This window comes from Pseudarthrobacter sp. IC2-21 (assembly GCF_034048115.1).
Taxonomy (GTDB): Bacteria; Actinomycetota; Actinomycetes; order Actinomycetales; family Micrococcaceae; genus Arthrobacter; species Arthrobacter naphthalenicus.
This window is the reverse complement of record NZ_CP139145.1, coordinates 906,558-1,137,243: the sequence shown is the minus strand read 5'-3', so window position 1 is coordinate 1,137,243 and position 230,686 is coordinate 906,558. Positions and strand designations below refer to the sequence as shown.

At 65.5% G+C, this 230,686-nt stretch carries 200 protein-coding genes and 1 pseudogene (2 of these 201 only partly in view); 85 read left to right on the top strand and 116 right to left on the bottom strand.

What is annotated here, in order from left to right; genetic code table 11:
* From SBP01_RS05245 to SBP01_RS05235, 3 genes are all read right to left on the bottom strand, one after another.
* On the bottom strand, positions 1-183 hold the 5' portion of the coding sequence (locus SBP01_RS05245) for a cupin domain-containing protein (protein WP_275212794.1). It extends 180 nt beyond the left edge of the window; only the first 183 of its 363 coding nucleotides appear in the window; its start codon is at positions 181-183; its stop codon lies beyond the left edge, outside the window.
* A gap of 203 nt (positions 184-386) precedes the next feature.
* Entirely contained in the window at positions 387-677 is a 291-nt protein-coding gene (locus SBP01_RS05240; protein WP_320537751.1) for a hypothetical protein, read from the bottom strand.
* An 88-nt stretch (positions 678-765) separates the two neighbouring features.
* On the bottom strand, positions 766-1,821 hold the full coding sequence (locus SBP01_RS05235) for a 2,3-butanediol dehydrogenase (RefSeq protein ID WP_320537750.1): 1,056 nt from the start codon (positions 1,819-1,821) through the stop codon (positions 766-768).
* A gap of 253 nt (positions 1,822-2,074) precedes the next feature.
* Here SBP01_RS05235 and SBP01_RS05230 point away from each other — a divergent pair, with 253 nt between their 5' ends.
* Positions 2,075-2,488, top strand: a complete 414-nt coding sequence (locus SBP01_RS05230; RefSeq protein ID WP_320537749.1) for a cupin domain-containing protein — start codon at positions 2,075-2,077, stop codon at positions 2,486-2,488.
* Between the two features lie 51 nt (positions 2,489-2,539).
* Here the strand turns inward: SBP01_RS05230 and SBP01_RS05225 are convergent, their stop codons facing one another.
* From SBP01_RS05225 to SBP01_RS05215, 3 genes are all read right to left on the bottom strand, one after another.
* On the bottom strand, positions 2,540-3,124 hold the full coding sequence (locus SBP01_RS05225) for a TetR/AcrR family transcriptional regulator (RefSeq protein WP_320537748.1): 585 nt from the start codon (positions 3,122-3,124) through the stop codon (positions 2,540-2,542).
* A 95-nt stretch (positions 3,125-3,219) separates the two neighbouring features.
* On the bottom strand, positions 3,220-4,620 hold the full coding sequence (locus tag SBP01_RS05220) for an NAD(P)/FAD-dependent oxidoreductase (protein WP_320537747.1): 1,401 nt from the start codon (positions 4,618-4,620) through the stop codon (positions 3,220-3,222).
* Positions 4,621-4,746: 126 nt separating this feature from the next.
* Positions 4,747-5,127, bottom strand: coding sequence for a cupin domain-containing protein (locus SBP01_RS05215; protein ID WP_320537746.1), 381 nt, complete (start codon positions 5,125-5,127; stop codon positions 4,747-4,749).
* 480 nt (positions 5,128-5,607) lie between these two features.
* On the opposite strand from SBP01_RS05215, the gene SBP01_RS05210 reads away from it, so the two are divergent.
* The 3 genes from SBP01_RS05210 to SBP01_RS05200 all read left to right on the top strand — a co-directional run bounded on the left by SBP01_RS05210 (position 5,608) and on the right by SBP01_RS05200 (position 9,449).
* Entirely contained in the window at positions 5,608-6,018 is a 411-nt protein-coding gene (locus tag SBP01_RS05210; protein ID WP_320537745.1) for a cupin domain-containing protein, read from the top strand.
* 488 nt (positions 6,019-6,506) lie between these two features.
* Entirely contained in the window at positions 6,507-8,003 is a 1,497-nt protein-coding gene (locus SBP01_RS05205; RefSeq protein WP_320537744.1) for an APC family permease, read from the top strand.
* A gap of 135 nt (positions 8,004-8,138) precedes the next feature.
* The gene (locus tag SBP01_RS05200) at positions 8,139-9,449 is read left to right on the top strand and encodes a diguanylate cyclase domain-containing protein (RefSeq protein WP_320537743.1); all 1,311 of its coding nucleotides are present in this window, start codon (positions 8,139-8,141) and stop codon (positions 9,447-9,449) included.
* Positions 9,450-9,501: 52 nt separating this feature from the next.
* Here the strand turns inward: SBP01_RS05200 and SBP01_RS05195 are convergent, their stop codons facing one another.
* The gene (locus SBP01_RS05195; RefSeq protein WP_320537742.1) at positions 9,502-10,239 is read right to left on the bottom strand and encodes a hypothetical protein; all 738 of its coding nucleotides are present in this window, start codon (positions 10,237-10,239) and stop codon (positions 9,502-9,504) included.
* Between the two features lie 266 nt (positions 10,240-10,505).
* Here SBP01_RS05195 and SBP01_RS05190 point away from each other — a divergent pair, with 266 nt between their 5' ends.
* Entirely contained in the window at positions 10,506-12,092 is a 1,587-nt protein-coding gene (locus tag SBP01_RS05190) for an alkaline phosphatase D family protein (protein WP_320537741.1), read from the top strand.
* A 29-nt stretch (positions 12,093-12,121) separates the two neighbouring features.
* On the opposite strand, the gene SBP01_RS05185 is transcribed toward SBP01_RS05190, so the two are convergent.
* Genes SBP01_RS05185 through SBP01_RS05170 form a run of 4 tightly spaced genes read right to left on the bottom strand, consistent with a single transcriptional unit; the run spans position 12,122 to position 17,106 of the window.
* On the bottom strand, positions 12,122-13,351 hold the full coding sequence (locus SBP01_RS05185) for a fumarylacetoacetate hydrolase family protein (protein ID WP_320537740.1): 1,230 nt from the start codon (positions 13,349-13,351) through the stop codon (positions 12,122-12,124).
* Positions 13,348-14,814, bottom strand: coding sequence for an aldehyde dehydrogenase (NADP(+)) (locus SBP01_RS05180; RefSeq protein ID WP_320537739.1), 1,467 nt, complete (start codon positions 14,812-14,814; stop codon positions 13,348-13,350). The genes SBP01_RS05185 and SBP01_RS05180 overlap by 4 nt, the downstream gene beginning before the upstream one ends.
* Positions 14,804-15,883: a 2-hydroxyacid dehydrogenase gene (locus tag SBP01_RS05175; RefSeq protein ID WP_320537738.1), complete on the bottom strand. Its 1,080-nt coding sequence runs from the start codon at positions 15,881-15,883 to the stop codon at positions 14,804-14,806. Before SBP01_RS05175 ends, SBP01_RS05180 begins: the two co-directional genes overlap by 11 nt.
* Complete coding sequence (locus SBP01_RS05170) at positions 15,880-17,106, bottom strand: MFS transporter (RefSeq protein WP_320537737.1); 1,227 nt, start codon at positions 17,104-17,106, stop codon at positions 15,880-15,882. The genes SBP01_RS05175 and SBP01_RS05170 overlap by 4 nt, the downstream gene beginning before the upstream one ends.
* A gap of 626 nt (positions 17,107-17,732) precedes the next feature.
* Here SBP01_RS05170 and SBP01_RS05165 point away from each other — a divergent pair.
* From SBP01_RS05165 to SBP01_RS05150, 4 genes are all read left to right on the top strand, one after another.
* Positions 17,733-18,467, top strand: a complete 735-nt coding sequence (locus tag SBP01_RS05165; protein WP_275212800.1) for a DUF5058 family protein — start codon at positions 17,733-17,735, stop codon at positions 18,465-18,467.
* A gap of 14 nt (positions 18,468-18,481) precedes the next feature.
* Positions 18,482-19,213 carry a hypothetical protein gene (locus tag SBP01_RS05160; RefSeq protein ID WP_320537736.1) on the top strand — a complete coding sequence of 244 codons (732 nt, stop codon included), beginning with the start codon at positions 18,482-18,484 and terminating at the stop codon, positions 19,211-19,213.
* Positions 19,214-19,275: 62 nt separating this feature from the next.
* The gene (locus SBP01_RS05155) at positions 19,276-20,523 is read left to right on the top strand and encodes an amidohydrolase (RefSeq protein WP_414004263.1); all 1,248 of its coding nucleotides are present in this window, start codon (positions 19,276-19,278) and stop codon (positions 20,521-20,523) included.
* A gap of 97 nt (positions 20,524-20,620) precedes the next feature.
* On the top strand, positions 20,621-21,655 hold the full coding sequence (locus SBP01_RS05150; protein ID WP_320537735.1) for an Lrp/AsnC family transcriptional regulator: 1,035 nt from the start codon (positions 20,621-20,623) through the stop codon (positions 21,653-21,655).
* Between the two features lie 50 nt (positions 21,656-21,705).
* Here SBP01_RS05150 and SBP01_RS05145 read toward each other — a convergent pair whose 3' ends face one another.
* The 3 genes from SBP01_RS05145 to SBP01_RS05135 all read right to left on the bottom strand — a co-directional run bounded on the left by SBP01_RS05145 (position 21,706) and on the right by SBP01_RS05135 (position 25,200).
* Entirely contained in the window at positions 21,706-22,332 is a 627-nt protein-coding gene (locus SBP01_RS05145; protein ID WP_320537734.1) for a DUF2231 domain-containing protein, read from the bottom strand.
* Between the two features lie 99 nt (positions 22,333-22,431).
* A complete protein-coding gene (locus SBP01_RS05140) occupies positions 22,432-23,457 on the bottom strand; it encodes a DUF808 domain-containing protein (protein ID WP_320537733.1) in 1,026 nt (341 codons plus the stop codon).
* Between the two features lie 246 nt (positions 23,458-23,703).
* Positions 23,704-25,200 carry a helix-turn-helix domain-containing protein gene (locus SBP01_RS05135; RefSeq protein WP_320537731.1) on the bottom strand — a complete coding sequence of 499 codons (1,497 nt, stop codon included), beginning with the start codon at positions 25,198-25,200 and terminating at the stop codon, positions 23,704-23,706.
* Positions 25,201-25,386: 186 nt separating this feature from the next.
* Here SBP01_RS05135 and SBP01_RS05130 point away from each other — a divergent pair, with 186 nt between their 5' ends.
* The 3 genes from SBP01_RS05130 to SBP01_RS05120 are packed head-to-tail and all read left to right on the top strand — an operon-like array spanning position 25,387 to position 28,306.
* Positions 25,387-26,433, top strand: a complete 1,047-nt coding sequence (locus SBP01_RS05130; RefSeq protein WP_320537729.1) for an amidohydrolase family protein — start codon at positions 25,387-25,389, stop codon at positions 26,431-26,433.
* Entirely contained in the window at positions 26,430-27,275 is an 846-nt protein-coding gene (locus SBP01_RS05125) for an iron-sulfur cluster assembly protein (RefSeq protein WP_320537728.1), read from the top strand. Before SBP01_RS05130 ends, SBP01_RS05125 begins: the two co-directional genes overlap by 4 nt.
* Positions 27,272-28,306 carry an NAD(P)-dependent alcohol dehydrogenase gene (locus SBP01_RS05120; RefSeq protein WP_320537727.1) on the top strand — a complete coding sequence of 345 codons (1,035 nt, stop codon included), beginning with the start codon at positions 27,272-27,274 and terminating at the stop codon, positions 28,304-28,306. Before SBP01_RS05125 ends, SBP01_RS05120 begins: the two co-directional genes overlap by 4 nt.
* A gap of 51 nt (positions 28,307-28,357) precedes the next feature.
* Here the strand turns inward: SBP01_RS05120 and SBP01_RS05115 are convergent, their stop codons facing one another.
* The 8 genes from SBP01_RS05115 to SBP01_RS05080 all read right to left on the bottom strand — a co-directional run bounded on the left by SBP01_RS05115 (position 28,358) and on the right by SBP01_RS05080 (position 35,630).
* Positions 28,358-30,232 (bottom strand): GAF domain-containing protein, encoded by a 1,875-nt coding sequence (locus SBP01_RS05115; protein WP_320537726.1) that lies wholly within the window; start codon positions 30,230-30,232, stop codon positions 28,358-28,360.
* A 216-nt stretch (positions 30,233-30,448) separates the two neighbouring features.
* Positions 30,449-31,444, bottom strand: coding sequence for a dihydroxyacetone kinase subunit DhaK (gene dhaK / locus SBP01_RS05110; protein ID WP_275216188.1), 996 nt, complete (start codon positions 31,442-31,444; stop codon positions 30,449-30,451).
* A 50-nt stretch (positions 31,445-31,494) separates the two neighbouring features.
* The gene (gene dhaL, locus SBP01_RS05105; RefSeq protein WP_275216189.1) at positions 31,495-32,133 is read right to left on the bottom strand and encodes a dihydroxyacetone kinase subunit DhaL; all 639 of its coding nucleotides are present in this window, start codon (positions 32,131-32,133) and stop codon (positions 31,495-31,497) included.
* Positions 32,130-32,966: an HAD-IA family hydrolase gene (locus tag SBP01_RS05100; RefSeq protein ID WP_320537724.1), complete on the bottom strand. Its 837-nt coding sequence runs from the start codon at positions 32,964-32,966 to the stop codon at positions 32,130-32,132. Before SBP01_RS05100 ends, dhaL begins: the two co-directional genes overlap by 4 nt.
* A complete protein-coding gene (locus SBP01_RS05095; RefSeq protein WP_275216192.1) occupies positions 32,966-33,829 on the bottom strand; it encodes a class II fructose-bisphosphate aldolase in 864 nt (287 codons plus the stop codon). The genes SBP01_RS05100 and SBP01_RS05095 overlap by 1 nt, the downstream gene beginning before the upstream one ends.
* Before the next feature lie 86 nt (positions 33,830-33,915).
* Entirely contained in the window at positions 33,916-34,125 is a 210-nt protein-coding gene (locus SBP01_RS05090; protein ID WP_320537721.1) for an alpha/beta fold hydrolase, read from the bottom strand.
* Between the two features lie 365 nt (positions 34,126-34,490).
* Positions 34,491-35,033 carry a hypothetical protein gene (locus tag SBP01_RS05085; protein ID WP_320537720.1) on the bottom strand — a complete coding sequence of 181 codons (543 nt, stop codon included), beginning with the start codon at positions 35,031-35,033 and terminating at the stop codon, positions 34,491-34,493.
* A 117-nt stretch (positions 35,034-35,150) separates the two neighbouring features.
* Complete coding sequence (locus SBP01_RS05080) at positions 35,151-35,630, bottom strand: alpha/beta hydrolase (protein ID WP_320537719.1); 480 nt, start codon at positions 35,628-35,630, stop codon at positions 35,151-35,153.
* Between the two features lie 547 nt (positions 35,631-36,177).
* Here SBP01_RS05080 and SBP01_RS05075 point away from each other — a divergent pair.
* On the top strand, positions 36,178-36,645 hold the full coding sequence (locus SBP01_RS05075) for a hypothetical protein (RefSeq protein ID WP_320537718.1): 468 nt from the start codon (positions 36,178-36,180) through the stop codon (positions 36,643-36,645).
* Positions 36,642-37,247 carry an HNH endonuclease signature motif containing protein gene (locus SBP01_RS05070; RefSeq protein WP_320537716.1) on the top strand — a complete coding sequence of 202 codons (606 nt, stop codon included), beginning with the start codon at positions 36,642-36,644 and terminating at the stop codon, positions 37,245-37,247. Before SBP01_RS05075 ends, SBP01_RS05070 begins: the two co-directional genes overlap by 4 nt.
* 12 nt (positions 37,248-37,259) lie before the next feature.
* Here SBP01_RS05070 and SBP01_RS05065 read toward each other — a convergent pair whose 3' ends face one another.
* Both SBP01_RS05065 and SBP01_RS05060 read right to left on the bottom strand, forming a co-directional pair.
* On the bottom strand, positions 37,260-37,769 hold the full coding sequence (locus SBP01_RS05065) for a DUF2087 domain-containing protein (RefSeq protein WP_320537715.1): 510 nt from the start codon (positions 37,767-37,769) through the stop codon (positions 37,260-37,262).
* 36 nt (positions 37,770-37,805) lie between these two features.
* Positions 37,806-38,357 (bottom strand): aspartate/glutamate racemase family protein, encoded by a 552-nt coding sequence (locus SBP01_RS05060; RefSeq protein WP_320537714.1) that lies wholly within the window; start codon positions 38,355-38,357, stop codon positions 37,806-37,808.
* Between the two features lie 274 nt (positions 38,358-38,631).
* Between SBP01_RS05060 and SBP01_RS05055 the strand changes: the two genes are divergently transcribed.
* Genes SBP01_RS05055 through SBP01_RS05030 form a run of 6 tightly spaced genes read left to right on the top strand, consistent with a single transcriptional unit; the run spans position 38,632 to position 46,037 of the window.
* On the top strand, positions 38,632-40,071 hold the full coding sequence (locus SBP01_RS05055) for a DUF3375 domain-containing protein (RefSeq protein ID WP_320537712.1): 1,440 nt from the start codon (positions 38,632-38,634) through the stop codon (positions 40,069-40,071).
* Positions 40,068-40,712 carry a DUF4194 domain-containing protein gene (locus SBP01_RS05050; protein ID WP_320537711.1) on the top strand — a complete coding sequence of 215 codons (645 nt, stop codon included), beginning with the start codon at positions 40,068-40,070 and terminating at the stop codon, positions 40,710-40,712. Before SBP01_RS05055 ends, SBP01_RS05050 begins: the two co-directional genes overlap by 4 nt.
* Positions 40,709-44,116 carry an ATP-binding protein gene (locus SBP01_RS05045; RefSeq protein WP_320537709.1) on the top strand — a complete coding sequence of 1,136 codons (3,408 nt, stop codon included), beginning with the start codon at positions 40,709-40,711 and terminating at the stop codon, positions 44,114-44,116. Before SBP01_RS05050 ends, SBP01_RS05045 begins: the two co-directional genes overlap by 4 nt.
* Complete coding sequence (locus SBP01_RS05040) at positions 44,106-45,347, top strand: Wadjet anti-phage system protein JetD domain-containing protein (protein ID WP_320537708.1); 1,242 nt, start codon at positions 44,106-44,108, stop codon at positions 45,345-45,347. The genes SBP01_RS05045 and SBP01_RS05040 overlap by 11 nt, the downstream gene beginning before the upstream one ends.
* 34 nt (positions 45,348-45,381) lie before the next feature.
* Positions 45,382-45,648, top strand: a complete 267-nt coding sequence (locus SBP01_RS05035) for a type II toxin-antitoxin system prevent-host-death family antitoxin (protein WP_320537707.1) — start codon at positions 45,382-45,384, stop codon at positions 45,646-45,648.
* Positions 45,645-46,037, top strand: coding sequence for a type II toxin-antitoxin system VapC family toxin (locus SBP01_RS05030; protein WP_320537706.1), 393 nt, complete (start codon positions 45,645-45,647; stop codon positions 46,035-46,037). Before SBP01_RS05035 ends, SBP01_RS05030 begins: the two co-directional genes overlap by 4 nt.
* Before the next feature lie 11 nt (positions 46,038-46,048).
* Here the strand turns inward: SBP01_RS05030 and SBP01_RS05025 are convergent, their stop codons facing one another.
* The 3 genes from SBP01_RS05025 to SBP01_RS05015 form a co-directional block, all read right to left on the bottom strand.
* Positions 46,049-46,528 carry a nucleoside deaminase gene (locus tag SBP01_RS05025; RefSeq protein WP_320537705.1) on the bottom strand — a complete coding sequence of 160 codons (480 nt, stop codon included), beginning with the start codon at positions 46,526-46,528 and terminating at the stop codon, positions 46,049-46,051.
* 70 nt (positions 46,529-46,598) lie between these two features.
* The gene (locus tag SBP01_RS05020; RefSeq protein WP_320537704.1) at positions 46,599-47,231 is read right to left on the bottom strand and encodes a hypothetical protein; all 633 of its coding nucleotides are present in this window, start codon (positions 47,229-47,231) and stop codon (positions 46,599-46,601) included.
* A gap of 107 nt (positions 47,232-47,338) precedes the next feature.
* Complete coding sequence (locus SBP01_RS05015; RefSeq protein WP_320537702.1) at positions 47,339-49,129, bottom strand: NAD(P)-binding domain-containing protein; 1,791 nt, start codon at positions 49,127-49,129, stop codon at positions 47,339-47,341.
* An 89-nt stretch (positions 49,130-49,218) separates the two neighbouring features.
* Between SBP01_RS05015 and SBP01_RS05010 the strand changes: the two genes are divergently transcribed.
* Positions 49,219-50,613, top strand: coding sequence for a GAF domain-containing protein (locus tag SBP01_RS05010; protein ID WP_320537701.1), 1,395 nt, complete (start codon positions 49,219-49,221; stop codon positions 50,611-50,613).
* A gap of 13 nt (positions 50,614-50,626) precedes the next feature.
* Here the strand turns inward: SBP01_RS05010 and SBP01_RS05005 are convergent, their stop codons facing one another.
* Complete coding sequence (locus SBP01_RS05005; RefSeq protein WP_320537700.1) at positions 50,627-51,004, bottom strand: VOC family protein; 378 nt, start codon at positions 51,002-51,004, stop codon at positions 50,627-50,629.
* A 22-nt stretch (positions 51,005-51,026) separates the two neighbouring features.
* A complete protein-coding gene (locus tag SBP01_RS05000) occupies positions 51,027-51,509 on the bottom strand; it encodes a nucleoside deaminase (RefSeq protein WP_320537699.1) in 483 nt (160 codons plus the stop codon).
* Positions 51,510-51,793: 284 nt separating this feature from the next.
* Between SBP01_RS05000 and SBP01_RS04995 the strand changes: the two genes are divergently transcribed.
* Positions 51,794-52,864, top strand: a complete 1,071-nt coding sequence (locus SBP01_RS04995; RefSeq protein WP_320537698.1) for an HNH endonuclease — start codon at positions 51,794-51,796, stop codon at positions 52,862-52,864.
* Positions 52,865-53,055: 191 nt separating this feature from the next.
* Here the strand turns inward: SBP01_RS04995 and SBP01_RS04990 are convergent, their stop codons facing one another.
* The 4 genes from SBP01_RS04990 to SBP01_RS04975 are packed head-to-tail and all read right to left on the bottom strand — an operon-like array spanning position 53,056 to position 69,152.
* Complete coding sequence (locus tag SBP01_RS04990) at positions 53,056-55,269, bottom strand: 3'-5' exonuclease (protein WP_320537696.1); 2,214 nt, start codon at positions 55,267-55,269, stop codon at positions 53,056-53,058.
* The gene (locus SBP01_RS04985; protein WP_320537694.1) at positions 55,269-61,631 is read right to left on the bottom strand and encodes a DEAD/DEAH box helicase; all 6,363 of its coding nucleotides are present in this window, start codon (positions 61,629-61,631) and stop codon (positions 55,269-55,271) included. The genes SBP01_RS04990 and SBP01_RS04985 overlap by 1 nt, the downstream gene beginning before the upstream one ends.
* The gene (locus tag SBP01_RS04980; RefSeq protein WP_320537693.1) at positions 61,631-66,229 is read right to left on the bottom strand and encodes a DNA methyltransferase; all 4,599 of its coding nucleotides are present in this window, start codon (positions 66,227-66,229) and stop codon (positions 61,631-61,633) included. Before SBP01_RS04980 ends, SBP01_RS04985 begins: the two co-directional genes overlap by 1 nt.
* Before the next feature lies 1 nt (position 66,230).
* Positions 66,231-69,152 (bottom strand): helicase-related protein, encoded by a 2,922-nt coding sequence (locus SBP01_RS04975; protein ID WP_320537692.1) that lies wholly within the window; start codon positions 69,150-69,152, stop codon positions 66,231-66,233.
* Between the two features lie 472 nt (positions 69,153-69,624).
* On the opposite strand from SBP01_RS04975, the gene SBP01_RS04970 reads away from it, so the two are divergent.
* Positions 69,625-70,905 carry a hypothetical protein gene (locus tag SBP01_RS04970; protein ID WP_320537691.1) on the top strand — a complete coding sequence of 427 codons (1,281 nt, stop codon included), beginning with the start codon at positions 69,625-69,627 and terminating at the stop codon, positions 70,903-70,905.
* Between the two features lie 77 nt (positions 70,906-70,982).
* Here the strand turns inward: SBP01_RS04970 and SBP01_RS04965 are convergent, their stop codons facing one another.
* Complete coding sequence (locus SBP01_RS04965) at positions 70,983-74,099, bottom strand: DUF3427 domain-containing protein (protein ID WP_320538286.1); 3,117 nt, start codon at positions 74,097-74,099, stop codon at positions 70,983-70,985.
* A 1,428-nt stretch (positions 74,100-75,527) separates the two neighbouring features.
* Between SBP01_RS04965 and SBP01_RS04960 the strand changes: the two genes are divergently transcribed.
* Positions 75,528-75,950 carry a hypothetical protein gene (locus SBP01_RS04960; RefSeq protein ID WP_320537689.1) on the top strand — a complete coding sequence of 141 codons (423 nt, stop codon included), beginning with the start codon at positions 75,528-75,530 and terminating at the stop codon, positions 75,948-75,950.
* An 830-nt stretch (positions 75,951-76,780) separates the two neighbouring features.
* On the top strand, positions 76,781-78,064 hold the full coding sequence (locus tag SBP01_RS04955) for an ISL3 family transposase (protein WP_320537688.1): 1,284 nt from the start codon (positions 76,781-76,783) through the stop codon (positions 78,062-78,064).
* A gap of 88 nt (positions 78,065-78,152) precedes the next feature.
* On the opposite strand, the gene SBP01_RS04950 is transcribed toward SBP01_RS04955, so the two are convergent.
* The 3 genes from SBP01_RS04950 to hisC form a co-directional block, all read right to left on the bottom strand.
* Entirely contained in the window at positions 78,153-81,890 is a 3,738-nt protein-coding gene (locus tag SBP01_RS04950) for a hypothetical protein (RefSeq protein WP_320537687.1), read from the bottom strand.
* Positions 81,891-82,741: 851 nt separating this feature from the next.
* Positions 82,742-84,154: an amino acid permease gene (locus tag SBP01_RS04945; RefSeq protein ID WP_320537686.1), complete on the bottom strand. Its 1,413-nt coding sequence runs from the start codon at positions 84,152-84,154 to the stop codon at positions 82,742-82,744.
* 43 nt (positions 84,155-84,197) lie between these two features.
* Positions 84,198-85,307: a histidinol-phosphate transaminase gene (gene hisC / locus SBP01_RS04940; RefSeq protein ID WP_320537684.1), complete on the bottom strand. Its 1,110-nt coding sequence runs from the start codon at positions 85,305-85,307 to the stop codon at positions 84,198-84,200.
* Between the two features lie 93 nt (positions 85,308-85,400).
* On the opposite strand from hisC, the gene SBP01_RS04935 reads away from it, so the two are divergent.
* Positions 85,401-85,904, top strand: coding sequence for an Lrp/AsnC family transcriptional regulator (locus tag SBP01_RS04935; protein ID WP_320537683.1), 504 nt, complete (start codon positions 85,401-85,403; stop codon positions 85,902-85,904).
* A 120-nt stretch (positions 85,905-86,024) separates the two neighbouring features.
* Positions 86,025-87,683: a thiamine pyrophosphate-binding protein gene (locus SBP01_RS04930; RefSeq protein ID WP_320537681.1), complete on the top strand. Its 1,659-nt coding sequence runs from the start codon at positions 86,025-86,027 to the stop codon at positions 87,681-87,683.
* A gap of 12 nt (positions 87,684-87,695) precedes the next feature.
* Here the strand turns inward: SBP01_RS04930 and SBP01_RS04925 are convergent, their stop codons facing one another.
* The 3 genes from SBP01_RS04925 to SBP01_RS04915 all read right to left on the bottom strand — a co-directional run bounded on the left by SBP01_RS04925 (position 87,696) and on the right by SBP01_RS04915 (position 90,853).
* Positions 87,696-88,970: a UPF0158 family protein gene (locus SBP01_RS04925; protein ID WP_320537679.1), complete on the bottom strand. Its 1,275-nt coding sequence runs from the start codon at positions 88,968-88,970 to the stop codon at positions 87,696-87,698.
* A gap of 154 nt (positions 88,971-89,124) precedes the next feature.
* On the bottom strand, positions 89,125-90,360 hold the full coding sequence (locus SBP01_RS04920) for an endonuclease/exonuclease/phosphatase family protein (protein WP_320537677.1): 1,236 nt from the start codon (positions 90,358-90,360) through the stop codon (positions 89,125-89,127).
* 226 nt (positions 90,361-90,586) lie between these two features.
* Entirely contained in the window at positions 90,587-90,853 is a 267-nt protein-coding gene (locus SBP01_RS04915; RefSeq protein ID WP_275215230.1) for a hypothetical protein, read from the bottom strand.
* A gap of 367 nt (positions 90,854-91,220) precedes the next feature.
* Between SBP01_RS04915 and SBP01_RS04910 the strand changes: the two genes are divergently transcribed.
* From SBP01_RS04910 to SBP01_RS04900, 3 genes are all read left to right on the top strand, one after another.
* On the top strand, positions 91,221-92,903 hold the full coding sequence (locus SBP01_RS04910) for an HNH endonuclease signature motif containing protein (RefSeq protein ID WP_320537676.1): 1,683 nt from the start codon (positions 91,221-91,223) through the stop codon (positions 92,901-92,903).
* A 200-nt stretch (positions 92,904-93,103) separates the two neighbouring features.
* Entirely contained in the window at positions 93,104-94,060 is a 957-nt protein-coding gene (locus SBP01_RS04905) for a lipid kinase (protein ID WP_320537674.1), read from the top strand.
* Positions 94,057-95,694 (top strand): alpha-amylase family glycosyl hydrolase, encoded by a 1,638-nt coding sequence (locus SBP01_RS04900; protein ID WP_320537673.1) that lies wholly within the window; start codon positions 94,057-94,059, stop codon positions 95,692-95,694. Before SBP01_RS04905 ends, SBP01_RS04900 begins: the two co-directional genes overlap by 4 nt.
* Here SBP01_RS04900 and SBP01_RS04895 read toward each other — a convergent pair.
* Both SBP01_RS04895 and SBP01_RS04890 read right to left on the bottom strand, forming a co-directional pair.
* Complete coding sequence (locus SBP01_RS04895; RefSeq protein WP_320537671.1) at positions 95,691-96,830, bottom strand: hypothetical protein; 1,140 nt, start codon at positions 96,828-96,830, stop codon at positions 95,691-95,693. The two genes, SBP01_RS04900 and SBP01_RS04895, sit on opposite strands and share 4 nt — an antisense overlap.
* Positions 96,831-96,930: 100 nt before the next feature.
* Positions 96,931-97,350, bottom strand: a complete 420-nt coding sequence (locus tag SBP01_RS04890; RefSeq protein WP_320537669.1) for a hypothetical protein — start codon at positions 97,348-97,350, stop codon at positions 96,931-96,933.
* 675 nt (positions 97,351-98,025) lie between these two features.
* On the opposite strand from SBP01_RS04890, the gene SBP01_RS04885 reads away from it, so the two are divergent.
* Entirely contained in the window at positions 98,026-98,343 is a 318-nt protein-coding gene (locus SBP01_RS04885; RefSeq protein ID WP_320537668.1) for a hypothetical protein, read from the top strand.
* Between the two features lie 44 nt (positions 98,344-98,387).
* Here the strand turns inward: SBP01_RS04885 and SBP01_RS04880 are convergent, their stop codons facing one another.
* A complete protein-coding gene (locus SBP01_RS04880) occupies positions 98,388-98,840 on the bottom strand; it encodes an OsmC family protein (RefSeq protein WP_320537667.1) in 453 nt (150 codons plus the stop codon).
* Positions 98,841-98,915: 75 nt separating this feature from the next.
* On the opposite strand from SBP01_RS04880, the gene SBP01_RS04875 reads away from it, so the two are divergent.
* Positions 98,916-100,274 carry an APC family permease gene (locus SBP01_RS04875; protein ID WP_320537665.1) on the top strand — a complete coding sequence of 453 codons (1,359 nt, stop codon included), beginning with the start codon at positions 98,916-98,918 and terminating at the stop codon, positions 100,272-100,274.
* Between the two features lie 81 nt (positions 100,275-100,355).
* Here the strand turns inward: SBP01_RS04875 and SBP01_RS04870 are convergent, their stop codons facing one another.
* Entirely contained in the window at positions 100,356-101,228 is an 873-nt protein-coding gene (locus SBP01_RS04870; RefSeq protein ID WP_320537663.1) for a DUF1295 domain-containing protein, read from the bottom strand.
* A gap of 117 nt (positions 101,229-101,345) precedes the next feature.
* Here SBP01_RS04870 and SBP01_RS04865 point away from each other — a divergent pair, with 117 nt between their 5' ends.
* Genes SBP01_RS04865 through SBP01_RS04855 form a run of 3 tightly spaced genes read left to right on the top strand, consistent with a single transcriptional unit; the run spans position 101,346 to position 104,148 of the window.
* Positions 101,346-101,831, top strand: a complete 486-nt coding sequence (locus SBP01_RS04865; protein WP_320537662.1) for a MarR family winged helix-turn-helix transcriptional regulator — start codon at positions 101,346-101,348, stop codon at positions 101,829-101,831.
* Entirely contained in the window at positions 101,828-103,705 is a 1,878-nt protein-coding gene (locus SBP01_RS04860; RefSeq protein WP_320537661.1) for an AMP-dependent synthetase/ligase, read from the top strand. Before SBP01_RS04865 ends, SBP01_RS04860 begins: the two co-directional genes overlap by 4 nt.
* The gene (locus SBP01_RS04855) at positions 103,702-104,148 is read left to right on the top strand and encodes a DUF2177 family protein (protein WP_320537660.1); all 447 of its coding nucleotides are present in this window, start codon (positions 103,702-103,704) and stop codon (positions 104,146-104,148) included. Before SBP01_RS04860 ends, SBP01_RS04855 begins: the two co-directional genes overlap by 4 nt.
* 23 nt (positions 104,149-104,171) lie before the next feature.
* Here SBP01_RS04855 and SBP01_RS04850 read toward each other — a convergent pair whose 3' ends face one another.
* Positions 104,172-105,272 carry a class I SAM-dependent methyltransferase gene (locus SBP01_RS04850; RefSeq protein WP_320537659.1) on the bottom strand — a complete coding sequence of 367 codons (1,101 nt, stop codon included), beginning with the start codon at positions 105,270-105,272 and terminating at the stop codon, positions 104,172-104,174.
* A gap of 176 nt (positions 105,273-105,448) precedes the next feature.
* A complete protein-coding gene (locus SBP01_RS04845; protein ID WP_320537658.1) occupies positions 105,449-106,963 on the bottom strand; it encodes an MFS transporter in 1,515 nt (504 codons plus the stop codon).
* Positions 106,964-107,500: 537 nt separating this feature from the next.
* Between SBP01_RS04845 and SBP01_RS04840 the strand changes: the two are divergent.
* Positions 107,501-107,761 (top strand): annotated as a pseudogene (locus SBP01_RS04840) (glycerophosphodiester phosphodiesterase family protein); the annotation flags it as partial.
* Here the strand turns inward: SBP01_RS04840 and SBP01_RS04835 are convergent.
* Positions 107,678-107,926 carry a hypothetical protein gene (locus SBP01_RS04835; RefSeq protein WP_320537657.1) on the bottom strand — a complete coding sequence of 83 codons (249 nt, stop codon included), beginning with the start codon at positions 107,924-107,926 and terminating at the stop codon, positions 107,678-107,680. The pseudogene SBP01_RS04840 and the gene SBP01_RS04835 sit on opposite strands and share 84 nt — an antisense overlap.
* Here SBP01_RS04835 and SBP01_RS04830 point away from each other — a divergent pair.
* The 4 genes from SBP01_RS04830 to SBP01_RS04815 all read left to right on the top strand — a co-directional run bounded on the left by SBP01_RS04830 (position 107,910) and on the right by SBP01_RS04815 (position 111,634).
* Positions 107,910-108,227, top strand: a complete 318-nt coding sequence (locus SBP01_RS04830) for a glycerophosphodiester phosphodiesterase (RefSeq protein ID WP_320537656.1) — start codon at positions 107,910-107,912, stop codon at positions 108,225-108,227. The genes SBP01_RS04835 and SBP01_RS04830 overlap by 17 nt on opposite strands.
* A gap of 37 nt (positions 108,228-108,264) precedes the next feature.
* Positions 108,265-109,158 carry a potassium channel family protein gene (locus SBP01_RS04825; protein WP_320537654.1) on the top strand — a complete coding sequence of 298 codons (894 nt, stop codon included), beginning with the start codon at positions 108,265-108,267 and terminating at the stop codon, positions 109,156-109,158.
* Between the two features lie 102 nt (positions 109,159-109,260).
* Complete coding sequence (locus SBP01_RS04820; RefSeq protein ID WP_320537653.1) at positions 109,261-110,016, top strand: hypothetical protein; 756 nt, start codon at positions 109,261-109,263, stop codon at positions 110,014-110,016.
* Between the two features lie 58 nt (positions 110,017-110,074).
* Positions 110,075-111,634 carry an HD domain-containing phosphohydrolase gene (locus SBP01_RS04815; RefSeq protein ID WP_320538285.1) on the top strand — a complete coding sequence of 520 codons (1,560 nt, stop codon included), beginning with the start codon at positions 110,075-110,077 and terminating at the stop codon, positions 111,632-111,634.
* A 6-nt stretch (positions 111,635-111,640) separates the two neighbouring features.
* Here SBP01_RS04815 and SBP01_RS04810 read toward each other — a convergent pair whose 3' ends face one another.
* Genes SBP01_RS04810 through SBP01_RS04795 form a run of 4 tightly spaced genes read right to left on the bottom strand, consistent with a single transcriptional unit; the run spans position 111,641 to position 115,662 of the window.
* Positions 111,641-112,408, bottom strand: a complete 768-nt coding sequence (locus SBP01_RS04810; RefSeq protein WP_275215250.1) for an amino acid ABC transporter ATP-binding protein — start codon at positions 112,406-112,408, stop codon at positions 111,641-111,643.
* A complete protein-coding gene (locus SBP01_RS04805; protein ID WP_320537652.1) occupies positions 112,405-113,451 on the bottom strand; it encodes an amino acid ABC transporter permease in 1,047 nt (348 codons plus the stop codon). Before SBP01_RS04805 ends, SBP01_RS04810 begins: the two co-directional genes overlap by 4 nt.
* Before the next feature lie 6 nt (positions 113,452-113,457).
* Entirely contained in the window at positions 113,458-114,366 is a 909-nt protein-coding gene (locus tag SBP01_RS04800) for an ABC transporter substrate-binding protein (RefSeq protein WP_320537651.1), read from the bottom strand.
* 27 nt (positions 114,367-114,393) lie between these two features.
* Complete coding sequence (locus SBP01_RS04795) at positions 114,394-115,662, bottom strand: alpha-hydroxy acid oxidase (RefSeq protein WP_320537650.1); 1,269 nt, start codon at positions 115,660-115,662, stop codon at positions 114,394-114,396.
* 224 nt (positions 115,663-115,886) lie between these two features.
* Here SBP01_RS04795 and SBP01_RS04790 point away from each other — a divergent pair, with 224 nt between their 5' ends.
* On the top strand, positions 115,887-117,425 hold the full coding sequence (locus tag SBP01_RS04790) for a helix-turn-helix domain-containing protein (RefSeq protein WP_320537649.1): 1,539 nt from the start codon (positions 115,887-115,889) through the stop codon (positions 117,423-117,425).
* 113 nt (positions 117,426-117,538) lie between these two features.
* On the opposite strand, the gene SBP01_RS04785 is transcribed toward SBP01_RS04790, so the two are convergent.
* Together SBP01_RS04785 and SBP01_RS04780 are read right to left on the bottom strand one after the other, a co-directional pair.
* Complete coding sequence (locus SBP01_RS04785) at positions 117,539-117,682, bottom strand: MFS transporter small subunit (RefSeq protein WP_275215255.1); 144 nt, start codon at positions 117,680-117,682, stop codon at positions 117,539-117,541.
* A gap of 1 nt (position 117,683) precedes the next feature.
* The gene (locus SBP01_RS04780) at positions 117,684-119,075 is read right to left on the bottom strand and encodes an OFA family MFS transporter (protein WP_275215256.1); all 1,392 of its coding nucleotides are present in this window, start codon (positions 119,073-119,075) and stop codon (positions 117,684-117,686) included.
* A 206-nt stretch (positions 119,076-119,281) separates the two neighbouring features.
* Here SBP01_RS04780 and SBP01_RS04775 point away from each other — a divergent pair, with 206 nt between their 5' ends.
* The 3 genes from SBP01_RS04775 to SBP01_RS04765 are packed head-to-tail and all read left to right on the top strand — an operon-like array spanning position 119,282 to position 121,607.
* The gene (locus SBP01_RS04775) at positions 119,282-120,040 is read left to right on the top strand and encodes an NAD(P)H-dependent oxidoreductase (RefSeq protein ID WP_320537648.1); all 759 of its coding nucleotides are present in this window, start codon (positions 119,282-119,284) and stop codon (positions 120,038-120,040) included.
* 44 nt (positions 120,041-120,084) lie between these two features.
* Entirely contained in the window at positions 120,085-120,552 is a 468-nt protein-coding gene (locus SBP01_RS04770; RefSeq protein WP_275215257.1) for a MarR family winged helix-turn-helix transcriptional regulator, read from the top strand.
* Positions 120,553-120,584: 32 nt separating this feature from the next.
* Positions 120,585-121,607, top strand: a complete 1,023-nt coding sequence (locus SBP01_RS04765; protein WP_320537647.1) for an LLM class flavin-dependent oxidoreductase — start codon at positions 120,585-120,587, stop codon at positions 121,605-121,607.
* A 66-nt stretch (positions 121,608-121,673) separates the two neighbouring features.
* On the opposite strand, the gene SBP01_RS04760 is transcribed toward SBP01_RS04765, so the two are convergent.
* Both SBP01_RS04760 and SBP01_RS04755 read right to left on the bottom strand, forming a co-directional pair.
* A complete protein-coding gene (locus SBP01_RS04760) occupies positions 121,674-122,174 on the bottom strand; it encodes a GNAT family N-acetyltransferase (RefSeq protein ID WP_275215259.1) in 501 nt (166 codons plus the stop codon).
* 9 nt (positions 122,175-122,183) lie between these two features.
* On the bottom strand, positions 122,184-122,771 hold the full coding sequence (locus tag SBP01_RS04755; protein ID WP_320537646.1) for a heme-binding protein: 588 nt from the start codon (positions 122,769-122,771) through the stop codon (positions 122,184-122,186).
* 105 nt (positions 122,772-122,876) lie between these two features.
* On the opposite strand from SBP01_RS04755, the gene SBP01_RS04750 reads away from it, so the two are divergent.
* Positions 122,877-123,629, top strand: a complete 753-nt coding sequence (locus SBP01_RS04750) for an ArsR/SmtB family transcription factor (RefSeq protein ID WP_275215261.1) — start codon at positions 122,877-122,879, stop codon at positions 123,627-123,629.
* A gap of 59 nt (positions 123,630-123,688) precedes the next feature.
* On the opposite strand, the gene SBP01_RS04745 is transcribed toward SBP01_RS04750, so the two are convergent.
* The 3 genes from SBP01_RS04745 to SBP01_RS04735 form a co-directional block, all read right to left on the bottom strand.
* Complete coding sequence (locus SBP01_RS04745) at positions 123,689-124,360, bottom strand: hypothetical protein (protein WP_320537645.1); 672 nt, start codon at positions 124,358-124,360, stop codon at positions 123,689-123,691.
* Positions 124,361-124,459: 99 nt separating this feature from the next.
* Positions 124,460-125,713 carry an RNA polymerase sigma factor gene (locus SBP01_RS04740; protein WP_320537644.1) on the bottom strand — a complete coding sequence of 418 codons (1,254 nt, stop codon included), beginning with the start codon at positions 125,711-125,713 and terminating at the stop codon, positions 124,460-124,462.
* Positions 125,713-126,045: a YciI family protein gene (locus SBP01_RS04735; RefSeq protein ID WP_320537643.1), complete on the bottom strand. Its 333-nt coding sequence runs from the start codon at positions 126,043-126,045 to the stop codon at positions 125,713-125,715. The genes SBP01_RS04740 and SBP01_RS04735 overlap by 1 nt, the downstream gene beginning before the upstream one ends.
* 250 nt (positions 126,046-126,295) lie before the next feature.
* Between SBP01_RS04735 and SBP01_RS04730 the strand changes: the two genes are divergently transcribed.
* The gene (locus tag SBP01_RS04730) at positions 126,296-126,751 is read left to right on the top strand and encodes an SRPBCC domain-containing protein (RefSeq protein ID WP_320537642.1); all 456 of its coding nucleotides are present in this window, start codon (positions 126,296-126,298) and stop codon (positions 126,749-126,751) included.
* Here the strand turns inward: SBP01_RS04730 and SBP01_RS04725 are convergent.
* Together SBP01_RS04725 and SBP01_RS04720 are read right to left on the bottom strand one after the other, a co-directional pair.
* Entirely contained in the window at positions 126,745-128,718 is a 1,974-nt protein-coding gene (locus SBP01_RS04725; protein ID WP_320537640.1) for a serine hydrolase domain-containing protein, read from the bottom strand. The two genes, SBP01_RS04730 and SBP01_RS04725, sit on opposite strands and share 7 nt — an antisense overlap.
* Before the next feature lie 90 nt (positions 128,719-128,808).
* The gene (locus tag SBP01_RS04720; RefSeq protein ID WP_320537639.1) at positions 128,809-129,693 is read right to left on the bottom strand and encodes a pentapeptide repeat-containing protein; all 885 of its coding nucleotides are present in this window, start codon (positions 129,691-129,693) and stop codon (positions 128,809-128,811) included.
* A gap of 179 nt (positions 129,694-129,872) precedes the next feature.
* On the opposite strand from SBP01_RS04720, the gene SBP01_RS04715 reads away from it, so the two are divergent.
* Together SBP01_RS04715 and SBP01_RS04710 are read left to right on the top strand one after the other, a co-directional pair.
* The gene (locus tag SBP01_RS04715) at positions 129,873-130,502 is read left to right on the top strand and encodes a DUF998 domain-containing protein (protein ID WP_320537638.1); all 630 of its coding nucleotides are present in this window, start codon (positions 129,873-129,875) and stop codon (positions 130,500-130,502) included.
* Positions 130,503-130,623: 121 nt separating this feature from the next.
* The gene (locus tag SBP01_RS04710) at positions 130,624-131,322 is read left to right on the top strand and encodes a DUF6308 family protein (RefSeq protein WP_275215270.1); all 699 of its coding nucleotides are present in this window, start codon (positions 130,624-130,626) and stop codon (positions 131,320-131,322) included.
* A 23-nt stretch (positions 131,323-131,345) separates the two neighbouring features.
* Here the strand turns inward: SBP01_RS04710 and SBP01_RS04705 are convergent, their stop codons facing one another.
* Genes SBP01_RS04705 through SBP01_RS04685 form a run of 5 tightly spaced genes read right to left on the bottom strand, consistent with a single transcriptional unit; the run spans position 131,346 to position 135,159 of the window.
* Positions 131,346-131,747 carry a cupin domain-containing protein gene (locus SBP01_RS04705; protein WP_320537637.1) on the bottom strand — a complete coding sequence of 134 codons (402 nt, stop codon included), beginning with the start codon at positions 131,745-131,747 and terminating at the stop codon, positions 131,346-131,348.
* An 8-nt stretch (positions 131,748-131,755) separates the two neighbouring features.
* Entirely contained in the window at positions 131,756-132,088 is a 333-nt protein-coding gene (locus tag SBP01_RS04700; protein ID WP_320537636.1) for a carboxymuconolactone decarboxylase family protein, read from the bottom strand.
* 46 nt (positions 132,089-132,134) lie between these two features.
* Complete coding sequence (locus SBP01_RS04695) at positions 132,135-133,160, bottom strand: aldo/keto reductase (RefSeq protein WP_320537635.1); 1,026 nt, start codon at positions 133,158-133,160, stop codon at positions 132,135-132,137.
* 41 nt (positions 133,161-133,201) lie between these two features.
* Positions 133,202-134,083 (bottom strand): aldo/keto reductase, encoded by an 882-nt coding sequence (locus SBP01_RS04690; protein WP_320537634.1) that lies wholly within the window; start codon positions 134,081-134,083, stop codon positions 133,202-133,204.
* A 44-nt stretch (positions 134,084-134,127) separates the two neighbouring features.
* A complete protein-coding gene (locus SBP01_RS04685; RefSeq protein ID WP_320537633.1) occupies positions 134,128-135,159 on the bottom strand; it encodes a zinc-dependent alcohol dehydrogenase family protein in 1,032 nt (343 codons plus the stop codon).
* A gap of 228 nt (positions 135,160-135,387) precedes the next feature.
* Here SBP01_RS04685 and SBP01_RS04680 point away from each other — a divergent pair, with 228 nt between their 5' ends.
* Entirely contained in the window at positions 135,388-136,281 is an 894-nt protein-coding gene (locus SBP01_RS04680) for a helix-turn-helix transcriptional regulator (RefSeq protein WP_320537632.1), read from the top strand.
* 57 nt (positions 136,282-136,338) lie between these two features.
* Here SBP01_RS04680 and SBP01_RS04675 read toward each other — a convergent pair whose 3' ends face one another.
* Complete coding sequence (locus SBP01_RS04675; RefSeq protein WP_275215277.1) at positions 136,339-136,659, bottom strand: GYD domain-containing protein; 321 nt, start codon at positions 136,657-136,659, stop codon at positions 136,339-136,341.
* Positions 136,660-137,039: 380 nt separating this feature from the next.
* On the opposite strand from SBP01_RS04675, the gene SBP01_RS04670 reads away from it, so the two are divergent.
* Together SBP01_RS04670 and SBP01_RS04665 are read left to right on the top strand one after the other, a co-directional pair.
* A complete protein-coding gene (locus SBP01_RS04670) occupies positions 137,040-138,275 on the top strand; it encodes an MFS transporter (protein WP_320537631.1) in 1,236 nt (411 codons plus the stop codon).
* Positions 138,276-138,317: 42 nt separating this feature from the next.
* Positions 138,318-139,211 carry an SAM-dependent methyltransferase gene (locus tag SBP01_RS04665; protein WP_320537630.1) on the top strand — a complete coding sequence of 298 codons (894 nt, stop codon included), beginning with the start codon at positions 138,318-138,320 and terminating at the stop codon, positions 139,209-139,211.
* Between the two features lie 61 nt (positions 139,212-139,272).
* Here the strand turns inward: SBP01_RS04665 and SBP01_RS04660 are convergent, their stop codons facing one another.
* On the bottom strand, positions 139,273-139,416 hold the full coding sequence (locus SBP01_RS04660; protein WP_275215280.1) for a hypothetical protein: 144 nt from the start codon (positions 139,414-139,416) through the stop codon (positions 139,273-139,275).
* A 178-nt stretch (positions 139,417-139,594) separates the two neighbouring features.
* On the opposite strand from SBP01_RS04660, the gene SBP01_RS04655 reads away from it, so the two are divergent.
* From SBP01_RS04655 to SBP01_RS04640, 4 genes are all read left to right on the top strand, one after another.
* Positions 139,595-140,191, top strand: coding sequence for a dihydrofolate reductase family protein (locus SBP01_RS04655; RefSeq protein WP_320537629.1), 597 nt, complete (start codon positions 139,595-139,597; stop codon positions 140,189-140,191).
* Positions 140,192-140,276: 85 nt separating this feature from the next.
* Positions 140,277-140,840: a GNAT family N-acetyltransferase gene (locus SBP01_RS04650; RefSeq protein WP_320537628.1), complete on the top strand. Its 564-nt coding sequence runs from the start codon at positions 140,277-140,279 to the stop codon at positions 140,838-140,840.
* Complete coding sequence (locus SBP01_RS04645) at positions 140,840-141,625, top strand: SDR family NAD(P)-dependent oxidoreductase (protein ID WP_320538284.1); 786 nt, start codon at positions 140,840-140,842, stop codon at positions 141,623-141,625. Before SBP01_RS04650 ends, SBP01_RS04645 begins: the two co-directional genes overlap by 1 nt.
* Positions 141,622-142,065, top strand: a complete 444-nt coding sequence (locus SBP01_RS04640) for a YkvA family protein (RefSeq protein ID WP_320537627.1) — start codon at positions 141,622-141,624, stop codon at positions 142,063-142,065. The genes SBP01_RS04645 and SBP01_RS04640 overlap by 4 nt, the downstream gene beginning before the upstream one ends.
* 59 nt (positions 142,066-142,124) lie before the next feature.
* On the opposite strand, the gene SBP01_RS04635 is transcribed toward SBP01_RS04640, so the two are convergent.
* The 6 genes from SBP01_RS04635 to SBP01_RS04610 form a co-directional block, all read right to left on the bottom strand.
* The gene (locus SBP01_RS04635; protein WP_320537626.1) at positions 142,125-142,883 is read right to left on the bottom strand and encodes an SGNH/GDSL hydrolase family protein; all 759 of its coding nucleotides are present in this window, start codon (positions 142,881-142,883) and stop codon (positions 142,125-142,127) included.
* 100 nt (positions 142,884-142,983) lie between these two features.
* Positions 142,984-143,655 (bottom strand): DUF1345 domain-containing protein, encoded by a 672-nt coding sequence (locus SBP01_RS04630; protein WP_320537625.1) that lies wholly within the window; start codon positions 143,653-143,655, stop codon positions 142,984-142,986.
* Positions 143,656-143,715: 60 nt separating this feature from the next.
* Positions 143,716-144,798, bottom strand: coding sequence for a DUF1648 domain-containing protein (locus SBP01_RS04625; protein WP_320537624.1), 1,083 nt, complete (start codon positions 144,796-144,798; stop codon positions 143,716-143,718).
* Positions 144,795-145,187 carry a GntR family transcriptional regulator gene (locus SBP01_RS04620; RefSeq protein ID WP_275215287.1) on the bottom strand — a complete coding sequence of 131 codons (393 nt, stop codon included), beginning with the start codon at positions 145,185-145,187 and terminating at the stop codon, positions 144,795-144,797. The genes SBP01_RS04625 and SBP01_RS04620 overlap by 4 nt, the downstream gene beginning before the upstream one ends.
* A gap of 300 nt (positions 145,188-145,487) precedes the next feature.
* Positions 145,488-145,826, bottom strand: a complete 339-nt coding sequence (locus SBP01_RS04615) for a cupin domain-containing protein (RefSeq protein ID WP_275215288.1) — start codon at positions 145,824-145,826, stop codon at positions 145,488-145,490.
* 114 nt (positions 145,827-145,940) lie between these two features.
* Complete coding sequence (locus SBP01_RS04610; protein ID WP_320537623.1) at positions 145,941-146,978, bottom strand: helix-turn-helix transcriptional regulator; 1,038 nt, start codon at positions 146,976-146,978, stop codon at positions 145,941-145,943.
* A 120-nt stretch (positions 146,979-147,098) separates the two neighbouring features.
* Here SBP01_RS04610 and SBP01_RS04605 point away from each other — a divergent pair, with 120 nt between their 5' ends.
* A complete protein-coding gene (locus SBP01_RS04605) occupies positions 147,099-147,497 on the top strand; it encodes a DUF1304 family protein (protein WP_275215290.1) in 399 nt (132 codons plus the stop codon).
* Between the two features lie 108 nt (positions 147,498-147,605).
* Here the strand turns inward: SBP01_RS04605 and fdhA are convergent, their stop codons facing one another.
* Entirely contained in the window at positions 147,606-148,817 is a 1,212-nt protein-coding gene (gene fdhA, locus SBP01_RS04600; protein ID WP_275215291.1) for a formaldehyde dehydrogenase, glutathione-independent, read from the bottom strand.
* A gap of 277 nt (positions 148,818-149,094) precedes the next feature.
* Between fdhA and SBP01_RS04595 the strand changes: the two genes are divergently transcribed.
* Positions 149,095-149,793, top strand: coding sequence for a M15 family metallopeptidase (locus SBP01_RS04595; protein WP_320537622.1), 699 nt, complete (start codon positions 149,095-149,097; stop codon positions 149,791-149,793).
* Here SBP01_RS04595 and SBP01_RS04590 read toward each other — a convergent pair.
* Entirely contained in the window at positions 149,790-150,737 is a 948-nt protein-coding gene (locus SBP01_RS04590; RefSeq protein ID WP_320537621.1) for a 2-hydroxyacid dehydrogenase, read from the bottom strand. The two genes, SBP01_RS04595 and SBP01_RS04590, sit on opposite strands and share 4 nt — an antisense overlap.
* Positions 150,738-150,905: 168 nt before the next feature.
* Here SBP01_RS04590 and SBP01_RS04585 point away from each other — a divergent pair, with 168 nt between their 5' ends.
* Both SBP01_RS04585 and SBP01_RS04580 read left to right on the top strand, forming a co-directional pair.
* Positions 150,906-152,333 (top strand): alkaline phosphatase PhoX, encoded by a 1,428-nt coding sequence (locus SBP01_RS04585; protein ID WP_320537620.1) that lies wholly within the window; start codon positions 150,906-150,908, stop codon positions 152,331-152,333.
* A 62-nt stretch (positions 152,334-152,395) separates the two neighbouring features.
* Positions 152,396-154,072: an FAD-binding dehydrogenase gene (locus tag SBP01_RS04580; RefSeq protein WP_320537619.1), complete on the top strand. Its 1,677-nt coding sequence runs from the start codon at positions 152,396-152,398 to the stop codon at positions 154,070-154,072.
* On the opposite strand, the gene SBP01_RS04575 is transcribed toward SBP01_RS04580, so the two are convergent.
* Together SBP01_RS04575 and SBP01_RS04570 are read right to left on the bottom strand one after the other, a co-directional pair.
* Positions 154,069-154,581 (bottom strand): mycothiol transferase, encoded by a 513-nt coding sequence (locus SBP01_RS04575; RefSeq protein WP_275215296.1) that lies wholly within the window; start codon positions 154,579-154,581, stop codon positions 154,069-154,071. The two genes, SBP01_RS04580 and SBP01_RS04575, sit on opposite strands and share 4 nt — an antisense overlap.
* Positions 154,582-154,692: 111 nt before the next feature.
* Positions 154,693-155,073, bottom strand: coding sequence for a VOC family protein (locus tag SBP01_RS04570; protein ID WP_275215297.1), 381 nt, complete (start codon positions 155,071-155,073; stop codon positions 154,693-154,695).
* On the opposite strand from SBP01_RS04570, the gene SBP01_RS04565 reads away from it, so the two are divergent.
* Both SBP01_RS04565 and SBP01_RS04560 read left to right on the top strand, forming a co-directional pair.
* Complete coding sequence (locus SBP01_RS04565) at positions 155,051-155,203, top strand: hypothetical protein (protein WP_275215322.1); 153 nt, start codon at positions 155,051-155,053, stop codon at positions 155,201-155,203. The two genes, SBP01_RS04570 and SBP01_RS04565, sit on opposite strands and share 23 nt — an antisense overlap.
* Before the next feature lie 152 nt (positions 155,204-155,355).
* Positions 155,356-155,667 carry a hypothetical protein gene (locus SBP01_RS04560; protein WP_275215298.1) on the top strand — a complete coding sequence of 104 codons (312 nt, stop codon included), beginning with the start codon at positions 155,356-155,358 and terminating at the stop codon, positions 155,665-155,667.
* A gap of 19 nt (positions 155,668-155,686) precedes the next feature.
* On the opposite strand, the gene SBP01_RS04555 is transcribed toward SBP01_RS04560, so the two are convergent.
* Positions 155,687-156,010 (bottom strand): hypothetical protein, encoded by a 324-nt coding sequence (locus SBP01_RS04555; protein WP_320537618.1) that lies wholly within the window; start codon positions 156,008-156,010, stop codon positions 155,687-155,689.
* 95 nt (positions 156,011-156,105) lie between these two features.
* Here SBP01_RS04555 and SBP01_RS04550 point away from each other — a divergent pair, with 95 nt between their 5' ends.
* Positions 156,106-156,603, top strand: coding sequence for a DinB family protein (locus tag SBP01_RS04550; protein ID WP_320537617.1), 498 nt, complete (start codon positions 156,106-156,108; stop codon positions 156,601-156,603).
* A 52-nt stretch (positions 156,604-156,655) separates the two neighbouring features.
* Here SBP01_RS04550 and SBP01_RS04545 read toward each other — a convergent pair whose 3' ends face one another.
* The 3 genes from SBP01_RS04545 to SBP01_RS04535 all read right to left on the bottom strand — a co-directional run bounded on the left by SBP01_RS04545 (position 156,656) and on the right by SBP01_RS04535 (position 158,972).
* Complete coding sequence (locus SBP01_RS04545) at positions 156,656-157,123, bottom strand: SRPBCC family protein (RefSeq protein WP_320537616.1); 468 nt, start codon at positions 157,121-157,123, stop codon at positions 156,656-156,658.
* A 42-nt stretch (positions 157,124-157,165) separates the two neighbouring features.
* Complete coding sequence (locus SBP01_RS04540; RefSeq protein ID WP_275215302.1) at positions 157,166-158,545, bottom strand: MFS transporter; 1,380 nt, start codon at positions 158,543-158,545, stop codon at positions 157,166-157,168.
* Between the two features lie 79 nt (positions 158,546-158,624).
* Positions 158,625-158,972, bottom strand: a complete 348-nt coding sequence (locus SBP01_RS04535) for a GNAT family N-acetyltransferase (protein ID WP_320537615.1) — start codon at positions 158,970-158,972, stop codon at positions 158,625-158,627.
* A gap of 157 nt (positions 158,973-159,129) precedes the next feature.
* Here SBP01_RS04535 and SBP01_RS04530 point away from each other — a divergent pair, with 157 nt between their 5' ends.
* Both SBP01_RS04530 and SBP01_RS04525 read left to right on the top strand, forming a co-directional pair.
* Positions 159,130-160,104: an aldo/keto reductase gene (locus SBP01_RS04530; RefSeq protein ID WP_320537614.1), complete on the top strand. Its 975-nt coding sequence runs from the start codon at positions 159,130-159,132 to the stop codon at positions 160,102-160,104.
* A gap of 54 nt (positions 160,105-160,158) precedes the next feature.
* Complete coding sequence (locus SBP01_RS04525) at positions 160,159-160,506, top strand: DUF6457 domain-containing protein (RefSeq protein WP_275215305.1); 348 nt, start codon at positions 160,159-160,161, stop codon at positions 160,504-160,506.
* 126 nt (positions 160,507-160,632) lie between these two features.
* On the opposite strand, the gene SBP01_RS04520 is transcribed toward SBP01_RS04525, so the two are convergent.
* Positions 160,633-162,960 (bottom strand): FdhF/YdeP family oxidoreductase, encoded by a 2,328-nt coding sequence (locus SBP01_RS04520; RefSeq protein ID WP_320537612.1) that lies wholly within the window; start codon positions 162,958-162,960, stop codon positions 160,633-160,635.
* Positions 162,961-163,180: 220 nt separating this feature from the next.
* Between SBP01_RS04520 and SBP01_RS04515 the strand changes: the two genes are divergently transcribed.
* From SBP01_RS04515 to SBP01_RS04505, 3 genes are all read left to right on the top strand, one after another.
* A complete protein-coding gene (locus SBP01_RS04515) occupies positions 163,181-164,881 on the top strand; it encodes a RecQ family ATP-dependent DNA helicase (RefSeq protein ID WP_320537611.1) in 1,701 nt (566 codons plus the stop codon).
* 105 nt (positions 164,882-164,986) lie between these two features.
* Positions 164,987-165,838 (top strand): fumarylacetoacetate hydrolase family protein, encoded by an 852-nt coding sequence (locus SBP01_RS04510; RefSeq protein ID WP_275215308.1) that lies wholly within the window; start codon positions 164,987-164,989, stop codon positions 165,836-165,838.
* 13 nt (positions 165,839-165,851) lie between these two features.
* On the top strand, positions 165,852-167,423 hold the full coding sequence (locus SBP01_RS04505; RefSeq protein WP_275215309.1) for an FAD-dependent monooxygenase: 1,572 nt from the start codon (positions 165,852-165,854) through the stop codon (positions 167,421-167,423).
* 177 nt (positions 167,424-167,600) lie between these two features.
* Here SBP01_RS04505 and SBP01_RS04500 read toward each other — a convergent pair whose 3' ends face one another.
* The 4 genes from SBP01_RS04500 to SBP01_RS04485 form a co-directional block, all read right to left on the bottom strand.
* The gene (locus tag SBP01_RS04500) at positions 167,601-168,752 is read right to left on the bottom strand and encodes a flavin reductase (protein ID WP_275215310.1); all 1,152 of its coding nucleotides are present in this window, start codon (positions 168,750-168,752) and stop codon (positions 167,601-167,603) included.
* A gap of 16 nt (positions 168,753-168,768) precedes the next feature.
* Positions 168,769-170,202 carry an MmgE/PrpD family protein gene (locus SBP01_RS04495; protein WP_275215311.1) on the bottom strand — a complete coding sequence of 478 codons (1,434 nt, stop codon included), beginning with the start codon at positions 170,200-170,202 and terminating at the stop codon, positions 168,769-168,771.
* A gap of 7 nt (positions 170,203-170,209) precedes the next feature.
* Positions 170,210-171,751 carry a 4-hydroxyphenylacetate 3-hydroxylase N-terminal domain-containing protein gene (locus SBP01_RS04490; protein ID WP_275215312.1) on the bottom strand — a complete coding sequence of 514 codons (1,542 nt, stop codon included), beginning with the start codon at positions 171,749-171,751 and terminating at the stop codon, positions 170,210-170,212.
* A 146-nt stretch (positions 171,752-171,897) separates the two neighbouring features.
* Positions 171,898-172,983, bottom strand: a complete 1,086-nt coding sequence (locus SBP01_RS04485; protein ID WP_320537610.1) for a Zn-dependent alcohol dehydrogenase — start codon at positions 172,981-172,983, stop codon at positions 171,898-171,900.
* A 160-nt stretch (positions 172,984-173,143) separates the two neighbouring features.
* Between SBP01_RS04485 and SBP01_RS04480 the strand changes: the two genes are divergently transcribed.
* Entirely contained in the window at positions 173,144-174,235 is a 1,092-nt protein-coding gene (locus SBP01_RS04480) for a Zn-dependent alcohol dehydrogenase (RefSeq protein WP_320537609.1), read from the top strand.
* 95 nt (positions 174,236-174,330) lie between these two features.
* Here the strand turns inward: SBP01_RS04480 and SBP01_RS04475 are convergent, their stop codons facing one another.
* Both SBP01_RS04475 and SBP01_RS04470 read right to left on the bottom strand, forming a co-directional pair.
* Positions 174,331-175,815: a carboxylesterase family protein gene (locus SBP01_RS04475; protein ID WP_320537608.1), complete on the bottom strand. Its 1,485-nt coding sequence runs from the start codon at positions 175,813-175,815 to the stop codon at positions 174,331-174,333.
* Positions 175,812-177,803 carry an NAD(P)/FAD-dependent oxidoreductase gene (locus SBP01_RS04470; RefSeq protein WP_320537607.1) on the bottom strand — a complete coding sequence of 664 codons (1,992 nt, stop codon included), beginning with the start codon at positions 177,801-177,803 and terminating at the stop codon, positions 175,812-175,814. Before SBP01_RS04470 ends, SBP01_RS04475 begins: the two co-directional genes overlap by 4 nt.
* Positions 177,804-177,933: 130 nt before the next feature.
* Here SBP01_RS04470 and SBP01_RS04465 point away from each other — a divergent pair, with 130 nt between their 5' ends.
* A complete protein-coding gene (locus SBP01_RS04465; RefSeq protein ID WP_320537606.1) occupies positions 177,934-178,647 on the top strand; it encodes a GntR family transcriptional regulator in 714 nt (237 codons plus the stop codon).
* 105 nt (positions 178,648-178,752) lie between these two features.
* On the opposite strand, the gene SBP01_RS04460 is transcribed toward SBP01_RS04465, so the two are convergent.
* From SBP01_RS04460 to SBP01_RS04445, 4 genes are read right to left on the bottom strand one after another with little or no spacing between them, the layout of a single operon-like run.
* Positions 178,753-179,559: an ABC transporter ATP-binding protein gene (locus tag SBP01_RS04460; RefSeq protein WP_320537605.1), complete on the bottom strand. Its 807-nt coding sequence runs from the start codon at positions 179,557-179,559 to the stop codon at positions 178,753-178,755.
* 35 nt (positions 179,560-179,594) lie between these two features.
* Positions 179,595-180,446 carry an ABC transporter permease gene (locus SBP01_RS04455; protein WP_275214473.1) on the bottom strand — a complete coding sequence of 284 codons (852 nt, stop codon included), beginning with the start codon at positions 180,444-180,446 and terminating at the stop codon, positions 179,595-179,597.
* Positions 180,439-181,218 (bottom strand): ABC transporter permease, encoded by a 780-nt coding sequence (locus SBP01_RS04450; protein ID WP_275214474.1) that lies wholly within the window; start codon positions 181,216-181,218, stop codon positions 180,439-180,441. The genes SBP01_RS04455 and SBP01_RS04450 overlap by 8 nt, the downstream gene beginning before the upstream one ends.
* A 37-nt stretch (positions 181,219-181,255) precedes the next feature.
* Positions 181,256-182,278, bottom strand: a complete 1,023-nt coding sequence (locus SBP01_RS04445) for an ABC transporter substrate-binding protein (protein WP_275214475.1) — start codon at positions 182,276-182,278, stop codon at positions 181,256-181,258.
* 139 nt (positions 182,279-182,417) lie between these two features.
* On the opposite strand from SBP01_RS04445, the gene SBP01_RS04440 reads away from it, so the two are divergent.
* A complete protein-coding gene (locus tag SBP01_RS04440; RefSeq protein WP_275214476.1) occupies positions 182,418-183,932 on the top strand; it encodes an aldehyde dehydrogenase family protein in 1,515 nt (504 codons plus the stop codon).
* 89 nt (positions 183,933-184,021) lie between these two features.
* Here the strand turns inward: SBP01_RS04440 and SBP01_RS04435 are convergent, their stop codons facing one another.
* Positions 184,022-185,611, bottom strand: coding sequence for an FAD-binding protein (locus SBP01_RS04435; RefSeq protein WP_275214477.1), 1,590 nt, complete (start codon positions 185,609-185,611; stop codon positions 184,022-184,024).
* Between the two features lie 145 nt (positions 185,612-185,756).
* Here SBP01_RS04435 and SBP01_RS04430 point away from each other — a divergent pair, with 145 nt between their 5' ends.
* The gene (locus SBP01_RS04430) at positions 185,757-186,704 is read left to right on the top strand and encodes a LysR family transcriptional regulator (RefSeq protein ID WP_275214478.1); all 948 of its coding nucleotides are present in this window, start codon (positions 185,757-185,759) and stop codon (positions 186,702-186,704) included.
* Positions 186,705-186,716: 12 nt separating this feature from the next.
* Here SBP01_RS04430 and SBP01_RS04425 read toward each other — a convergent pair whose 3' ends face one another.
* The 3 genes from SBP01_RS04425 to SBP01_RS04415 form a co-directional block, all read right to left on the bottom strand.
* The gene (locus tag SBP01_RS04425; RefSeq protein WP_320537604.1) at positions 186,717-188,024 is read right to left on the bottom strand and encodes an LLM class flavin-dependent oxidoreductase; all 1,308 of its coding nucleotides are present in this window, start codon (positions 188,022-188,024) and stop codon (positions 186,717-186,719) included.
* Positions 188,025-188,215: 191 nt separating this feature from the next.
* A complete protein-coding gene (locus SBP01_RS04420) occupies positions 188,216-189,580 on the bottom strand; it encodes an MFS transporter (RefSeq protein ID WP_275214480.1) in 1,365 nt (454 codons plus the stop codon).
* Positions 189,581-189,730: 150 nt separating this feature from the next.
* Entirely contained in the window at positions 189,731-190,624 is an 894-nt protein-coding gene (locus SBP01_RS04415; RefSeq protein ID WP_275214481.1) for a VOC family protein, read from the bottom strand.
* A gap of 217 nt (positions 190,625-190,841) precedes the next feature.
* On the opposite strand from SBP01_RS04415, the gene SBP01_RS04410 reads away from it, so the two are divergent.
* From SBP01_RS04410 to SBP01_RS04400, 3 genes are all read left to right on the top strand, one after another.
* Complete coding sequence (locus SBP01_RS04410; protein ID WP_320537603.1) at positions 190,842-192,038, top strand: TerC family protein; 1,197 nt, start codon at positions 190,842-190,844, stop codon at positions 192,036-192,038.
* A gap of 89 nt (positions 192,039-192,127) precedes the next feature.
* The gene (locus SBP01_RS04405) at positions 192,128-195,892 is read left to right on the top strand and encodes a TM0106 family RecB-like putative nuclease (RefSeq protein WP_320537602.1); all 3,765 of its coding nucleotides are present in this window, start codon (positions 192,128-192,130) and stop codon (positions 195,890-195,892) included.
* Between the two features lie 45 nt (positions 195,893-195,937).
* Positions 195,938-197,152 (top strand): MFS transporter, encoded by a 1,215-nt coding sequence (locus SBP01_RS04400; RefSeq protein ID WP_275214616.1) that lies wholly within the window; start codon positions 195,938-195,940, stop codon positions 197,150-197,152.
* Here SBP01_RS04400 and SBP01_RS04395 read toward each other — a convergent pair.
* The 4 genes from SBP01_RS04395 to SBP01_RS04380 form a co-directional block, all read right to left on the bottom strand.
* A complete protein-coding gene (locus SBP01_RS04395) occupies positions 197,139-197,435 on the bottom strand; it encodes an acylphosphatase (protein ID WP_275214483.1) in 297 nt (98 codons plus the stop codon). The two genes, SBP01_RS04400 and SBP01_RS04395, sit on opposite strands and share 14 nt — an antisense overlap.
* 5 nt (positions 197,436-197,440) lie before the next feature.
* Entirely contained in the window at positions 197,441-197,986 is a 546-nt protein-coding gene (locus SBP01_RS04390; protein ID WP_275214484.1) for a YceI family protein, read from the bottom strand.
* A 129-nt stretch (positions 197,987-198,115) separates the two neighbouring features.
* Positions 198,116-199,060, bottom strand: coding sequence for a glycosidase (locus SBP01_RS04385; protein ID WP_320537601.1), 945 nt, complete (start codon positions 199,058-199,060; stop codon positions 198,116-198,118).
* Positions 199,061-199,298: 238 nt separating this feature from the next.
* On the bottom strand, positions 199,299-200,348 hold the full coding sequence (locus SBP01_RS04380) for an adenosine deaminase (protein WP_275214486.1): 1,050 nt from the start codon (positions 200,346-200,348) through the stop codon (positions 199,299-199,301).
* A 48-nt stretch (positions 200,349-200,396) separates the two neighbouring features.
* On the opposite strand from SBP01_RS04380, the gene SBP01_RS04375 reads away from it, so the two are divergent.
* Complete coding sequence (locus tag SBP01_RS04375; protein WP_320537600.1) at positions 200,397-202,985, top strand: excinuclease ABC subunit UvrA; 2,589 nt, start codon at positions 200,397-200,399, stop codon at positions 202,983-202,985.
* 211 nt (positions 202,986-203,196) lie between these two features.
* Positions 203,197-203,838 (top strand): transglycosylase family protein, encoded by a 642-nt coding sequence (locus tag SBP01_RS04370; protein WP_320537599.1) that lies wholly within the window; start codon positions 203,197-203,199, stop codon positions 203,836-203,838.
* 146 nt (positions 203,839-203,984) lie between these two features.
* Here SBP01_RS04370 and SBP01_RS04365 read toward each other — a convergent pair whose 3' ends face one another.
* A complete protein-coding gene (locus SBP01_RS04365) occupies positions 203,985-204,572 on the bottom strand; it encodes a hypothetical protein (protein WP_320537598.1) in 588 nt (195 codons plus the stop codon).
* 166 nt (positions 204,573-204,738) lie between these two features.
* On the opposite strand from SBP01_RS04365, the gene SBP01_RS04360 reads away from it, so the two are divergent.
* From SBP01_RS04360 to SBP01_RS04345, 4 genes are read left to right on the top strand one after another with little or no spacing between them, the layout of a single operon-like run.
* Entirely contained in the window at positions 204,739-205,662 is a 924-nt protein-coding gene (locus tag SBP01_RS04360; protein WP_320537597.1) for an MSMEG_6728 family protein, read from the top strand.
* Positions 205,663-205,666: 4 nt separating this feature from the next.
* A complete protein-coding gene (locus SBP01_RS04355) occupies positions 205,667-206,527 on the top strand; it encodes an NAD-dependent epimerase/dehydratase family protein (protein WP_320537596.1) in 861 nt (286 codons plus the stop codon).
* Positions 206,528-206,585: 58 nt separating this feature from the next.
* Positions 206,586-206,969 (top strand): DUF1622 domain-containing protein, encoded by a 384-nt coding sequence (locus tag SBP01_RS04350; protein ID WP_320537595.1) that lies wholly within the window; start codon positions 206,586-206,588, stop codon positions 206,967-206,969.
* A 39-nt stretch (positions 206,970-207,008) separates the two neighbouring features.
* The gene (locus tag SBP01_RS04345) at positions 207,009-207,749 is read left to right on the top strand and encodes a YqjF family protein (protein ID WP_275214617.1); all 741 of its coding nucleotides are present in this window, start codon (positions 207,009-207,011) and stop codon (positions 207,747-207,749) included.
* Positions 207,750-207,784: 35 nt separating this feature from the next.
* On the opposite strand, the gene SBP01_RS04340 is transcribed toward SBP01_RS04345, so the two are convergent.
* Entirely contained in the window at positions 207,785-210,157 is a 2,373-nt protein-coding gene (locus SBP01_RS04340; protein WP_320537594.1) for a Tex family protein, read from the bottom strand.
* Between the two features lie 138 nt (positions 210,158-210,295).
* Between SBP01_RS04340 and SBP01_RS04335 the strand changes: the two genes are divergently transcribed.
* Positions 210,296-210,592 (top strand): hypothetical protein, encoded by a 297-nt coding sequence (locus SBP01_RS04335; RefSeq protein WP_275214618.1) that lies wholly within the window; start codon positions 210,296-210,298, stop codon positions 210,590-210,592.
* 216 nt (positions 210,593-210,808) lie between these two features.
* Here the strand turns inward: SBP01_RS04335 and SBP01_RS04330 are convergent, their stop codons facing one another.
* The 3 genes from SBP01_RS04330 to SBP01_RS04320 all read right to left on the bottom strand — a co-directional run bounded on the left by SBP01_RS04330 (position 210,809) and on the right by SBP01_RS04320 (position 213,572).
* On the bottom strand, positions 210,809-211,879 hold the full coding sequence (locus tag SBP01_RS04330) for an alkene reductase (protein ID WP_275214494.1): 1,071 nt from the start codon (positions 211,877-211,879) through the stop codon (positions 210,809-210,811).
* 101 nt (positions 211,880-211,980) lie between these two features.
* Positions 211,981-212,766 (bottom strand): PKD domain-containing protein, encoded by a 786-nt coding sequence (locus SBP01_RS04325; RefSeq protein ID WP_320537593.1) that lies wholly within the window; start codon positions 212,764-212,766, stop codon positions 211,981-211,983.
* Positions 212,767-212,915: 149 nt separating this feature from the next.
* Positions 212,916-213,572 (bottom strand): DUF6318 family protein, encoded by a 657-nt coding sequence (locus SBP01_RS04320; protein ID WP_320537592.1) that lies wholly within the window; start codon positions 213,570-213,572, stop codon positions 212,916-212,918.
* A gap of 245 nt (positions 213,573-213,817) precedes the next feature.
* On the opposite strand from SBP01_RS04320, the gene SBP01_RS04315 reads away from it, so the two are divergent.
* The 3 genes from SBP01_RS04315 to SBP01_RS04305 all read left to right on the top strand — a co-directional run bounded on the left by SBP01_RS04315 (position 213,818) and on the right by SBP01_RS04305 (position 215,336).
* The gene (locus SBP01_RS04315) at positions 213,818-214,252 is read left to right on the top strand and encodes a pyridoxamine 5'-phosphate oxidase family protein (RefSeq protein ID WP_320537591.1); all 435 of its coding nucleotides are present in this window, start codon (positions 213,818-213,820) and stop codon (positions 214,250-214,252) included.
* Positions 214,253-214,271: 19 nt separating this feature from the next.
* A complete protein-coding gene (locus SBP01_RS04310; RefSeq protein WP_320537590.1) occupies positions 214,272-214,715 on the top strand; it encodes a very short patch repair endonuclease in 444 nt (147 codons plus the stop codon).
* A gap of 210 nt (positions 214,716-214,925) precedes the next feature.
* A complete protein-coding gene (locus tag SBP01_RS04305; RefSeq protein WP_275214499.1) occupies positions 214,926-215,336 on the top strand; it encodes an Hpt domain-containing protein in 411 nt (136 codons plus the stop codon).
* Here the strand turns inward: SBP01_RS04305 and SBP01_RS04300 are convergent.
* Complete coding sequence (locus tag SBP01_RS04300) at positions 215,309-216,067, bottom strand: response regulator transcription factor (protein ID WP_275214500.1); 759 nt, start codon at positions 216,065-216,067, stop codon at positions 215,309-215,311. The two genes, SBP01_RS04305 and SBP01_RS04300, sit on opposite strands and share 28 nt — an antisense overlap.
* A 100-nt stretch (positions 216,068-216,167) precedes the next feature.
* On the opposite strand from SBP01_RS04300, the gene SBP01_RS04295 reads away from it, so the two are divergent.
* Complete coding sequence (locus tag SBP01_RS04295; RefSeq protein ID WP_320537589.1) at positions 216,168-217,823, top strand: sensor histidine kinase; 1,656 nt, start codon at positions 216,168-216,170, stop codon at positions 217,821-217,823.
* 26 nt (positions 217,824-217,849) lie between these two features.
* Here the strand turns inward: SBP01_RS04295 and SBP01_RS04290 are convergent, their stop codons facing one another.
* The 10 genes from SBP01_RS04290 to speB form a co-directional block, all read right to left on the bottom strand.
* On the bottom strand, positions 217,850-219,043 hold the full coding sequence (locus SBP01_RS04290; RefSeq protein ID WP_320537588.1) for a 5-methylcytosine restriction system specificity protein McrC: 1,194 nt from the start codon (positions 219,041-219,043) through the stop codon (positions 217,850-217,852).
* A gap of 160 nt (positions 219,044-219,203) precedes the next feature.
* The gene (locus tag SBP01_RS04285; protein ID WP_320537587.1) at positions 219,204-221,438 is read right to left on the bottom strand and encodes an McrB family protein; all 2,235 of its coding nucleotides are present in this window, start codon (positions 221,436-221,438) and stop codon (positions 219,204-219,206) included.
* A 73-nt stretch (positions 221,439-221,511) separates the two neighbouring features.
* Positions 221,512-221,751 (bottom strand): PLDc N-terminal domain-containing protein, encoded by a 240-nt coding sequence (locus tag SBP01_RS04280; RefSeq protein ID WP_275214503.1) that lies wholly within the window; start codon positions 221,749-221,751, stop codon positions 221,512-221,514.
* 92 nt (positions 221,752-221,843) lie between these two features.
* Positions 221,844-222,260: an acyl-CoA thioesterase gene (locus SBP01_RS04275; RefSeq protein ID WP_275214504.1), complete on the bottom strand. Its 417-nt coding sequence runs from the start codon at positions 222,258-222,260 to the stop codon at positions 221,844-221,846.
* A 50-nt stretch (positions 222,261-222,310) separates the two neighbouring features.
* Positions 222,311-224,374, bottom strand: a complete 2,064-nt coding sequence (locus SBP01_RS04270; protein WP_414004262.1) for an ABC transporter ATP-binding protein — start codon at positions 224,372-224,374, stop codon at positions 222,311-222,313.
* The gene (locus SBP01_RS04265) at positions 224,371-226,104 is read right to left on the bottom strand and encodes an ABC transporter ATP-binding protein (protein ID WP_275214505.1); all 1,734 of its coding nucleotides are present in this window, start codon (positions 226,102-226,104) and stop codon (positions 224,371-224,373) included. The genes SBP01_RS04270 and SBP01_RS04265 overlap by 4 nt, the downstream gene beginning before the upstream one ends.
* Before the next feature lie 222 nt (positions 226,105-226,326).
* The gene (locus SBP01_RS04260) at positions 226,327-227,961 is read right to left on the bottom strand and encodes an MFS transporter (RefSeq protein WP_320537586.1); all 1,635 of its coding nucleotides are present in this window, start codon (positions 227,959-227,961) and stop codon (positions 226,327-226,329) included.
* Between the two features lie 10 nt (positions 227,962-227,971).
* Positions 227,972-228,448: a MarR family winged helix-turn-helix transcriptional regulator gene (locus SBP01_RS04255; RefSeq protein ID WP_275214506.1), complete on the bottom strand. Its 477-nt coding sequence runs from the start codon at positions 228,446-228,448 to the stop codon at positions 227,972-227,974.
* 83 nt (positions 228,449-228,531) lie between these two features.
* Positions 228,532-230,268 (bottom strand): thiamine pyrophosphate-binding protein, encoded by a 1,737-nt coding sequence (locus SBP01_RS04250; protein WP_320537585.1) that lies wholly within the window; start codon positions 230,266-230,268, stop codon positions 228,532-228,534.
* Positions 230,269-230,686, bottom strand: partial view of an agmatinase gene (gene speB, locus SBP01_RS04245; RefSeq protein WP_320537584.1) — the 3' end only. 650 nt of this gene lie beyond the right edge of the window; only the last 418 of its 1,068 coding nucleotides appear in the window; the start codon falls outside the window, past its right edge; the stop codon is at positions 230,269-230,271.

The window sequence follows — 230,686 nt, the reverse complement described above, 5'->3', positions numbered from 1 at the left end:
TGCCTGGCAGCTCTCTGTTTTGGCGATCGGCTTGACGTGTTCGGACCAGCGCCAGCCGGGCAGGAACGTGGCGCGCCCAACGGCGCCCTTGTCGACGTTGACGAGTTGAAGCTGGCCGGTGTCACCTTCGAAGGGTCGGGTCTCCTCGGGCGAGTCCAGGCTCATGCGAACTAGATTTGGCATTTCATCTCCTATGGACGGTGATGCTCTTGAGCTGATTGGACGCCGGCGGGGCCTCGATGCCCACGGCGGGGAAGGAGATGAAACCCCGCCAGTGAGGCAATTCTCCGCCTGCGCCCGGACCCCCGCAAGAACTTTCTGGAACGGCCGCTGCAGTCGCGCAAGGCCCGGTCAGCAGCGAGCCGCCGAGCTTTTCTGCGGGACGGTCACGTGTTGAGGCTGTTGGCGGTCACTGCGAATTCCTCTACCGAGACGATGTGCGTCTTGTCCGCCTCGCTGGTCTCCTCGCGGATCCTGGTGGCGTCCTGCCGGGTGGCAACCATCGATTCCTCGGTGTCCCACAGGGTAATGGAGAGTGCCTTGTCGGATTCCTTGCTGTTCAGGTAGTAGATTCCCTTGCACCCCGGAAGCTGGAGCACCCTGGTGATGATTTCCTCCGTCGGTGCGTTCCTGAGCGTGTTGGGGCTGGTCTGGTACGTGCTGATTCTGGCGAACATCGAACTTTTCTCCGTTCTCGCTGGATGTATATCGGGGCACTACTTATGGCTGGGCAGCCTCGTCGACGGGTCGGTTGGACCGAAGTCCCTACGGATGCACCAGCACCTTCACCGCGGTGTCCTTGTGGTTGATGAGGGTGTCGAAACCCTGCTCCACCAGGTCATCCAGCGCGATCCTGCCGGTGATGAACGGCTTGAGGTCCACTTTGCCTTCCTGCACCATCTTGATCACGGCCGGGTGGTCGCGGACGTAGGCGATGGTGCCGCGGAGATCGATCTCCTTCAGCACCAGCTTCTGCATGTCCACCGTGGCCGGAGCACCCCAGATGGACACGTTGACCACCACGGCACCCGGCCGGACGGCGTCGAGCATGGTGTCCAGCACGGCGTTCACGCCGGCGCACTCAAACGCGACGTCGGCACCGGTTCCGCCGGTGAGCTCGCGAACCCGCGCGGGGACGTCCTCCTGGCTGGGATCCAGGACGTGGTCCGCCACCCCGCTGGAGACAGCCTTCTCCTTCCGCGCCGCGGTGAGCTCGCTGATGATGGTGGTCACGCCCATGCCCTTCAGGACCGCGGCAGTGAGCAGCCCGATCGGCCCGGACCCACCCACCAGGGCGACATCGCCGGCCTTCGCGCCGCTGCGGGCCACCGCGTGGTGCGCCACGGACAGCGGTTCAATGAGGGCCGCCTCGTCCAGCGGAATGTCCCCGATCGGGTGCACCCACCGCTTGTCCACCACAATCTTTTCGCTCAGGCCGCCACCGCCGCCGGAAAGCCCGATGAAGCCCATCTGCCGGCAGAGGTGGTAGCTGCCCGCCTGGCACATGTCGCAGTCGCCGTCCACGAAATAGGGTTCGACGACGACGTTGTCGCCCACCGCGAGCCCCTCCACCCCGTCGCCGACCTCGGTGACAGTCCCTGAGAACTCGTGCCCCAGGGTCACCGGTGACTCCTCGCCGGAGAGGGGGTGCGGATGCCCCGGCGCCGGGCAGAAGATGGGCCCTTCCAGGTACTCGTGCAGGTCAGTTCCGCAGATACCGCACCACGCGACGTCGATCTTCACTGCCCCGGCCCGGAGTTCCGGTTCCGGAATGTCCTCGATGCGGATGTCCTTGCGGGCATGGAAACGTGCTGCCTTCATGATGAGCCTTTCGGTGGTATGGATATTCCTGCCCGCGCCCTGGCCTCAGGGGCGGCCCGGCCACGTCCGAACATCCTTGCATCAGGGCGGGAGGTCCGGTAGGGACTTTTGGCATGCACATGAACAGTTGACTGGAACAGATGTTCATGTAATGTTGATCACAGCAGGGTGATCCACCTCACTTTTGACCGGGGGTAACTGAATTTCACCATGCACGTATGGGTAATTTCCGACTCTTGAAACGGTTGAAGCCATGAACGATGCAGCCACCATTCAGTCCCCCACAATGACGGCGGGCCATCCAATTGAGTTCTGGGCAGCGAAGCCGCTGGAGGCCCTCGGCGGCGAGTATGGGCGCCTGCGCTGTCGGTTTATCAACTCCCACCCGGTGGGCAGCTGGGATGACTTTATCCTTTCGGAATGGACGCTTAATTCCTGCGCCTGGGAAGATTTTCACCCACACAGTGAGACCGCTTTTGTACTGGAGGGCGAACTCCACATTGAGAGCCGGGGCAAAACGGTCATCCTGCGGCCTGGTGATTCAGCACGCGTCAATCCCGGCGGTGTGGGCAGGTACTGGGCGCCGGTCTATGCGCGGATGATCACCATTTACGGCCCCAACCCCGATGGCCTCGAATCGCACTCCTTCCGGTATTCCGAAGTATGAAACGCCGCTAACGGCGCGGCTGCGAGGCACGCTGCGCCATTCCCCGGAGCCCTAAACGCCGGCCTTAATCAGGAGAGCGTCAATCATCATGAAGAAATGGGCACTGTGATCGGCACCCTTCGGATCGGTCATGTACTGGATCGCTGCGCCGTCGTAGATCATCAGGAACAGCCGCACCAGCGCCGGGAAGCCGATACGGCACCCCTCCCCGCTGTTTTGGGCAGCCACAGAGAAGATGTTTCCCAGTTCCACCACATAAGCGGGATAAATCTTTCCAGCCAGCGGGCTGGCGGCATTGCGCGTCGCCCACATGATGAGTTCGATTTCCGCGAGTATGCTCGAGGGCTCTTCCTCCAGTGCGCGCCAATAACCTTCCGCCACCTGCTCCACGGCCTTTCGAAGGCCGAGATAATCCGGCACGTCGCTGGAGAACCGGCTCAGATTCTTCAGCCACGCCTCGGCCGCCCTGTCCATGAGTTCGTCTTTATCGCTGAAGCAATAATGTGCCGCGGCCAGGGGGGCATTCGCCTCCTTGGCAATCGCCCGCATGGTTACCGACTGAACGCCCTCACGGCGCATGATTTCAATCGTGGCCGCAATCAGTTGTTCTTTTCGTTCCGAAGCTGATACCCGCATAGATCATTCTCCCCTCGCCACGGTCACCGCCGAAGACCGTATCCCGGCTGCCAAGAAACAGCCGGGATACGGTCCCGATCGCCAAAATCCCTGAGCTACGTCGTGGCCAGGATCTCGTCCACCGCCGCAGGCGAGCCGGTGTCCACATCCTGTGATGGACCGTTCAGGTACCGGTTCATGGAGTCATCCATGGCGTTGAGCCAGCGGGTGTGGTGCTTGGTGGCCATGGTGCCCGTGACCACGGAACGGTGGAGCATGTCGCGGTAGCCCAGGATGTCAGTTTCCTTGTGGTGCATCCAGTCCTTGAACAGCTGGCAGACGGCGTCCAGGTCGAAGGGCGGGTAGTCCGTGGCGTCGATGAGCTCCCGCAGGTAGTCGGTCTGGAAGTCCGCCTCGGCATCGTGATCGGACAGCGCGGCCTGGCGTTCAAGCCAGGACTGGATGTCCGCCTCACGCTCGGCCAAGGGCGGCAGTTCAATCACGCCGGTCATCACGTCGCGGGCAAACCAGGCCTGAGCGTCAAACATGTTGAAGGTGTAGTACTGGTCCTGTGCACCCAGGTAGAAGAGGTTGGTGTTCTGCTGCCACACCACTCCCTTGTAGAGGTTGCCCGGGTAAAGGACGTTCGGCGATTTCAGGGACAACTCGCTGGGCAGGTACGGATACTTGTGCTGGTAGCCAGTGCAAAGTACGACGGCGTCAAAGTCGTCCTGGGTGCCATCGCTGAAGTGTGCGGTGGGGCCGGTGAAATGGGTCACGAGCGGGCGCTCCACCGTGTTCTCCGGCCACTCATAGGCCATCGGGGTGGTGCGGTAGCTGAGCGTGATGGAGGCCGCCCCCATCTTGTGGGACTGCATGCCAATATCTTCTGCGGAGTAGCTGCTGCCGATCATCAGCAGATTCTTGCCATAGAAGCGCTCGGCCCCGCGGAAATCGTGGGCGTGCAGAACTTCACCGGGAAACGATTTGATGCCTTTGAACTCCGGGACTGACGGGACGGAGAAGTGTCCGGTGGCAATAACCAGCTTGTCGAACACGTAGGTTTCCGTGATGTTGGTTTTGAGGTCCTCCACTGTCAGGGTGAATTCCTGCGTGCCCTCGTTGTAGCTGGTGTGCCGGGCCACGCTGTTGAAGCGGACGTACTTGCGGACATCGGACTTCTCCACGCGGCCCTTGATGTAGTCGAAGAGGACTTCTCGAGGCGGGAAGGAGGAGATCGGCCGGCCGAAGTGCTCGTCAAACGAGTAGTCCGAGAACTCCAGGCATTCCTTGGGGCCGTTGGACCAAAGATGGCGGTACATGCTGGAGTGAACCGGTTCGCCATGGGCATCCAGCCCAATTCGCCAGCTGTTGTTCCACTGGCCGCCCCATTCGTCCTGCTTTTCAAAGCAGATGATTTCAGGTATTTCCGCCCCTTTTTGGCGTGCTGATTCGAAGGCCCGCAGTTGTGCCATGCCGCTGGGGCCAGCACCGATGATTCCAACTCGAAGTGCCATGTTTGCTTCCTCTTCTGATAGTCATTGGGCCGCTGCTGTGCGGCATTGGGAGCTTTACTGCCTGTCCATAACGCTCTTCGCTTGTCGCGGGCGGCAACTGCCGTCCCGCGACCGCGCCGGAGGATCTTAGGGCTCGAAAGTGCGGTCCCCTACGAAGAACCCGAGGGCGTATTCGGGGGTCTCAAACTTCACGGTGGTGCCCTTGGGGAAGAACAGCACGTCGCGTTCTTTCGCGTGCGTGACTTCGCCGGTGCTCTGGTCCGTGAGGATGAATTCGCCCTTGATGACAACCTTCATCTCGTCATAGGTGTACGTGTACACCAGGGGCTCGGACGCCTTCAGTTCGAAGAAGCCGGCGCACATGACGGATCCTTCGGGGTTGTGCAGGGAGTCGCCGATCGCGGCGTCCGTTCCCGGCTCATTCATCGAGGGAAGTCCGGTGAAGCCGTTTTCAACCTTGTGGATGGATCCGGCCTTGCTCAGGGTTCCTACGAGAGTGGTTTCCATGGTGTCTCCTGTGAAGTGGGTGAAGAGTTCCTCAGAACTCTTTTTGGGGGGCGTAAATGGCCATAGAGGATTGCGCTTTTGGCGCATAAGGGGGCTGCGTTGAAGGTCACCTCTGAAACCGGGATATGGCTCCGGGAGGAAAGGCTGCAAATCCGACATTTTCGATTCTCAACGGACCGGCCTGGCTCCTCTTTGAGCCGAACCAGTGTGAAGTGAATCACTTATGATCGTTTACCGACTTTCACATGAACACTCGTACAAGTCAATCGTTCAGGAGAAGATTTGCGGGATTATTTTTTTGAGAACTAACACTCAGATCAGAGACTTGGCAACGTCAATATTCTTCTCATGGACCCTTGACTGGGACGCTTGTCAATGTCAAAGTATTCAAATCCGTGACTCACATCACGTTGATTCACCAGCTTTTGGATTCACCGAAGTTCCCTCAGCAGGCTTCCCTTTGAAGAACGGTGAAAGATTATGGCCACAGCCACCACCCAGCTCCCGTCAGTGACGACGGGCGAACAGATCGACTTCTGGTCAATGCAGTCCATGACGGTCATGAAGGACGAATGGCCGCGACTGCGCTGCAGATTCATCAACGCTAATCCCGACGGACCATGGGATGACTTCCGGCTCTCGGAATGGGAACTGGAAGCCTGCGGATGGGAGGACTTTCACCCGCACTCCGAGACAAATTTCGTTGTGGAAGGCGAACTTTTCATCGAAAGTGAAGGCAAAACTGTCGTCCTTAAACCCGGGGATTCAGCTCGCGTCAACCCCGGACAGCTGGGCCGCTACTGGGCACCTGTCTATGCACGCATGGTGACGATTTACGGCCCCAACCCGGAGGGTGCAGTGTCGCACTCATTCCGGTACTACGAACTCTAGGCTTCAGTTTCCTCCGCGGTCGCTCCAGGCCAGGCAACGGCTTCTCCCTGACGGGCGCCGGCCCTCATGCCCTCGGTTGGTCCGCTGCACTTGTTTGCCCACTAAGCATTCCTACATTTTCGCGGATCGCCCGCGCTTTGCGGCCAAAGCACCAGCCTTTATGTACCACCTTCAAACTTTTACCGGCCGTAGGACCTGATACTGCAGACCGCAGCCGCAGGGCCTTGTCGAGCGGATAACAGCTAACAGATATATCAATCTTTGGCGTGCCTCCGTACTCTCAAGATGCCGTATGGTGCCTCCCTCTAAATGGCGGAGAGCTGCCATTGATTGGCGTCCGTCTTGAATAATCCTGACTAATCATGTCTTGCCCTTTTGAGCTGTCATATTGCGCCCTATCCAGCACTATTGGCACGGGCACCGCAATATTCAAGACCTCTTAATTCATCCTCACAGATCAGGCGACTTTGTCGTCTAAGGAGACTGTTATGAGTAAAAACATTTCGGATGGCATTGGCCACCTGGAAAGGTCCATCAACTGGAAACAGGGGTTGGCCATTGCGCTGGGTGTGCCGTTGTTGATTCTGCCGTCTCTCGGCTATCTGCCCATGTACATGGCTGCCGCCGCCATCCTCGTATGGGGGCTGTCGGTCATCCAGGGGTTTATCCAGAACGCCGCCTATGCGGAACTGGCCACCACCTTTCCCAAGGCCTCCGGCCTGCCCGGTTTCGCCCAGCATGTGTTTCGCACCGAGAACTACAAAGGCAAGTACGACAAGGGCAAGCTGATCGGCGGCTTCTCCGCGTGGAGCTACTGGTTTGCCTGGAATCCGGTCCTGGCCATCTTTTCCATCCTGGTGGGCGGCTACCTTCACGGACTGTTTCCGGTGTTGGCAGAAACCTTCACCGAATATCAGCTCTCCTTGATGTCAGGTCTGGTGATCTTCAGCGGACTCTTCATCGTGAACTGGTTCGGACTGAAGGACGGCGCCATCCTGGGGTACATCCTGGCGGCGGTCTCGCTGATTCCGCTGGTAATCCTGACCGCGGCGCCTTTCGCTACCGGGCACGTTGACATGGCCAACATCACGGGCAACTGGTGGCCGGCTGACTGGGCCTGGGACATGCACCACGTTCTGATCCTCTTTGGCATCTTCGCGATTGCCCAGTGGAGTGCCTGTGGCTGGGAAACCGCAGCAATTTACGCGCCCGAATACAAAAACCCGTCCAAGGACGTCCCGAAGGCGCTGTTTGCCTGCGGCGCCATCTGTTTCCTTTCTTATGTACTTGTTCAAACTGCCGTGATCGGCGTGCTGGGTGTTGACGGTGTGATGGCCGAGCCTCTCTCACCCCTGATTCCGGTGGCACAGGCCGTGTTCGGTGAAGCCGGCTCAGTCATTACGATCATCATGCTGATCGCCGCCATGATCCTGATCATCCAGACCGCTTACCTTGGTTCGTCCCGTGCCCTGCACTCGATGACGACGGAAGGCAACCTGCCCCGGGTGTTCGGCAAGACGAACCGGCACGGAACTCCATTCGTTGCCTTGCTTGTGACGGCCGCCTTCAATATGGTCCTGATTTCCATGGGTTCCCTCGCCGCGATCCTGGCGGCCGCCGCAATCGGCTACACCTGTGCCAACGGCATCAGCCTGTTCGCCTATGTCAGGGCCAAGAAGCACCCGGCTTTCGCCACTCTTGAAAGGCCGTTCAAGGCCCCCAAGGGCTGGAAGAACGTCGCGCTGATCTTCGGGTTGTTCAATCTGCCGCTGTGCCTGGTGGGTGTGGTCTACCTGAACAGCCAGGAAATCGGTTGGGCCTCCACCTGGCTCGGATTCCTCGTCCTGTCCCTCTACATCCCCATCTGGCTCTATTCCCAGCGCGAATCTGGCGGCGCGAAGGATGAAGCAGGCATCGTCGATGTTTCGGACAACGGCTCTGACAACGACGTCGAAGACCTGGAAACTGTCCCGTCTTCCAGGTGAATGACGGCTGCGGGGTGGTCGGCTGTTCTGCTGGCCACCCCGCAGCCGTGTGGCGCAGATGCCAAAGAAACAAACCCCTGTGCCTGGTGTGCGCCGTGTAACTTGGTCATTACCTTCCCCGGCCTGAGGACGCCCATGAATAACGCCCCCACCACGCGCTCGTACAGCCTGCAGCGCGAATGGTCCCGGGCGTTCACGTACATGCTGGTGGCCTTGCTGATCGGCGCCGTGGTCACCATTGCCGGTGTCCGGCTGGTGGTCAACGAGATGCAGGGTGCCGCCGGGCGCCTGAAGGCGGAGTACGGCAGCGTCGACCAACTGACAGCCGCCCTTGAAGTTCACGAGCAACTGGGACACTGTCTGATCGAGGCAAAGCCCGTGGACGGAACCGCCTTCGCCGGTGCGCAGGAAGACGTAGAGGCGCTGTTCAAAGCAGCCGCCGCCGTCGGCGTCGGGAACACAAGCCGGACCGCCGCGCTGGAGAAGGCACACCAGGACTGGCAAGCAAGCCTCGAGCAAAGCGGTCTCCGGGGCGCGCAGGCACCGGGGCTGACGGGAAACCACGTGGCCGATGCGACCGCCCTGATGGAAGCGAGTACGAACGTTCGCCGGCAGCTGGCCGCCATCCAGGCGTCGTCGGTGGACGGACTGGACCGGGGGCTGGTGGACACGAGCTTCTTCGAGGACCTGCTGTTCGTGGCCAGGTGGGTGCTCCTGTTGGTGGCGGTGGGCGGCACACTCTACCTCCGCCGTCGGATGGTCAAGGACCTCATCCGTCCGCTCAACAGCCTGCACCGCGGGGTCCGGAACCTGGAGGCGGGAGACTACAGCCACCGCCTGTCCGTGGCCCGCCGGGACGAGCTCGGCGAAGTGGCGGTGGCGTTCAACGGGATGGCCGCCGCGCTCCAGGACAGCCACGAAATACTGACCTACCGTGCCACGCACGATGACCTCACCGGGCTCGCCAACCGGGCGGCCCTCACCGAGCGGCTGGCGGCGTCATTCAGCCAGGACAAGCAGGCCCGGACGCGGAATGAGGGCCTGCTTTTCATCGACATCGATGACTTCAAAGACGTCAACGATTCGCTGGGCCACGAGGGCGGCGATGCGCTGCTGGTCCAGCTGGCCGAGCGGATCCGTTCCAGCGTCCGCAGCGGGGACCTGGTGGCCCGGCTGGGAGGTGACGAGTTCGCCGTCGTCGTGATGGATAACGACGACGGCACTCCCACAACGGGGCCCGTCGCCGAACGCATCTACGAGGCACTGAGCGAGCCGTTTGTGATCGGCGGCCGGCCGCTGCGCGTCTCGCTGAGCATCGGTGCCGCACAGCGGACACCGGAGACCGCGGACGTCAGGGAACTGCTGCGGCAGGCGGATTCGGCGATGTACCGCGCGAAGCATGGCGGCAAGGCCAGGTACGAGGCCTTCGATACCCTGGGCGGGTAAGCCGGCCGGGGCCCGGTGTCCGGTTCTTTCACCCTGCGGGCACACGCCACTTCTACGGAACGCCGGCTGCCCGTTCCGCCTCAGCCAGGGTCTGCGAAAACCTGTCCACAGCCAGCCTGTAAGCGGCCCCATTGCCTATGGCCCTCTCGTAATCGGCATTGTGCATGGCCCGGATCATGGCCGCGGTGGCCGGCAAGGAGACATCGGACATGGCGGGAAAATCGAACTGCAACTGCGGGTCCACCTCATAGGTGAGCCACCGCCGCTTCAGCAGATCGTGGCGGTCGGCGGTCCGCCCGTATTCGTGGACATCGGCGAGGGACAAGTGCGCCAACATCCCGGCGTCCGTGCCTGCGGCCCGGGACACTGCCCGGGCTCCCTCAGACTGCCGGCCAAGGGCCTCTTCGGTCCCCAACTCCAAGGGGGTGACGCCCTTCTGGATGAACTGGACGTTGTACTGGTAAGCCCGGATCTCCTCCGGCGTCATGTAGTCCAGTTCGCCGGGACTTTTCCGGGCCACCGGCCTGAAGCCGTAGCGGCTCGCCACGCTGCTGCGAGGGACCGGGAAGAGGTACTTGCCGCCGAAATACCCGATGGCGATGGCAATCCAGAACGTCCAGGTTGGAAAGTCCAGCCATGACGCCACAACAGCTGCACCCACGGTGCAGGCGGCATGGCCACGCGAAAAGAGCACCTTTGTCTTGCCGAGCCGGTACACACGGCGGGGACGGTCCAGCTGCTTCTCGTGGAATGCCTTGAGCGTGGCAGTCCATTCACCGGCGTTGCTCACCAGTCACTCTCCTCAGTCATGATGACGGCGACATTACCGTCGGGCTCTGACATCGGTGGCGTGCTGCTCGGCCTGGCCGCGGACAAACCCGGACACCGGTGTAGGACTTGACCGGCACGGCCCCCCTTCGCCAAAGATACCCTTTCCGCGGAGGACGTACCGGGGGTCCACTGCTTCGAACGGAATCGACAGCTCTTGTCACGCAGTTAACCGCACATTCACGTCATTCTTGGAACCTGTCCAACCGGCCTCCCTACGGTCGAACCATGGACAACATTTCACGCAGATCCCTGCTCACCGCCGGCCTCGGGGCCGGTCTCGTCGCCGCGTGGCCGAGTGCCGCCGTCGCCGTTTCAACCGCGGACGACGCCGGTCTCCGCACCGATCCTTTTATGCTGGGCATCGCCTCCGGCGAGCCGTGGCCGGACGGCTTTGTGATCTGGACGCGCCTCGCGATTGACCCGGTGGCCGGGGACGGCCTGGGCGGCATGCCCGCACGCAACGTCGCCGTCGCCTGGGAAGTGGCTGAAGACGCAAGCATGCGCACGGTAGTAGCCCGCGGCGTCGAGCAGGCCCGGATCGAAACCGCGCACTCGGTGCACGTGGAGCTGAAGGGACTCCGCCCGGGCCGCGAGTACTTCTACCGGTTCCGCACCGGCAAGCACGTCAGCCCGGTGGGCCGCACCCTCACCAGCCCGGCGCTGCACGAGACGCCGGCCGCGCTGGCCATGGCGTTCGCCAGCTGCGCGCAGTACGAGCACGGCTACTTCACTGCCTATTCGCGGCTGGCGCAGGACCACCCGGACCTGGTGCTGCACCTGGGCGACTACCTGTACGAGTACAAAAAGGACAGCTATGTGATCGGCGGCGGGAACCCGCGGGACCACGAAGGCCCGGAGACCGTCAGCCTCGCGGGCTACCGGCAGCGGCACGCGCAGTACAAGGCCGACGCCGATCTGCAGGCCGCGCACGCCGTCGCGCCGTGGCTGGTGGTGTGGGACGACCACGAAGTGGACAACAACTGGGCGGACGAGGTCCCGGAAAACGCGGACGCCGGGCAGCTGAACGACACCGCCGAACACTTCCGGCAGCGCCGCGCCGCCGCGTTCCAGGCGTACTACGAGAACATGCCCCTGCGCGCGTCATCGGTCCCGGCGGGTGCCGACATGAAGATTTACCGGACTTTGCAGTGGGGCCAGCTGGCCAACTTCCACATGATGGACACCCGGCAGTACCGCGACGACCAGCTCGCCGGTGACGGCTGGAAGAAGAACGTGGCCGGGCGTCTGGCCGAGGACCGCACCATCACCGGCGCCGAGCAGGAAAAGTGGCTGCTGGACGGCTTCAGGAACTCCACCCAGCGGTGGGACATCCTGGGCCAGCAGGTCTTCTTCACCGAGCGCGACCGGAACGCCGCACCGGAGATCGACGACGTCTCCATGGACGGCTGGGACGGTTACGCCGCCTCGCGCCGCCGCATCACCCAGGGCTGGGTGGACGCGAAGGTGCGCAACGCCGTCGTCCTCACCGGCGATGTGCACCGCAACTGGGCCAACGACGTCAAGGTGGACTACAAGGACCCTGCCTCCCCCGTGGCGGGTTCCGAGCTGGTCTGCACCTCCATCACCTCCACCGGCAACGGGTCAGGTTCAACCACCGACCCCGTCATGGCCTGGAACCCGCACCTGAAGTTCTACAACGACAACCGCGGGTACGTGAACACGCGCATCACCAGGGACGCGATGACCGCGGACTTCCGGACCCTGGACCACGTCACGACGCCGGGCGCTCCCGTTTCGACGAAGGCTTCGTTTGAGATCCGGGACGGGGTGCCGGGGCTGGTGGCAAGGTAGCCGAAGAACCCCGACGCTTCCAGCCCGCCTCACCCCTTGGCCGGAGCTGGGGCCACAGGATTCAGATGCACGGTTCCTGCCCTCGCCTCCAGCCCTGAAAGGTATGCGAACAGGGCACTGATCCCGAAGGTCCACGGCTCCATGTCCTCGGTCTTCCGGGTCCGGTTGACGAGCACTCCAAGCTGCGGGCTGCTGATGGTGACCACGTCGCCGGGCTTGTGCGTAAAGCCGAGCCCGGCGGCATCCCGGTCCTGCGTGGGCGCGAAGAGTGTTCCAGTAAAGAGGGCGAAGCCGTCCGGGTACTGGTGGTGGCGGCCCCAGGCAGCGTTAATGAGCTCCTCGAACGGACGGCTGATCCGGGCCAGGCTGTTGCGGCCCTCCAGCCGGTATCCGTCGGTTCCTTCTACCGTGAGGCTGATTTCCTCCGCCCGGAGGGACTCCAGGGTGAAGTCGTTATGGAAGAGCCGGATCAGCGGGCCGATGGCGCAGGATGCATTGTTGTCTTTGGCCATGCCCAGGAGGAGGGCACTGCGCCCTTCCACGTCACGGAGGTTGACGTCATTCCCCAGGGTGGCGCCCCTGGCCTGTCCGGATGAGTCAACAACAAGTACCAGTTCCGGTTCGGGGTTGTTCCACGACGAAAACCCGGGAACGCCCACCCCGGCGCCGAAGCCCACGGAGGACAGGACGGGAGCTTTGGTGAACACCTCCGGGTCCGGGCCAAGGCCCACCTCAAGGTACTGCGACCACAACCCCCGGGCTGACAACACCTTCTTGACTTCCCGCGCCTGTTCCGAGCCGGGGCGCAGCGTGTCCAGAGTTCCCCCGAGCGCCTCGCCCACCGTCCTGCGGGCCTCGGCCGCACGGGTGGAATCGCCACCGCAGCGCTCTTCGATGACCCGTTCCACCATGCTCTCCACGAACGTCACTCCGCATGCCTTGACCACCTGCAGGTCAATCGGGGACAGCAGATGGGGCCGCTCCCGGTCCCCCGCCAGCGAGGCATCGATCAGATCGGAAAGGTTCCAGCTGGTAGCACCATGGGAGCGCAGCACGTAGCCCGCCGGGTCTTCCAGTTCGAGGAGCCCGGCCACGGTGCGGACCATCGGGGTGAGGTCGAATACCTCGTCGCCCCGGACGGCCACCACCCTCGGCCCCCTCGAGGCGGGGTCCCACACGCGGCCCACCAGCACTGCGGCTGCCCCCTCTGTGGGAAGAACCTGCCCGGGGAGAATCTGACGGGGATCGGTTGCTGTCACTTGCTGTCCTCTCGTTGCACGGCCGGTTCTTTCCAGACCCCATCCACCCGCCGCCGGATGCGCCAGGCATTGGGGTCGCGCAACGGAACGGGCAATTGCGACGCCGGGAAGCTGTCGTAGGCCACGGGGCGCATAAAGCGGCCGATGGAAGCGGTCCCCACGGACGTGGTGGCCGCGGTGGTGGCGGGGTACGGCCCGCCATGGTGCTGGGCGTAGGTCACGGTGACGCCCGTCGGCCAGGCGTTCCAGAGAAGGCGGCCGGCCCGCTCCCGCAACTCGGTCAGCAATGCGGACACATCTTCCTCAGGCTCGGCCTGGACGGTGGCTGTCAACTGCCCCTCCAGCAGCCGGGCCAGGTCCGCCAAGTCCTCGCCCGGGTTGTAACCGACCACCAGTGTTGCCGGACCAAACATCTCCTGCTCGAGGACTTCCGGCTGTTCACGCACCTTCTGGGCAGCGATAAACAGCACCGTTGGCCTGGGCGCCTCCGCCTCATCCCCGGCCACCAGGACTTCAACGCCGGACGCCGACTGGACCGAGTTCAGCGCCTTGCCGAAGCCTTCCCGCAAGGCGGGGCTCAGGAGCAGGCTCGGTTGTTTCGAAGCCAACTCCCGGTGCAGCAGGTCGCTGACCTCTCCGGGATCCTGCACCGGAGCGAAGAGCAGCCCCGGCTTGGTGCAGAACTGACCCATACCCATCGTGAAGGACGCGGCGTAACCGGTGAGGATCTCCTCACGCCTGGTGTCCCAGGCCTTTTGGGTGACGAAAACAGGATTGATGCTGCCCAGCTCGCCGTAGAACGGGATGGGCACCCGCCGCTTGGAAGCACGGTCGAAGAGTGCCCGGCCGCCGGCTGTTGAGCCGGTGAAGCCGATCGCCCTGACCAGGGGATGGTCCACGAGACGTTCGGCTGCTTCCCTGCCAACAACCGTGCAGAAGAGGCCCTGTGGAGCGCCGGCCTTTGCCAGGGCCGCCGAGACCATATCAGCTGTGCGGATGCCCAGTCGGAGGTGCCCGCCGTGGATTTTGTGCACCACTGCGCAACCCGCGGCGAGGGCAGACGCGCTGTCTCCGCCCATCACGCTGAAGGCGAAAGGAAAGTTGGAGGCGCCAAAGACACCCACCACACCCAACGGCACGTTAACGCGCCGGATGTCCGGCCTTGGGCCCATCCCCCAGGCCGGATCCGCGTGGTCGATGGTCGCATCCAGGTGTTCCCCCCGGACGATTTCCGCGATGAACAACCGAAGCTGGAAAACGGACCTTCGCAGCTCAAAACGAAGACGGGCCTCATCCAGGTGTGTCTCCTCATGCCCCAGTGACACCAGCTCGTCGGCATGGGATTCCAGGGCCGCGGCGACCTCCTCCAGCCACCGGGCCCTGACACGCGGCTCAACATCCCGGGCATCCTCGTAGGCCTGGTGGGCTGCGACTATACGGCTGTCGGCTTGATCAGCTGTCATGGTTCCTCCCCTGTTTGGCGGCGAAGGCGGCCGAGTCAAATACCTCGGGGTTGAGGACATTCAGCGGCCGCTTCCCCGCTGCCGTGGCAAGGATCGAGCCGAGAGCAGCCGCGGAAACGTCCCGGGTAAAGTCCTTGGTCCAGCACAGTGAGTGCGGCGAGAGCACCACGTTGTCCAGGGTCAGCAGCGCGTCGTCGGGAAGCAGCGGCTCCGGTTCGAAGACGTCCAGCCCGGCACCGGCGATGAGTCCCGTTTGCAGGGCGCGGCGCAGGGCGTCGGTATCCACCAGTTTTCCCCGGCCGATATTGATGAGGTGGGCGCTGGGCTTCATCCGGGCCAGGGCGTCGGCACCGATGAGGTTTTCCGTCTCCGGGGTCAGTGCCGCACACAGCACCACGTAGTCGGAACGCTCAAGCAGCTCGTCCAGTCCAAGCAGTTCCACGCCCAGGCCGGCGGCCTCCGGATGGCGGCCACTGCGGTTGTTGCCCACCACCTTCATGCCCAACGGAGCCAGGAGCCTGGCAAGCTCCGCGCCGACGCTGCCGAAGCCCACAATGCCCACCGTCTGGCCGACGATCGGAGCCCCGCGGTAGCGTTCGCGGGCAGCCCAGTCCGAGGTCCGGGTGAGGCGGTCTTTGGCCAGCAGCTTGTGCGCGAGCGCCAACAAGAGCGTGAGGCCGGCTACCGCAAGCGGCCGCCGGATGGCGTCCGGCGTGTTGGTGACCACCACGCCGGCCCGGGTGCAGGATTCGAGATCGATCGTTTCGAACCCGGCACCGAACCGCGCAATCAGCCGAAGGTCCGGCGCGTGGTCCAGTGTTCTGGCGTCGAACGCGATGTGGCCCAGCGACAGCACGGCGTGGACGCCGGTGAGATCGGCCGGCGGAATCGGGTCCGTGTAGCTGGGCAGGACGTGCCACTGAACGCCCTGCTCGGTGAGCCGCCGGAGGCCGAGGTCTCCGTGGATGGAACTGCCATCAGGTTTTGCGGCGTCTGCCGTGACCGCTACGGTGAACGGAGCACGCACGGAGGTTCCCGGCGTCGTCAATTCATTCGTTGCGGTGCTCATGCGTTGACTCCGTTCCCATCGGAGGGTATTGCGGTCTTTTCCCTAATGGGTTCCCGCACCAAGAACGTGTACGCCACGGCGGCCATTGCCGCGATAACGCCGCCGATCACGAACGACGGCGCGTAGGAGCCGGTTGCGTCGGCGATGATACCGGTCAGGAGTGGTGCGAAGGCGCCGCCGAAGTAGCCGCCGAAGTTCTGGATGGCACCCACGGATGCCACCTGGGAGTTGTCCACGATGTCTCCAGGCATGGCCCACGCGGCTGCCTGCATGGTGGCAACGAAGCCCAGCGCCAGGGTCATCACGGCGATGGCGAGCGGGAGCGAATCAACGAACGGAATGAGGCAGATCAGGATACCGGCGACGACCGCCGCAATGGACATCACGTGGCGCTTGGCCTGCAGCGGATCACGGCCGGATTTCTTCGAGTAGCGGGTCATCACCCAGCCGCCGGTGATGCCCAGGATGGCCGCGCCCAGGTAAGGGACAGCCGCGAGCCAGCCGGAGTTTGCGATGCTGGCGCCGCGCTCTTCCTGCAGGTAGAGCGGGAGGAAGACAATGAAGATGTTCCAGATCCAAATGACGCAGAAGAATCCGGCCATCATGCCCCAGATCTGCCGGTGCTTGAACAGCCCGAGCCAGGAAACCTTCTTGGCAGACAGCTGCTGTGTGCTGCGCTGGCTTTCGATGTACTCCAGTTCCTCGGCGCTGACGCGCTTGTGCTCTTCCGGGGCGCGGTAGTAGATGAAGAAGGCAAGAGCCAGGACCAGGCCGGCGACACCGAGGAAGAGGAAGATGGCCTGCCAGCCGAAGGCCAGCATGATGGCGGTCAGGATGGGCGGCGCGATGGCCGGGCCCCACTTGGAACCGCTGTCCCAGATCGCGGTTGCCTGTCCGCGCTCCGAGCGGGGGAACCAGTCAGCGGTGAGTTTGGCGGATGCCGGGCCGTTGGGGGCCTCCGCAACGCCGAGAAGGAAGCGGAACGTGATGAACTGCCACATCCGGCTGCCCATGGCCATCAGGGCCGTTGCGATGCTCCAGCCGGCAATGGCCAGAAAATACATCCGGCGGGCACCAAGCTTGTCCACGAGCCAGCCGGCCGGCAGCTGTGCAAAGGCGTAGGTCCACGAGAAGATGGTGCCAAGCAATCCGATGTCCGTCCGGCTGAGGCCGAACTCCTTGATCAGTTCCGGCGCCGCAATCGAAATGGCGCTTCGGTCCATGTAATTGATGATCCCTGCGGCCAGTGCCCATCCAAGGATCCACCACCGCAAATTCTTGATCGTACGCCTGGTGGCCGACTCTTTGGGCTTAGTAATAACAGGCTCAGTCTGCACTGCTCACTCCCTCGTGATTTATACGGCAACCCCCCGGCTGCACAATCCAGAATCCTATAGGATCTTTGATTGATTGTGAAGCCGCTCACAAAAGGGGTTGGGCTGGCCGGCGGCGCAATGCGGGCCAGGGCCGGTAACGCGGCGCGCGGCGCGCCGACCTGGGCCAAGTCCCCCGCGGACCTAAGGGCGCCCAGTCGGCAGTCAGTGAGCGAGCGTCCGCGGAAAACCCACAGTATGTGAGCGAGCGTCCGCGGAAAACCCACATTAAGTGAGAGAGCGTCGGTGGGGGTGGGTGGGAGGGGTGGGTGGAAGGGGTGGCGGCCGGGAGTCGCCCTGGGCGCCGGGTGAGCGAACCGAGTGCATACTCGTCGATATCGACACAACTGCGGCCAAACCCTTGACTTATGGACATCATGTGGCGTTCCATAGAAGAAATCAGCAATGATGTGGGTCACAGAGGTAATAGATCGACATCACACCTGAGCCAATCCTGAAACCCCCTAGGAGTGCGGATGCACCGCTTCGCCGTCGACCCGGGTTCGACTGACATCAGCCCCGTGTCTTTCCACCCTGTTCTCTGGATCTGCGCCGCCGCCGTGTTCGCGGTCATCGTGCTCCAGTCCGTGATTTACCTGCGGGCCATCCGCAAGGCCGCCGGCTCGGTCAACCTGACGGACGAGCAGGTCATCGGCTCGGTCCGCCGCGGCGGCATCGCCGCGATCGGCCCGTCGCTCGCCGTCGCCCTCGTGGCCGTCTCGCTCCTGCCGCTCTTCAGCACCCCGGCCGTCCTGACCCGGATCGGCCTGGTGGGCTCCGCGGCGTTCGACGTCGCCGCGGCCGGTCTGGCGGCCCAGTCCCAGGGCGCCCAGCTCGGCGGCCCCACCTACACCCAGAAGGTCTTCGCCATCGGCTTCGCGGCCATGACCCTCGGCGGCCTGGTGTGGATGCTCACCGCGCTCATCCTCACCCCCATCCTGGCCAAGGGCGACAAGACGCTGCGCAAGGTCAACCCCGCCGTCATGACCGTGGTCCCCACGGCAGCGATCCTCGCCGCGTTCTTCACCCTCGCGTTCGCCGAGACCACCAAGTCCGGGGTCCATATCCTCACGCTGCTAGTCTCGGCCGTGGTCATGGGCCTGTGCATCGCCGCCGCGAAATTCTTCGACAAGCCCTGGCTGCGCGAGTGGGGCCTGGGCATCGCCATCTTCGTGGCCCTCGCCGCCGCCTTCATTGTCACCGCCAAGTAGCCCAGGAGAACCTCATGTCCTCTAAGACCGCATCCCTCGACGGGCTCGCCCAGTTCGAGCGCACCACCTCCATCTGGGGCCCCATCACCCTGGGGCTCGGCTTCCTCGTCTCCCTCGCCGCCGCGCTCTTCGCCGCGTTCGGCACCGGCCTCGGCATCACCGGCCAGGAGGTGTGGACCGCGTTCGGCATCGTCTTCGCAACGTTCGGCATCATCGCCGTCGTGGAGCCGATCTCCTACTACCCCATCCTCGGCCGCTCCGCCATGTACCAGGCGTTCATGATCGGCAACATCGCCAACAAGCTGCTCCCGTCCGCGATCATCGCCCAGACCGACCTCGGCGAAAAGCCGGGCACGCGCCGGGCCGAGCTCATCGCCGGCGCCGCGATCATCGGCGCGGCAGCCGTCCACATCCTCTCGCTCATCGTCTTCGTGGGCTTCCTCGGCACCTGGCTCCTGGGTATCCTGCCGCCGGGGCTCATCGCCGTGGCCCGCCTCTACATCCTCGCCGCCGTCTTCGGCGCCGTGACGGTCCAGGCCGTGGTGGCCATGAAGAACCCCCGGACCACCATCATCGCCGCCGTGGTCTCGGCCATCGTGGTCTTCGGCGTGATCCGGATCGCGCCGGCGCTGACCAACTATGCAACCGCGGTTTCCGTGGTCGCCGTGATCCTCGTGGCCTGGTTCGCACGGAACCGCAGCGTGGAGCCCGCATCATCCGAGGCGCCGTCCTCCATCGGACACTAAGCCCGGAGGCAGAACCGCAGCCCGCAGAGCAGCACCGAACCTGACTGACCCGAAAGGCCACCATGACTGACACCGCCACCACCGCCACCCTTGCCAAGGGCATTGAGGTCCCCGCGGGCTTCGTCGCCGAGCACGTCGCTATGTACAAGGAGTACCACCGGGCACCCGAGCTGTCCTCGGAGGAACACCGGACCGCTGAGGCGATCGAGGCCCGGCTGACCGAGCTGGGAGTTGAGCATTTCCGCTCCGGCGGGACCGGCGTCGTCGGCCTCCTGACCAACGGCGAGGGGCCCGTGGTCGGCTTCCGCGCGGACACGGACGGCCTGCCCATCGAGGAGGCCACCGGTCTGGACTACGCGAGTACCGCCACGGGCACCCTGCCCGACGGCAAGGAAGCGCCCGCCATGCACGGCTGCGGGCATGACACCCACATCACCGCAGCCCTCGCGGCCGCCGCGTACCTCACCGCCAACCGCGAGAAGTGGCACGGCACCGTGGTGTTCCTCTTCCAGCCCGGCGAGGAGACCGCGTGGGGTGCCAAGGCAATGGTCGACGACGGCCTCTGGGACCGCGCGCCGCGCCCCGAGGTGGTCCTCGCCCAGCATGTGATGCCCGTGGAGGCGGGAAAGTTCTGGCTGCGTGCCGGGAACATGGCCAGCCTCGCCGATTCGTGGCGGATCACCGTCCGCGGCCGCCAGGCCCACGGGTCCCAGCCGGAGAAGTCCCTCGACCCGATCGTCGCCGCGGCCTCGATGGTCCTGCGCCTGCAGACCATCGTCTCCCGCGAGCTCGCCCCCATCACGCCGGCCGTCGTGACCGTGGGGACGTTCCACGCTGGCCTGAAGGAAAACATCATCCCGGAGACCGCCGAATTCTCCGTCAATGTGCGCACCCCCGACGAGGACGTCCGTGCCCACGTACTGGGCTCCATCCGCCGCATTGTCGCCGCCGAGGCCGCCGCCTCCGGCATTGGTGAGCCGGCGATCGTGGAGATCAACCGTTTCCCGCGCCTCTTCAACGACGCCGAGCACACCGCGCGGGCCGCGGCGGCGCTGACGGCCGGGTTCGGGCCGGACGCCGTGGTCGAGTCGCCGCTGGGCATGGGCTCGGAGGACGCCGGCTGGCTGGGCGACGCGATCGGCGTTCCCGTCGTGTTCTGGGCCTTCGGCGCGTTCCCGGCCGCGGCGTTCGCGGACGGCCAGGCCCCGGCCGGCAACCACTCCCCCCAGTTCGCGCCCAACGCCGAGCTCGCCGTGGTCAACGGCACCGGAGCGGCGCTGGCGGTGCTGCTGGAGTACCTGGGCAACTAGCCAAGCGCACGACGGCGGGTTCCCACCCGCCGTCGTGCGTTCGCCTTTAAACGGTGCCTGCCAGGAGCGATGGCCCGGGCATGGAAGGATGAAGCGCATGCTCGATGACCTCGACCGCCAGATTGTGGCAGCCCTTGTACGCAACGGCCGCGCGCCCTGGCGGCTCATCGCCGAGGTGCTGGGGCAGCAGGAGCGGACGGTGGCGCGCCGGGGCAACAGGCTACTCGCGTCCGGGGCGGTGCGCGTTCAGTCGTTCCCAAGCCCCGGGGCGCTGGCGCCGGTGGACCTTTACATGCTGCGCGTCGACGCCGCTCCGTCCGCCGTCGCAGCGGCGGGGACGTGGCTCGCCGAGCGGCCGGACACGCACTGGATCAGCTCGCTGGCCGGGGCGAGCGGATGCATGGTTGAGCTTTTCCTGGCCCGGGACGCAGTGGACGGGTTCCTGTACCGTGAGCTGGCCGCGCTTGAGGGCGTGCGGGACTTCTCGCTCGAGCCGATCGTCGAGTATTACCGCACCGTTTCGGGCTGGCGGCCGGACGTCCTTACCGTGGAGCAGTATGAGGCGCTCAGCCCGTCCGAACACCCGCAGTTCGCCACCGGGTATGAGGAACTCGGGATGCCGCCGCTGGACGAGCCGAACCGCGCCCTCGCCGAGCTGCTGCGTGCCAACGGCCGGATCACCATCGAGGAGCTGGCCGCCGGTTTGGGCGTGTCCAAGGCGACCGCCAGCCGGCGGCTGGAAACCCTGATCGAGGACGGCGCCGTGTTCGTGCGCGCGGTCCTCGACCCGGCGTCGATCGGATATCCAGTCGAAAGCCTCCTGACCGTCCGGGCCGAGGCGTCCGCACTGGACCCCGCCGGACGGTACATTGCTGACCTGCCGGCGACGCGCTGGGCCGCCAACGTTTCGGGCCGCATCCTGGTCCAGACCGCGACCCGGAGCCTCGCCGAGCTGCACGCGGTGACGAAGGGAATCGCTGCGCATCCCGGCGTGACCGGTGTGGACCTCTCGCTGTTCACCGGGATCTTCAAGCGCAGCACGGTTGCCTACCTGAACGGGAAGCTGCCGCAGGTTGGGGTCGCGGCCGCGGCCGGGGCCGGGGCCGCGGCCGGGGCCGGGGCCGGGAAATAGGGTGCTTGCGCCGGGTTTCCCGCTGCGCTTCGAGGGTGTGGCCTTCGGAACTAGGTGTCACTCCGGGGCCGCTTGACCACACGGCGCGGCTCTCCGCTGCGCAGGTGGCCGCCCAGGAAGCCGCTGACCAGCAGCAACAGGGCTCCCGCCCGTGCCAGGCCGACCCCCAGCTCGTGGCGGCCGCTTTCACGGGCCGCCCAGGAGGCAGCGTAGACAAGAACGGCCGCGCCATTGGCGGCGGCGTGGACAAGGCCGACGCGCTTGGTGCCCTGGTCCTTCATGCTCCACTGGGCCCAGCCGGCGACGGCAGTGGGAACTGCTGTGATGACGCCCGCAGCCACCAGCCGCTTTGCCGCGAGCCGCGAGCTGTCGTCGTTGTAGAAATCGAGGAATATGGCCGACCACCAGGTGCCAAAGGGTGCATCGGTCAGGATGCTGTGCACAGGGGTGCCGGTGGCGTCGCCCCGGAAGAAGCTACGCATTCCGGGCCGTGCTGTCAGGCGTCCCGCAACAGGCTCGATTGTTTTGACGAGGCCGCCCAGGGGCAGCTCTTCGATCCGGCCAAGGAGCCGGGCGTAACGTCCGCCGCTGCCGTCGTTGGCAGCTACGGACAGGCCGGACGGATTCGGGAGCTTCTCCGTCGTGAGAGCGTCGGGTTCGTTGGGTGAGGCGTGCATGCAGCCCAAAATACTCCCGGCACACGGTAATTGCACCGCCTAATTTCTTTGGAAATCCGCAGGCGCCGGTCCACCCCGGCCGTCGGCCGGAAGGAATGCCTAGCGGCCCGAATCCTCGTTGTGTTTCGCCGGCCGGTACCCTGCGAGTTCCGCGCGGACGTCGCCTTCTTCGTGCTCGTGACCGCCCTTCTTGCCGAAGGGAAGCACTTTGAGCAGCGGGACCACGATGGCCATGACTGCGAGGCCCCAGATGATGCCCAGGACCGCGGAGCACAGGGTGTTCACGAGCCAGCCCAGGAAGCTGCCGGCCACCGGGACCGCGGCGGCCGGTGCCTCGAGGACATGGACCAGGTCGTAGGGTGCGTGCCAGCCGAGGTCGTACGCCCCCTGCAGCATGATGTGGCCGCCCACCCAGAGCATGGCGACCGTCCCGATCAGGGTGATGGCGGTCAGCACGGCGGGCATCCCCTTGACCAGGAGCTCGCCGAACCGCTGCGTGCGCGCGGAATCCTTGGTGGTCAGGTGCAGGCCGACGTCGTCCATCTTGACGATGAGCGCGACGGCGCCATACACGAGCACGGTGATTGCCACAGCCACGATGACCAGGATGAACGCCCGGACCCAGATGGACTCGGTGGCCACCTCGTTCATGGAGATGACCATGATCTCGCAGGACAGGATGAAGTCGGTGGTGATGGCGCCCTTGACCACCTTGGCTTCGGCGTCCGGGCCCCGCTGGACCGCGGGCGCCTTTTCGTCCGAATGGTCTCCCCGGAGTTTGTGCCAGACCTTCTCCGCGCCCTCGTAGCAAAGGTAGGTGCCGCCGGCCATGAGGATGAACGGGATGGCCCACGGGAGGAAGGCGCTGACCAGCAGCAGCGCCGGCAGGATGAACAACAGCTTGTTCCGGAGCGAGCCCCAGAAGATCCGTTTGATCATCGGCAGTTCCCGGGACGGGTCCGCGCCTGACACATACTGCGGGGTGACGGCGGCGTCGTCGATCACCACGCCGGCCGCCTTGGCCCCGGCCTTCGCGGCTCCGGCGGCGACGTCGTCAACCGAGGCGGCCGCGATGCGGGCCAGGGCTGCGATGTCGTCCAGCAGTGCGACCAGACCGCCGCTCACTGATCGATCCCGCGCTGGTTAAGGATGGGCTGCTGGGCATGGAGGCCTCGGTGGAGGCGCGTGATCGGCATGCTCAGATTATACGGTGGGCCCCAAGCAGCGGTGGGCCCCGATGGGCGGTGGGGCCACAGCCGTCAGGTGAGAGAGCGTCCGGGAAAATGCGCATTAACTGAGAGAGCGTCCGAGGAAAACGCGCATTAACTGAGAGAGCGTTTGAAGGGGGCGGCGGTTGGGCAGCGCGCAGGGCTACTTTGGTGCGGTGATTCCCAGCCGGGCCATGCGCCGATAGATCGTGGCCCGGCTGATCCCCAGTTCCGCGGCGGCGGCGGCAACGGTTGTGCCCGGCCGGGACAGGCACCTGGCAATCTCGTCCCGCTCAACGGCCTCGATCCGCGTCAGCCTGGGACCTGAGCGTCCAAGCAGTGCGGCCGGCAGGTGCCGCACATCGATGGTTTCCGTGCGCAGGGCCGCGTCCTGGACCATGCTGAAAAGTTCATCCACATTGCCGGGCCAGCCGTACGTGGTGAGCGCCTGTTCTGCGGCAGGAGTGAAATCCACCTCCCGCAGCCGGGCCTGGCGGGCGGCGTACCGGGCAAGGGGCATCACGTCGGCGTTCCGGTCGCGCAGCGCGGGCACCGGCACCACGGTTTCCACCAGCGCAGCCAGTTGTGCCGGGATGGCGGTGAGGTCCTCCGCCGTGACGGCCCAGGTGACGGCGGCGGGATGGCCCCCGACTCCCGGGTCACGCGAACTGACTGCCCGGGCACTGAGCTCCTGCGCGGCCCAGGCTGGCAGGAAGTCGGTGTTTTCCACGATCACCGCGGTGTGGGGCTTGGACAGCTCCGGCGTCCACAGCGACAGCCAGGCTTCAACGTCCTGGGGTGCCGGAACCGCAGCGCAGAGGATGCGGCTGCCGGGGTGCGCCTGGCGGATGGCCTGCCCCAGCAGGGTGGCCCGTCCGGTCCCGGGTTCCCCGACGGCGGCCACTACTTTGCCGGAAACCAGCGCCGCCGCCGCGGCGTCCAGGGCTTCGGTCCAGGGCCGGGACATGCCGCGCAGTGTGCCGGAACCGGGCTCCAGCCGGCCCCGCTGCACCCGGAACACCCCGCCCCTCGGCCCTGGTTTCGGCTGCCGGCCCCCGGACTTGGCCAGCATCAAAGCGGACATGGTGCTCGCGGCGGACTGGGCCAGGGCCAGCAGCAGTTCCGGGGAGGACCTGGACCAGGTGGTGATGTTGACGCTGCCCTCCAGCCGTCCGGTGAGGGGATCGAGCACGGGGACTGCGGCACAGGTGTAGGTGCGCAGGCTTGCGCTGTAGTGTTCCTCGGCGCGGACCAGGCTTGGCGTGCGGTCGGCCAGGGCCAGGCCCAGGCCGGTGGTTCCGGCTTCCCGCTCGGAGAATGCGAAACCCGGCGCCAGGTGCACCTTGTCCAGCGCCCGCAGCAAGGTGGTGTCGCCGCTGAACCGGTTGAGCACCAGTCCGTCGGCGTCCGTGAGCATCAGGCTCAGCGGCTCGTTGGCCAGGGTCTGGTACAGGCCGGTCAGCACCTCCTGCCCGCACTGGTAGAACAGCGAGTCGGAAGCGACAGTCCCGGCCCAGACGGGGTCCACTTCCTCCGCTGATACGCCGTATTCCTCGCTCCGCTGCCACGACGCGAGAAGGCGCCGGGAGGCAACCGCCAGTTCACGGTCCTGCCCGCCACGGTCCGGCCCTGGACCAGGCACGCGCTGATTCGGCACCATTGCCGGCCTCCTTGTGCTGGTTATTCGAGACTACGTCGCTATGACCGGCACGGCGAGCCCCGAGTGTCTCAAAATGAGACACCGGTCGCAGGTTTAGGCCTGCTGAACCGCCCTACCCTGTTGGTGTGGCGACTATGGCAGTCGCCTTGATCTGGCGACTACGGCAGTCGCCGGGAGGAGACGGACATGTACAGCAAAGACGGCGAGAACTACTTCATCGTCGACGCCCACATCGCCTTGTGGGACGCGCGGCCGGAGAACCAGCGCAACATTCACGGCAAGCAGTTCATCGATTGCTTCTATGACTACCACCGCAATCTCTCCCCCGCGGAGGAGCTGTGGACCTACGAGGAATACCTGTACCAGGGCGGTGAGCGCCTGATGAAGGATCTCTTCGAGGACGGTTACGTGGACCACGCGGTGTTCCAGCCCGCGTACCTCGGCGATTTCTACAAGAACGGCTTCGGGCAGACGAAGGAAGCCTACGAGCTGGCCGCCGGGCACCCGGACAAGCTCACCTACAACCACTGCTTTGACCCGCGCAACGGCGAGCGCGGCCTGGACCAGCTCCGCGCCGACCACGAGAAGATGAAGTTCAAGGGGGTCAAGCTCTACACCGCCGAATGGCACGGGGAGTCCCGCGGCTACAAGCTCTCCGATCCGTGGGCCTACCGCTACTTCGAGGAGTGCCGCACGCTCGGCATCAAGAACATCCACGTCCACAAGGGCCCCACCATCCGCCCGCTGGACCGGGATGCGTTCGACGTGGCCGACGTCGACAACGCCGCCTCGGACTTCACCGACCTGAACTTCGTGGTCGAACACGTGGGGCTCCCCCGGCTGGAGGACTTCTGCTGGATCGCGACCCAGGAACCCAACGTCCACGGCGGCCTGGCCGTCGCCATGCCCTTCATCCACACCCGGCCGCGGTACTTCGCGCAGATCATCGGCGAACTCATCTACTGGATCGGGGAAGACCGGATCCAGTTCTCCAGCGACTACGCCCTGTGGACGCCCCGCTGGCTCATTGAGCGCTTTGTGGACTTCCAGATCCCGGAGGACATGAACGAGTACGCTCCGCTGACCACCGACCAGAAGAAGAAGATCCTCGGGCTGAACGCCGCGAAGATGTACGACATCCCCGTGCCGGCTGAGCTGCAGCTGCCGGGCGCGGGCGAACCGGCCACCGGCCCGCGGCAGCCCGAGCGGGCGGACCTGGCCGGCACGCCATGACGCTGACGCAGCATGATGCCGCCGCGTTCGACGTGTACCCCACGGCGTCAACGGAAGCGGTCACGGCAACGGTGACGGAGGCGGACGTGCGCCGCGCCCTGGATGCGGTCCTGGACCCCGAGCTCGACGAGCCGATCACCGGCCTCGGCTTCGTCCGGTCCATCGACGTCACAGCCGCGGCGGACGGCACGCTGGTGACCGTGCACCTGCGGCTGCCCACCTCGTTCTGCTCCCCGAACTTCGCCTACCTCATGGCCTCCGATAGCAAGGACGCCATTTCAGCGCTGGGGGTTGGAAAGGTGGTGGTGGAGCTCGATGACCACCACGACTCCGCCCTGATCAACGCCGGGCTTGCCGCGGACGCCGGGTACAAGGGCACCTTCGGGAACGAGGCCGAGGACAGCCTGGACGAACTGCGGCTGACGTTCCGGCGGAAGGCGCACACCGCGGCCATGGAACGCTGCCTCACCGAACTGCTGCGGGCCGATCCCGCGCTGACCGAAGCGAACGTGGGGACGGTGCGGCTCGGTGACCTGCCCGCGGGCCGGACCAAGGACGCATTAGTACGACGGCGGGTGGCCCTTGGGCTGCCGACGGAACCTGCCGCCGTCGTACTTGTTGACCAGGACGGCCGCCCCTATCCCGCGGAGCACGTGCCGATGGCGCTGCGGCGGGCGCGGTCCACGCGCATTTCCATCGACGGCAACGCCCATTTCTGCCGCGGCCTGCTCCGCACCCGGTACGCGGGATCGGGCGCCGACCAGGCGGACCGGCCCGAAGGGGCTGAGCCGGCCGACCATCACCATCTGCTCCCGTTCACAGTCAAGGAGGAACACCCATGAACACCATGCGCGCCGTCCAGGTGGTCGGCTACCACCAAGGCCTGAAAATGACCGAGGCGCCTGTCCCGGACGCCGCCGGCCCCTGGGACGTCGTGGTCAAAATCGGCGGGGCTGGCGTGTGCCGCACCGACCTGCACATCCTGGAGGGCCAGTGGGCGGAGAAGTCCCAGGTGCAGCTGCCGTACACGATCGGCCATGAGAACGCCGGCTGGGTGCATGCGGTGGGCAGCGCCGTCACCAACGTCAAGGAGGGCGACAAGGTCATCCTGCACCCGCTGATCACGTGCGGGCTGTGCCGGGCATGCCGGTCCGGTGATGACGTGCACTGCGAAAACAGCAAGTTCCCGGGGATCGATACGAACGGCGGCTACGCCGAGTACCTGCTCACCTCCGCCCGGTCGGTGGTGAAGATCGATGATGCGCTGGAGCCCGCGGACGTGGCGGCTCTTGCCGACGCCGGCCTGACCGCCTACCACGCCGCCGCGAAGGCGGCGAAGAGGCTGACGCCGCGGGACACCTGCGTGGTGATCGGCGCCGGCGGCCTGGGGCACATCGGCATCCAGGTGCTGAAGGCCCTCACGCCGAGCCGGATCATCGTGGTGGACCGCAACCCCGCCGCACTGGACCTGGCCAAGTCCATCGGTGCCGACGAAGGCGTGGTGGCGGACGGCAGCCAGGTGGAGCAGGTGCTGGCCCTGACCGGCGGCCACGGCGCGGAGGTGCTGATCGACTTTGTGGGCGAGGGCGGGGCCACCGCCGAAGGCATCGCGATGCTGCGCCGCGCCGGTGACTACTTTGTGGTGGGCTATGGCGAGAACATCGATGTCCCGACCATCGACATCATCTCCGCCGAAATCAACATCATCGGCAACCTGGTGGGGTCCTACAACGACCTGCAGGACCTGATGGCGCTGGCCGCACGGGGCGCGGTGACGCTTCACACCCAGAAGTACAAGCTGGACGACTTCCAGCAGGCCATCAGCGACCTCGATGCCGGCAAGGTCCGCGGCCGCGCCATCCTCATCCCCTGACCCGGCGTACCAGGCCCGACGGCGGACGCCGGGCCTGGCCCGGACGGCGGGTTATTGCCAGGGCTGCGGCGGAAGTGCCTCCTGGGCGTTGATGCTCACCAGCATGGTCCGGTTTCGCGCCCCGGTCTTGCGGAGGATGGAGCCCACGTGCTTTTCCACCGTCTTGACCGATATCTGCAGCTCGCGGGCAACCTGTTTGTCCGCCATGCCGCGGATGACCATGTGGTGGACTTCGCGTTCACGCGCCGTGAACTGGGCGGACCCCGCGTCGGCAGCGGAGCCGCTGATGAGGTGGTCGAAGATTTCGCCCTCCATGGAGGCTTCGCCCTGACCGGCGGCCACGATAATGCGGGCAATGGTTTCCCCGTTCGCGCGCCGGTTGATGAAGCCGCGCACCCCGGCCTGCCGGGCGGCGCGGACCTGCTCCACGGTGGGGTTGTCCGTGAGCACCACGATCGCGACGCCGGGGTCCAGCTCGCGGATGCGGGCAAGAAGCCCGGTGGTGTTCTGGTGGACCATGTCCAGGTCCATCAGAATCACATCGGGGCGCAGCAGTTCGTAGGCGTCGCACAGCTGCTCGGTGGAGGTCACCTCGGCGCTGACCTGGATGGCGGGCTCGGCGATCCCCAGCAGCCGGACCAGGCCGGCGCTGACGATCGGATGGTCGTTGGCGATCAGGACCTTCCACTGCGGCTGTCCTGACGCCTCCGGCGCTCGGGCACGGTCCGGGAGGGTGGCCCGCACCTTCGTCCCCCATCCAGGGGTGGACTCTATATGCAGGTCGCCGCCGAGCTGCACGGCGCGGGAGGTCATGCCGTGCAACCCCAGGCAGCCGGAGGGAAGCGTGGCGTGGTCTCCATGCGCTGCGGCGAGGTCGAAGCCCTGGCCGTTGTCCTCCACGAGGACGGCGAGCGCGCCGCGCCCGTAGATCAGTCCGGCCCGCACCGTCGAGGCACGCGCGTGGACCACCACGTTGTTCAGCGCCTCCTGGACGATTTTGAAGGCCTGGTGCGCGATCTCGGGTGCCAGCGGGCGGGATTCGCCGATCACGGTCAGCTGGGTGCCGGCGCCGGTCATCGATTCCACCCACGCCAGTTCCGCGGCGAAGGCCTCGTCAAGGGTCCGGCCCGCGAGCGCGGCCGGCCCCATGCCCAGGGCCGTGCGGCGGGTCTCGGCGAGGGCATCGTGGGCAATGGTCCGGGCTTTGCCAAGGTGCGGGGTGACGGCATGTTCCGCCCCGTCGAGCCGGCTGGCTCTCTCGGCCTCGTCCAGGCTGAGCAGCAGGGTGGCAAGGGCCCGGCCCACGGTCTCGTGCACGTCGCGGACCGCCCGTTCGCGTTCGGCGGCGACGGCGGCCTCGAGTTCCCGGGCTGAGGCTTTGGCGTGCAGGTCGGAGTTGGCCAGGGCAATTGCGGCGTGGCTGGCCAGGAGTTCGGCCAGCCGGGCTTCCCCGGGTGTGAACACCCGGCCCCGCTCCGGGCTGAAGACAATGAAGGCGCCGACGATCTGCTCTCCCCATTGGATGGGGACGCCGATCACGGCACAGTCCCATCGCGGATCCGTCGGTGGAATATGCCCGCGTTCAATGCTGCTGTAGGCGTCGAGGATGACGGTGGACCGGCTGCGGACTATCTGGCCGGTGAATCCCTCCTGCAGGGAAAAGGTCTGGCCTTCCTGGCATCCGACGCCGATGTCAACCTTTTTGGTGTAGGTGCCGCCGGCCTCGTTGACCAGGGCGATCGATCCCGATTCGCACCCCAGCAGGGAGGTGGCGTGGCCCAGGATCCGGGCCAGCAGCGGCTGCAGCTCGAACCGGCCCGCGAGGTCCCGGGCCAGGGCGACGACGGTGTCCAGGTTGTCCTGCGTGTCTTCGGCGTGGCGCAGGCTGCTTACCGCGGTGGCAGATCGCGTCCCGGTGTCGGTCATTTCTCGTCCTCCTTGACGAACCGCGCGCCGCAGGCCACGCGGCAGTGCACTGCTGATCTGTCCCACCATAATGGCACCTCGCACGCCGATGTGGGGGTGGAATATCCCGCCTGACCAGCGGCGACTGCCAGCACCAGCGGAGCCGGCCACCTGAAAAGGTGACCGGCTCCGCCGTCGTACTTCACTGGCTGGGTACCCCCATGACGGGGAGGGCCCTCAGAACACCCGGATGGGAATCTCCGCGGGGTCCCTGAGCAGCGACTCGATCTCGTCGTCGAGCTTGACCAGGGTGATGGACGCTCCGGCCATGTCAAGGGACGTGCAGTACTCGCCGACGTAGCTGCGGCCGACGCTGATGCCTTGCCCGGCGAGGCGTTTGTGGGCCAGGCCGTAGAGCAGGTACAGCTCGCTGATGGGGGTTCCGCCCAGGCCGTTGATCATGAGGGCCACCCGGTCGCCGTCGCCGAACGGCAGGTCCCGGACGATCGGGGTGAGCATCTCCTCGACGATCTCGTCCGCACTCATCATGGCCCCGCGCCGCCGTCCCGGCTCACCGTGGATGCCGACGCCGATCTCGATCTCGTCCTCACCGAGTTCGAACAGCGGGCTGCCCTTGGCCGGCGGGGTGCAGGCGGTCAGCGCGACGCCCATGCTGCGGGTGACGGAGTTGACCTTCTCCCCGATCCGGATCACCTCGTCCAGGTCCGCGCCGCGCTCGGCGGCGGCTCCGACGGCCTTGATGACGAAGAAGTTCCCGGCCACGCCGCGGCGGCCGATGGTGTAGGTGGAGTCCTCCACGGAGACGTCGTCGTTGATGAACAGGGTCCGGACGTTGATGCCCTCGGCGGAGGACATTTCCTGGGCCATGTCGAAGACCATCTTGTCGCCGGTGTAGTTGTTCACCAGCAGCAGCACGCCTTTGGGCGACGCCATCATCTTGGTGGTCTCGTAGACGTAGTCGAACGGCGGTGCCGCGAACACGTCGCCGGGGCAGGCAGCGTCCAGCATGCCCTTGCCCACGATCATGACGTGCGCCGGTTCGTGGCCGGAGCCGGAGCCCTGCACGATCGAGACCTTGTTCTGGTCCGGGGCGTCGGCGCGCATGATCAGGTTGTATTCGGGAACGTACTTGAGGGTCTCGGGGTTGGCCAGCGCCAGGCCTTCGAGCATGTCGGGGACGAACTGCTTGGGGTCGTTCAGGAACTTTTTCATGTGATCTCCACGTCGTTGTGCTGGTCAGGTTGATGAAGGACAAACAGGGCTCAGCGCTGGTCCCAGCCCTCGGTGATGCGTTCGATGATGACGGCGAGCGCTGTGGCACCGGCGTCCGGGGAGCCGATGCTGCGCGCACCGCTGTAGCTGGCCCGGCCCCGCTTGGCCTCGAGCTTGCTGGTGGCGTCCGCGCATTCCCGGACGGTCTTGGCGAACGCGGCCCGGCATTCGGCGGCTCCGGCACCGGCGGCAAGCTGGCGTTCCAGCTCGTCGGTGGCCGGGACCAGGGCGTCCAGCAGGGTCTTGTCCCCCAGGCTCGCGCCGCCGCGGGTCATGATCCCCTCGGCGGCGGCGCGCAGCATGGCGACGGCGGCGGCCCCGTCGATCCTGTCCACGGTCTTCGCCGCGGCGGAGGCGCGCAGGAACGCGGTCCCCCACAGCGGTCCGGACGTGCCGCCGATCCGGCTCGCGATCGCCAGGGCGATCTGCTGCAGGAACGTGGGAACGTCGTCGCGCTTGAGGCTGTCCCAGTCCTGCAGGACTTTCTCGAAGCCGCGGGCCAGGGAGTAGCCCAGGTCGCCGTCGCCCACCACGGCGTCCAGGTCGCCGAACTCCTTTTCCTTGTCGACGGCGGTCTGCGCGAGGGTGCGGACGACGTATTCGACGTCGGCGAGGTCGGTGGCGGTCATGGGGTCTCCGTCGGGGTCGAAGGGGCGGTGGGGGTTCCGGCGCCGTTGCCGGGCGGCCGGGGCCGGGGCCGGGACAGGATGGCCTGCAGCGTCGCGAGGGTCACGACGCCGGGAATGTCGACGCCGGCCTCGTTGGCGAGGACTTCGGGTGCCTCCCCGGCGGGGTCGCCCAGCGAGCTGACCACGAGGGAGGCGCCGGTGAAGTCCTCCTCACGGGTGTAGCCGCTGACCGTGACCAGGGTGCGCAGCCCCGCGGCCAGGGCGGCGCGCAGGCCGTTGGCGCTGTCCTCGACCACGATCGCGTCGTCCGGGTCCAGGTTCAGCTCGCGGAGCGCGAGCAGGTAGATGTCCGGGGCGGGCTTCTTCGCGGGGACGATATCGCCGGCGAACACCGCGAAATGCTTCGCGAGGTCCTCGCCGACGGCGTGCGTGAGGACCGCGCGGACGGCCGGTTCCGCGGAGGTGGAGGCCACCGCGAGGGTCCATCCGGCGTCGTGGGCTTCCTGGACGATCCGGGCGATCCCGGGCCGGGCGGGCATGACCCCGGACGCCACCATGTCCTTGTAGACGGCGGTCTTGCGCTGGTGCCAGGCCAGGATGGCCTGGTCCACGGCGGCGTCATCCTTCAGGCCCAGGCTGCGGGCGAGCTCCGGGGTGACGATGCTGCGCATCCGTTCCTTGCCGCCGCCGATCTTGACCTTCTCGCCGTATTCCTCGACGCTCCACTGGACGGGGACGTTGAACTCGGCGAAGGTCCGGTTGAAGGCGGGCAGGTGGCCGTGCTGTTCGGTGTCGGCCAGGACGCCGTCGCAGTCGAAGATCAGGGCCGGCATCAGCGGCCGCCCTTGCCGGCGCTGCCGAACTGTTCGGTCAGCTCCTTGACCATGGCCATGACCTCCGCGCGGGTGTGCCGGAACAGCGACGGCGGGTCCCACTTGTTGTTCTGCTCGGCCTGTTTCAGGAAGGCAAGGGAGGACTGCATGAACGTTTCCTTCAAGGCGGTGGAGATGTTGACCTTCGCGCAGCCCCGGGCAATCAGGTCCGCGAACTGCTCCGGGCTCAGGCCGGACCCGCCGTGCAGGGCGATGGGGATGTGCCGGGCCTCCACGATCTCGGTAACGCGGCCGACGTCGAGCACGGGGGCGGCCTTGTAGGAGCCGTGCGCGTTGCCGATCGAGGGGGCGAAGACGTCGATCCCGGTGGCGTCGATGAAGTTCAGCGCCGTCTCCAGGCTCTGCTGGAGGGCCACGTTGTCCGAGCCGTGGTCATCCTCGACGCCGGTGATCGCCTCGATCTCGCCCTCCACCTGGGCGCCGTATTGCCGGGCCTCGGCAACCACTTCGATGGTCTGGCGCTGGTTTTCCTCCACGGGCAGGTTAGAGGCGTCAAACAGGACGGAGTTCCAGCCGGCCTTGAGGCATTCGGTGACCACGTCCCGGTCCGGGCAGTGGTCCAGGTGCAGGGTCACGGGGACCTGGATGCCGAGGGTCAGGGACTTCCACATATCGAACAGCTGGCGTGAGCCGATGCTGCGGACCGTCTTGACGGAGGTCTGGAGGATGACCGGGGAGTTTGCTTCCTCGGCGGCGGCGAGGACCGCCTCGATGGTCAGGTCGTTGAAAATGTTGATGGCCGGGACGCCGTAGCGGGCGTGAAAGGCGGGCTCGACGATGTCCTTCAGGGGCACAACACCCATGGCAAACCTCCTTGTTTGGCTGCCTTCCACGCTAGGCGGGCTTTCCCTTCCTGGGTACGGGGGGAAACCCGCATACGGGTTGGGGGTCATCCCCACCTGTTGTGGGCGCTGGCCCGGCCGAGCCAGTCGTTGAGCAACGCGGCGAGCAGTTCGGGCCGCTCGTGCATGAGCGCATGGCCGGCGTCCTCAAGGACGGCCAGGGTGGCGTGCGGGTAGCGGTCGAGCAGTGCGGCCGTGTCCGCGTACCCGGCGACCGCATCGCGTCGGCCCGCCACCAGCAAGGTGGGCGCAGGCAACCCGGAGAGTCGCCTACCGATGAGACCCCCAACTGTTCCTTCAAGACGGCGACACCATCACCGTGATCGTTGAGGGGCGCTTTTTCTGTTTTTGCTGCTGTCCTTATGTTTGCAGGTGGTTTTCCGTGGTCGTTGCAGGGTCGTGGCTACCCAAGGGAGGCGAATGGCCCTATTGTGCCGCGGAGATGGTTTCGTGGAGTACGCGTCCTGGGCACTCCTTGGACGGGAACTCAACCTTGGTTTTCAGTACAGGGCTTAAGCGCCAGCATTTATTGCAGCTGGGACCCAGCATTCGTCCACCGGATGCTGAACCCGGCGAGCCGCTTCCGTCACCGAGGAGTAGAAGTCTGCCTGGGATGGAGCTGCTACGAAAGAGCTTTGCAGACGTCGATGACTTGGCCCGGACCATTGGGGTTGAACCCTCGCACCTCAGCGCTTTCTGGGGCTGGCGTTAGGGCAAAATCGAAGTTGCCTACCACAAGGAATATTCCAGGTGTCTCGGTTCCCGGCCCATTGACCAAGATGTTACGTCCCGTCACTTTCACCTCGACGGCTGGTGCGCCATTAATCGTCACGTCACGTTCGAAGCGTGTACCGGTAATGACATAACTGACCGCTTTGCCGTTGGCGGACAGAGTGATGCGTTGGCCGGGAGAAGTGATAATTCGTTGCCCATCGGGCTTTGTGATCGTCTTGGTTTTCCCGGTCACGGTAGCGGTGACGGAGGCATCGAAGGTGCAAACTTTGCCCAGTGAAATTGGACCAAATCCGGCATCGGTTGGTGGTGCTGCGTTGGCGGCGGTTACGGAACTGGCGGCCGCAACAAGTCCGGCCACGATAACTGCGGGAATCAGCCTGCGATTCATTCTGAGCTCCTTGTAGTTGATCTTGCTTAACAGAAGTTTCATGACGCAAATTCGGGCAACGGTACGCGTGATGACCTTTCTGCTTTCTCGGATGAGGGACCTAATAACTACCCTGCGCTGCATGGGTAAGGGAATAGGAGCGCGGGGAATTAGGGGTACCTAATAGGGTTCCACCTTCGAACAAACAACCGCCATGCAGATGACCTCTGACAGTGTGGGCGCAGGGAACGCGGTCAGCCCGACCTTCACCGTCCATCCTGCTAGGATTCGGCCCAGCGCAACCTCGTCGGCCATTGCCGTGCCCGGCGCAATACTGTCCCGGTATCTGCGGGCCGTGGCGCCCGTGCGCCAGACGAAGTACTCGCCGACCCCCGCCCGCTGTGCGGGTCCGAGTTCGTCGTAAGCGTCGGCGTCCTGACGGAGCACCCCATGGTCAGGCACGCTGCCCGCCCGCTCGGCGACGGGGCACGCCAACGCCAGCCCTAGCACGCTGTCCGGCCGTTGGGCGGTCACACCGCGGGTCAGATAGGCGCCGTAGAAGTGTCCGAGCAGCATCACCGGTCCCGTGCCCAGGTGATCAAGGAAATCGCCGAGCAGCGCCACCACATCGTCGGTGCAGGTCAGGCCCAGGGGTCCCACGCGGGAATTTTGAACTGGACGATGGTTCCGGCGTGACTCCAGAACGGATTCCGTGGCGGGTGTTCTTGAGCCAAAGCTGGGGAGAACTTTCGGAAGCCTTGATGCAGCGCGGTGAGAATTGCCCCATCACACGCCTTCCAGCCTCAGGGCAGAAGGCTACGCGCGGCGCAAATCCGCATCAAATGAATACTTGATTTATTGGGGGCAACAAATGAATACACTCTTTCGTCGCAATGAAGCGCGAAAGCAGGTCAACAAAGAGGTTGGCCATATGGTCGGAATTTCGCCACGTTCACGGGTATCTCGACGCCATGTGTCCGGTGGAGCTGTTGCGGTCGCCCTAGTTATTTCAGCGACGGCCTGCGGTGGTCAATCGGCGGCATCCTTAGGCGCCTCTCCTGCCAGCGAATCCGCCTCCCCAAAGGCAACACCGACGGCCACTCCGAACGCGCCGGCGTCATCCGCGTGCATCTCCGAGAATGCGACGGAAAAGTACGCACCCAAAGTCTTCGTCTGCACCAAGACTGACGCCGGAAAACTGATGTGGATGGAGCAGGCGGAATCAAAGCGGATAACGGACGCGAGAGCTGCAGCGGCCGCGAAAGCCGCCGCTGAGCAGGCCGCGGCACAGAAAGCCGCGGCAGAGAAGGCAGCAGCCGACAACGCAGCACTGGAAGCGGCCGCGAAAGCCGCAGCAGATCAGGCCGCGGCGGACGCGGCCCGTCAGGAAGCTGCTGCCGCAGAAGCCGCCCGCCAGCAACAAGCCGCGGCAGCCGCTGCGGCCGCCCAGGCCCAGGCCCAAGCCCAAGCTCAGGTTCCCGTGCGGCCAGCCGCCCCCGCAGCTCCGTCCGGATGCGACCCGAACTACTCAGGTGCGTGCGTGCCCATTGCCTCTGACGTCGATTGCGCCGGCGGGAGCGGCAACGGTCCTGCCTATGTGAGGGGACCTGTCAGAGTCGTCGGATCTGACATCTATGGCCTCGACCGAGATGGGGACGGCCTGGGGTGCGAGTGATAACCACCGAGGCGGCGGACCACTCGATGGTGGAACTGAAACGCATCTACTGGACACGTCATGGTCTGCGTCTGGCCTATGCGGCTGTGATGATGTGGCTGGGAATCTCGGTCTTCCTGGCCCTGATGCCGAAAGCGAACGTCGTTGCCGGGAGCGGTATCTCGGCCGTGACCGAAGTCGCGCGCGGAATGTTGGACCGCGTTCTGGCTGCGGCTGTCATGCCCGGCCTGTTTCTGGTGGTCCTGGCCATTGTTGCCGCCACCATTCACCGCCGGGACGTCCGACGCCGGGACCCGGTGAGGCGTTTCACCCGCCAGCAGCGCCGCGACGGCATGGCCCGGGCTGCCGGTCTGTGTGAGATGGAGGCCGGGTTCCGGGGCCGTTGTTCAAGACCCGCTGAACACGGCGACCACTTCTACCCCTGGTCCAAGGGCGGATCCACCAGCCTGAGGAACTTCGTCGCCGCCTGCGCCAGGTGCAACCGGGCCAAGGGCGCCCGGATTCCTTCGCCGGGCCAACAGGAACGGATAGAACGACGACGGCGGGAGAACGTTGCGCCGGACGGTTTAGTGAGCGTCGGGGAACGGCAGCCGCTGCCGTAGGCAAACCCGGTTTCAGGCCGGCCGTGAATACGAGGAACCCGACGCGGTCCGCTCCAACAGCCCGAAGTCGACAAGGTAGCGGCGCAGCAGCACCACGTCGTCGGTGTAGCTCAGCAGCCGCTCATTGACCTGCCGTTCGGTCAAGGCCTCCCCCGGCTGGATCGCTTCGCCCACGATCCAGGTCAGGAGTTCGCGCCGGTCGGCCGCGTTGGCAGGGTACCTGTCGATCCGGCCCAAGCGGAGGAAACGGTCCACCCCGGTCTTCGGCTGGCGTCTTGGCTGCTGGGAGAGGAGTTCGCGGAAGACCGTCTCGGCGGCCTGATAAGCGTTGCTTCCCGTCCGCTCCACCAGCCCGGCCTCCAGCAGGATGGCGACGGCCCGGTTGCGGCGCTGCTCCTTCGCGGCGGCAAGGATTTCCTCACCGAGCACGATCTGCGCGTAGGCGGTTCGCGCGTCAGGGTTGGCGAGCGCCGCCATCACCCGGCGCCAGTGCGGCCCGCTGTGAGCAGCCGGTCCGTTCATTGCCTCCACCTCCAACTGCTATTCGGAGCCGCCCTGTCAGCGGGACGGGATGGCCGCGGCGACCGCTTCGACGGCGGAGCGGGGGCTCGTCAGGACAGAGATACCGAGCCCGGCCAACTGGGCGGCGGCAGGTTCCATGCTCGCCTGGGCGAGGACGACGACGTCGCAACGGACTGAGAGTGCGAGCGCCGCGTGTGCAACAAGGGAGCGGTAGCCCTCAGCATCTCCGCTGAGGAAGGCATCCCATGCCCCTGCCACGACGCTGACCTCAACGGAAATATCAGCTCGCGCGTCCGCAGCCTCCTCGGCAAGGACGCGTGTGGTCGGCTCGACGGTGCTTGCGAGCGCCGCGATAACACCGATCCGGGGGCCGAGCGTCACAGCCCGGCGAAGCATAGGCCGGTCGATGCGGATCACTTGGAGGCCGTCTCCTGACAGTCCTTCCGCGACCTCACCGAGCGTTGAGCACGTGCAGAGGATCACCTCGCATCCTGCCTCCCGGAGTTCCGAAAGGTAGCCGGCTACAACCGCGCGCACGCGCTCCCTTGGTCCGTCCTGTCCGGCAAGCTCCAGAGCTTCGGGATCCACGCGGTGGATCGTGCGTGCGGAGGGGAGGAGCTCCCGGGCCAGGGACTCGAAAGTACTTAAGTGGACCTGTGCCGTGTGGAGGAAGCCGACTGTGGCTGGACCGTCGGGGCGGAGTTCGGTCATGGAGCCTGAGACTAACAGAGCCTGAGAGAGCGTTCATCGAAACCTGCGTTAAATGAGAGAGCGTTCGAAGGGAACCCGCACTAAGTGATAGAGCGTCCGAGGAGGACGGCTAGAGTGAAACCCGACGTGACGCACCAAACACGGGACCCCAATGGACTACTACGCCATCAATTCCCTGCGGGAGAACCATGCAGGCTGGTCGCTGCTCCGTGCCCAGAACGCACCCCTGGCCCTGGCCTTCTTCATGGCCGCGTTCACGGTACCCAACCAGCGCAACCTGCGCCGGCAGGAGCTGATCGACGTCCTCGATGACGTGCTGTTCGGCCTCCGGGACAGCGAAGGCGAGGACCGGTTCCCTCGCCCCGCCGGTGAATACCTGGATGACTGGGCCGCCGATGAGCGCCAGTGGTTGAGGAAGTACTACGTCCCCGGCGAGGACGAACCCCACTACGACCTCACAGCCGCCGCCGAGGATGTGGTCCGCTGGGTGGAGAACCTGCGCGGGCGTGACTTCGTGGCCACGCAGTCACGCCTCACCAGCATCTTTGCGGTGCTGAAGCAGCTGGTGCAGCAGTCCGAGACGGACCCGGAGGTGCGGCTCGCGGAACTGCAGCAGCAGCGGGACGGGATCGACGCCGAGATGCAGCGGATCCGCGACGGCAACATCCGCGTCATGACCGGCCCGGAAGCGCTGGACCACCTCCAGCAGCTCACCGCCCTGGCCAAGGACCTGCTGTCCGATTTCCGGGAGGTGGAGCAGAACTTCCGCAAGCTGGACCGGCAAGTCCGCGAGCAGATCGCCACCTGGGACGGCACGCAGGGGGAACTGTTGGAATCGATTTTCGACAACCAGCAGGACATCAGCAGCTCCCTCCAGGGCCGCACGTTCCAAGGTTTCTGGGACTACCTGATGTCGCCCCAGCTCCGACATGAGCTGCAGGACCTCCTGCACAGGGCAACCCACATCGAAGCCCTGGCCAAAACCGACATGCAGGCGGTGGCCAACCTCCACCAGGACTGGCTGCCCGCCGTCGAACAGACCCAGGCAACGGTCCGCCAGCTGTCCCAGCAGATGCGCCGGCTCCTGGACGACAAGGTGTTCCTGGAGAACAAGCGCATCATGCAGCTGATCCGCAGCATCGAATCCGGTGCGCTGGGCACCCGGGAGGCGCCGCCGTCGGGCGCTTTCATGGAGGTTGACGCGCCCTCCGTGGACGTGGTGCTGCCCTTCGAACGGCCCCTCTATGAGCCCAGCCGCAAGGTGCTGGTGGACGATGCCGTGGAAACAGCCGACGACGCCGACGTGGACGCATCGGCCCTGTTCGGCCAGTTCTTTGTAGACAAGGAACGCCTGCGGGCCAACATTGATGCCATCCTGGCCGAGGCGGAGCAAACCACCCTCGCCGAAATCACCGCAGCGTACCCTCTTTCCCAGGGCCTGGCGGAGGTGGTGGCGTACTACCAGCTGGCCACCGAATCGGACTGGGCCACCATCAACCCTGAGCAGTCCCAGCGCCTGTCCTGGCAGCTGCCGGACGGCTCCATCCGCGAAGCCACCATCGAACAGATCATCTTCGGAAGGCCGGCATGAACACCCCAGCCACAGCTGAAACCCGCACGCCCGAGGAGCTTCCCGCCGTCGTCACCCGGCTGTTCAAGGGCGTGCTGTACGCGGAAAACGATGAGAAGCTGTGGCAGTCCCTGCTCGGGCTGACCTCACACGTGCGGGACTACGTGTCGGTGCTGGGCCTGGACCTCGTCCTGGACGAATCCGAGGGCTACGCGTTCCTGCGGTCCAAGGATGATCCGGACGGCACGCTCCCCCGGCTCATCGCCCGCCGCACCCTGACCTTCAACGTCAGCCTGCTGCTGGCCCTGCTCCGCCGCCGCATGATGGAGTTCGACATCAACAGCAGCGAGGTCCGGCTCATCATGACCGAACAGGAGATCGCGGACATGGTCTCGGTGTTCCTGCCCGAATCCAGCAACGAGGCCCGCGTCCTGGACCGGCTGGGCACGGACATTAAGAAGGTGGTGGAGCTGGGTTTCCTGCGGAAGCTCAAGGGGCAGGCGGACACGTACGAGGTGGCACGGATCCTGAAGGCGTACGTGGACGCCCAGTGGCTGGAAGAGTTCGACGCGCGGCTTGCTGACTACCGTGCCACGCTCGCCGGTGAGCCGCCCGCGGCAGCGGCGGCCGGCGGAGCACCCGGGAAAGGGGAGGACCAGTGACCGCGGACTTGGGCACGGACCTGCAGGAGAGCCTGTTCAGCCTGGATGAAACAGCGGCCGACGGCGGCACTCCCCCGGGCTTCCGGCTGCACCGCCTGGAGCTGCTCAACTGGGGCACGTTCCACCAGGGAGTGCGCACCTTCCGGCTGGACGGGGCGAACAGCCTGCTCACCGGCGACATCGGCTCGGGGAAGTCCACGGTGGTGGATGCGATCACCACGCTGCTGTTTCCGGCGCACAAAATCGAGTACAACAAGGCTGCGGGGGCGCAGAAGAAAGAACGCTCCCTGATGTCCTACGTGCGGGGCTTCCACAAGAGCGCGCGCAGCGCCGGCGGGGAGTACTCCAAGCCGGTGGCGCTGCGCGGTTCAGGCCAGCTGACCGTGGTACTGGGCGTCTTCCACAACGCCGTGCTGGGCAAGTGGGTGACGCTGGGCATCACGCTGTGGGCCACGCAGGAGGCGGGGCAGCCCAGCCGCTTCTACTCGCTGGCGGAAGCGGACCAGACCATTGCTGCGGACTTCAGCAACTTCGGCCAGGACCCGCTGAAACTGAAAAAGAAGCTCCGCGCCGCCGGGGCGTCCGTCCATGATTCGTTCGAGCCGTACTCGGCCGCGTTCAAGCGCCAGTTCGGGATCAGCGGCAACCAGGCCATGGAGCTGTTCCACCGCACCGTGTCCATGAAGCAGGTGGAGAACATCACCTCGTTCGTCCGCAGCAACATGCTGGAGGAGGACGACGTCGCCACCCGGATCACCAACCTGATCCACCACTTCGACGACCTGAAAAAAGCCCACGACGCCGTCCTCCGGGCCAAAGACCAGATCGCCCTGCTGACACCCATCAAAGAGGGTGCCGCCCTGCATGCCGGGCTGACCGCCGACGACGAGCTGGCCCGCAGGCAACGCGACCAGCTGCACCCCTGGTTCACGGACCGGAAACTGCAGCTGAGCCTGGAGCACCAGGCCGAGCTGGAGCAGACGGGCGTGCGGCTGCAGGAGGACTCGGTGCGGCTGAACGGCGAGGTCAAGCAACTGCGCCGGGATCTCGCCGGGGTGGAGGAAGACATCCGCACCAACGGCGGCGGGCGGCTCACGGCGATCGACGCCGAGCTTGCCGCCCTGGCCGCCAAGTCCGCCGAGCAAAAACAGCGGTTCGAAGCCTACTCGGCCGCCGCAGCGGACCTTGGCCTGCAGGCCCCCGAAGACCGCGTCCTCTTCGATGCGAACCGGGCGGGGCTCGCCGGGGTGGAACAGGACCTGGCCGTCCAATCCGAGGCGCTGCACGAAGAGCGCACCGCGCTGTCCATGCAGCAGGCAGGGCTCAACACCAGGTCCGGGGAGATCAAAGCCGAGCTCACCAGCCTGCAGGCCCGGCGCAACCTGATCCCGCTCCCCCAGCTCGATATCCGCCGCCGGCTCTGCGAAGGCACCGGGATCCCGGACAGCGACCTGCCCTACGTGGGTGAGCTGCTCAAGGTCCGTGACGGCGAGACCGCGTGGGAGGGCGCTGCCGAGCGGACCCTTCGCGGGTTCGCCCTCTCGCTCCTGGTCCCGGCGGAGCACTATGCGGCGGTCAGCAGCTGGGTGGACACGAACAACCTGCGTGGCCGGCTGGTGTATTTGAGGATCGGCGAGTCCCCTGCGCCCAGGGCCGCCGAGCCGGGGACGCTCGCGGCGAAGATCGCCATCAAGCAGGGCACCCCGTTCCGGGACTTCCTGCAGGAGGAGCTCAGCAGCCGGTTTGACTACTTCTGCTGCGAGAACCTGGCCGATTTCCGCCGCTACCCCAAGGCGCTGACGGCCAACGGCCAGCTTAAAGGCGGCCGGGGCCGGCACGAGAAGGATGACCGCAAGGACCTGGCGGACCGGCGCAACTACGTCCTGGGCTGGGACAACCACGACAAGATCGCCGGGTTCCGCGCCGATCTTGACGAGGTGCAGGGCACACTGAAGGTCGTGGCCGGGCAGCTGGACCGGGTCAACACCAGGCTGGGGGCGCTGGGCCGGCAGAACCGGCAGCTCGGTGTCGTCGGCTCCGTCACGGAATTCGGCGAGATCAGCTGGCAGGCCACGGCCCGCAGCATCGAAGACCTGAAGGCCGAAAAGCAGGCACTGGAGACCACCAGCGACGTCCTGCAGCAGCTCATGGGCAAGCAGGAGCAGATCATCGACGGGCTGGAGCGGCTGGAGGAGAAGGCAGGCAAGCTGCGGGAGCGCATGGGCGCCAACACGAAGGACGCGCGGGACATTGCCGAGGCAATCGAGGAATGCCGCGGCACCCTCGCCGAATCCCCGGTGACGGACGACGCCGGGGTGCTGGCCGCCGTCGAACGCCTCACCGCTGCAGCGCTCGGGGACAAACCGCTCACCTATAAGAACACCGTCACGGTGGAGAGCGCCGTGCGGAACGGACTGACGGACACCATCGACGCGCTGTCCAAGCGGATCGCCCGGGCAGCGGAGAGCACGGTCCGGCAGATGGCCGATTTCCGCAACAAGTACCCGAATGAAACCACCGACGTCGACGCCTCTTTGGAGGCCGCAGCGGACTACAACCGGCTGCTCGAGCAGTTGGTGGGCAACGACCTTCCCCGGTTCGAGAACCAGTTCAAGGATCTGCTGAACCAGAACACCATCCGCGAGGTGGTGGCATTCAACGCTTTCCTGGACAGCCGGCGGCAGAACATCATGGACCGGATCGGCGAGATCAACCAGTCCCTGGCCGGCATTCCCTACAACACGGGCCGGCATATCCAGCTGGAGCACCAGGCCGCCTCGGACCAGGACGTGCGCGAGTTCGGCAGCGACCTGCGGGCGTGCTCGGAGGGGACCATCGGACAGACGGATCAGTACTCGGAGCAGAAGTACCTGCAGGTGGAGCGGCTGATCGACCGGTTCCGCGGCCGGGAAGGGCTGACGGACCTGGACCGGAAGTGGACCGCGAAGGTGACCGATGTGCGGAACTGGTTCACGTTCTCGGCGTCGGAGAAGTGGACGGAGACCGGCGAGGAATACGAGCACTTCACGGATTCGGGCGGCAAATCCGGCGGGCAGAAGGAGAAGCTGGCGTACACCATCCTCGCGGCGGCGCTGGCGTTCCAGTTCGGGCTGGGCTCCGGCAAAGGGGCGGGCAGGAATGCCGGCAGCGGCAGGAGTTTCCGGTTCGTGGTGATTGACGAGGCGTTCGGCCGCGGCTCGGACGAGTCCGCCAGGTACGGGCTGGAGCTGTTCCAGCGGATGAAGCTGCAGCTGCTGATCGTCACTCCCCTGCAGAAGATCCACGTGATCGAGCCGTTCGTCTCGCACGTGGGGTTCGTGGCGAACACCAATGGCGACGATTCGCAGCTGCGCAACATGACCATCCAGGAGTACCGCGCCGAGAAAGAGCAATATGTCCGCTGACTCCTGGACCACGCTGGCGGACCTGAAGGCCCTGTCGCTGAAGGCGTGGAACAGCGGTTCGCTCCTCCGGGAGCTGCTGGAACCCACCGGACTGTACCCCCGGCGTCGTGCGTTGAAGCGTCCGACGGCGGCTGCCCTCCTCCGGGATTACGCCGCGGCCGGTGCGTGGGCGGGCGAGCTGTTTGCCGCCGCCGGTCCGTTCAGCCTGGAGACGGTGGAGGTGGGCCGGAGCACAATCGGTTCCAACCGGCTGCCCGCCGCTGCGGTGTTTGCGGCGGCTGGGGATGAGGTTGGGTTTGCCGGGAAGGCTCGGGAGGCTGCCCGGTTTATGGAGCTTGCCGGGGGCATGGCTGCCCTGGATCCATCTTTTCGGCAGTGGGTGTTGCGGCGGCCGCTCAGGTTGCTGGAACTCGGGGCCGATGCGCTGACAGCCGGGCGGGTGGCGCTGTGGCTGCGGGATAATCCTGATCCGGGGGTCTACGTCCGCCAGCTCAGCCTGCCCGGCGTGCACACCAAGTTCATCGAGAACCACCGGAGGGTAATCGATGAACTGGCGGAGGTCCTGGGTCCGGCGGCGCTCCCGGAGACGCCCGTTGGCGGGGACTTGCCGGACGTCCCGGCGGAACCGGATGCCCTGCTGGGGCAGTCAGCAGCGCGGACGCCCGCCGCCCGCTTCGCTGCCCGGCACGGATTCGTGCATCCGCCCGAACTGGTCAGGTTCCGGATGCTGGACCCTGCTGTTCCCCTGCTCGGCGGTGCTCGGGACATCACCGTCACGGCGGCGGCGTTCGGCTCGCTGCGGCTGCCCGTGGCATCGGTGATCGTCACAGAGAACCTGGTGAACTTCCTGGCCCTGCCGGAGCGTCCGGGCTCGCTGGCGATCTACGGCGGGGGCTACGGATTCTCGTCCCTGCGCGACGCCGCCTGGCTGCGTGAGTGCGAGGTCCTGTACTGGGGTGACCTGGATACCCACGGCTTCCGGATCCTGGATGAGCTCAGGGCAGTGCACCCGCACGTGGTGAGCGTCCTGATGGATGAGGCCACGCTGCTGGAGCACCGGGACGTGTGGGGCAGCGAGCCGCAGCCATCCACCGCTGAACTGACGCGGCTGACCGAAGAGGAACTGGCGTTGTACACGGCGTTGGGGGACGACACTTTTGGCCCGGCTGTCCGGCTGGAGCAGGAGCTGATCCGGTGGGAGTGGGCGCTCGAAGGTATCCTTTTGCGTTGAAGTGCAGAATGCTACGATTGCTACGGAGGTGCGCATGACCATAATTCCCCACCGTGAATTACGAAACCAGAGCAGCAAGATTCTGGAGCGGGTCAAGAACGGCGAGACCATCGATGTCACGAATAACGGTGAAATTGCAGCCACCCTGATTCCGCCAGCAGCCTCACCCTTCGAACGCCTGCTCAAGTCCGGCGGCGTTCGCCAGGCAGCGCAGAGCCCTGTCGACTTCCGGTTGCTGCAGCGTGTGGCTTCTGACGCCGGCACTGCAGAGATGATCGCTGACCTACGCGGCAACCGATGATCGTCTACGTCGACACGTCGGCGGCCTTGAAGCTGGTGGTCGAGGAACCGGAATCCGGTCCCACCGCCGATTTCCTTTCAGAAGCCGGGCAGCGGGGTGATCCGCTTGTAGCCTCGATGCTCCTCCACACGGAACTGCACTGTGCCGCCAACCGCCGCGGCCTGCCGCCGGAGCTGGTCAACGCAGTCCTGGACGCATTGAACCTGGTGGACCTGACGCGCTCGGACCTCTTGTATGCGGCTGCTCTCCCGGGAAGATTGCGCAGCGCCGACGCGATCCACCTTGCCGCGGCGATCAGGCTTGAAACGCAGGCCCTGGTCGCGTTCGACAAGGAGCTTGTGAGCGCAGCAACTCAAGCCGGACTCCATACGGTCTCGCCCGGCGGCTGACAGGGTTTCCGCTACTCGGCGATGTCCTCGGCCCAAAGCTCCGGGTTGCCGGCCTGGAAGGTGCGCATCATGTCGACGGACCGCTGATCATCCAGGACCACCACCTCCACCCCGCGGGTCCGCAGGAGCTCCAGCTCGCCGTCGAAGGTGCGTGCTTCACCCACCACCACGCGGGGAATTTTGAACTGGACGATGGTTCCGGCGCACATGGCACACGGCGCGAGGGTGGTGTAGAGCGTGGTGTCCCGGTAACTCTTCTGCCGGCCGGCGGCGCGGAGCGCGGACATTTCTCCGTGGGCAATCGGATCGGCGTTCTGGACCCGTTCGTTGTGCCCGCTGGCAATGACCACGCCGTCCCGGGCGAGCGCCGCTCCGATGGGAATGCCGCCCTCAGCCAGGCTCTTCCGGGCGGCCTGATAGGCGGCTTCGAATGCCGGGTGGGCGGTGCGGTCCAGTTCCGGCGCGGCGGATGCGTGCAGCTCGTGGGTCATGGCGTCATTGTCGCACGGGAGTGGTTGGCCTCCCAGAACTACGTCGAGGACTCGTTCGGCAGGAGCAGAGCTAGGTTGTCCACCAAGGGGAGTCGTCCTCCCGCCTTTGGTCCGCAGCGGCGGCTGTGACCCGTGGCCCAAGTTCGGCCCATGGTGTTGGGCCTCCGGAGAGCAGACGGACTTTGGCGATTCCTAGGCTTCTTTGTCCGATGGCGACTAAAACACTGCGGGGCACGACGTGAAACTCCCATTGGGAAACGTTCAACTGGTCATACTTGGCGTGATCGGTCTCGGTGTGTGCGCAAAAAACGTAGACCATTGCATTGAAGCGTCTCCCTGCAGGATCCATACCATCCCCGGGTGCGCGGGGGTGGTAGCGCGTTCCCTGCAAACCGGAAAACGACAGTGCGCTGATCTTCTTCTGCTCCCAAGACTGCAGATAGGCCGATGACTTGATTTCGATAGTTATGTCGCCGAAGAGTAGATCGTAGGAGTCCCACTCGATCCGCTTCAGATCTTCGATTCCGAGTGCCTTTCCGACAAGGAACTCGGCAAGATATCCGCGTGCGTTGTTCATCCGTAGATCACCGAGGGCGAACTGCCAGAAGTCCCGGACAGTTGTCCCTGGCATTCCGGTGAACGTCTCATCACCGGAAAGCTGGTTAGACGCGGGCGGGACCAGCCACTGAATCTCGTCTGTCATAAACGGAGCATACATTTTGAACCTTCACCACGGGAGAAGTCGTCTGTTTATGGATCCGGTGGTCACGGGCCTGTCGAAACTGCAGAGGTTTCGACAGGCCCAATCACTCACCGCGTGTGATGCGTGGGCTGGAGTTCGTAGACCGGCGTTTCCAGGCCTTCCATCCGGGCCTTGAGCTGCAGGGCCAGGTACGACGAGTAGTGCCGGCTTTGGTGCAGGTTGCCGCCGTGGATCCAGAGCTGGGGCACGTTGGTGGGCTTCCACATGTTGCGCAGCTCCCCTTCCCACGGGCCCGGGTCCTTCGGGGTGTCCGAGCCGTAGCCCCAGCACTTCCCTACCCGGTCGGCCACCTCGGGCGAGACCAGGTCCGCTAGCCAGCCGTTCATGGAGCCGTAGCCGGTGGCGTAGACGATCAGGTCGGCCTCCAGCTCGGTGCCATCACCAAGGACCACGGCGTTCCCGGTGATCTTGGCAACCTCGCCAGACCGCAGGTTCACCCGGCCGTCGATGATCAGCTGGGACGCGCCGACGTCGATGTAGTAGCCGGAGCCGCGCCGCAGGTACTTCACGAACAAACCTGAACCATCCACGCCGAAGTCCAGGTCAAACCCGGCGGCCTCCAGCTGGGAGTAGAACTCGGCATCACGCTCAGCCATCGCCTGATACACCGGCACCTGCGCCTCGGGCAGGATCCGCATGGGCAGCGAGGCGAACAGCAGGTCGGCCTTCTCGGTGGTCACCCCGGCAGCCAAAGCCCTCTCCGAGTACAGGTCCCCCAGCGCCAGGTCCATCAAAGACTCGCTCCGGGCGATGTGGGTGGAGGACCGCTGCACCATGGTGACATCGGCGCCGTGCTCCCACAGGTCCGCGCAGATATCGTGCGCGGAGTTGTTGGAGCCGATCACCACGGCCTTCTTCCCGCTCCAGTCTCCGCCGCCCGGGTGCTGCGAGGAATGGCGCTGCTCCCCCAGGAAGGACCCCGCGCCGTCGAACGCGGGAATGTTCGGGTACCCGGAGACGCCGAGGGCGAACACGAGCTGCTTGGGCCGCAGGGTCACAGGCGACCCATCGCGGACGACGTTGACCACCCATTCCTGGGTGTCGTCGTCGAACTCGGCGCCCACGCACTCGGTGCCGCCCCAGTAGTTCAGCTCCATGATCCGGGTGTAGTGCTCCAGCCAGTCGCCGATCTTGTCCTTAGCGGCGAAGACGGGCCAGTCGTCGGGGAACTTCAGGTAGGGCATGTGGTCGTACCAGACGGGGTCGTGCAGGTGCAGGGACTTGTAGCGGTTCCGCCAGGAGTCGCCCGGCTTCTGGTTCTTCTCGATGACGAGGGTGGGGACGCCCAGGCGCCGCAGCCGGGCCGCCAGGCCGATGCCGCCCTGCCCGCCGCCGATGATCACCGTGTAAGGCTGCTCCTCGTAGCCGAGGCGCGCCTCGCGCTCCTCCTTCTGTTCCAGCCAGGAGCGCCGGCCCTTGATGATCTCGTGCGCCACGCTCTTCTCGCGGCGGGTCCCCTTCTTCTCCTCGAAGCCCTTCAGCTCCTGCATGGTGGTGAGCAGCGTCCAGCATTTGCCGTTCCGCAGCCGGAGGTGGCCGTAGCCGCGGGCAGCGGCGGTTTCGAAGGTGATCCAGGCTTCCGCGGTGGCGGCGTCGCCGGTGGCGTCCTCGGAGAGCGCCCAATCAGAAGGCTGCACGTGGTCCAGCGTGGCCTCGAGCATCTGCCTGATGTCCGCCTTGCCTTCCAGCGTCTTGAGGTTCCAAGTGAACGCCACGAAGTCGCGCCAGTAGCTGTCATCTTCGAAAAGCTCGACGGCGGCGTCCACGTCGCGCCGCTGCAGGGCGGTGTCAAGTTCCGTCAGCCAGGCCTGCGCGGCTGCGGTGGGTGTTTCGGTCATGTCCACTCCTTTGTGTCGTATGGTCCGTGTGTCTGTTGGTCCCGGCGGCCCCGTCCCGCCGGTATCCCCTGCGCTATGCTGGATCGGGCGTGAGCTGCATCACCATTGCAACGCAGTGGGGGTTTCAACCGCGTTACACAGGCACTGCCGGCAAGGACGCCGCCGGTGAGGAGGACACTGTTTTGGACTACGGCCTGAGGTTTTCGGACCCGGCGAAGTACTCGCGGGCCCTGCGCCGCGCCCACGAACTGGTCATCTCCGGTGTCCCCCGCCCGGAGATCCCAACTAACTTGGCGGATTCGTGGCGCCGCTCCATGGCCCTGGGCATCAGCCCGGACCAGCACAGCCCCCGGCACCTGCACGACGTGTCCGACGTCCTGGAGCTGCGGCGGGAGCACCGGCTTCAGCAGGTCATGCCCGCGCTGCACGACCTCCTGGCCGACGACTCCAGTTCCGGCCGGCACCTGCTGGTGCTTACCGACGCCGCCGGGGAGATCCTGTGGCGGGTGGGCAGCACGGACGTGCTGCGGCGCGCGGACCGGCTGGAGTTCTCCGAAGGGGCCGACTGGTCCGAGGCCGGCATCGGCACCAACGCCATCAGCGAGGCGCTGCTCACCGGCCGGCCCGTGCAGCTGTTCTCCGCCGAGCACCTGGTCCGCACCCACCACGAATGGGCCTGCACCGCGGCGCCCATCACGGACCCCGTGACTGGTGAGTTGCTGGGTGTGCTCGACGTCTCGGGACCGCTCGACACCCTCAGCGCGGACACTCTGCGGATGGTGCGGTGCGCGGTCCGGGTTGCGGAGTCACTGTTGGGAACGTCCGACGGCGGGACGTCCTTGGGTGCGTTGCCTTCTGTTCGCGCCTCGCGAGCGTCTGTTCGACGGCCTTCCGTTGGTGTGGAGTCGCTGGAGCTCCTTGGGGACAAACCTGCCGCGCTGTTTGCTGATGGGAGCCGGGTGCCGCTGACGCTGCGGCGGGCGGAAATCCTGGCCCTGCTGGATTCACGTTCCCAAGGCTGGTCGGCCGAGGAGCTTGCCTATGAGCTGTACGGCGATGCTGGCACGCCGCAGGCCATCCGCACCGAGATGTTCCGGGTGCGGTCCATGCTGGGCGATGCGGTGGAGTCGAACCCGTATCGGCTTGCGGCCGGACGGGCGGGCTGCTCGGATTCGGGGCGCGTAATGGGGCTGCTTCATGACGGGCAAGTGGCCAAGGCACTGGAGGCCTACCGGGCTCCCCTGCTCAGCCGCTCAGGTGCGTTGGCGGTGCAACTGCTCCGGGACCAGCTTGATCTGGCCGTCGGTTCGGCAGTGTGTGCCAGCGGTAACGCCGAAATGCTCATCCGCTGGCTGTCCACGGACATGGGCCGCGCTGATTTTGAGGCCGTCGAGGCCCTGGGACGGCTGGTGGGACGTGCGGACGCGCGGTATCTGTCGTTCCGGGCCGGCACGAGCGACACGGGGAGAAACTTGTTGGGTTAGCCCCCGGGGCCGGTCAGGGGTCAAGCCGCCTGCGCAGGAGGCAGAACTCGTTGCCTTCAGGGTCAGCCAGGACGTGCCACTGCTCGCTGCCTGTCTGCCCGACGTCGGCCGGGCGGGCCCCGAGGGCAAGCAGGCGTTCCAGCTCCGCGTCCTGGTCCCGGTCCACCGGGTTGACGTCGATGTGCAGCGGGAGGCGACCGGTGTGCGGGTTGCTGCTCGGGCTCAAGATGATGGTCGGCTGCAGGCCGCCGAACCCGGCGTCCGGCGGCCCGATCTCGATGGCACCGTCTTCCCGGCCCAGCTCGACGTATCCGAGGACCCCGCTCCAGAACCCTGCGAGGAGTTCCGGATCGGAGCAGTTGAGGACCAGTTCGCTGATGCGGGAGACCATGAACGCCAGTGTACTGCGGGGCCTACTCGGCGATGTCCTCTGCCCAGAGGTCAGGGTTGTCGGACTGGAATGTCCGCATCATGTCGACCGAACGCTGATCATCCAGGACCACCACCACCTCAACCCCGCGTGTCCGCAGGAGCTCCAGCTCGCCGTCGAAGGCGCGTGCTTCACCCACCACCACGCGGGGAATTTTGAACTGCACGATGGTTCCGGCGCACATGGCACACGGGGCGAGGGTGGTGTAGAGCGTGGTGTCCCGGTAGCTCTTCTGCCGGCCGGCGGCGCGGAGCGCCGACATTTCTCCGTGGGCGATCGGATCGGCGTTCTGGACCCGTTCGTTGTGCCCGCTGGCAATGACCACGCCGTCCCGGGCGAGCGCCGCTCCGATGGGGATGCCGCCCTCAGCCAGACTCTTCCGGGCGGCCTGATAGGCGGCCTCGAATCCCGGGTGGGCAGTGCGGTACAGTTCCGGCGCGGCGGATGCGTGCTGCTCGTGGGTCATGGCGTCATTGTCCCCCGGACTGCTTCCAGGACTTTGTGGATCCGAACCACCCCAAGCATGGAAAGACGATGGCGGCACTTGCCTCCCGCCGCTGCCTTCCGCCGTGCCGGGGAAGGGACGCCGCTCCTTTCGGAACGGTCTTCGTCGCCCCACCCCCGTTACTACCCCGGCGCCGAGGACTTCCTCCGCGCCGCCGAACTGACTCTGGTAACGGGCGACGTCGCGGGCAGGGATGTCACAGGCCGCTGCGATGATGAATCATGCGAACTCGGTGAGGAGTCAAAGTGGGCATCGGCACAAGACAGGCTACAAAGACTGTCGAAGAACGCTTCTGGGAGAAAACCCGGCGCGAGCCGGGCGGTTGTTTGACATGGACGGCGTACAGGACAGCAGACGGTTACGGGCAGTTCAGCTTCAATGGAAGGCGTATTGGAGCTCACCGTGCCGCTTGGATGATCTTCACCGGCGAGGAGCTCACAAGTCACCAGTGCATCCTGCATAACTGCGATAATCCACCTTGCGTTGAGATCACCCATCTGCGAGTCGGAACCAGTGCTGAGAATACAGCGGAGAAGATTGCCAGGGGTCGTAGCTTCTACATAGGCGGCGAACGACATGGTGCGGCAAGAATCCCCGAGGAGACCATCGTTCGGATTCGGTTAATGCTCGCCGAGGGAATGACCCATGAACGTATCGCAGCAGAGGTGGGATGCTCAAGGACGCATATAACAAATATAAAGAATGGAAAGACCCGGCGGGAACCCTCACCTGAACCCACAAAATTGATGATCTCGCGAGCGCTGCAGAGGGCTAAAACCCAAAGCTTTCGCGATAGACAGCTCATAATTGCTAAGTCCATCGTGCACCCCGCCGATGCCATTCCCGGAGAGGAGTGGCGTCCCACTCGTTTTCCCGGGTACTGGGTCAGCTCGCTGGCGCGTGTTCGGGGACCTCGAGGCACAATTCTCAAGCAAACGCGCGGCGGCGGGGAAACGCGCTCCTATTACTTCGTTCAATGCGGCGCAAGGAACACCAGGCAGGTCCACTGGCTAGTGTGTGAAGCGTTCCACGGCCCACGGCCCGACGGGATGCTGGCCGCGCATAACGACGGCAACTCCTTCAACAACCTGCCGGAAAACCTCCGTTGGGCCACCCCGACGGAGAATCAAGCCGATCGAAGGATGCATGGACGCTTGAAATCTGGGTCTGATCACCCACAGTCCAAACTTACCGAAATGCAGGTCGGCGAAATTCGCGGACAAGTGCCAGGGCCCTATGGCACACTCGAGCGTCTGGCAAGGGAGTTCGGCGTTAGCCCCACGACTATCGCACGCATTCGCGATGGGAAGCGTTAAAGGAACATAAGCCGGACAACGCGTAACTCCTATTGGTCAGGAGGCTCTGTCGTGCGGCATATCTTGCGAAGCAGCAGAGAAAAACGTCTGCCCTATACCTCCAACAAAAGCTGACGGCCCAGTCGGCAGTGGCATCCGGTCCGAGAAAATGCCGACTCCGCCGTTCGAAGACCGTCCGGCAGAGCCTCTGGTCACACCCCCAACAGCTCCGATGGTTTCCCACTCCACGAAACCACCAGTTCGTCCCGTGCCCGCGTCGCGGCTACATACAACAGTGACCGCTCCTGCAGCAGGGCATCAGATTTCTCGGCGTCGCCGAGGTCCTTGAGCGCCCATTGCAGGGGCATATTCGCCTCCCCTACGCCGAAGAGGATGATTTTGGAAAACTCCATGCCCTTTGCCCGGTGCATTGTCATGACCACCGGCTCGCCAGGGTGGGCTTCTTTGTCCCCGGAGACTTTCTGGGCAGAGACTCCACGCTCAAGCAGTCCGCTGACGACGAAGTCCACCTGTTTGCCTGAGCGCACCAGTACGCCGATGGTTTCCGGCGCGAAGTCCGGATCGGTGGTCCATGCCTTGATCCAGTCGGCGGCGTTATCGAGCTCCTTCGAGAGCGATTCCTTGCCTTCGAGCTGGGGGCGCGGTCCGCTTCTGGCGGACCGGTAGTTTGCGGATTCCTCCGCAGTGTCCTCAATGTCAGTGAACGGTATCCCTGAGAGGAGCCCGACGGCGAAAGCGAGGTTCTGCGCTGTCGTCCGGTAGTTGAGCGTCAGACGCCGCGAGCGCCCCACAATCTGGATGCCGAACCGGCTGAGGGGCACCTTCTGCCCATAGATCCGCTGGTGGGAGTCCTCAGCAATGAACAGGTCGTTGACGCCCGGCGCCACCAGTGCGCGGAGCAGGAGCCAGTGGCCAGCGTGAAAGTCCTGGGCTTCGTCAACGATGACGTGGTCGAAGGGGCGGTCCCCTCCGCCGGCGGCCCGATGCTGAAGGACGGCAGCGGCCAGCGCCGCGAGTTCAGGGTAGCTCACGGCTCCCTTGCTCCGGCAGATACGCCGATATGCCTCCATGACTTTCCAGACCTCGACGCGCTTAGTTCGGCTCAAGGGCGTGCCGCGACCAGATCTCGGAACGGTCAGGTACCCGTCCCTGTCGGTCACAGAATTGGCAAGGACGATGGACAGGTACTCCTGGCTAAGGAATGTCGGGTTCGCGAGCGCGGGCTCGAGCTTGTGCTCCACTTGGTCAAGGGCCTCACCCCATTCCTTGTCGTTGGACCTGCTCGTCGCCGCCGCATCGGGAGTCCCGAGCACCGTACTAAAGGCCGCGGCCTGTTCCTCAGGCGTGGCCTTTGACCAGACCTGGGCGGCGATGGAGTCGATGCCGGCAACAGTCACCGGAGCTTCGCCAAACTTGTCGCTCTGCTTCAGCCCCGGATCCAGACGCCCCACGTTTTGCGCAAGGCTATCGGCCAGCGTCTTCGTAAAGGTGGTCAGAAGGATGCGCGATTCCGGGCGCTCTTCCGCCAGGTGCTTGGCGCGGTGGATCGCCACCACCGTTTTACCCGTGCCCGCCCCGCCGGACAGTCGGAAGGCTCCGTTGCGGTCCTTCACGGCATACTGCTGTTGGGCCGGGTGCAGGAAAACCAGCCAGTCCTGGAAGCTTTCGTTGTTAATGACGTACTCGAGGTCTTCGGACCCCTTGGCGTAGGTGAACTCGAGCTTTGAGGCAGGGTGCTTAAGCGCCTCGGCAAGCTTTTCATCCTCGGACTTCGTGGGGTCATCGACATAGTCGCCAATCCCCAGGCCTTCTTTGACGTCCGGGAGGGACTTTCCAGCCTCCAGGTCAATGAGGGCAAGCCCCTGCCATTCTGGGACTGATTCGTCAGTGACCACCTGTTCGAACGCCTCCACAGAAGCCGCACCGATCGCAGCTGCGCCGGTACGTTCGGGAATGCCCAGCTCCTCGAAGAGGTACGACGGCGTGTAGCCAGCTTTTTGGAGGCCGTTCTCATAGGCGGGACCTGTCGCTGCCGGGGGAACAACAGCGGCCGGTGGCGGGGTCGCTGATCCTTCTGCCGGTGCGCTGATGAGTTCAGCAATACCGCTGACCGGGTTGACGGTCAGGATGCTTGTCTGCGCCTTCTTGATTGCCTCGTCGTGGTTGAAGGTGCCCGCATAGACGTAATGCGGTTCTGTCCCGGCGTTGAGCTTGAACAACACGGCTCGGAACTGTTGGTCAACGCGGCCTGTGCGCGCCCGGGAGTCCTTGTAGGTTTTCATCGGTTCGATGTGGAGGCCGGGGGCAGTGTCGTCTTCCTGAAGCTTATAGAGGAAGTCCAGGACCTTGCCCTTGAGCGATCCGTCGACCTTGTTGGCCCCCTTCATCAGGGTTACCGATGCCATCAGTCGTTCTCCTTCAATTTCAGTGCTTCCACAATTTGTTCCGCATCGCCCGGCACCAACGTCCAGCCGTCATACTCGCCCGCTCCATGGAGAACGACAGCAAGTTTGTGCTCCGGCCAGGCGATGTCCAGAGGCGTCCCGTCCTGGAGCTCGTACCCGAGTTCGGGCAGGGGGAACCCCTCAATTTCTGCCAGCACTGCCAACAGTTCACGCTCGGCGTGTGTGGCGATGTCCAGAAGATCCTGCCACTCGGGCCGGAGGTGCGTACCCAAGGCTCCCGGTTCCACAAGGACCGGAACCGAGGGCATCGCGAGACTGACCGCGCCGATGGCCGGGGCTGTCCGCCTGAATCCGAGCAGGTTGCTCAGACGCAGCCACTCGCGCCATTGAGTCTTATACCCGGGTTGCGCCACTGCATCGTCCCGTCCATCAAGGACGAGCACGACGTCGGCGCTCAGCATAAGCGGCGACGTCAGGTTTGCGGCACACCGGAGAGGGCCGTCCGCGTACATCCACGCGCGCCCCACTCCCAGCTCGGGCGCCGCAAGGGGATCATCCAGGGTAGCCTGCACGAAGTCCGGAAGCCCCACAACGGAACCCTTGAACGGGGTGCACTTGCCCAGCATGAGCATGGGGATGGCATCCGACAGGTCCGCCCATGCGTCCCTGTTTGGCTCCCGGATCCACTGCCACAGCTGGCTCATAGCGTCGGACTTGACGGCGGCAAGCAGAGCGGGCTGGAGCGGCGTCGTCCCGTTCTGCACGATGCTCGCCGCTTTGTCCGTGAACCACGGTGGCATCGACAATCCGTCGCCGGAGAAGGCATCGATGTCCTCCCACGTAATGGCCCACGGAACCACACCAACGGCCCGTAGAGCCTCCCGTTTGGCCGCATCGTCCGCCACGCGGTTGTGTTCAGGGGACGCGTGAAAAATGTAGCCGTCGGTGTAGATCGCGATCTTCGGGATGTTCGGATCTGCCGTTGAGAGGACAAAGTCAGGCCGAGTGCCGTGAATGTCCACTTGTGGTTCCAGCCACCAGATGTGTTTGGCGCCCGGAAGGCGGAACTCCACCTTGTCTGCGCGAAGCCCGGGGGTGACCTTGACGTTGGCGCCGACGGCGGCAAGCCTGTCCACGAGTGCCTTGCGGAACTTGACCTCGAGGTGTGATTCCAGGGCTGGCGCCGGTGGAGGAACCTTGGTCACGGTCCAGCCGTCGAAGGCGGGATCGCCGTCGTCCGGAACGCCGTCGTGCCCGGCCAGGATGCTGCGCAGGAGACGCTCCGCAGTCACGCGGGCCACCTTGTCGACGTGCCAAGGGGACGCGAAAGGAAGGAGACAGCGATGGCAGGCGAGGCGCTCCTCGTCGCGGCATTCGCAGTTCCGCACCACGTCCCATGCCGCCCGCAGCAGGTTCCATACCTTCTCCGGTTCGGCGAACTCGGCGAGGTAGCCAGTGCCGCCGGGGACTTTGTCGTGCAGGAGCAAGGAGACGGCGGTGCCGCCGTCGGCAGGTTCGTTGATCGGCACGGCGGCGATGTGGTCGGGGGATCCGCCAATCACTTCGCGGAGCCCAAGGAGTAACGCCGCGGTCAGGCTGGGGAGGGCGAAATCATCGCCCATAACGCGGCCGGCCGGGAGGCGGAGAGCAACCCCCTGGGTCGCGAGGACACGTGCGAGGGCCACCTCCGCCACGTGTTCGTCACTGGACTTGCGGTATTTGCACCAGAAGCGGTGTTCATCGGGGTTGTTCGCACGCCCGGCGGAGTCGAGCTTGCCGCAGTAGGAACAGACCCGGAAGAGCGGCGCCTTGGACTCGTTGCCGGCGATAATCCGCGGCGCGGCGTTGGCAGAGGAACGTCCCAGGTTGAGCCACCGTAGCTGTACCCGGTTCGCGTACTTGGCGCCGAATTCGAAGTCCTCGAGGAACCATTCCTGGGTGACATGCTCGGGATCGATGTCGGCGGCAAGCATCGTGTTGAAGCGTTCTTTGACGCGCTGGTCGCTGCGGTCGCCGATGGCCACCTCGTCGCGGCGCACCTCCGCTGAGACGTTCTTCATGACCACAACATCGAATTGCTGGCTGACATCGGCGATTCCGCTGAGGTGGCACCGCCCGCATGCCTTGACGGGACCTGCAGTGTCCAGGTCCGTGTGCATCCACCCGCACTCCGGGCACGCCTGCCAGCGCTGGATGTGGCTCTGCTGCGGGCCGAGGTCCACGGCGTCGATCTTCACCTCGAGTCCACGGGAGTAGAACGTCGCCCCGGGGGCAAGCTCGTTGATCGCGATGGCCGCCCCGCGCTGGAGCGAGATGGTTTCGGTGACGTAGTCCTGGGTTTCGACTTCCTGCCAGGTCACGCCAATGTCGAGGTTCACCGAGTCGTCGAGGAGCGTGTAGTTCGGCAGCAGGCCGTACTTCTCGAGTACGGAGATCCAGTACTCGTCGCGCAGGGCGAAGAGCTGCCTCCGCAGCATGCGCTGCGTGGCCTCGGCGGATTTGGGTGCACGTTTGTCCTCGTCCGTGGCGGCGTTGGACTCAGCCATGACCAAGAGCTCAGGCATTGCCTTCTCGATGTCGTCGATGCGGGCCTTCAGCTCGTCGCAGTCGTCGGCCCACAGCCTGGCTGCCCGGATGACATGCTCGGCAAGCTCGCTCGACCCGTCAGCACAGGGGGCAGCCCATTCCCGGAGCCTCACGGCGCTGGCGGGAGCGAGAAGATCCCCGAACTGCCCGAGGAACTCATCGATATATTCGCCCGCGTTGGAGTGAGCTGTCTCGATGAGGTCGCCCAGGAAGGTTCCCGGTCCGTCCCCGGCGAGTGCGCCGGCGGCCTTGCGCGGATGGGGACGGCCGGCGTCGCGCGCGAACCTGTCCACTAGGTGGGCGAGGTACTGCCTTTGCAGGATCTCCTCGGCGTCGAGAAACGTGGCAGGCGGGCGGACTTGCCCGTTGATCACAGACAAGGGGTCATGGAGCTTGGGCAGGTGCTCTCCACGGCCACGCGCGTAGGCGAGGACGAGTGAGTTCCCTGTGAGACGCCCGGCACGTCCCACCCGCTGCAGGTAGGAAGAGACGGAGGTGGGGAGGGAGGCGAGCATAACGCAGGAAAGGTCACCGATGTCGATGCCCATCTCCAGCGTGGGCGTCGCGACCAGGACATTGGGCGCCTGGGGCGTTTGTACCGAGGCTTTGAACTCGTTCTCAACCCGCACCCGGTCCTCGTCGGGCAGCAGGGAGGTGTGCTCCTTGGCCACCACTCGCTTGGGCTCACGTGCTCCGTACAGCTTGAGGTAGAAGTTCTCCTCCTCCGGCTGCCGGGCCAGCCGCCCGGGGCACCGGACATACAGACAGTGGGCACCGTCGAGCTGCTCGATTACTGTTGCTGAACCTGGTGTGACCGCACGGCACACGGAGCATGCGAGGAAGTGGCGGCCGGTCCCGAGGTCCTCGCCTGTGGGTGCCTGCAGGAGGATCCGGTCGGTGGGAAGCGCAAAGATCGTGGCGCCGTCCTTGGCCTGCACGGTCTCGAGCACGCACTGGCCGGCAAGCTGCCCGAAGAGAGCCTTGGCCACGAAGGTGGCGTCTGCTTTGGGGATGTTCAGGCACAACGCGGTCCAGCGTGTGTACCAGCTCTGGGCCTGGGCTATCGGGTCCATGTAGCCGGAGTCGCCGCCACCGAGCCGCGGGAAGGCGGGTTTGGACCGGCCGGCAGGGAAGGCGGGCATCCCCTCGCTGCGGCGCCGGCCGCCCCACACCTTCCAGCGCTGGGCCTTCTCCCCCGCCTCGACCATGTAGTCGTTCAGCCACTGGTGCCGGATGCCGCCCTGGGTGCGGACGCGTTCGACGACGCCGCGCACCCAGGCGAGCAGCGCGCCGTCATCGGTGAGCTGGTCCTCGAGGCCGAGGGTGCCAGACATCGCCTCGAGCGCGGCGCGGGCGGCCGCGAGCATGGCGTGGGGCGACCCGGCGTCGGTCTCCGCGACAATGCTGCCGGTGAGCTCGAGGGTGCGGCCGAGGCGGGACTGGAGGCCGAATTCGAGTGAGGCGTCGAAAAGGATGCGCTTCTCCGCGTTGCGTGTCGCGTCGCGCTTCTCCTTGGCGCTGGACTCGGGGTCCCAGAAGGCGCGGAACTGCGGCCGGTCGGCATAGTCGGGGGCGATGAGCTGGTACTTGCGGACAGGCGTGGCGGCGTCCGCGATCGCCATGTCGACCAGCTGCTTGAGGGTGGCGACTCCCCCATCCGCTGCAGCGACCTCGAGCGCGCGGCGGAACGCGGAACGCAGGGTGAGGATGTGCGAACGGGCCTGAACGAAACCGGCGCGGTGGGCCGCGTCCTGGACACTGTCAGTGAAGACGAGGGCCTTCTTCTCGCCCGAGTCGAGGCCGTCGGCGCCGAAGAGGTTGGAGATGCTCACGGAGAGCATAGTCGCGATGGCGCTGCCGAGGAAGCGGATGCCGTCCCCGGTCTGGCAGGCGGGACAGACCTCGCGCTTGGAGTCGTCGTCGGCGTCCTGACCGCGAAGCATGAGGACGGGGACGATGCGGCCCTCGTGCGCCTCGGCGGTGTCATCGGCGGGGGGCTCGTGCAGGATGGCGCGATTGAAGGTGTCGAGCCAGACAAGGCTGTCTGCGATCTCGCCTTTTTCGGCTCGGAGGGCGTCCTCGTTAGGGGCGTGGATTAGCGCACGGAAACGGGGGTTACCTGTTGCCTGCTCGCGGCGGATCTTCGAGTCGTCGTTCTCGAGGTCCGTTCCGGTGGGGCCGAGGACTGCGCCCCACCCTGAGCGGCCGCAATGCCGACAGTAGACCGCCGGGAGGTAGAGGGTCCTGTCGGTGTGGGGGCCGTCATCCCCCCAGCGGTAGTGGTGCTCACCGTCCACGGACTTGTCGAGGCGGGAGAGCTCACGGACCCAGAGGTGTGTCTCCACGGAGATGGCGTCGCGGTTGGGGACGGGGACCGCGCGGACGTGGCTGAGGAGGGCCAGGAAGTGGGCCATGAACTCGGTGTGGCGCGCTGCGAGCGTCGCGCGCCGGCGGGGCCCGCCTGAGGTGTTGAACCCGCCGAGGACGCGCTCGGCCAGAACGGTGAGGACGACGGCGTCGCTCGCCTCTTTGAGTACTGCACGGGTAAACGGATGCCGGCGGATGGCGTCGAGGAGATCCGCTGGCTGTCCGCCGAAGAGGAGTTGGGAGACGTGTTCAACGATGACGGCGTTGGGGTCGTCGGCTCCCACGCCGAGAACCGCCTCGATGGCCTTGCCAGCGTCCTCGATGCCCTCCGCGACGCGGGCGATCTCAGCAGCAGGATCCCCTTCCCACGCCTCACACCAAGCATCAATACTGAGGCGGGATTCGGTGACGACCGCGTCGTCGGCGAAAGTCTCGCCGAAGACGGTTTTGGAGAAGCGGAGCATGGGCTCGGTCTCACCCTTTGCGCCCAGCGTCGCCGACGTGGCGACCGGCGTGATGCGACCGAGCGGGCGAGCCCGATCCTCCTCGCTGGGTCCGTGCGGGATGGCGCTGAGGTCCTCCGGCCAGTGGCTCTTCAGGGCGAGGCCGAGGCGGCGCAGCAGCATGGCAACGTCGGTCCCCTGAGCCCCGTCGTAGGTGTGGAACTCATCGAGGACCACGTACTGCAGGGAGGTGGCGGACTGCTCCCAGATTGATGCGTCCTCGCTGCGGAGCAGGAGCATGTCCAGCATTTTGTAGTTGGTCAGGAGGATGTCGGGTGCTTCGCTGCGGAAGATCTCACGGGTGTTGATGAGCCCGGCCGCTGAAACCTTGGTGTGCTTTTGGCCGTCCTTCTGTCCCGTGTAGATGCCTGCCGTGATGCCGCTCAGTTCAGGGTCTTCAGCGAGCAGGGTAGCGAGACGCTGTGCCTGGTCGTTGGCGAGGGCGTTCATCGGGTAAAGGATGAGCGCCTTCATTCCGGTGATGCCAGCGGCCTTGGCCCGGAGCACGTGGTCGATTATCGGGTAGAGAAAGGACTCGGTCTTGCCGGACCCCGTGCCGGTGGTGACCAGGGTCGGTTCCGGTCGCCGGAAGACGCTGTCTACCGTGGTTGAGCCTGCCGAAACTTCTGGCTTTGACGTCAGTCTCTGAAAGGCCAGCGCCTGATGGCCGTACGGGGCGAATCCCTCGTACCAGTTGAGGCTATCCCGCCACCCGTCGGCAGCAGGTTCGAACGGCAGCCTGAGCCGCACGAACGGCCCTTTGAATATCCCGTCCTGCGGATCCTCGAGGAATCCCTGCAGGCCGTTGCGCGCATCCCGGTCGGTCAGGGCGAACGTTGTGGACAGGTAGTCGATCAGCCCAGCCTGGAGGTCCTCGACCTGATGTGTGGGCAGGAGGACTGCCATCAGCTCTTCTCCGCCATGAGCTTTTCGAAGTGGGAGTAGGCCTTGCGCATATCCTCTTCACGGTCGCACGAGACGAACGGGAACTCGAAGACATACTCCACGCCACTCTGCGGATGCGTCCAGGTTCGTTCGTCGAGCGTCAGGTCCTCACCGCGCTGTCGGTACAGCTTGTTCATGTCGCCGGGGACCTTTCGGCCGTTTAGATCGTACAAGGCCGATCGCTCGTATCCCGCAAGCACGGGGAACTGAGTGCGGTAAATGATCTCAAGCTCGTCACTATCCATCCCGACGGCGAGAGCAGTCAGAGCATCGATATCCACGAGGCACTGCCTTCTGTCGAGATCTTTTCGCGCTGGCCAAGCGGCCACCCAATCAATTCCCAAAACCGAACGAACCAGATCAGCATAGGAGGCCGTCAGAGCAACGAGACGCAGCGTCCTGTCAAGAATCTCTCGACGGATTATTCCTGCCTTGATGGACGGAAGGTTTTCGATGTTCTCGTAGTTGATCTTGGACGCGCCACCGACCTTGATCAGGTAATCCGCAACGACGGACGACATCACGCCAACAAGAACAACGAGCTTCTCCGCGCAATCGCCATCGGCGTTGTCGTTGATGATGGCGGCTTGGTACACGTTGTCGATGCCCGCTGTCCCCGGCGGCACAATACTCGAGTGCAGGGTCCTGGATCCGGTTGTCGCTGCCATGCGACGCCAAACCGCACGGTATAGAGAACGTTGCGGAACCTGGCCGTCCCGCCCCACCCATGACCCGTAGTCCGAGTTGTAGCGAGTCCGATCGCCGTCGGGCTGGTAGCTCGTGCGGGGGATGAAGTCTTCCGGGAGGGCTTCGAGATCGATTTCAGTCCAGTCGAGGTTGTTCTTCATCGTCGGGTTGGGCTGCTTCGCAAACGGGTTGGCCACAGTGAAGTGAGGGCCCTGCAAGATCACGTCGTTCCAAGACTCGGGTACGGCAGATCCGACCTCGAAGTAGCCCTTCTTGCGGTCGGCCGTCTCGTGCCAGCCACTCGAATAATGGAGGCCCAGCTCGCGAACCCGCGGGGCCTTGCTCAGCTTTTCGAGAACCCGGGAGCTGGCTCGGTTCACGGGGTAGACCATACGGGCTTGAAGGGGTGGCGTCCCGGGCTCGTCGAGGATGTCCGCCCACACCGTGAGGACCGATTCGTCGACATCGATGATCCGTTCTGGATGGGGCCGGAGGTCCCAATTTCCCTCGTCGTCCTTCAGCCCAGGCACTGGTCCTTCGCCACTGTGGGCGAGCGATCGCATAACAGTGTCCGGATGGTACAGGGAGGCGGCCATCTTGAACCGTGGGCTATCTCGACGGGGACCGTAGACATGAACCCCATACGAGACCAGATGGTGGATCTCGAACAGAGACAGCTCGTTAATGAACTGCCAGTGGCGCCGCAGCCGCCGATACGTCTCCGCCCGGAGCATAGCCGCCTTCTTCTCCGTGAAATGCGACTCGGGGTGGAGCAGCGCCGCTGCTCCGCGGCGTGAAGCTGACTTCCACACACGTTCCATGAAGACACGATAAAGATCAGGCTGAAGTCCCGCCAAAAGCGGATACACGGTCGAATCACCGACGAACCCAGCCACCTGAGGGGTGACAACCGCCGTATCGACGAAGTACTCGCGCATTCCATCGAGGGCCAGCGTTGCCTCGCGCTTCGAACGAATCTGAGACTGCGTGGGCTTCTCGACGAGCTGCCACCATGGATCACCTTCTGCAAGGAGCGCGGCCTCATCAGAACGCGGCCTGACCCACGGTGGGTTTCCCACCTGCATGTCAAATCCTCCGCGCCCGAAAACGGAGGCGTAGTCCAGCTCCCAGTGGAAGAAGCCTTGGTCCCGAGCCACGCGACCGCATACAGACAACCAGGGATGCTCCGCGAGCAGACTCTTTACGTCACCCGCCAGTGCGAGCTGGAGGTCGGCGTGTTCGGCGTCGTTCAGCTCATCCCAGTTTGCGCCCGTGCTCAAGGCCCGCTGGCCCGTCATGCGGGACTCCTTGCCGGTCCTTCCAAGGAGTGCTTCCAGCACCTCGAGCCACTGGTCAACACTAGGCGGGACGGCTCCCTTCGTGGCTTTCTCGGTCAGCGGCCAGAACCATAACGCGTTCCAGGCATCCATCACGCGACGGAGTCGCTGGTAGGCGCCGTTTGGGTCGTTGAGTGCCGCTTCGATTTCGCCTCGGGTCACCGCTCGCGTGTTTTCGCCAGGCTGAGGCACCGGCGGTTTGCCGAAGTAGGCGATCTCCCGGAGGGCCTCCTGGTCTGCGATCTCAAAGCGGCGCAGCGTGAGCTTCCACAGGGACTCGACCCGTCGCGACAGGTTGAGCAGGCGGTCGACCTGCTGCTTCGTTGGTTTCACGCGCAGGGACTTGCGCCACGCGCCGAGGGCTTTTTGCGCGTCGCCGGCGAGGTCCTTGACCTCTTTGGCGTCCGAAGCTGCGCCCCACCCTTGGGCCGGGAGGAGGAAGTGGTGGACCCGCCCGACCACGGCGGGATCGTCGTCGTCCGTTTTCAGTCCGGCGGCCAGCCCGCTGAGGGGGGCGTCCTGCGGCGTCGAGGTGAGCCAGGATTTGTCTCTTACCTGCGCCGCAGAGTATGTCGCGCGGCGGGCCCCAATGAGCGAGTTGCCGCGGCGGAGCCGGAGGCCGAACCAAGGCGCCTGCAGGCCCGCCACCATGGTGTCCAGCCACAGGGACACCTCGGCGAGCTCCACCGCCGTCGCGTTGAGGTCCACGCCGTGCACCTGGTGCAGGGCGATCTGCGCCTTCACCTTCTGCAGCTCGATGGGGTACTCGTCGGCGGGGATGCGGACGTCGAGCTCTTTCTGCTTCCGTTCGAGGTACTCTGCAGCGAGCTGGCGCACAGCTTCGATGGCGAACGCGCCCGACCCGAGGGCGGGCTCGCAGACGGTGAGCGTGAGGATGTCGTCCGCGGGCGTCGTCGTGCCGTCCTGGTCGAGCAGTTCTTCGAGCGCTTGGGAGACGACAAACTTGGTCAGCACCTCGGGCGTGTAGTACGAGGCCGACTGCTGGCGTTCGCGGCCGGCAAGCCGGAAGACGAAGGTGCCTTTCTGGTGCAGGACGGGCTTGGGCTGTCCCGTAATCTCGTCCTGCGTCATGACGAAATGCTTGGCATCGATCTCCGCGGAGCGAGTAACCGGAACAACCCACGACCCTTTGGACGAGTCGCCGTCCTTGGCGACCTCGTGGAGGTCCTCCTGCGCGATGAAGCCCGTGTAGGACATGAGGCCTTCATACACCGCGCCAAGTTGGTTGACGCCGAGTTCGGCATAGGAGATGAAGCCGCGGTCCTTGCCGCGAGCCTCCTTACTCAGCAGGAGGTGCTCGAGGACCTTCTGGAGCGGTGTGTTGCCGAGCTTGACCCCGTCGATGTCCGCCGTGCGGGACGGCGAAAAGAGGTCAGCTTCGAGGTTTTCGAAGGTGAGCGCGTCGTCCGCTTCCTTGGGCCGGTGGCCCGTGTTCACCAGGGTGAAGAGAAGGTTGAGGGAGTCGTACAGATGGGTGCCACGCTTGGCCTTTTCCGAGGTGATCGGGTTAAGGACGAGCTCGCGGATGCGGTCCAGGCCGTAGCCCTGGTCGTACTGCTCGTCGCCGACCGGGATGACTCCCATCTCCGGCGAGGCCTCGGCGTAGAGGAGGAACAGGATCCGGTAGAGGAAGCGCAGCGACTGGCGCGCGAGCGACTGGCCGTCGACGTCGTCGTTCGGCATCCCGGCTGCGGTGCGGCGGGTGAGGACGTCGTTGGCAATGATCTCGATGGAGAGCCGGATGCCCTCGCGGAGGTCCTTCGAGACGCCCACCGTGTGCTTGACGGAGGACTCGATGACGCCGTTCCACCAGATCTGCTCGCTCGCGTCCGGGTGGAGTGAGTCGCGCCCAAAGACGGCGAGGAAGCGGTCCAGCTCGCCTCCGCGCTTAGTGTCATTGCGTTCGACGGCGAGCAACGCATCTGCGGCGAGGTACCGGCCCTCGGGCCACCGCTCGCGCTCGGTCAGGATGAGCCAGCGGCCGGCCATTAGGACGATGAACTGCGGGGCCTCGTCGGTCTGGTAGAGCTCGGAGATGAGCTTGCTGGCCGAGTAGTTCGCTTCCTTGTCGTCCACAAGAGGCTTCTGGATGAGGTCGCCGCGGTCCTTGGCGAGGGCGTCCTCCAGGGAGTCGGCAGGCTGGGCTTCAACGAAGAGGACGTCGTTGTTGGGGGTGGACCAGACGTTGTGGGCCAGGAGCTCGGCACCGCTGCGCTCGGCCTTGAAGATGGTGCTTGGGCCGTGGAAACCGAGCGACTGGCGAAGGTCCCGGTAGATGCGTGCGGCGTTGTCAGGATCCTCGGCGAGGGTCCCGAGGTCTATCTGCAGATGGCCGCGTGCCTTCCGGAAGCGGTCGAGCGGAGACTCGTATCCCTCTTTGGACGTATCGTCCCATTGCTTGCGGAGCTTGAGGACCTCGGACTGGAAGGACTCGCCTGCTTTGGTGGTGTCCGTGGTGAAGAAGTGCTCGCTGACGAAGTCCTCGCCGACGACAAACGAATCGAACGAGGGCATCTCAGTGCTCTCCTTCCGCAGGGGTGTTGAGGGGCACGACGACAAGCAGCGGCCGCACCAGACGGCGGTCCGGGGCAAGGGAGGAGACGATCTCCTGTTCCTGCTCAACGCGTGCTTTGTTTTCCTTGAGGCGCCGCGTACTCATGCCGGGGAGCTGTGCCTGTCCGTGGATTTCGCTCCACGCGTCCGCTCGGTCGTGCCATTCATCGAGCCGATAGTCGGCTGCCTGGGCGGCGGCCTCGAACGTGATATCGAGCGAGCCGGTGGTGTTTTGAACGGCACGGGAGATGTACGGACGGTACGACGCGGCGTCAGCGACGGGCCCTGTGTTGATCGACTTGTCGGTGAGGCCGATCTCCCGGAGGTACTCGGCGAGGCTTCCGATCTGCTCGGGGATGCACAGCTCGCCGCCCTGAGTCGCGAAGAACGCCTGGGAGATGACTTGTCCGCGGCGGTTCATCAGTGTGCCCATGAGGAGGACGCTCGGTTCCTCGACGTCGGCGCGGACCACGGGAACCTCGTTGCCGGCCATCGACGCGAGGGCGCGGTCGCTGGCCCATTCGAGGACGGGGTGTAGCGGGCCGAGGAAGTGGGCCTCGGGCCACGTCGTGGCCTTCTCTCCCTTCGCGGGGATGGCCTTCTTGGCGGCGTCGAGCTCGTTCTGGCCCTTGTCCAGGGTTGTGGCCAGCTTGAGCTTTTCGGTGATCTTGCGGTCGTTGAGATAGCCCTGGGGCAGGTGCGCGAGCCGCTGCTGGAGGTCGCGGGGCGGTTCGAGTTCTGCGATCTGGTGTTGGGCATGGACCTTCCAGTTCACCCCGCCCCCGGCGCCGTTGGCAGGCGGCTCCTCGGGATTGCCGAATGCTTCGTGGAGGGCGTCGTCGAGGTAGTCCAGCTCGCTCGAATAGAGCCCCACGCCGGCGTCCGTCGGCACCCGAGGCGTGCCGCCGCCGTCGTCCGCGGTGAGCTGCTCGAAGAAGCTGTCGAAATCGCCGAAGGCGCCATCGTCAGTGTGGGCCGGGTCGAGGACGTCCTCGACGCTGCGCACCACCTCGTCCACGGATTTCCTGCCGGCGAGCACTTCCAGAATCGCTTCCTGCTCAGCCTTCACACTGTGCTGGCCCATGAGGGATCCGACGTCGTTCAGGGCGCCGTGTGCTTCGTGCTCACGCTCCATGAGGCGGGTGATGACCTTGAGATCTCCGGCGAACTTCTCGTGGTCCGGGTGCAGGAGGAGCGTGGTGATCTGGGGGTTCTTCTTCTGGCCGTACCGGTCGATACGGCCGTTCCGCTGTTCGATGCGGATAAGTGACCACGGGATGTCGAAGTGAATGAGGTGATGGCACTGGCTGTGAAGGTTCACGCCTTCGGAAGCGACATCGCCTGTGACCAGCACACGGATGGGTGAGGACTCCTGCTTAAAGCTTTCGACGATCTCCTGCTGATCGACGTCGCTGAGGCCGCCGTGCAGGATGCGGATATTCTCCGGTTTGAGGCCGAGGTCCTTTGGCAGGTGACGCTCGAGCCACATGAGAGTGGGGACCCGCTCAGCAAAAACGACAGCGCGCATGCCCGACTTGGGACCGACGCCGATTCCCTTCAGGTACTGGGCGAGCTCCTGGTACTTGGCGGAAGGCTTCTTGAGCGACTCCTCGGTGAGGGCCCTGAGGTGTTCAAGGGCTTCATGCTCCCGGTGCTCCGCTGGCAGCTTCGGGTCCCCGACCTTGCGGAGGCGCTCCTTGACTGTTTCGTGAAGCGCCGCAGGGCTTGAGAGGAAGGCTTTGGCGAGGGTCCACGGAAAGAGGGAGCTGTTCGCACCGGAGTAGGGGCTGGAACCGACTTGGGGGTAGAGCCAGCTATCTGCGATTTCCTGGGCGACGGCGTTCTCGGCAGGACTTGCCGCGATCAGACGATTGTCCGGTTCGAGACGTTCCATCCAGTTGGCGCCCACCTCGGCGGCCACCTCGGGACTGTGACGGTGACGCCGGATGATCAGGCGCTGGATGTCGTTTCCGTCGAATGTTCCGTCCGGGCGGATGGCGGTGGGGTCGAGGAGACGGATCAGCTCGGCAAACGATTCCTGTTTGCCGTTGTGAGGGGTTGCCGACGCCAGGATGAGGGCCTCGGTATTGGGGGCGAGGATCCTCGCGAGCTCGTTGTTAAGGGTTCCAGCGTTGGTGAGGTTATGGGATTCGTCGATGACGACGGCGTCCCAGCGGATCTTCTGCAGGTGCGCTTTGTAGCGTGAGGACTTCAGAGTGTCTATCGAGATGATGGCGCGCTTGAAGTAGGTGAAGGGGTTTCGCGTAGCCGGGAGGGTCTGGCGGACCTTCTGGATGCCTGCCGAGTCCAGGCGGACGAACGGGAGGGCGAAGCGGCACCAGAGCTCGTGCTGCATCTGCTCGAGGACATGCCGGGGCGTGACCACCAAGACGCGTTCCGCCCGTCCGCGCCGGGCGAGCTCACTCAGGATCATGCCGATTTCAAGTGTCTTGCCGAGCCCGACCGCGTCCGCGATGAGGATTCTTGGGCGGACGTTCTGCGGGTCCAGGGCACGGGCGACGGCGATGCGCTGGTATTCGAGTTTGTCCGCGAGCATGCGGGTGGAGACGGTGAGCCCCTCGTGGTCCTGCGGGATGGGCGTCTTGCGTAGTGTGGACTCGAGCCACAGGCGGGCGCGGCGGTAGTTGGGGCTGGCGTCAGCCACCGGGATGGCTTGGGCGGGGTCGACCACTTCGATGTCGTCGATGCTCTGGTAGAAAGCGGCGGTGGTGTCCCGCACCAGCTCGCTGAGTCCGCGGACCCTGATGAGGAGGCCGTCGCCGGTTTCCTCAGCTCCAGTAACCAGCCATTCTTCGTCTCGAACGTGAACAACTGAACCGGGCGCGACGTTGAGCTCGATCTTCTCTGTAACTGGAGCTGACACTGTTCCTTGCTTTCTTCTGTCCCCAAAGCTGCCGGATAGCGCATAGGCAGCAGCGACCCGAGGGTCAAGAGACATCTAATCATCTACAAGTGCAAAGCGAGCAATACTGGCCTATGAGAAGCACACTTGTTGTTTGTCGGGCGCAGATAAATGCGTCCAACGCCTAGCCATCAAGATCTCGCCCATGCTCTAGAGACCCAAACCGACGGAGGAGCTTAACTTTGGCGCTCCGGTGACTGTCTGGCCGCCGTCGCCGAGTCAGTCGTTGTATGAGCGGGCAGACCTGGACGCCGCTCGCCCATAGCGATGGATCTCCTCAGGATTGGCGCTGCTTCTGGCAGTCGCAAAGTGTAGGGCCGCGAGGAGACCGGCTGTCAGGGGCACAGAGGATTTCGAGTCTCACGGCTAATCTAATGAACGGACCTGGAGTGCTGTCTCTGTTGCAGGCCACTGAAACAGAAATGAGGGGACCGTGGCAACATTCTTCGAACGATACTCGGAGTCGGAACTCCGAACGGCTAAGTCGAGAGCCATCGATGAGGCGGTCAGCCTGGGTCGGAGCGGGCTGCGGCGAAAGTACGGCTTCGGCTCCGCGAAGAAGTTCGTCGCAGTCACTGCGGGGCACCATTTCGACAGCAAGGCCTTGTCGGCTGCCGTAGCAGCGCATCTGACACCGCCGCTGGCCCTTACGTCGGATAGTTCATCAGGCGGGGTGGCCACGACCCGGATCCTCGATGGTTGTGACATACCTTGGATCGATACCGACCGTCTGAAAAACGGGGACAGAAGTGGCCAAGACACCCCTGACGCTGCGGGCGCGGACTCTTCGGCTCACGTCACCCGGAACTATTGGTGGGCCAGCCAGGGAGAAAACTACTCGACCGTCATTCAACAGGGCTCGCTTTGGGCTCCACACTTCCGCGTCGACGGGCGGCCCGGACACGATGACTGGCAGGCGTTGCACCGCATGATGCCTGGTGACGTGGTCTTTCATTACGCCGCTCAGCAGTTCAAGGCGATTTCCTTGGTCGTAGCAGCGGGAGTGGAATCGGATCGTCCGCCAGGGTACGACGGATATCCTCATGGCACGCTGGTACTTGTTCAGCCCTGCGTCGTCGATATGGAAGTGCGTCTGGACGTCCTCAAGACGGTCTTTCCGCCGGGTGTTGGCCCCATGAACCGGACTGGGAATCCTGGCAGGGTCTACGTAGCCGCGATCCCGCCTGAGGTAGGCGAGCCCCTGACGAACTATCTCAGTGCCGGATCTCTAGGGATGCAGTCCCTCGCACAAACTCGATTAATGGGTGAGTCAGACACCGGCCAGCAGCTTGACATTGAGACCACTGACATCGCTGGGGCGATGTTCCGACGCGCGGAACAGCGCTACCTTAGGGAAGCCCTGCTGGCCCGCTATGGCAATCAATGCGCTATTTGCGGGCGGTTTCTTCCCAAGAACCTGCTGATCGCAGCGCACATCAAGCTTCGTTCGCAATCGAGCCACCGAGATCGTCTCGATTTTGCAGCGGCGGCCATGCTCGCCTGTTCCCTGGGGTGTGATGCACTGTTCGAACGCGGGTATCTCACTGTCGACGACGGCGGCCTGGTGCGGACTACTCCTTGGGATGACCCCGAGTTGCTGAGCGTGCTGGACAAGCTTGGGGGTTCCCGCTGTCTGGCATTTTCAGAGGCAACCAAGGAAAATTTCGAGTTTCATCGTCAAAGCCATAACAACGGGACCAGAGCGCGACGGTAATCGGTCTCCGTCGCGCGCGGGCGTGCACGACGGAGACTGATACCAACTTTCCGGACCGGTCTACGGGGCCGCATCGACTACTGCGCCACGGCAGCAGCTGTCGCGTAGACGTCCGCTGGCATCGGCCGGTGCAGCTTCCACGTGATGGCGACCGGCTTCTCACCCGCATGCTGCACGTAGTCCACCTGCCCAAGGCAGGTGTAAGGGACGGTCAGCCCGGTCTCGTCCTCCGCCGTGTCCCTGGTGAACATCAGAACCTTGGAGCCGTGCGATGCCCGGTCCAGGTACCGCTTACCCGTCGTGCTGCCGGGCGAAGTGGCGTTCTGTGATTCCCAGTGGAACAGCTCCGGGCTGATGGCGTAGTCCTTGTACATCGTGGTTGCTGAATGCTTCTTGTCATCCTTGTTGAGCGTGACAAAGAAGGCGTCGGTAGACGTAGCTGAACACCAGGCCACACCCTCCCTGTGCTGCACATTTTTGCCGAGCTCCAGGGACCCGTACTGCAGCGCCGCCAGGACCTCTTCGCGCCGGTAGGTCGCATGCGAGAGAAGCGGCACGTGCTGCAGCCCCGCTCCGAGGCCTTTCGCAGCGTGCTTGGAAGCGGCCACCCCAAGCTTCACGATCTGGCGGATCTCACTGCACACAAACTGGTAGCCGCGCAGGTAGTCCAGTCCGTCGTCGTACGTCTGGAAACCACCACCGTCATCCCACAGCGTGTAGAACAACATCCGGGCGAAAGTCTGCTCACGCATTCCCAGCTCCGCATAGCGGGGCGCATCGGGGCCGACCAGCATCGAGTACGCCTCGGCGCGTTCCGGGTCATCCACGTGGATCAGCGCAGCCATCCGGCCCAGTAACTTCTTCTCCTCGGCATCCGTCAGGTCCCCGATTTTCCCGCGAAGCACCGTCTCCAAGGGAGATAACCCTTCAATGAGCCCAGCTTGCCGAAGATACCCAGTCCACGAATCCCTCGTCGACCGGTAGATCAACTTCACATCGTTCCCGGACTGATCGAGGTAGGCCTCCAGCTCGGTCTCCGCATACGAAGCGATGTCCCGGACCAACTGCGCCCGGTTGAACCGCAGTTGGGCCTTAATGTTGTCAAGAACCACCTGCTGCGCCACACGGTCAAGCACAATCTGGGAGCCCGACGGCAGGTAGGGGAATTCGTCCTCGACGGCTTTCTCCAACTCCTTGCGCCCGTACCCGGTCAGCGCCCGGTAGCGCAGATCAAAGCGGAACTCCCGCCGTTGCTGGCCGATGAAGTCCATGACTGTCAGCACTGCCTTGCCCTCGGCACGGCGCAGCCCCCGTCCCAACTGTTGGAGGAAAATCGTGGCACTCTGTGTGGGCCGCAGCAGCAAGATGGTGTCCACCTGCGGCAGGTCCAGCCCTTCATTGAAGAGGTCGACGGCGAAGATACAGTTGATTTCCCTTCGTCGGAGGCGTTCCAGCGCGGCTGCCCTGTCTGCGTCGTTGGTGCTGCCGTCTACGGCAACGGACGCTATGCCGGCGCGGTTGAACACCTCGGCCATGTAGTGGGCGTGCTGGACCGACACGCAGAAGCCGATGGCCCGCATCTGTTCCGTGCTGGTGACCTTGTCACGGAGTTCGCGGATCACCTTGGCGGCGCGGGCATCGTTGCCGGTGTACAGATTGCTGAGCTGCGCGGCATCGTAATTGCCGCGCTTCCACTCCAACTGGCTCAAGTCAACGTCGTCAGACACACCAAAGTAGTGGAACGGCACCAGAAGGTCAGCATCCAGCGCGTCCCAGAGCCGCAGTTCGCTGGCGGTGCGGCCATCGAAGAACTGCTTCGCGACGTCGACGCCGTCACCACGTTCCGGCGTCGCCGTCAGTCCGAGAAGCTGCTGCGGCTGCAGGTGATCCAGGAGACGCCGGTACGTGGGCGCCATGGCGTGGTGGAATTCATCGATAACGACGACGTCGAAAAAGTCCGGCTCCAGCTGTTCGATGCCGAGCGATGACAACGACTGGACGGAAGCGAAGATATGCTTCCACTCTTTCGGCTTGTGGTCCCCCACGTAAAGTTCGCCGAAGGCTCCGTCCTGCATGACATCCCGGTAGGTGCGCATGGCTTGCTTCAGGATTTCCTGCCGATGGGCGACGAAAAGCATCTTCAGATCGCGGCCAGCCGCTTCGCAGAGTCGCTTATAGTCCAGGGCGGCGATGACTGTCTTGCCGGTGCCCGTGGCGGCGACCAGGAGGTTTTTGTTGAAGCCTTTGAGCCGCTCGGCCTCCAGCTCCTCCAGCATCTCCTCCTGGTGGAGGTACGGCTGGACTTCGAGCCCGGTGGCTGCGTCCGGCGCTGCGGTGCGCCGGCCGCCGTTGCGTTCCAGAGCAGCATCGAGCTTCTCGCCGTCACGTTCCGGATCGTAGCTTTGGAAGGCGCGCTGCTCCCAGTAGCTATCGAACGTGACCTCGAACTTCTGCAGCAGTGTTGGTGTGCCGACCGAGCTGAGCCGGACGTTCCATTCAAGGCCATCCAGGAGGGCTGCCTGGCTGAGGTTGGAGCTGCCGACATAGGCGGTGTCGAAGCCGGAATTCCGGCGGAAGAGCCAGGCTTTGGCGTGCAGCCGGGTGGCTTGGGTTTCGTAGTTGATCTTCACTTCTGCGCCGTACCGGGTGACGAGCTCGTCGATGGCGCGGCGTTCCGTGGCGCCCATGTACGTAGTGGTGAGGACTCTCAGCCGGGCTCCCCGCTCCTTGAGCTGCTCGAGTGCTGGCTCGAGCAGGCGAAGGCCCGTCCAGCGAACGAAGGCGCAGAGCAGGTCGACGGTGTCGGCGGACTCGATCTCGGCCCGGAGCTCCGCGGCGAGATTGGGCTCGTCCTTGCTGTTGGTCAGCAGCGCTGAGTCACTGAGCCTGGTGGTGGGTCGGCGGAGTCGTCGGCGCTTAAGTGCGTCGGGGTGGTGGAGGGAAAGGAGTTGCATGGGACCTTCAGTCAGCATGTCAACAGCATTCAACTCCCGAAGAAGTCGATTTGCCAGCGCTACCCTCTCCGCTGGTTTGGCTGCAATTAGGGCCCGGCGGACAGCCTCGGCGACGTGACGGGAAAGGATGTCCGGAGCATCCTTGTCTTCAATATTGGCGAAGATGGGTTGTGATTTCGACTGCGTGAGGCGGTGGCCGAGTGCATCTGTGCTTAAAAGTTCGTACAATCCCTCAGGCAGATTGTTGATGGCCTCGTCCCAAAAGAAATTATCCACTGCGCCAGGGTATTGGGTTTCGCGGCATACAACGGGGAATGACGCGACGCAGCCGCTTCTTTGTCACCCACACGGAGACTCAGTCCAGGGCAGAGCTAGGGTTGAGTACGCCGGTCGCCGAGCGCCAACAATAGCGCGGAACATTCGGCGGTTGTGTCATTTCCACAAGTTGAGGCGAGAACTCGACCACCATCGGCCCATTCGGTTGCCGCTATAGCGAAGCCTTACGGGCCCTTGACCTGACCGTAGGCGCCAAACTCGACCTCGGTTGTCCTCATATTGCAAAATGACCGGCCTGGCGTCATTGTCGAGATCTGCCCAAACGATACTAAACAAATACTCTTCTTCGCCCGCCAGATGAGCGTGCTTTAGGTTCGTAGACGTTCGTGCACGAGTAATCAACGCCAGGTCCGAGATTGCGGTCTTGCCTTGATTTCGAACGATTAGCCCTTCCTGACACAATTCCGTTTTGACTGATTTTCTGGCCTCCGTTGCAGCGACGCGCTGGTCAGCAATGCGATTGAATATCAGCCAACCGGTGTTGAAGACAGAGATCCCAAGTCCCAGCCACGCCACGAGTGGTCCCAGATTATTCGGGTCGGTCACCTGGGTCGCCCAAAAATCATCTCAGGAGACCTGTGGATAGAGCGACGGACCAACGAAAGATTTTATCCGGGGCGGAAGCGCTCGAGGCGAGAATAAGATGTGCGTCAATGACACGAGCGGCACATCGCAGGTATTTCTTCCGGGCCCTTCGCCTCTTAATGCCAAAGGAGACCTCAATATCGTGCCGAACCAAGTCCAACTGATTCTCGGCTGCTCGGACGGTGGGCAGGGGATCCGTTGCGTGGCCTGGTCTCTTTGCACGCCTGTGCGCTCGCTGCGAGCGACTGTACAACCTGGGCAGTTGATTCTTTCTAAATGGAGGACAAAGAGTCGAGGCTTCCTCGCTCCAAGCCGAGTTCAGTGCCCCCTCTCGCGCCAGAATAAAATGGCAGGTATGGGCATCGATGCCGGCAGGAAAGATCATTTCTCTTCGCGCGTGTATGAACGGAAAAACTGACCCTAGGTCTGCCCTGAGCCGTACCAACTCCTCGTCCGCGTCCCCTTTTCCGCTCCAGCCACCAGCAGCAAAGGGCTTCCTTGCCCCCGCGTGGTTGCAGAGTTTAACCCGTACGTCCTCGAGAGACCGTCTCGTCACCTGCATCCTGTCGTTAGCAGCAGCGTTGTGACCGGTCGACACAGTAGTGCTCAATGGTCCTCCCCGGGACGGTGTTGTACTATCGTGTGCATTGTACAGCCCGCTTGATCGCACAAACTACATGCACGTAAGTCAACCCCAGTTCTCCCAACTGCGTCTAGACTTAATAGCACTCGCGAGCAGGAGACGCCATGCATATTGCGCCTACAAAAAATGGACGCTCCATCACATTTGATAGCGTCCGCGAATTGGACGTGGCACGAACCGCCGCGAACATCTATGCGAACTATCACACGAATGTGTTATTAAAATGGCGAAGGAACAGCAAGTCGCCTTATTTTAGATTGGCTTTCATTATTGATGATGCCGCCCGGGTTATCGGACCGGATGCTCCTTTAGTAAAAGTTCAGCTGAGCCCATCAAACAGCGAACTGTGTATTCGTGCCCTGAAGTGGAGTGCGTCCCGCGAGGAGTCATTTCCCGACGGTGCAGTTCGAGGCTATGGAGAACTCCTGTCAGAGATCATGGTCTCCACGACGCAGACCAACGCACAGTCCTTGACGCCCCCATCCGCGCAAAAGGGGACCGAGCTACAGCATCGAGCTCGCAAATAGCTATGAGGACCTGACCCTATATGGCCGCGCATTGGGCCAGCTCCGGGAACCGTAGACTGTAGCACATCATCAGGCCGAACCGCCCTGCCCCGTACTCGAACACCACCGGGGCGGTGGACGGGCCTGGATTGAAGAACGCCGGCTCCCCAACGCTTGCGCGTCGAATAGGTGGATCTTTCGGTAGTAAGTCGGTCGACCTCCATCGGGCCTGAACGCCACCAACGTGTTATGCGCCTGGAAACTGCGCCCTTCTTCGTTGTCGGGTGCGCAACTCGGCGGGCGCCAGTCAGTTCACTATCGGGGACTCGCCAGACTCCTATCAGGACATGACGGCCTGCCGGGCTGCACTTCGAAAATGAGTCAGGTCGGCCGACAGGTCACGGGAAGGACAATCACCAGGGAGTGATGTCAGAAGAGCCGAGAGTCAGACCCGCCTCACCAGATCATCCTGCATCCAGCAAGCCGAGGCCGCCACGTCCATCAAGTCGCCAGACCAACCGGTTCACAACTCCATAGTGAAGAGCCCCTAACCAATCCCCGTGCATAGAGGTACAAATGAGCGAACAAAGAAGAAATCGGGCAAAAAAGCAACTCGCCCTCCGCGATATCTGGACCGTGATCTGCGAAATTAGACCGTAAAAGGGGCCTTCGCAGATAAGCATGGATGCGCAGTCTGAGGATGGCGCCATCGCGTAGGTATTCTGCGGTGCGGCGTGGTGCGGCAGGAAAGAGGTCAGGGCCTCTTTGAATTGGTAGCGACCAAGCAACCAAAACCAAAAAGAGACCCTGACATGAATAACTCTATGTCTTGTTCTGCTGGCCGCTGGTGTATGCGCGCGGATGCGCTGCTCGGTGTCGCGGGCGTCCACGTCAGCTCCGTCACGGCAACCAGGACTGGCCTCGTACTGGGCGTCGAAACCGGTGTGGACCTCGCCGGTTGCCCGGACTGCGGCGTCGTTGCGGTCGGCCACGGACGCCGCCAGGTCCGGCTCCATGACATTCCCTGTTTCGGCCAGCCGGTGCGGCTGCTGTGGGCCAAACGTGTTTGGCGCTGCCCGGACCCGGACTGCCCAAAAACAACATTCAGTGAAGAACACCCGCTGGCCGGGCCGCGGGCGAAACTCACCGCCCGAGCCGCCCACTCGGCGACCGACGCGCTGCAGCGGTTCGATACCTCGGTCTCGGCCCTGGCCCACCAGCTCGGGGTCTCCTGGCACACCGTCTGGGACGCCATCAGAGCAGAAGCCACCCGCCGCATCAGGAACTCCGATCGGCTCGCCGGCGTTGACGCGCTCGGGGTGGATGAGCACGTCTGGTCACACACCGGCCCGCCGGGATCCGGCATGGTCACCGGAATCGTGGACCACACCCGCGACGAGAACGGCGTGGTGCACGCACGGCTACTTGACTTGGTTCCAGGCCGGTCCGGGAAGGCCTACGCGGACTGGCTCAAAGACGGTGGCCCCGGGTTCACCGCCGGGATCAAGACCGCCGCGCTGGATCCGTTCCGCGGCTACGCCAACGCGATCCGCGACGAACTGCCCGAAGCCATCACGGTCCTGGACGCCTTCCACGTCGTGAAACTCGGATCGGCCATGGTCGACGAAGTCCGCCGCCGGGTCCAGCAGAACACTCTCGGCCACCGCGGACGCAAGGGTGACCCGCTCTACGGTATCCGCCGGACCCTGCAGATCGGCGCCGAACATCTGACCGACAAGCAGTCCGCCCGGCTCGATGCGAAACTCAATGTCGGAGACCCCGACGACGAAGTCACCCTCGCATGGCAGTGCTATCAGAAGCTCCGCAACATCTATCACGCCCGGCCGGAGCGGGGCAGGGAACTCGTGAATGAAGTTATTGGGTCCTTCCCGTCCTGCCCAATCCCGGAAGTCGCCCGCCTCGGCCGGACACTCAAACAATGGAAGACCGCGATCCTGGCCTACTTCGAAACGAACGGCGCCTCCAACGGGCCTACCGAAGCAATCAACGGCGTCATCGAAACCACCCGCAGAATAGCCCGAGGCTTCCGCAACTTCACCAACTACCGGCTCAGATGCCTACTCGCCGCCGGCGGCCACCGGCACTACCGGATCAAACAAACCAACCATGCGTAAATGCGAAGGGCCCGTAAAAGAGACTGGAATTGCGAAGGCTGACTGCGGCCGAAGTACCCTCCATCCGGCCGCAGTCGCACAAATCAGATCACGAAACGAACGTTCCTAAAAGCCGGCCAGTCTGGAAAGGGAAATCGATTCGACCGACCTCATAGAAGCGCTGCACCAGGTCCATTGCGTTTGAACCCGTCAGATACCGCTTGAGGTCATCAATGACATCGCCCCCGTTTTTGTCATCCCGCAAAGCACCGCAGATAATGTCATCGACAAAACCACTCTGAAGTTCATCACTGCTCGCCTTCAACATTCTCAGACGGGTACGGAAAAGATTGGAAAGATTTGACTCATCACCTTCTTCAACAAATACAACCTCATCCTCGCGCAATCTATTCACGATGGTCGGGTCCAAGAGAATAGCCAACCTATATCGCTTCCATCCGCCCTCCATCCAGATGGCACCCTCCTTTATCCATGAAGCATCACCAGAACCAAGAGACAATTGAGCATCTTCTAAGCGCAAGCCTCCCAGGGCCCGGAGCACCTCGGGAAAACTCTGCTCTCGGCGACGCCTAACGGATACAGACAGAATCCACCGCGCCCACACGGGACTTTCAGCCGGAAGCTCTTGGACAACCCTCTCGAGGTAGGTGAATATTCTTACCCAACGATCGTCGCCTTCGTCTATAATGTCCTTCTCGCGACCCGAAATGCCGCGGCTATATAGCGTCAACATGAAACTGATATCATGAATAAGGTGAGCCTTATGCATTACAGAAACCATTTTCTCGGCAATTTGGCTCAGATCCACAAGGTGATCAACTAACGAATCGCTGCCGTCATGCATGTATCCCGTGGTGAAACCAAAGAAAGTGATACCAGAAGTTCGTAAACTCGGCCAAATTGGCAAGTTACTTCGACTAGCATTCGCTTCAGGGCCTATGTGAGTTATCGCATTTCGGTCAACAGATCGCCAGCGAGATTCCGCTGCTCGCCAATCGTCTATTTCTCCCAGCTCGCCCTCATCCGCTGCCTGAGCTAAGAGCCTAAATGCGTCTTCGGCAGTGGAGACGCCGAGCGTAGGGTAGTACTGCACTGCCGCCTCGAAGCACGCTCTTACAACCCAACTTGCACTCTCGCAGAACGCACGATCAGCTGGAATGGCCTCAGCAGCACTGCGCAATAGGGCGGACAGGCTACGCGAGCTTGGTTCCGACGCGAATGATCCGAGGTTTCTCAATAGGGACCAGCCGCTATGGTCTGTCTCAATTTCTGAGAAGTACTCCCAAATTTCCTTCGACTCGTCTACGGGAGTGAAGCCTACCTTCATGGTTTTGTCGTCGCCGTCGCCATAGCGGATAGTTGCTATAACGCTTGGAGGATCGAGCAAACCATGAAGCCTCTGCTGCCACGCGGGCACAGTCTCGAGGTTCTGCTTGACCTCTCTGATACGGCTCCTACTCATCTCACCGACTAACGCACTCGGGCAGAACTTGAAAACTTGATCGCCGAGGATGGTGACCAAGTCCTCGTTGCCTTCTTCTCCGATGAGACTCACGAGCACTTCCAGTGTCGGCTCATCGACCTTTTCTAGGATGGCAGCAAGGTGTGCTTGGCGCACTTTAAGGTCCGGCTCCATAAGCGCCAGGGCTCTGATCTTGTTCACCCAGGTCGCAGGGGAACCCCAAGCCGTATCGAAGACAGCCCGATTGAGAATGGGGCCTGCTACATCGTCATTGATCCTGTGAAATTCGCGTACTTCGTCTTGCACTGGCCCCTCAAGCAGTTCCGCTGCCGTTCTGGCAAGAGGAGCCGCATAGCGAGGCTGGGAAAAGGCTGAACCATCTAATAGGATTTCAAGCGCGAGCAATGAACCCAATTTTGTGATTCGCTCCATCGACCCCTTGTCGTTCAGTTCCGCACAGAGCAACGGAATGTCAGCCCGCAAGTGTTCGCGATCCGAAAATATGTGACCTACAATGAAGAGAAATACATTTCTCCAGTATGGATTCGGGGCAATTTCGGTCAGGGAAGGCACAATCTCAGATTCAGGTTGACTAGCTCGATAGGCGCCAGCCATAAACTCCTGCAGACTTCGAATCTCAAAACCGATCTTGTCCGCCTGCAACACTGCCAGAAAAACAAGGCGATCGGTAACCAGACGCATGAATTCAACGAGGAGAAGGTCTACTTTCTCCCGCGCGTGACCGACAAATTCAAGACGCTCTCGTATGATTTGTTCAAACTCGTGGCGATCAATCGTCGCCGACGTCTCCCCAGCCTCAGCCCCCCGACGCTGAAGGACATCCCCTATGAAGCGGTGCAGATAGTCCACGTCACCCTGAAAATCACGCAAGAGTAGGGAAAGTTCACTGTTCTTTTCAAGTTCGCGCTGCGTGATCACATAGTAGTATTGCGAAAACAGACGCCAACGGTCCCGCGGAACTTGACCGCTTGTCTCTACGAGCACAGTCAAGATAGTAACTTGAAGCGGTGAAGTGAATAGTTTCTTGGTACTTTCTTCCGAGCTAGCCTTTTCGAGCCGCGCATATATGGCGCCGGTCTGGGCCGCGTCTCCGCCCGTGCGAACAGTAATAAACCCTCTAGCGTAATCGAGAGCTGCAGTGAGCGAAAGACTACTAAGAGTTAGATGGGAGTAGATGTGCGGGTTGAACTCCTCGCCATAGCCCTGCGGACGAGTAGTAGCGACGATTGTTACGTCTCCATCAACGGCCTTAACCTCGAACTGAAAGTTCTGAATGCACTCGAGAACTTGGGCTCTATTGCTGCTATTAGGGACTTCGTCGAGACCGTCGAGAATTAATACCCATGGATACTCCTCCAGCCAACGCCTCATTCGTACCATTGAAACTGACACCGATGCCTTTTCAGTCATCTGTTTGGCCATGTAATCAAGAAGGCTTGTGACGGTGTTATTTGATAAAGAATCGGCAAGGTCGGTCAATATGATTCGAAAAGGCCAACGCCTTGCTTTGGGGCCTTGTAGTCCTATGCTTAGGGCTCGTTCTTGCACTGCTCGAAGACCGGGTGCTATTTCAGGATCATTCTCTAGTTGTGAGCCTTCAAGAAACTTTGCCCTGTAGATTTGCGCCAGAAATTGCGTTACTGTACTTTTACCCTGGCCCGGACCGCCGATAAGCACGGACTTGCGGTACTTTTCGGTTTCCATCGAAGAAGCTCCAGAACTCGTATCGAATCTGGTTATCAGTTCATCAACCACATTTCGCTGAATTCTTGGTCCCCGGCCTTTTACGCCTTCTCCAGCAGCGGTAACCGGTACATAGGAAGGGGATCCAACGAGTGGCAGGTCGACGAATGTATCTCCGATGGTTATCTGCTGATCGCGTACTGTGCCGGTTTGTGAAAGCTTCAAATACGTATCGTCACGAAAGCTGCGGGCCGCATGCGTGGCAAGGGCGTGGGCGAAGTCCTTCTCCTCATCATTAATTCGGTCAATCAACTTGGAAATTATGTCACCAGTAGTCAATAGGGCAGCGTACGCAGCGCGTATCGAACTAGCATCATTAAGGAGAGCTCGGATATCGTCGTAATCCCATACGCGAAAATCGCGTATGGGTAAACCATGCCTTTGAATTTCTCCTTGTATAAAGGTCTTAATTGAGTCTTTCCCCCCATTGGGGGCCGGAGACAGACGTACATTAGTCGTGAAAAGGATATAGTCGGGCTTACGAACGCGCTTTGTTTTCGGTTTAGACCAATCTGCCAACTCCTTCTTCAACTCGCGCTTCAGCCAGGTCAAATTTTGAGCAACCCCTGTAGGGTGAAGATGCATCTTCGACTGCAGCACCCCGTAGCCGTCCCATGACGAGAGGCGCCCTAAGCCCGCCGTTTGGCCGTCCCACGTAGCTTCACGACCCCCATCAGGCCCGTCCCCAAACGCGGCAACAGTCCCTCCTAGAGATTTCACAGCTAGTGACTGTGAGAGATGTTCGAACTGACGAGTGCTTAGTGCGTTCAAGTTGTAGTCCACTGACGTAGCATGCCAGGAACTCTGCTCCACAGAAGGACAAAACGCTGACCGGCACACGTATATTGGACATTGCACGGTTCTTGAATTTCTAGCGAGGCGTCCGGCCAGAGGCTTTCTACCTTCTGATCCCCCTAACCTCTTGTTCTCTAAGACTCGTATCCGCCTGCAGCGCCGCGACTCCTGCTCCTCCGCCGCGCCAGACCAAGAGACAACCTGCAGTTAGTGGCGCTGCTGGTCTTCGCCGGGTACTTTCAGCAGCTTTTCCCTCCACGTCTTCCCTGCGGCCGTCACTACACGGGACAACCTCTAGGAGCCCGGATTCCGCCTGTCCCCGGCAACTGGTCCGTGCAGTGGACCACGAGAGCGCGCGCCTCAGCGGCCGCCATGGATGCCGCATGTCCCCGCCGCGGTTCCTCCGAATCTTAGGCTTCCCACTAGCTGCAGGGCCAGTATATTGAGAACTAGGTTCAGCACTCCTAGGCGTGATCGACGAAACCGAACACTATCTGAATAGCTAACTGAAACTCGCTGGTCGGGAATGCCGTCCGACCCCCGAGCATGCGGCACCTCTATCGTCCGGCACCTCAAAATGCCAAGGGCGCGCCCGGCTAAGCCGAACGCGCCCTCCGCGAGCACCTGAACCCACCACATGGGTCAATGCACGCGATTCAGTCGATTAGGACCGGGGCCTTAGCCCTGTCCGAAGCCTCCACAACCGGCCAGACCTTGCGGTTCCGGTGGTGGAGCCAGTTCGCCACGGCCAGAAGCGCCACGAGCGCGAAAGTGCTCAGCAGCTGCGGACGGGAGTCCTCGCCGATGAAGCCCACCGTGAAGATCGCCGCCAGGATGACCAGACCAACCACCGTGAGCCACGGGAAGCCGGGCATCCGCAGGGGAAGTCCCGTTCCCTCGCGGTCGGCTCGGAGGCGCAGCGCGAGCTGGGCCAGGAGCGCGGACGTCCACACCAGCAGGCAGGTCGAGCCGACGATGTTGAGCAGGACAGGAAGGACCATCTCGGGGAAAGCCAGCTCCAGCACAACCGTGACAACGCCGAAGGCGACGCTGGCCAGGACTGCCACAACAGGGACCCGGGCCTTGGACACAGAAGCGAGCAGGCGTGGCGCTTCGCCCCGCTCCGCGAGGGAGTACGCCATCCGTGAGGCACCGTAGAGGTTAGCGTTGAGGGCGGAGAGCAGAGCTGCGACGGCCACCAGGGTGATGGCGGTGGCCGCGCCGGGCATGCCGGCGGCGTCCAGTACGGCGGCGAACGGGCTCTTCAGCCCCGCCGAACCCACGGGAACCACTGCGGCGATGATGAAGATCGCACCGATGTAGAACACCAGGATGCGCCAGAGCACGGTCCGGACGGCTTTCTTCACGCTGCGGGCCGGCTCTGCGGTTTCAGCAGCCGCAACCGAGACGATTTCGGTGCCACCGAACGCGAACGCCACCACGAAGAGCGCCGTGGCAATACCGGCGAAACCGCTGGGCGCGAAGCCGGCACCGGTGAAGTTGGACAGGCCCGGCGACTGCACGCCCGGCAGCCAGCCGAACAGCAGGGCAGCGCCCACCAGGAGGAACCCGACGATGGCCGCCACCTTGAGCAGCGCGAACCAGAACTCGAACTCGCCGAAGTTCTTCACGCTGGTGAGGTTCACTGCGGTGAGCACCACGATGAACACGAAGGCCATCAGCCACACCGGCAGGGCCGGGAAGATGGTAGCCAGCAGGCCAGCCGCGCCAAGTGCCTCGGCCGCGATGACCACCACCAGCTGCAGCCACCAGAGCCAGCCCACCGTGGCCCCGGCCACCGGCCCGTAGGCCTTGGCGGTATAGACGGAGAAGGCACCGCTGTCCGGATTGGCTGCGGCCATCTCGCCGAGGGCCCACATCACCAGGATGATGAGCGTGCCGGCCACGAGGTAGGAGATCAGCACGGCCGGGCCGGCGGCCTGGATGCCGGCTCCGGAGCCGATGAAGAGGCCCGCGCCGATGGCGCTTCCGAGCCCCATCATGGTGAGCTGGCGGGGTTTGAGTGCCGCGCCCAGTGCGCGGCCAGACGTCTTTGTCTGTTGTTCCATGGGAAGTCCTCTGGTTGTGGGTGGAACGGATGGGGGTTTCAGGTCAGTCGATTGTCGAGGCTGCGTGGGCTTCCAACACCCGGAGCACGCGGTTGTTGGCGGCGGGCCCGGCAACGGTGATCCGCACGCCGTCCCCCTTGTAGGCCCGGACCATGATGCCCGCGCCGTCAAACGCGTCCACCAGCCTCGCCTGGAGGCTCTCATCGGCGCGGATCCACAGGAAGTTGCCCTGGCTCGGCTGCAGCTTCCAGCCCTGGGCTTCCAGCTCGGCAGCCATCCGGGCGCGCTCCCGCTTTACGTCGGCCACCCGCGCTTCCATCTCCTCCCCCGCGTCCAGGGACGCGATGGCGGCCTTCTGCGCCAGCGCGCTCACGGCAAAGGGCAGTGCGGTGCGGCGCAAGCCTTCGGCGATTGCCGCCGTCGTAATTGCGTATCCCACGCGGAGGCCGGCGAGCCCGTAGGCCTTCGAGAAGGTGCGCAGGATGCAGACGTTCGGGTACTGGCGGTAGAGCGCTAGGGAGTCGGGGCCGCTGCCCGCTTCTGCGTATTCCACGTAGGCCTCGTCGATCACCACGAGGATGTCGGAGCGGACGGACTGCAGGAAGGCCTCGATGCGGTCGTGGCTGATCGGCACGCCGGTGGGGTTGTTGGGGGTGCAGAGCAGGATGACCTTCGTGCGGTCAGTGACGGCCGCGGCCATGGCCTCAAGGTCGTGGCCCTCGGCGCTGTCCAGCGGAACGCGGACCGGCCGGGCGCCGGCCAGTTCCACCAGGATGGGGTAGGCCTCGAAGGAGCGCCACGCGAAGATCACGTCATCCCCGGCGTCGCAGAGTCCGGTGATGATCTGCTGGAGGACGCCGACGCTGCCGGGTCCCACCGCCACCTCTTCGGCGGTGACGCCGAGGTGGAGGGCAAGCCGTTCACGGAGTTCGACGGCGGCACTGTCCGGGTAGCGGTTCATGGTGCCGGCTGCCGCGGCCACCGCAGCCGCGGCAGCGGGCAGCGGTTCGTAATGGCTTTCGTTGCTGGCAAGGGCGGCAATGTCCATGCCGGCGCTGCGTCGGCCCGGGACGTAGGCCGGGAGTCCGGCCACGGCGCCACGAAGGGCGGGAAGGACGGTGTCCGGTGCGATGAGGAGCTGATCACTGGTCATGAGGAACGATCATGATTGTGATCCGCCCCACAATGCAAGATACCCTCAAGCCATTGGGACTTTTGCTCAACTTCTACTAACTGTGGTGAAAATATGACCATCCCGAATCCCCGCACCCTGGATTCGCTCGACGGCAGGATCATCCTGGCCCTCGACAAGGATCCCGAAGCCAGCGCCCTGGCACTCTCCCGGACACTCGGCGTCGCACGCAACACGGTGCACGCCCGGCTGGCACGGCTCGAGCGCAGCGGCGCGCTCCGCTCCTTCAGCAGGAGGCTGGATCCCGCCGCGCTGGGCTATGACCTGATGGCCTTCCTCTCCCTGTCCATCAGCCAGACGCGGACAGGTGCGGTGGAGGACGGACTTGCCGCCATCCCGGAGGTCATCGAGGTGCACGCCACCACCGGGGACGCGGACCTCATGGCCAAGGTGGTGGCACGCAGTACGGCCGATCTCTACCGCATCACCAACGAGATCCTGGAAATCGAGGGGATCCAGCGGACCAGCACGGCCATCTCCGTGCTGGAACTCATGCCGCCCCGCTACGACGGCCTTCTGAGCCGGCTGTCGGAGCAGGAATCCCGCCCTTCGTCCTAGAGGCGGGTGATGCAGGCCACAAGTGGGCAGATTTTCACTCGTAACCGCACTCCCCTGCCAAATATCCCAATCAGAACTAACTCTCTTGCCTATCTGCGGGCCAGCCCACAAGATTCCTGCATGACTACTCTTACCGTCTCCGGCCGCGTGGCGCAGGTTCTTAGCAGCTATGTCAGCGATGTCTTCGGTGTCATGGGCAATGGAAACGTCTACTTCCTGGACGCCGCGGAACAGCTGGGCCTCCACTTCTCCGCCGTCCGCCATGAAGGCGCCGCCATCGCCGCGGCCGACGCCTACTACCGGACGTCGGGACGGCTCGCTGCGGGCACCACCACATACGGCCCCGGCTACACCAACGCGATCACCGCCCTTGCCGAGGCGGTCCAGGCGCAGATCCCCGTGGTGCTGGTCACCGGGGACGCACCGAGCAGCGGCGCCCGGCCCCAGGACGTGGACCAGGCGGCAATCGCCGCGGGCCTCGGCGCGGCCACCTTCACCATCACCCGCGACGCCGCGGGCTCCATCACCCGGCAGGCGGTGGAGTACGCACTCACCAAGCGCACCGCCGTCGTGATTGCCATCCCCTACGACCTCGCGGCACTCGAGGCGGAAGATGAAGAGCTTCCGGCGCCGCTGGCACCAACGGTGAGTGACGACGTCGACGGCGGCCTTGGGCAGGTAGCGCGCCTGCTTGCGGGGGCGAAGCGGCCGCTGATCCTCGCCGGCCGCGGTGCGCACCTCGCCGGAGCCGGCCCGGAGCTCCGCGAGCTCGCCGACCGCCTCGGCGCACTGACCGCCGGAACCGCCCTGGCGCTCAACCTCCTCAATGGCGAGGGGTACTTGGGCGTTGCCGGCGGTTTCGGCACCGACACCGCGGCCGGGCTCATGGGCGAGGCCGACGTGGTCCTCGTGGCCGGGGCAAGCCTGAGCCCCTTCACCCTGCGGTTCGGGCACCTGCTCGGCCCGGACAGCACCGTCATCCAGATCGACACCGCCCTGCAGCCGACGCACCCCCGGGTGGATACGTTCGTCAGCGCGGACGTGAAGTCTGCTGCTACGCGCCTTCTGGGGATGCTGGACGGCGGACCTTCGGGCGACGCGTGGCGCGCGGAAGCCCGGAAGCGCGTGGCCGAGGGACCGGGCCACGCGGCAGGGTCCTCGGAGACGCCGGATGGCCGGCTGGACCCGCGCGCCCTGGCCTCAGCCCTGGACGCCGTGCTGCCGGAGCGGCGCACGGTGGTCCAGGACGGCGGGCACTTCCTCGGCTGGGCACCCATGTACTGGAATATCCCGCGTCCCCAGGACCTGGTGATGGTGGGGACCGCCTTCCAGAGCATCGGGCTGGGCCTTGCCAGCGCCGTCGGGGCAGCCCGCGCGGTGGAGGACGGCCGCACCCTGGTGCTGGCCTCCGGCGACGGCGGTTTCCTGATGGGCCTGTCCGACCTCGAATCGCTGATTGGTGCCGCTCGCAGTGCGATTGTGGTCATCTACAACGACGCCGCCTACGGCGCCGAAATCCACCAGTACGCTTCCAAGGGCCTGACCGACAAGCCCATGCTGATCCCCGAGGTGGACTTCAGCGGCGTCGCCCGCGCTCTGGGTGCCGAGTCCGCGATCATCCGCTCGCTTTCCGACTTGTCCGCGCTCCAGGACTGGATCGACGCGGGCGCGACGGGAACCTTCGTGGCCGACTGCCGGATCACGTCCAGCGTCCGGGCGCCGTGGATGAGCGAGTGGATGGAAGCCAAGCAGGGGGCGAAGGCAGCGGTGGCGGGGTAGCCGCGCACCTAATCAGGGTTGCCCGCTTTCATTATCTTCACCACGCGTGCCCACGCGGATGCCATTATCGGCGAGAAACTCGCGGGCTCGGCCCGTCTGACGGTCGGCGGAGAAGGCGTACCACTGGTCACTGAGGTTTTCGCCGTCGACCACATCGCGGAACCGGGAGAAGGCACCTTTGCCTTCGATGGCCCGCTCCAGCCGCTCCCGGATGGCCTCGTCATGCTGCCGCTCGGCGAATGCCGCCATGTCCTGCCAGGCTTGCCGCGAACCTGCGAGGCTGACTCGCAGCCAACGGTCCGGCTCCTCCTCCACATCGATGGCGGCATCCTCCCCGACCATCATCGGGTCAGTGGAGATGCCGTCGTACACCTCACCGGTACGCAAGTCGATGTAGCCGCCCAGCGACAGGTCCACTGCTCCCTCCAGCACGGTGCTAAGCATGTCAAGATCAACCGGCAGCACACGGTCCGGCAGCGGCTCGCGCCGTAGGCCAGCCAGCAGGTCCTCGGCCAGCACCTGGTCACCGGCGCCGCCGCGCCAAGTCAGCCGGTTGATGACCGACAGTGCTACCGGCTCAGCTTCCTGACGTCTATGCTCCAGCACCATCGGGATGCCCGCCCCGACCTGTTGCAGAGCGTCATCGATGTTGTGCCCTGTCACCGCCGCAAGGAAGCGCTGCGCGTCTCCTGCGCCGATAGCCGTGCGCAGTTCGGACACGTCAACATCCGGTGTTTGCGCGTGTGCGGGCCACGCGTGCAGCAGCATGGGGTGCGGCCGGGTCGGTTTCCCTGGCACCCTGCTCTCGCCGTCGTCGGTTGCCCAGCGGCGTCCATACTGGTCGGGGATGCTGCCCCAACCCCAGTACGGAAGGGGAACGCCAGGACGGATGCCCAATACCTCCAGCGGGTCGACCTTCGCCTCCCCAACGACACAGCGGTGGGTCCAGCCGTCACCGAGGTCAAACGTGAACTGAAACTCGGAGCCCGGCTCCACCGTCCGCACGACCTTGGCTACATCGATGTCAATCGGTGCGATGATCGGGCCCCGGACCGATGCGGCCATCTCGGCTCCTGTTTCTTCATCCGCGATGACCCGGCCGTCGGCGAGGGTGAACACCGATAGGTGCGAACGATCCCACCGGGCGAAGGCATCGTTGATGGCGTTGGCGAGATCCATAAAAGTGTGCGACGGTCCGACCGCGAAGATACGCCCTGGCCACGGCCACAACTCCTCACCACGTCCGCCGAGCAGTTCCACCGTCACCGATAACCAGGTTCGTGCCATATTTCAAGGATGGCACGGGTCGAAGCTGCTCCCGAACGGGCAGGGCAACTGCTTTGTCGGTCCTGACGGGTAGCTTAGGCCGTGACTCTCGAGCACCCGCCCGTGATCCACCATGCCGAAACAGCCTCACGGAACCCGGGTTACGCCAGGCTTGTCAGCCGCGCACCTGCATATCCACCCACACCAGGCGGTGGTCGCTGCTCGGGAACGGATAGACGCCGGTCAGCCGCGAGAGCGGATCAGCCTGGGTCGGCCAGAACACGCCGGAGCCGAGCACCGTGGCCTTGCGTGAGGGCAGCACGTAGTCAGCCCGCAGGTTCCCGGGCGCGGTGTCGCCGAAGTCTGCGGTGTCGTTGCGCGGGTCGCCTTGATGGGCGGCGTTGGCTCCGCCCTGCAGGGCCGCCGCCTCCACGGCACCGGCGGAGGCCGGCAGCGGGTCCACCACCTGCTTGGAATCCAGGAGCTGGTTGACCGCGGCCGCCACGGAGTCGCCGTCGAACGGGTCCGCGTTCTGGTCCCCGACAATGACGAACGGTTCACTCGGCAGGAGCCCGCGCTTCTTGCCCTGATCGTCCACGATGTACTGCGACTTGCCCGGGGTGATGTAGTCGGCCCAGAACCGGATTTCGTCGTGGTTGCGGCGGCCGTTGCGGTCCTCGGGGCCGTCGAAAGTCGGCGGCGTGGGGTGCGAGGCAAGCACGTGCACCGTTTCGCGGCCCACCTTTACCGGCACGTCCCAGTGCGACTTGCTGGACACGCGAACGACGTCGAGCTCCTCCGGGGAGAACCAGTCGGCCGGTTCAGGCGTGGCCGGGTTATCCGGCAGCAGCGCCCCAGGCATGTCCTTCCACAGGAAGTTTTGGAACGTCCGCACGTTCTCCGTGTCGATGGGGTACTTCGACAGGATGGCCATGCCGTACTGGCCCTCGAAGGCGCCGAACCCGAACGCGTCGTCGCCACCACCCACCTTGCCGTCGTTATTGAGGTCGAACCCGCTGGGGATCCCGGTGTTCGACGGCGCCACATAGGCGTGGGGGTAGTCCACCGGGTCAGCCCCGCCCTGACCGACCGCCAGGTAGTTCTCGCGGAACAGGTTGGCGGCGCGCATCCCGGGCACGTAGTCGAACTCGTTCAGCAGAATGACGTCCGGGTTCGCACGCTGGATGACCTCGGCCAGCGTGCGCGCCTGATGGTTGTCCGGAGTGCTCAGATCCTTCTCAAGTTCGCCGGCGCTGGCCCGGTTGAGCGACAGGTTGTAGGTGGCCACACGAAGGTCCAGCGTGTGGTCCTTCTTGGGCTCGGCGGTGGCCGGAGCTGCGCCGAAACCAACGGCGAGGCTGCCGAGAACAGCGGCGGTGGCGGCAGCGGTGAGTGTGCGTCTCGTGGACATGGGACTCCTTGACAGGGAAAGGCGGCGGTACGGACGAAGTTGCCTTCAACGTATGCCTCCCAGATGGCCGCAAGGCGTACTCCAGGCGAACGGAGATGAGCCCATCGCAGCACCCTGCCGGGCCCTCTCCCCATGGCACAAAAAGGAGGCCGACGGCGACACCCAGTGTCCGCCGTCGGCCTCCCTTAGTGCCCTCGCGGCGCTGTCCCCGCAGCGCGCTTGGAACCTAGGCCGCCGTTGGAAGCGTTACGTAGCTGCCCTCGATGACGCGTGCGGCAACAACGGGAGTGCCGTCTGCTGTGACATAGCTGCCACGCGTGGTGGGGTGCAGGCTTCGGGTGCCGGCAACGGCGACATAGCTGCCCTCGCCGCCGGCGGGACCAGCCACGTAGCTGCCGCCGCGCACTGCGGCGTCAGCCACGGAGGTAGCGGCAGCAGTCTTGACGGTGGTTTCGGTTGAGGATGCTGCGGGGCGTTCGGTCAACAAAGTCATGGTTTCTCCTTAGGTTTTGCAGTATGAGGGCCATACAGGTTCTTGTGCCGCTCAAGCAGGAGGGCGGTGGCGCGTTGTCGCTTGCCCTGCTGGCCCGGGCATGTTCACCGGTGCGGCACTCAAGGGCTTCGATGGCCTGCATCCAACCCTAGGGCTTATCGTGAGCTACTCAAAATAAGGTGCCCTTCGACACCTTCACGCGTCGCGGGACACCGGCCACAACGACGACGACGGCGAGTAGCGCCGACGCGGGGCCGCCAAGAACGGCGACGGCGGAACTTTTTTGAAAGTACGACGGCGGTGCGCACCTTGAGAGCGCGCCTTGGCTGCCGGCCAAATTGTCGTACCCCCGTTAGAGGATGTTGGTATGGGAACCAGCGCGGGGACGGGGACAGGTCTGGAGGCTATTTATGCCACCGTTGCTGCTCTCGCCGCGCTCGATGCCGAGGACGCTGCCCTCGCCTCCACCGGTGCTTCGGCTGTGGCCGGGGACGGTGTGGATGTGCTGGCGCGTGCGTACGAAATTCGGTTGGAACGGATGGGGCTGGAAAAGAAGCTGGAGGCCCAGGCTGCAGCCCGGAAGGCCAGGTCCGTGACCGAAGCCATGGACCTGCAACACGCGATGACCTCACCAGACACGCCCCTGCATGAGCGGACCTACACCGAGATGTCCACGGTTGAGGAAATCGGCGGGATCCTGACCATCAGCTCCGGGGCCGCGTCCGCGTTCGTGGATCAGTCCCGGCAGCTGTGTGCATTGCCGCCGGTCATGGACGCCCTCTCCACAGGCAGCCTCTCCTGGCAGCAGGCACGGATCTTCGCCGACGAGACCGAGGCTTTGGATCATCCCGCCGCGGCCGCTTTGGTGGCGCACTTCCTCGACCCCGACGCCCCTAACCCGGCGAGGGGTTGCCCCGCGCCGGAACTGGTGCCGGCCCGGTTACGGGCAAAGGTGCGGGGCTGGCGGGAACGCCATCACCCGGAATCGATTGAGAAGCGTCACCGCAAAAGCGCCGCGGACCGGCGGGTGGAATTCACTCCGGACCGGGACGGGATGGCCTGGATCGCAGCATACCTGCCGGCAGACCAGGCGTTGGCGATCTCGAACGAGCTCACCGCCACCGCCCGCAGCCTCCAAGGACCTAACGAACCCCGCACTCTTACCCAACTCAAGTCCGACGACTTCGTCAGACGCCTCCTCACCAACAGAACAGCCACCATCCCCACCACAGTCTCCCTCCAGGGCGACGGCGACGCGCAGGAGGACCCGCTTGGCGTGGCCACTCTCATGGGCTCCGATGAGCCCATGCCAGAGTTCTGCAGCTTCGATACCGCCGCAAACAGTGACCGCCCGGACCAGGCTGAACCGGTGTTGAGCGGAACCACCACGGATCCGGATGCAGGCAAGGCCCCCACGCCCCGCGCCGAGGTTCTCGTCACCGTCCCGTTCTTCGCACTCCTGGGCCTCACCGACGAACCGGCAGAGCTAGACGGTTACGGGCCCATTCCCGCCTCAATGGCCCGTCAGCTCCTCGCCAACGGCGCCGAATCGTTCCGCAGGGTCCTGCTCGATCCCAGCGACGGAACACCGCTGGAGATCGGCCGCACCAGTTATCGACTCACCAAGGCGATGAAGAAAGCGCTGCAGCTGCGGGACGGCAAGTGCGTCTTCCCCGGCTGCAACAACAACTCCCTCGACAACGAGACCGACCACCTACAGGCGTGGCAGCACGGCGGAACCACCGGAATCAGCAACCTCGCACAGCTCTGCCCCCGCCACCACGGCCTGAAACACAACAGCGGGTGGACCCCAACGGCCTCAACCAGAGACGAGCCACCCGGCTGGACATCACCCACCGGCCGCCACTACCAAGCCGAACAACCCGACCGCCTACCACCACAATGGCCGTCGGGAGTCCTCCCGTCCCGCGTCAATCCGTCGGCAATCCTTCCGCCGAGATTCAGTGTGTCGGAAATAGGTTCACCGGAAGATGGTTCATCCCAAGTCAGTCCGCTGGAAGGGCTGCTGCTCCAGCGTTTGTCCGGCTGATGGGCCACATATTCAAGGTGCTCTAACCACGTACTGAGGCACGGATTTGAGGGGTTGCACGAGGGCGGTGGAGCCCGCTGCCCGGCGCCGCCTTGGGCTCCCCCGCATGCAGGTTCCCGTCGCTGAAACTTATGCGCCGCCGTCGTGGTTTCCGCCGACGCCATAGGAAACCCACAGGTCCGCCGCATACCATGGCGCACATGAAATCTCCCCGGGACGTCCGCTCCGCCGCCGTTGTCATCAACGCCGGATCCCGCCGCGGGGCGGCCCAGGAACTTGCCGTGGACACGATGCGCAAGGCAGGCGTGCCCATCTCCGCCGTGCACCCCGTGCTGTCCGGAAGCGAGCTGGCCGGGACGCTTGACCGGGTGCTTGCGGACGGGCACGACCTGGTGGTTGTCGGCGGCGGCGACGGGACGGTATCCTACGCCGCCGGCCGGGTTGCCGGTACCAACGTGGTACTCGGTGTTCTTCCGCTGGGCACCGCCAACGACTTCGCCCGCACACTGGAGATTCCGAGCAACCTTGCCGAGGCGTGCGCCACCATCGCAGAAGGCAAAGTGGTGGACATCGACCTCGGCCGGGCCAACGGCGAACCGTTCCTCAACGTCGCCTCGGTGGGTCTGTCGGTGTCCGTGACCGAAGCCCTCAGCCCCCGGCTGAAGCGGTACATCGGGCCGCTGGCCTACAGCATCGCCACGGTTCTGGCCTATGCCCGGCACAAGCCGTTCCGGGCCCGCCTCGAGTTCCCGGACGGCGACCACGAGCCGCTGGAGCTCGAGGACCTGCTGCAGGTGGCCGTCGGCAACGGCCGGCACTACGGCGGCGGCAACACGGTCTCCCCCACCGCCGGAATCGACGACCACCTCCTGGACATCTACGCCATCCTGGCCGGCCCGCTCCGGGAGCACGTGAGCATCGCACGGCTGCTCAAGGACGGCAGCTTCATCGAACACGACCGCGTGTACCACCTGACCAGCCGCCATGTCCGGCTGGTCACCGAGCCGCTGCTTCCGGTGAACCTGGACGGCGAGATCGCCGCCACCACGCCCACCGACTTCACCATCCAGCGCAACGCCGTCCACGTGGTGGTGCCCCAGAGCAGCACCAGCGCGCTGTTCGACGGACCTGGCGCCGCGGACCAACCACCGCAATGACGCACGACGGCGGCGCCCGCCTTCCAGGTCCGGTCACCGGGCAGTGGCGGGACTCCGCCGTGATCTATCAGGCGTATCCGCGCTCCTTCGCGGATGGCAACGGCGACGGCGTGGGCGACCTCGCCGGGCTCGCCGCCCGGCTGCCCTACATCGCGTCCCTCGGCGTGGACGGGATCTGGATGACCCCGTTCCAGCCCTCCCCGCAGGTGGACCAGGGCTACGACGTCAGCGACTACTGCGGCGTGGACCCGCTGTTCGGCACCATGGACGAGTTCGATGCGCTCCTGGCGCAGGCCCACGCGCTGGGCCTGCGGATCCTGCTGGATGTGGTCCCCAACCATTGCTCCTCGGCCCACCCGCTGTTCCAGGCCGCTGTGGCCGCCGGGCCCGGCTCGCCGGAGCGGGAACTCTTCCACTTCGTCGAGGGCCGCAGGTCCGGGCCCCGTTCGGTGTCTGACGTTCCGCCGAACAACTGGCAGAGCGTCTTCGGTGGCCGGGCCTGGTCCCGCGCCAACCCGGACTCAGACACGGACACCGACTGGTACCTGCACCTCTTCTCCCCCGGCCAGCCGGACTGGAACTGGCGGAACCCCGCTGTGGGCGACTACTTCGAAGGGGTGCTGCGCTTCTGGTTCGACAAGGGCGTGGACGGCCTCCGGATCGACGTGGCGCACGCCCTCTTCAAGGCCGTCGGCCTGCCTGACGCACCGTCCGCCACCGACGTGGTGGACGGCCTGCGGTCCAACCCGCTGGTTTCGGACCAGGAGGACGTCCATGAGGTGTACCGGCGCTGGCGCAGGCTCGCCGAGAAGTACCAGCCGCACCGCCTGCTGGTGGGCGAGGTCAACCTGGAACCCGCCCGGGCCGCCCGCTACACCCGCGCCGACGAGATGCACCAGGCGTTCGCGTTCGCGTTCGTGAAGCTCGGCTGGGACCCTCAAGCATGGGCTGCCGTGGGCTCAGAGCTGGAGGCCGCGCGGCAGCTTCATGGCGCGGCGCCCAGCTGGGCGCTGGAGAACCACGACATTGTCCGCTCCGTGACCCGGTTCGGCGGCGGGAACCTTGGCGCCCGGCGCGCACGGGCCGCGGTGTTGGCGCTGCTTGGCCTGCCCGGCGCCGCCTACCTTTATCAGGGCCAGGAGCTGGGCCTGCCGGAGGTGGATGTCCCGCTGGCGGCCCGGGTGGATCCGATGTGGGCGCGCGGCGGCATCACCCGCGACGGCGCCCGCGTCCCGCTCCCCTGGACGGAGTCTCCTTTGTTGAGCCACGGGTTTTCCTCGGCGCAACCGGCGGCGGCGCCCTGGCTGCCGCAGCCTGCCGGCTGGGGTTCCTACGCGGCCGAAACCCAGCAGCAGGACCCCGGTTCCATGCTCGCTCTGGTGACTGCCGCCGTCGGCCTCCGCCGCCAGTTGCGGGCGCAGGGCGTGTTCACCGCGGACGACGGCGGCAGCTGGCGGGTGGAGCCCGGGAACCTGCTGATCTGCGAACGCAGCCCCCGGTTCCTGGTTGCCGTGGCGATGGGAACCGAGCCGGTGCGCCTGCCGGCCGGGACTGTGCTGGCGACTGCGGCGCCGCTGGAAGCCGACGGCTGGCTGCAGCCGGACAATGCCGCGTGGGTGCTGCGGGAACCCTAGGACCGTGACCCGGGCCGCTCGGGAGCGTCCCGGCGTGGGGTCCTGCCGACCGGTTTCATCTCTGCTGCGAACCGAACCCCATCCTCAAAACTGGCCCCGTCCAGCCGCTTCACCAGGCACTTGGCCTGGCGGAGCACCCGGGATCTGTGGCCGGGCGCATCGGCGGCCAGGGCATCCAGGACGGTGTTCAGCCGTTCCAAAGACTGCCCGCCGATACGTTCCGTCCCGTTCCCCAGCCAGGTGCCGGCGTCGTGCACCAGCCCGTTCAAGGCCTCCCTGACGTCCGGGCGCTGCTCCGCGAGCATGGCCAGCGCGGGGCTGGCCGCGGCGAATTCCGCCCACCATGCGCCCAGGCCCGGGGACTCACGGAATGCTCCGTCCCGGAAGACCCGCATCGCATCGAAACTCCCGGCACGGGACTCCTCCTGCCGGGCCTCGCGGAAGGCACTGGACGAGAACAGCGTCTCAAGATGGCAGTCCAGCTGCGGGAAGCCGCGGAACACCCCGCTGATCTCCCAGTCCCCATCCCCGGATTCGTCCCCGGACCACCGCCGATTGATCGGGATCGCCGGCGTGGCCACCAGCTCATCGGTGGTGGTGGTGAACGCTTCAGTGCCGATTCCGTCGTCGTTGTTCCCGAACGTCCCGTACCAGATCAGCTCCCACCCGGACATGGCGTTCTTGACCGCTGCCTTGACCGACGTGGCGGCCGAGGCCTTCACCTCCTCGATCGCGTCCTTGATCTGCTGCGGAGTGGGTGCCGCCAGCGCGTGCTGGAAACTCGCGGCCACCTTGACCACCGCCAGCTGGACAGCATCCACAAACGCCGCGTACCCCGTGTTCGCCAGGGAGTCCGGCCAGCCGTCCTCCTCCATGAGGGACACCACCACACCGGCGAAAGCGGGGAGATCGTCTTCGCCGAGCAGGGCGCGCAGCCCGGCATCGTTGACGGGGATGGGTTTCAGCTTGGTGGACCAGAGGCCGACGGCGTCCGGCACCGGAACATCATCCCCTGCATCCACGTCCGTGTTGCCCAGGTTCCCGTGGCTTCCGTTGCTGGAAACGATGGTGGGTGAGCCGATCAGCCCGGACCCGGCCTCCACGGCGAAGTTGTCCCCATCGACCTTGAAAAACACGGTCCAAATATACGGCTCCGCGTTTCCCCACCCATCGCCCTCATCATGGCAATGGACATTCTGCAGCACCGTTTCCAAATTCAGTGTGGCGCGCATGGAATTACTTCCCGCTACCGTCATCAAGCATGGGCTGTTCTTCTTCACCGGGTAACGGCCGGTGCACCGGCCCGCGGATTTGGCGGCGGGCCATGGATTGAATCCTCGGCGCTTCAGCCGTAACCGTCAGGCCTGAAACAGCGGACGCGGCGCAGCGGCCCGAAGAACTCAACTTGCTGGTAAAACACATTCGCCCCGGACCGTACTGGGTACTGCCCCAGATATTGAAGGAAAAGGCCCACCAGCTGTAAAGAATTCCGTTTTCGCAGCCTTTCAGATGGCTGGCCAGCCCGTAGCCGGTCTCCTCAACCCAGCTGAAGTCATAACACCACTTGGTCACTTTGCGCGTGCACGTATCGAACCATTCCCAGGGCCACGCCCCGGGACACCAATACGTTTCCGTTACCACTACTTGCTGCGGCATGGCCGTCTCCTGACACTCCGCCGGCCGTGCTGCGGGCAGGCCGACATCCCGGCATGACGCCGGGGCAACACGATAATTAGGACCGGTTCCGCTTCCGGAACCGGGGCAGGCGCAAAAGCCTGTTAAGGAAAGCGGCGCGCTGTTCACAGCTGCTGCACGGCGGGATTCCGGCCAAGGTTGTCAGATCCTTAACCGCATCGCCCAGCCCGATGCTCTCCCCGTCACTTATCCAAAAAGGAATTATTCGCCGGTCCTGCCAGTGGCGGGACCGCGCAGGCCATTCCTGAAATTGATTGCGGGCCATAACCGATCCCTTTTTGAATGTCACCGGCAGGGCTTTTGCCTTTTCGGCTGCCGCTGCCTACGGTTCAATATCATCCTCGTCGCTGAGCGGGCCGTCAATGGTTTTTGCGTTGATTACTAAAGTCGTTGGATACTCTCATTTTCGCCGCTTCTCGGCCGTTCCCATGCTTGTTCGGTAGCACATGACTCCAGGCGAACGGAGATGAATACCCACCGGAAGGAGGCCGACGACGGCACCCCGCGTCGCCGTCGGCCTCCCTTTCAGTGCGGTGCCGGGACAGCCGCCCGGTTAGGGCATTTGTCCCCTGTTCGCCGACCGACGCCGGGACTAGTCTCAGCCGCATCAGCATCCACCGCCGTCGAGGAGCCGTCATGCCCGGGTTTGTGCAGATCATCGAATTCAAGTCCTCCCGCATCAAGGAGATCGAAGAACTGGGCCGTCCCTCCAGAACCGAGGGAAGCACTGCGCCCACGTTCCGCCGCATTGTTGCCACGGCGGACCGGGACCACCCCGGGACCTATTTCACCATCGTCGACTTCGATTCCTTCGACTCCGCGATGGAAAATTCCGGCCGGCCCGAAACATCGGAGTTCGCAGCAAAGATGGCGGAACTGTGCGATGGGCCGGTGATTTTCCACAATCTCGATGTCATCTGGGAGGACACCGGGGACGGGGCGGACAACGGCTAGGGGCAAGACACCGGCCTGCTGCAAATGACCCGCCGGTGGTGCCGTCAGCCCTCGGTGTCACCCACCGCGACGTGGACCTCGTTGGTGACGGCGGTGCCGTGCTCCACGGTCCGTGAGACGGTGCAGTACTTCTCGTGGGAGAGGTCCACCAGCCGTTCCACCATCCCGGCGGCCTTCTGTCCCTCGTCCGTATCGGGGAAGGCCAGGTTGAAGGTCAGGTGCAGCCCGTCCACCCGGTTGGCACCGTCCTCCACCACCTTGTGGCAGGTGGCCGAGACCTGGAAGGCCGTGGGCTCGGCACTCCGCGCCGTCACGGTGTCCACGTCGATGGCCGAACATCCGGCGATCGCCGCCAGGAGCAGCTCCACCGGGCTCAGCAGGCCCTCGCCGTGGCCGAATTCAAGTTCCGCGCCAGCGGCATTACGCGCCACGTAACGAGCCGTGGCCGTGCGGGTCAGCTCGACGGAACGCAGCGTGGGGTCTTCTGTTTCGCTCATGGGACCATGATGCCACCGGTGAGGCCGCGGGGCCGGGATGCCGTTTCCGTGCACCCGGCGCCGCTGAGGAGCAGAATGATCCCCATGGACCTGCAGGCACCTGCCCCGGACACCGGAACGCTGCGGCGCAGCATCTCCCTGGGCCAGCTCATCTTCTTCGGCCTGGTCTTCATCGGGCCGGCCGCCGCGGTGGGGATCTTCGGCACCCTGGATGCAAAATCGTCAGGCGCGGTGGCAACGGTGTACGTCATCGCCACACTGGTTATGGGGTTCACCGCGCTCAGCTACATGCGGATGTCCCGGGAGGTCCCGCGCGCCGGTTCGGTCTTTGCCTACGCGGGAGCGGGCATCGGCCCGCGGGCCGGCTACGTCTCCGGCTGGATGATCCTGCTGGACTACCTGCTCATCCCCTCCGTCGCCTACATGTTCACCGGGATCGCCCTGAATTCACTGTTCCCGGCCGTCCCCATCTGGGCCTTCGTGGCGGTGGCGGTCCTGGCCACCACGGCCCTCAACCTCGCGGGGGTTCAGGTCGCCTCCAAGGTGATCACCGGCGTCGTGCTCCTGGAAGTGCTGGTCCTGTTGGTGGTGCTGGTGTTCGGAGTCTGGGTGCTGGCGTCCCACGGACCCACACGGCCCTGGCTGAGCCCGTTCACGGGGATTGGCGGCTTCTCAATTACCGCGGTCCTGGCGGCGGTCTCCGTGGCCGTCCTGTCCTTCCTCGGCTTCGACGCCCTGGCCACCTTCGCCGAGGAGGCCAAGGGCGGCGTCCGGATGGTGGGCCGCGCCACCATGCTGTGCCTGGCGGTGGCCGGGATCCTGTTCGTGGCGCAGAGCTACGTCGGCGCCCTGCTCTCCCCCACCAGCCCGGCGGAACTTGCCGCCAACCCCGCCCTGGAAGGTGCCGCCTATTACAACGCGGTGGACACCAGCATCGGCCCGTGGCTGCACTGGCTGCTGGCCCTGTCCAAGGCCGCGGGCGCTGCCTTCGCGGCGATGGTGGGCCAGGGCGCGGGCAGCCGCATCATCATGGACATGGCCCGCGAACGGCGGCTGCCCCGCGCCCTGGCCACGGTCTCCGCCCGCACCGGGGTGCCCGTGCGCAGCATCCTGCTCGCCGCGTCCGGGAACATCATTGTGGCCGTGTGGGCGGCCACCCGCGGCGACGGCCTGGACATCCTCAGCTCGGCCGTCAACGTCGGGGCCATGACCGCGTTCATCCTGCTGCATGCCTCGGTGATCGGCTACTTCCTGGTCAAGAAGCTGGGCCCCGGCCCAGGGAACTGGTTCCTCCACGGTGCAGTTCCCGCCGTCGGGGCCGCCTTTTTGGTAGTGGTGCTGGCGTCCGCCACGCCTGTTGCCCTGACGGCGGGACTCATTTGGTTTGTGCTGGGCCTGTTCCGGCGGCGGAAAGGCGTCGAGTCCCGCGCCTGACGCGGCCCGGCGCGGCGCAGCCCGACGCCTGACCCAGCCCGCGGCCCGCGGCCCGCGGTTCCTGGTTACCCTAACGACCCTCTACTTGAGCCCCGGGATCAGCACCGGGGTGTTCCGCTTGTAGGCCTCGTAGTCGGCCTGGCCGCCCCACTTCCGCTCGGCCTTCTTCTCCAGCATGGGGATGCCGCTGGCCTTGGTGAGCAGCAGCGCCACAAACACGGGGGAAATCAGGGCCACCCACTGCCAGCCTTCCAGCACCGGAACCGCGATCAACAGCACGCCGATCCACAGCACAATCTCGCCGAAGTAGTTGGGGTGCCGGGACTTCGCCCAGAGCCCGGTGGAAATGAACCTGCCCTCGTTGGCCGGGTCCGCCTTGAACCGGCTCTTCTGGTTGTCCGCCACCACTTCGATGCCGAACCCGACTGCCCACACCAGAACACCGGCCAGCGCCCACCAGTCCAGCGCCACCCGCGTGGCCGACGTAATGGCGATCCAGGCCGCCGCCGCGGTGAGGACCACCCACAGCCCCTGCACGGTCCAGGTGTTCAGGAAGCGGACAAAGGAGGGCTTGATTTCGTCAAAGCGATCGTCCTTGCCGTGCTTGGTGACCCGGCGGAACAGGAAGGTTCCCAGCCGCAGCGCCCACACCATCACCATGGCCGCCAGCAGCCAGCCGCGGGCGTCCATGGCCGGGCTGAGCAGCACCAGGAACAGCGTGATGCTGATGTACGTCAGCGCGCCGGTGAAGTCGTAAAACCGCTCCGTCTGCGCCCTGAACGCCGGGATGAACGCCAGCCACTGGATCAGGAAGGCCGCGGCCACCCCCAGCCCGAACAGCGGCCAGCCGCCCACAGCGGCACCGCCCTGACTGCCGGCAACCGCCACCAGCGCGCCGACGAGCACCACCACCGGCAGCACGATGGCCGCCTTGCGTTCTGATTCCTTGGTCATCAAAGCCCCTTTCCCGCCCGCAGCCCTTGCCGGACATAACGCTAGCCAGTCATTATGCTAGGCCAGCTAATATTCAAACCGATTTGATGGTTCCACAGTATTGGGTATTATGAGTACATGCAAACGCAACAAGATGGGACGGTGGAAGCCACGTCCTTTCACCCGGCCGCATTCATCCTGCAGGGGATGTTCGCGCTCGCCAATGAGACCGAACGCGAGGTGGCACGCACCCTGGGCCTGAACCTCACCGATTACCGTGCCCTCTCGGTGCTGGCCCAGGTGGGCCCGGTGACGGTGGGAAAGCTCGCCGAGGAACTGGGTGCTACCGCAGCCACCACCACCGCGATCGTCAGCCGGCTGGAAGCCCACGCCTACGCGGTGCGGCTTCGGAGCGCCGAGGACCGGCGGCACGTGCGGGTGAACGTCACCCCCGCGGCATCCCGAGACATCATGGATCTGATGCGGCCCCTGGTCGCCGCCACCAGCACGTACCTGTCGGCGCTCCCCGCCGCAGACCAGGCCGTGGTGGAGGCCTTCCTCCACGCCGCTGCCGGCCAGATGCAGGCCCATTTGAACGCACTTTCACAAAAGGATGCCCGTTGAGAGAGATCACCTCCCCGCCCCTGGTGTCCACCGCCGGCCACCGGAACGCCACCGACCTGCTGATGCAGCGGTTCCGGTCAGACCCCGGGCACGTCGCCTTCGAGGTGCGCTCCGCGGGAGCCGCGATCACCGATCCCTGGCGGCAGGTGACCACGCAGCAGTTCGTCCACGAGGTCCGGGCCCTGGCCAAGGGCTTTATCGCCGCCGGACTGCAGCCGGGCGAATCGCTCGCCATCATGTCTCCCACCCGCTACGAATGGGCCCTGGCGGACATGGCGGCGTGGTTCGCCGGCGCCGTCGTGGTTCCCATTTACGAGACGTCCGCCCTGCCCCAGGTGACCGCCATCCTCAAGGACGCCGAGGTGCGCCTCGCCGTGGCGGGCAGCGCCGCGCACGCCCTCCTGCTGGAACAGGGATTCGAGCAGGCCGGGACGGCCTGCCTCGGCGTGTGGACCATGGACGCCCGCCAGGTCAGTGACCGCGCAGACCTTGCCGGGCTGGCGGCGGCGGGCGCGCACGTCTCCGATGCCGCCGTCGAGCAGCGCCGCCTGCTGGCGGATCTGGACTCGGTGGCCACCATCGTCTACACCTCCGGCACCACCGCGGCGCCCAAAGGAGCCCTCATCACCCACGGCAACTTCGTGGGCCAGGTGCTGAACGTGGCCGCCGCGTACACCGAGGTGGTCCGGGGTGACGGGAACACCATCATTTTCCTGCCCATGGCCCATGTGCTGGCGCGCGGACTCCAGCTGATCTGCCTGGCCAACGGCATGCGCATCGCGCACCTGTCCGATCCCCGGGACGTGGTTCCCGCCCTCGGCGCACTGAAGCCCACGTTCCTGGTGGTGGTTCCCCGCGTGCTGCAGAAGATCCAGGCATCCGCCGCGGCCGCCGCCGCGAAAAAGAAACTCGGGCCGGTGTGGGCTTTGGCGCAGCGCACCGCCGTGGAGTGGGGCAGGTTTGCAGAAGCGCACGACGCCGACCCCACAGTGCGTGCCCCGTTCGGCCTGCGTGCCCGGCATGCACTGTTCGGCCGCCTCTTCTACAAGCGGCTTCGGACGCTGGTGGGCGGCCGGCTGGACTTCCTGCTCTCCGGCGCCGCCGCACTCGATGCCGAGCTGTCCCTGTTCTTCCGCGGCCTGGGCCTTCCGGTCATCGAGGGCTACGGGCTGACGGAGACCACCGCCCCGCTGACCGGGAACATGCCCGGGTCCATCAAGGCTGGCTCCGTGGGTGTCCCCATGCCCGGCACCACGGTGCGCATCTCGGAGCAGGGCGAGGTGCTGGCCCGCGGGGTTGGCGTTTTCGCCGGTTACCGCCGGGCCGCCGACAACGCCGAGGCCTTCGCAGACGGGTTCTTCCGCACGGGCGATCTCGGGGCCCTGGATGAGCGGGGCCGGCTTACCCTCACGGGCCGGAGCAAGGACGTGATTGTCACCGCCGGCGGCAAGACCATCTCGCCCGCCATCTGGGAAGGCTATGTGGAGGGGGACCCGCTCGTGGCACACGCGGTGATGGTGGGCGAGGGCAAGCCCTACCTCGGCGGACTGGTGCTGCTGGACCCCGAGTCCGTGGCGGCCTGGGCCGAGCGGGAGGGCATTTCCGATCTGGCCGGCCTCCGCATTCCGCACGGCGGCGGCGCGGTGCAGATCGACGACAGCCGGCTCCTGAGCGCCATCGGCAAGGCAGTCAACGCCGCCAATGCGAAGATCGCCCGGTCCGAGCAGGTGCGCCGCTTTGTCCTCCTGCTCACGGACCTCAGCGAGGCCAACGGCTTCGTGACCCCCACCATGAAACTCAAGCGCGGCGCCTTCACCGAACACGCCCGCCCCATCGTCGAAAAACTCTATGCCGAATCAGGGAGGCGCGCATGAACGCCCAGGGCAACGCCCCAGTCAGAAAGTGGTTGCTGGCCTACGCGGTGGCCGCGGTGCTGTTTGCCGTGCTCGACGTCCTCTGGATCACCACCGTGGCCAGCCGGCAGTACGAAAGCCAGATTCCGGGCCTGCTGGCTGACAGCCCCAACATGGCCGGCGCCGCAGCCTTCTATCTCATCTATGTCGCGGGGATAGTGCACTACGGCATCAGGCCGAACCAGCAGCGGGCCACCATGCGGCAGCGGGTGGCCGGCGGGGCGCTGTTCGGCTTCTTCACCTATGCCACCTGGGCGCTCACCGGGCTGGCCGTCCTCAAGGACTTCCCCGTCCTCGTTGCGGTCACCGACATTGCCTGGGGCGTCGCGGCCTGCAGCGCCGTCACCTGGCTCGCGGCCAAGCTCTTGAAGCTGGGCCGCGTCAGGCACCCTTCCGCGTCCTAGGGACAAGTCCATCGCCCCCCGGACTACCGGGGAACAAGCCGCCAGAGGGACGTGACCTCGGCGGAGCGTGCCTGGAACAGCGGATCGTTGGGGTCCGATGCCTTCGCATGCGTTGGCCGGGTGTCGAGCCGTTCCGTCACTTTCAGGCCGGCCGCTTCGATGGCGGTCAGCAGGTCCTCCCGCGAGCGCAGGCCAAGGTGTTCGGCCAGGTCGGAGAGGACCAGCCAGCCTTCACCGCCGGGCTCCAGGTGGGCGGGGAGTTCGTTCAGGAACCGGAACAGCATCCTGCTGCCGGGGTCGTAGACGGCGCTGTCCAGGGACGAATGCGGCGTGGCCGGAATCCAGGGCGGGTTGCACACGATCAGCGGTGCGCGTCCGGGCGGAAACATGTCCGTCAGGACGGCTTCGGCACGGTCCGCGACGCCGAGGTTCCGGAAGTTCTCGGCGGCGCAGGCGATGGCGCGCGGCTGGTTGTCGGTGGCCACCACGCGGCGGACGCCGCGGCGGGCGAGGACGGCGGCGAGCACCCCGGTGCCGGTTCCGACGTCGAACGCCAGCGTGTCAGCCGGCAGCGCAGCGGTGGCCACGAGGTCCACGTACTCACTGCGGGTGGGGAAGAACGTGCCGTAGTGCGGGTGGATCCGGCCCTGCAGCGCCTCGACGTAGACGCCGTTCCGCCGCCACTCGTGCGCGCCGATGGCCCCGACCAGCTCATGCAGGGACACCACGGACGGTTCGCCGATCTCACCGTACGCTTCCGCGGCGGCCTCCCGGATGTCCGGTGCGCGGCGCAGCGGCACCACCGGGCCGGGGTCAAGGGGAATCAGCAGCAGGCCGAGAATGCGTGCCCGGTGCGAGGCGGCCTGGCGGTGCCGGTAGAACTGATCGGCCGGGGTTCCTGCGGTCTTCTTTCCGGCGCCTACCCGCCGGTCCAGGGCGTTGAGGATCTGCCGCGCGTTGTGGAAGTCACCGTGCCAGAGCATCGCGACCCCCTGGGATGCCATCCGGTTCGCGTCATCGGCCGTGAGGGAATCGTCCACCACTTCCACCCGCGTGGGCGCCGGCCGGCCGTTCGCCGAACGCCAGCGCGCGGTCCTGCTCTCACCGGCCTCGGTCCAGGTCACGACGGCGGGTTCCTCCGCCGCAGGGGTGTGCGCGGACGCGGGGGTGCTGGCGGGAGCTGCTGGGTCAGTGCTGATAGAGGTTCCATTCCGGGAAATTCGGGGGCCGGAGTCAGGCCCTGGTCGATGGCCCCGGGGACCCTTGAGCTACCTTGTCAGGATACAGGGGCGCCGCCCCGTCACCGCTCCCCCGCCCTGCCTTCGGATCCCGCATGCGCCGCCCTTGCGGCCTCGTATCCGGGGCCGAACGGCAGCGTGGCCATGTCCAGCAGGGGGTTGGCGTCCTGGGTGGCCACCAGTTCGCGGGCGGCCTGCTCCGAATCCACGCTGGGCATCGACCCGGGCAGATGCCGCCGGGCGGATTCGGGCAGGAAGTAGATGGTGACCGCGGCGATGGCCGAGGTGGCCATGAGGTAATACGCGGGCATCAGGTCGTTGCCCGTCAGTTGGATCAGGCTGGCAATAATGAACGGCGTGGTGCCGCCGAAGATGGCCACGGCAAAGTTGTACGCGATCCCCATGGCCCCGTAGCGGTGGGCCGTGGGGAACAGCGCCGGCAGCGCGGAGGCGAGGTTGGCCACGTAGAACGTGACCGGGAAGGCCACCAGGGCCAGGCCGGTGACCGTGGCCGGAATGGTTCCGACGGAGATCAGGGTGAAGGCCGGCAGCGCCAGGACCACCGTGCTGATGGCACCTATCCACAGCACCGGGCGCCGGCCGATCCGATCCGAAAGATGACCGGTCAGCGGAATGCACAGGGACATGACCACCAGGACCGGGATGGTCAGGAGGGTCCCGTGGATTTCGTCGTAGCCCTTGTTGGTGGTCAGGTACGTGGGCATGTAGGAGGTCAGCGCGTAGCCCACCGTGTTGGCGGCGGCCACCAGGATCATGGCCAGCACGATCCGCTGCCAGTGGGCCTTGAGGATCCCCACCGGGCCCAGGGGCCCGAGGACCTCACCGGTTTCAGGATGCCTGGCCGTCTCCGCCTCGGCCTCAAGGGTTGCCCGGAACGCCGGCGATTCCTCAATTTTCATCCGGAAGTAGATCGCAATGATGCCCAGGGGCCCGGCAATCAGGAACGGAATTCGCCAGCCCCAGGCCTCCATCCCGGCCTGGCCCAGGATCAGCTGGAGGACGGACACCAGACCGGCGCCCAGGGCGAAGCCCAGATAGCTGCCCATGTCCAGGAAGCTGACAAAGAAGCCGCGGCGGTGGTCCGGGGAGTGCTCACTGACGAACGTAGTGGCGCCTGCGTACTCGCCCCCGGTCGAAAACCCCTGCACCAGCTTGGTGACCACCAGCAGCACGGCGGCCCAGATGCCGAGGACCGAGTACCCGGGGAGCAGGCCGACGGCGAACGTGACCGCGGCCATGAGCATAAGGGTCATGGCCAGGACCTTCTGCCGGCCGATCTTGTCGCCCAGCCAGCCGAAAAACACCCCGCCCACCGGGCGGGCGATAAACGTGGCCCCGAACGTCCCCAGCAGGAACAGGTTCTGCACGGCTTTGTCCGCTTCGGGCAGGAACACCGGCCCCATGGTGGTGATCAGATACCCGAAGACCCCCACGTCGTACCATTCCATCGTGTTCCCGACGATGGTCCCGCCCAGCGCTTTCCGGAGCGTCCGGTGGTCAACAACATTGACGTCTGAGACGCGGAGCCGGCGCTTCTGCAGAGGTTGCCGTGTCATGGCTGCCCCACCGCCGCATCGAAACTACCCCACAGCTGGCATTCAGGCACTTGTACCTCCAGTGGACACACGCCACCGACGGATGGCGCCGTCTTTGGCATTGGACTCGCGATGCTGGCGAAGCCCGGGTGTCCGGCAACCGTGCCGGGCTGACAGGAAGAGCCGAATGGTCAAGGTGCGGACGGAACCCTGCGTTCAGTCCCGGCCCAGGTCCCATGGCGGCTGATTTTATGTGCTTCGACCATTCTGGCACCGCCACCCGGGCGCATCAATGAAATCCGGGGAGGAAACCACCCATGCGCCACGTCCTGACTGCCGCGGCAGCCGCCGCCCTCATCGCCGCGATGGCGAGCCCCGCCGTCGCTAGCCCTGACACCCAAACCGGCACGCCGTCGTCGAACGCTGCCGGCGCCGCAACCTCCGCCCTGAACGTCAACGAACGCAACGGGTCCTTCGACCTGCAGAGCCACCGCGGCGGCCGCGGCGAGTGGACCGAAGAGTCCCTCACCGCCTTTCGCCAACTCCCTGAAGCTGGGCGTGACCACCCTGGAGCTGGACACCCACCTGACCGACGACGGCAAGGTCATCGTCTGGCACGACGACACCATCCAGGCGAACAAGTGGGTCGACACCGCACCGGCCACCGCCGGCGACCCCGAGTTCCCGTACGTGGGCGACCGCGTGGCCGAGCTGTCCCTGGCCCAGGTCAAGACCCTAAACTGCGGCTTCATGCAGCTGCCCGGCTACCCGGACCAGGACGTCATCGAGGGCAACCGGATCGCCGAGCTCAAGGACGTGTACCAGCTGGCCCGCGACACCAACGCCGCGAAAGTCCGCTTCAACGTGGAAACCAAGGTGAACGACAGCGAGATCGGCGGCGCCGGCATGGAGTCCCTCACCCGGGCTGACCCTGGTGGCACTCTCCAGCGGCGACGCCTGGATGGGCGTGGGCCAGCCCGGCAAGAGCCCCAACCTGGGCGGCATCGACATCGACGACTACAACGGTTCGCTTCCCAAGGCGGCAGCCGCCCTGGGGTACGACGCCGTCTCCCCCACGTTCCGTTCCGTCACCCCTGCGATGATCACCGATGCCCACGCAGTGGGGCTGCCCGTCATCCCCTGGACCGTGAACACCACCGCGGACATGGCCCGCCTGATGGACCTGGGCGTGGACGGCATCATCACCGACTACCCCACCCGGCTGCGCACCCTCATGGAGGAACGCGGGCTGAAGCTGCCCAAGGCGTACGAGGCCGAGGGCTAATTTCCCCGGCGTGGCCGTGCCGCTTCTAAGATGAGGGATGGACTTCGAGGACACGCTCTGGACGGTCTTGGGCGCCGGGCTGGTTCTGCTGATGCTCGTGGACGTCTTCCGTACGCTCCTTTACCCGCACGGCTCCGGGCCCCTGGGCCGGGCGATCATGCGCGGGTTCTGGCTGGTGTCGCGGAAACTGCGGGGCCGGGGCACGTTCATCGCAGCGCCCCTGGCGATGGCGGCCGTCATCGGTGCATGGGCCGGCCTGGCGGCCGTCGGCTGGGCCCTGCTCTACCTGCCCCACCTGACGGACGGTTTTGTTTATGGTGCCGGGGTTCCGCTGCAGGCCGACTTCGCCGAAGCCCTCTACATGTCCCTGGTCACGCTCTCCACGGTGGGCTTCGGCGACATCGTGGCGGCGCATCCGGTGCTCAGGCTGGTGGTTGCCCTCGAGGCCGTCACCGGATTCGGGTTGCTGACAGCGACGGTCACCTGGATCCTGCAGACCTTCCCGGCCCTCAACCGCCGCCGGGCGCTTGCCCATCAGCTGAACCTGCTCCGGGAAGCCGCGGGTCCGGCCGGCCTCCTGGCGGTGAACCCGGCTCACGCGGCCGGACTGCTGGAGTCCATCGCCGGGAACGTGGCGTCGGTGAGCATAGACCTCCTCGCGTTCCACGAAACCTACTACTTCCGTGAAATTGAGCAGCGCGGTTCCCTGCCGGCCACGGTGGCCTACGCCCAGGAGCTGGCATCCCAGGCGCAGCGCAGCGAGAACGCTGAACTCCAGTTCGCCGGCCGGATGCTCCATGCCGCCCTCGAAGGACTCGCCGAAGTCCTGCGCGGCAAATTCGGCCACGCCGGAACCACATCCGCCGATGTGTTCGACAGCTACGAACTGCACCACCGGCACGTGCGGCGCCGGAATCCCGGCGCAGAATAGCGTCCGGCACCCGCGGGCCAGGTGGGCCAACATGGGGCAATTGCCCCATGCCCCTGCCGCCGCCCGGTCATAGGCTCGGGTCATGGAGAAAAGGAGGCGGCCATGACCATCTACCAGCCGCAGACATCAGCAGAGGCAACACCGAAACTTGCCGAACTTCCGGACGACGCCGCCGAGCATTTCGCCGGCTACGCCGTCCTGGGCCTACCCTTCAGCACTGGCCACTACCTGGCCTTCCGGGATTTTCCGGTCAGCTCCGTGGGCCCCGGCTACCGCTCCGTCTGGCACCGCACACCCGCCGGCGAGTGGACCATCTACGCCAACACCGCACCCGAGTTCAGCTGCGCCCGATACTTCGGGACGGCCGTCCAGCACACGGTGGAGACCGACGTCGAGATCCAGTGGAGCGGGCCGTTCACCGTCCGGATCACGGTTCCCGGCGCCGTTGACTGGCGCCTGCAGCTAGGCACGTCCGCGGCCACCAGGATGCTGACGGCCATGGCCGCGCGGATGCCGGAACGGCTCTGGCGGAACGGGCTGGTGCTCCGGGCCATGGGAGCATTCGCCGGCCCCATCCTAAACGCCGGCCGGATGAAGGTCTCGGGTGTGGTGCCGAACGGCCAGACGTTCCAGGCCCAGCCGCGGCAGTTGTGGCTCGTGACGGAGTCCCGGGCCACCATCCAGGGCGCGGACGCGGGAGTCCCGGCGGCACTGCCGGTCCAGGACCACCTGGCGGACTTCTGGCTTCCGCAGAGCGGCCTGTTCGGGGCCCGGGTGGGCGTCAGGTTCCCGTCCACCGCGCCTCCAGCCGGACCCGGTCCTGTCCGGGTAAAGGCCGGGAAGAAACAGGCGGCATAACCGCCGCGAGCGTGGTCCCTACTGCCTTGGCTGACGGCTTTCTAGAATGGCAGGTGTGATGCAGTCGCCGGCTGCGCCCCGCCGCAGCGAAGTCCTGGCCGCGCTGTCGCTCGCCATCGATCTGGGGCTCGGGCAGCCGATGGAGCACATGCTGCGCGCGTCCCTGCTGGCGCTACGGATCGCCGGGGCAGCGGGGGTTGACGCCGCCGGCCAGGGCAGGATCTACTACGCCAACCAGCTGGCCTGGATCGGCTGCCACGCGGACTCCTTTGAACTGGCCGCGTTGTTCACGGACGATATCGCCTTCCGCGCCGACTACTACAACCGCGACCAGCACGGCCTGCCCATGTACGCCGGCATGTTCAGCCACGCCGGTGCCGGCCTCCCGCCGCTGGCCCGTGTTGCCCGCTGGACGCGTTTCGCGGCGACGGGCAGCGGTGCGGTGCGGACCATGATTGCCTCGCACTGCGTCTCCGCCGGGGTGCTGGCCAGCAGTGTAGGCCTCGACGACGGCGTGGCAGGCCTGCTCGCCCACACCTTCGAGCGGTGGGACGGCAAGGGCCTGCCGGCGGGCGTGTCAGGGCTGGACATCCCGTTGGAGATGCGGATCATGCAACTCGCGGACACGGCCGAGGTCTTCCTGCGCCGGGAGGGGCTGGCCGGGGCGGTGGCCATGGTCCGGGCGCGCCGCGGCAGCCAGTTCGATCCGGCGCTGGCCGGGCTGTTCCTCGACCAGGCCGGTGCACTCACCGCAGGGCTTCTCGACGTCGACTGCTGGCGGGCGGCCCTTGACCTGGCTCCCGCTGACGCTCCCCTGTCCGGCGGCCAGCTGGATGCGGTGCTCCGCGCGATCGGCGACTTCGCAGACCTCAAGTCTCCCTACACGGCCGGGCATTCCCGCGCCGTGGCGGCCCTCGCCGCCGCCGCCGGCAAGGAGCACGGGCTGCCGGCGGGCGACGTCGGGGAGCTCCGCCGTGCAGGCTGGGTGCACGACCTGGGCCGGTTGGGGGTGTCCAACCAGGTGTGGGACAAGAAGGAGCCCCTCACCGGGCTGGAGCTGGAACGCATCCGCATGCACCCGTTTCTGGGCGAGCGGATCCTCAGCCGCGTTCCCGGGCTGAAGGGCGAGGCGGCCCTCACCGGCGCACACCACGAGCGGCTCGACGGGTCAGGCTATCCACGCGGGCTGGGTGGAGCGGAGCTGGGGATCAGGCAGCGGATCCTGGCGGCTGCCGACTCCTACCATGCCTCCCTGGAGCCACGTCCGCACCGGCCTGCGCTCACGCCGGCTGATGCGGCTGCCCGGCTCCGGCGGGAAGTTTCAGCAGGAAGGCTCGGCAGCGAAGCGGTGGAGGCCGTGCTTGTGGCGGCCGGCCAGCAGCCCCGCCGTCCGCATGCCGCCGCGGGCGGACTCACCCCGCGGGAAGTGGAAATCCTCGGCATGCTCTGCCGCGGCATGACGCCGGCCGAGATCGCCGGCGCCCTGTTCCTTGCCCGGAAGACCGTCCGCAACCACGTGGAGCACATCTACACCAAGATCGGTGCAACCAATAGGGTGGGTGCCACGTTGTTCGCGATCAGGAACGGCCTGACCGAGTACGGAGTCCCAACCACCTAGCGGCTGTCACAGGACCTTGGAGAGGAACTCCTTGGTGCGCCCGTGCTGCGGATTGCTCAGGACCTGCCGGGGCGGGCCGGCCTCCACCACCACGCCTTCGTCCATGAACACCAGGGTGTCCGCCACTTCGCGGGCGAACCCCATCTCATGGGTCACCACCACCATGGTCATGCCGCTCTTGGCCAGTTCCTTCATCACCTCGAGCACCTCCCCCACCAGTTCCGGGTCCAGGGCGCTGGTGGGCTCGTCGAAGAGCATGAGCTTGGGGTCCATGGCCAGGGCACGGGCGATGGCCACCCGCTGCTGCTGCCCGCCGGAGAGGTGCGCGGGGTAGGCATCACCTTTGTCCGCCAGCCCCACGCGGGCCAGCAGCTCGTTTGCACGGGCGGTGGCCTTGGCCTTGGACAGGCCCTTCACCCGGATGGGGGCCAGGGTGATGTTTTCCATCGCCGTCAGGTGCGGGAACAGGTTGAAGCGCTGGAACACCATGCCGATTTCCCGGCGCTGCAGGGCCGCTTCGGAGAGCTTCTGCTCATAGAGCTTGCCGCCCTTTTGGCGGTAGCCCACCAGTTCGCCGTCAATGGAAAGCCGGCCGGCGTCCACCCGTTCCAGGTGGTTGATGCAGCGCAGGAACGTTGACTTGCCCGAACCGCTGGGCCCCACGATGCACAGGACCTGGCCGCGGGCCACTTCCAGGCTGATGCCGCGCAGAACCCGGTTGGTACCGAAGTTCTTCGAGACCTTCTCGGCCAGGACCATGGGCACGTCCGTCATCCTTTTCCTCCAAAATCGTTGCCGAGCGGGGCGCCCGGCTCCCCCGGAAGCACTGTCCCGGGGATCGCCGCGGAGCCCGCCTCGGATGCCGTATCCGACGCCGGCGATTTCCTTCCAGCGTCTGCCCGGCCGGTGCCGCGGGAGAACCGCTTCTCAATGAAGTGCTGGCCCACCATCAGCACCGAGGTGAAGAGCAGGTACCAGAGGGATGCCACAATCAGGAGCGGCACGGGGGTGAAGGTCACCGCGGAGATGCCGCGGGAGACCCCGTACAGGTCGATGCTCAAGGGGATGGCCGCCACCAGGGAGGTGGTCTTCAGCATGGAGATGACTTCGTTGCCGGTGGGCGGAATGATGATCTTCATGGCCTGGGGCACCACCACAAAGCGCATGGTCTGGCCCCAGGACAGCGCCAGCGCGGTGGCGGCTTCCTCCTGGCCGCGGTCCACGGACAGCAGGCCCGCCCGCACAATTTCAGACATGTAGGCGGCCTCGTTCAGGCCCAGGCCGATCACGGCGGTGATGAAGAGGTTGGTGAAGATTCCGTTGGGAATGGTGACCCACGGGTCCATGAACGGGATGCCGATGGTGAACACCGGATAGATCAGGGACACCAAGCCCCAGAAGACCAGCTGCACGTACACCGGGGTCCCCCGGAAGATCCAGATGTACAGCCAGGCGATGTTCTTCAGGACCGGGTTGGGCGAAAGCCGCATGATGGCCAGCACCAGGCCGATCACGATGGCGCCCAGCATGGCGTAGACGGTCAGCGACAACGTCACCCAGGCCGCCGCGCTGATCCGGCGGTCGAAGATGTACTTGCCTACATCCGCCCAGCCGTAATCCGGGCGCTGGGCGGCGTCCAGCACAAACACCGCCAGCCCCAGCACCAGGATGACGGCAAAGAAGTTCCGCCAGGGGTGGCGCAGCGGAATGGCGACGATCGCCTCCGGCGGGGCATCGTCCACCGCCCGCCCGCCTCCGCTCCGCGGGCCGCCGCCCGGTCCCGCCTGGGTCATCCCGTCGGATTCCGCCCTGCTCATGTTCTGTTAACCCTTGGCCGCCACGTTGAGATCCGCCTTCTTGATTCCGCCGGCTTCCACGCCCCACTTGGACAGGATCTTGGTGTAGCTGCCGTCGTCGATCAGGGTCTGGAGCGCCTTCTGCAGCGCGGGGGTGAAGTCGCTGCCCTTGGCCACCGGGATCCCGTAGGGGGCCACCTCGAACGCGTCCCCGGCGGTCTGCAGCCTGTCCTTGGTCTTGGAGATCGCGTACAGGGTCACGGGCGAGTCGGCGCTCATGGCGTCCACCTGCCCCACCGCCAGGGCGTTGGTGGCCTGGTCCTGGGCGTCGAACTTGAAGATCTGGATGGCCGGTTTGCCGGCGTCGGTGCAGGCCTTGGACTTCTTGGGCACTTCGTCGGTGTCCTCGTACGTGGTGGCCTGGACGGCCACCTTCAGCCCGCAGGCGTTGTTGGGGTCCACGGTCTTGCCCTTGGCGGTAGCCCACTGGATCCCGGCGGAGTAGTAGTAGACGAAGTCCACCTGCTTTTCGCGTTCCACGGTGTCCGTGAACGAGGACATCCCCATGTCATCCTTGCCTGCGCGCACGGCCGGCAGGATGTTGTCGAAGGTGCCGATATCGAAGTTGACCTTCAGGCCCATCACCTTGCCCAGGGCGTTGGTGAGGTCCACGGACCAGCCCGCGGGCGCGCCGTTATCGTCTTTGAACTCGTTGGGCGGGTAGTTGTTGGCCATGCCCACGTTGAGCACCCCGGCGCTCTTGATCTTCTCCGGGAGCATCGCGGCCACGTCGTCGTTCTTTTTCACGTCGACGGCGGCGGCACTGCCGCTTGCCCCGGCCGAACCGGTGGCAGCAGGCTGGCTGTTGTCCACGCAGCCGGAGAGGGCAAGCGCGGTGGCTACGGTGAGGACGGGGAGTATGTATCGGGTGCGCATGGCTTCCTTAGCTTTCAGAGATTCTTTTTAGGTGGTGCCTGATGGTGCTTTTTCAAGAATTTCGCCGGAAGAGCGGATGTCACGCAGGATTTCCCCACCCCGTGCTTTCAGCTCGGGAATGCTCGAAACGCCTACCAGCGTCATGGTACGCCTGAGTTCGTCCGCGAGGATATCAATCACCCGCTCCACGCCGGGCGTGCCGGCGGCCACCAGCCCGTAGAGGTACGCCCTGCCGATGGAGCAGGCGTCGGCGCCCAGCGCCAACGCCTTGAAGATGTCGCTGCCGCGGCGGATTCCCGAGTCCACATAGATCTCCAGCGCGTCCCCCACCCGCTGGCGGGACTCCTGGAGCACGTCCATGGGGCTGAGCATGTGATCGAGCTGGCGGCCGCCGTGGTTGCTGAGCTGGACGGCGTCCAGGCCGATCCGGGCCGCCTGGGCAACATCGGCCGGATTGACGCAGCCCTTGAGCACGATCCTGCCGGACCAGGCTTCGCGCAGCGCTTCGAGTTCCTTCCACCCGCTGGCGGCGTCGGAGTGGCCGAGGATGTGCTGCCACATGGACGGGGTCACCATGGACGTGGCCGCGGCACTGCGGGGATCCAGGTTGGGGAAGCTGATCCCGTCCGCCTTCAGGAAGTTGATCCACCAGGACGGCCGCCGGGCGATGTCCGCGACGGTGGAAAGAGTCAGTGCCGGAGGTGCCGTAAAGCCGTTGCGCAGGTCCCGTTCCCTGGACCCGAGGGCCCGGATGTCGACGCCGACAATCAGGGTGGTGAATCCGGCGGCTTCGCAGCGCGCGAGTTTGTCCCGGGCGGCCAGGGCATCGGAGCCGAGCCCGAAGTTGAACCAGCGGTCCAGTCCGGGATGGTCCTTGGCAATGGTTTCCATGGCCACGGTGCTCAGCCCGGCGAGTCCGTAAGGGATGCGGGCGTGCGCGGCGGCCGCCGCGACGGCGGACTCCCCCGCGGGGTGGAACAGGCGGGTGGCACCGGTGGGGGTCAGCGTCAGGGGCAGTGCACTGGTCTTGCCGAGCAAGGCGGTGCTGGTATCGGGGCCGTCAACCGGGCCCCACCGGGGCATCAGCGCCCAGGAGTCGAAGACGGCCCGGTTCCGGCGCAGCGTCACTTCGTCCTCGGAGCCGCCGTCGAGGTAATCGAAAATGCCCGCAGGCAGGACTTTCTTGGCCGCCTTGCGGTACTCCTCAACACTGAAAGCGTTGGCCAGCACCCGGCGCTGCCTGGACAAAACAGGCGCCCTGAACTGGATGAGTTCCCGCGCTTCGCTGATCTTCAATCTTGGCCTTCCACTGCCGAAGTTGCTTTCTTCAGCGTAGGAAGCACACGGCCGTGTAACTATGGAGATTCAGACAAGGTAAGGGGTCAGGCATTAGCACTTACTACCAAAGACAGGATGCCGGAGAAATACCGGGCAGTGCCGCTGCCCTGCAGAACCCGGGCCTGCCCACCCTTGCTGATGTGGCCCGGTCCACCAGTTCGGAAATCCTTAGCCTCGTGGACATGCCCACTGATTCCCGGCAGCCGGTTTCCGGCTCGGTGCTCTACGATTCCACCGCCGTTCCGGCGAACTTTCCCGGCGCGGTTGCGCTGGCCATCGGCCTGTCCCTCACCGGAAAACGGCTGCGGGCCAAAATCCAGGAGCTCCACCACGCCGGATATGTGGCAATCGTCTATAAATCCAACGGCAAACCGGACGCCGTACTCCGGGCCGCGGCCCGCGAAGCCGGGATGGCCCTTTTCCGGGCCTCCGACACGGTCCCCTGGAACCAGCTCGCGGAAATCATGGACGCGGCCGTGGTCCCGCACCGCCGGTCCGGCCGCACCCTCGTGGACATCCGTCCCGGGGATCTGTTCGATCTGGCCAACACCGTAGCCGCCCAGGCCGGGGGCGCGATCGCCATCGCCGATCCCGATCAGACGATCCTGGCCTACTCGACCCTCCCGGACCAGCCCATCGACGAGACGCGGCGCAGTTCCATCCTGAATCTGCACGTGCCCCATTCCGCGCAGACCGACAAGGACTACCGCCGCGTTCACGCGGCCGCGGAAGCGCTGGAGGTGGCCACCGAGGACCCCCTGCTCCGGCGGACCGCCATCGCCATCCGCGCCGGCGCCGAGGTCCTCGGCTCGCTCTGGCTCCTGGAGCGCGCCGAGCACCACCATGAGGACGCGGCCCGGATTCTGGGCGAGGCGGCGAACGTCGCCGCGCTCCACATCCTGCACAAGCGCACCTCCTACGTCTCCAACCTCACCCGTCAGATGGACATGGTCCAGCCGCTGCTGTTCGAGCCCCAACGCGCCGAACTCGCCGCCATCCGGCTGGGCATCTCGGCAGCTTCCGTCCGGGTGGCCGCGGTGAGCGGCGGCCCGGCGGACGCGGGCGCCGCCGAAACACTGCAATCGCGCCTCAAGCTCTTTGACACCGTTCGGACCGCCTGCGCCGTCCGGCTGCCCTCGGCCGTCTGCGGGCTGGCGGACGGCATCGTGTACATCGTCCTGCCGCAGGGCGAGGAATCCTCCCGGCAGTTCCAGCGTGGCGCGGTGCTCAAAATCGTCCGGAACGCGCGGCGGCTGCTCGGCCGCCCGGTGGTGGCTGCACTGGGGATCGCGGCCCCGATCGGCAGGCTTGAGCAGTCCCGGGTCAACGCCGAGCTGGTCCTCTCCGAACTGGTCCGCAACGTGGTGGAAGGACGCATTCCCGACGATTCCGACGAGGTGGTGGCTGACGACGAATCCCTGGGCCCGCGCCTGCAGCTGCGCCAGATTGCCTCGTCATTGACGGCCTCAGGCCAGCTGCCCGGAACCCAAGCCGCGCGGATCGCGGCGTACGACGCACAGCATAAGAAATCCTTCGAATCCACTGTTGCGGCCTACCTGGACTCCGGCGGAAACGCGATCGAAGCGGCCAGGATGTTGGCGGTGCACGTCAACACCGTCCGTTACCGTCTCTCCCGGGTGCAGACGCTGTTCGGCCTGGATCTCGACGACCCCGAAACGCGCCTGCTGCTGTGGCTGCAGCTCTGGGCCCGGAACAATTAGCGGCTGCCTTCGAGCTGTTCAGTCAGGACAAGCCAGGGCGATGTGGCTTCCCACGCCGCCGGCCGCCGTCGTGATTTACACAACGGCGGCCGGTGGCACTTGGGGCGCGGGGTTCAGCCGAACAGGGCCGCCACACGCGTCAACGTTTCGTAGACGCCGTAGGCCAGGGGGACCCCAACGAGGGCCCAGGCTATAGCCACTCTGCCGGTTGACGGTGCAGCAGGCGCGGACGCGCCGGGGGTGGATGCGGTGCTCATGTCAGGCCTCCATGGCGGGTTCGTGCCGGCTCAGGCCGGGGCGGGGTTCGTGGAATCGCGGGTCAACCGGCTTGACCAGCAGGTTGGCGATGAAGCCGATCACCAGCAGCCCCACCATGGTCAGCAGCGCCGGCTGGTAGGACGCGGCGTTCAGTTGGCCGGGTTTGCCCTGGGCGTCCAGGAAGGCGTTGACGATCAGCGGGCCGGCCACCCCGGCTGCGGACCACGCCGTCAGGAGCCGGCCGTGGATGGCCCCCACCTGGAAGGTGCCGAAGAGGTCCCGGAGGTAGGCCGGCACGGTGGCGAAGCCGCCGCCGTAGAAGGAGATGATCACGAAGGCCAGCACCACGTACAGGAACGTGCTGGTGGAGCCCGCCAGCGCCAGCACCGTGTAGAGCACGGCCCCGACGCCGAGGTAGACCATGTAGATGCGCTTCCGGCCGGTCACATCGGACGTGGCCGACCAGGCGAACCGGCCGGACATGTTGCCGATCGAGAGCAGCCCCACAAAGCCCGCCGCCACGGCGGCACTCACCAGGGAACCGCCGTCGGGCTTCCTGAAGAAGTCCTGAATCATGGGAGCCGCCTGCTCCAGGATGCCGATGCCCGCGGTGACGTTGCAGAACAGCGCCACCCAGATGAGCCAGAACTGCCGGGTCTTCACGGCGTTCTTGGCCGAGACGTTGTCCGTAGTGACCAGCGTGGCGGCCTTGACCTTGGACGGGTCGAACCCGGCAGGCTTCCAGCCTTCGGCCGGGACCCTGATGGTGAACGCGCCGAAGAGCATGTAGGCGAGGTAGACCACGGCGAGGGTCAGGAAGAGTTTGCCCACGGCGTCGCCGCTGGCCACCCAGCCCTGGGCGCCGGAGTTGGGATCGTACATTTTGAGCAGTGCGGTGGAGACCGGGCTGGCGATGAGCGCGCCGCCGCCGAAGCCCATGATGGCCATGCCGGTGGCCAGGCCCGGGCGGTCCGGGAACCATTTGATCAGGGTGGACACCGGCGAGATGTAACCGATGCCCAGGCCGATCCCGCCCACCACGCCGTAGCCGAGGTAGACGAGCCAGAGTTGGTGCGTGAAGATGCCCAGTGAGCCGATGAGGAAGCCGCTGGCCCAGAACAGGGCCGACGTGAACATCGCTTTGCGCGGGCCGTGCTTGTCCACCCAGGTGCCCATGATGGCGGCCGAGAGGCCCAGCATCACGATGGCGATGGAGAAGATCACACCGATTTCGGTCAGGCTGGCCCCGAAGTGTTTGACCAGTGCCGTCTTGTACACGCTGGTGGCGTAGGCCTGGCCGATGCACAGGTGGACGGCGAGCGCGGCAGGCGGCACCAGCCAGCGGTTGAAGCCCGGCGGGGCAACAGTTCGTTCACGGTCCAGCCAGCCCATAGTTACTCCTTCTGCCCGTCACTGCACCTCGGTGTCCAGCGATTCCAGAGGCGAAAGACCCTACGTGGGCCAACGCCTCCGGCAATCATGATGCAGATACCAAGCAAACGTAGGATCTATGCGCCGAGCGGCAGGGATTTCACGGTGAGCGGCGGACGGGCACCCGGTAGACATTTTGTTGACACATCATCAAAAGGCCTCGTAGAATGATTGAAACATCAACCATTCCGAACGGTGAGGCGCCCATGTCCTGGTTCAAAATTTTCTCCCGCAAGTCCAAGCCCGGCCACTCAGCTGCCTCGGCAGCCCCCAGCGTGACGGCCCCCAGCGTGGTGGCCCCTGCCGCAGAGGCTCCCGCCGCAGTTGCCCCTGAGGTTTCCCCGGCCGCCGATCCCCTGGCCGAGAATGGCCTGCCCAAGATTGCCATCATTACCGGCGCCAGCCGGCCCGGCAGCGTGAACAAGTCCGTAGCCGAGTGGGTTCTGGCCCAGGTGGCGGACCGCACGGATGCGGACGTCGAGCTGGTGGACATCGCCGACTTCAGCCTCCCCCTGCTGGACGAGGCCTACCCCGCCGCGTACCAGAACTACCAGAACCCGGCCACCAAGGCGTGGTCGGCCAAGGTCAGCGAGTTCGACGGCTTCATCTTCGTGGTGCACGAGTACAACCACACTGCAGGCCCGGTGCTCACCAACGCCCTGTCCTACCTGAACGCAGAGTTCAACAACAAGGTGGCGGGCTTTGTGTCCTACGGTTCAGCCGGCGGCGCCCGCGCCGTCGAGCACTTGCGCGAGATCCTCTCCGAACTCCAGGTCGCTCACGTGCGCAACCAGGTCATGTTCTCCCTGTTCAATGACTTCGAGAACTTCTCCGAGTTCAAGCCGACCGAGCAGAACGCCGGCACCCTGGCACCGATGGTTGACCAGGTGGTCTCCTGGGCCAAGGGCTTCGCGACCATTCGCTAGAGCTCCCCGGCAGTGTGCCACGTTGAACCCATGGGAGGGGCGTTGTGACGGAGGAAACCCAATGGCTGGACGAACGGGAGACCGAAGTCTGGCGCGGATTCCTGCAGGCATCCCAGCAAATGGCGGCCGCCATGGACCGCCAGCTGGTGCGGGAGTCACAGCTCTCCGGAGCCGAATTTGCGGTGCTTGTTCCACTCTCTGAGCACCCGGACGGCGTGGTTCGTGCACGCGAGCTGGGCCGGTCGCTCGGCTGGGACCGCAGCCGCCTGTCCCACCTGCTCAAGCGGATGGAGGCCAGGGGCCTGTTGGAGAGGAAGAACTGTTCCTCCGATGCACGCGGCCTGGACGTGCAGATCACCCCGGACGGCCGGAAGGCCATAGAGCACGCGGCGCCGGGTCATGTGGAGTTCGTCCGCACACACTTCGTCGACCCGCTCACCCGCGCGGAACAGGACGCCTTGGCCTCGGCCACCCGCAAAATCATTGCCTCCCTTCAGCCTGAATGCGAGTAACACAACATGCGACAAGTACTAAGGTTGCCGCTGTGAAGAACATCGGATTTCTGTCATTCGGCCATTGGACCGACCACCCGGAGTCCGGCACCCGGACTGCCTCGGACGCGCTGTTGCAGGCGATTGACCTCTCCGTCGCGGCCGAAGAGCTGGGGGCGGACGGCGCCTATTTCCGCGTCCACCACTTCGCGCAGCAGTACGCCTCCCCGTTCCCGCTGCTCGCTGCGATCGGCGCCCGGACAAGCCGGATTGAGATCGGCACCGGCGTGATCGACATGCGCTACGAGAACCCGCTCTACATGGCGGAAGACGCCGGCGCGGCCGACCTGATCTCGGGCGGCCGGCTGCAGCTGGGCATCAGCCGTGGTTCACCCGAGCAGGTCATCGACGGGTGGCGCCACTTCGGCTACGCTCCCGCCGAGGGCGAGTCGGACGCGGACATGGGCCGCAGGCACACCGAGCGTCTGCTCGAGGTGCTCAAGGGCGAGGGCTTCGCGGCACCCAGCCCCCGCCCGATGTTCCCGAATCCGCCGGGCCTGCTGCGCATGGAGCCGCACTCCGAGGGCCTGCGCGAGCGCATCTGGTGGGGTTCGGGCTCGAACGCCACGGCCATCTGGGCGGCAAAGCTCGGCATGAACCTGCAAAGCTCCACGCTCAAGGATGACGAGAGCGGCAAGCCCTTCCACGTCCAGCAGGCCGAGCAGATTGAGCTCTACCGGCAGGCCTGGAAGGAGGCGGGGCACCAGCGAGAGCCGCGCGTCTCGGTCAGCCGCAGCATCTTCGCCCTGACGGACGAGCGCGACTGGCAATACTTCGGCCGCGACCGCCACAGTTCGGACCAGGTGGGCAACATCGACGCGAAAACGCGCGCCGTGTTTGGCCGCTCCTACGCGGGCACCCCGGAGGAGCTGGCCAAGAAGCTGGCCGAGGACGAGGCGATCGCCGCGGCAGACACCCTGCTGCTCACGGTCCCGAACCAGCTCGGCGTCGACTACAACGCCCACGTCATCGAATCGATCCTGAAGTATGTAGCGCCCGAGCTCGGCTGGCGCTGACCCCCGCGAGGGAAGACCATGCTCTTCCCTCGCGGGCGGTGCCCACGTGCTCCTGAACTTTCGGCGTCAGCCCCGGGCCGGCCGGACCATCCTGACCTGCGGCAACTCTTCCCACTCGGGCGGGAGCAGGCCCGTTGCCCCATCGGGGCGAAATCCCTGCTTGAGGTAAAACGCCTGCGCCCGGGGATTGTCCCGGAGCACCCACAGATAGGCGGCGGAATCGCCGACGGCGGCACTCAACAGTGCCGCGCCCAGTCCCGTCCCGTAGGTGTGCCGGAGCGTAAAGAGCGAATACAGTTCCAGCTCCGCGGGGCCGTCCTCATCCCGGCCCGGCCCGGCGTCCGCCAGTCCCACGATGTGGTTGTTGCCGTCCACGGCGATGATCCGCGGGTCATCAACTGCCAGGTGCGGGCGGCGCCGTTCGGCCCGTTCGGCGATGCTGGCCCGCCGGGCGCGGAAGAACTCCGGGGACAGTAAGTGCCCGTAGCTCTCCTCGTGGGCGAGTGTATGGAAGAGCACGACGGCGAGGGCGTCCCCGGGCGTGGCCTGGCGCAGCTGATACTCCATCCGGTCAGCCTAGGCGCTGGCTGTCTCCTGCACGTCCTGGATGACCTCGTTGTGCCGCAGGAACCAGGGCTTGAAGGGCGGGTCAAAGCGGGCAAACCGCGGCGGACCCACCGCCGTCAGACCGGCCAGGGGCAGTGCCGCCTGCAGCCCCGTGTTCCGTTGCTCAAAGGCCTTAGCGTTGCCGCTGCCCGAGAAGCGGACCACCGCGGCCAGTGAACCCGGAACTTCCCTGACCACCACGTCAGGGTTCGTCGGTGCGGGTGCGGTTTCCGCCGTCGTACTGGCGGGCAGCACAAAGGCAATCACAAAGTCAGCGGGCGAATCGCTGCCTGGCAGCGGGCCGCTCTGGATAACCGGCGCTGTCATCGCCAGCTTCTGCGGAGCCTGGGTTTCCTGGATGACGGGGGCCGTCATCGCCAGCTTCTGCCGGGCCGTGTTGCTGCCGCTGATGTAGTTGAACAAATGCCGGAAGGCAGCGTTGCCGGCCCGGTCAAAGGTGGCCTTGACATGCACCTCGGCAACGACGTGCGCGGGATAGCGGCGCAGTTCAAAGTGCGGGTAGCGGTGCACCAGCTCATAAGGTTGCTGTTCGGTCATGCCTCCAGACCCTACGCCGGTCCGGGGCCGGCGGCCAGAGACGGACCTACCCTGTTGGCTGCGAACCTCTAGACATGTGACCTTTTAGTCACCTATCCTTGAACTGTGGACGCCGTATTCAAGGCCCTCGCCGACCCCACCCGCCGGGACCTGCTCGATGAGCTCTTCCGGGAGGACGGGCAGACCCTGCATGCGCTTGAGGCCCGCTTTGAGATGACCCGCTACGGGGTGATGAAGCACCTCAAGCTGCTGGAGGACGCCGGCCTGGTGGTCACCCGCCGCCGGGGCCGGGAGAAACTCCACTTCCTGAATCCGGTGCCCATCCGGCTGATCCACGACCGCTGGGTGAGCAAGTATGCCGAACCATGGGCCGCTGGCCTCAGCGACCTCAAAACCAGATTGGAAAGTCCCATGGAAAAGATCTTCGAAATCTACATCAAGACCACGCCGGAACGGCTCTGGGAAGCCATCACGGACAGCGAGATCCGCAGCAAATACCAGTTCGGGAACACCCTCTCCTCCGACTGGACCCCGGGCGGCCGGTTTGAGATGGGCAACCCGAAAGCCGGGGCGCTGCTGGGCGAAGGCGAGAACATCGAAGTTGACCCGCCGCGCCGGCTCGTCCAGACCATGACGGCGCTGTGGGGCGAGGACGTCAAAGCCGAAGGCACCTCACGGATCACCTGGGAGATCGAACCCGTGGGAGACTCCTGCCACCTCACCGTCACCCACGACCAGCTCCGCGAGGGCGCCAACGAACAGCTCTACGGCGGCTGGCCCATGATCCTTTCCGGCCTGAAGACCTGGCTCGAGACCGGCGAGAAACTCACCACCCCCGGCTCGCTCCTGTACACGTAACGCACGACGGCGGCACCCGGGCCGGGAATTCAAGAGCCGGGTGCCGCCGTCCTGCGCATTCACTCCGTGGTGTGCGGTGCGTTCAGTTCGCCGGCGATCTTCACTTCCAGCGCGGCCACCGTGGCCTCGGGCAGGACGATCAGGCCGTCCAGTTCCCGCCGGGCGCGCTTGTACGCTGTCTGCCGTTCGGCCGGGGTGGCGGCGTTGTCCGAGGCGATGTTCAATAGCTTCCTGGCCGTCGCCAGACGCTGGCGCTCCAAGGCACTGAAATTGTGGTCCTTGATCCGCTTGGCTTCGCGCTCGGCCACGTCGAAGGCCAGCTCAAAGCCATTCACGGCTGTCCGGTACTCCGCCAGCCGGGCCGGCGTCGTAATGTCGCCCGGGTCCGCCGGCCGCAAACCGTCCGCCGCTTTCTTCGCCCGGATGAACGCTACGGTAAGGGGTTCCCGCACATCTGTCATGACCGGGAAGTCGATCAGCTTCCCGACATCGAGCTCGTAGTCCAGCCACCGCCGGTTCACGGCATCGTGCGCTGCCATCAGGGCCGCAACCTCGGCCCGGCTCGCCTGCTCCGCCTGCACCGCCTGGTTCTTCAGCTTGTACAGCTCCACGCGGCGACGGTGCCGGCGTTCACTGGCCCTGGACCACTGCCGAGCCCACCCGCCGGCCATCCCGCCGAGAGGGAAAGCGAGCCACCAGAAGTGGCGAAGGAAATCAAAGAATTGATCCACGGATTCATCCTCCCACTGCCTCCGCCGCACCCCAAGGCCTCCCCCGAGGCCCCCCACACCCACGGCACCCGCCGCGGGCGCCGCCGTCGTCCTCCGTCATCAGCCCGCCAGTTGGTTCAGGCAGCTGCGGAGGTAGCGCCGTTCGGTCTCATTGTCGGTCAGGATCAGCGCCTCCTCGAAGGCCACCCTGGCCTCGCGGACGCGGCCCAGCCTGGTCAGGAAATCGGCGCGCGCGGCGGCAAGATACGGATAACGGGCCAGCTGCGGCTCCGCGCCGAGCGCATCCAACTCCGCCAGGCCTTCCGCCGGGCCCACCGCAAAGCCGAGTGCAATGGCCCGGTTGAGCTGGACAACGGGAGAAGGCCACGTCTCCATCAGCACGTCGTAGAGCCCCAGGATCTCCCGCCAGTCAGTGTCGGACCACGACGCACTCTCGTCATGGACGGCAGCGATGGCCGCCATCACGGCGAAGCGGCCCGGCGGCCGCGCACCCAACGCCTCGCGCAGGAGCGCCACGCCTTCCTCGATGGCCGCCCGGTCCCATTTCGCCCTGTCCTGGTGCTCCATCAGCACGAGTTCACGGTGCCCGTCGAGCCGGGCGGACCTGCGGGCGTCGGTGAGCAGAATGAGGGACAGGAGGCCGGCGACGTCGCGGTCCTGCGGAAGCAGGACCCGAAGCATTCGGGCCAGTTCAAGGCCGCGTTCCGCGAGGTCCCGGCGCATCAGGCCGGCGCCCGACGGTGCGGTGTGCCCAGTGGTGTACACGAGGTAGACGACCGACAGCACGCCGTCAATGCGCCCGTGCAGCTCCGATGCCGCCGGCACGCGGTACGGGATATGCGCGGCAGTGATCTTCTTCTTCGCCCGGGTGATCCGCGCGGCCATGGTGGCCTCGGGGATGAGGAACGCCCTTGCCACGTCGGCGGTGGAGAGCCCGCAGAGGAGCCTCAGCGTCAGGGCAACCCGGGCGTCCAACCCCAGGGCCGGGTGGCAGCAGGTGAAGATCAGGCGCAGCCGGTCGTCGGGAATGCCTTCCGGCCCGGGGTCCGGCTCATAATCGGTTGCCTCGGCCGGGTCCAGCAGCTTCGGGAGCGCCCGCTGCGCCGTCGCGGCCCGCCGGCGGCAGTCCAGGGCCCGACGGCGGGCGGTCACCGTGAGCCACGCGCCGGGGTTCTGCGGGATGCCCCGCGGACCCCACGTGGCCAGTGCGCTGGCGTACGCGTCCTGGACCGCCTCTTCCGCCGTGTCGATGTCCCCCGCAACACGGACGGTGGCCGCCAGCACGAACGCCCACTCCCGGCGGTGCGCATCGGCAACCGCGGCAGCAACCTCCGCGCTGGCGGCCTGCGGCATCAGCTGACCATTCGCACGGGCCGGACCTCTACCCCGATGCCGGCCGGAACGTCCTTGGCGATCTCCAGCGCCTCATCCAGGTCGGCCGCCTCGATCAGGTAGTAGCCGCCCAGCGCTTCCTTTGACTCGGCGAACGGACCGTCCGTCACCGAGAATCCGCCTGCCCCGTCGCGCCGGATGGACGTCGCCGTCGAAGGCGGCTGCAGTGCGGCCCCGCCGAGCAGTGACGCGCCGCGGCGCTGCTGGAACTCCTGGTAGGGGGTGCTGATGGCCTCACCCTCGGATTGCTTCGCCGCCTCATCCTGAAAGATCAGGACCAAATACTTTGACATTTGCGTGCTCCCATCGTCCATAACTCTGCTGTGAGGTTCTGCTGGCACCGACACTGAATACCGCGCCGGTCCCGGAGCCTTCCCTTAAGGCTCCTACTCATACGACGCTGGCCGGAAGCCCGGATCGACAACTACTGCCAGAATTCCAAAGGAATGAGCCGGCACCCTCGGACTACGGCCGGCGGATACAGCCCTCCGGCGACGGCGGCGATACCTTCCCGCCGCCGCCCGCGGATGGCAGAGTGGAACCATGAATGAGCAGCCCGGCAGTCATGTCCTGAACCTGGAATGCAGGCTGGAGGCGCCGCCGGAAAAGGTCTTCAGGCTGCTGACGGAAGCAGCCGAGCTGGCGAAGTGGTGGGGCCCCGCCGGCTTCACTCTCCCCTCGGCCGAACTCAATCTGGTGCCGGGCGGCCGCTACCGCTTCCGCATGGCCCCGCCGGACGGCGAGCCTTTCCACCTCTCCGGCGAGTTCCTCGAAATCGACCCGCCCTGGCACCTCGTCTACACCTTCAACTGGGAGGAACCGACGCCGGACGACCGGGAGACCGTGGCCGACCTCGTGCTCGCTGCCGACGGCGGGGGCACGCGGCTGGCACTCTCGCAGGGCCCTTTCCTGACCAAGGAGCGGCTGGCCCTGCACCGCGATGGCTGGACCGAGTCCTTCGAAAAACTCCGGACCGCCGCGGTGGCTGCCGATCAGTAAGTGATGTCCGGCAGCAGCAGTCCGCCGGCCAGCGCCACCGCCCCGAAACCCAGGAAGGCCAGCGCCACCAGCGTAGCCAGCACCGCCCGGGACTTGTGTGCCTGCCGCGAGGCACGCATGGCACGCCACACCGCCGGCACCAGTCCGAGTGCGCCGAGCGCGGTTGCAGCCTGTGCACCACGGATCAGCCCGGGTTGCGCGGAAAATCCGCCCGACATCTGCATCACGGCACCAGCCCACAGGGTGACGCCGACGGCGATCACGGCGGCCGCGGTCAGCGTGATCCGTCGCAGCCGCATGTCGCGCCGCGGAAGGTCCAGCGGAGCCTTGAGCCGCCAGCCGATGATTGCCCGCACGGGCCAGGCGAGCAGAGCGAACAGGAGAACGCCGAGGGACCCTGCCACCACCGGTGCGGCCATGACCTGCCAGGCCGGCTTGGGGAGGAGCACGAGGGCCGGGCTGACTCCGATGGCCCCGACCGCACCGGCCTCATCGACCCGCACGGCCACGCGGTGGTGCCCCTCGCTGTCCTGCCACACCCACGGTTCAACCTCGGCCAGCCTGACCGGGGTGCCGCCGGCGTCGGTAGGCAGCGGGATGGTGAGTGTCCCGGCGTCGTCGGCGCTGATCTGCACCGATGCCAGCATCGAGTAGGCCCGCATAAAGGTGCTTTGCGGCGTCCGTGACAGGCCGTAAATTCCCGCGACGGCCTGAGCATGGTCCGCGGCGGTGCCCACCGGTGACGGACCCGGTCCGGCGGCCGGGAAGTAGCGGTCCGCGAAGCCATCCAGGACCGCGCGGCGCAGGACGGTTGCGGAGTCAGCCCGGGCGCCGGAACCGTTGACCGCGATGAAGATGCCGGTGGCGTCGTCCGGGTAGAGCTGCAGGGCGGCGTGCGAATGGATCAGGTCCCCGCTGTGCCCGAGGATCCGGCGCCCGTTGCGGTCCTCCTCGAAGAGTCCGAGTGCCATCCGGTGCCCTGCGGCGAGGCCGCCCAGCCGGTCCTCCCCCAGCGCCGGGCTGTGCATCAGGGCGAGCGTCTGCTGGTTGAGCAGGGCGGACCCGCCGGTGTTAAGCTGCGCGAGCAGGAAGGCGGCCATGTCCGCGGCGGACGCTGACAGGGATCCGGGCGGCCAAGGGCCCACCAGCTCAAACGGGATGGGCTGCTGGTGCCGGGACGGATAGACCTGGGCGAGGTCCGCGTTCAGGCGCTCCGGCAATGGCTGGGCGAAGCTGGCCGTCGCCATGCCGGCGGCCCGGAGCACCTCGGCCTGAAGGTACTCGGCAGCCTCACGCCCGGTGACGGACTCCACCACGTAGGCGGCGAGCGCGTAGGAGTAGTTGGAATACGCCGGTGTGGTCCCCGGCTCGTAGATCTGATCCGGCGGAGCCGCGGTGACGGTCTCGCGCAACGCCGGCACGGGGGTGCCGGCGGGCAGGATCATGTTGGCGTAGACCTCCTCGAAACCGGCAGTGTGGGTGAGCAGGTGCCGCAGCGTGATGGGCGTTCTGAAGCGGGTGGGAAGCTCAATGTTCACGTAATCGGTGACCGGACGGTCCAGATCGACCTGCCCACGCTGCACCAGCTGCATCACCGCCGTGGCCACCACGGTCTTGGAGACCGAACCCACCCGGAAAATAGTCCTCTCAGGATCCACCGGGCGGGGCTGGTTCCCGCTGATGCCCGTATCCGCCAGGCCAAAACCGCGCCGGGTCAGCACCCTCCCGTCCCGGACGATCGAGACCGCGGCGCCCGGAATCTCCTCCCGCTCCAGCAGCGCCGGGAGCACTCCGTCGAGCCACGCATCGGCGTCGGCCGTAGTGAGCTCCGCGGACACGGCCACAGGCTGGGCGGCCGGAATCGCTGGGGCGGCCCAACCCGGCTGTGCCGCAACAAGCAGCCCGGTGGAGAGTATGGCGAGGCCGACGGCTAGGACGCGGGCGAGGGACTTCCGGTGGCTGGTCACAGGCGGAGCCTAACAGCGGCCGGCTAACAGGCGGAGCCGCAGCAACCCGGCAGCAGCCCGATCAAGGCGGGCGCCGCCGTCGTGATTGATTCATCCCTGACCCGAACCTGGCCACCAGTGCGGTGGCTGCACCAGGTCCGCCGGCAGCCGGGTTGCGCGGCTGCCGCGCGCCGCGTTGAGCTGCGGCTGGGTCAGATACAGGGCCGCCGAGAGGTCGGCGCCCTCAAGCCGCGCATCCCGGAGGTCCGCACCGAGCAGATCCACCCCCGATAAGTCGCTGTCTCGCAGATCAGCCGCAATCAGGTAAGCCCCTCGCAGGTCTGCACCGCACAACCGGCGTCCCCTGAGATTGATGCCCATCAGGTCGGCTCCGGCCCCGAGCCCGGCATCCAGGTGGTCACCGCCCGCGGCAAAGTAGGCGGACCGGACTTCCGTGCTGACCTCCATCAGCATTGACCTCACCCGGGCATGAAGCTCCTGGATGTCCAGTGCGAGCAGGGGCTGCAGACCGCCGTCGACGGCCTGCCCGATGATGGTGCCAAGTTCCACGGCCTGGTGGGCGAGGTCGGAATCGAAAGTTCGGCACCGGGCCTCCGCCAGGTACCAGAGCATCTCGTGCAGCTGCCGCACGGCTTTGAACGCGGCAAACATCGGACCGGTGGACTCGGGGTTCTCGCGCCAGCTCGTTCCGCCGAAGAGCCCCTGGGACACCTTTTGGCCGGCGCCGAAGCAGTCAAAGACCGTGCAGCCGCGAAACCCCCTGGGGCGGAGGCTGCTGTGGATGGTGCAGGAGAAATCGGCGGCGAGGTTCGGGCAGGGTGAACCTGCGGGTTTGTCGAGCGCAAAATCTGCCGAGCGCGAGAATCCGAAGGCGGTACAGCAGAGGGCAAAGCAGTTTCCGCAGTCCGGGAGCAGGGACTGCCGGTCAAGGGCAGGCGCCGAGTGTGCGGCGGGGTGGGCTGAATTCGTTTGCATGTGGTCTTCCCGATCACTGATCCCAGATTACTCTCGGCACTCCCGGTCAGGCCAAGGCCGTTTGACCCTACCCGCAGCGGGCGGCCCGGCCAAAGCTTAAGGCGGTAGGCGTCGGAGCGGATGCTCGCGGGCCCTGCGCCGAGCCGATGCCGGACTGCGGGCCCTTAGGAAATCCTGACGTGCCAATCGAGAAGCGCCAGGCCCTCCTCGCCGCAGGACCACTCTCCTCGCTGCTCTACGTGGCGGCGACCGACGGCGTCGCGGCGGCAAAGTGGGAGGGTTACCGCCGCACCGAGCAGATGGTCAGTGAACTCCTCGCTGTCGGCTCCCCCGGCCGCGACGCCATCGTCCCGCTCCTGTGGATCTACACGCTACTGTTCATCGCCTTTGGGGTTGGCGTATGGAGCTCCACGCACGGCAACCGCGCCCTGCGCACCGGCGGCGGCCTGCTGATCGGCTACGGGCTGTGGAACATCGCGGGAGGCTTCTTTCCGCTGAGGCTCGGCGATGAAACGTCCGTTCCCCTGCACATCCTGGCCACCAACGTCCAGCTCGCCCTCATGGTCGCCGCGATGTGCTTCGTGGCCGCAGGGTTCCACGGCCGCATGCGCTGGTACTCGATCATTTCGCTTGTACTTTCCGCGGTCATGGGCATGATCGCGTTCATGGCCGCGCCGGGACCGAACCTCGTGCTGGGCATCGGCGAAAGAATCAGCATCGGGGCGTTCCTGCTCTGGGTGGCGGTCCTGGCAGTGGCGCTGTGGAAGCGGACCTTGTCCCGGCAGGCAGCTGAAGGGCCGCCGTCGTAAATTCCCGACGGCGGCTGCCGCGTTCACGTTGTGCGGATAGACTTCCGGTGATTTCCGGGTCCGCTGTCGACCTGACGTCTGCATGGCTGGATCGGCGCCGGGCACAACAATGGGGGGACGCATGGCAATTCCTGCCATTCTGGATGACGACCACATAGACACTGCTGCCAAGCTGCTCGGCACCTACTACCGCCGGACCGGTGCCGGGCTTCCCGCCTATAAGGGCAGCATGTACAACTGCTGGGGCGGCGGCGGGGATGCGCCCCATGACGTGAACCGAATTACGCCCGACGACCTGATCGCCGTCTCCTTTCTCTGCGCGGACGTCCTGGACAGGGCCGCGTTTGGCATCCTGGACACCCAGGCAGCCCTGGTTTCGGACCTGCTGGCACAGATTCCGGCCAGCCTGGACATGGCCGACGTGCAAGCCGACGAGTTCGACAAAATCCTCGGCGACGCCAGCCCCGCGTTTCAGCTCCGGCACGTTCTCAGCGGACGCGACACGGGCTGGGGCATGGGCGAGACGCGCACCAGCAAAGTGATGGCCCGCAAACGCCCGCTGCTGCTCCCTGTCTACGATTCCGCCGTCGGGCATCTGATGAACCTCAACCGCGGCCCGGCCGGTCAGTGGCAGAGGTGGCACACCGCCTTGACGGACGGCACCGGGCTGCCGCAGCGGCTCCGGGAAATCCGCCGGCTCTCACGGATCACGGACCCGATCTCCGAAATTCGCGTCATGGACATCGTGCTCTGGATGTACGGGACAGGCACAACAGCCGGCGAACAGCTCTGGCGGGACGTCCCGGGCAGCCGGTTCTGACCGCCGGCGGGTTTTGGTGCAGGTCAGCAGCCGTTGAATTCCTCGTCCGTGATGTGCTCCGCCCACGTGGTGGTCTTGGCCGGGTCTTCGCCGTTTTGAAGCATGGCAAGGTGTTCCATAAAGCAGCCGGGGGCGGCCGCGTGCCAGTGCTCCTCACCCGGCGGGGTATAAAGCGTCTGGCCGGGATGGACTTCGATGATCTTTCCGTCCCTCGTCCCGAAACGGCCTACGCCCTGGGTGACGCGCAAATACTGGCCGTGCTGATGGGAATGCCAGGCGGTCCGCGCTCCGGGCGCAAACCGGACAGTGGCTACCACCATCGTCTGGTCGCTCTCGTGGGGAAGCGCGATGGGGTCCAGCCACACGTCGCCGACGAACTGCGCCGGCGGGTTCTTGGTGGTGGGCACGGTGGGTTCGATGTTCATGGTTGTCCTTACGTGTTGTCTGTGAAGAGCTGCTTGGCGACGCCCATCGCGGACATGCCCCTGGGCCAGCCGGCGTAGAGCGTCACATGGGTGATGGCTTCGATCAGTTCATCCCGGGTCACCCCGTTGTCGACGGCGCGGCCCAGGTGGGAGCCCAGCTGCTCCGTGTTCCCTGCCGCGGTGAGCACGGCCACGGTGATGAGGCTGCGGTCGCGTGGGCTCAGTTCGGGCCGGTTCCAGATGTCTTCAAAAAGCATGTCGTCGGTGAGTTCGGCGAGCTTCGGAGCGAAGTCGCCGAACATCTTCCGGCCGCCGCCGATCTGTCGGGGCTGGTCAGTCATGGTGTTCCTTCTTTAGGTCCGGAGTGAGTGGGGACCGCCCGGGCGGTCACGGCCGTGTCCGCCGCCGCGCCTGCGCTGTGAGTTCGTGCGCGCCGTAGCTGTTGTCATCCGGGTTGACGGTGACGCCGGGTGCGACGATCTTGTCGATGCGGTCCAGCACGTCGGCTGAGAGCGTGATGTCCGCGGCGGGCAGGTAGGACTCCAGCTGCTCCATGGTGCGCGGACCGACGATGGCGGACGTCACCCCGGGGTGGTTGATCACGAAGGCGATGGCCAGCTCGATCAGGCTGAGTCCGGCTTCTTCGGCCAGTTGGGCGAGGTCCTCGACGATGTCGAGTTTGCGCTGGTTGGCAGGGCTTGTCATATCGAACCGGGCGTTCGGCCGCGCGGACGAGGTGGGTGCGGACGCCGAGTCTTTGCGCCAGCGCCCGGACAGCCACCCGCCGCTGAGCGGGCTGTACGTGAGCGTTCCCATGCCGTACCGCTGCACGGTCGGGAGGACGTCCTCTTCGATGCCGCGGACAAGGATGGAATAGGGCGGCTGTTCGGTGACGAACCGCTCCAGACGGCGTTCGCGTGACGCCCACTGGGCTTCAACGATGTGCGATCCGGAGTAGGACGAGGAGCCGATGTAGCGGACCTTGCCCTGGCGGACGAGGTCGGTGAGTGCGCCGAGGGTTTCCGCCACGTCCGTGTCCGGGCTGGACCGGTGGACCTGGTACAGGTCCAGGTAGTCGGTGTTCAGGCGGCGCAGGGAGTCTTCAACCTCGCGGATGATCCAGCGGCGGGATCCGCCGCGGTGGTTGGGATCCTCGCTCATGGGCATAAAGAACTTCGTGGCCAGGAAGACATCGTCGCGGCGCCCGGCCAGCGCCTCGCCGACGATCTCCTCCGACGCCCCGCCGGAGTAAACGTCGGCGGTGTCGATGAAGTTGATGCCGGCGTCGAGGGCTCGATGGATGATGCGGGTGGAGTCGGCGCGGTCGTCGTTGCCCCAGGGGCCGAACATCATCGCGCCGAGGCAGAGGGGGCTGACCTGCACGCCGGTGCGGCCGAGTGGGCGGTATTCCATGGAGGTGGTTCTCTCTGTCGTGGGACTCAGGCTTCGGGGATTCAGGCTTCGGGGATGACCATGGCGAAGCGCTCCTCGCGGGCCACGTCGGGGTCGGGGCCGTTCCGCACGCCGGTATCGAGGGCGTCGATGGCGGCGAGTTCGTCAGGTGTGAGTTCGAAATCGAAGATGTCGAAGTTCTCGGCGATACGGGCCGGGTTGGTCGATTTCGGGATGGCGGAGCGTCCCTGCTGCAGGTGCCAGCGCAGCATCACCTGGGCAGGGCTCTTGCCATGGGCGTGTCCGACGGCGGCAATCGCCGGGTCTTCCATGACGTTCCGCCGTTCCTCGCCCCAGCCGGGGTAGAAGGTGATCCCGCCGATGGGAGACCAGGCCTGGGTGAGGATCCCGTGCCGGGCGTCGGCTGCCTGGACATCCCGCTGGGTGAAGTAGGGGTGCAGTTCGATCTGGTTCACGGCCGGGACGATGTCTGTCGAGGCGAGGAGCTTGTCCAGGTGGTGGGGCATGAAGTTGCTGACCCCGATCGCCCGGACCCGCCCGTCGGCCAGCAGAGCTTCAAGGGCCTGGTAGGCGGCGATGGTCTTTTCGAACCTGTCGGGAGCGGGCTGGTGCAGGATGAGCAGGTCGAGCTGGTCGACGCCGAGTTTGCCGGCCGCCTTCTTCCAGGCGTGGCGGGTCTGGTCGTAGCCGTAGTCGCTGACCCAGATCTTGGTCTCGATGAACACCTCCGAACGGTCCAGGCCCGAGCCGCGGATGCCGTCGCCGACCTCCCGCTCGTTGCCGTAGGCGGCGGCAGTATCAATGAGCCGGTAGCCGGTGGCTAGCGCTGCTTCGACGGCCGCAGTGGTCTGTTCCGGCGGACTTTGGAAGACGCCCAGGCCGAGAGCCGGCATGGCGACGCCGTTGTTGAGTGTGAGGTGCATGGTTTTGTCCTGATTCTGTGGCTTGTCGTGTTTACGGGCTGTGGTTAGGGGCGGACGAGTACTTTGAGCGCTTCGCGCTGGGCCATGGCCCGGTAGCCGGCAGGAACGCCGTCCAGGCCGACGGTGCGGTCGAAGACCTTGCCCGGATTGATGCTGCCGTCCAGCACCAGAGGCAGCAGTTCCTCGATGTACGCGCGGGCGGGCGCAACGCCACCGGTCAGGGTGATGTTGCGCAGGAACTCGGGGAATCCGAGCGGAACGTCGGAGAACTGTGGCGCACCCACACGGCTGATGACGCCGCCGTCGCGCACCACACCAATCGCCGTCTCGATCGCTGGCTTGAGGCCCACGGCTTCGAGCACCGCGTGCGTTCCGTCGCCGTTGGTGAGTTCCCTGACCTTGGCAATGCCTGCCTCGCCGCGTTCGGCCACCACGTCGGTGGCACCGAATTCGCGGCCGAGGTCGGTGCGGGCGTCGTGGCGGCCCATGAGGATGATGCGCGAGGCGCCCATCAGCCTGGCTGAGAGGACCGCGGAGAGGCCCACCGCGCCGTCGCCGATCACAGTGACGCTCTGACCGGGTTTGATGCCTGCCTTTTTGGCCGCGTGGTAGCCGGTGCACATCACGTCGGAGAGGCTCAGCAGCGACGGGATCAGCTTCTCGTCGAACCCTGCCGGGACCACAACGAGGGTTCCCGACGCCTGCGGGACCCGCGCGAATTCGCCCTGCCCGCCATCGTTACGGCCGCCCCAGTGGGCGCCGTGGCGGCAGGAGGTCTGCAGGCCTTCCTGGCAGAAATCGCAGGTGCCGTCGGACGCGACGAACGGTGCGATGACAAAGTCACCGGCTTTCAGGCCGGTCACGTCGGAGCCGAGTTCTTCGACGACGCCGACGAATTCGTGGCCCATGCGGGAGCCTTCGGCGGACTCGGGCCTGGAGGCGTAGGGCCACAGGTCGCTGCCGCAGATGCAACCGGCGACGATCCGCACTACCGCGTCAGTCGGCTCCTGGATGGTGGGGTGGGGAACGGTCTCGACGCGCACGTCGCCGGCGCCGTACATCAGTGTTGCTCGCATTGTGATTCCTTACTAAGTGGGGCCGGTTTCCAGTCAACACCGGTCACGGACCTCGTGGGAGGGCAGGCTAGTACCCCTTTCAAACGGTGGGGATTACCGCACGGCTGTGGTGGGTGCAGGTTTTATGCATTCAATGCAACCGTGATTCCGTGGCGGCCGGGAGTCACTGCCGGACAGGGTAATGCCAGTCCCTCCCTCGTCCGGTGGACGGCGCGTAGCGTGGAGGCCATGACACACAGCGATGATGTGCGGAAGTTCCTGACCTCCCGCCGGGCCAGGATCACGCCCGAGGAGGCCGGTCTGCCCCTCTATGGCGGGAACCGCCGGGTCACCGGGCTGCGCCGTGAGGAAGTGGCCATGCTCGCCGGGATGAGCGTGGACTACTACGTCCGCCTTGAGCGCGGCAACCTCTCCGGCGCCTCGGACAGCGTGATCGAAGCACTCGCCCGGGCCCTGAAGCTTGACGACGCCGAAACGGCCCACCTTTTTGACCTTGCGAGGGCAGCGACCGCTTCCCCGCGCGTGCGGCGCAAGCGGAGCCCGCAGGCGGTGCGGCCCAGCGTGCAGCGCGTTGTTGACGCGATCACCACGGCCCCTGCCTGGGTCCGCAATGACCGCGGAGATGTGCTGGCGTCCAACGAACTGGGCCGGGCTCTTTACCTGGAGATGATGGCAGAGCAGGTCACCCCGCCCAACAGCGCGCGCTTCACCTTCCTCAACCCGAAAGCGAGGGACTTCTTCGCCGACTGGGAACGCAGCGCGGACGACATCGTGGCCGTCCTGCGCTCCACGGCCGGGAAGAACCCCTACGACAAAGACCTGACGGACCTGATTGGTGAACTGTCCACCCGCAGCGAGGAGTTCCGCACCAGGTGGGCCAGGCACGATGTGAAGTACCACCGCACCGGCCGCAAGCGGCTCCACCACCCGATCGTGGGTGACCTGGACCTGAGCTTCGAAGCCCTGGAGCTCCCCGCAGACCCCGGGCTGCGGATCAACGTGTACACGGCAGATCCCGGCACACCCTCGGAGGATGCCCTGAAAGTCCTGGCCAGCTGGGCCGCCACCCAGCGCGCCGACGAAATCCCTGTCAGGCACCCAACGGAAGCGCCGCCGTCGTAATGTCCGACGGCGGCGCTGACCAGCTGCCTTCTGCGCATGCGGCTACTGCGCCCGCGGCTACTGCCCCGGCGCCCGGTAGGAAGGCGTCTTCCTGGCAGCCTCGTCAATGTCCTCCGGTGTCATGAGCGGCTTCAGGCGGACATCCACGGTGCCGGTGGAATTGATCATCAGTGACAGGGCCGCCGCGGCCGCCTGGTCCGGCACATCAAAAACGCCAAGGACGTCGATGTCCCCGAACGCGTAGTAAAAACTCTCCAGTGATCCGCCCACCGAACTGAGCGCCTCCGCCAGCGCTTCCCGCCGTTTGGTGCCCCCTTCACGCATGAGCCCGGTAATTCCGTCGCCCACGTAATTGGCTTCAAACAGATACTTCGTCATGGTTTTTCCTGTCCCGTGGTGTCCAGGACGCGGCATCCCAGCGTGTGCCTGGCCCCCGTGAGGGAGGGTCCTGGCCGGTCCCCCGCGTGGGGCCGTGGCCATAGCCTAGGCCCGCCGCCGGGCAGTGACAACGGCTTCCGCAAAGTGCCGGGGCGGTGCGCCGGGGCGCCCGGCGCCGTCGTGGGGCACACTGACGGCGACCCGGCCTGGAACCGGCTCACTGCCCGGCGTATCCGTGTCAAAGTGCCCCGGTTCGGCTACGCGTTCAGCGTCAACTGTGGGGCCCTGGCTATACCCCTATAAGCGCAACCTTCCTCGCCGACAAGCGAACGGGTGCAATGGATGCAGGCCATTTTCCCCTGCACCAATGAGGAGTTCGCATGCGCGGGCAGACAACAACCGAGGACGGCGTTACGGCCGCCGGTACCAAGCACGTTAAGGTCCGACGGCGGCCCCGGCTCCCGCTGGCCGTCTACGTTCTGGCGCTGGGCACCCTCCTGATGCTCACCAGCGAGTTCGTGGTGGCCGGTATCCTGCCGCTGATCGCAAGTGACATGCAGGTGAGCGTCGCGCAGGCCGGATCTCTGATCACCGTCTTCGCGATCGGCATGGTGGTGGGCGCGCCGCTGATGGCGATGCTGACAATTCGCCTGTCCAAGCAGCTGACGCTGGTCCTGGCGCTCATCGTCTTCGTTGCCGGCCATGTTGTGGTGGCGCTGGGCCAGGACTTCACGCTGCTGCTGGCGGCAAGGTTTGTCAGCGCGCTTGCCACCGGCGCGTTCTGGGCAGTCTCAGCTGTGGTGGCCACCCGCGCGGCGGGGCCGTCCTCCGGCGCCCGGGCGGTAGCTGTGGTGGGTGCCGGCGGGGCCTTGGCCACCGTCCTCGGCGTGCCTCTGGGGGCCTTCGTCGCGCAGGTGGTCGGCTGGCGCGGAACCTTCTGGGCGCTGGCGGCGGCCGCCTCGCTGGCCACTGTACTCGTCGCCCGCCTTATTCCGCACGACTCCCCCGGCGCGCACCCAACGTCCCTCCGTGCTGAACTGACCGGCCTGCGCTCGGGCCGGCTGTGGCTGGCGCTGGCCGCATGTGCCACGACGTGCGGCGGCGTACTCGCCGCCTACTCCTACATCGCCCCGATCCTCATCGACCAGGCCGGAGTGACAGTTGCCCATGTCCCGCTGGTGCTCACCGGGTTCGGCATCGGTTCGGTCATCGGCACCCTCCTCGCTGGCCGTTTCGGCGATGCCCACCCGGGCCCGATCACCATCGTCACCCCCGCCGTGACCACCGTCCTCCTGCTCGCCATCAGCCTGGTGTCCGGTTCGCCCTGGTTGACCAGCGCCCTGGTGGTCCTGCTGGGCCTGTTCGGTCTCAGCGCCAACAGCGTGCTGATCCACCTCGCGGTGCGCTTCGCCGGGAAGGCCGCCACCCTCGGTTCAGCCCTCAGCGTCTCCGCGTTCAACGCCGGCACCGCCGTGGGGACCGCCTTTGCCGGCGCTGCCTTGGTGTCCCCGCTCGGGACCAGGGGCCCGGGGCTGGTGGGCACCATCATTGCCGCGTTGACCCTGATTCCCGCCGCTGCACTCGCCTTAGCTCGCCGCCGCCGGGCGGCGCAGTAGGCTCCGCAGTGAGAAGAAGTACGACGGCGGGAGGAACCACGTGTGAGTGACCTTGAGGACCAGGGGCTGCCGCTAACGGCCCTTGCCGTAGCCGCAGGCAGGGCGGTGGAAACCTCCCGGCCCGGCGGGCTCGTGGCGGACCCGTTTGCGCTGGCGCTGGTGGACGCCGCCCGCTCCCATGTGGACTTTCCCACCTCCTGGCCGGCCCATCCCGAAGCCGCTTCCCCGCCGCAGCAGCCGCTCCTGCTCGCCTCCATCTACATCGCCGTCAGGACACGGTTCATCGACGATTTCCTGCAGGCCGCATCACCGAGCCGGCAGACAGTGCTGCTGGGCGCCGGGCTGGATACCCGCGCCTACAGGTTGCTCTGGCCGGCCGGCTCACGGGTCTTTGAGATTGATCACGCCAACGTCCTGGAGTTCAAAGCCGGCGTACTGGGCCGGCTTGCCGTCCGGCCGGCGCCCGAGCTGGTCACCGTGGCCACCGACCTCGCCCTCCCCTGGCGCGAGCCGCTTGTTGCGGCCGGTTTTGACCCCTTGCAGCCCACCACCTGGGTCCTGGAGGGCCTGCTTCCCTACCTCGACGCCGCCGCTCAACTGTCGGTGCTGAAGGAAGTTGCAGCGTTGTCCGCACCGGGCTCCCGGGCCGTGATCGAGCGGGCCGTGCCGCTGCCTAAGACCGACGATGTAGAAGCCAAGCTGCGGGAGTTCAGCCTGCAGACCGGCCTGTCCATGACTGAACTGCTGGCGCGGGCCGACCCGCCCGATCCGCTGGAACTGCTCACGGCGGCCGGCTGGCGGTGCACCGGCCACACGGTCCAGGAGCTGTGCGCCACTTACAACCGCACGCTGTCCCTTGCCGTACCCACTCAATCCCCACCGCCCCAGGCGCCATCCGGCCAGTCCCGTGGCGGCTTCGTCACGGCCGTCCGCTGAGCCGAGCGCGGGCACCCGCCCGGGCGCCGCCGTCGTACGTCTCCGTCCGCGGAGCACGGCGTCACGAGACGCGGCGGAATTCCCCTGACGGAAGCTGGACGTGGATTGGCAGGACCAGCTGGATATGGGTGGCGCCGATCGGCTCCTCAAGCAGCTCGTTGATGGAGGTCTGCCCCTCCAGCTCAGTCGTCTGTTTCGTACCCACCCATCGACAATAGGTGAACCGCAGCCGCCGCGATTCCCATGACACGGCATCCCCGAGGAAGACTGTTAGCCGGCTGGCACGGGACGCTCCTTCGCCAACCGGCATTGCCCCCAAGGACTGACATGCGTCCGAGTCTATGTCCTCCCCTCCACACCGGTGCCGTGGCAGGATGGGGCGCATGAGCCGAGTCACGTGCGATCTGACCATCTCCCTCGACGGCTACCTCGCCGGTCCGCACCAAACCATGACCAACCCCCTGGGTGAAGGCGGAGAGCGCCTGCACCGGTGGATGTTCGAAGAACCGGAGGCCCACGCAGCCGAGCTCGAAGGCATCCTCGCAGCCGGCGCCTTCATCATGGGACGGAACATGTACGCCGGGCCCGGCCCCGGACCGTGGGAGGCGGACTGGCAGGGATGGTGGGGCGAGGAGCCGCCGTATCACGCTCCCGTATTCGTCCTCACCCATCACCAGCGCGAGCCCCTGGAAATGCAGGGCGGCACCACGTTCAACTTTGTGACCGAGGGGATCGAAACTGCGCTGGACCGTGCGCGCGAGGCGGCCGGCGGCAAGGACGTGGCCATCGCCGGCGGAGCGCAGACCGTACAGCAGTTCCTGTCGGCGGGGCTGATCGATGAGCTGCGCCTCCACATCGCACCCATCCTCTTGGGCGCGGGCGAACGGCCGCTCGACGGCGTCGGGAACCTGACGCTGGAGCCGACCGAAGTGCGCGGCACCCGTCTCGTGACGCACGTGCACTACCGGGTGATGCACTGAGAACGCTCGGAGGAGTGCCGACGACGACGGCGACACTGCCGTCGTCGTCCTCTGCGCGGCGCCGCCCCTGGACTACGATCTTGTGATGCCTCTCCTCATCGCTCCCGATGCCAGCTACCACTCCTCCTGGCTGGAGGCGGCCGCAGAATTTGACGGTGCCCGCCGCGATGGCGGCGGTGCCGAGGACTGGGCTTTGGCGGATCTTGCGGAGGCCGAATCGTTCCGGGGATTTGTCGACTCGCTCCGCAACGCTGCCCTCCCGGAAGCGCCCCGGAAGCCGGAACACGTGCCCTGCACGTTCCTGTGGGTCGTGGACGGCAGGACATTCTTGGGGTCGCTGGCCATCCGGCACGAGCTGAACGACTTCCTCCTCAACGAAGGCGGCCACATCGGCTACAGCATCAGGCCCTCCGCCAGGCGGCGTGGCCACGCCGCCGAAGCGCTGGCCGCCGCCCTGCCCATCGCCCGGAAACTGGGCATCACCAGGGCACTTCTCACCTGCGACGAAACAAACGCCGGTTCCCGGGCGACGATCGAAAGGAACGGCGGCGTCTACGAGGACACCCGGAACGGCAAACGCCGCTACTGGCTTGAATGCGGCACACTGACCCAGGCCACGCAGGCCGCACGGCACAGAACGGAGGAATGATGGCCCGCATTTTCATCACCGGCTCCACCGACGGCCTGGGGCTCGCTTCGGCGCAGTCGCTCCTCGACGACGGGCACGAAGTCATCGTGCACGCGCGCACCACCGGTCGGCTCGGCGCGGTGCAGGAGCTGATCGACCGCGGCGCGCTGGGCGTGGTGGGCGATCTGTCGGACACGGCGCAAACCCGCGACCTTGCGGCCCAGGTGAACCGAAGCGGGCCCGTGGACGCCGTCATCCACAATGCCGGCGTTCTGGGCGGACCCCACATTTTCCAGGTCAACGTGGTGGCCCCGTACCTATTGACGGCCCTTATTCATCGGCCGCACCGCCTGATTTACCTGAGCAGCGGCATGCACCGCGGGGGCCGCTTCCGCCTCGCCGGCCCGGACGGCCCCGGGGGCGGGGACGGGTCCCGGGGCGGAGGCGGGTCCCGGGGCGGAGACGGGTCCGGGGCTCCCTCACGGGTGTCCTACTCGGACAGCAAGCTCTATGTCACCGCGCTCGCCGCTGCCGTCGCCCGGCTGTGGCCTGATGTCCTGAGCAACGCTGTGGATCCCGGCTGGGTGCCCACGAAGATGGGCGGCCCCGGCGCGCCCGACGATCTTCGGCTCGGGCACCTCACCCAGGAATGGCTCGCCGCCAGCAATGACCCCGGGGCCCTCACCAGCGGCGGCTACTGGCACCATCAGCACCGGCAGGAACCGAACGCCGCCGTCCTCGACCCGCACCTGCAGGACGAGCTCCTGGATTATCTGGCGCGGTTGACGGGAGAGCGGCTGACGTGAGTTCGCAGTGGTGGGAAATTGCCGCAGGTGTCCTGGCCGGGCTGGTTGCGGTCTACGCCATCCTGCTCCTGGCCCTGTGGGCGTACGCCCGGCGTCACCCGGAAACTGTGGGGATGAGGGACGCCTTGCGGCTGCTGCCGGACGTGCTGCGCGTGCTCAGGCGGCTGGCGGCCGACAAGTCCGTAGCGCGCGGGGTACGTATCAAGCTGTTCCTCCTGCTGGGCTACCTGGCGTTCCCGATCGACCTGGTGCCCGACTTCCTGCCGCTGATCGGCTACGCCGATGACGTGATCATCATGGCACTGGTTCTCCGCTCCGTGATCCGCTCCGCGGGCCCGGACGCCTTGCGGCGGCATTGGCCGGGCACCCCTGCGGGCCTGGCCGTCGTCGAACGCCTCGCGGGCCTTCCGGCGCCACGCCCCGGTAACCCCGGAGCGTAACCGGGAAGCGGGTGACGCATCAGCATTTGGATGGGCAGGCGCCGCACGGTGCGGGCGGTTCAGCCCTGCACCGCGGCGGACAGGATGCGCTTCATTTTGTCCCGCAGGAACTTCTGCCCTTGGGCGCTCGGGTGCTCACCGTCCGGGCCCAGGAGGACGTCGGCGCGGCCGCTGAGCCACTGCTCGGCGATGGGATCGATGAACTTCACGCCCATGTCCTGGGCAACCGCGGCCTGGGTGTCGCGGACGTCGGCCAACACCGGGTCCGGTTCCTCGCTGCCCGAAAGTGGCCCGACCGCCACGAGAACGGCGTTGGGGGCCAGCGACGAGGCGGCCGCAAATGTTGAGGCTGCAGCATCCCGCAGTTCCCCCGGGTCCGCCCCTGTGTCATTGTCGGACCCGAAAAAAACGACGACGTCAGCGTCCGGGCTGACGGCTGACTCCACTTCCATGGTGAAGGTGTCCCCGTCCTCGCCGGGAGCCAGGTAACCGCTGCCGTTCTCGGCAGCATTTGTTACCTGCACCGGGCGCTTGTTGGAAAGGTGCGCTGATTGTAGGAGCTTTGGCCACGCCAGCTTCGGTGAGGTTCCCAGCCCGGTGCTCAGCGAATCTCCGATCACCACCACCCTGACCGTGGGACCGCTCTTGCTGTCTGCTACGGGCGCCTGCCTGGTCGCGGCCGGTCGGCTCGAAGGGGGCTGAGCGGGCGTTGGCTGCGCCTCGGTGCCGGCCGGAGTGCACGCAGCAGTGGCAAGAAGGAGCATCGCGGCAGCGGATGCCTTCGCGACAGCAAGGATCCGCGGTGACGACCCGTTCATCCACTCCTCCAACATCCCGGCGGCCAGGAACAAAAGAAGGCAATCCGTGTCTGGCTATCTTAACTCGCACTCCCGGGGATCATCGCCACAAAGGCTCATGTTAGTTGATCAAACCGGCGACAAGGTTGATGGTGGTGGCCAGGACAATGGTCCCCAACAGGTAGGACAGCAGCGCCTGGCGCAGCACGGTGGTGCGAATCGCCTCCGTCTTCAGATCGGTGTCCGACACCTGGAAGGTCATGCCGACCGTGAAGGCCAGGTACGCGAAGTCCAGATAGCGCGGGGGTTTGCCTTCGTTGAAGTCCACACCTGCCCCGTGCTGGTAATAAATGGAGGCATAGCGAAGAGCAAAAAGCGTGTGGACCAGGAACCAGGACAGCGCCACACTCCCCAGGGCCATCGAGATGATGGCTGCCTTCGTGCCGCCCTGGGCGTTGGAAGCGTCCAGCAGAATCAGGGCCACCCCGGCGAAGCTGGCCACGGTGGCGATCAGGACCAGCGCATCGGAGACGCCGCGGCCCGGATCTTCGCGCCGCGCGTGGGCAGCCGTGGCCTCCGCCTCCAGCGGCCCGACGACGGCCCAGACCCAAATGAGATAAGTCAGCGACGCCGCCGCCCAGCCCATCGCCGGCGCGTACGCCCAGGACTTCAGCGCTCCCACTGCCAGAGCCGTGCCTATGCCCACAATCACCATGACCAGGAAACGGAGGCGCGAACGATGGACCAGCGAGTTGAATCCTTGATCCGGACCGGCTGCGTCAGATGCATTCATAGGTCGATCATCCCATCCAGGGCGCCGCAGCCACGGGGGCCGCGCGGGCACTCTGACACCTCACCCGCCCAAGCGGAAAATGACCACCAGGGCGATCAGCGCTACCACGCCGGCGATCAGCATGGCCGCCCCGGGGTTGCCCCAGTTCAGGGTCCACCCCAGACCGAACCGGCGCGGGACAACCAGTGCATGGTCCTCACGGTTGATGTAGAACAGGCCGCCGCGCCAATATTTGTCATCGTCACGGTGCGTCAGGCCGGTGTCCTCCCCGTTAGCTCCCCGCTCCCGGTTGTTCCTGGCCAGGACCACCACAGTAATTACGACGGCGGCCAGGACCGGGAGCGCGACCACCAGTGGCGCCCACCGCGTGACGGTTCCCGTCCACATCAGCAGTGAGGATCCGAGCATGCCCAGATCGATCATGGCCACCAACCCGAGCAGGGCCTTGGCGCCCACGGAGATGTAGTGCCTGGACCACCGCGCAGAGCCCGCCGGGTGGGCCGGATCCAGGTCGGGCCTGCTGCGGATAATTGCCGCCGCCATCCCCGCCAGGAGCGCCGTCAGGCCAACTTGCACGAACACCAGTGAGAAGGCCGCACCGATGGACTTGGCGACCTCCCTGTCCGGCAGGCCTTTCGTGCCATAGTGCACGGCGAGGACGTGCGGCATGGACGGGTACAGGAGCACCCCGGTCACGGCCGTGGCCGCGGTGATGATGACCGCTGGTGCCAGCCAGAGCCAAGGAAACCGCGGCGGATCGGTCCGCAGGCCGGTGTCCACCGAAATGCCCTGGTGCAGGCCCTCGAACCAGGCACCGGCGGCCTTCGCGGCCCGGATCTCCTGATGGGCCAGGTAGAAGCAGCCGTACCAGAGACCAACCAGAACCAGCACCGACAGCGGCAGCAGCAACGTTGCACCGGTCGCCACAAACAAGCCCACACCCCCCGAGGCGGCCACGAGCCCGCAAACGAGCACTCTCCACCTGTAGATGCGGACCTGCCGGACCACGGCCGGGTCCTCGGCACGCTGGGCCGGCACCCGCACCCCGAAGGGCACCGTTGGACTGGTGACGGAGGGCAGGACCAGACCTAGCAGGAGCACCAGCCCCAACAGCACAAAGCTCAGAACTGCGGCAGCGATCATGGCGTATCCTCCCGTTGCTTGGCACCAAAGGAATCGAGCATGGAACTGCAGGTCCTCAGGACCTCGTCGGGCGGGATTCCCCTGGCAACAGCCTCGGCCAGCAGAGTCCGGACCTTCGCAGCCCAGTCGGAGGGGACCATCGGATCCGTGACCGCGGCGGTCACCACCGCACCTGATTTGCGGTTGAGCCGGATCAAACCCTGCTGCCGCAGAAGGTCATAGGCCTTGTTCACGGTGTGAAAGTTGATCCCGAAGTCGGCTGCGAGGGTCCTCGTGGCCGGCAAGGAACTGCCCGCTGTCAGCACGCCCTCGGCGATCGCCTCGACAATCTGGTCCCGGAGCTGCTGGTAGATCGGCACCTCACTGGCCAGGTCAATGCTGAGGATCATGGCCTCTCCCTCACCTCTGTTATAGCAGTTATAGAACAAAGGTTGGCTGGGTGCAATGCCTCCGGCAGGGCATCTTTGGTCCGCCGCTCTCCCCGCCCGGAAGCGAGTACCGGGTATACGGGATAACGCCCGGCTCGGGGAAGTCGAGTAGCAACGTTTGATCCAGCCACGGGAGGTGGGGCGTCTACCTCACGGGCTATGAGGGTACACCGGTGGTGGGAACGGACGGGCCTGCAACGGGTTCGTGCCCGGCAAGCCCGAGCGGCTTCGTCTACGACGGAAATGCCCGCTGGGCCGGTATCAGGGACGGTCCGTCTTGACCACGGTGAACAGCACCGCCGAGTCCTCGTCCGCTTCCAGGCTGTGCAGCCCGTCCGGCACGATCAGCAGGTCACCGGCTTTGCCCTGCCACGACTCGCCGCCAGCCCGCAGCGTGACCGATCCTTTGACCACGTAAACCGTGGCCTCGCCGGGGTTCTGGTGTTCGCTGAGCTGCGTGCCGCCGCGAAACGCCATCACCGTCTGCCGGAGCCGCTTTTCGTGCCCGCCAAAGGCCGTATCCGCGGCGCGTCCGCTCGGGGCCGCCACGGCGGCCGCGATCTGTTGGCGGGCCAGGGCATCAATCGATATCTTCTGCATGAGGACACCGTACCCACAATGCACCCGCCACGTCGCGGGTGCATTGAATCGGACGCTCCCCTTCAGCCCCGGCCGGGAAAACCTCGTTGGGCCCGCGCGGCCTTGGGCCCGTCCTCACACCACCAGCTTGGCCACCAATTCCCCGCGGCTGCCGACGCCCACTTTCGCGTACACGGATTTAAGGTGGTCATGGACCGTGTGCGGCGAGATGTACAGCCGCGCGGCGATGTCCGCAGTCGGCTTTCCGGACAGCACCTCAACGCAGACCTCCTGCTCCCGCGGGGTGACACCGTATGCCGCCAGGAGCAGGCTGGCCACGTCGTGGGTGGTGGCCGGTTCAACGGTGACCACCATCTGTTCCGGGTCATCTCCGGTGATGAGGCGGCTCGCCTGCAGCACCACCCAGTTGTTCCGGGCATCGCGCATTCTTGCCCTGGCCGTGCCCGAGCTCGAAGCATGGGCCTGTGCCACCGCTGAATGCAGGGTCATGGTGAAACGGCCCGGGGCGGAGTCCTCCACCTCGGCCAACCAGGCGACGGCGGCCGCCGTGGCTGCCCGGAGTTCGCCCCGCGGCCCGGCGACCACGATCACCGGTCCGCCCACTGTTGGCCGCCCGGCATGGGCCGTCCGCACCGCGATCCGGCTGGCCGCCGCGAGCGTCGCCGCCACGGCAGCCAAGAATTCCACCTCACGGTCCGAAAAATCCCGTCCCGGTTCCCGGAAAATGCTTCCCACTCCCCAGCAGGCCTCGTCCACCCGGAACACCGCGCGCAGTTCATGTTCCAGGCCGAGCGGTTTCAGGATGTCGTTTATCCGGACACTGCGCATCACGTCGCGGTGGGGTGCATCGGAAATCCTCGCGACCGGCCGCGGACGCCGGGACAGTTCCGCGAACCGGTTGGGTTCCTGGCCTGCGTACTCCGTCTCGGCGAACCGGGCCGCGTATTCCTCCGTCACGCCCCAATCACGCCAGTTCACCACGGACGTCATCACCAGGGAGCCGGGGTCGACGCCGGCCCAGCACCCCTGCTCGAACGGAACCTGCTGCTGCACCAGGCCGAGCGCCGCGGCATAAAGTTCGCCCAGGCCTGTCCCGGCTGCGGCCAGGGCGGCGATCTCACGCCGGGCGCGCTCAGCGCGTTCCTCCCACATATGTCCAGTATCCGCGCGGCGGGCGGCGCCGCAATCCCCCAAACCGGGGGTTCCTCAAGCACCCCGGAGCCCTCTGCCAGGGGATGGAGGCGGCTGCCGCCGTCGTCGTACTCTTCCTCCATGAACGCCGTATCCCAGGTTTTCGCGGTCCTTGCCGCGGTGATCTATATCCTTGTGTTCCCGCTCGAGAGTTTTCTGATGCACCGGCCGGGAGCGCAGAAGTTCCTGAGCACCCCGCCGCAAAACGTTCCGGCCGTGATGATGTGGGCCATTCCCACCGGGTTCCGCAACCTGGCGATCGGACTGGGAGTGCTGGCCGGGGTGGTGGCCGTGAACATGGGCTATCTGGTGGTGGGCTACACCCTGGTGATCTACTGCTGCGTGAACATGGTGCTGACCGCTCCGGCCATGTTCCTGGCGGATATGCTGGGCCACTACCCCAGGAAGGGTGACAGCATTCCGGGCACCCTGGGCGCTACCGTCCCGGCCCTGATAGCTCTGGTGACGTTGCCGTTTTGACCTGAACCACCGGCCATTTCCCGGCCAAGACCAGCAGGCCGCGGGCACCTTCGGCAAGGGAAGGTGCCCACGGCTGCCTTTATGATCGGACGCAGCGGCCCATCGGGCTTAGCTGAGGTAGCCGTTCGGGTTCAGGACGTACTTCGTGGCTGCCCCGGCGTCGAATTCGGCGTAGCCCTTGGGTGCGTCTTCAAGGCTGATCGCCTTCGCATTGACGTTCTTGGCGATGTTCACCTTGTCGTTCAGGATGGCCATCATCAACTGCCGGTTGTACTTCATCACCGGGCACTGGCCGGTCGTGAAGCTGAGCGACTTCGCCCAGCCGGTACCGAGGCTCAGGCTCAGGGAACCCTTCTTGGCAGCCTCGTCGATTCCGCCCGGATCACCGGTGACGTACAGTCCCGGAATGCCCAGGGCCCCGCCGGCCGCGGTGAGTTCCATCAGCGAGTTCAGCACCGTGGCGGGCGCCTCCTTGGCGTCATGGCCGTGACCGCGCGCTTCGAAGCCCACGGCGTCCACACCGCAGTCCACCTCAGGCACACCCAGGATCTGTTCGATCTGCTCCGCCGGGCCGCCCTTGGTGAGGTCCACCGTTTCGCAGCCGAAGCTGCGCGCCCTCGCGAGCCGCTCCTCGTTGAGGTCCCCCACAATGACGACGGCGGCACCGAGCAGGTGCGCGCTGGTCGCCGCTGCGAGGCCAACAGGACCTGCGCCGGCAATGTAAACCGTGGACCCGACGCCCACCCCTGCGCTCACCGCGCCGTGGAAGCCCGTGGGGAAAATGTCCGACAGCATGGCCAGGTCCAGGATTTTCTCCATGGCCCGGTCCTTGTCCGGGAACTTCAGCAGGTTCCAGTCGGCGTAGGGCACCAGCACGTAGTTGGCCTGGCCGCCTACCCAGCCGCCCATGTCAACGTAGCCGTAGGCGCTGCCCGGGCGGTCCGGGTTCACGTTCAGGCAAATGCCGGTCTTGCGTTCCTTGCAGTTCCGGCACCGGCCGCAGGCGATGTTGAACGGGACCGAACAGAGGTCACCGACTTTGATGAATTCGACGTCGCGGCCCACCTCCACGACCTCGCCCGTGATCTCATGCCCCAGCACCAGGTTGGCCGGCGCCGTGGTGCGGCCGCGGACCATGTGCTGGTCCGATCCGCAGATGTTGGTGGCCACGGTCTTCAGGATGACTCCGTGGTTGACGCTCCGCCCCACGTTCGCCGGGTTGACGCCCGGACCGTCTTTCAGCTCGAAAGTCGGATAGTCAATGTCGATCAGCTCGACCTTGCCGGGTTCCTTGTAGGCAACGGCTTTGTTCCCTGTCATCATGCTCTCCTCTTGTCAGCGCAGCTGCCCCGGTAGGGGCGCGGCGGATCATAAAGTGTTGCGATGGACCTCCAGGTGCAGGGGCTGCCCGTGGCTTGAGCAGCTGGATGTCATCCTGCGGTCGAAGGTCTGGCCAGTGTAGGCATGCCTCACCGGAAAGGGCCATAGCCTGCACCCCCTTTCTGCTCCCCTCTCACTGCGCCGGATTCCACTCGACTCCGGCCGCGGCAGACAGGTAAAGTTCCCGCATCCGTTCGGAGAACTCTTGGAGGCGGCTGTGCTCAAAAAAATCAGCAAGATGACCGTGGCCGTGGCGGGACTGCTGCTCTCGCTCGGCATGATCGCACCATCGGCGCAGGCATTGGCGACAACAGGCTACGACACCGATTCCGCCGGCAGCCTGCAAGTGGTGGTCAACAAGCACCGGCAGTTGGACCCCGTGACATATGTGCCGTCGAAGCTGGTCAGGGTCCAGGGAGAGCGGCTCCGGGCGGAGGCGGCGGACGCGTACAAGCAGTTCGCCCAGGCCGGGAAGTCCCAGGGCATCAATGTTGTGCCGGTCAGCGGCTACCGTTCCTACAGCCAGCAGGCCAGCCTCTACGACAGCTATGTGGCCCAGTACGGACAGGCCACCGCAGACACCATCTCGGCCAGGCCCGGCTACAGCGAACATCAGACCGGCCTGGCGATGGACATCGGCAACGCCAGCGGGGCCTGTGCCCTGCAGGCCTGCTTCGAAAGCACCCCCGCAGGCAAGTTCGCGGCCACGGACGCCTGGCGGTTCGGGTTCATCATCCGGTACCCGGCCGGGTACGAAGGCACCACCGGCTACACGTACGAGCCCTGGCACCTGCGGTATGTGGGCAAGACCATCGCATCCGAGATGCACGCGCAGGGAGGCGCGCCGACCCTTGAGGACTACTTCAAGCTGGAACCGGCCCCGGATTACCTGACCGCCGCGGCGCTCGCGGGCTAGCGGCCGTCGCCGCCGCCCAGCACCACGTTCACCGGTTCCTCACCGGCCTGCAGCAACCCGATCTGCTTGCGGATCAGCCGGGCCATCCGGGACAGCATGGCTGTGCTCGCGCCGCCGACGTGCGGAGTGATCAGCACACCGGGAACGGTCCACAACGGATGGTCCTGCGGCAACGGTTCGGGGTCCGTTACATCCAGGGCCGCCCGCAGCCGCCCGGTGGAAGTCTCGCGGAGCAGGGCGTCGGTGTCGGCCACCGGGCCCCGCGCCACGTTCACCAGCAGCGCCCCGTCCGGCATCGCGGCAAGGAATTCGCCGTTAACCAGGTGACGGGTCTGCTCGCCCAAGGGAACACTGACCACCACGATGTCGTGCAGCGGCAGCTGCTCTTGCAGGGACTCAATCCCGTAGATCCGGCCCGTGGCATCGTCCCGGGCCCGGCTCGCAAGCCGGGTCACCTCAGTTTCGAACGGCAGCAGCCGGGCCTCAATGGCCTTCCCCACTCCTCCATAGCCCACCAGGAGCACGCGCCGGTCCGCGAGGCTGGGGCGCATCCCGTTGTCCCAGATGCCCGTTGCCTGGTTCCGCGCAAAGTCCGGCAAGCCCCGCTGGCTGGCGATCATCATGCCCACCGCAAGTTCCGCCGTCGAGGTCTCATGCACTCCCGCAGCATTGGCAAAACGGCACCCCGCGGGCAGGACATTCGCAACGCCGTCGTACCCGATCGACTGGCTCTGCACCAGCCCCACCTCGACGGCGGCGAGCGCAGCGAGTGCGTCCGGCTTCCCCATGTACGGCGGCACCACCAGATCGAACTGGTCCGCCGGAGCGTCACCGGTAAAGTCCCACAGGAAGAGTTCCACGCCGGCGGGCGGCCCCACCGCGTCCGCCAGCTCCTGGCTGGGCAGGCTCACCCGCAGATTCCGTATTGCTGCCAACCCAGACATACGGCTCCTTCTCTCGACTCCCCTGACAGTTAACCAGCTTTGCCTATCCGTGAGTGACGCCGGCGCCAAACAGGATGGTCTCCCCTTCATTCTCCTGTTTCCCTCTGTTCACACGCGGGGGGCAGTCTAGGCGTGGTCCCCACGCCCCTTCACCCCCAGGAGAACCTCATGCCTAGTCCCGTGTCCCGCCGCAGCTTCCTCGGCGCTGGTGCAAGCGCCACCGCCCTGGGCTTCGCCTTCGCCGGCGCCGGCAGCCTCGCCCCCTTCGCCCGCCCCGCCAACGCGGCCACCCGCAACGCCTTCGGCTACGGGGCGCTGATTTCGGACCCTCAGGGAATCCTCGCGCTGCCCGAAGGATTCTCCTACAAGCTGCTGGCCCGCTCCGGACAGACTCCCACCGCCGAAGGGGCCCACCCCTCCGATCCAGACGGCATCGGCGTCTTCGACGGTTCCAACGGCGGCTCGCTGCTGATCGTCAACCATGAAAACAGCGGCTCCGAACCCTTCCCCGTCCCCGTCGTCGAGGGCATCACCTACGACCCCGGCGCCAAGGGCGGCACTTCCACCATCCTTGTGGACGCCGACGGCAACCGGGTGAGCCAGTACACCTCCGTGGCCGGCACCAACAACAACTGCGCCGGCGGCATCTCACCCTGGGGCACCTGGCTGACCTGCGAGGAGACCGAGGCGCGCGCCGGGTCCGGCACCAACACCAAGGACCACGGCTACGTCTTTGAGGTGGATCCCGCCAGCCGCGAGGCCAACGTCGGCTTTTCCGCCATCCCCCTGAAGTTCCTGGGCCGCTACTCCCACGAGGCAGTCGCCGTGGACCCCGCCACCACCCAGATCTACCTCACCGAGGACGCCGGCAACCCCAACGGCCTGTACCTGCGGTGGACCCCGCCAGCGGGCTTCACCCCCGGCAAGGGCAAGTTCGTGGCCCTGGCACAGTCCGCGGGCGGCGACGTCGCCGGCCGGCTGCAGGCCATGAAGGCCTTCCGCGGGTCCACCCACATCAAGGACCTTTCCGAGGCCACCACTGTGGGCACCCGCTACAAAGTCGAGTGGGTGGATGTCCCGGACCGTGATGCCCGCACCACGTCAGTCCGCAAGCAGTTCACGAACGATGAGATCACCCGCTCCCGCAAGCTTGAGGGCCAGTGGTGGGGCGACGGCGGAGCGTACTTCGTCTCCAGCTTCGCCCGCACCTCCGACGGTTCCGTCAACGAGCACGACGGCCAGGTCTGGCACTACGACCCCGCCACCGAGAGCATCACCCTGAGCACCATCTTCGGCGTCAACCCGAACCCGGATCAGGACGGCGCCTTCGACGGCCCCGACAACATCACCGTGGCACCCCAGGGCGGGCTGATCCTGGCTGAGGACGGCAACGGGGTCTCGCACCTGGTGGGCGTGACCGACCAAGGCATGTCCTATCCCCTGGCCAGGAACGAGTACAACGACTCGGAATTCTGCGGCCCGGCGTTCAGCAAGGACGGCAAGTGGCTCTTCGCCAACATCCAGTCCCCGGGCTTCACCCTGGCCATCACGGGGCCATGGACCCGCCCGTCCAACGCCTCCACGACGGCCGGCTAAACAGGCCGTAAGTTGGGGTCTGGCACTCACTTGTCAGACCCCAACTACACGAGCAGGGCGGTATGGACGCAGACGTCATTATCATTGGCGGCGGCCTGGCCGGGCTCGCGGCAAGCAACGAACTGGTCAGGGCGGGCAAGCGCGTGGCCATCCTCGACCAGGAGAACGAGGCCAACCTGGGCGGCCAGGCGTTCTGGTCCCTCGGCGGCCTATTCCTGGTGGACACCCCCATGCAGCGCCGTCTCCGTGTGAAGGACTCCTTCGAGCTGGCGTGGCAGGACTGGCAGGGCTCCGCACAGTGGGACCGGCTCGACGGCGCGCACCCGGAGGATGAATGGGCCCAACAGTGGGGACGCGCGTACGTTGAGTTCGCGGCCGGCGAGAAACACGCCTGGCTGCGCGAGCAGGGCATCAAATTCACCCCGCTGGTGGGCTGGGCTGAACGCGGTGACGGCAGGGCCGGCGGCCACGGCAACTCCGTCCCAAGGTTCCACGTCCCGTGGGGAACCGGCACCGGAATCTCCGAACCCTTCGCGGACAAGGCCAGGGCCGCCGCAGCGGCGGGCCAGGTCCGGTTCCATTTGCGCCATCAGGTGGATGCGTTGATGTTCGACGGCGGTGCGGTCACCGGGGTGCGCGGCACCCTTTTGGCACCCGATTCCTCGGCCCGCGGGGTGGCCTCAAACCGGAACAAGGTCGGCGAGTTCGAACTGCGCGCGCAGGCCGTGATCATCGCCAGCGGAGGGATCGGCGGCAACCACGGCCAGGTGCGCACGTGGTGGCCGCAGCGGCTCGGTACCCCTCCGGAGAAGATGATCACCGGAGTTCCGCAGCCTGTCGACGGGCGGATGCTGGACATCGCAGACCATGCCGGCGTCCGGCTGGTCAACCGCGACCGGATGTGGCACTACACCGAAGGAATCCAGAACTGGAACCCCGTCTGGCCGGACCACGCCATCCGGATCCTGCCCGGGCCCTCGTCCCTGTGGTTCGACGCCCTGGGGCGCCGGCTTCCCGCACCCGGGCTGCCGGGTTACGACACCCTCGGCACCCTGAAACTGCTGCGCACCACCCCGGACATCCGGCAGCACAGCCACTCGTGGTTCATCCTCAACCAGAAGATCATCGAGAAGGAGTTCGCCCTCTCCGGCTCTGAGCAGAACCCGGACATCACCAACAGGGACCTCATGCTGCTGCTCCGGTCCCGGCTGGGGCGCGGCGCGGGGGCGCCGATCGAGGCGTTCAAGGAGCACGGAGGAGACTTTGTGGTCGCGGAGAACCTGGCCGACCTGGTGGCCGGGATGAACCGGCTGACGGGCGAGCCCCTGTTGGACCACCAGCACCTTCGGCGCCAGATTGAGGAACGCGACGCCGAGATCCGCAACCCCTACTCCAAGGACGTCCAGGTGAGCGGCATCCACAACAGCCGCCGTTTCCTGGGCGACAGGGTGTTCCGGACGGTGAAGCCGCACCGGATCCTTGACCCGGCGGCGGGCCCGCTGATCGCTGTCAGGCTTCACGTTGTGACCCGGAAAACCCTGGGCGGCATCCAGACAGACCTCACCGGGCAGGCCTTCGCGCAGAACGGGACCCGGATCCCGGGCCTCTATGCGGCCGGCGAGGCGGCAGGGTTCGGCGGCGGCGGCGCCCACGGCTACAACGCGCTGGAAGGAACGTTCCTGGGCGGGTGCCTCTTCACCGGCCGGACCGCGGGGCGCGCCCTTGCGGCCCGGCTCTAGTCGCTGCCCTGCGGTCCGAGCCCCTTCGCATAGGCTGCCTGCCCCACGTGCTGGAGGCAGTCGGCGATGGTGCTGACCAGCCGCACCCCCATGGTGACCGGTGGGTCCCAGCGCTTGTCAACCACGCGGTCGAGGGCATCGTCCGTGAGGGTCTGCACGAATGCCACCGTCTGCCGGTGAACGGCGTCGTAGTACTCCAGCAGCAGTTCGGGTGGGGCCTGCACGCTGTCCACCTGACTGCTGGAGTGGCCGTAACCGGTATCGCGCTCCGCCAGCGGGAGGCCGAAACGGCCGGCAAAGCCCTGTGACGTCCACACCTGGTCCAGCCCTGCGGCCGAGGCGACCTGGGCGTCCTCCACCCGGCTCAGGTGCCAGACCAGCCATGCGATCGAGTTCCCGGTCCCCGAAGGACGGCGGGCCAGGGCCGCGCGGTCGAGCCCCGCAAGTGTGGCCTCCACGGTCTCCCGGATCCGGCCAAAGGCATCAAGCAACAGTTCACTGGATTTCATCAGGTCCTCCCGGAGTAAACCTACTTCAGGATCGCCGCGCAGCGAAGGGTTCGTCGAACGGGCCGCGCCCTGCCTTCGCAGCAGGGGCGGCCCGTTCGTCCTTAGTGTTGACTAACCGCGCTGGGTGAGGACGAGGATGTTTCCTTCACTGTCCAGGAACCAGGCGGACTTGCCCCAGTCGTTGGTGGCGACGCCGTTCTCCGTCTTCAACCCGGGCATGTCGTAGTCCTCGAAGACGACCCCGCGGCCCCGCAGGTCTTCCATCTCCCGTTCCAGGTTGTCTGTTTCCCAGCCCATCTGGGTGTTCTTGGCCGACCCTGCGTTATCCGTCTGGTAAACGAGGAAGCTGGTGCCGTTGCCGCACCTGTACAACGCGCTGTCCTCCTCGACGGCCTCAGTTGATTCGAGCCCCAGCTTGTCGCGATAAAATTCCTTCGCCCTGCTGATGTCCTTCGCCGGAAGGACAGCCATGATCGTCGAATCCTTGAGCATGATGATTCCTTTGTGCCTCTTCGCGTTGGTGGCGGTGCTCTCCCCCGGTAGCGGGTCCCGCAGCGTCTTCGCCTGGGGCCGCGTGGCCATCCGTTGCGCCGGGTTCCGGGACGGCCACCTGGGACTCTGACGCCCCGCCAGCCATCTTCGGCGCGAGGGTCCCCGAAGCTTATGTGGCCATTATCGGACGAACCGGGACAGACCGACATACCCTATTTGAACCCAGCCCCCAATGGCTTGAAGATGTGGAGCGGAGCCGCGGCGCCGCGGGATAATGGATCCATGAGCAACCAGGACCCGGACCTCTGGGAGGAATTCGACAAGGTCAAGGCCGCCCGCCCGGACCGCGTGGCCGGACGCCCGGGTGGTGAACCTGTGGGCTTTGGGTTCAGCACCGGTGTGCGCAGTGCGAAGGTCGCCCTCGGCTTCGCGGTCTACGCGCTGGCGCTTGGAACCACGCTGGTGATCACCGGAGCCGTCGTCTTCATCGCCCAGCACCAGTGGCTGCTGCTGGCGCTGATGGTGCTCATCGAGGCCGTGTTCGTCTACGGATTCGTCCGGCTGGCCCGCCAGGCGCGCAACCGGCGCTCCTAGCGGCCGGTCACCGAGGCGGCTAGGACCTTGCGGCGCGGATCGCCCCGCGGACCGCGGCGCCCAGAACGGCGATCAGCGGAACCAGGCAGACCAACGTGACAACCGTGTTGGGCCGGAATTCTGCCCGGCCGCCGGCGTTCCCGTACACGCCCAGAGGCAGCACCATCCCGCCGCCGCCTCCGCCGGAGGCGCCATCCCCCGCCTCGCCTCCGCCGCCGAATCCGAAGGACACCAGCGCCACGGGGACGATTTCTTCCCCGCCCACGGTGACCCGCTCGCCGTATGCCTTGGTGACGCCAACGTTCTTGAAGGTGTCCACAAAGGACGCAAAGGAATTAGACATGGCTCCACCATAGGTGCGCGGCACCCTGACCGCCATGGGGTGAGCGCCCGACGTCGGCCGTTGCCTCTGCGCCCTGGCCTTGCGATACTGCGTGGATGCCTGCGCCCCACACCGCTTTCGCCGAGAACGCCATCCGCCAGTCCCCGCGTGCCCAGTTTGAGGCATTCCTCGATGACCACCGCAATATGCTCACGAACTGCCTGAACGGGCTGACCGAGGAGCAGGCACGCCGGTCCCTGGTGGCGTCCCGCACGACGCTCCTCGGCCTGGTCAAGCACGCGGCCTTCGTGGAGAAGGTGTGGTTCGACGAGGCCGTCACCTGCCGGTCCCGCGCCGAGATCGGCATCCCGGCGGGCCCGGATGAGTCGTTCATCCTCACAGAGCAGGACACCATCGCCAGTGTCCAGCAGGCACACCGGGATGCTTGTGCGGCCGCACGGGACGCGACGGCCTCGTTGGCTCTCGACGATATGCTCCACGGGAACCGCCGCGGCCCGCTCCCCCTGCACTGGGTCTACCTGCACGTGCTGCGCGAACTCGCCCAGCACTGCGGGCATGCCGATATCCTGCGGGAGCAGATCCTCGCCGGCTAGGACCGCGAACCGCGCGTCCCGGGGTCAGGGTCCCGGGGTCAGGGTCCCGGGGTCAGGCCTTCTTGGCGGTGGCGGCAGCCGACAGAGCGGCCAGCCCGCGCTCGAAGTCGCCGCCCACCATCTTGTCCATGTTGACCACCAGCGCGAAAACCTTGGCCAGCCCCTTGTTCTCGCCGGTCATCCGCCACGTGACCCGGGTGCCGCCGTCGGCAGGTGTGAACGTAAACGAGGTGGGGTTCACGGCCTTGAACGGCTTGGTGAATTCGAGCCGAACCTTGATGCTTCCGGGAAAGTCGGACTCGACGATCTCCATGTTTCCGCTGCCGGCCTTCCGGTTGCCGCTCCAGGCGTAGCGGGCCCCGACCCCGGCATCGTTGCCGGAGTACGAACGGTCCATTTCCGGATCGACGGCCTCCCAAGGTGACCATTGTGTCCACTCAAGAAAGCTGTTGACCAGGGGAAAGATTTCTTCCGGCGGGGCAGGAATGAAGGCGCTGCGGCTGACTTCGTAGGATGACATGCGGCCATCATAAGCGGCGAAGGCGGTGAATTCCCGGACCACTCAGTCTCTGCGTTCCCGCCACAGCAACGTCACCCCGAACGCCGCCGCTGTGACGATCAGCATGGTCAGTGTCATCAGCCCCCAGCTCTCCTGGTCCACACCGTCCGCCGCAAACACGCCAATCAGGACAGTGGCGGTGATGGCCCCCAGGTAGCGGCACGTTTGGAAGATCCCGGCGGCGACGCCGCGTTCCTGCGGCCGGGTGGAGACGAACATGCCCTGGTTCGAGGCGATGCTCACCGCTCCGAAGGGAACGCCCATGAGGGCTGTCAGTGCCAGCACCAGCGGTATGGCCAGGGACTGGGTGAGGAGCCACATCAGCGCGGCCACCGCAGCGAGCAGCACGACGCCGGAAATCAGCACCCGCCGCACACCGAACTTTCCCATCGCCCGGACTGCCCACGGCGTGGCCACCACGGAGGCGGCGGCGAGCGGCAGCATCAGCAGCCCCACCAGGCCGGGTTCGTAGCCGCCGGACTCCTGCAGCAGCTGGGGCAGCCCGAAAAACGCGAAGTAATAGACGCTGTTGAATAAGGCGAAGCCCACGTACACCAGCATCAGCGGCCGGTTCCTGCCCAGGAGCCGCAGGTCCAGGAACGGCGGCCTGAAACGCAGTTCGCGCCAGGCAAACAGCGCCGCCGTCACGGTGCCGGCGCCCAGCAGCAGCCACCTGTACCCCGGGGCCACATCAAGCAGCGCCATCATCACCAGCAGCAGGGAACTGACAAACCCCAGAATGCCCGGGATATCCGAATCCCGCACCAGCTCGGCAAAGCTTCCCCGCTCCCTCGCCGCATCCGCGGGGGCCGCCCGCCTGACGATCAGCATGGCCGCCAACGCCAGCGGAACGTTGATGAGGAACAGCGCCTCCCAGCCGACAAAGCCCACCAGCAGGCCTCCAATGACCGGGCCCACAGCCGCTGCAGACGTATTGGCCATCTGGATGTACCCCAGGGGCCTGGACGATCTTTGGCCGGCCTGCTGGGGACCGCCGGTTTGATGGACCATGACGCCCACCATCACCACCGCACTGGGGTAGGCGGCGGCGGTGCCCAATGCCATCACCGCCCGGGCCACACAGAGCAGCGCGAAGTTCGGCGACAAGGGCGCCAGGGCGCACGTCACGGCCACCAGGGCCATGCCGAGCGTAAACATCCGGCGTGGACCGAACCTGTCCGCAAGCCTGCCCATCAGCGGCTGGCCGGCGGCGGAGCTGAGGTAGAACGAGGTGATGACCCAGGTGACCGTGGCCACGTCGAGGCCAAAATCCGCGCGCAGCACAACCAGCGCCACGGCGATCATGGACGAATTCAGCGGGTTCAGTGCCGTGCCCAGGCTAAGGCCGGCGACGGCCAGCCTGCTCCGGGGTTGGTTGCTCACGGAAACAGTCTGCTCTACCGGCCGTTGCAAGCGCGATTTGATGACACGATCTTCAGCCGCGCCGGAGCCGGGACGAAGGTCAGGCCCGCGCCGCCAGCGCTTTGTCCAGGAACTGCAGGTGAGCGGGCGTAACGGCCACGGTGCTTGCCTCATATTCCGGGTGTTTGCTGACGTAGCTCTTGATAAACGGGCAGACCGGGACAATCCGCAGGCCAGCGGCAACCGTCTCGTCGAGTGCTACTTTGGCCAGCCTGCCTGCCAATCCCTGCCCCGCACGTCCTTCATTGATCACCGTGTGATAGAAAATCCGCTCCGCCGGACCATCGGCGTCATACGCCTTATACCAAGCTTTCCCGACCACTTTTCCAGCATCCAAAACCTCGAACCGCTCGCGGTCCGGATTGTTGCCGATGGTGATGGCGCCCAAGGGAATCCTCCTTCGTTAGGGGTTTCCCCCACCCTAACGCGCCTGCACAAACCTGTTGTGACACCTGACACAACGTGCCTATAGTGACGTACGGTGCACCATCCGGCCTGCGGAAAAGGCAGGCCGTCGAGCCAGTTCCGCCACAAAGGAGAACCGCATGGAAAACCGCACGCTTGGACCACTCACCGTTTCGGCCCTGGGCCTGGGCTGCATGGGCATGAGCGAGTTCTACGGGACCGGTGACGAGCAGGAATCGATCGCAACCATCCACGCGTTCCTCGACGCCGGGGGCAGCTTGCTGGACACCGCGGACATGTACGGCCCCTTCACGAATGAAGAACTGGTGGGCCGTGCCATCGCCGGGCGGCGCACCGACGTTGTCCTGGCCACCAAGTTCGGCAACGAACGCCGCGAGGACGGATCCTGGGTGGGCATCAACGGCCATCCCGACTATGTCCGCGCCGCCTGCGACGCCAGCCTCCGACGGCTCGGGGTTGACCACATCGATCTGTACTACCAGCACCGGGTGGATAAAACCGTGCCCATCGAGGACACCGTGGGGGCCATGGCCGGGCTGGTGGAGGCAGGGAAGGTCCGCCATCTGGGCCTGTCCGAGGCGTCCGCGGAAACCATCCGCCGGGCCCACGCCGTGCATCCGATCACCGCACTGCAGACCGAGTACTCCCTGTGGGAACGCGAACCCGAAACAAAGGTTTTTCCGGTGCTTGAAGAACTGGGGATCGGTTTTGTGCCCTACAGTCCGCTGGGCCGCGGCTTCCTGACGGGCCAGATCCGCTCGGCTGACGACTTTGCCCCCGATGACTTCCGGCAGCACTCGCCCCGGTTCCAAGGCGAGAACCTTGCCCCCAACCTGGAACTCGTGGACCGGGTGAAGGAAATGGCCGACCAGAAGAAATGCACCCCGGCCCAGCTCGCCCTCGCCTGGCTCCTGGCTCAGGGCCCGCACATTGTGCCGATCCCCGGCACCAAGAAGCGCGAACGCCTCACCGAGAACCTGGGCGCAGTGGACGTCGAGCTTACCGCGGACGACCTGCAGCACCTGGACGAACTGGCTCCCGCCGGGGTTGCCGCAGGTGAACGCTATCCCAACATGTCCACCATCGACACGTGAGGGCCCCCAAGTCCTGCCTGTTCCACTAATCCGCCCCGCCCCGAAGGAGACACCATGGCCCCGAACGACGCCGACGAAGCCAAAATCCTGGATCAGTGGACCCACAAACTGACCCAGGCACTGCAAATACTCGACCTGAAGCTGGACCAGGAACTGGTCCTGGAACTTGCCCGTAAATCCGCGGATTCCGTGACGCACGCGGCAGCCCCGATTACCGCCTTCCTGGTGGGCTACGCCGCAGCGCTCGAGGCCGGCACCGGCAGCGCGGGTTCCAAGGCAGCCTCGACGGCGTCCATCACCAAAGCCGCCGACGTCGCGTTCCGGCTCTGCGAGGACGCCCTCCAGCAGGAGCATCCCCACCCTGAGCCCGGCGCGAAAGGCTGGACGCACAGCGCCCAATAGCCCGCGCGGCACCCGCCAGCGGTACCCGCCTGCGCGCAGCAGGCAGCGCGCGCCGGCGGGTGCCGTTCAGGCAGCGCCGTTCAGGCAGCGGCGTTCAGGCAGCGGCGTTCAGGCAGCGCCCTTTTGTCAGCCGGCGGCCACGTTCGCCGGAGCGTGCGCCTTAGCCGGCTCCAGCCGGACGATCACGGCCTTGGAGACCGGTGTCTGGCTGCCTTCAGCCACACTGTCCAGCGGAACCAGGACGTTGGCCTCCGGATAATACGCGGCCGCACAGCCCGCGGCGGTGGGGTACGAAACCACCCGGTAGTTGCGCAGGACACGTTCCACGTTGTCCTGGTACACGCCGTGAATGTCCACGTGCTGCCCGTCGCTGAGGCCAAGGGCTGCCAGGTCCTCGGGGCTGACAAACACCACTTCACGGCCCTTCTTGATGCCTCGGTAGCGGTCGTTGTTTCCGTAGATGGTGGTGTTGAACTGATCGTGCGAACGCATGCTTTGCAGGATCAGCGTGCCCGCCGGCCGTTCGACGTGTTCGAGCTGGTTGACGGTGAGCATCGCCTTCCCCGTGGGGGTGTCGAACTTGCGCGAGTCCCGGGGGCCGTTCGGCAGCACAAAGCCGCCCTTGTGCCGGATCTTTCCGTTGTAGTCCTCACAGCCCGGAACCACCCGGGAGATGTGGTCGCGGATAAGGTCATAGTTCTTCTCGAACCCGGCCCAGTCAGCGTTGACCCTGTCACCCACCACCTTCTGCGCGAGCCTGCTCAGGATGGCAATCTCGGACAGCAGCCCGGGCGCCACCGGCGGGACCACGCCGTGCGAGGCGTGGACTGCGGAAACCGTGTCCTCCACGGAGACAAACTGCGGCCCGGATTCCTGCAGGTCAATCTCGGTGCGGCCCATGGTGGGCAGGATCAGCGCTTCAGCCCCGGTCACAGTGTGCGAGCGGTTGAGCTTGGTGGAAATCTGGACTGACATTTCCGTGTTTTCCATTGCCGAGATGGCCGCCTGGGTGTCCGAAATGGCTCCCACGAAGTTGCCGCCCATTCCCACGAAAACCTTGATCCCGCCGTCGCGCATCCGCCGGATGGTTTCCACGGAATCCGCGCCGTGTTCACGCGGCGGGTCAAAGCTGAATTCCTTGCCCAGGGCCTCCAGGAACGACGGCGGCATCTGCTCCCAGATGCCCATGGTCCGGTCTCCCTGCACGTTGCTGTGCCCGCGGATGGGTGAGGCGCCGGCGCCCGGCTTGCCGATGTTGCCCCGCAGCAGCAGGAGATTGATGATCTCCTTGATGGTGGCTACGCCCTTCTTGTGCTGGGTAATCCCCATGGCCCAGGTGACGATCACTTTCTCGGCCTTCAGGTAGCGGTCGGCCAGTTCGTCGATTTCCTCGGTCCGCAGCCCGGTGGCCTCCAGGACGGCTGCCTCGTCCAGTTCGGCGAGGTGCGCCTTCAGCTCCTCCAGCCCGTGGCAGTGTTCGGCGAGGAAGGCGTGGTCCAGCACCGTGCCGGGATTCCTGGCTTCGGCGTCGAGCACGCGTTTGGAGACGGCCTGGAGGAGGGCCATGTCCCCGCCGAGCCGGATCTGCAGGAACTGGTCCGCAATCTCGGTTCCGTGGCCGACGATGCCCTTGACCTTCTGCGGATTCTTGTAGCGCCGCAGCCCGGCCTCCGGCAGCGGGTTGATGGCCACGATCTGGCCGCCGGCCTCCTTGGCCTCTTCCAGGGCGGTCAGCATCCGCGGGTGGTTGGTGCCCGGGTTCTGGCCCATGATGATGATCAGGTCCGCCTTGGCGTAATCGTCATAGGAGACCGTGGCTTTACCGATGCCGATGGTCTGGCCCATGGCCCAGCCCGAGGACTCGTGGCACATGTTGGAGCAGTCCGGCAGGTTGTTGGTGCCGTAGGCGCGGACGAACAGCTGGTACAGGAACGCGGCCTCGTTGGAGGTCCTGCCGCTGGTGTAGAAGGTGGCCTGGTCCGGGCTGGGCAGGGACTTCAGCTTGTCCGCGAGAATGGTGAATGCCCGGTCCCAGCTGACCGGCCGGTAGTGGTCCTCGCCCGCCGGCTTGTGGACGGGGGTGGTGAGGCGCCCCTGCATTCCGAGCCAATATTCGGAGCGTTCCCGGAGTTCGCTTACCGGGTGTTCGGTCCAGAATTCAGGGCCGACCAGCACGGGCGTGGCCTCCCACGTCACCGCCTTGGCACCGTTTTCGCAGAACTCAAAGGTCTTGCGGTGGTCCGGGTCAGGCCACGCGCAGCTCATGCAGTCGAAGCCGTCCTTCTGGTTCATCGCCAGCAGGGTTTTCCCGGCCCGGCCCGCGCCCATGTGCGTGATGGCCGGCTCCATGGAGTGGTAGACACCGGGCACGCCGGCGGCCCAGGTCTTGGGGTGACCGGTGACCTCGATATCAGCTTCGTTGACTTCTTCGACCTTCGGATTTTTGCGCGCCACGCTGCACTCTCCTTCTCACTGACACCGTTACCACGGAAATATTCGGAATGGTACGGGTTCTTCCACACTTGTTCAGGGGGCCCAGGAAGTCAAGGAAAACCGCCCGCGGTGCAGGCTCGGTCTGCCAACAAGCGGACGACGGCGGGAGGCCACCTCGCGTAGGCTGCTCACCACGGCTGAAGCAGGCGGCCGCAGGACCACCACCCCCGGAGCTGCCTTAATGCCCGAGAAACCTGCGCTGAGCGCCCTCGCCTCCTCCGTTTTCGCCCTCCCGGCGCTGCGCGAGGGCCAGCTCGCCGGCATGTCAGCCCTGGCGGAAGGGCGTGACGTCCTCGCCGTGATGCCCACCGGCTACGGCAAGTCCGCGATCTACCAGGTCGCGGCCGTTCACCTGCACCGGGAGACGGGGCACCCCGCCGTCGTGGTTTCACCCCTGATCGCCCTCCAGGAGGACCAGATCGCCGGGCTTAACGAGGCACTGGGCGAGGGGGCCGCCGTCGCCATCAACTCGGCCCACAGCGACGCGGAAGTGGAGGCCGCCTGGCAGAAGGTGGAGTCCGGAGCGGCGTCGTTTGTGTTCCTGGCGCCGGAGCAGCTGGCCAGGAAGAAAACCGTGGAGCGCATTGCCGCCGTCCGCCCGGCTCTCTTTGTGGTGGATGAAGCTCACTGCGTCTCCTCCTGGGGACACGATTTCCGGCCCGATTACCTCACCCTGGGCACCGTCAGGGAGCGCCTGGGCAACCCGCCCGTGGCAGCGCTGACCGCCACGGCGTCCCCTCCGGTCCGGGAGGAGATTGCGGACCGGCTGGGCATGAAGGAGCCGCTGGTGATAGTTCACGGGTTCGACCGGCCCAACATCACGCTCGACGTGATCCGGCATCATGAGGCGAAGGAGAAGCGCCGGGCGGTGGTGGAGCAGGTGGCTGGCTTCGTTCACGGAAACGGCTCCGGCCCGCGCCAGCACGGCCTCCTTTATGCGGCCACCCGCAAGGACACGGAGAAGTACGCCGCCAAACTCGCCGGCCGGCGGCTTCGCGCTGAGGCCTATCACGCCGGCCGCTCGGCCGCCGACCGCGAACGCGTCCTGGAACTCTTCATGGACGACCAGCTGGATGTGGTGGTGGCAACCACGGCATTCGGGATGGGCATCGACAAGCCCAACATCCGGTTCGTGATCCACGCCGACATTCCCGCATCGCTGGACGCCTACTACCAGGAGGTCGGCCGGGCCGGGCGGGACGGTCAGCCGGCGTCGGCGGTGCTCCACTACCGGGCCGAGGATCTGGGTCTCCGAAAGTTCTTCGGCACCCACCGCCCGGACCCGGAGGCCCTGCTGGCCGTGCTCAAGGTCCTGCGTTCAGCGGACGGGCCCGTCTATACGTCGTCGCTGGCGGAGCTCACCGGCTTCAAGCCGCGCCACCTGACAGGCCTGCTGAACCAGTTGCAGGAGGCCGGGGCGGTGAGCTCAGGCAAGCGCGGCGTCCGGCTCAGCTCCAGGGCCAAGCCGTCCGCACTGGTCCAGCGCGCGGTGGAGCTGGCCGAAGCGCGGCAACGAGTGGACGAATCCCGCCTTCAGATGATGCGCGGCTATGCCGAAACGGACGGTTGCCGGCGGCAGTTCCTGCTGGGGTATTTCGGCGAGGACCTCCCGGAGCCGTGCGGCAACTGTGATTCCTGCGAGGAAGCCCGGCAGCTTGGCACGCCGCGGACTCATGCTGGAAAGGACGACGGCGGCGCAGCAGCGAAGGCAGCGGATGTTCCGTTCCCGGTCCAATCGCCGGTGACGCACAAGAAGTGGGGACCCGGGCTGGTGATGCGCTCTGAGGATGATGTGATCACGGTGCTGTTTGAGCGGGAAGGCTACAAGACGTTGTCGCGCACAGCGGTCTTGGAACATGGTCTTTTGAAGGCATCCGGATAATAATGCGCAAATAGGCGGATAATGCATTTTAGATTGACGGATGCATGATTTGGGACCTAGGCTGGAGGCGATCTGCACGGCAGCGTTGCCCCTGAAAGGACCCTCATGAAATACGCAAGTTTTCTCACACCCACCGGTTCCAGCACCTGGGGCGTCAGCATCGACGGCCAGGCCTTCGATCTCGGCCCCACCGGCCTGAACCTTGCACGGACACTGCGTTCCGCCGTCGAGCAGGGCATTTTCGGCGAGCTGCCCGCATCCTTCCGCACTGCCCCCACCTACGCGGAATCCGACATTGAATTCCTTCCGGCGATCACGGACCCGGGCAAGATCATCTGCATCGGCGTGAACTACCGCAGCCACCAGGAAGAATCCGGCAAAACGGAGCAAAAGGCGCCCACGGTCTTCACCCGCTTCGCCGACTCGCAGATGGGCCACCTCCAGGCCGCACAGATGCCGGCCACCACCACTAAGTTCGACTACGAGGGCGAAATGGCCCTCGTCATCGGCAAGGAAGCCTTCCATGTCTCCGAGGACGAGGCATTTGGCTGCGTCGCCGGGTACGCGGCCTACAACGACCTCAGCGTTAGGGACTGGCAGCTCGCCGCGTCCCAATGGATCCCCGGCAAGAACTTCCCTGGCACCGGCGGCTTCGGCCCGTACCTTGTCCCGGCTGCGGACCTGGGCGATGTCAACGAACTCACGCTCGAGACCCGCGTCAACGGAGAGACCCGCCAGAAGGCATCGGTGTCAGACCTCTACTTCACGATCCCGCAGCTGATCGCGTACGTCACCGGCTTCACCCGGCTCTCCCCCGGCGATGTCATCGTCACCGGGACGCCCGGCGGCGTCGGCCTGTTCATGCAGCCGTCCGGCCTGCTGTCCGAAGGTGACGTGGTGGAGGTTGAGATCACTGGCCTGGGCACGCTGCGGAACACCGTTGAGCTCGTCGCCTGACATGGACGCCATCATGCACACAGATGTGCTGGTCATTGGCGCCGGGCCGATCGGCCTTGCTATGGCAAACCTGCTGGCGGACCAGGACGTGGAAGTCATGCTGGTGGAACGCCACGGCGGCACCAGCGACGAGCCCCGGGCCATCAGCGTCACCGACGAAACCCTGCGTGTCATGCAGCAGATCGGCGTCATGGACGATTTGGCGCCGGAAATGCTCATGGACACGGGGGCTCGCTATTTCGGCCGCAGGGAACAGCTCCTCGCCGAGGTCCACCCCGCCAGTCCCCGTCTGGGCCAGCCGGGGAAATCCCAGTTTGACCAGCCGGTCATGGAAAAACTCCTGCTGGACGCTGCACAAAGCCGTCCGCTCATCGATGTCCGCTTCAACACAGAGGCCTTCCGGATCACCGATGCTCCCGGACATGTGGACACCGTATTGATCGACGACGGAGGCAGGCGCACCGTCCGCTCGAAATGGGTGGTGGCCTGCGACGGTGGCCGGAGTCCTGTCCGCTCCCAGCTGGGCCTGCCCATGGAAGGCTCAACCCAGGTGCAGAAGTGGATCGTGGTGGACATCGTCAACAGCCCGGGAGAACCGGAGCACTTCTCCGAATTCCACTGCAACGGGAAGCGTCCCGTTGTGGTGGTCCCCGGCGTTAAAGGCCGGCGCCGGTACGAGTTCATGCTCTTGCCCGGCGAGGATGCCGCGCAGGTCACAGCACCGGAGAGCATCATCAGGCTCATCCAGCCGTTCCAGCGCATTGTCCCCCAAGACATCCGCCGGGCCGCAGTCTATGTGGCTCACCAGCGGGTTGCCCTGAGCTACCGTGTGGGTCATGTGCTCCTTGCTGGCGATGCAGCGCACATGATGCCGCCGTTTGCAGGCCAGGCCTTGAACGCCGGAATCCGCGACGCCGCCAACCTGGCGTGGAAAGTGGCGGCGCACGTAAAGGGCGCGGGAACCAAATCCCTGGTGGACACGTACCAGACAGAACGCCGCCCGCACGCCGTGGACATGGTCCGCCTCTCCCACCGGATCGGCAAAGTGGTGATGAATACCAATCCGGCGCTCACCGCACTCCGCGATGCCGCCATCAACGCCCTGGGCGTAGTGCCGGCAGCCAAGGGGTGGCTTGCGGGGATGAAGTTCCTCAAACAGCCGCACTTTACCGATGGCTGCGTAGTACTTGCCGGACCGGACGTACCCAAAGCCGCAGCAGCCCTCATTGGCCGGTCTCTGTCCCAGCCGCAGGTGAACCCCGGCGATGCCGGGCCCACCGGCAACGTGCCGTTGGACACTGTGTTGGGCACCGGTTGGGCGCTGCTGAGTTTCCCGGCCGAAGCGGGGAATTCCAGAATGGAGATACAGCAGCTGGGAGCCGGTTCGGACGCGCCCGTGCGGGTCAACGATGCCACAGGGGCATTCACCGCCCTGATGGGCTCGGGCATCACCCTGGCGGTAAGGCCGGACCGTTACGTGGCCGCAGCAGCAATGCCGGGCCGCGTGGAGGCCGTGCTGAAGTCGCTGGAACGCTATGTACCGGATCTTTCTGCCCGTGCAGGTGTCCAGGTTCCCCGGCACTAAACCAAAATTCCCGAAGAGGGAGGAGCATGGCGGCCACACCGGCTGCCATGCTCCTTTTGCTTATCTCCCTGAAGGCCGTACGTTCACTGGAGACTCAAACCGATTTTTTCCGGCGACAGAAGAAGGCCCCAGTCCGGATGTCTCCGGACTGGGGCCTTCATGTCAGGCGCGAACCGGTTACACCATTCCTCCATGACGGGCGATGACGTCGCTGGCGAGTTCCTTGCCAAATTCTGTGTGCAGGCGCAGGGCTTCCGCTGCCCGTGCGTAGTCATGGTCCTTCAGCGCCGCCGTGAGCTCCACGATGTGGCTGTGGTCCATCTTCCGGGCCCACTCTTCGCTGTTGAGGGCCTCGCGCCACACCGTACCGATTCCCAGGCGTCGGAAAGCGTCCGTGAGCTGGGCCGAGCCCGCCACGCTCACCAGGCGGTTGTGGTACTTCGCGTTGGTTTTGAGGAACGTGTCAAGCGCCTCCTTGCCGCCCTGGCGCAGCAGTGCCAGCTCATCGGTGAGGTGACTGAGTTCCGCGATGTCCTCGTCCGAGAACTTGTCGAAATGGCTGGCCAGGACGCCCAGTTCAATGGTGAGGCGGCCGTCGTAGACACTGTCCGTGAGCTGGCGGGTGATGGGCGCCGGCAGGAATTCGCCCCGGTCCCCCCGGGTGACCAGTGACTCGGCCGTCAACTTCACGAGGGCATTGTGGACGTTTTGGGGATCGGACTTGGCCTGGGCCGCGATCTCCACCGGATCCAGCGCCTGGTTCAGCGGGGTGCGGCGGCCCAGGACCCAGTCGCGCACGGCGTCGTAGGCCGCGAGCTCCTTGACCCGTTCCAGCCGGCCGAAGGCGCCGCGGAAGTACGCCAATGGCTCCCCCGCAGTGGCCTTGGCGTCCGTGACCTCGCCGAGGAACACGGTGTGCGTGCCGCCGGTGGGCGTTTCCGCGACCCGGCAGACGATGGTGGCGAGCGCGCCGTCCAGCATGGGAACACCCTCCGCGGACAGGGTGACCGAGACGCCGTCGAACTTGTCTCCGCCCTTGCGGCCGAACTTCATGGCAAGATCGCTCTGGTCCTCGGCCAGGATGTTGATGCCGAACACTCCGGCCTTCAGCACGGCGTCGTGCGTGGAGCTGGAGCGGTTGAGGCAGGCGAGCATCATGGGCGGCTCCATGGACAGCGAGGACACGGCAGATGCGGTGGTGCCGTAGAGTTCGCCGTCAACAACCGTAGTGATCACGGTGACGCCGCTGGCGAAGTGGCCCACGACGTGGCGGAAAGCAGCGGGATCGACGGTGATCTCCGCGGTGGATACAACCTGTTCTGTGTTCATTTCATCCTCCTGGGATTTAGTGCTGAAGGTTGGGTGTGAAGAGTTTGATGAGGGGCGTCAGGCTGTCCAGCTCCTCTAAGCGCTGGATGAGCCGGACCGCTTCCTCGGCGTTCCTGCGTGAGGTCCTGCCGCCGAACTCGGCGTTGGCGAAGTACTTGTCCAGGATCTCCGCCTCGCTCATGGGGCTGGCGTAGATGTCCCCCCTGGGCACATCCGTCCGGGTCCTGAGCACGGAACCGTCCCGGAGCCGCAGCTCCACTTCCGCGGTGAGCGATTCCGTCGGCGGTAGCGAATCAACGAGCCGGATCTTGTCCAGCAGCCGCTGCAGCCGCGGATCCTGCATGTGCTCCAACGTAAGGTGTTCCGGCCGCACCGTCCTATACATCAGGGCGGTGGCGGCCGTGAACCGGATGCTGAACGCGCCCGACACCTCCGGACATTCCCCGATGACGAACGGCTGGCCCACGAAACCTTTCAGAGTCCGCGGTGTCACGTGGATGAGGATCTCCTCGATCTCGTCCTCGTTCAGCCTGTTCTCCGTGGCCAGCCGCACGCAAGCATCCAGTGAGGGGTGGCTGGCCCGGCAGGAAGCCCACGGCTTGATGACACAGTCTGCATAGAAGGCCTGGCCGAGCCGGCGGGTCACTTTCTCCGGCGCCGGTGAGGAGCAGTACATGTCCAGGAATCCGTGGCGGCCCGAGATGGCATCCTCCGGACCCGTGAACCCGGCGGACGCCAGCTCCGCCGATACAACGGAGTTGCGGGCGGCGAAGGCGATGGGCAGCTTGAACGCGAGGGTTTGATCGAAGATGTTAGCCACGGTTCCGGACAACTGGTTCACTGCGATTCCCAGCGCATTCCGGACCTGGCCAGCGTCCAGCCCCATCAGTTTGGCGGCCACGGCGGTGCCGCCGAGGCCGTTGACGGTGCCCGTATTGTCCTGGCCGCTATAGACGTCGAAGCCGGACGCCGCGGCCAGGCGCGAGGTGAGGTCGTCCCCCACAATCAGTGCCGTCAGCAGGTCCCGGCCAGAAGACCGCTGCTGCTCCGCGACGGCGAGCGCCACCGGAACGGTGGTCCCGCTGATATGGGCGGCGGACTGCGTGTGGTCCTCATATTCCGCGCCGATCGGCTCGAAGTCGTAGGACCGCATCATCACCGCATTGACCATGGCTGCGTTGTGGGCCGGCAGGCGGACACCGTGGACCAGCACGCTCGCTTCCTGGGCACCACCCCACCGGCGGGCAAGGTCCAGGACGGAGCGGTTGCCCTGGGCGCGGTGGCCTGCGGCGATGTTGCCCAGCGAGTCGATGATCCGGGTTTTGGCGCGGTCTACCGTGCCGGCGTCGAAGGCCTCGAAGCCGGTATCCGCGACATGCCGGGAGACGGTGCCTGTCATATTTTCCACACTGGCTTCGAGGGCGGCGGCCTCCGCTGTCTGCGCCGTCATGGCAGAACTAAACCCTTGCCTCAACAGCGACACGGTCTTTGGCGGAGGTGGCAGATCCGCCGTCCGGCTGTGCTGCACCGTTGGACGCAGCGGCCCGCGCCGCGACGCGCGGCCCGTCGATTTCCTCGAACATCGCTTTGTAGGCGCCGGTCTCCCCGGCGGCCTGGGCTTTGCGGTGGTCCAGGGCGCGGGCGCGGCCGATGCTGCCGAGGTAGAAGCGTTCGTAAAGCTCGATCCGGCTGCCCAATGCCGAGCCCGCAAAGTCCCAGGCGGTGCGCATAATGCGGGCGCGTTCCTGGGCGCTGATGCCGTTGGCGCCGGGCAGGTACTTCTTCAGCAACGGGCCCAGTCGCGGATCGTTGAAGGCGCCGCCCGTGGGGGTGGCCAACAGGTTGTGCGAGCCCATGGACTTGATGATTTCGTTGATGCGGATCATCCAGCCGGGCATGATGGCGCGCAGTGCGCTGATGTCGTCGTGGCAGAAAAACGCCCCGTCACCCCAGTCCGAGGCCCGCATTTCCGCGGAGTGGATGGCAGCCCGGGTGAGGCGCAGGTAGGTGTAGATCTCGCCGAGCATCGCACCGACGTCGGGCTTGTTCTCAGTGCCGGTCACCTTGGCGATCTGCGTGCAGAGATCGTAGGCGAACTCCAGCTTCACGGCCGCGCGGATGGCAGTCTGCTGCTGGGTGTTGCCGGAGGCAGTGCCGGCGTTGATGGCGTTGTAGACGTCCAGGTTGCCGTCGATGAACACTCGGTCCCACGGCACCAGCACGTCGTCGAAAATAATGACCGCGTCCTGCTCGTCAAAGCGCGCTGAAAACGGTTTGTCCGCAACGTCGGCGTCCACACCGTAGTGGTCCCGGCAGACGGCCACGACGCCGGGAGTGGACACCGGAATGGCGAAGGATATGGCGTATTCTTCGAAGCCCTTCTGGATGGGCACCGCGGGGTAGACGTAGAGCTCGTCCGCGATGGGGCCGAGGGTGGCCAGCATCTTGGCGCCCTTGACGATCAGGCCCTGCTCGGTCCGCTCGACCACCCGGAGGGTGAGTTCCTCGTTCATGCCCTGCAACTCGCCGACGCTCTTGTCGATTGCGGCGTGCACGATGGTGTGGGTCAACGCGAGGTCCTTTTCGACCACTTCCCGGTGGTAAGCCGCCAGTCGCTGGTGGTACACGGGATCTCCGGAGCGGTCGAAAATGTCCTGACGGGAGACATGGCCGGCCAGGACCACGTTGACGTAGTCCGGCGTGCGGCCCAGCATGCCGTTGGAGTAGCGGGCCAGCCGGTCGAAGGCGCGGTGACGCCGGGCAATGTCCTCGGCATTGCGCGGCAGCGAGAGGCTGACGTTCATGGACTCGCCCGTCTCCGGGTGGGTGGTCAGGCAGTCCGCCGCGTACTTGTGCTGGTAGTCGAAGTAGCCCGCCATACCTTCGACCGACCCCTTGAAGGCAGGGTGCTCGAGAACGGAGATCCTTTCCGAGCCCAGCCAGACTTCGCGGCCATCATCGAGGCCCTGCTTGTACTCTGCTCCGGTGCGTGCAGTCACTTTGAACTCCTTCTTGGCGGGCACCGGTCCTGGTGCCCCCGGGAAACTCTCACAACATTGTGAGATGAAAATGCATTCTTTGAAAGATTTTATATAAAAATGCAGAGGTTGGCAATGGCTATGATGACCACCGTCCGCCCCTACCATCAGAACGACGTGATGACGCTGCGGGCGATCGCGCCCGACTCCTGCAGCCGGTAGGCGTCGTTGATGCCCTCGAGCGGGATTTCCTGCGCCACCAGGTCGTCCAGGTTCAACCTGCCCTGCAAGTAGAGCTCGGCGTACATAGGGATGTCCCGGCGGATGTTGCTCGACCCCATGTAGACACCTTGGATGCGGCGCTGCGACGCAATGAGGGAGCGCAGTACATCCACCTCCAGGGGCGCGCCCTGGGGTATGCCGATGAAGTAGGCGCCGCCGCCAACCCTGGTCATCTCGATGGCCTGGGTTTGGGTCATCCCGAGCCCGATGGCCTCGAAGGAGTGATGCACACCGCGCCCGCTGATCTCCCGAACCCTGATCACCGCGTCATCCTCGGCGGAGTTCACCACATGGGTGGCGCCGAAGCGGGCCGCCAGTTCCAGCTTGGCTGGATGCACGTCGATGCCGATGATCGTGGTGGCCCCGGCAATCCGGGCCCCGGACAGAATATTAAGGCCGATGCCGCCCAACCCGATCACGGCAACAGTGTCGCCGGGCTGGACCTTGGCCGTGTTGAGCGCCGCCCCCACGCCAGTGATGGCCGCGCAGCTGAGCACGGCCGCCTGCGGGAAGGGGAGCCCCTTCGGGATCCGCACCAGAGAATTGGCGTGGCAGATGGTGTACTCGGCAAAGGCCGCGACCCCGAAGGCGTGCACATCACCGCTGCTTCGGCTCAGCTTGGACCCGGCGGCGCGCGGCCGGGACACTTCGCCAGGGCTGACGCAACGGTAGCTGTGGCCGGCCAGGCATTCCTCGCAGTGCCCGCAGAACTTCACTTCGGAGCCGACCACATGGTCCCCGACAGCAAGGTCCCGGACATCAGGTCCGACGGCGGCCACGACACCGGCCATTTCATGCCCGACAACCATGGGCAGCGGGCGCCCGCGGTCTATCGAGGCAACCAGCAGATCCGAGTGGCACAGCCCGGCAGCCTTGACTTCCACCAAGACCTCGCGGCCCACCGGTTCACCAATACTGATCTCTTCCACATTGAAACGGCCATTGATTTCGTTGATGACTGCAGCTTTCATCCTGGGACTCCCTTGTCTGGCGGGTGAGCGTGAGGGGCCGCGCCGCAAATAATCGATAATTTATAGATTTTGCACTTCCCGTACCACTATATTTACATTTGTGGGCCGCGTCACGTCCATGCCGGCAAGTCCGCCTCACCCAGCGAGGGAACCACCAGGAATGAAAGCAGCAGTACTCGACGGTGTGGGTCAGCCGTTCCAGGTCCAGGACATCGGCATCGCCGATCCGATCGGCCGTGAGGTGCTCATCGACGTGCGCGCCAGCGGCCTGTGCCACAGCGACATGCACGTGGCTGAAACCAACGTGGGCTTCCCCATGCCCGCCGTGCTGGGCCACGAGGTCGCCGGTGTGGTGGCCGAAGTGGGCCCGGACGTGACGGAGTTCCGCGTGGGCGATCATGTGGTGTCATCGCCGATCCACAGCTGCGGCCACTGCCGCGGATGCCTGACCGGCCGCCCCTACCAGTGCCGCCACCCGCAGGAAACCCAACGGATAGCGGGCCAGCGCCCGCGGCTGAGCCGCAACGGCGAGGCACTGACTCAGTTCATCGGTGTCGGTGGTTTCGCCGAGCAGGTACTCGTCCACGAGAACACGGTGGTCTCCGTCAGCAAGGACATCCCCTTTGACCGTGCCGCACTCCTGGGCTGCGGTGTAGTGACAGGAGCCGGGGCAGCCATCAACTCGGCACGCATCCGCCCGGGAGACACTGTTGCCGTCATCGGTTGCGGTGGAGTGGGACTCAACGTCATCCAGGGCGCCGCCCTGGCCGGGGCGCGCAGAATCGTCGCCATCGATCTTCAGCCGGACAAGCTTGACCTCGCCAAAGTGTTCGGCGCAACAGACATCGTCAACGCCGCGGACGGGAATTCCGTGCAGGCAGTCAAGGACCTCACCGGCGGTGGCGTCACCTGTTCCTTCGAGGTGATCGGCCTGAAGCAGACCGCAATGGACGCCGTCGCCATGCTGGAGATTGGCGGCACAGCGTTCCTGATCGGTGTCCAAAAACCGCAGACCCGTCTGGAGGTGACCCCGTTCGGCGACCTGATGGGTAAGCAGAAGGGGATCCGGGGCGTGGCCATGGGTTCCACCAACCTGAAGATCGACATCCCGATGTACGCGGAGCTGTACCTGCAGGGCCGCTTCAAGCTGGATGAGCTGGTCTCCCGGCACATCTCGTTGGACCAGATCAATGAAGGCTATGACCTGCTGCGCGGCGGGTCGGTGGCCCGCTCGGTGATCACCAGCTTCTAAGGTCGGTCAAAGTCCGTTAAACGCCAGTGGAGCCGGCCCTTGGACGGCTCCACTGGTTTTTTTCGTTCAAATCGTGTCCCGCGGTGGCGGCGGACCTAGCGTCGCGGACGCAGTTCAGGCTCGACGACGGCGGTGCCACTTCCGGATTCGCCCACCACATACAGTGCCGGGCTCTGCGGATCGAAGCGGGGCACGGGCCGGCCTTCGGTCGTCCGCGGCACCCCGTCCGCAACAAAGCCGAGCAGAAGCGGCCGGAGCCGGTCCGACACGTCGTCGAAGACCTCGGCAGGGAACCCCTGCATCATCGGTGCATCATCCCAGTCCGGGCGGTTCCCGAACAGGAAGGGCAGTTCGAAGCAGTGCGCGCTGCCGGCGCCCCCCAGCCTGCTGCGCACGGAGAACCGCAGCAGCGTGGCCGGGATGCCGGCCTGGTCCGCCCGCCCTGCAAGTTCCGTGGCGGCCAGCCTGAACTGATGCAGGCTCATGGCCTCCACCAGCTTCGCGTGGTCTGTCGCTCCGGGATGCCGTTCCTCAATGAAGGACAAGGCCTCATCGGCGGCTCCGAAGTGTGCTCCGACAAAGCCGGCTAGCTGATCCGGTCCGACCGCCTGGACCGGAAGGGCGTGCAGGAACGCGGCAGCTTCATCGTCCGTGCTGCTCAACAGCAGTGCGTCCACATGCATGGCATCCACAGCAGCTTCAAAGTCCATGGCCCATGAAGGTACCAGCTCCCCATCCGCTGCGGGCATCAAGCCCAGTCCCCTGCCGGCAAAGGCCCTGGACACCTCGGCCTGGGCGGCCAGGATCTCCGGGGTGCTGTGCCGGTCATCGCTGCCATCGCCCAGGGCAGCGCCAAACAGCCTGGACCGCTCGGCGAACTCGGTCTCGTTCAAGGGTGGCTGCCAGGGCAGGCTGAACAGGGCGGTCCGGTTGAACAGTCCGCGCGCCGGCTCGGCAAAGCTCAGCACGTACGCGTACCAGGCCCCGGCAGAGTGGCCGGCCAAGGTGGTAGCCCCTGGATTGCCGCCGAACGCGGTGATGTTCCGGTGAATCCAGGACAATGCCTGCAGGATGTCCCCGGCGGCCAGGTTGCACGCACGGGGTTCCGCAGTGCCGTTGCTCCGGCCAACGCCGTCGAGCAGTCCAAACGCGCCCAGGCGGTAGTTCACGGTGACCACCACAACGCCACCCTCCCGGGCGAGCCGGGCGCCGTCGTACCAGCGCACGTTCCCGGCGCCGCTGATGAAGGCTCCCCCGGGCAGGAAGACCAGCACCGGGAGATCCCGAGCGTCCTCCGGCGCCCAAATGTCGAGCAGGAAGGAATCCTCGTCCTGGGGCATCCGGGACAGGCCGGGGCCGAGCAGCCAATCCAATGATCCGGGACTTTGCGGGAAGACGGTCGCGGCGGCCTGCGGACGCTCCGGTGAAGGATCACCGAGTGCTGAGAAAGGGTCCGTAGGATCCAACCACTCACCGTAACGGACGCCGCGGACGCTGACGACGCCGTCGTGCGTTTCCCTGAGATATATAGCCTCCCCGGACCGGATGCCCGCCCGCGGTTCTGTTGCGGCGGTACTCATGCCAGGTGGTTGTAGTCGTCGAGGTTCACGGTGCGGGTAATCTTCCAGAAGTCCAACACCGGGTGCGGCCAGATCTGCGACACTCGGCCGAATTTGTTTTTGTACCAGGTGTGCACAGTGGGGTGCCCCCATGCTTTGGTGGCATTGGCGGCGTCCAGTCCGGCGACGAATTCGTCGAGGACTTCCTGCTTCAGGTCCAGGGCCTTAAGGTCGTTTTCGATGATGATGCGGAGCGACTCAAGGATGTACTCGACGCCGTATTCGATCATCGAGTAGAGGCTTCCATTGACCACATGGCCAGTGTTGGGGCCGGTGATGATGAACAGGTTGGGAAAGTTCGGAACGGTGAGTCCGGCGAATGCCTTGGCATCTCCGCCCCAGTACTCGTGCAGGTCGGTGCCGTGGAGGCCGGTGATTTTCAAGGGTTCGAGGAACTCCGAGGCCTGGAAGCCAGTGGCGTAGACGATGATGTCCACCTCATGGAGCACGCCGTCCTTCGTGACGATGCCCTCGGCGGTCATGCGTTCGATGCCCTCAGTGACCAGCATGGACTGGGGCTTCTTCAGCGACTCGGCCCAGACGCCGTTGTCCCTGAGCATGCGCTTGCCGCCCACGATGTAGTCCGGGGTGACCTTGGCGAGCAGGTCCGGGCGGTCCTGGTACTGCTTGGCCAGGATGTCGGTGAGCCCCTGGCGCCACTGCGCGTTGACGGCGGACACACTTCCGGGCTGGTCCCAGCCCGGTTCCGCCACGGTGGTGTGCTGCCGGCCCTCGACGCCGAGCCAGTGCTGCCAGAACCGCAGCCACTGCCCGTAGTGCGGGAGCTTGCGGACCAGCCACTGGACTGAGTCCGGCATGTCCGCATAGTAGCCCTGTGTGGGCAGCATCCAGGGAGAGCTGCGCTGGAAGACGGTCAGTGAAGAGACCTGGTCGACGATCGCGGGGACGATCTGGTAGGCGCTGGCGCCGGTGCCGATGACGGCCACGCGCTTTCCGGTCACATCAACGCTGTTGTCCCATTCGGCGGAGTGCATCTGGATCCCGGCGAAGTCCAGGCGTCCCGGAACGTCCGGGTACTTGGGCCGGTCCAGCTGGCCTACGGCGGAGAGGACGGCGTTGAACCGGCGGCTGACCGGCCGTCCGGAGGCATCGATGATGTCCACGTTCCACAGCCCCGACGCCTCGTCGTAGCTGGCGGAGGTCACCTCGGTGTTGAATTCGACCTCGCCCAGGATGCCGCCGCGTTCGGCCACCTGCCGGGTGTATTCAAAAATCTCCGACCCCTGCGAGAACTGCTGGGGCCAGTCGTCACGCTGGGCGAAGGAGAAGCTGTAGGCGTAGTTGGGGGTGTCGAGGCGCACGCCGGGGTAAGTGTTCTTCCACCAGGTGCCGCCGACGGTGTGGCCTTTTTCGAACACGGTGTAGGGAATGCCGGCCTGTTTCAGCCGGTAGGCGGCCGCCATGCCGGAAACCCCGGACCCGATGACGGCCACGCTGAACTCCCGGCCCAGGGCGATGTCCTTGAAGTCCCACGTCGGCTTGCCGCTCTTGCCTTCAACGAGGGCCATGTCGTGCATCAGCATGGGGTGGTATTCGGGGTTGGCCGCGTTGGTGATCCAGGTGAGGATGTCATCGGCCTGGGCCTCGGTCAGCGTTCCGACACTGGTCAGGTGATCCTCGCGCACCCGCTTGAGTGCGTCGAAGGCAAGCGCGCGCGCCCTGCCCTGCTGGTCCGGCGTCATGCCACCATGCGGCATACCCACGATTTCTGCGGGCGGCTGCGGCGGACGCAAGTCCTCACGCAGGATGGAAAAGTCTCCGGTTACTGCAGCCAGGGCCACCATCAGCGCCGGAAGGTCCGAGGAATCCACAATCCTGCGCAGGAACTCGTCGTCTTCCGTGATGGGCTCGTACCGGTCCCGCCAGTAGAGGTCGTCGACGATGGGCTCCTCGCGGGTCTGGACTGCTTCGGTGGTGGAGTTGGTCACTGCGGTTCTCCTAGGTAATGACGGGATCTGTTGTGATTCAGGTCGCTCCGTACGGCTGATACAAGCTTAGGAAAGAATTTGCATAAGTCAATAAAGAAAACATTATTTGCTAGCCGGTACAATAATGCACATGTCGAAAAGTATCGAGTCTGAGACCCTCAGCACGCAGATCCGGGACTCGCTCCGGGATGACATTCTGGCCGGCCGCTGGGCCGCAGGAGACAAGCTGCAACTGGTGTCGCTCACCAAGCACTACAAGACCAGCAGTACGGTGATCCGCGAGGCATTGACACGGCTGGTCGGGGACCGCCTGGTGGTGCTCAAACCGAACCGCGGGTTCTTCGTGCCAACGCTTTCGCTGGCCGAGATCAAAGACATCACGGAGCTGCGCTGCGTCTCGGAGGAGTTTGGCGTGGGACTGGCAATCCAGCGCGGGGACCTGGCCTGGGAATCCGAGCTCATCGCGGCCCACCACACGCTGGAGCGGACCCCTTACCGCGAGGCGAGCGATCAGGGCGAGTTGACGGAGGCGTGGGACCGCGCCCACCAGGCGTTCCATGCCAAGTTACTCGAGGCCTGCGGGGTCCCGGTGCTGATCGATCTCGCGTCCACCCTGTCCGACTTGTCCCAGCTGTACGGCCGCTGGGCAGGCCGTGCCACACGCTTCATGGACCGCGACATTGCCCAGGAACACCGGGACATCCTGGCCGCCGCATTGGACCGCAACCCCGAAGTCGCCTCGCGGCTGCTACGGACCCATTATGAGACCACGCTCCACGCCATCCTGAAGTCCGGGATCGAGAAGGAAGCAGCCGAAAGCGGCCGCGAGAAGGCCAAGGCGTAGGCACCTGCCTCCTTCACCGGAATACGAGGAATGCCCCCCCGGGATCCCAGCAGGGGTACCCGGGGGCTTTCTTGGCTTTGCCTTATCAGCTGGGACGCACCAGGACTAGTGGTCCCGCAAGCGGTGCAGGATGCGGGCGCGCGCCTCCACAAAGCGGGGCTCCGCCTTGGTTTCCACCTGGTCACGGTGGTCGCCGAAGCCGGTCTCGATCACGTCCACTACAGTGGCGGGCTTCTCCGCCAGAACAATGACCTTGTCCGCCAAGTACAGCGCCTCATCGATGTCGTGAGTGACCAGGATGATGGTGACGCCAAGGGTCGATTGGAGGTCGATGACGAGGTCCTCGAGGTCGAACCTGGTCTGCGCATCCACCGAAGCGAACGGTTCGTCCATCAGCAGCACCTTGGCGTTGTAGGCCAGCGCACGGGCAATGGCCACCCGCTGCTGCATCCCGCCGGACATTTCCCACGGATACTTGTGGCCCTGTCCAGCCAGGCCCACGGCCGCAAGATTCTTCTCGGCGGCTTCATTCCGCTCTTTTTTCCCTACACCCCGGCCCTGCAGGGGGAAGGCCACGTTTTCCAGCGTGGTCATCCACGGCATAAGCGAGCGGCTGTAATCCTGGAAAACCACGGCCAGGTCCCGGTGGGGGCCGTTGATGACGTCACCCCCGACACTAACGGTGCCGCTCCGGGGCTGGATAAGGCCGGAGAGGCACCGTAACAGCGTGGTCTTACCGACGCCGGACGGACCGACGATAGAGACGAATTCACCGTCGTTTACCTCGAGGTTCAGATTGCTCAGGATCTTGTTCTCCGAGGCACCGACACCGTAACTCATGGTCAGCCCTTGGACCTGGAGCAGCGGCTTCGTTGCCACCTCCACTTCCTCGGGCGCTGCCTGAATGGCCATGGGAGCTCCTTCATCTTTCTGTTGGATCGGGGTGGTCATTTTGCTCCTGACTTGAAGTACCAGCTCAGGATCCTGCGTTCAAGGACAACAAACAGGAGGGAGAGGATGTAGCCGATGACGCCGACGAGCAGGGCGCCTGCCCACGTCTCCGGCACCATAAAGGTGGCGGAGGAATTGAGGATGTAGAAACCCAGTCCCTTGTTGGCGGCGAAAAGTTCACTCACCACCATGACTGTGATTCCGATCGGAAGCGCCACCCGCACGCCGGCCACGATCTGCGGCAGTGCGGCCGGTAGGACCACCCTGCGGAAATGGAGCCCCCGGGGAATCCGGTAGACCTTGGAGAACTTGCGGATGGTCGGTTCCACCCCCAGGACGCCGTCGATGGTGTTCAGCAGTACCGGCCACATGCAGGCAAAGGCAATGGTGTAGATCTTGGGTCCCTGTCCGATTCCGAAGGCGCCGATGATCAGCGGAACCAGCGCCGCCTGCGGTACGGACCGGAAGAAGTGAATGACCGGATCCACAATTTCCCGCAGCCGTTTTGTCTCGCCGAGGATCAGTCCCCCGATAATCCCCACGGTCACGGCGATCAGGAGGCCGGCAGCCAGATTTCCGAGACTGTAGGCCGCTCCCGAGGCGATCACACCGTTGGAGAGGTCCCGGCCCAGGCTGACCAGTATCGACTCGAGCGAGGGGATGAACACGTTGGTGCTGTTGGCGGTTGCGAACCACCATACGCCGAACACCACGAGGATCAGCCAGGTTCGCTGGAGTACGTTGAGCACAACCTGGGCGGGGCGGCTAAGAAGGCGTTGCGCCCGCTGCGGCCTTGCCCGGGAGGTGGTTTCCAGCTTCGGTGCCGTACGAAAGGCTGTCTCAGTCATTGGTCTGCCTGTTCCATGTGAGGATCCGACCCTCGGCGTAGTTGAGCAGGCTGGCGATGCCCCAGCCCACCAGCCCGGCGAAGAAGAGGTATGCGAACGCCGAATCCCACCGCTGTGCCTGCTGGGCCAGGGTGATCTGCCGGCCGATACCTGGCGTCTGGCTGAGCACTTCGACGCCCACGGCGACGAGGATGGCGATGGAGGCCGAAATCCGAATTCCGGTGGCAATGAAGGGGGTGGCGCTGGGGAGCAGGATCCGGCGAAACCGCAGGAGCGCGGGGATCTGGAAGGTCCGCACCGTATCCACGACTGCCGGGTCCATCCGCCGCGCGCCGTAGATTGTCTGCACCAGCACGGGCCACAGGCAGGACAGGGCAACAACAACGGTTTCCATTTGTGCGGTGGCACCCAGGAGCATAATGACCACCGGCATCAAGGCCAGCACCGGGAAGGAACGCCCGAAGTCGATCAGGATTGACGTCGAGCGATCCAACGCGCGGATGGATCCAATCAGAAGGCCGAGGACCGTCCCAGCCGCCACTGCGATCAGCCAGCCGCTGACGGCTGCCGTCATGGTCTGCGCCAGCGCCGACCAAAATGTTGCAGAGGTCAGCGCCGCGCCGATGGAGGACGCCAAGGCGCCCACCCCGGGGGTCATGGAAGGCAGCGCGCCGCTCCAGATGATCACCTGCCAGGCGGCCAGGAGTGCAGCCACCGCCAACAGCCGTTGGGTGGTCAAACCCCAGTCCAGCGCCTTTGTGCTTGTCTTCATATCGTTTTCTCCGTTGTATTCCTGATGCCCGGCAGCCCTACTTGGCGAAGCGCGGGGCGTCAGCCCAGAGCATGGCCTCGGCTGTCAACGGCTTGGTGACGAATCCAAGATCCTTCATGGCGTCGATGCCGCCCTGCCCTGTGGACAGGTTGATGGAAGTGTTCACCGGGACGTACGACTTGGGATTGACCTTGGAGGGGTCCACCTGCTTGATCCGTGCCGTGATGTCCACAACTGCCTTGACGTTGGCCGGGTCCGAGTAGAACGTGGCGGCCTTGGTCATTGCGTCATTGAACTTCTTCGCAGTTCCGGGGTTGCTCTTGAGCCAGGCGTCGGTGGCGGCCCAGACAGTGACCGGCATATTGCCCTGGAATTCGCGCACCGGGCTGGCGATGCTCTTGAAGCCGGCATCCACGAGCTGGTGGTAAAAGGTGTCCGCCGCGAACGCCGCATCAACCGTTCCCTGCTCCAGGGCGGCCTGCATGCCGGCGTAGGGAACTGCAATCTCCGTGATCGACTTGGGGTCGATTCCCGCTGCGATGGCCGCCTGAAGCATGGGGATGTCGCCGCCGGTGTTGACGCCGACCACGGCTACGTTCTTGCCCTTCAGGTCAGCGACCTTGCTGATGCTGCTGTTTTTGGGGATCAGGATTCCCGAGTTATCCACGGTGGGATCAACCACGCCGTTGCCGGAGATCACCTTAACCGGCATGCCCTTGGCAGTGGCGGTGGTCATTACGCCCCAGGAGGCCGTGGTGATGTCCGCCTGGCCGCTCACGGTCTGGGCCAGGTTCGCCGAGGGATCGGCGCCGGGAACAATTTCCACGGTCAGGCCGGCTTCGTCGAAGAAGCCCTTCTCCTTGGCAATGTAGGCGGTTTCAAACTGGATAGGCGCCACCACCACCTTGATGGACGACTTGCCCTCCGAACCGCCCGCGGCGTCCCCCGCGGCGGCGGGTGTGCTTGAGGCCCCGCAGGCGGCCAGGGACAGCAGCGCGAGGCCGGCTACAGCCGGCGTCAGGACCTTGGTCAACAGTGAATGACGGTAGTGCTTTTCCATCCAGAAGCTCCTCGTTGAGTACAGACGCGAATAAATGCATAATTCCTATAACAATGTATCTTGGACTTAGTGATGTGGCAACCATCACAGATTGCATAACATTCGACCAATGGCACGCAGCCTCCCCGGAAGGAAGCCAATGACGCCCCCTACCCAAACCCTCCCCACCCCCGGTGCCGTGGCCCGGCCGGACCTGCTGGCCAGTCCGTTGCGCCTGCTGATTGACGGAGCATGGGTGGAAGGCAGCGCCGAACCGCTGCCGGTCACCAATCCCTCCAGCGGTGCGCATCTGGTGGATTCCGCGTCGGCGAGTGCGGATGATGTGGACCGCGCGGTCCAAGCTGCTCGTCGGGCCTTCGATTCAGGTCCATGGCCGGCAATGGCGCCAAGCCAAAGGAGCCGGTTGATCTGGAAGCTCGGAGAAGCCATCGACGCCGCCGCGGATGAACTGGCCCTGCTCGAAACACTCAACACCGGCAAGCCCCTGGGTATCGCAAGGGCATTCGAGATCTCCGGGGCGGCCGAATCCTTTCGCTACAACGCCGGTTGGGCAACGAAGCTCAACGGCGAAACCCGTAATGTCTCTCTGCCCGGCGAATGGCACGCCTACACACTGCGGGAAGCCATCGGCGTCGTGGGCCTGATCGTTCCGTGGAACAGCCCGCTGGCCATCACCGCAGCCAAACTTGCGCCCGCCCTGGCGGCAGGCTGCACCGTGGTCCTCAAGCCCGCGGAGCTTACTCCCCTGACCGCGGTCCGGCTGGGAGAACTGGCCCTCGAAGTCGGCTTCCCGCCTGGCGTGCTGAACATTGTCCAGGGCCTCGGCGCCGTGGCCGGCCAGCGGATTGCGGACCACCCGTTGGTGGACAAGATCTCCTTCACCGGCTCCACGGCAGTGGGAAAGCACCTGCTGGCCTCCTGCGCCGGGAACCTGAAGCGGGTCTCGCTGGAGCTTGGCGGCAAGTCCCCGGTGGTCATCTACCCGGACGCGGACCTGGAGCGCGCAATGGACGGCGCGGCAATGAGCATCTTCGGAAACACCGGCCAAGTGTGCGCGGCGGGTTCCCGCCTCTATGTCCACGAGGCCGTGGCGGATGAAGTAATCGCAGGGATCTCTCAACGGGCCTCGGCGTTGCGGGTGGGCGCCGGGACCGACCCGCAGGCCCAGATTGGTCCCGTGATTTCCGCCCAACAGCGCGAAAGGATCCTCGGCTACATCCAGAGCGGCCGCGAGGAAGGCGCCGAGGTGGTCACCGGGGGCGCGGCACTCCCCGGGGACGGTTTCTTCATCCAGCCGACCATCCTGCGCAACACCACACACGACATGAAGGTGGTCCGTGAGGAGATCTTCGGACCCGTTCTCTCGGCGGCAACCTTCCGCGACTCGGACAGTGTTGCCGACATCGTGGCGCGTGCCAACGACACGGTCTACGGGCTCTCCTCCACCATCTGGACCAAGGACATTTCCCGTGCCCATCAGTTCGCGCGGCGGATCAAGGCGGGCAATGTACGGGTCAATGCCGCGGGCGGCATGGATGGCAATATGCCCTTTGGCGGCTTCAAGCAGTCCGGCTGGGGCAAGGAAAACGGCCGCGAAGGCGTGGAGGCCTACACCGAGGTCAAGTCCGTCGCCATCAATATCAGCGGAGCATAGCTTACAGGCGGAAGAAGGAAAGCGGGCAGGCCAAAGGGGCCGGATGCTGGTCAGCCAGCGTCCGGCCCCTTCGACGTTAAGGACACGCCCTACAGGGGAACTGATCCCGCGATGCCGGCCGCCGTCTCTGCACTGATCTCGCGGTACCGGCGGGGCCAGACGCCCTGCTTTCCGGGTGACAGGATGCCGTTGGGATCCAGGGCGTCCTTCAGCGTCTCCTGGAGCCGGCGGATGGCGTTGTTGTTGTAGTCGAAGCCGTCGGCAATGACGTCCATGTAGTCCACATGGCTGCGGTAGGGCGCGTAGCCGTGGCTGCGGGCGGCTGCCAGCAGTGCCGAGTAGAGTGCCCTTGCCCGCGCCAGCTGCTCCTGGTTGTCGTTTTCGAAGAAGATCATGGTCACGTGGACCATGTGGCGCGGGTAGAGGTGGTAGCCGATGTACAGGTCGAAACCGTACTGGCGGTACAGTTCCTTGGCTTCCCGGTAAAACGCCCATACCTCCTCCCCGCGGGCCGGAATGATGGGGGCCGCGTCAATGTGGCCGCCGTTTTCCGCGGCCCAGGCCACCGTGGACAGCGGCTTGAGCGTGGGCACGCCGGCCATTTGAGTACGGTCAATGTTGGCAATATCTTCATATGCCACCTGCATGCCGTCGGCACCTTCGTACAGGCGGGCTTTGACGGTGAAGCCTTCAAGGCCCGCAAAGCGCTCCCGGATGATCTCCAGCCTGCGTTCGGCGAGGCCCTTGTCGCCGTAGATGGCGAACTTGGCGTTCCACTGGCCGATGCCCATCTCCTGCCGCATTTCTTCGAGGCGCTCGTCCGGAATGGACCCCTCCCCCTCGTACCATCGCGATCGCGGCCCGTTCATGGTGGCCGCCCGCACCACGTTGCCGCAGAGGGCATTGTTCTGGATGACGTCTTCACGCCGAAGCTGGGTGAGGATGTCGACCAGCTTGGGCATGTCCTCCTCGCGCTCCACGACAACATCACCGTTGATGTACACGTCCGGCCAGGGCATCAGCCAGAGTCCGATCTTGGTGACGATGCCGAGGTTGGACTGAGTGAAGATGCCCTCCAGCGTGGGGCCGAAGCCGCCTTTGAAGATGGGTCCGAGATCCGTGCCCTCCATAGCCCACATTCCGGTGCGCACCAGCTCGCCGTCGGGAAGGATCACCTCCATGCCGCAGATGGACTGGACATGGTCCCCCATGGGCGTCATGCCGTAGCCGCGGTCAAGGGCATTCCCGAGGATGGAGCCCCAGCCCAGGGCGGGAACGGACATCCACAGCTTCATCCCTTTTTCCTGGATGTGTTCGAAAAGGTCGAAGAAGCTCACCCCGGGCTCGATGACGGCGTAGTTAAGGTGGTCGTTCACTTCGATGATCTGGTTGAGCCGGCTTAGGTCCAGCGCCACCATGTCCCTTGTCCGCGGTTCCGGGCCTCCGTAACCTAGGTTTTTGCCCTTGGAGAAGGACCACAGCGGAACCCCGGTCTCGTTGGCGAGCCGGACGATCGACTGGACCTCCTCCACACTGCCGGGTCGGACGCCCGGCCACTTCGCCCGGCCGGAGTTCAGCGGGTACGGGTCGATGTAACCCTCTTCGGGGGTTGGGCGCACCACGTTCTCGGCGCCCACAATCGTTTCGGCCTGGTCAAGGAATCTTGCTTGCGCGTCCATTTACGTCACGTCACTTTCGGGAGAGGGCCCGCCACCGGGCCGTAACTCCGGCGCCGCCGCCGGATTTTTTTCTTTCATCATGACAAGCCAAGTTCATCAAGTAAACGACCTATTTCCGCTCTTGGTTATCAGTAGAATTGACAATATGAATATCAGCCTGAATCCGTCGATCACCCTGCGCCAGGTCCTGCACTTTGTGGTCGCGGCTGAAACCGGAACCATGAGTGAGGCGGCACGCCGGCTGCACATGGCGCCGTCGGCCATTTCCATGTCCATCGCGGAACTTGAGCGGATCGTAGGGGCGCAACTCTGCATCAAGCGCAAGTCCAAGGGCCTCACCCTGACTTCCACCGGAATCGTGGTGTTCCGCCAGGCGCGCCAGCTGCTGGACCTCGCGGATGAGATCGCCTCGCTGTCCAAGAGAGACAGGACGGACATCCGGGGGCCGTTGACCGTGGGCTGCTACATGCCGCTGGGACCAACCATCATTCCGCCCATGCTGGCCGACTTCGCGGACCAGTGCCCGCATGTGGAGGTGGACTTCATCGAGGGCTATCACGAGGATCTTCAGGACCGCCTGCTCAACGGATCCATCGATGCGGCCTTCGTCTACGACATGGATATCTCCCCTGCCCTGAAGACGGCGCCGCTGCTGTCCGTGGAGCCCTACATCCTGCTTCCGGAGGACCACCCGCTGCGCGAGGCAGGGGTGGTCTCGCTGAAGGACGTGGCGGCCAGCCCGCTCATTTTCTTCGATGCGCCGCCGATTTCCACCCGCATCCTGGACATGTACCGCGACGCCGGGCTTACCCCGGACATCCGGCACCGCTCACGCAGCTACGCCACGGTCCGGTCCCTGGTAGCGAGCGGCCGCGGCGTCGCCGTGCTCTTCCAGCAGCCCATGCTGGACGCGCCCTACGAGGAACTGAAGGTTGTCCTCAAACCGATATCGGAGCGCCGCGTCCACACGCGCGCCCCGGCCACCGTGTCCCTGGCCTGGACGCGGAGCATGCGGTTGAATGCCCGCGCCCAGGCATGGGTTGACGTCGCCGTCGAACGGTTCGGCTCGCCGAACTTTGAGGCGGGACTTTGAGCCCGAGCGGCCCTACTCTGACGGGCGCGAGAGCCCAAGGTTGTCCCGAAGAGTAGTCCCCTCGTACTCTGACCGGAAGTAGCCGCGGTCCTGGAGTTCGGGCACCAGCTTGTCGCAGATGAGCTTGAAGCCGCCCGGGTTGAACGGCGCGTTGAGGTTGAAGCCGTCGCAGGCCTTCGACTCGAACCAGTCCACCATGCGGTCGGCCACCTGCGACGGGGTGCCGGCCATCCACTGGTGCCCGGTGGAACGCGCCAGGTCCACGATCAGCTCCCGCAGGGTCATGCCCATGTCCACACTCTTCTTGCGGTAGATCTGGTAGCGGCTTCCCATCCGCGGGTCATCGGAGAACCACTCCACCGGGATGGTTTCATCGAACTCGAGCTCGGAGAGGTCCATCTTGAGGTCGGCGCCCACCTGCTTGCGGCCGTTGCCGAGGTGCACGTAGCTGGCCAGTTCGTTGGCGAGGTCCTGGGCTTCCTTTTCGGTGTCGCCAAGAATCGGCAGGATGCCCGGGATGATTTTGACGTCGTCGGGATTCCGGCCCTTCTCGGCCACCATGTTCTTGAACTTGGTGTAGAACTCGATGGACGGTTCTTTGAACGGCTGGGCCGTGTAGATCCCATCGGCCACGGAGGATCCCAGGTCCATGCCGGGGCCCGAGGATCCCGCCTGGACCAGCACAGGCCTGCCCTGCGGCGACCGCGGCATGTTGATGGGGCCCTCGACTTCGAAGAACTCGCCCTTGTGCCGGATGGCCTTGAGCTTGCTCCGGTCCACGTACTCGCCGGAGGCCCGGTCCACGATGATCGCGTCATCGGACCAGCTGTCCCAGAGTCGCTGCACCACATCCACGAACTCAGTGGCCCGGCGGTATCGCACGGCGGGATCGGGAACGTCCTCCACGCCGTAGTTACTGAAGCCGTCCGACGACGTGACAATGTTCCAGCCGGCCCGGCCGTTGGACATGTGGTCCAGTCCGCACAGCTGCCGGGCGAGGTTGTACGGCTCGGAGAAGGAAGTGGACATGGTTCCGATCAGGCCGATGTTCTTGGTCCTGGCGGCCAGCGCCGCGAGCACTGTCATGGGTTCGTAAAACCCGTTCATCTTGATATCGCCCCGCATCACCGTATTGGCGTGGACAATGTCGCCAAAGAAAACGGCGTCGAGTTTTGCGGCCTCAGCCATGGCTGTCAGGTCTGCCACGAAATCAAGGTTGCCCAGTTCTTCGGCCCGGCTTCCTTCCATCCGCCAGCTGTCCTTGTGGTAGCCCGCCGGCAGCATGAAGGTGGTGAGCACCATGTGATTCTTAGGCTTCATTGCCTGGTTCCTTTCGTGATGTGCGCCTCTCCGGACGCCTCGCTGGTTCCATCATGGCAGTCAGCGCTTCTCGCGTAAATGAGAAGTTTCCGAGCAATGATTTCAATAAAATTGACAATGGGGGAAAGGGGAAACCCCGGCGGGCAGGCGCCTAGCCGGGGTTTCCTCACAGGATGTCAGACGGGGGTGAGCTAGACGGCGTCGAGCTTGAGGCGCGATCCTTCACGGGTCAGGCGCACAGCCACGAGGCCCGCCACCAGGATGAGGATCCAGAATGCCGCAACCATCCAGACGGCGCCCCCAGCTGCAAGAACCAGGCCCGCAGCGATCATCGGGGTGAAGCCGGCCCCTATCATTGAAGCTCCCTGGTAGGACAGCGATGCTCCCGTGTAACGGACGCCGGTGGGGAACTGTTCGGAGATAAAGGCACCTATGGGTCCCGCGAGGGCCCCCTGCACCAGCCCGTTGCCGACCACCACTGCCACTGCAAAGCCCCAAAGCGTCCCGTTGGTCAGCAACAGAATCAGGGGAAATGCCAGGAGGACGGCCGCCACACCCGCCCCGGTGAGGACGGCGCGCCGTCCGATCCGGTCGCTGAGCCGCGCCGAATAGAAGCAGACCGCCACCGTCACCACAGCGGCGACCCCCTTCCAGTTCAGGACGCCGGATCGGTCCACGCCACTCGCCACCGCCATGGAAACACCCCACACCGTCAGCAACCCTTGGCAGGCATAAAAACCCAGGGTTGCCACCAGGGTGACGACAACGACGCGGGGGTGGCGGCGGAGCACCTCCATCAGAGGCGGATGCTTGACCCTGGCAGCTTCGGCGTCGAGCTTCTGGAAGACGGGGGTCTCTGCCACCTTGAGCCGGATGACCATGCCGATCAGAATCAGCAGGGCACTGAGGACGAACGGGATCCGCCATCCCCATACGAGGAACTGGTCGCCGGTGAGAGCCGAAACAGCGGACACCACCAGGGTGGCGAGCAGTCCGCCTGCCGGGCCTCCGGCGTTGGCGAACGCTGCGGCGAAGCCACGCTTTCCGGCCGGCGCGTGTTCCAAAGCCATTAACGTGGCGCCACCCCACTCTCCGCCCACGGCAATGCCCTGGATGATCCGCAGCAACACGAGCACAATCGGCGCCACAACGCCGATCTGTTCAGTTGTCGGGAGGAAGCCTATGAGGACGGTGGCGCCGCCCATCATGAGCATGGACAGCACCAACATCTGCTTCCGGCCCAACCGGTCCCCGAAGTGGCCAAAGACGATGCCACCCAGCGGCCGGGCTACGTATCCGACCGCGAGCGTGGCGAAGGAGGCGAAGAGGGATAGGCCAGGGCCCAGGTTTGCGAAGAAGACCCGGTCAAACACCAGCGATGCAGCGGTGGCGTAGAGGATGAAGTCGTAGTACTCGATGATGCTGCCAATGAGGCTGGAGCCGAGGATCCGGCGCATGTCCTTGGTGTTCAGCGAGTCCGAAGTGACACCGGCGGCGGGATGTTCAGCTGAATTCCGGCGGGGTGCCAGCCGTCGTTGGTCGGCTTTCTGGTTCACAATGTTCTCTTTCGATTCTTGGCGAAGCCCGATGGCGCGCGTACATCGTCAGACGATCCGACGTGAGCTGCATCACCCACAGGTTCAAGAATGAACCCTCGCCCCGCAGATGGCCAATCGATCGCGCATAATCCACTGGAAGTTGTTTTATTAGCGGTGAAGACCGCTGAGGGCTTTACGGTCGACAGGGGCCAGGCCAAATGTCCTGAAGTCGAGGGGACGGTAGGAACTCCACATGTTGTACCAGTTCTCGTCCTCGCCCCACACCACAGGAGGGCGGGAGTCGTCGTAGATCTGCTCCAGATCGGTGTAAAGCTCGACGACGGCACCTGAGGTTTCCACGAAATAGGCCGCGATATTGTGTCCTGCGCCGTGACGGACCGGGCCCCAGATCAGTTCGCGGCCCACCTTGTTTAGCCTGTCGCCGAGCTTGCCGAGGTCGGCAATACTCTGGGTCTGCCAGGCATGGTGGTGCAACGTGCCTTCACCGCGGACCAATGCGATTCCATGGTGGTCGGGATTGCAGCGCATGAAGTAGGCGAAGTCATCACCAATAACGTCGGAAAGGCGGAAGTCCAGCACCCTGTGGAGGAACCTCATCATTCCGCCAACATCCCGGGGGTGGAAGTTGAAGTGGCCATAGCGGTCGGGGCCGAAGGACTGAACCGCAGCCTGGTTCTCCTGCATCCCGACATAGATCTCAAAAACGAAGCCCTCCGGACCGATGAAGGAGAATCCATCCTCGATCCCCGCGCCCCTCGGCTTCTCGCTGAGGATCTGGAAGTTTTCCGCGTCCACCCGGCGGCGGATCTCCCGGAGCGCATCGCCGTTGGCAGCAACCAGCCCGAAACCGTCAATCCCGTTGACATCCGACTCGACGTAGACGAGCTCATGGTGAACGTTGGCGGCAGCCAGATAGACGGCGTCAGAGGTCCGCTCCGTCTCCCGGAGGCCCAGGAGCTGCGTGGCGTCGAAAACGGATTCCTTGAGCTGTGTGGTCTGGATACTCACGTGGCCCATCGCACTGATCAATCCCCAAGACATCGTTGTCTCCTCTTCTTGGCGCAAAGTCGCCTGTCTGAAATTTCTAACAAAATATGCTTGAAAAAATACTAAAGGATAAATAATCGATTATCTAGGGTCTGGGGCGTCAATCTTCCCGAGGGGCGCTCCGGTAGGCTGGCATGCGAAAGAGTCGCGCTCGGGTCTGCGGCGCATCTATCTGCCGGACGAACGCCGTTATGTACGAAAGGCCCTCACCGTGACAGTTTCTCCCCTTGTCTGGACCCTGACCATCGCGGGAATCGTGGGCCTGCTGGCCTTCGATTACTTCTTCCATGTACGGAAGGCCCATACCCCTTCGCTGAAGGAATCGGCCACGTGGTCCTCCATCTATGTGGGCATCGCCCTCCTCTTTGGCCTGGGCGTGCTGATGTTTGGCGGCACCGGCATGGGCACCGAGTACTTCGCCGGGTACGTCACGGAGAAGGCGCTGTCCGTGGACAACCTCTTTGTCTTCCTGATCATCATGGCCAGCTTCAAGGTTCCCCGGGCAGACCAGCAAAAAGTGCTCCTGTTCGGCATCGTCTTCTCCCTGATTGCCCGTACCGCCTTCATTTTCCTGGGTGCCGCCCTGATCAACAGCTTCGCCTGGGTGTTCTATATCTTCGGGCTCATCCTCCTGATCACTGCCGGCAACCTGCTCAAGCCCGACGACCACGACGACGACAGCGAAGGCCTGGTGGTCCCGCTCGCCAAACGGTTACTCCCGGCGTCGCAGCACTACGACGGCGACAAGCTGTTCACCATGGAAAACGGCAAGCGCGTCCTGACTCCGATGCTCCTGGTGATGGTGGCGATTGGCGGCACGGACCTGCTCTTTGCCTTGGACTCCATTCCGGCGATCTTCGGGCTGACCCAGAACGTCTTCATCGTTTTCACTGCCACGGCGTTCTCCCTCATGGGCCTGCGCCAGCTGTTCTTCCTGATTGACGGCCTCCTGGACCGCCTGATCTTCCTTGCCTACGGCCTGGCCGCAATCCTGGGTTTCATCGGTGTGAAACTCATCCTGCACGCCCTGCACGAGAACAACCTGCCGTTCATCAACGACGGCGACCCCGTCCCCGTGGTGGAGGTCAGCACCGGCGTTTCGCTGTTGGTGATCCTGGGAGTCCTGGTGGTCACCATCCTGGCTTCCATCTTCAGCCCCAAAGGCAAAGCCAAGAACGCGGTGTCCGGCGCCAGGCGGCACGCCCTTGAGTACCTTGACCTGAACTACGAAACGGACATCGTGGAGCGGGACCGGATCTTCGCGAAGATGGTCCGCGAGGAGGACCAGATCCGCAAGCTGCCGGAGAAATATAAGCGGTTGGTCCGCAACGAAACCGAGTTCATGGACCTCCTCCGCAGCGCACACGCCGAACACGACAAAGCGCAGGTGCGTGCAGCAAACTCCTAAGTCAGCAGACGTTGTCAGTCCCTGTTGCTAGATTCAAATTGTGGCCGTTGGAGCTTTCCTCCGGCCAGGGAAATCAATGGGGAGGCCCTGTGTTTCTGCTCGATCCTGCCAGTCAAACGGGAACTCCGGACCTGATCTTCTCTGCCAGCGACCTGGTGGCCGCCAGCGAGTGTGAGTACCGCACACTGCGGATCCTCGATGAGAAGCTGGGCCGCTCCCCCAAAGCTGAATTTCCCGACGACGAGATGCAGCGCCGTGCCGGGACGCTCGGCGACAGGCACGAGGAAAAGGTCCTCGCCGGCCTCATCAGGCAGTACGGCGTTTGGGATGCCGGACGCGGCTCCGGTGTGTACTCCATTGACCGCGGGAACAACACGCGCGGGGACCTTCTGGCGAAACAAGCCGAAACCGAACTGGCACTCCGGGCCGGCGCTGACGTCGTCTTCCAGGCGACCTTCTTCGACGGCGAGTTCCTGGGCTACGCGGACTTCATCGTCAATGAAGCGGCCGGCACCGGCAGTCCCGGCCGCTACGAGGTGTGGGATACCAAGCTTGCCCGGCACGCCAAGGTGGGAGCGTTGCTGCAGCTGGCAGCCTACGGGGACCAACTCCTCGGCATGGGCCTGGAACCTTCGCCCCGGGTCACCCTGGTCCTGGGCGCGGTGGTGGACGGCGATTACGTCCGCAGCCACCACTCCCTGCCCGACCTGCTGCCCGTCTTCCGCGAGCGCCGCGACCGCTTCCGTGACCTGACCGCCGCTCACCGGGAGCAGGATACGGCGGTGACGTGGCAGCAAGCCGGCATCACCTACTGCGGCCGGTGCAACTACTGCGCCGAGCAGGTCCAAATCCACCGCGATCTCCTCATGGTGGGTGGCATGTCCACTGTCCGCCGCAAGAAACTCATGGCCGAGGGCGTCACCACCATCGAAGCGCTGGCCGATCTACCGCCGGGGAAGGCCTCCGGCCCGGTGGCCAGGCTCCGCGACCAGGCGCGGATGCAGCTGGGCCGGGACGTTCCGGACGGTTCCCGGACCTTCAGCAAGGACGGGGAGGACCATACGGTCGCCTTCAAGGTCCTCCCCGAACATGCTTTGGCCGATATTCCGGCACCCAGCCCAGGCGATATCTTCTTCGACTTCGAGGGCGATCCGTTGTGGCAGGACCCCGCCACCGGCCAATGGGGCCTGGAGTACCTCTTCGGCGTGGTGGAGGCGCCTGACGGCAATCCCGCTGCCGGGTCCGCCGGCGCGACGGACTCCGCTGCCCTGCCCGTGTTCAGGCCTTTCTGGGCGCATTCCCGGTCCGGCGAACGGCAGGCGTTCCTGGATTTCCTCGCCTATGTGGAGGAACGCCGCGCACGCTTTCCGGACCTCCACGTCTACCACTACGCCGCGTACGAAAAATCCGCCCTGCGGAACCTGTCCGTGCGCCACCTGGCGGGCGAAGACATCGTGGACAACTGGCTTCGCGAGGGGGTGCTGGTGGATCTCTACGCCACGGCCAGGCATTCGCTCAGGATCTCCGAGCCGTCTTACTCCATTAAGAAACTCGAGCCGCTGTACATGGGTGACAACCTTCGCTCCGGGGACGTGAAGGACGCCGGCGCCTCCGTGGTGGCGTACGCGGCCTACTGCGCGGCCCGGGACGGCGGTGATGCCGCCGGGGCTGCCGCAATTCTCGCCTCGATTTCCGACTACAACGAGTACGACTGCCTCTCCACCCTCCGTCTGCGGGACTGGCTGCTGGGGCTGCGGGACCGTTCCCGTGTTCCCGCTCCGGGCCCGGCCGGGGGCGCGGGTCAGCGAACAGCCCACAGGCCCGACGGCGTGCCGGCATCGCTCCGGCCTGACGTACCCGGCGGTCCTGAAGCCGAGCCCACACCCGGGGAGCTCAGGCTCAAGGAGTATCTGGCCGGCCTCCCCGATACCAGGCCCTGGACGCATGACGAACGTGCCATCGCGATGGTGGCTGCTGCCACCGGGTACCACCGGCGCGAACGCAAGCAGTTCTGGTGGGAACACTTCGACCGCACCGACGCGGAGATCGACCAGTGGTCCGATCACCGCAATGTGTTCGTCGTGGACACCGCGGAGGTCGCGGCCGACTGGGCGCTGGCCAAACCCACTGTCCGGATGCGCACACGCACCCTCAGGCTGGCGGGAACCATGAGCGAGGGCTCCGACTTCAAGCCGGGCAGCACCTGGTGCCGGCTTTATGACGCCCCGCTCCCCGACGGCCTGGCGGATTCGTCCGGAAACGCCGGCAGGGGTTTCACCTTCGGCACCCTGGTGACGGCTGTGGAAGACCACCCCCGGATCCCCGGCCACAGCATCATCACCATCGAGGAAAAGGAAACCGGAAAAGTCCCGGCCTACCCGCACATCCCGGTGGCCCTCACCGAGGACCAACCGGTCCGCACCCCCAGCATCGAAGCCGCCCTAGCGGAACTTGCCGAGGAGGTGGGTGCCCTTGTTCCCTCCCTCCCCCGGCATCCCGGCGTCGACATCCTCCGCAAACGCCCGCCGCGTTTCCGGTCACTCTCCGGGCCGGCCCCGGTGGGCACCGGCATCCGGGATACCGACGGCGCCGAAGCTGACAGCGCCGTCGCACCGGATTACGTTGGCGCCATCACCACCTCGCTGCTGGACCTCGATCATTCCTACCTTGCCGTGCAAGGACCTCCCGGTACGGGCAAAACGTACGTGGGCTCCCATGTCATTGCCAGGCTGGTGGCCCTGGGGTGGAAGATCGGCGTGGTCGGGCAGTCCCATGCGGTGGTGGAAAACATGCTCCGCACGGCCATCGAAACCGCCGGGGTTGACCCTTCCCGGGTTGCCAAGAAGGTGGTGGGTGCCCAGACCGTGCCGTGGAAGCAGAAAAAGGACGACGACGTCGCGGCCCTCCTGGCATCCCCCGGCGGCGCGCTGGTGGGCGGCACCGCCTGGACCATGACGGGCAAGTCGGTCCCCGCAGGTTCGCTGGACCTGCTGGTGATCGACGAGGCGGGGCAGTTCTCGCTGGCCAACACCCTGGCCGTGGCGCGCGCGGCCAAACGCCTCCTGCTGCTCGGCGATCCCCAGCAGCTGCCGCAGGTCACCCAGGGCTCGCATCCTGAGCCGGTGGACGAATCGGCCCTGGGCTGGCTCGCCGCCGGCCACGCCACCCTGCCGGAAAACCTGGGCTACTTCCTGGCTGACAGCTGGCGCATGCACCCCGAGCTGTGCCGTGCCGTATCGGTTCTCAGCTACGACGGCAAACTCGAAGCGGCACCGGCTGCTTCACTGCGGAGCCTGGCCGAACTGGCCGCCGGCGTCGAAACCCTGTTTGTGGCGCACAGCGGGAACACCACATCCTCCCCGGAGGAGGCGGCCGAGGTGGTCCGGCAGGCGCAGCGGCATATCGGGCTGAAGTGGCTGCCCGGCGGCGACCAGGCTGCCCGGCCGCTGGCCGCCGAGGACATCCTGGTGGTGGCCGCGTACAACGCCCAGGTCCAGCTGATCCGGCAGGAACTGGAGCACGCGGGCCTGGCCGGCGTCCGGGTGGGCACGGTGGACAAGTTCCAGGGCCAGGAGGCGCCGGTTGTTGTGGTGTCCATGGCATGTTCCGCGGTGGCTGAAGCTCCGCGAGGCGCCGAATTCCTCCTGAACCGGAACCGGATCAACGTGGCAGTTTCGCGTGGGCAGTGGCGCGCGGTGATAGTCCGCTCGCCCGAGCTCACCAACTACATGCCGTCCAAACCGGGCGTCCTGGAAGAGCTCGGCGCCTTCATCGGACTCAGCCCGGGCCGCCGGCTTCCGGCCAGCCGGCGGCCGGGGAACCAGCACGGCTCCGGAGGCCAGCCGCGTGGGTAGCCAGCAACAGGGTAAGTTCAGTGGGTGACCTCCCAGACCCACAAGATGCCTGTCGGCGCCCTGATCGTTCTCGCTGCCATCGGCTTCACGGCGATCACCACTGAACTCCTGCCGTCAGGTTTGTTGCCCCAGATCAGCGCGGATTTCAAGGTCTCGGAGGCAACGGCCGGTTATCTGACGGCGGGCTACGCAGCCATCATCGTGGTGACCGTCATCCCGCTGTCCATGGCTCTGGCGCGGGTACCCCGGCATTTCCTGCTCGTCGCCCTGATCCTGACCTTCGCCGCAAGCAACGCCCTGGTGGCGCTGGTCCCGGACTTCGGCGCGGCCATGGGTTCGCGGGTGGTGGGCGGCATCGCCCACGGCCTGCTGTGGTCCGCGATGGCTCCATTTGTGGCCAGGATCGTCCCCGCCCACAAGGTGGGCAAAGCCCTGGCCATCGTGTTCAGCGGCAACAGCCTCGGCCTGGCCATCGGCGCCCCGGTGGGGACTGCCTTGGGCAACCTTCTGGGCTGGCGGTCCGCCTTCCTGGTGCTGGCGGCGTCCGGCGTGCTGCTGGCCCTCCTCGCCGTATGGCTACTCCCCCCGGTGCGGCGGATCCCGGATGCGCCGCGTCCGTCGCTGCGGAAAGCAATCGGCCAGCCCGGCGTCAAGACTGTGGCCGTCGGCTGGCCGCTGATGCTGATGGCACACTTCGCCCTGTTCACCTATATTGCCCCGTTTCTTCGCGAGGTCCGGCTCCCCGATTTCAGCATCCCGCTCTCCATCAGCGTCCTGGGGGTAGCCGGGCTGGTGGGCATTTGGATTGCCGGCGTCACCGTGGATTCCAAGCCGCGGCGCTGGCACCTGATCACCGTCGGCGGGGTGGTGGTCTCGCTACTGCTGCTGCACCTGGTGGGAACCGCCCTGCCCGGCATTGCGCTCGGTGGCCTGGCCGGCGACGATCTCGCTCTGCCGGCAGCCATGCTTCTGATGTTTGTGTGGGGCACCGGAATCGGCGCCATGGGTATCTACAACCAGTCCGCCATCCTCCGGGCAGGCGGTGAATACCGGGATGCTGCCAACGGCCTGACGGTTCTGACCATCCAGATGGGCATCACCATCGGAGCAATGTTCGGCGCCGCCGCCCTGACCGTGGCCGGCCCCGGCCTGATCCCCGTCGCAGCAGCCCTTCCGGCCATCATCTCGTTTGTGCTGATCCTGGCCGGCCGCCGCCACGCCTACCCGGCCGGCCCGAAGGAACGAGTCACCGGGCCCTGAAGTCCCGGAACGATCCGTCCGCATCCGAGATGGTCTCTTCCACCCGTTCGACCCGCCCGGGCGCATTCTCCGACCTGAGCCAATCCAGGAGCTGCTGCACCCGCTCCCTGGGGCCTTCAGCCACCACCGACACGGAACCGTCGTCGAGGTTTTTCACCACGCCCCTTAACGCAAGCTCATCGGCCTTGCCCCTGGTCCAGAAACGGAATCCGACCCCCTGCACCACGCCGAAGACGCGGGCAGAGAGCCGGATGTCGCCCCGGGAGGGGCTTCCCGTGGTCATGGCACTCAGGCCTGCTTGACCAGCGCGGCTTCGACGTTGATCTTGACTTTGTCGCCGACCAGCAGGCCCCCGGCTTCCAGCGCCGCGTTCCAGGTCAGGCCGAATTCCTTGCGGCTGATCTCGGTTTCAGCAGAGAAACCCGCGCGGGTGGCACCGAAGGGGTCAACGGCAACCCCGGAGAACTCGACTTCCAACTCCACGGGCTTGGTGACGCCGCGGATGGTGAGATCGCCGGTGAGCGTGTAATCCTCGCCGTCGCCCTCCACCGAGGTGGCACGGAACGTCATGTCCGGGTACTGCTCCACATCGAAGAAGTCCGGTCCTTTGACATGTCCGTCGCGGTTGGCGTCGCCGGATTCGAAGCTGGCGGTCTTGACGGTGGCGTGGAGTGAAGATTCGGCCAGGGAGTCGCCGACGCGGGCTTCCGCCGAGGCGTCCGTAAAGCGGCCGCGGACCTTGCTGATGCCTGCGTGGCGGACCGTGAAGCCGATTTCGCTGTGGGACATGTCCAGGGTCCAAACGCCTGGTGTCAGGCCTGAGGGAAGGGTCACTTTTGCATCTCCTTGTGCTGGGAAACAGTGTGGGAACCAGCCAGTACGGCCGGTTCCCACACTGCTTCACTCGGGACCTTTTGTCCAGAGAATACGCCGCCCGGATAATGCTGGACGGCTGGTGACCGCTCAGCTGTTGATGGTGATGTCCCGCGTGCGGTGGTCGTAGCGGATGGTGACAGTGCCGCCGTCGTGCTGCAGCTCGTGGTTGGGCCCATCGAACGTGCCGAACGCACCATAGTTTTCGGTCCAGGACCGGTTCAGCGCGATCTTGAAGGTGTAGTAGCCGGCGGGCAGTTCGGTGCTCTTAATCCACAGCTGCGAGCCGAAATCGAAGTCCATCTGGGACTCGTCGTACTGCGGCGCCCAGTTCTCCGGGGCCCCCAGCAGCGTGTTGAAGTCGCCGGCCACGGCCACCGCTTCGGGCTGGGGGAACGTTTCCTCGTCCGGGCCTTCCAGCGGCTCCGCCACAACCTCCGGGCTCGTGGATTTTGCGGCCGGCGCCTTGCGTGAGCGGACGGCCTTGACCACCGGCTCCACGGCTTCCTCGATCAGTTTCGCGGCCTTGCCCACGGCCTCGGCCGCCTTCTTGCCCGGAGCCTTTCTGGCGGGAGCCTTTTTGGCGGTCGCCTCGGCAGCCACTGCCTTCGTCCCGGAGGTCTTGCTGGCGGCCGCAACCTTGGCGGCGGGTGCCTTCCGGACGGCGGGGGCGGCAGGGAGCGGGGTGCCGGCCGGGACGGGAGTGCCGGCGTCGAGCGCTGTGGCGAAGGCGTCGGCGTCGGGGAAGGCAACGGTGGCGCGCATGCCGTCCTCGGTGATGGTCCAGCCGGACCGGCCCTTGACCAGCCAGCCGGCTTTGACCAGCTTGGCGGTGGCGGAGGTGAGGGTCTTGTGGCCCCGGGGTATGCCGCCGCTGAGCAGCACCGCCTCGTGATCGGTGAACGGTACGCGCGCCGTGGCTTCCGCCAGGACTTCACCGGCGTTGCGTGCCTCGCCGGTCCACGTGCCCTCTGTCAGGACATCCAGCACGGTCTTGAGTCGAAGGTAGGTGTTTTCTGCGGTGGACGTGGCCATGATTCCCCTTAGTGAAGCGATCTGTCTTTAGGCATCTTGCCAAGACGGTATTAAATCGCACGACTTGAAATGGTGAACTCTGCGTGTCGTGACCGACTATGACGTCGATTACAGCGGAACTGAGGCAAGAGTCTCGGCTGGTGGGCTGTTTTCTCAACCCTGTTGCGCTTTTCGGGGAACCGCCGGTCACTTCCCAGACACGCACGCGTTCCAGTTTAGCGACCGCACAGGGCCTGAGCTAGCCGCCGTTCAGCTCGTCCAGAAGCTCAGCTTTCCGCTCCTCGGAAGCAAACGAGGAGTGGATGGAGTTGGCGGCGAGCCGGGACCGGTCAAAGTCCGACAGCTCAAACACTGCCTGCAGCTGGGCGAAATTGTCATCCACGTAGCCACCGAAATAGGCCGGATCGTCCGAATTAACCGAAACGTTCAGCCCCGCGGCAAGCATGGCCGGCAACGGATGGTCGGCCAGGGTGTCCACGGTCCGGAGCCGGACGTTGGACAACGGGCAGACCGTCAGCGGAATCCGCTCGTCCACGAGTCGTTCCACCAGGTCCGGGTCCTCCATGCAGCGGATTCCGTGGTCGATCCGCTCCACGCCCAGGACGTCCAGCGCTTCGATGATGTACGACGGCGGCCCCTCCTCGCCCGCGTGCGCGGTGAGCCGCAGGCCCGCTTCGCGTGCCTTGGCAAACAGCCGCTCAAACTTGGCCGGCGGGTTGCCCACTTCGGCCGAGTCCAGGCCGATGGCCGCAATCGGTGCCTTCATGGCCAGCAGGCCGTCCAGGACCTCCAGCGCCGATTCCTCGGACAGGTCGCGGAGGAACGCAGCGATCAGCAAAGTGGAAATACCGAAGTCCTCCACCGATGTGGCCAGCGCCGAGGCCACGCCGTTCACGCAGGTTTCGAGGCTGACACCCCGGGAAATATGGGCCTGCGGGTCCATCATGATCTCGGCATGCCGGACCCCGGCAGCGGCGGCCCGGGCCAGGTAGGCGCGCGTCATATCCGCGAAGTCCTGTTCAGTCTGCAGCACCGCCATGTTGGCGTAGTACAGGTTCAGGAACGACTGCAGGTCGCTGAATTCATACAGGGCCCGCAACTCCTCAAGGCCCGAGTATGGAAGCGCGAGACCGTTGCGCTCGGCCAGTTCAAAGATCAGCTCGGGCTGCAGCGTGCCCTCGATGTGCAGGTGCAGTTCAGCAAGCGGCAGAAGCTGCGGCGCCACTTCAGCCTCGGTTAGATCGGTTTCCGGCAACGGAGCGGCGGCAGTGTCCGGGTAATTGTCCATCGGCTCAGGATATCGCCCGGCGGCGGCTTCCCCGCTAGAGTCGAATCAATGCGGAACACTCAGCAGGCTGACGATCTCACCCTTCCCCCTCCCGGCCACCTCTCCGACGGCTTTGTCCGGGTCCGGGGGGCGCGGGAAAACAACCTGCGGAACGTCGATGTGGATGTGCCCCGCGATTCCATCGTGGCATTCACCGGGGTCTCCGGCTCCGGAAAGTCATCGCTGGCATTCGGGACCATCTACGCCGAAGCCCAACGCCGGTACTTCGAATCCGTGGCCCCCTACGCGCGCCGCCTCATCCAACAGGGCCACAACCCCAAAGTGGAGATGATCTCCGGGCTGCCTCCCGCCGTCGCTCTTCAACAGCGCCGCGGCGCCCCGAGCAGCCGCTCCACCGTGGGCACGGTGACCACCCTGTCCAACTCGCTCCGCATGCTGTTTTCCAGGGCGGGCACCTATCCGTCCGGAGCCGCCCAGCTGGATTCGGACGCTTTCTCCCCGAACACAGCTGCAGGCGCCTGCCAGGAATGCCACGGGCTGGGGGTGGCACACACGGTCAGCGAGAAGTCCCTGGTGCCGGATACCGGCCTCACCATCCGGGAGGGTGCCATCGCCGCGTGGCCCGGGGCCTGGCAGGGCAAGAACCTGCGGGACATCCTCAGCCACCTTGGCTATGACGTGGACCTCCCCTGGCGGAAGCTGCCCAAGAAGGACCGCGACTGGATCCTGTTCACGGAGGATCAGCCGGTCGTCGAAGTCACGCCCGAGCGGGACCGCGTGGCCAAACCGTACAAGGGCCGTTTCTGGAGCGCCAGGAGCTACGTCCTGCACACCCTGGCGGACTCCCAGAGTGCCGCCATGCGCGAGCGCGTCCTGGCTTTCATGGAATCCGGGCCCTGCCCGCGCTGCGGAGGAACAGGGCTCCGGCCAGAGGCGCTCGAAGTGTCCTTCGCAGGCCGCACCATCGCCGAACTCAACGGCACCCCCATGGCGGAACTTGCCGAGATCATCCGCCCCACGGCAGGCCTCAAGGACGCCGGCACCGCCTCGCGCCGGCAGTCCTCCGGGGAGGAGAACGAGGTGGCCGTCGCCATCACCGCCGATCTTCTGCAGCGCATCACGGTGCTGCTGGACCTGGGCCTCGGATACCTTTCACTGGGGCGCCCCACCCCCACCCTCTCGCCCGGCGAAATGCAGCGGCTGAGGATCGCCACCCAGCTCAGGTCCGGGCTGTTCGGCGTGATCTACGTCCTGGACGAACCTTCCGCGGGCCTTCACCCGGCCGACGCCGAGCCGCTCCTGGCCGTCCTGGACCAGCTCAAGGAGTCGGGCAACTCCGTCTTCGTGGTGGAACACAACATGGATGTGGTGCGCCGGGCCGACTGGCTGGTGGACGTCGGGCCGCGCGCCGGTGAGGGCGGCGGCGAGGTGCTCTACAGCGGCCCGGTTGCCGGGCTCGCTGATGTGGCTGAGTCGGTTACCCGACCGTTCCTGTTCGACGGCGGCTCCGGCGGAGCCGGCTCCACCGGGGCTGGTGTTGCCTCTAAGGGTGCCCGCCAGCCCGACGGCTGGCTGGAACTGAGCGGCATCAGCCAGCACAACCTCAAGAACCTTGACGCCAGTTTCCCGGTGGGTGTCCTCACGGCAGTTACCGGGGTGTCCGGTTCGGGCAAGTCGACCCTGGTGAGCCGTGTCCTCGCAAGCGTTGTGGGCTCCGGCGTGGGGACCCTCCCGGCCGCGTCGGCCCAGCCGGGCGGGGCCTTTCCGGACGGCGCTCAAGAGGACGGGACGGATTCGTCCGCTCCGCTGACTGTGGGGACGGTCAGCGGGACGGACCGCTTCGACCGCCTGGTGAAGGTGGATCAGAAGCCGATTGGCCGCACTCCGCGCTCCAACCTGGCCACCTATACGGGGCTGTTTGACGCTGTGCGCAAGGAATTCGCCGCCACGGATCAGGCCCGGGCGCTCGGATTCGGTGCGGGGCGGTTCTCCTTCAACGTCGCCGGCGGGCGGTGCGAGACCTGCCAGGGTGAGGGCTTTGTGGCGGTGGAACTGCTCTTCCTCCCGGGCAGCTACGGCCCCTGCCCTGAGTGCAACGGTTCACGCTACAACCCGGAGACCCTTGAGGTGACGTACCGGGGCAAGAACGTGGCCGAGGTCCTGCGCCTGACCGTTGACGCCGCAGCGGATTTCCTGGCGGACATTCCTGCCGCGGCCCGGAGCCTGAAGAGCCTGCGCGACGTGGGCCTGGGCTACCTGCGGCTGGGCCAGCCTGCCACCGAACTGTCCGGCGGCGAAGCACAGCGCATCAAGCTCGCCACCGAACTCCAGCGCGCCCGCCGCGGTCACACGCTCTACCTTTTGGACGAGCCGACCACGGGGCTGCATCCCGCCGACGTCCAGCTCCTGATGGCACAGCTCCATGGCCTGGTGGACAGCGGTAACACCGTGGTGGTGGTCGAACACGACATGGACGTGGTGGCGGGCGCGGACTGGGTCATCGACCTGGGCCCGTCGGGCGGGGATGCCGGCGGACAGATCGTCGCGGCCGGAACCGCCGCCGCCGTCGCCCGTTCCGCCCACGGCCGCACCGCGCCGTACCTGGCCGCAGCCCTCCGCCAGGAGTCCGTCAGCTGATCCCGGAGCATCTCGGTTTGATAACAGGCGCCGGATGTTTTAGCGTGAAATACAGGCCCGCCAAGCGGGCCGAACGAATGCCCGGTGCTGCCTCCACCAGAACTGCCCGGCCGGCAGACACCGAAAAGTGACCTCTATTTGTCAGAGGCGGGCAGTGGCGCGATAACCTCCGGGGACGGACCGAGCGCTGGTGGCCTTCAGGAGCATCACCATGAAAAACACCACAATCCGTACTGCCGCGCGCCGCGGAGCCACCGTCGTCGCCATCTCGGCGGCCGGAATAGCACTCTCCGCCACAGGGGCCAACGCGGCCGCCCCAACCTCCACCTGGGACGCGCTGGCTCAGTGCGAAAGCGGAGGCAACTGGGCCACCAACACCGGCAACGGCTACTCGGGCGGCCTGCAATTCAGCCAAAGCACCTGGGCGGCCCATGGCGGCACCGGTTCCGCGGCGAATGCCAGCCGCGAGCAGCAGATCGCCGTGGCTGAACAGGTCCAGGCCTCACAGGGCTGGGGAGCATGGCCTGCCTGCGCGGCCAAGCTTGGCTTGAGCGGCGGCGGCGGCGCGCCGGCGGCCGCACCGCAGAGCTCGCCGGTTCAGAGCGTGCCCGTTACCCAGGCACCCGTGACCCGGGTTCCGGCAGCCCAGGCACCGGCGGCGGCTCCGCAGCATGCCGCCGCTCCGGCACTGAGCGGCGAGACCTACACCCTGGAAGCGGGCGACACCCTCAGCACCGTTGCCCAGAAACTCGGCATCCAGGGCGGCTGGGAGAAGCTGGCGGACGCCAACCTTGCCACCATCGCGGACCCGAACCTTGTGTTCGCCGGGCAGGTCATCCAACTCCCCGCCTAGCCAGCAGCCTTTACCGGGATCCCTTCCCTCCCCGGCAAAACGGCAAGGCAGGAAACGAACGACGCCGGAGGTCCCCACCCAGGGGAGCTCCGGCGTCGTTCGCTGTTTAGTTCTTCGCTGTTGCCTGACGGTCAGGTGCTTGGCAGTTAGGCCCCCGGGATTTCCCGCACAATCCGTACTTTCCAGGCGCTGGCGTCGCTGGTGTCCAGCAGCGCCACCGTGCCGTGGGCGACATTCAGTGCCACGCGCTTGGCAGCCAGCAGTTCGAGGTACAGGTGCTCGTTCATGCGGCTGGGCGTGTCGATGATGTACTTCACGGCGTCGCGGACTTTGCGGTAGTTGGCGCTTTTCTCGCGGTGCAGGTGAAGTTCCAGCAGCTGGCGCTGGCGAACTTTGGGTTCGTGCTTGTTGAGCCAGGAAACGGCCAAATGGACGGCGACCACCAGGGTGAGCGATACCGCGTAGATCCACATGCCGCTCGTCAGCAGGAACAGGGGCAGGTTGCCGATGGCCACCAGCGCAATCACAACCCGCAGCGCAACGATCCTGCGGAGGGTCAGAGCCACGGATGCCATCACGGCACGGAAGCCGTGCTGCTCCTTCCGTGCTTCTGCAGGGTCCAGCGTAAATTCATCAAGGACCAGGATGCCCTTGGCCTCCGGGCTCAACATTTGCCCGAACTTGGGCTTGAAGTGCGACGATGGGCCAGCGGTCGTTTCAGGTGAAATTGTCATGGTGGGCTTCCGAGACGGTGGGGCGTTTCGGTGATCTTAGTGGGTAATGGCAACCGGTGTATGCATCGGTCCACTATGTGAACACTGCGGCGGTGCCGGCAGTTCCGTCCATGTGGCGGCGGGCACTGCAATTGGCACATCCGCCGCGTGCCGTCAGACTGAAGTAATGCAAACCTTCCTTCCGTATCCCGATTTCCGGCAGAGCGCCGCAGCACTGGACACCGCCAGGCTTGGCAAACAGCGTGTCGAGGCGCTGCAGACCCTCCGGGCCCTGGTGATCCCCGAATACGGCTGGCAAACCCACCCCGCCGTGCGCATGTGGATGGGCCATGTGCCGGCACTGACCCTTTACGGATTGACCATGGTGGACGAGTGGATCGCCCGCGGCCACCCGGACAACACGCGGGCCAACATCGCCGAGTTCGCCCCCCAGGCCGCCCACCCGGACTACGCCGCTAAGATTCCCATGCCGGAATGGCTCGGTAACGCCGACTTCCATCTCAGTCACCGCGCGAAGCTGGTGCACAAGGAACCGAAGTTCTACAAGGCCGTGTTCCCGGACGCCGACCTGGATCTCGACTACATCTGGCCCGAGCCCAAGCACGAGTTCTACCCGGCCGAACCGGAAGACGACTTCCTCTGGATCCTCCGCGACCCGCACCCCGAGGTTGATCCGGAGCAGCTCACCACCGTGGCGCTGCCTCCGGTACGCCGCGGGAACGCCGCCGCAGCGGTTGCCGCGGACGGTTACTCACCCGTTTACATTGATGACGGTTCGCGCCGCCCGTCCAAGCAGCCGCGCAAACTGCCTCCCAAGCTCGTCAAGAAGCCCACCCGGAAACGCCAGGCGCAGGAGGAAGCCTTCGCCACGCTGCCCGGCAAGACCACGGTTGCCGTGTCATTCGAGGACGGCCGCAGGTTCGCCGTGGGGCAGGTGATGGGCCGCCCCATCACGCTCGAAGACGGCCGTTTCGGCCGCAATTTCGCTGTCACCGAGGTGATCGACCGGTCCGCGTTCGATTACCCCGCGCTGCTGCAGGATCCGCGCGTGTTCTTCCCGGTTCCCGCTCCTTCAGTGCTCGCCGGTTGAACGCATGACGGTTCTCCTGGCCGGCTGCGGCGACTTAGGCACTGAGGCAGGGCTGCGTTTTGCCGCAGCAGGGCAGAGGGTGGTGGGCTGGCGCCGTTCGCCGGAGAAGCTGCCGGCGGCGATCGAGGGCGTCGCGGCCGACCTGAGCGGCACGGAGCTGCCGGTCATCCCGGCGGACACCACCGCCGTCGTCGTCGTTGTTGCTGCCGATTCCCCCACGGAGGCGGCCTACCGGGCCGCGTACGTGGACGGGCTGGCGCACGTCCTCGATGCCCTGGAACGCGACGGCGTCACCCCGCGTCGGGTGCTTTTTGTGTCCTCCACCGCGGTTTACGGGGACGCAGGCGGTGGCCTGGTTGATGAGAGTACGACGGCGGCGCCTGCAGGATTCTCCGGGCGTGTCCTCCGCGAGGCGGAGGAACTCCTGCTTTCGCGGCTGCGCGGCACCGGTTCCGAGGCCGTTGTGTTGCGGCTGGGCGGGATCTACGGGCCCGGGCGTACCCGTTTGATAAACCAGGTCCGGAGCGGCACCGCCGTGATTCCCGACGAACCGCGGTTCACCAACCGGATCCACCGCGACGACGCTGCCGCTGCGATCGTGCATCTGGCTTTGCTGGCCGCCGACCCGGCGCAGTTCTATGTGGGTGTGGATGACGATCCCGCGGAGCTTGGGGACGTCCTGCGCTTCCTGGCCGCCGAGATGGGGTGCCCCGAACCCCCGGTGGGTCCGGCCGGCGAGGCCCGCGGCGGCAACAAGCGCTGCAGCAACGCGCTGCTCCGGTCCTCCGGGCTCGAGTTCTCGTACCCGACGTTCCGGGAAGGCTACCGCGCGGTCCTCGCCGGAACTGGAGTCCGCCACCCGTAGGCTGCTTTGGTAGGCGCCTCTTGTGCGGGCGACACTCACGTGACAGACGAGGAGCAGGGTGGATTTCCAGCAGATCATCGAGGCCGTGGGCAAATTCATGGACTTGGCCGGCGTATCCGTGATGGTTATCGGCGCTCTGGTGTCCCTTCCGATGGCCCTGCGCGGATACCAGCCCCGAAAGCTGCCTGCCGGGGCCGAGAAGTTGACGGTGTACCGCGCCTACCGGCAACTGCTGGGGAGGTCCATCCTGCTTGGCCTCGAGCTTCTGGTGGCGGCCGATATTATCCGGACGGTAGCCGTGACACCCACGTTCGAGAGCGTCGGCGTGCTGGCTATCATTGTGCTGATCCGGACGTTCCTGAGCTTCTCGCTGGAGCTGGAGATTACCGGCCGCTGGCCCTGGCAGAAAGCACCCGCGGGTACGGCGCGGACGGACGCTTAGCCCCTGGGAAGAGGACGCAGGAAGAGGACAGAGGTCATGATGATTTCCCACGCGAAGGAGCCGGATCCTTGGCCGGACGCGCCCCCGCTCCCGGCTCCCATCATCATGGACCAGCGCTGGACTGACGCCCTGTTCCTGCACTGGCGTTTGCCTGAATCCGAGGCAGCACGCTTCATGCCGCCGGGGGTGGTACCCGACGTTTACGACGGCTCGTCATGGGTGGGTCTGATTGGTTTCCGCATGCGCAAGGCGGGCCTCGGCAGCGGCCCCGCGGTCCCCTTCTTCGGGGACTTCAACGAGATCAATGTCCGGCTTTACTCCCGGGAACCGGAAGGCACCCGCGGCGTGGTGTTCCTGAGCCTGGACGCCAACCGGCTGGCGGTGGTCCTGGCCGCCCGGGCGGCCGGAATCCCGTACGTCTGGTCGCGCGCGGGCTTCCGCCGGTCGCCGGCAGATAACTCCGTCGGGTTCGCTGTCCGCCGGTTCAGGGACGGGGCGCGGAGCGACTTCGACGCCGTGCCGGACCTGGACACGGTCGCTGCCGATCCGTTGTCCATTCACCTGACAGCGAGGTTCGGCCTCCACACCACCCTCGGCCGGCGCACGCTGTACGTCCCCAACACCCATGCTGCGTGGCCCCTTCACCGGGCCGAGGTGACGAGACTCCACGACGGACTGATCCGCGCCGCCGGCCTCAACGTGTCCGGCCCCCCTGACTCTGTCCTTTACTCCCCCGGAGTCCGGACCCAGTTCGGACGCCCGCGCGTGCTGCTTCCCTAGCAGACTTCGCGGGGTCCGTCCCGCCGGCGTGCCGGTTACTTGCCGAGGCCGGCCCTGCGGAGCGCCTCAGCCATGGCGGTGTCGGCGGGAGCCGGCTTGGCCGGCTGCGGCCGGGCGGCAGGAGGTTTGCCGGCCGATGCCCGTCCCGGTTCGGCCTTTTGGTTGCGGGGGCGGGGTCCGCCGGGAGGCGGCACCTCGTCGACGAGCCTTAACGTCAGGGAAATCCGCTTGCGCTCCGGATCCGCTTCCAGCACTTTAACGCGCACCACCTGTCCGGACTTGACCACCTCGCGCGGGTCGGAGACGAACCGGTTGGCCAGCGCGGACACGTGCACCAGGCCGTCCTGGTGCACCCCCACGTCAACGAAGGCACCGAAGGCGGCCACGTTCGTCACCGTCCCCTCCAGCACCATGCCGGGTCTAAGGTCGGAGATCTTTTCGATGCCCTCGGAGAACGTCGCTGCGGCAAAGGCCGGGCGCGGGTCGCGTCCGGGCTTGTCCAGTTCTGCCAGGATGTCCTGGACCGTGGGGAGGCCGAATGTCCCGTCCACAAAGGCCCGCGGGTCCAGGGACGACGCCGGCGCGGACCCGGCGGCAACCAGGATCTTGCGGGCCACGGCATAGGCCTCCGGGTGCACACTGGACGCGTCCAGCGGCTCCGCTCCCCCGGTGATCCGCAGGAAGCCGGCGCACTGTTCAAAGGCTTTGGCCCCCAGCCGGGGAACCTTCTTCAATTCGCTGCGCTTGGCGAACGGCCCGTGTTCGTTCCGGTAGGCCACAATGTTTTCGCTCAGCAGGGGTCCGACGCCGGCCACGCGGCTCAGGAGCGCGGGCGAAGCGGTGTTCACGTCCACACCCACCGCGTTGACGCAGTCTTCCACCACCGCGTCCAGGCTGCGGTCCAGCTTCGATGCCGTGACGTCGTGCTGGTACTGGCCCACGCCGATGGATTTGGGATCGATCTTCACGAGTTCGGCCAGCGGGTCCTGCAGCCGCCGGGCGATGGAGACGGCGCCGCGCAGGGACACGTCCATGCCGGGAAGCTCCGCAGCGGCCAGCGCCGACGCCGAATACACGGACGCCCCCGCCTCGGAAACCACGAGTTTTTGTGGTTTCTTCTCGGCGGCGGGCAGCAGTTTGATCAGTTCCGCGGCAAGCTTGTCGGTCTCGCGGGATGCTGTGCCGTTGCCAATGGCCACGAGCTCAACATCGTGTTCTTGGGCGAGCCGCACGAGGGTGGCCAGCGCTTCGTCCCACTTTCGGGCGGGCGCGTGCGGATAGACGGTGTCGGTGGCCACCACCTTGCCGGTTCCGTCCACCACGGCCACTTTCACCCCGGTCCGCAGCCCCGGGTCAAGGCCCAGGGTGGCGCGGTTCCCTGCGGGTGCCGCCAGCAGGACGTCGCGCAGGTTGGCGGCAAACACCCGGACCGCTTCGTCCTCGGCGGCGGCAAACATGCGGCCGCGAAGGTCGGAGGTGAGCCGGGCGAGGACCCGCGACCGCCAGGCGAGCTCCGCCGTCTGCATCAGCCACGCGTCCGCCGGACGGCCGCGGTCCGCCACGCCGAGACACCTCGCCACGGCAGCCTCATAGCGGGCACGGGCGGCGGTCAGGGCGGCGTCGTTATTGGGATCAGCTTCGGCCAGGTCCAGCTCCAGGACCCCGTCCTTCTCGCCTCGCAGCAGCGCGAGCACACGATGCGAGGGCATTCCGGACGGAACCTGGCTGAACTCAAAGTAGTCGGCGAACTTCTGCCCTTCAGCCTCCTTGCCCTTCCTGACCCGGGACACCATCCGGCCCTGGGTCCAGAGCCGCTCCCGCAGGGTGGCGGCCAGATCCGGGTCCTGGGCGGCCCGCTCCACCAGGATGGACCGCGCACCGGCGAGCGCGGCAGCGGCGTCGCCAATGGAGTGCTCCGCGTTCAGGTACCTGGCGGCCTCGCGTTCCGGGTCCAGGTCCGGCCGCTGGAGCAGCGCGTCGGCGAGCGGTTCAAGGCCGGCTTCGCGGGCGACCTGGGCCTTGGTGCGCCGCTTGGTCTTAAACGGGAGGTAGATGTCTTCCAGGCGGGATTTGGTGTCCGCGGCCAGGATCGCGGTCTGCAGCTGGGCGGTCAGCTGGCCCTGCGCCGCGATCGCCTCAAGGACGGTCCGACGGCGGTCCTCGAGTTCGCGGAGGTAGCGGAGGCGTTCATCGAGCTCACGGAGCTGGGTGTCGTCGAGCGTGCCGGTGGCTTCCTTGCGGTACCGGGCGATGAACGGGACGGTGGACCCGCCGTCGAGCAGTTCCACGGCGGCTTTCACCTGCCAGGTCTTGACGCCGAGCTCAGCGGCGATCTGGGCGTGAATGGCGCTGTCCGGGGTGGTGGCGGACGCGGGCGTGGACGGGGCAGACGGAAGTTGGGTGGTCACCTGAACATTTTGCCTTACGCAGCTGACCGCCACCTCCTTGGTCCGAGGCTTGGGGATGGCCGGGTATTCCGCTGCGGGCCGCGAAGTGCTGTAGTGGATATGCAGTCACAGGCAATCACTCTCGAGGAAGAGGCCACCATGCGGGAACTGCTCATCGTCTTTCAGGATGGATTCGACGAGGCCAACATCACCGTCATGGTTAACGGCAAGGAAGTTCGGCGCGACGTCGGCGTGTCAACCAACCCGCTCATCGGCGAAGCCTACGAAGCATCCATCGAGCTGCCCGCCAAGGGGGCTCAGGTCGGCGTGGAGGTCACCAACCGCGGCCTGAAGGCCATCACGAAAGTCAGCGGCAAGCCCAAAAGCCTCCTTGTATCCATCCAGGACGACAAACTTGTGATGCGGGAGGGCACCGGCCGCGAAGCTTTCCTGTAGGCCCCTAGCAGTAGCGCATGGGCTGGAGTATTCTGGCTTTCGCCCGCTCTCGTAAGGCCTCGAGCGAGCTTTCCTCTCATCAAGAGGCCCCAAGCCGTCGGATGGCTTGGGCTTCAGTTGCCGGACAGCACACCGGCAACCAACGACGGCGGCACCCAAGCTGGGTGCCGCCGTCGCTGTTAGTTCAGTATTCCTGCCCGGTAGGCCGGTAGACCATTAGGCCGAGAGCGCGGGGTAATCGGTGTAGCCCGCCGAGCTGTCCGCGTAGAAGGTGGACGGATCCGGCTCGTTCAGCGGAAGGTTTTCCTTCCAGCGGCGTGCGAGGTCCGGGTTGGCGATGGCGGGGCGTCCCACCACCACGGCGTCGGCGTGTCCGTTGGCCACCAGGGCGGCCGCTTCCTCCCGGGTGGTGATGGTGCCGAAGCCGGAGTTGACCAGGAACGTGCCGTTGAAGCGCGCCCGGAGATCCTGCACCAACCCGCTGGTGGGGTCCTGATGCAGGACGCTGAGGTAGGCGAGGTTCAGGGGTGCGATGCTGTCCACCAAAACTTCGTAGGTAGCACGGACATCGGCGGCGTCGGTCTCGGCGATGCCCTGGACCTGGTGCTCCGGGGAGATGCGGATGCCCACCCGGTGGGCGCCGACTGCCGCCACCACGGCGTTCACGGTTTCAATCACGAAACGGGCCCGGTTTTCCGGGGATCCGCCGTAGCTGTCCGTGCGCACATTCGAGTTCGGGGCAAGGAATTCGTTCAGGAGGTATCCGTTGGCGGAGTGCAGCTCGACGCCGTCGAAACCAGCGTCGATGGCGTTGAGTGAGGCGGCCACTATTTCCTGCATCACGATGGGCAGCTCATCAGGGGTGAGCGCGTGCGGCACCGGGTAGGGCTTCTTGCCGAACGGGGTACGGACTTCGCCGTCGACGGCGAGGGCGCTCGGCGCCACCAGCTGGTGGCCGCCGGTGATGTCCTCGTGGGACACCCGGCCGCCGTGCATGACCTGGGCGAACATGCGGCCGCCCTCGGCATGGACGGCGTCAGTGACTTTCTTCCAGCCGGCAACCTGCTGTTCGGTGACAAGTCCGGGCTGGCCCATGTAGGAACGGCCGGCCGGGCTCGGATAGGTGCCTTCGCTGACGATGAGGCCAAGTGAGGCGCGCTGACGGTAATGCTCCACGAGCAACGGACCGGGTACGCCTTCCTGGCCCGCACGGAGACGGGTCAGGGGCGCCATCACCAGGCGGTTGGACAGTTCGAGCTCACCAAGAGTCAACGGGGAAAACAGCACAGGCAGTTCCTTTCGAAGGGATTCGTTCTGCTGGTCCCAACTGGTTAGCGTCTGCATCTATTCCGGGTGAGAGGGCCATCACACCTGGTGACGGAGGCGTTTTACCGTCCTGCCGGCACGCCCGGGCAGCCCTGCCCTTGGGGGTTCGCGTTGCAGTCATCGGCGTAGTTCCGGGTGATGGAACGCCAGACGCTGATACCTTGCGGGGGCGCGCTGAACTGGCCCTGGCCCGGGATAGGCAGGGGCGGGCCGCCGTTCACCGAGTAGGTGCCCTGGAAGGAGGTGGTGAGGACCACCCGGAAGTCGCCCGTCTGCGCGTAGATGTGGCTGGTCCGGGTCTTCTCTCCCCAGCGTTCCTGCGGCAAGGGGCCGCCCATCGACGGCTGCGGGCCGAACACCGTGCCGTCGCCGTAGTTCCAGGTGTACTGAGCCGGGGTGGCCACAACATGGACTTTCTGCCCGAACATCGTCACGTCGAACTGCTGTTCCGAGGCGTTTGCGTAGAAGTTCGTTTCGGCCCCACGAAGGGTGTGCGGACTCGGCTGCGCGACCACGGCGCCGGCGTTGATGGGCAGGCTCTCGAACTGCCGCTGGATCGCGGCCGCTATTCGCGGCAGGAGGTCCTCAGGCTGGGCGTCATAAAGGCAGGTGGGACCCGAATGGATAGCCCAGACAGCGCCCGGAACACCTCGGGGCATGGAGTACCAGATGACCGGGATACCCACCTCGCCGTCGGCGCGGTCCGGGCACTCGATCTGACTCCGCAGGCAGACCGAGTCGAAGTCGCCCCCACCTATGTGGCATTGGAGCTCGTACTTGTAGTTATTCGGGTCCGAGGAAATCTGGTCCGGGCGGCCAGGCCTGATCTCCCCCGTTGCACCGTCCACGGTCCATTTATCTGCCCCTACTGCAAGTCCCTTGTCTTCATATCCGATGACGATGGGTGGCTCATCCGCGCGCGAACTTGTGGGGCTTAAAGCCAGCAAGAGAAAGGACAAACATAGAGACGCTACGCCAGCGCACTTGATGTCCATGATTATCTGATGAGGCCCAAATCGGAGATGACCCACCCCGAGGGGCCGAAAGTCGCGTCCGCTCGGCTTCCCGCGTTAGTCGCCTTCGTTGGCTCTTGGTAGAGAGCTCCGTCAGGTTTCCTGATTTCAACAGCCTGTTGAAGAACTTGAATTGTGGCGTACGCCTTCTCGCCCGGCACGACTACAGCAGATACCGCAGGCGTTTCGACTTTACCTCCTGATATCCAGCGACCATCGGCCCATGCGGCCGCTACACCATCCGAGAGACCCCTGCAGAAGACACAGTACGATTCGCTCAACGTGTCTAATTTTTGCGTGTCGCCGGTTTCATAGGCGTAGCTCAACGTCGCGTACCAGTACCGCGCGAACGCCTCCAGGCCCTCCTTTGTCTCCGTCTTCCCTACATCCGGAAGTACAGGCACGGGGACGTTCTGGGCACGGCCACTGGCGGACGCCGGCACATAGGCCGGCGTGGACGTCGGGGAAGGCGTGGGGCTGGCGGTTGCCGTGGGCGTCTGCGAGACCGCCGCCGGGGAGGTATCCGTCCCGCCCGGGCTGCCACCGGCGTTGCAGCCGGAAAGCGCCAGCGCGGCCGACGCAAGGCCCGCGATGGTGGCGGCACGCAGATGCCGGGCGGTGAAGAACTTGTGCGATGTCATGGGCAGCTAATCCCCCGATAGTTTCAAGACGCCTCGCTCCGAACAATGATCTAAGGGTAGCCCAGGACACATCGGAGCGATCAAAGTTATCCACAGCTACCAGGCAACGGTGCTACCACCGCGCCGCCCCGGCAGAAAGTCACACGGCTCTGCTGCCCGCCAGAGTGGATTTACCCGCCAACTTAATCCGAAATTCCTCCGTCCAGCCCTAGAATTCTTCTACGGAACGTAGAAGAATGGCCTTTATGATGTACACGCACCCCGACGGCCAGCCCGTACTGGAACTCGATGACGAGCAGTCCTGGAAACTCTTGGAGGCCACCAGGCACGGCCGGTTGGTGGTCTCTGTTGCCGGCGAACCGGACATCTTCCCCGTCAACTACATCGCTTCCAACCGGAAGATCTACCTCCGCACGGCGCCCGGGAACAAGCTGGCCCAGCTCACCATCAACTCCAGCGTGCTGCTGGAAACCGACGGCATTCTCTCTGATGAAGCCTGGTCAGTGGTTCTCCGGGGAACGGCGCGGGTCCTGAGCAGCTCCGCGGAAGTCGCCGCCGTCGAAGAGCTTGGCCTCAAAACCTGGGTGCCCACGCTCAAGGATTTCTACGTGGAGGTTATCCCCACGTCCGTCAGCGGCCGCCACTTCGAACTGGGCGAACAGCCGGAACGGGAAATCTAGGAGCTTCTAGACTGGAAGCATGTCAGACAGGCTGACGCCCGAGCAGCGGAGTTGGAACATGTCCCGGATCCGCGGCAAGAACACCAAACCGGAGTTGCTGGTGCGCCGTCTCCTGCATGCCAGGGGATACCGGTACCGGCTCCACGGCAAGGCCGGCAGCATCCGCCTGTCCGGAAACCCGGACTTGGTCTTCGCAGGCCGGCGCAAAGTCATCTTCGTCAACGGCTGCTTCTGGCACTTCCACGACTGCCGCGCCGGGCAGCACGCTCCCAAGGCCAACGCCGTCTTCTGGGAAGCCAAACGGGCCCGGACCCGCGAACGCGACGGCCAGCAACGCCGTCAGCTGGAAGCCCTGGGCTGGGAGGTGCTCACCGTGTGGGAGTGCGACCTGAAAGACGGCTCCGCCCTCGAAGCGCAGCTGGTGGGCTTTCTTGGCGCGCAAGAAAACCGCTCCGGAACTTGAGCCATTCTTGAGTGTTTGCCCGCGCCCGAATTGAGCGGCACCGGCAAAGATGAACTCCTACGGCAAAAAACCGCATTCTCCACAGGAAAACCCCAGTCTTGATCCCGGAGGGCCGACGCACAGAGGAAGCGATTTACCCTGAAGATGCAAGACGATCCTGGCTTCCACCCCGGCTTTCCGGGATGGGCGACGCAACCGGAAAGGACAGGAATGGCCCCCTCCGATGATGCCGGGCGCCCCTTGGTGGATCCTTCGGTCCTGGACCGCCTCCGCGATGAACTGGCCGACGATGAGGGTTACTGCACCGTCTTTGTAAGCAACTTCATCGACTACCTCCCGGTCCGGATCGGCAAGCTGCGCGTGGCCCTGACAACCGGAGACCTGCCCGGAGCAGTGGATGCCGTCCTCAGCATCAAGACCTCGAGCCAGATGGTGGGCGCCGAGCGGCTGGCCGGACTGGCCATAGACCTTGAACGCTCCATCCGTGAGGATTCACCCCGCAAGGAGCCCTCCGTCTCGCTCCCGCAACTGGCTGCGGACTACCTCAGACCCATCAGCCTGTGCTGCAGCCAGACGCTGCACCGCTTGGAGTCTCAGCGGTCCGCCGGCGCCAAGCGGTAACCAACGCCACGTACGGTCTGCAGCCAGCGCGGGCGCTGGGGCGAGTCGCCGAGCTTCTTCCGCAGATTTCCCATGTGGACCTCCACCGACCGTTCGTCCGCCTCGCTGATGTAACTGCCGACGTCGTAATCCTCGTCCCGGAGGCGACGCACCAGATCAGATTTGGTCCGGACGGTCCGGCCCGCCTCGAGCAGCGCGTACAGCAGTTCAAACTCCGTCCGCGTCAGGTTCAGCTCCTGTCCATCCACGGTGACGGACCGGGACGCGTACGTCAGGTCCAGTCCATTGTGGCTGTAATGTCCCGCTCCCGGATCGTCCGCCCGCTCCGCTGCGGCGGCATCCTCCAGAGCGTCAGGAGCTGAGCGGGGCCGGCGCATCATTGCCGCAATCCGCGCCCGGAGCTCCCGGGGACGGAACGGCTTGGTGAGGTAATCATCGGCCCCCGACTCCAGACCGATCAGGGTATCCAATTCCTCGGCCCGAGCCGTCAGCATCACGATGTAGGCGTCAGAAAATTCACGAATCTGCCGGGAGACCTCAAACCCGTCAATATCCGGCAAACCCAGATCCAGGGTGATGACATCCGGATTCAGCGATCTTGCCGCCAGAACACCCTCGGTTCCGCTGGCCGCAACGCTCACGTCAAACCCAGCCTGGGTCAGGACCGCGCGGACCAGTTCCCGAATATCCTGGTCATCCTCGATGACCAGGCCCACTCGTGCCTCACTCATACAAGCCCCCTCAGCCAGCTTGACAACGTGAGAAGTATAGCCCGCTGCCGATACCCTGTTGGTATGCGTCTCACAACCCTGACACTTCTGGCTGCCCTTCATGACTGAGCCGGTGGCGTGGGCAGCGGGCCGGCTGAGGTTTTTCCGGCGCCCTTTCCACGAATACCGGCTGACGGACCGGGTGGTCCTGAGCCAGACGCCACTGTTCATCACCACACTCCTGACCGCGTTCCTCATGTGGGCCTTTTTCCCCGGGACAATGGACAACCCGCTGTTCGTGGCGTTCCTGGTGTCCCAGCTGGCCATCATGGCGCTGTGTTTCCTGGTGCCGTGGGACCGGCTCCCGTACACCAGCTTCCTGGTGATACCCCTCCTGGACTTCGTCTCAATCGCGGTGGGCCGGGAGGGCGGACAGGAGAGCCTGACCGGGATCAGCCTGCTGGCGGTCTTCCCCGTTATTTGGCTGTGCGCTTCCGGCTACTACCCGCGGCTGGCGCTTTGGGCGTCCTTCTTCTGCCCCCTTGCCATCATCTGGGTCCCCTTGTTCCTCGACGGAAATGTGTCCGGTCCCAGCCTGGCTAAGTCGCTGCTGGTTCCCGTGATGATGCTGGGCATCGGAGTGTCGGTGAGCGTCCTGACCCTCAGCATGATGCGCCAACAGCAGTCCCTGGAGGACAAGGACGAACAGCTCAAGGCCAGCCTGCGCAGCACCAAACGGCAGGAGGCCCTGCTCAACTCCGTCCTGGAAACCGTGAACATCGGTGTCCTGGCGGTCGACGCGGACGGCCACGACATCCTGATGAACCGCAAACAGCGGGCCAACCACGAGCTGGCCAGCCCCAAGGACAGTGAGGGCCCGAACGAGTCGCAGCTGCTGGTCTTCGCCGCGGACCGCACCACTTCCGTTCCGGTGGAGGAGCGGCCCGTGCGCAGGGCGGTCCTGGGCGAGACCTTCACGGACTACCTCGTTTGGCTCGGGGCGGGGAAGGAACAGCGGGCCATCACCACCAGCGCCCGTGCAATGAAGGATGCCGACGGCCAGTTTGCGGGCTCGGTCATCGTCTTCAGCGACGTGACGGACCTGGTCAATGCCCTGGCCGCCAAGGACGAGTTCGTCTCCAGCGTTTCCCATGAGTTCCGGACACCCCTGACATCCATCCTGGGCTATGTGGAAATCCTCCTCGAGGACGAGCCCCGGGAAGACCAGTTGGAGCCGCTGACCATCATCAAGCGCAATTCGGAACGCCTGCTCACCCTGGTGTCGGACCTGCTCGCCACCAGGGACGGCCAACTGATCGTGACGCCGCACGCGGTGGACGTGGCCGAACTGGTGCGCGCCAGCATTTCCGCCGCCCTGCCCAAGGCCGATGCCGCCCGCGTGGTACTCAAAGCTGACGCGCCGGCGCGGCTGGATGCCCACGTGGACGGCCCGCGGATCTCCCAGGTACTGGACAACCTCGTCTCGAACGCCATCAAATACTCTCCCGACGGCGGAAACGTGGTGGTGTCCCTGGCGCAGGACGGCGAACAGGTCATTTGCCGTGTCCGTGACACCGGGATGGGCATGAGCAGCGAGGATCAGGCTGAAGTGTTCTCAAAGTTCTTCCGCACCAGCAATGTGCGCCGGACCGCCATTCCCGGGGTGGGGCTGGGGCTGTCCATCAGCAAGGCGATTGTGGAGGCCCACGGCGGGACCATCGAGGTGGAAAGCAAGCTGGGCGAAGGCACCACCTTCATCGTCCGGCTGCCCGTATAGGCCCAGGCGCAGGGAGCGTCTGCGGACTAGCCCCCGGCCGACGTGCGGAGAACCTCACCCCAGGACTGCCGAGCCAGCTCCGCCACCGCAGCAAGAATGTCCGACGGCGGCAGCGACAGATCCAGCGGAAACTCCACGATGTCGATATCCGTGTTCAGAATCCGCCGCAGCTTCATCTCTCCCGCACCCGCGTAGACGAGCCATGCGGTCGGCACACCGAGGGCGGTGCAGTGGGCCAGCATCTGGTAGTGGTCGGCCGTGAGGGACGCGCCGAGATCCGCTGCGGCCTTGTACTTGGCGTTGTACACCACCACGGGCCGGCCATCGAGCACGTGCACGGCGTCCGGGCGGACCGAGAGCCTGTCAGCGTCCCGGACGGCCTCGCTGAGGAGTGCGTTGTACTGCAGCCGGATCTCCCCCGGGTACGCCGCCATCGCCTCCCGGAGCGCCGCGCCCACAAAGTCCTCAAAAACCTGCGCCATGTCCACCACGAATGATGCCGTCTGCTGCTTGCCCTCGCCGGCCTCCGCGGACGCGTTCCGGAGGATCAGCCCGGCCAGGCGCAGCACTGAGTGGTACCGGACGTTCATCCTGCTCGGCGTCCACGGCGGCAGCGGAGCGCCCGCCGGCAGCCTGGTCACGGCGTCGAGCTTTCCCTTGAGCTGGCGCAGGCGGCTCAGGACCTCAGGCCGGACCCGGGGGACCTGGCCCATGCGTTCCAGCGCCGCGCGCAGGATCCGGTTTTCGGCGATGTCCTCGGTGAACTCGTCGTACGACACTTCCAGCGGCACCAGCATGCCAGGGCGGCGTGAGATCTGGTCTGAAATCCGGATGCGGCCCTTGACCGTGCGGAGGGACTCATCCACTGTCCGGTAGCCCTGCAGCACTCCGCGGCCCAACGCACGCTCCGCCAGCTGCGCCAGCGACTCCGCCAGCGCACTCCACAGTTCGCGGTCCTCCACAGCAGCCACGGAGTCTGCCCGGAAGCCCTGGTTTCCGGCGTAGCTGAGGAGGAAGAGCAGCCGGCTCAGGCCCAGCCGGTCCTTGGGCCGGACATCAAGCTGGATGGTGGCCGTCCGGACCGACCCCACCTTCCCCACCGGCTCGATCCGGTAGAGGCCCATACCCATTGGCGAGGCCTTTACCAGCCCGCTCGAGTTCAGGAACGCGGCGCTGGCGGGGTCCAGCCGTTCCACCACGCCGCCGGACAGCTCGTCCATGACCAGGTGCCTGCTCCCCGTCACCGGGCCGCCGTGCGCCGGAGCCTGCGGGGGTTTGGGCGGCAGTGGCTTCACCGCAAGCCGCTGCGCGGGGACAGCCCGGGACGGGACAGACTGTGCCTGGACAGAGTGTGCCGGGACCGGCCCGGCCGGCAGCCCCTTAGCTGGCCGCAAGGCGTCCCAGCAGCGGCTCCAACCCGAACCGCTCCTCCAACTGCGCGCGGGTCAGCTGGCCGTGGTAGTGCTCCTCAAGCAGCGGCATCAGCTCGTACTTCCAGATCCGGCGCAGCCCGGCCGGTGTCTGGGCAGCCGGCTTCATGAAGTAGGACGGGCCGATCATCAGGTCCCGGTCCCACTCGTCGATGGCCGCGTTGAGCGCATCGAGCAGCAGCGCCGGCGTGGTGTCCAGCTCCCGTGCCTGCAGGAAGCGCAGCAGCGAACCCTTCACCGGTTCGGTCTGCGGGTGCAGCTCGATGAACGCAAACCGGCGGCGGATGGCGGCATCCATCATGGCAATGGACCGGTCTGCGGTGTTCATGGTGCCGATGATGTACAGGTTGTCCGGCAGGGTGAACGGCTCGTTCGGGCTGTACTGCAGGTAGATCCGGTCATCCCGGTACTCGAGCAGGAAGTACAGCTCGCCGAAGACCTTGGCCAGGTTGGCCCGGTTCATTTCATCGATGATCAGGAAGTAGGGCTTCTTTTCGTTTCCGGGCTTGGCGGCTTCCTCGGCCAGCCGGCGCAGCGGGCCCGCCACGAGCTTGAAGGACACCTGTCCCTCATCAGTTTTGTCCGGCCGGTAGCCCTCGAAAAAGTCCTCGTACGCGTAGGAGGGGTGGAACTGCACCAGCTTCACCCGTTCGTCCGTGCTGTCCTGCGCGAGCTCCGCGGCGAGGTGCTTGGCCAGGTACGTCTTGCCGGTGCCGGGCGGCCCGTACAGGACCAGCTGGCGGTTCTCTGCCAGAAGTTCCGCGATCTCCTGCAGCGGCTCGAGCTCCATGTGGAGCGAATCCGCGAACTCGCGGTCCAGCGGGCGGAAGCCCTCAAGCACCGGGACGACTTCGACGGCGGCTGTTGCGGGATCGTCGTCGTCCGGTTCCGCCTCACCGGGGACGAGCGCCTGCAGCGCCTGCACCACCTTGGTGACATCCACAACGATGCCGGCGGTGGCCAGCTGGCGCTGCACGTGACGGGGCAGCTCGCCGGTGGCGTGCCCTTCGCCGTCGAGCCAGCGGACCTTGCGCCGCATCTGGCGGTTGTCCTCGTTGTGCTCAGGTTCGCCCAGCACCACTCCCAGCCGCACGGCGCCCGCGGTCTGGTACAGGACAAGATCGCCCGGTTTCATGACCGTAAGGAACGCGAAGACGGCGGTCTTCGTGTCCTCCCGTTCCACGTAGCCCAGGTGCTTGTAATCCTCATCCACCGCGTGCTGCACCAACCCGGCAGTTACGCCGGGATCGAGGTGGCGGAGATGTTCGACGTCGAGCGTCACCTTTTCCTCCTCGTGCCACGCGGCGAGGAGCTCGGCGTTGTCGCTGTGGGTACGGACCAGCCAGGCCCGGCGCCCGGGGTCCCCCACCTTGCGCCACTGGCTGACCAGCTGGCGGGCGTACCAGTCGATGCGCTGGCCGGCCTGTTCGTCCAAGTGCAGGCGGATGCGGTGGATGTCGGCGGTGATGTCCGCGTCCGAGTCGCCGTTGGCGCCGCCCACCAGGGAAGCGAAGGCGTCACGGATCTCCCGGCGTTCAACGTCGGCCACAACGGGTTCAAAGTAGCTGGGCCACGCGAGATACTCGATGCTGCGGCGGATGGCAGGCTGGTCCTCCGGGGCGCCGGCGGCCAGCTCATGGAACTTCAGGGGATCCTTCAGCGCCTTGGTGATGGCGGCGGGGACCTGCTGGTCCACATGCTGCACAAAGCGGCAGAGCCACTTCAGGTGGTCCCAGATGGTCCAGTTGAACTCGGCGGTGCGGTCCCGGATGACGCCGTGGTCCGTCATGTCCTTGTACAGTTCCCCGGGCAGCTCCAGCGCGGGCTCCAGCCATGACGCCGCTTCAGCCACGCGGGCGCGCTTGACCTTGAGCGACTTCACCTCGTGAGCCAGCGGCAGGGACTGCAGGAAGAGCAGTTCCACGGCAAGCTGTTTCGCCTCGCGGGAGGCCCCTTCAAGGTTCTGCCGGAGGTTGGTCATCATGGGCGCTTTGGCGTCCGCGACCCCCTGTTCCAGACGCCCCAACAGCTCGGCCGCGGCGTCGGCCGTCCACGTCAGGGTCTTGCCGTCCAAGGCGGAGGGTTTGCCCTGCAGCCCCGGACCGAGCACAAACCATGCCGCCTCCTCAATCTCCTTGGAGACGCCGAGGGCGCGATGCATTGCAGTCTTGGGAGGCGGGGTCATATGGTCAAATTTACAGGTTCAAGCTGGGTGCCTGCTCCTAGGTCCGTGTGCTCACCGATCCTGCCCGGGCATCTTAGGTGACTGAACCGGGCCGCTTGCGGCCAAGAATGAAGTACCCCATCGGGCCGATGAAATTGATGAGGGCAGCCGCCCGCCAGGCCGCCTTTGGCCCGTTGATCTGCGCTGCCGGGCGCCTGCTGATGTCCCGCTGGGCAGCCAGCATCAGCGCCATTTGCACTATCCCTACCGCCACGACTCCTGCCCGTGCCGCCGGGGACATCTCTTTCCAGGTCTTTTTGTTTTTCTTGGCCATTCTTTCAACGCTCCTTAGATCGATATACCCAGTCTCGGGTGTGCGCCCCGCCCGTGCAACGGGTGCGGCCGGGGGACCGCCTGTCCGGCAGCCTAAAAGGTGAACGGCGCCATCCGTTCCTTCTGCTCGGGTGTCAGGCGCAGGACACGCCCTGAGTCCGCATCCACGAAGGCGAGGTGGCTACTGGCCCGGACGCAGTCCTCCCGGGTCACCGGATCCTGCACCACGTAATGAATGTCAAAGCTGGCGCCCTTCACGGCCCCGATCCACACCTGGACCACGGCCGGGACATTGCGGTACTCGAGCGTCCTGACGTAACGGATCTTGTGGTCCACCACGAGGGCCAGGGTGCCGTCGGGCACCTCGTTGAAGAGCCCCACTTCGGGTTCGACGCCGGGCAGGCCTGTGCCCCGCGGCGGCCCGAACGCAGCAATCCTGGCTTCCTCCATCATCCGGACGATCTGGACGTTGTTGATGTGCCCGTAGGCGTCCATGTCGCCCCAGCGCATCGGGACCAGGACCTCGATGCGGCGCGGCCCGGCCGCGCCGGCCTGCGCGCTCAGCTGTGCACCGCCGTCGAATCATCCACAGCCGTTGCTTCAGCGTCTGCACCGGCGAACTGGGACCGGTACAGGCGGTAGTACGCGCCTTCGGCGGCCAGCAGCTTCTTATGGTTCCCCTGCTCCACGATCCTGCCGTTCTCCATGACCAGGATGGTGTCGGCGTCGCGGATGGTGGACAGCCGATGGGCGATCACAAAGCTGGTGCGGTCCGTCCGCAGCGCCGCCATGGCCTTCTGGACCAGCACTTCGGTGCGCGTGTCCACTGAACTGGTGGCCTCATCCAGGATGAGCAGAGACGGGTTGGCCACGAAGGCTCGCGCAATGGTGATGAGCTGTTTCTCGCCGGCGCTGACGTTGTTGCCTTCCTCGTCAATCACCGTGCTGTACCCGTCCGGCAGGGCGCGGACAAAGCGGTCCACGAAGGTGGCCTTGGCCGCCGCCATGACCTGTTCCTCCGTGGCGTCCAGATTGCCGTAACGGATGTTGTCGTAGATTGAGCCGCCGAACAGCCACGCGTCCTGGAGCACCATGCCCACCTTGGAGCGCAGCTCGGAGCGGCTCAGCCTGGTGATGTCCACCCCGTCAAGGGTGATGGACCCGGAGTTGAGCTCGTAGAAGCGCATCACCAGGTTCACCAGGGTGGTCTTTCCCGCACCCGTGGGACCCACGATGGCCACGGTGTGGCCGGGCTCTGCGGTGAAGGACAGATTTTCGATCAGCTTCTTGTCTTCGGTGTAGCTGAACGTGACGTCCCGGAACTCCACGTGCCCGTCGGTCTTGGCCGGCAGGTGATCCGTGGCGGTCTCGGCGTCCTGCTCATCGGCGTCGAGGAATTCAAACACCCGCTCGGAGGAGGCAACACCGGACTGCAGCATGTTGGCCATGCCGGCCATCTGGCCCAGCGGCTGGGTGAACTCGCGGGAGTACTGGATGAACGCCGTGGCATCACCCAGGGACATCGAGCCTGACGCCACCCGAAGTCCGCCCACCACGGCGATGCCGACGTAGCTGAGGTAGGAGACGAACTGCATGACCGGGAAGATCATGCCGGAGACGAACTGGGCCCCGAAGCTGGCCTTGTACAGAGCCTCGTTCCGCTCTTCAAAGCGTTCCAGCATGTCAGCGTCACGGCCGAACACCCGGACCAGGTCGTGACCGGAGAAGGACTCCTCGATCTGGCCGTTGAGCTCGCCCGTATTCTTCCACTGGGCGGCAAAGAGCTTCTGGCTCCGGGAGCCGATCAGCCCGGCGGCCACACCGGAGAGCGGAAGCGCGATCAGGGCGATCAGGGCGAGCTGCCAGGACACGATGAACATCATGATGACAATGCCGATGACCGTCAGGAGGGAGCTGATCAGCTGCGCGAACGCCTGCTGCAGTGCCTGCTGGACGTTGTCGACGTCGTTCGTCACGCGGGAGAGCACGTCGCCGCGCTGGCGGGTGTCAAAGTAGTTCAGCGGAAGCTTGTTCAGCTTCTTTTCGGTATCGTCACGGAGCCTGCGGATCACCTTCATCACGATGCGGTTCAGCACGTACCCCTGCAGCCACAGGAAGATGTTGGCCACGAAGTACATGAGCAGCACGATGGCAATCAGGACGGAGAGTTTTTGGAAGTTGATCCCGGTGCCGGGCACCAGTTCCATCTTCGAGATCATGTCCGCGAAGTTTTCCTGGCCTTGCTGGCGCAGCCCTTCAACGAACTGTTCCTTGCTCGCACCGGCGGGCAGCTGTTTGCCCACCACGCCGCCGAAGATCACGTCCATGGCCTGGCCGAGGATTTTGGGGGCGATGACGTTCAGGACCACCGACACCACCACCAGTGCAACAACGGCGTAGATGCCCATGGCTTCGGGCTTCAGCAGGCCCAGGAGGCGTTTGGCGGAGGGCCAGAAGTGTTCGGCCTTCTTGGCGGGCATGCCGCCGAACATGTCGCCGTCAGCCTCGGAGGGTTTGAACTCCTCCTCGAAGAATTCGTCGTCCTCCAAGAGGTCCTCCGGTGTTGCCGCGGATTCGGTCTTTTCGAGGTTCAGGCCGGTGGCGTCTTTCTTGGCGGCGCTCATGCCATTTCCTCCACGCTCAGCTGGGATTCAACAATTTCCTGGTAAGTGGGCGAGGTTTCCAGGAGCTCCTCGTGGGTTCCGCGGTCAACGATCCTGCCGTTGTCCAGGACCAGGATCTGGTCCGCGTCCGTGATGGTGGTGATGCGCTGGGCCACGATAATGACGGTGGCATCGGCGGTGGTGCGCTTAAGGGCCGCTCGGAGCCGGGCATCCGTAGCCACGTCCAGGGCCGAGAAAGAGTCGTCAAAAAGGTACACCTTGGGCCGGGTCACCAGGGCCCGGGCAATACATAGCCGCTGCCGCTGGCCGCCGGAGACGTTGGTGCCGCCCTGGGCGATGCGGGCGTTCAGGCCGTTCTTCTTGGCGCGCACGAAGTCCTCGCCCTGGGCGATCTGCAGTGCGTCCCACAGCTCCTGGTCCGTGGCTTCGGTCTTGCCGAAACGCAGGTTGTGCTCGATGGTGCCGGAGAAAAGATAGGGCCGCTGCGGGACCATGGCAACGCGTTTGGTGATCTCGGCCCGGTCCAGGTCACTCACGGGGACACCGTCCAGCAGGACCTCACCCTCGGCAATATCGTAGAGGCGCGGGAGCAGCGACAGCAGGGAGGTCTTGCCGGCACCGGTGGAACCAATGATGGCCACGGTCTCCCCCGGCCTGGCAGTGAAGCTGATGTTGCTCAGCACGGGCGATTCGGCGCCGGGGTAGGCGAAGGTGACGTTTCGGTACTCCACCACGCCCTCGAGGGCGGCGGGTGTTTGCGGACGTTCGGGATCGTGAATGGAGGGTTCGACGTCGAGCACTTCACCGATGCGGTCCGCGCAGACGGAGGCGCGCGGGATCATCATGGCCATGAACGTGCCCATCATGACGGCCATCAGGATCTGCAGCAGGTACTGAAGGAAGGCGGTCAGGGCGCCCACCTGCATGTCGCCGGAATCCACGCGCTGGCCGCCGAACCACAGCACCGCGGCCGTGGACAGGTGCAGGATCATGCCGATGGCCGGGAACATCAGGACAAACAGGGCCCCGATCTTCAGGGAGACATCCGTCAGGTCCTTGTTGGCAACGCCAAACCGGTCCGTCTCGTAGGGTTCGCGGACAAAGGCGCGGACCACCCTGATGCCAATGATCTGCTCACGCAGCACGGCGTTGATGCGGTCGATCTTCTTCTGCATGGCGCGGAACAGCGGCATCAGCCGGACTACGAGGTAGCCCACCACCACAATCAGCACCGGCACGGACACCCAGACCAGCCAGGACAGGCTGAGGTCCTCGCGCAGTGCCATAATGATGCCGCCGATGCACATGATGGGTGTGGCCACCATGAAGTTCAGCCCCATCAGCACCAGCATCTGGACCTGCTGGACATCGTTCGTGCCGCGGGTGATGAGGGTGGGGGCGCCGAAGGCGTTCACGTCCTTCGCCGAGAAGCTGGTGACCTTGCGGAACACGCCGCGGCGGAGGTCCCGGCCCACGGCCATGGCCGTCCTGGAGCCGAAATAGACCCCGGCGATGGCTGCCACCACCTGGACCAGGGCCACGAGGAGCATCACGGCCCCGGTGCGCCAAATGAAATCGGTGTCCCCGCGGGAGACGCCTTCGTCAATGATCCGGGCGTTGAGGCTGGGCAGGTAGAGCGCTGCGATGGTTGACGCCAGTTGGAAAACAACCACGGCCACGATGTACGGCGTATACGGCTTGGAATAGCGCCGTATGAGGGTCAGGAGCATGCCCACGGGTCCTTAGGGAGAGAGCGCGAAATGATGGGATAAGTCTTAGCAGCAGAGGCCGACATTATTAGCCTACCTACTGTACAAAATCCGTTGTCCGGCGGATATACGCCGGGGCAGAATCATCCCCGGGGGCGTACGGGAGCCGGTGTTCTGCCGCGAAACGGCCACCGGGCCCGTTCGGGGGACTCGGTGGCCGTTCGGGCAAGCAATTACGGGCGGTCAGTGACGGGCGGACGCAAGGCCCGCCGTCGAACGCTCGCCGTCAGCGTTCGGTTGGCCGTCGGGATTGCTGTCAGCCCTGGTGCCGGGCTTGGTGTCCGGCTGGATGTCCACCGTGCGCCGCAGCGGGCGTTCCTTGATGAACAGCACTGAGATCAGCGCCACCACGGCCACCACGGCGGAGATCAGGAAGACCTCTGCAGTGGCATCACCGTACGCGGCGCGCATGATCTCGCGGACAGGTGCGGGCATGTCCACCAGGTCCAGCGAGGCCCCGGCCGAGCCGCCGGTCACAGGGATGCCGGCCGCGGCCAGGCCCTCCGTGGCGAGCTGGGTGACCCGGTTACTGAGCACGGCGCCGAGGACGGCGACGCCGATGGCCCCGCCTACCGAGCGGAAGAAGGCCACGGACGCGCTGGCTGTGCCTATGTCCGAGGCCCGGACGGTGTTCTGGACGGCCAGCACCAGGTTCTGCATCAGCATGCCCAGGCCCACGCCCAGGATGGCCGTGAAGATTCCGGCCTGCCAGAGCTCCGTGGTGTGGTCCATGGTGCCGGCGAGGCCCAGGCCGCCGATGAGCAGGATGGAACCGCCGATCAGGTAGCCCTTCCACTTACCCGTGCGGCTGATCAGCAGGCCGGACACAACGGAGCCTGTCAGGTTGCCTGCAATCATCGGCAGGGTCAGGAGACCGGCTTCGGTGGGTGTGGCACCGCGCGCCACCTGGAAGTACTGGCCCAGGAAGGTGGTGGAGCCGAACATCGCAATGCCCACTGCCACGGAGGCGAGGATGGCCAGGGCGGTGGTTCGCTCGGAGATGATCTTCAGCGGAATGATGGGCTGTTCCACCTTGGATTCCACGAGCACCAGCAGGGCCAGCAGCACCAGGCCGCCGCCCACCATGGCGGCCGACTGCCAGGAGACCCAGTCGTAGTAGGCGGGGTTGCCGGCGAAGGAAACCCAGATCAGCAGGAGGCTCACACCGGAGGTCAGCAGGATGGAGCCGAGCCAGTCGATCTTGGCGGGGCGCCTGACGTGCTGGATCTTGAGGGTCAGCTGCAGGAGGATGAGGGCGACGACGGCGAGCGGCACGCAGACGAAGAAGGTCCAGCGCCAGCCCAGCGGGCTGTCCACGATGAATCCGCCGAGCAGCGGGCCACCGGCGGTGCCGACGGCCATCACGCCGCCCATGTAGCCGGAGTATTTGCCGCGGTCCCGCGGCGGGATCATGGTGCCGATGATGGCCTGCGCCAGGGCAGTGAGCCCGCCCATGGCAACACCCTGGATAACGCGGGCGGTGAGCAGCAGCGGGATGGTTTCGGAGAGGCCGGCCATCACGGAACCGGCCACAAAGATGACGATGCTCAGCTGGACCAGGATCTTTTTGTTGAAGAGGTCCGCCAGCTTGCCCCAGATGGGGGTGGTGACGGCGTTGGCCAGGAGGGCGGCGGTGATGACCCAGGCGAAGTCGGTCTGGGTGCCGTGCAGGTCGGACATGATGGTGGGCAGCGCGTTGGCCACGATGGTGCTGCTGAGGATGGCGGTGAAGAACGCAGCGAGGAGCCCGGTCAGGGCTTCCATGATCTGGCGGTGGGTCATCGCCAAGGGTGGCGCGGCGGGTGGTTGGCTCGACATAAGAGTCCTTCTAGGGGGTCGGTGTGGTGATGGGACCGGCCGCCGTTGCCCGGGCTGATTGTTTGATTGCCTCGGAAAGCCGGGACAGGACCCGCGCGGTGTCTTCGGCGTCCTCCTGGCTCCAGTTGCTGAGGTAGCCCTGCAGGGTGGCCGTGCGCTGCTCCTCGATCTGACGGAGCTTCTCCACGCCTGCCTGGGAGAGGGCAACCAACTGGGCGCGCCCGTCGGACGGGTCCTGCCGCCGGACAACGTACCCCTGCTCTTCGAGGTCCGCGATGTGCCGGCTGAGGACGGGGGCCGATACGCCCAGGCGCTCCGCAAGGTGCGTGGCGCGGGACTCCCCCTCCCCCACATACCGGAGCACACCCTGAAGCGCCACACCGGTGTCCTGCCCGCGGAAGCTCGCCGACGCGACGCATCGGACCACCCGCTGCAGATCGAAGATGCGGTAGACCAGATCCGCTGCGGTGTCCGGCGCGACTGCCATGATGAATTACTCCTCAGTTGTTTGCCTCAAGCAACTATATCGCTAAATGGTTACTTTGGGAAACTAATAGGAGGAGGCGACCTTTAGATGCCCAGGTGCGTGGGCGCGAACATTTTGAGGAGCGTTTCGACGACGACGACGTTCGGCCCGTCAGCCGCGAATCCCGCCTTGAGCGCGTCCCCCACATCCTCGGGGGCCACCCGGGTGGCCGGCACACCGAACGCTTCGGCGAGCTTGACGAAGTCCGGGCGGGTGAGCTCGGTGGCCGTGGCCTTGCCAAAGGCGCCCACCATGTATTCGCGCAGGATGCCGTAGCCGCCGTCGTCAACAATGAGCCAGGTGACCGGGACGTTGTGCTGTTTGGCGGTGGCGAGTTCGGCGATGGAGTACATGGAGGACCCGTCACCGGAGACGGCGAGGACCCGTCCGGGCCGGCCCAGCGTTTCAAGGCCTACCGCGCCGCCGATGGCTGCCGGGAAGCCATAGCCGAGGCCGCCTGCTCCCTGGGCGGAGTGGAACTGGCCTTCCCTGGCATCCCAGCAGCTCCAGCCCCAATAGGCGGCGATGGTCATGTCCCAAAAGGTTTGCATATCGCCGGGCACGGCCTCGCGGATATCCGCCATGAACTTCAGTTCCTTGGCCAGATCCTGTGATTCCAGCCGGGCGCGCACCTTCGCAAGGGACTCCTGGACCAACGTTTCGGGGGCGACGCCATGCCAGCTGCGGACTGTTTCGGCCGCGCTGATTCCGGCGGCACCGCTGCGGACCGGTGCCGCCAGGGCTTCGTCGAGGGCGGCGAGCGCCTGGCCGGCGTCAGCCCGGATACCCAGGCCGGGGCGGTTCGATTCGAGGACGCGCGGTTCGGCGTCGATCTGGATGATCCGCCCGCGGGGCTCGAACGTGAAGTAGTTGGAGGTGACCTCGCCCAGGGAGGAGCCGATCACGATCAGGACATCGGCATCCTCCAGCACGTCGGTCATGTGCCGGTCCTCGATCCAGGACTGCAGCGACAGCTCATGGTTCCAGGGGAACGCGCCGTTGCCGCCAGGAGTACAGATCACCGGTGCCCGCAGCTTTTCGGCAATCGACAGCAGGGACTTCTCCGCCCGGCCCCGCCGGGTGCCCCCGCCCGCGATGATGGCGGGGCGTTCCGCCGTCGAGAGCCACCTCACGGCTTCGCGGATCAGCTCCACCCGGGGAGGGTTGTCCGCGGCTTCGGCCAGCGCATCCTCCACCGGGGGGACCATGATGGGATCCAGCAGCACGTTCTGCGGGATTTCCAGCCACACCGGGCCCTGCGGCGAGGAGATCGCCTCGGTCCAGGCGTCCTGGATGGCCGAGGGGATGCCGGAGGCGTGCTGGATCAGGCGCTGGCTCTTGGTGACGTTCGCGGCTGAGGCCTTCTGGTCATCGAGCTGGTGGAGCATGCCCTTGCGGCGGGCCCCCAGGCCGTCGAGCGGGATCTGGCTGGCCACCACCACCATGGGCACGCCGGTTGCGTAGGCCTCCTGCAGCCCGGCCAGGGACGTGAGCGCGCCCGGTCCGGTGGACAGGAACAGCACCCCCACCTCCCCCGTGGCACGGGCGTAGCCGTCCGCGGCGAAAGCCGAGTTGTTCTCCACCCGGGAGGACACAAAATGCAGGTTGCCGCGGCCCATCGCGTCGAACAGGCCCAGCGCGTGCTGGCCCGGGATGCCGAAGACTGTCTTCGCGCCGAGGGCTTCGAGGGTCTCGACCACGAGGTCCCCGCCGTTGCGCTGGCCGGTGCTGCCTGCTGCCGGGGAGGCGGCAGCATGCGTGCCGGCGTCGAATTCAGTCATCTAGGGCTCCTTTGTAACGGCGGCGAAGCCGGCGAGTTGGTGCGGTTCCCGGCCGAGGGCCTGGGCAGCGTAGCCGTTGGCGGCGCCGAAACGCCCGCCGTCCACGGCATTGTCCGCCATGAGGGTGATCAGCTCGTAGGCCACGTGGCTCGCGGCCACGCCGGTGATTTCGGCGTGGTCGTAGGCGGGGGCCACTTCGACGACGTCGGCGCCCACCAGGTTCAGGCCGCGGAGCCCGCGGATGATTTCCAGGAGTTCACGGCTGGTGATGCCGCCCGCCTCGGGGGTTCCGGTGCCGGGGGCGTGCGCAGGATCCAGGACATCGATGTCCACGGAGATGTACAACGGCCTGCTGCCGATGCGGTCGCGGACCTTGGCCACCGTCTCCAGGACGCCCTGGTAGTAGACGTCGGCCGAA

Coding starts and splice junctions, on each gene's coding strand:
- SBP01_RS04555 (WP_320537618.1), bottom strand. CDS start 156,010: ATGTCTAATTCCTTTGCGTCCTTTGTGGACACCTTCAAGAACGTTGGC.
- SBP01_RS04945 (WP_320537686.1), bottom strand. CDS start 84,154: ATGGAACAACAGACAAAGACGTCTGGCCGCGCACTGGGCGCGGCACTC.
- SBP01_RS04455 (WP_275214473.1), bottom strand. CDS start 180,446: ATGACTGAGACAGCCTTTCGTACGGCACCGAAGCTGGAAACCACCTCC.
- SBP01_RS04320 (WP_320537592.1), bottom strand. CDS start 213,572: ATGACATCGCACAAGTTCTTCACCGCCCGGCATCTGCGTGCCGCCACC.
- SBP01_RS04825 (WP_320537654.1), top strand. CDS start 108,265: ATGGACTTCGAGGACACGCTCTGGACGGTCTTGGGCGCCGGGCTGGTT.
- SBP01_RS05220 (WP_320537747.1), bottom strand. CDS start 4,620: ATGGCACTTCGAGTTGGAATCATCGGTGCTGGCCCCAGCGGCATGGCA.
- SBP01_RS04670 (WP_320537631.1), top strand. CDS start 137,040: ATGCGCGGGCAGACAACAACCGAGGACGGCGTTACGGCCGCCGGTACC.
- SBP01_RS04510 (WP_275215308.1), top strand. CDS start 164,987: ATGAAATACGCAAGTTTTCTCACACCCACCGGTTCCAGCACCTGGGGC.
- SBP01_RS04590 (WP_320537621.1), bottom strand. CDS start 150,737: ATGTCTGGGTTGGCAGCAATACGGAATCTGCGGGTGAGCCTGCCCAGC.
- SBP01_RS05230 (WP_320537749.1), top strand. CDS start 2,075: ATGAACGATGCAGCCACCATTCAGTCCCCCACAATGACGGCGGGCCAT.
- SBP01_RS04620 (WP_275215287.1), bottom strand. CDS start 145,187: ATGATCCTCAGCATTGACCTGGCCAGTGAGGTGCCGATCTACCAGCAG.
- SBP01_RS05150 (WP_320537735.1), top strand. CDS start 20,621: ATGCTCGATGACCTCGACCGCCAGATTGTGGCAGCCCTTGTACGCAAC.
- SBP01_RS04625 (WP_320537624.1), bottom strand. CDS start 144,798: ATGATCGCTGCCGCAGTTCTGAGCTTTGTGCTGTTGGGGCTGGTGCTC.
- SBP01_RS04990 (WP_320537696.1), bottom strand. CDS start 55,269: ATGGCATCGGTAACCCTGATGAAGGGGGCCAACAAGGTCGACGGATCG.
- SBP01_RS04355 (WP_320537596.1), top strand. CDS start 205,667: ATGACGGTTCTCCTGGCCGGCTGCGGCGACTTAGGCACTGAGGCAGGG.
- SBP01_RS04705 (WP_320537637.1), bottom strand. CDS start 131,747: ATGAACATCGAACCCACCGTGCCCACCACCAAGAACCCGCCGGCGCAG.
- SBP01_RS04780 (WP_275215256.1), bottom strand. CDS start 119,075: ATGGGCTGGCTGGACCGTGAACGAACTGTTGCCCCGCCGGGCTTCAAC.
- SBP01_RS05115 (WP_320537726.1), bottom strand. CDS start 30,232: ATGACCGACACCGGGACGCGATCTGCCACCGCGGTAAGCAGCCTGCGC.
- SBP01_RS05075 (WP_320537718.1), top strand. CDS start 36,178: ATGGAGCAGGCGGAATCAAAGCGGATAACGGACGCGAGAGCTGCAGCG.
- SBP01_RS05190 (WP_320537741.1), top strand. CDS start 10,506: ATGGACAACATTTCACGCAGATCCCTGCTCACCGCCGGCCTCGGGGCC.
- SBP01_RS04630 (WP_320537625.1), bottom strand. CDS start 143,655: ATGAATGCATCTGACGCAGCCGGTCCGGATCAAGGATTCAACTCGCTG.
- SBP01_RS04685 (WP_320537633.1), bottom strand. CDS start 135,159: ATGCGAGCAACACTGATGTACGGCGCCGGCGACGTGCGCGTCGAGACC.
- SBP01_RS04820 (WP_320537653.1), top strand. CDS start 109,261: ATGACCATCTACCAGCCGCAGACATCAGCAGAGGCAACACCGAAACTT.
- SBP01_RS05085 (WP_320537720.1), bottom strand. CDS start 35,033: ATGAAACTTCTGTTAAGCAAGATCAACTACAAGGAGCTCAGAATGAAT.
- SBP01_RS04800 (WP_320537651.1), bottom strand. CDS start 114,366: ATGCGCACCCGATACATACTCCCCGTCCTCACCGTAGCCACCGCGCTT.
- fdhA (WP_275215291.1), bottom strand. CDS start 148,817: ATGACAGGGAACAAAGCCGTTGCCTACAAGGAACCCGGCAAGGTCGAG.
- SBP01_RS04545 (WP_320537616.1), bottom strand. CDS start 157,123: ATGTCATCCTACGAAGTCAGCCGCAGCGCCTTCATTCCTGCCCCGCCG.
- SBP01_RS04285 (WP_320537587.1), bottom strand. CDS start 221,438: ATGACCCCGCCTCCCAAGACTGCAATGCATCGCGCCCTCGGCGTCTCC.
- SBP01_RS04980 (WP_320537693.1), bottom strand. CDS start 66,229: ATGCCCTCGTTCGATTCGTTTGTCGTCGGCGAGGACTTCGTCAGCGAG.
- SBP01_RS04905 (WP_320537674.1), top strand. CDS start 93,104: ATGAAATCTCCCCGGGACGTCCGCTCCGCCGCCGTTGTCATCAACGCC.
- SBP01_RS04655 (WP_320537629.1), top strand. CDS start 139,595: ATGAGCCGAGTCACGTGCGATCTGACCATCTCCCTCGACGGCTACCTC.
- SBP01_RS04845 (WP_320537658.1), bottom strand. CDS start 106,963: ATGACACGGCAACCTCTGCAGAAGCGCCGGCTCCGCGTCTCAGACGTC.
- SBP01_RS04570 (WP_275215297.1), bottom strand. CDS start 155,073: ATGCTCAAGGATTCGACGATCATGGCTGTCCTTCCGGCGAAGGACATC.
- SBP01_RS04265 (WP_275214505.1), bottom strand. CDS start 226,104: ATGCTCCTGACCCTCATACGGCGCTATTCCAAGCCGTATACGCCGTAC.
- SBP01_RS04885 (WP_320537668.1), top strand. CDS start 98,026: ATGCCCGGGTTTGTGCAGATCATCGAATTCAAGTCCTCCCGCATCAAG.
- SBP01_RS04475 (WP_320537608.1), bottom strand. CDS start 175,815: ATGAGTACCGCCGCAACAGAACCGCGGGCGGGCATCCGGTCCGGGGAG.
- SBP01_RS04550 (WP_320537617.1), top strand. CDS start 156,106: ATGCCTGCGCCCCACACCGCTTTCGCCGAGAACGCCATCCGCCAGTCC.
- SBP01_RS04480 (WP_320537609.1), top strand. CDS start 173,144: ATGAAAGCAGCAGTACTCGACGGTGTGGGTCAGCCGTTCCAGGTCCAG.
- SBP01_RS04450 (WP_275214474.1), bottom strand. CDS start 181,218: ATGAAGACAAGCACAAAGGCGCTGGACTGGGGTTTGACCACCCAACGG.
- SBP01_RS04255 (WP_275214506.1), bottom strand. CDS start 228,448: ATGGCAGTCGCGCCGGACACCGCAGCGGATCTGGTCTACCGCATCTTC.
- SBP01_RS04495 (WP_275215311.1), bottom strand. CDS start 170,202: ATGACGGCGCAGACAGCGGAGGCCGCCGCCCTCGAAGCCAGTGTGGAA.
- SBP01_RS04815 (WP_320538285.1), top strand. CDS start 110,075: ATGCAGTCGCCGGCTGCGCCCCGCCGCAGCGAAGTCCTGGCCGCGCTG.
- SBP01_RS04275 (WP_275214504.1), bottom strand. CDS start 222,260: ATGCGCTGGGGCGACATGGACGCCTACGGGCACATCAACAACGTCCAG.
- SBP01_RS04930 (WP_320537681.1), top strand. CDS start 86,025: ATGACTACTCTTACCGTCTCCGGCCGCGTGGCGCAGGTTCTTAGCAGC.
- SBP01_RS04260 (WP_320537586.1), bottom strand. CDS start 227,961: ATGTCGAGCCAACCACCCGCCGCGCCACCCTTGGCGATGACCCACCGC.
- SBP01_RS04505 (WP_275215309.1), top strand. CDS start 165,852: ATGCACACAGATGTGCTGGTCATTGGCGCCGGGCCGATCGGCCTTGCT.
- SBP01_RS04790 (WP_320537649.1), top strand. CDS start 115,887: ATGCCCACTGATTCCCGGCAGCCGGTTTCCGGCTCGGTGCTCTACGAT.
- SBP01_RS05240 (WP_320537751.1), bottom strand. CDS start 677: ATGTTCGCCAGAATCAGCACGTACCAGACCAGCCCCAACACGCTCAGG.
- SBP01_RS04865 (WP_320537662.1), top strand. CDS start 101,346: ATGCAAACGCAACAAGATGGGACGGTGGAAGCCACGTCCTTTCACCCG.
- SBP01_RS05130 (WP_320537729.1), top strand. CDS start 25,387: ATGTACAGCAAAGACGGCGAGAACTACTTCATCGTCGACGCCCACATC.
- SBP01_RS05055 (WP_320537712.1), top strand. CDS start 38,632: ATGGACTACTACGCCATCAATTCCCTGCGGGAGAACCATGCAGGCTGG.
- SBP01_RS05100 (WP_320537724.1), bottom strand. CDS start 32,966: ATGCCGGCCCTGATCTTCGACTGCGACGGCGTCCTGGCCGACACCGAA.
- hisC (WP_320537684.1), bottom strand. CDS start 85,307: ATGACCAGTGATCAGCTCCTCATCGCACCGGACACCGTCCTTCCCGCC.
- dhaL (WP_275216189.1), bottom strand. CDS start 32,133: ATGACCGCCACCGACCTCGCCGACGTCGAATACGTCGTCCGCACCCTC.
- SBP01_RS05065 (WP_320537715.1), bottom strand. CDS start 37,769: ATGAACGGACCGGCTGCTCACAGCGGGCCGCACTGGCGCCGGGTGATG.
- SBP01_RS04915 (WP_275215230.1), bottom strand. CDS start 90,853: ATGACTTTGTTGACCGAACGCCCCGCAGCATCCTCAACCGAAACCACC.
- SBP01_RS05030 (WP_320537706.1), top strand. CDS start 45,645: ATGATCGTCTACGTCGACACGTCGGCGGCCTTGAAGCTGGTGGTCGAG.
- SBP01_RS04290 (WP_320537588.1), bottom strand. CDS start 219,043: ATGGACGAGCTGTCCGGCGGCGTGGTGGAACGGCTGGACCCCGCCAGC.
- SBP01_RS04365 (WP_320537598.1), bottom strand. CDS start 204,572: ATGACAATTTCACCTGAAACGACCGCTGGCCCATCGTCGCACTTCAAG.
- SBP01_RS04675 (WP_275215277.1), bottom strand. CDS start 136,659: ATGACGAAGTATCTGTTTGAAGCCAATTACGTGGGCGACGGAATTACC.
- SBP01_RS05035 (WP_320537707.1), top strand. CDS start 45,382: ATGACCATAATTCCCCACCGTGAATTACGAAACCAGAGCAGCAAGATT.
- SBP01_RS04295 (WP_320537589.1), top strand. CDS start 216,168: ATGACTGAGCCGGTGGCGTGGGCAGCGGGCCGGCTGAGGTTTTTCCGG.
- SBP01_RS04560 (WP_275215298.1), top strand. CDS start 155,356: ATGAGCAACCAGGACCCGGACCTCTGGGAGGAATTCGACAAGGTCAAG.
- SBP01_RS04435 (WP_275214477.1), bottom strand. CDS start 185,611: ATGGACGCGCAAGCAAGATTCCTTGACCAGGCCGAAACGATTGTGGGC.
- SBP01_RS04695 (WP_320537635.1), bottom strand. CDS start 133,160: ATGGAATACCGCCCACTCGGCCGCACCGGCGTGCAGGTCAGCCCCCTC.
- SBP01_RS05205 (WP_320537744.1), top strand. CDS start 6,507: ATGAGTAAAAACATTTCGGATGGCATTGGCCACCTGGAAAGGTCCATC.
- SBP01_RS04565 (WP_275215322.1), top strand. CDS start 155,051: ATGATCGTCGAATCCTTGAGCATGATGATTCCTTTGTGCCTCTTCGCG.
- SBP01_RS05125 (WP_320537728.1), top strand. CDS start 26,430: ATGACGCTGACGCAGCATGATGCCGCCGCGTTCGACGTGTACCCCACG.
- SBP01_RS05235 (WP_320537750.1), bottom strand. CDS start 1,821: ATGAAGGCAGCACGTTTCCATGCCCGCAAGGACATCCGCATCGAGGAC.
- SBP01_RS04305 (WP_275214499.1), top strand. CDS start 214,926: ATGGCCCCCTCCGATGATGCCGGGCGCCCCTTGGTGGATCCTTCGGTC.
- SBP01_RS04360 (WP_320537597.1), top strand. CDS start 204,739: ATGCAAACCTTCCTTCCGTATCCCGATTTCCGGCAGAGCGCCGCAGCA.
- SBP01_RS04375 (WP_320537600.1), top strand. CDS start 200,397: ATGCGGAACACTCAGCAGGCTGACGATCTCACCCTTCCCCCTCCCGGC.
- SBP01_RS04720 (WP_320537639.1), bottom strand. CDS start 129,693: ATGCAAACGAATTCAGCCCACCCCGCCGCACACTCGGCGCCTGCCCTT.
- SBP01_RS05225 (WP_320537748.1), bottom strand. CDS start 3,124: ATGCGGGTATCAGCTTCGGAACGAAAAGAACAACTGATTGCGGCCACG.
- SBP01_RS05200 (WP_320537743.1), top strand. CDS start 8,139: ATGAATAACGCCCCCACCACGCGCTCGTACAGCCTGCAGCGCGAATGG.
- SBP01_RS04900 (WP_320537673.1), top strand. CDS start 94,057: ATGACGCACGACGGCGGCGCCCGCCTTCCAGGTCCGGTCACCGGGCAG.
- SBP01_RS04460 (WP_320537605.1), bottom strand. CDS start 179,559: ATGGCCATTCAGGCAGCGCCCGAGGAAGTGGAGGTGGCAACGAAGCCG.
- SBP01_RS04710 (WP_275215270.1), top strand. CDS start 130,624: ATGGCAATTCCTGCCATTCTGGATGACGACCACATAGACACTGCTGCC.
- SBP01_RS04250 (WP_320537585.1), bottom strand. CDS start 230,268: ATGACTGAATTCGACGCCGGCACGCATGCTGCCGCCTCCCCGGCAGCA.
- SBP01_RS04440 (WP_275214476.1), top strand. CDS start 182,418: ATGACGCCCCCTACCCAAACCCTCCCCACCCCCGGTGCCGTGGCCCGG.
- SBP01_RS04805 (WP_320537652.1), bottom strand. CDS start 113,451: ATGAGCAGGGCGGAATCCGACGGGATGACCCAGGCGGGACCGGGCGGC.
- SBP01_RS04315 (WP_320537591.1), top strand. CDS start 213,818: ATGATGTACACGCACCCCGACGGCCAGCCCGTACTGGAACTCGATGAC.
- SBP01_RS04890 (WP_320537669.1), bottom strand. CDS start 97,350: ATGCCGCAGCAAGTAGTGGTAACGGAAACGTATTGGTGTCCCGGGGCG.
- SBP01_RS04425 (WP_320537604.1), bottom strand. CDS start 188,024: ATGAAGCCTAAGAATCACATGGTGCTCACCACCTTCATGCTGCCGGCG.
- SBP01_RS04775 (WP_320537648.1), top strand. CDS start 119,282: ATGATTGAAACATCAACCATTCCGAACGGTGAGGCGCCCATGTCCTGG.
- SBP01_RS05095 (WP_275216192.1), bottom strand. CDS start 33,829: ATGGGTGTTGTGCCCCTGAAGGACATCGTCGAGCCCGCCTTTCACGCC.
- SBP01_RS05135 (WP_320537731.1), bottom strand. CDS start 25,200: ATGGTGCCGAATCAGCGCGTGCCTGGTCCAGGGCCGGACCGTGGCGGG.
- SBP01_RS05145 (WP_320537734.1), bottom strand. CDS start 22,332: ATGCACGCCTCACCCAACGAACCCGACGCTCTCACGACGGAGAAGCTC.
- SBP01_RS04525 (WP_275215305.1), top strand. CDS start 160,159: ATGGCCCCGAACGACGCCGACGAAGCCAAAATCCTGGATCAGTGGACC.
- SBP01_RS04935 (WP_320537683.1), top strand. CDS start 85,401: ATGACCATCCCGAATCCCCGCACCCTGGATTCGCTCGACGGCAGGATC.
- SBP01_RS04810 (WP_275215250.1), bottom strand. CDS start 112,408: ATGACGGACGTGCCCATGGTCCTGGCCGAGAAGGTCTCGAAGAACTTC.
- SBP01_RS04485 (WP_320537610.1), bottom strand. CDS start 172,983: ATGAAAGCTGCAGTCATCAACGAAATCAATGGCCGTTTCAATGTGGAA.
- SBP01_RS04960 (WP_320537689.1), top strand. CDS start 75,528: ATGCATATTGCGCCTACAAAAAATGGACGCTCCATCACATTTGATAGC.
- SBP01_RS04920 (WP_320537677.1), bottom strand. CDS start 90,360: ATGTCCACGAGACGCACACTCACCGCTGCCGCCACCGCCGCTGTTCTC.
- SBP01_RS04400 (WP_275214616.1), top strand. CDS start 195,938: ATGCCTGTCGGCGCCCTGATCGTTCTCGCTGCCATCGGCTTCACGGCG.
- SBP01_RS04875 (WP_320537665.1), top strand. CDS start 98,916: ATGATCCCCATGGACCTGCAGGCACCTGCCCCGGACACCGGAACGCTG.
- SBP01_RS04680 (WP_320537632.1), top strand. CDS start 135,388: ATGACACACAGCGATGATGTGCGGAAGTTCCTGACCTCCCGCCGGGCC.
- SBP01_RS04785 (WP_275215255.1), bottom strand. CDS start 117,682: ATGAGCACCGCATCCACCCCCGGCGCGTCCGCGCCTGCTGCACCGTCA.
- SBP01_RS04635 (WP_320537626.1), bottom strand. CDS start 142,883: ATGAACGGGTCGTCACCGCGGATCCTTGCTGTCGCGAAGGCATCCGCT.
- SBP01_RS04500 (WP_275215310.1), bottom strand. CDS start 168,752: ATGAACACAGAACAGGTTGTATCCACCGCGGAGATCACCGTCGATCCC.
- SBP01_RS04735 (WP_320537643.1), bottom strand. CDS start 126,045: ATGTCAAAGTATTTGGTCCTGATCTTTCAGGATGAGGCGGCGAAGCAA.
- SBP01_RS05155 (WP_414004263.1), top strand. CDS start 19,276: ATGACTGACACCGCCACCACCGCCACCCTTGCCAAGGGCATTGAGGTC.
- SBP01_RS04605 (WP_275215290.1), top strand. CDS start 147,099: ATGAACGCCGTATCCCAGGTTTTCGCGGTCCTTGCCGCGGTGATCTAT.
- SBP01_RS05050 (WP_320537711.1), top strand. CDS start 40,068: ATGAACACCCCAGCCACAGCTGAAACCCGCACGCCCGAGGAGCTTCCC.
- SBP01_RS05015 (WP_320537702.1), bottom strand. CDS start 49,129: ATGACCGAAACACCCACCGCAGCCGCGCAGGCCTGGCTGACGGAACTT.
- SBP01_RS04430 (WP_275214478.1), top strand. CDS start 185,757: ATGAATATCAGCCTGAATCCGTCGATCACCCTGCGCCAGGTCCTGCAC.
- SBP01_RS04870 (WP_320537663.1), bottom strand. CDS start 101,228: ATGACCAAGGAATCAGAACGCAAGGCGGCCATCGTGCTGCCGGTGGTG.
- SBP01_RS04690 (WP_320537634.1), bottom strand. CDS start 134,083: ATGCACCTCACACTCAACAACGGCGTCGCCATGCCGGCTCTCGGCCTG.
- SBP01_RS04300 (WP_275214500.1), bottom strand. CDS start 216,067: ATGAGTGAGGCACGAGTGGGCCTGGTCATCGAGGATGACCAGGATATT.
- SBP01_RS04740 (WP_320537644.1), bottom strand. CDS start 125,713: ATGCCGCAGGCCGCCAGCGCGGAGGTTGCTGCCGCGGTTGCCGATGCG.
- SBP01_RS04530 (WP_320537614.1), top strand. CDS start 159,130: ATGGAAAACCGCACGCTTGGACCACTCACCGTTTCGGCCCTGGGCCTG.
- SBP01_RS04650 (WP_320537628.1), top strand. CDS start 140,277: ATGCCTCTCCTCATCGCTCCCGATGCCAGCTACCACTCCTCCTGGCTG.
- SBP01_RS04380 (WP_275214486.1), bottom strand. CDS start 200,348: ATGGACAATTACCCGGACACTGCCGCCGCTCCGTTGCCGGAAACCGAT.
- SBP01_RS04755 (WP_320537646.1), bottom strand. CDS start 122,771: ATGACCGAACAGCAACCTTATGAGCTGGTGCACCGCTACCCGCACTTT.
- SBP01_RS04465 (WP_320537606.1), top strand. CDS start 177,934: ATGTCGAAAAGTATCGAGTCTGAGACCCTCAGCACGCAGATCCGGGAC.
- SBP01_RS04855 (WP_320537660.1), top strand. CDS start 103,702: ATGAACGCCCAGGGCAACGCCCCAGTCAGAAAGTGGTTGCTGGCCTAC.
- SBP01_RS05005 (WP_320537700.1), bottom strand. CDS start 51,004: ATGGTCTCCCGCATCAGCGAACTGGTCCTCAACTGCTCCGATCCGGAA.
- SBP01_RS04580 (WP_320537619.1), top strand. CDS start 152,396: ATGGACGCAGACGTCATTATCATTGGCGGCGGCCTGGCCGGGCTCGCG.
- SBP01_RS05210 (WP_320537745.1), top strand. CDS start 5,608: ATGGCCACAGCCACCACCCAGCTCCCGTCAGTGACGACGGGCGAACAG.
- SBP01_RS04925 (WP_320537679.1), bottom strand. CDS start 88,970: ATGGCACGAACCTGGTTATCGGTGACGGTGGAACTGCTCGGCGGACGT.
- SBP01_RS04910 (WP_320537676.1), top strand. CDS start 91,221: ATGGGAACCAGCGCGGGGACGGGGACAGGTCTGGAGGCTATTTATGCC.
- SBP01_RS04445 (WP_275214475.1), bottom strand. CDS start 182,278: ATGGAAAAGCACTACCGTCATTCACTGTTGACCAAGGTCCTGACGCCG.
- SBP01_RS04310 (WP_320537590.1), top strand. CDS start 214,272: ATGTCAGACAGGCTGACGCCCGAGCAGCGGAGTTGGAACATGTCCCGG.
- SBP01_RS05040 (WP_320537708.1), top strand. CDS start 44,106: ATGTCCGCTGACTCCTGGACCACGCTGGCGGACCTGAAGGCCCTGTCG.
- SBP01_RS04730 (WP_320537642.1), top strand. CDS start 126,296: ATGAATGAGCAGCCCGGCAGTCATGTCCTGAACCTGGAATGCAGGCTG.
- SBP01_RS05165 (WP_275212800.1), top strand. CDS start 17,733: ATGCACCGCTTCGCCGTCGACCCGGGTTCGACTGACATCAGCCCCGTG.
- SBP01_RS04760 (WP_275215259.1), bottom strand. CDS start 122,174: ATGGAGTATCAGCTGCGCCAGGCCACGCCCGGGGACGCCCTCGCCGTC.
- SBP01_RS05000 (WP_320537699.1), bottom strand. CDS start 51,509: ATGACCCACGAGCAGCACGCATCCGCCGCGCCGGAACTGTACCGCACT.
- SBP01_RS05120 (WP_320537727.1), top strand. CDS start 27,272: ATGAACACCATGCGCGCCGTCCAGGTGGTCGGCTACCACCAAGGCCTG.
- SBP01_RS04415 (WP_275214481.1), bottom strand. CDS start 190,624: ATGTCTTGGGGATTGATCAGTGCGATGGGCCACGTGAGTATCCAGACC.
- SBP01_RS04700 (WP_320537636.1), bottom strand. CDS start 132,088: ATGACTGACCAGCCCCGACAGATCGGCGGCGGCCGGAAGATGTTCGGC.
- SBP01_RS04280 (WP_275214503.1), bottom strand. CDS start 221,751: ATGGCCAAGAAAAACAAAAAGACCTGGAAAGAGATGTCCCCGGCGGCA.
- SBP01_RS05020 (WP_320537704.1), bottom strand. CDS start 47,231: ATGACAGACGAGATTCAGTGGCTGGTCCCGCCCGCGTCTAACCAGCTT.
- SBP01_RS05215 (WP_320537746.1), bottom strand. CDS start 5,127: ATGGAAACCACTCTCGTAGGAACCCTGAGCAAGGCCGGATCCATCCAC.
- SBP01_RS04345 (WP_275214617.1), top strand. CDS start 207,009: ATGATTTCCCACGCGAAGGAGCCGGATCCTTGGCCGGACGCGCCCCCG.
- SBP01_RS05180 (WP_320537739.1), bottom strand. CDS start 14,814: ATGACAGCTGATCAAGCCGACAGCCGTATAGTCGCAGCCCACCAGGCC.
- SBP01_RS04515 (WP_320537611.1), top strand. CDS start 163,181: ATGCCCGAGAAACCTGCGCTGAGCGCCCTCGCCTCCTCCGTTTTCGCC.
- SBP01_RS05025 (WP_320537705.1), bottom strand. CDS start 46,528: ATGACCCACGAGCTGCACGCATCCGCCGCGCCGGAACTGGACCGCACC.
- SBP01_RS04615 (WP_275215288.1), bottom strand. CDS start 145,826: ATGCAGAAGATATCGATTGATGCCCTGGCCCGCCAACAGATCGCGGCC.
- SBP01_RS05175 (WP_320537738.1), bottom strand. CDS start 15,883: ATGAGCACCGCAACGAATGAATTGACGACGCCGGGAACCTCCGTGCGT.
- SBP01_RS04985 (WP_320537694.1), bottom strand. CDS start 61,631: ATGGCAGTCCTCCTGCCCACACATCAGGTCGAGGACCTCCAGGCTGGG.
- SBP01_RS04610 (WP_320537623.1), bottom strand. CDS start 146,978: ATGTGGGAGGAACGCGCTGAGCGCGCCCGGCGTGAGATCGCCGCCCTG.
- SBP01_RS04645 (WP_320538284.1), top strand. CDS start 140,840: ATGGCCCGCATTTTCATCACCGGCTCCACCGACGGCCTGGGGCTCGCT.
- SBP01_RS04575 (WP_275215296.1), bottom strand. CDS start 154,581: ATGAAATCCAGTGAACTGTTGCTTGATGCCTTTGGCCGGATCCGGGAG.
- SBP01_RS04955 (WP_320537688.1), top strand. CDS start 76,781: ATGCGCGCGGATGCGCTGCTCGGTGTCGCGGGCGTCCACGTCAGCTCC.
- SBP01_RS04385 (WP_320537601.1), bottom strand. CDS start 199,060: ATGGCCACGTCCACCGCAGAAAACACCTACCTTCGACTCAAGACCGTG.
- SBP01_RS04335 (WP_275214618.1), top strand. CDS start 210,296: ATGCGGGAACTGCTCATCGTCTTTCAGGATGGATTCGACGAGGCCAAC.
- SBP01_RS05170 (WP_320537737.1), bottom strand. CDS start 17,106: ATGGACCGAAGCGCCATTTCGATTGCGGCGCCGGAACTGATCAAGGAG.
- SBP01_RS04395 (WP_275214483.1), bottom strand. CDS start 197,435: ATGACCACGGGAAGCCCCTCCCGGGGCGACATCCGGCTCTCTGCCCGC.
- SBP01_RS04585 (WP_320537620.1), top strand. CDS start 150,906: ATGCCTAGTCCCGTGTCCCGCCGCAGCTTCCTCGGCGCTGGTGCAAGC.
- SBP01_RS05160 (WP_320537736.1), top strand. CDS start 18,482: ATGTCCTCTAAGACCGCATCCCTCGACGGGCTCGCCCAGTTCGAGCGC.
- SBP01_RS04880 (WP_320537667.1), bottom strand. CDS start 98,840: ATGAGCGAAACAGAAGACCCCACGCTGCGTTCCGTCGAGCTGACCCGC.
- SBP01_RS04370 (WP_320537599.1), top strand. CDS start 203,197: ATGAAAAACACCACAATCCGTACTGCCGCGCGCCGCGGAGCCACCGTC.
- SBP01_RS04270 (WP_414004262.1), bottom strand. CDS start 224,374: ATGAGCGCCGCCAAGAAAGACGCCACCGGCCTGAACCTCGAAAAGACC.
- dhaK (WP_275216188.1), bottom strand. CDS start 31,444: ATGAAAAAGTTCCTGAACGACCCCAAGCAGTTCGTCCCCGACATGCTC.